Below are 222,383 nucleotides of genomic sequence, written 5' to 3' on the forward strand. Positions count from 1 at the left end.
TTTGCGCGCCAGCATGGCGGAGATGCGCAGCGAGCAAGTGCCGCTGCAAAGCGAGTTTGACATGGTGGCCGCGTATTTGCGTGTGATGCAGGCGCGCATGGGCTCCCGCCTGCGCTATGCGCTGGACTTGCCGGCCGAATTTGCACACGCGACGATTCCCAGCATGATCTTGCTGACCCTGGCGGAAAATGCCATCAAGCACGGTATTGAACCATCCTTGCGCGGCGGCGAGATCAGCCTGTCGGCGCTGCGGGTGGACGGCATGCTGCGCCTGCGCGTGCAGGACACGGGCATGGGCTTGCCGGCAAGCGCTGCGGGCAGCGCGCCGGAAGGCGGCCTGGGCCTGGAAAACGTGCGCAGCCGGCTGTCGCTGTCCGATCCGTCCGCCAGCCTGACCCTGCGCGACGGCGACGAGGGCGGCGTGATCGCTGAAATTTTGCTGCCCATCAAAATTGCATCCAGCCTGAAAGAATTTGCCGCATGAATGCCACCATCCTGATCGCCGAAGACGAACCCCTGATGCGCGAACGCCTGCAAACGATGCTGGCGCTGGCCTGGCCCGAGGCGCGCATCGTGCTGGTGGCGGAAAACGGCAACGATGCCTGGGACGGTTTCCTCGAGCATGAGCCGGACGTGGTCTTCCTCGACATCCGCATGCCTGGCCTGTCGGGCCTGGAAGTGGCCGAGCGCATCGGCACGCGGGCGCACGTGGTGTTTGTCACCGCGTATGACCAGTATGCCGTCGATGCCTTCGATGCGGGCGCCGTCGATTATCTGTTGAAGCCCGTGCAGGCCGGGCACCTGCAGCGCGCGCTGTCCCGGCTGCGCGACAAGCTGGGCGGGCAGCCGGCCGACATGGCCCACTTGCTGCAGTCGCTGCGCGCGGCGCTGCCGGCGCCGCCGCGCGAAAAACTGAAATGGATCAGGGCCAGCGTGGGCAAGCAGATCCGCCTGATCGACATTGACGACGTGCTGTTCTTCCAGGCCGACACCAAGTACACGCGCGTGGTGCTGGCCGGCTCGGAAGCGCTGGTGCGCACGCCGCTGAAGGATTTATTGGGCGGCCTCGATCCGGAACAGTTCTGGCAAATCCACCGCGGCACCATGGTCAATGTGAAAGCCATCGAGGCGGCCGAACGCATCGACGCCGAGCGCATGCAGGTGCTGCTGCGGGGCAGCACGGAAAAGCTGCCCGTCAGCCGCACGTTTACGTATTTGTTCCGGGATTGAAGGCGGCGGCGGTGCTGGTGCGCAGATAGTCGATGAACCACCTTCCGGCCGGCCCGGGCGGCGCGCCGGCCCGGTGAACGGCATGGATGGCCAGCATGAAGCCTGACGATGCCATGTCCTCGGTGTCGAGCAGCGCCAGCGCGCCTGCGTGGATGTCGCGCTCGACCAGGTGCAGCGGCATGCTGCCCCAGCCGACGCCGTCTTTCAGGAAGGCATGTTTGGTGGAAAGGTCGGCCAGCCGCCAGGTGGCGGAGGACCAGACGCCATAGTCCTGGCCAGCCATCAGTGCCGAGCGGTCCGTCAGCACCAGTTGCACGTGTTTCGCCAGTTCGCTCCTGGAAATGCGGCCGACCAGGCTGGCCAGCGGGTGGTCTCGAGCTGCCACTGTCACCAGCGGCAGCTCGCCCAGCATGGCAGTCGCCAGCGAAGGAAATGCCAGCGGTAGCGCCGCCAGGATACCGACGCTGCAGCGCCCGTCGAGCACGGGCTGATAGCCGGCGCCCAAACCTTCGACGAACAGGCGCAGCGGCGTCAGCGGAAAGCGCTGCGCGAAGGCCTTGGCCGCTCGCGTAACGGCATCGGTGGGGAAGAATACATCGACCACGACGGACAATTCCGCTTCCAGTCCCGAGGCCATCAGGCTGGCGCGCGCCTTGAGCGTATCGACGCCGGCGACGATGTTGCGCGCATCGGCCAGCAGCAGCGCGCCTTCGGCCGTCAGGACCGGAAAGCGCCCCGCGCGGTCGAACAGCCGCACGCCCAGCTGTCCTTCCAGGCTGCCTACCCAGCCGCTGACCGCCGACTGCACCCGGTGCAGCTTGCGGGCGGCCGCCGAAAAGCTGCCTTCATCGACTGCGGCAATGAAGGTGCGAAGTTGATCAAGTGAAACCCCATCCAGCATGACGGACTCCTGTATCTGAATATGAGATGGATCAGATCGCAATATACCGGCTTCTCAGATTGAGGTCCAGCACGCATCATGGCTTGCCTGAGCCGTATGCGGGCGCTTTGTTTCTCTTTTCATTCAACTAATTAATCAGGTGATCAGCATGAGTTATTCCATTATCGGTGCCGGTAACGTCGGCACAGCCCTGGCCCGCCAGTTCGTGCGCAGCGGTATTGCCGTGGGGCTGGCGAATAGCCGTGGCCCGGCCTCCCTGGCGGCATTGAGCGCCGAGCTGGGCGACCTCGTTACCGTCATGGACGTGGCGCAGGCGCTGGAGGCGCAGGTGATTATCCTTGCCATTCCTTTCCGCGCCCACCTGGCGCTGGCAGGTGCGGCAGCGGACTGGCACGGCAAGATCGTGATCGACGCGATGAATACGTATGGGGTCCCAGTCGAGGAGCTGCAGGGACAGGCCTCCAGCGATGTGGTGGCCGCTGCGTTTCCGGATGCGCTCGTGGTCAAGACCTTCAACCAGCTACCGGCACGCTTGCTGGCGGCGGGCCCGGCAGAAGGGGGAGGGCGCCGCGTGATGTTTGTCTCAAGTAACGATGCCGCCTCGGGCATCACGGTCGCCAGGCTGGTGGAACAGCTGGGGTTTGCTGCCGTGAACCTGGGGAAAATCGCAGAAGGCGGTGTTTTGCTGGGTATGGGTGGTCCGTTGATCTTGCAGAACCTCGTCAAACTGGGCTGAGTGGCCAGGACGCGCGGGGAGGCCGGCGGCCTGGCCGCCAGCGAGGCCGTTCAGGGCAGGCTACTGGATCTTGGCGATCGACACTTCCGTCGATTTCACCAGCGCGATGACTTCGCTGCCCACTTTCAAGTCCAGGTCCTTGATCGAGCGCGAGGTGATCACCGAGGTGACGATGCCGTGCGGCGTTTCCACGTCCACTTCCGAGACCACGGGCCCAAAGATGATTTCCTTGATCTTGCCGCGAAACTGGTTGCGTACATTCACTTCCGAGATAGCCATGATATTTCCTTTGAGCCCGTAATACGCCATGCGGCGCGACAAGGCCAGAGTACGGCGCGCGCACGCTTTTGACCACGAATCGATGCGCATATCGATATGCGCAAAGTGTGCGCCAGCGCTGCTGCAAGCATATTATTCGCCTATACTCAAGCATCTACCGGAGGTGTGCCATGCGTCCATTCCTGCTGTCGCTCTTGCTGTTGTCCACCTCGGCCGTGCTGGCGCAACCCATTGCCGCCCTGCAACCGATGGCTTTCCTGGCCGGGCATTGCTGGAAGGGCGAGTTCCCTGGCGGGAAGCAAACGGATGAGCACTGTTTCCAGTGGCTGTATGGCGGCCAGATGCTGCGCGACGTGCACACGGTGCGCAGCCCCGGCAAGCCCGACTACGTGGGCGAAACCACGTATTACCACGATCCCGCCGCAGGCAAGGTAGCCTTCCTGTATGTGGAAAACAGCGGCGGCCATAGCTGCGGCACGATGCTGCCGGCGGACGGCGGCCTCGACTTTCCCGCCACGCAATACGTGGGGGCGAATGGCAAGACGCTGACCTATCGCGTGCGCTGGACGCCGTCGGGCGATGCCTATGAGGCGGCCAGCGAGATGCTGGTGGACGGGCGCTGGGTGCCACAATTCAAGCTGCTGCTGAAGAAGCAGTGATGTGTGGCGGCATAAAAAAACCGGGACATGTCCCGGTTTTTTGTTGATGCGGCGAAGATTACTTCTGATAAATCTTGTCGAACTCGCCACCGTCGTCAAAGTGTTTCTTTTGCGCCTGTTTCCAGCCGCCAAAGACGTCGTCGATGGTAAACAGCGTGATCGGCTTGAAGCTGGCTGCGTATTTCTTGGCCACCGCTGCCGAACGGGGGCGCAGGTAGTGCTTGGCGACCAGTTCTTGGCCTGCTTCCGAGTACAGGTATTGCAGGTAGGCCGTGGCTTCCTTGCGGATGCCGCGGCGGTCGACGACCTTGTCGACGACGGCCACCGGCGACTCGGCCAGGATCGAGATGCTTGGATACACCACTTCGAAGTTGTCGCCGAATTCGGCGCGTACCAGTTGCACTTCATTTTCAAACGTCACCAGCACATCGCCGATTTCGCGTTGCGTGAAGGTGGTGGTGGCGCCGCGGCCGCCGCCATCGAGCACGGGCACATTCTTGAACAGTTTGGTGACGAGGTCGCGCGCCTGCGCTTCGCTGCCGCCTTTTTTCACGGCATAGCCCCAGGCCGCCAGGTAGGTGTAGCGGCCATTGCCCGAGGTTTTCGGATTCGGCACGATGACCTTGATGCCGGGCTTGGCCAGGTCGTCCCAATCCTTGATGTGTTTCGGGTTGCCTTTGCGCACCAGGTACACCATGGTCGAGTAAAACGGCGCCGCATTGTTCGGGAATTTCTTGGCCCAGTCGGCCACCACGAGGCCGCGGTCGACGAGGATGTCGATGTCATTGGCCTGGTTCATGGTCACGACGGACGCTTCCAGGCCATCGGCGACGGAGCGCGCCTGCTTGCTGGAGCCGCCGTGCGATTGCTTGATGGTGATGGTTTCGCCCGTTTTGGCTTTCCAATCAGCAATAAATGCGGGATTCACGTCCTTGAACAATTCGCGCATCACGTCGTAGGACGCGTTCAGCAAGACCACCGGTTCGGCGGCGCTGGCGGCCATCGGCAGGCTCATGGCGGCGGCGGAAGCGGCCAGGGCGCTGGCCAGGAACCAGCGGCGCGAGCGTTGTGTGAGCGTTGCTGCGGCAGTCGTTACGGCGTTGGAATGGGTCATGTTGAACTCTTGTTGTGAGAATAGATAGACATAGTCTAAAATTCCGGCCGGAAAAGAAACGAATTTTTCGTAATATGCTTAGACTTGATTCCCGTTTGCGCTAAAAAACATATATCGATTTCTGGAAACATTCGTGGGCAAGATGCGCATCAGCACTTAGTCTGCAGGCATAGCGCCATAGGCAAAACCGGCCCGTGGCGTGCGGCAAAAAACCCGAAAGCGCCGCTTGGTGTATAGTCGAATCGCACGATACAGGGGGAAAACCGTCTGCATCGGCAACTGGAATATTTTGTGAGCGTACATGAGTCTTGAAATTCGTATTGCAACATCGACCGACGCTTTCGAGGCGTGCAACGTATTACGACGCTCCATCGTCGAATGCTGCAGCCTCGATCACCGGGATGATCCGGCCATCCTGGAAGCCTGGCTGGGCAATAAAACACCGCAGATGGTGGCGTGCTGGTTTGCGTCGCCGACTAATTTTTCGCTGGTCGCAGTCGAGGCGGGCGCCGTTGTCGGCGTCGGCTTGCTGACGCGCGCCGGCAAGCTGGCCCTGTGCTACCTGCTGCCCGAGGCGCAAGGCCGCGGCGCCGGCAAGGCGCTGGTGGAGCAGCTGGAAGCGCAGGCGCGCGAGTGGGGCATCAAGGCCCTGCAGCTGCACAGCACGGCCAGCAGCCAGGCCTTTTTCGTCAAGCAGGGTTATGTCGAGGCGGGCAATGTGCGTTCGCCATATGGCGTGGAAACGATTTTTTGCTGGAAACAGATTGATCCCACGGGCATCGCAAGCGGCGACCCCAAGCGCAAGCGCTTTTGCAACTGCAATTCGGCCTGACGCCCCGCCAGTCCCTCAGCCCGCCCATCCGGCGGCGGGCCATTTCTTCCCGTTCAATAATTCCCTCAGTAACTGATCTGGATATACACGCCTTGTGGCGCGGCATCATCCGCCGGCAGCAAGGTGCCGCCCGTAAACAGTTTCAGTTCGCCGGGCGCGAATGCCAGCCAATCCTCGTTTTGCGTCAGCGGATGCGTGGCGATGACGGCGATCCTGTCGTCCAGGTGGTTGTGCTGGCGAAAGTCGATGCTGCGCTCGCAGTCGATCAGTTGCGCCACGGAAAACGGGTATTCGCGTATCACATAGTGCAAGTGCGTGGAACAGTGGGCAAACAGCAGTTCGCCGTTCGACAGGATGAAATTGAAGGTGCCGTGCGCCGCAATGTCCTTGGCGACCTCGGCGATGGCGGCGCGCAAGTCGGCGCGCGTGGGTTCACCGAGGGGAAACTGCGTGCGCAATGTGGCCAGCAGGTGGCAGAAGGCTTGTTCGCTGTCCGTGTCGCCGCTGGCGCGGTAGTGCGCATTGGCGGGCGCACGCCACGTTTTCAAGTCCCCATTGTGGGCGAAGGACCAGGTCTTGCCCCACAGGTCGCGGGCGAACGGGTGGGTATTTTCCTGGGCGATGCGGCCTTGCGTGGCCTTGCGGATGTGCGCGACGATGTTTTTCGCCTTCACGGGATGTTGCTGCACCTGGGCCGCCAGCGGCGAATCGATGGCCGCCAGGTGATCCGTCAGCAGGGTGCAGCCGCTGCTGGAATGATAGGCGATGCCCCAGCCGTCGCGGTGCTCGTCCGTGCGTCCGCCCCGTTCGGCAAAGCCGGCAAAGGAAAATCCCAGCGCCGCAGGCTTGCTGCTGTTCATTGCGAGTAACTGGCACATGGCGGCCCTTCCTGATGATATCGGTACATGCCCACAGTAAATGCTGGACCAGGGGGCGGGAAGGAATGTTTCTGACTATCGTTATGCGCTGTCCGTTGTTGCGTCCATATTTGCTGGGTGCATATCAAATGGCGAAACCATTCGTTCTCCTTTGGTTTGCGCTGCCTTACTCTGCACACTTTGGCGCCGTCTTCCCCATGAGGGCAGCTGGCGCAGCCTTACGAAGGAGCACGTATGCCATTTCCCGTCCTGAAAAATTACCTGGCCCGCCTGTCGCATCAAACCCAGGCCGGCACCAGCGTCTGGCTCGACGGGGAGGGCCGGGCGCTGGGGCGCTTTTTCAATTGCACCATGACCAGCGCCTTCCAGCCGCTGCGCGAACTGGAAAGCGGCAAGCTGGTGGCGTTCGAAGGACTGGCGCGCAGCGTATCGAAGGCGGACGAGGGCTTGTCGCTGTGGCGCTTGCTCGATCACGCGGCCAGCGACGATGAATCCGTGGAACTGGACCGGCTGTGCCGCATGCTGCATGCCATTAATTTTTTCCGGCAGGCGGAAGCGGAGCAGGCCGACCTGTACCTGAATGTGCATGACCGCCTGCTGAGCGCCGTCAGCAGCAATCACGGCCACGCTTTCCAGCGCATCCTCGACGCGCTGGGCTTGCCCATCGAGCGCATTGTGCTGCAATTGCCGACGGTCACGCCGAACCAGGGCTGGCTGCTCAATTACGTGGCCGACAATTATCGCCGCAACGGTTTCCGCCTGGCCATCAACGTGGCCAGCGTGCATGAGGCAACGGGCATGCTGGAGCGCCTGCACCCGCATGCGTTCAAGCTCGATGCGGGCAACCTCAGCGACGAGCAAGCCGTCGCCAGCTTCGTCACTGTGTGCCATGCGGCGAAAATCCGCGTCATTTTCAAGCGCCTCGACACGCCGGCCGCGCTGGCCGCGCTGCAGCGCATCGCCGCCATCACGGGCTTGCCCATCGTGGCCCAGGGTTATCTGCTCGACAAGCCATTGACGGCGCTGGCGCAGGCGAAAGGCGCCGGCGTCTCCGTCGCGGCTGCCGCCTGACGCAAAATGCCTTGAAATGAGGGTGACACGATAGGCATTGAGGGTTTTTCTTCGCGGCACAATACGCTATAGTATTCCCATCGTTAAATTGGACTGACTATGGCATCGCGCAGAAATTTTCTACACCACGGTATGGGCCTGGCCGCGCTGGGCCTGGTTGCCACTCCTCTCATCGGCTGCGCCTCGCGCACGGCCGCTCCCGCCTCGGCTTCGGCCAGCGCCAAGCCGCGCGCACCGCGCACGGCCGTGCCGCCGCAGCCGACGCAACTGGCCAGCATCGACCGCTCGATCACGTCGCAATCGCGCCAGGCCATCACCGAGATGGAACCGCCACCCGACATTTTCGATGCGCAGGCGCTGGACCTGGAATTCTGGCTCAAGCCCCGCACCCTGGAAGTGGTGCGCCCGGCCAGCAATGAAAAGGCCAAGCTGCTGTACTGGAAAGATGGCGAAGTCATCGATTCGGCCTACCAGGAACTGTGTCACTTGCTGCGCGACGTGAACGGCAAGAAGACGGCTCCCATCGATCCGAAACTGCTGGAAACCCTGTGGGGCACGCAAGCGTTCGTGGCCCGCTACGGCATCGAGCAGCCGCTGGAGATTTTGTCGGGCTACCGCACGGCGGAGTCGAACAGCAGGCTGCGCGAAGCGGGCGTGCCGGCCGCGCGCCAGTCGCTGCACATCTCGGGCCGCGCCGCCGACATCCGCGTGGCGAATCTGAACGCGGAAGTGCTCGGTTCGCTGGTGCGCAGCTTCAAGCAGGGCGGCGTGGGCTTCTATTACCGCAATGGCCCGCGTGGTGGCTGGATCCATGCGGACACCGGATTGCAGCGCGTCTGGAAAGGCTAAGAGTTTTTAGTCGTAATGGTAGGGGGGTTCCGGCACGCTGTCCGCGTGAGCCAGTTCCAGTTCGCGCATGCTGGCCGGACGCTCCCAGAAAATGCGCCAGCCCTGGCGCTGGCTGGCTTGCACTTCCGGGTGCGCCCGCAGGTAGCCGTCGATGAAGCGGGTAAAGTCGGAAATGTAGCCGCTGCGGCGGTAAGTTATTCGATGGCGCATGTGTACTCCCGAGTGTTGCTGTCGTTCCCCGTTTTGACCGCCCGCGCGCCCGAAAGTGCCGCACTTTCCACTTTTTCATGAAACTGTCCAGCCATAACATCGAACTGTTCCTGGCCGTCGTCGATGGCGGCTCGTTCTCGGCTGCCGCGCGCGCCTTGCGGCGGGCGCCGTCGGCCGTCAGCATGGCGATGGCCAATATCGAGGCGGAACTGGGCATCACCCTGTTCGACCGCGGCGCGCGCGAAGCCGTGCCCACCCCGGCCGCGCTGGCCCTGATACCGCACGCGCGCCTGATCGCCGAGCAGTTGAAACAGTTGCACTTGCACGTGCAGGAATTGTCGCAGGGACTGGAAAGCCGCATTTCGCTGGGCATCGCGGCCGAGCTCGACCATACGCCTTTCCTGGCCGCCGTGCGCGCGCTGTCGCAGCGCCATCCCTTGCTCGATATCGAGGTGCTGACGGCGCCGCAGGACGATGTGCTCGACATGCTGCACCGGGGCCGCATCAGCGCCTGCATGGCTTTCGCAGGCGGGCGCATCAATCACGAAGAACAGTTCCAGCTGGTCGGCAGCGATGCCTTGCTGGCGATTATTTCCACCCAGCATCCGCCCAGCGCGGCGGGCCAGCCCTTGTATATTGAGGAATTGGTGAATTTGCGCCAGATCATCGTCGCCAGCCGCGAACTCGACCTGGCCGATGCGCGCCCCGTGGTGGGGCTGTCTTATTGGCGCACGGACAGCTTGCCGATGGCGCTGGCCATGGTGGAAGCGGGCTTGGGATGGGGCAACTTTGCCGCCTCGGCCATCCAGCATTCTCTGGCGGCGGGGCGGGTGCGTTGCGTGGCGTTCAAGAATACGGGCAATGGCCTGGTCGTGCCCATCCACCTGGTGTGGATGAAGGACCGGCCGCTGGGCATGGCGGCGCGGTCCTTTCTTCAGTTACTCAGCGAAGCAGCCTGAACGTCAGTGGCTTCTTCCTTCGGCTGCTGCGCCGACAGGGGCACGCCAAACAGGCCGTCGAAGAAATAGTTAAAAATGAAGCTGTAGCACGGGATGATCAGCATCAGCGCGAAATCGAGCACGAAGGCTTGCCACAGGCTGATGTTCAGCCACCAGGCGATCAGCGGGATCAGGTAGATGACCAGCGTGATCTGGAAGCCGATCGCATGCAGGATGCGGCGCCAGACGGTGCGCGTGCGCGACACCTGCCGGATTTCCCAGTATTCGAACGCGGTGTTGTAGAGCAGGTTCCAGATCACGGCGATGGTGGTGATCATGATGGCCAGCGGCCCCGTGCTGGTGGGCGATTCGCCCGAAAGCAGGGTCAGCCAGAGCGTGGAAATGGCCATGCCGATGATTTCAAAAGCGGTGACGTAGACGATTTTGCGTTTAATGCCTTGCATGTAAAGCCTGTAAAGAAGAGATGGCGCGTATTTTAAGTCAGGCATGCTGATCTTTAAAGTCGATAGCTGTCAGTTTTTCTGATTGATTCGGCGTGGGAATACCATGCTTGCCCTGAACGGTGGATAATGGCGGCTGGCAGGCAACCGGTCCCGCCGCATCACCGCAGAAAAGGTCAACGAGCATGCAAGGCGCAGCAGACAGCAACATCCCCGAGGTTCCCGACACCCCCGCCAGTGCGGACGAACGTCCCCGTTTTCGCCCCCGTCCGTGGGAGCACCTGGAAACGCCATACGACGTGGAAGTGTGGATCGAAGAACATAACCGCAGCATGCAGGACAATATTCGCGCCACGGAAACGGGCGTGGGCATCTGCTTTACCTTGGCCGAAGGCGGCGATATCTATATGCAGACCAGCGCCGACGGCGCCGTCGTGCTCGACGTGACGCCGGACGCGGCCTGGGTGTCTCCCCTGATCAGCGCGGCCACGGGCTGCGAGACGCCGGACTCGTCGCTATGGATCTTGCCTGATGACAAATTGATCCAGCTGATCGTGGGGCTATCGAGCCTGGTAGCGAGCACCTTGCTGGTGGTGGGCCATGATTTCGGCTTGCGCCGCAACCGCATGGGGCGCTGAACGGCCTTGTTGCAGAAGTGGCATCCATGGCAGGCTTGGCTCGACACTGCGCGTGGCGCATGCTAGTCTTGCAACTGCACCCACCTGGTTGCCAGGGCGGCGGTGCAAAGGATAGCCATGGACATACCACCGCTCGCGGTACCTGATCCGGATTCCTCCCAGCACAGCCATGACGGCGTGTTGGGGCATGCCGCGCCCCTGCTTGACGATGGCGTCTTCAGTCCGGAACGGGTGAAGGCCGAACGCGAGCAAGCCTATTTCAACGATTTATACCTGCTGGCGCCTGTCGCCTATTTCGTGCTCGGCCTCGATGGCGCGATCGTGCAGGTCAACCTGGTGGCGGCCGAATTGTTCGGCCTGGTGCGCGAGCGCCTTGGCCACGTGCTGTTCCGCTCGTATGTGCACGAGGCGTTCCGCCACGATTTCGAGCAGTTCGTGCAGCGCGTGCTCAATAGCAGCGAGCCCGAGCGCATCCAGCTGCAGGTACGGCTGCGCCCTGGCGCGCGCGAGGCGGGCTTGCCCGTCAGCCTGCTGGGCAGCGCAGATCCGAACGGCCAGGCGCTGCGCCTGGTGCTGGAGCAGGCCGAGGGCAAGCTGGCTGCGCTCGAACGCAGCGAAGAGCGCTTCCGGCGCATCGTGCACGGCGCCGAGGAGGGCATCTGGGAAATCGATGCGCAGGCGCTGACCAGCTTTGTCAATCCGAAGATGGCGCACATGCTCGGTTGCCAGATCGAGGACATGCTGGGCCAGCCGCTGGCCGCCTTCATGGATGACGAGGGGCGCGCCATCCTGGAGCGCAACATTGCGCGGCGCCAGGATGGCATCGCCGAGCGCCACGAATTCAAGTTCCTGCGGCGTGATGGCAGCACCTTGTGGGCCACCCTGGCCACCAACCCCATCTTCGATTCCAGCGGTACCTACCTGGGCGCGCTGGCGCTCGTCAGCGACATCACCGCCCAGCGCGCCGCGTCCGAGCGCATCTGGCGGCAAGCCAATTTCGATCCCTTGACGGGCTTGCCGAACCGCCACATGTTCCTCGACCGCTTGCAGCACGAGGCGCGCCACGCCAGCCGCGAAGGCGGTTGCCTGGCCCTGCTGTTCATCGACCTCGACCATTTCAAGCAGGTGAATGACCGTCTCGGCCACGAGAAGGGCGACATGCTGCTGCGCCAGGCGGCGCTGCGCATCAGCGAGCGCGTGCGCGCCACCGACACGGTAGCGCGCCTGGGCGGCGACGAGTTCACCGTCATCCTGGCCGGCGTGGGGCACCTGGGCGGCATCGAACGCGTGCTGCAGGAATTGACGACGGCGCTGGCCCTGCCTTTCGTGCTCGACGGCGACACGGCGCAAGTGTCGGCCAGCGTGGGCGTGGCGCTGTATCCGGCCGACGCCGAGGCAACGGAAACCTTGCTGCGGCACGCCGACCAGGCCATGTATGCCGCCAAGAGCGCGGGGCGCAACGGCTACAGCTATTTCACGCCGGCCTTGCAGCAGGCGGCCGACCTGCGCCGCACCACGGTGCGCGAGATGCGCCTGGCGCTGGCGCAGGAGCAGTTCGAAGTGCATTACCAGCCCATCATCCGCCTGTGCGATGGCACGATCGAGCGGGCCGAGGCGCTGCTGCGCTGGCGCCATCCGCTGCGCGGCTTGCTCGTGCCCGCCGATTTCATCGCCTTTGCCGAGGCAAACGGCTTGATCATCGATATCGGCGAATGGGTGTTTCAGCAGGTCGTGCGCCAGGCGCGCCAGTGGCAGGGCGAGCATGGCGCCCCGTTCCCGATCTGTATCAACAAGTCGCCCGTGGAATTCCGCTGCGACGCCGCGCTGTACCAGGACTGGGGCAATGCCCTGGCGCGGGCGGGCCTGGCGCCGGGCGCCATCGTCATCGAAACAACGGAAGCCGTGCTGCTCGACAAGGCGCGCCAGGTGGGCGACCGCCTGCGCCAGTTCCGCGCCATGGGCCTGGCGCTGGCGCTCGACGATTTCGGCAGCGGCCAGGTATCGCTCGGATGCATCAAGAAGGCCGATATCGACTTTCTCAAGATCGACCGTTCGCTGGTCGGCGAACTGGGACGCGACGATGCCGGGCTGGGCCTGTGCGAGGCGATCATTGCACTGGCGCAGCGACTGGGAGTGAAAGTCGTGGCCGAAGGCGTGGAGACGGCGTCGCAGCGCGATTTGCTGCGCGCCGCCGGCTGCGACTATGCGCAAGGATATTTCTTTTCCCGCGCGCTGCTGGCCGGGCAGCTGGATGGCCTGCTGGCGGCTCAGCCGGCGGCTTGAAGCGTCGCTTGCGCCTGCCCATCGTCCTGCATCAGCTGTTCCACGGCGGCCAGGGTCTCGGCGGCGCTGACCGTGGCCAGGGTCAGGCCGGGCGCCAGGATCACGCGGTAATGGTGGCTGGCCGGATAGAACCAGCGGTAGTTGTCGGTGCGGATGTAGTAGCCGACGATCTTCCTGTCATATGCCGAGGCAATGTGGATCACCGAGGTGTCGGGCGAGAGCACCAGTTCGCAGCGGCGGATCAGGGCCGCCAGCTCCAGGATGTGGCCGGTGGGCGGCGCGGCCATCACGTTGGCATGGCCGGCGCCGCGCACGATCTCGGCGGCGCGCGCTTCGCTGCCCGGCGCGGCGATCACCAGCAGCGCATGGCGCGGGTAGCGTGCCGCCAGGGCCGCGCAGCAGCGCTGGGCGTCGGCCACGCTGACCGTGCGTTGCGCATTGCTGCCCTGGAAATTCAGGCAAAACAGGCCTTCATGCGTGCGCAGCAGGGTGTCGCAGGCGGCGTCGACCCGAGCCGCGTGCGCATCCACGCCGAACAGCTCATAGCGCATATCGATGTCGCGCAGCTCAAATTGCCCGAACGTGGCGAAATAGCTGTCCAGGATGTGGCGGCTGCGGTCGCAGGGCACCGTATGGTCGAACATGCCCAGATTCGCCGTCGAAGTGCCGTACTTGGGAATGGCAAAGCCCGTCAAATAGCGCGCACCCAGCCATTTGATGCGCAGCAGCAAGGGAATCGAAAAGCGGTTGTAGGGGTTGAAGATGACGTCATAGCGGCGTCGGCGCAGCTCGGCGATGGTGGAGCGCAAGTCGCGCAGCAGCGGCTGCTTGTCCCAGATGAGGATTTCGCCGACATGCGGATTATCGGCGAGCACCGCCCGGTTGGCGCTGCTGGCGGCCACGTCGATCTGCCAGTGCGGATAGTTTTTCTTCAGTTCGCGCAGCAGGGCCGTGGTGACGATCATGTCGCCGATCTTGTCGTTGCGCAAAATTAATACCTTGCGCACCTTGGCGATATCGAGGGGCTGCTTGCCGGATTTGCCCAGCAGGGCGTAGCTGATCAGCCGGGCGGCGGTCTTTATCAAGGGAACTCCGGAGGTGGATGACGGGATGCGCTGGCGTATGGGACAAAGCGCCAGCGACAGCAGCATCTTACGGATTTCCACCGTCCTGAGCTAGGGGGTGCGCCCCATTATTGCCGCGTGCGCCAAGTCAGCGCACGCGGAAGGAGGTTATTCCAGGCCCAGCAGCGCGACGACGCGCTCGCGGCTGATGCCGACCAGCGCCGAGCTGATCGCCAGCAGTGATTCATAGCCGGGCTGGCTGGCTTTTTCCGTGAAGTTTTCCGCCAAGGTATCCATGCTGACGTTGACTTGCTGCACCGGTTGCGCGCGGGCGACCCGTCCCGTCGCTTGTGCCAGTGCCAGGCTGACGGAGCTGCGCGCCGCCTGCAACTGCGCCAGCGCCTGCACCACTTGCTGCAAGGTGGCGCGCAGGGCTTCCACGTCGCCGGTACTCCATTCTTCCGGGGCGATGGCGGCCGGTTCCGCATCCGTGCGCACGCGGCTCATCTGGCCGGTCGGGTAGCGGATGCCGCTGCCGCGCACGGACAGGCTGTCGCGCACGCTGGCCCAGGCCGCTTCCGACGTGCTGAACACCAGTTCGCCATTTTCGCCCAGCTTGACGCCTATGCCTGACGGCATCAGTGCGCGGTCGAAGCGGGAGACGATTTCGTTCTCGCTCAGGCCAGGTTCGATATTCACCGAGCGCAAGGCCTGGCTCGCGCCGCCGACGGAAAAGGCCAGCACTTCCTGCGGGCCTTCCTGCAGGCTGGCCATGGTCAGGCCGCGGATGCTGAAGTTCTGCTGTGCCGCTTGCGGGCTGGTATAGCCGAGCTGTGCATCGAGCGTGCCGCCCGAGGCGCTGGCGCGCTGGCGCCAGGTATTGCTGAACTGGCGTACTCTGGCTTCGACTTGCCCTTCGCGTCCCTGGCGCGCGGCCAGCTTGGCCGCCAGTTCGCTTTTCAGCGCTTGCAACTGGCTGCTGCTGCGTTCCAGGTAGTCGAGGGTTTGTTGTGCGTTAGAAATTTCCCCCTGCAGCTGGTGATCCCAGTTGCTCAGGCCACGCTGCAGGCTCGCCGTCGAACTCCTCGCTGCCGGCGCCTCGCTGCGCGCGCTGGCACTGCTTTTGACCGCGGCGGACGCGTCATCGACGACGCGGGCTGTGCCGGCGCCTTTGGCATTGACGCCGGAAGAGGAGGAAGTCTGAACGATTTGCATGATGGTCAGAGAAGATCAAACAGGGAAATAGTGCCAACCTTGGTGTAGGCTTTATAGGTTGCCTGCAGGGCCGTCTGGTAGCCGGTCAGTTCAATCGCCGCCGCGCCCATATCGGTCTTTTTCAGGTCCAGCAGGGCCGAATTGTTCGACAGCGACACATTGGCCAGGTTGCCGGACAGCGTGGTGAGGATGTTTTGCGCGCCGCCGAAGATGGCGATCTTGCCAGAGAGTAAATCCATGCCATCATCGGTGCCGCCCAGGCCGTCGTTGACGATGGCGCGCACCGCCGGGTCGTTGGGGTTGACGCCCGGCGTGCCGAGCGTGGTGATGACCTGGTCGATCTTGTTGAGCCACACTTCCAGGTTCTTCACGTCGACGTTGGCCGCCTGCGTCACGCCATTGCCCACTACCACGGTTTGCGTGTCGGTGTTGCCGATGTAGCTGTAGCGCGAGCCGGCGGCTGCCGTCGGGTCGTACTTGATTGCGGGCTGGTCGGTCGCTGTGCCGGAAAACATGTAGCGGCCTTCCTGGTCTTTCAGGTTGGCCGTGTACAGCACGCTGTCGCGCATGGCCGTCAGCGATTGCGTCATCGCATTCAGGTCGCCCGGCGTATTGCTGCCGTCGGCGGCCCATACCAGCAAGTCGCGCGCCTGGCCCATGTCGGTGACCATGCTCGACAGGTAGTTTTCATTCTTCAGCAGGCGCACTTTCACCGTGGCGATATTGTCCTGGTACTGCGTGACCATGGCTTGCTCGCGCGTCAGGCGCGAAATGCGCACGTTGCCGATCGGATCGTCCGATGGCAGCTGGATGCGCAAGCCGGAAGACATTTGCTGCGTCAGGAAGTTGATGCGTTCCTGATTTTGCTGAAGCGAAATATTGATCAGCGATTGGTACTGGCTACTGGCGACACGCATGATCTTCTCCTTAACCCATCATTTGCAAAGTGGCGTCAAACAAGCTATTCGCCACGGAAATGACTTTCATGTTTGCTTGATACATATTCTGGAATTCGACCAGGCTCATCGCTTCTTCATCCTTGTTCACGCCGCTGGTGGATTTCCAGTCGTCGATCGCTTGCGCGCGCACCGTGTTGGCCGTCTTCAGCAAGGCCTGGTTCTGCTGGCTGTAGATGCCCAGCTTGCCGACCAGTTGGGTATCCGCGTCGCTCATCAGGACAGAACCGACCCAGCTGACGGTGATCGGCTGATTCTTGATCTCGATCAATTTCTGCAAGTTGCCGCTGTCGCCGGCCTGGCCCGTCAGCGACAGGGCCAGGTCCTTGGCGTTGAAGCCGGGGGTAATGCTCAGCTTGCCATTTGCGTAGGCCAGCAGGGGACCACCTGGGGTCCCGGCCATGGTCTTGCCCAGTGCCAGCTGCGCGTTGACCTTGTTGGTCAACTGGGTGGCCATGTCTTGCAGCGACTGCTGCAGCGGTTTCAGGGTATTTTGCTCGAACTCGCCCAGGCCACCCATCTGCCCGCCGATGGCGATCGGGTCGAGCTTGTACGAGGATTTGGCGAAATCAAGGCTCAGCGTCTGTTCGCCGGTGTTCGTCATGTTGCTGCTCATGGTGCCGGCCAGGCTGCCGATCACCAGCGGCTGGCCCGATTTCAGCGCGATATTGCGCGAACCGTCCGGCTGGTCGAGGACCTCGATGCCCATTTGCGAGGCCAGGCCGTCGATCAACTGGTCGCGCGCATCCATCAGCGACGACACATTCGTGCCGGCGGCGGTGGAGGTGCTGATGCGCTGGTTCAGCGCGGCGATATTGGCGAGGGTGGTATTGACTTGCGGCACGATCGCTGCGCGTTGCTGCTGCACCGACAGCAACTGATTGCCCATGACGGTGCTGATGCTGTTGAAGCGCTGCGCCATGGCGTCGGCGGAGGTGACGATCTGCTGGCGCAGCGGCGTCGAGGTCGGGTCGACGGCCGAGGCGTTGAGGGCGGCGAAAAAGCCGTCGATGCCGTTGCTGATGCTGGAAGCATCGTCGCCCATCACGCGCTCGAGCTGCGTCAGGTAAGGCTGGGTCTGCGAACGGGCGCCCTGGTCGGACGCGGCGCGCCACATTTGCTGGCTCTTATAAGCATCGGCAAAGCGCAGCAGCGCGGACACTTCCACCCCATTGCCCGCCGAGCGCACGCCCACGCCGGCACCAAGCGAGGACAACAGCACGCCCTGGCGCGTATAGCCCGCCGTTTGCAGGTTGGCGATGTTCTGGCTGGCCGCATTGAGTGCGGCCTGGGCGGCGATGCTGCCTGACAATGCATTGCTGATGATGCTCATTGGGCAAGTTTCTTTCGTGAAGAGAGTGGCGCGTGCTGGTGGGCAGGCATTGAATCGTTGTTACCTTGTACAGGCGACGCTTCAGACGGATTTATTAAGCGGCGCTGCAATATTGTCGGTCTTGACAGTGCTTTTGGCTGCCACGGGGGCGCTGGCCGCCGGCAGCAGCTGGCGCAGGATGGCGTCGGCGATGCCGAAGGCGCGCTGGCCGGCCATCTTGTCGGCCACCAGGTTGTCGGCCATTTCCAGCATGTCGTTGTTGATGGGATCCTTGAAGACGCTGTCTTCGCCCGCCATCTCGCGCGTGCCCGAACGCATCTGGCGCAGCATGTGCGAGATGAAGAACGCTTCGAACTTGACGGCCGCCTCGGTGGCCTTGGCCGCGTAGCGCGGATCGGCCGGCGTGGCGGCGGCAGGGGAGCGGTCGTCGAGCGCCGAGGGCAGGGCGCTGCTGCTGTCGTTTACATTAAGCATCAAATCACCACCAGTTCGCCTTCGATGGCTCCCGCCTGGTCGAGGGCTTGCAGAATTGCCATGATGTCATCGGGCGAGGCGCCCAGACTGTTGACCACGTCGATGATCGATTGCAGCTTGGCGCCGGCCGGCCATTTGAACATATTGCCGTTGCCCTGGTCGACGGACACTTTGGATTGCGGCGTGACGGTGGTCTGGCCGCGGCCGAACGGCGCCGGCTGGCTGACGGCCGAGCTTTCGGAAATGACGACCTTGAGCGAGCCATGCGTGACGGCGGCCGCTTTCACGCGCAAGCCTTCGGCGATGACCACGGTGCCCGTGCGCGAATTGAAGACCACTTTCGGCGTATCGACGCCGACATCGACGCTCAAGGCTTCGAGCTTGGCCATGAAGGCCACGCGCTGGGTCGGGTTTTCCGGCGCCAGCACTTCCACGCTGGTGGCGTCGCTGGTGGTGGCGACGGCGCCAAAGCGGCGGTTGACGGCTTCGACGATATTGATGGCCGTCTCGAAATGCGGGTGGCGCAGATTCAGGGTGACGGTCGGCTTGGTCGAGAAATCGCTGAGGATTTCGCGCTCGATGTTGCCGCCGTTGGGAATGCGGCCCGAGGTGGGCGTGTTGACGGTGACGGACGAGCCGCTCTTGCCGGTGGCGTTCAAGCCGCCGACGACGACGTTGCCTTGCGCCAGCGCATACGTTTCATTGTCGGCCGCGCGCAATTGCGTCAGCAGCAAAGTGCCGCCGCGCAAGCTTTTCGCATCGCCCAAGGACGATACGGTCACGTCGATGGCCTGGCCACGGCGGTATCCCGGAGGAAACACGGCGCTGACCATGACGGTGGCGACGTTCTTGCTTTTCGATTCGGCGCCGTCCGGCATTTTCACGCCGAACTGCTTGAGCATGTTGACCACGGACTGGCTGGAAAACTTCACCTGCGTGGTGTCGCCGCTGCCGTTCAGGCCGACGACGAGGCCGTAGCCGACCAGCGGGTTGTCGCGCACGCCCTCGATGCTGACCAGGTTGCGCAGCACTTGCGCGGCGCTGGCGGGCAGGGCAAAGCCGGACAGCGCAGCGAGCATGGCTGCCAGGGGCAGGGCGGAACGAAATTTCATGAGGTCACCTTAAAACGGCATCCATGGGCCGACGAAGAAACGCGTCAGCCAGCCTGGTTTGTTGGCTTCGGCCAGGGTGCCCTGGCCGGAATAGGCGATCTGCGCATTGGCGATGCGCAACGATGACACCTGGTTGTTGGAATCGATATCGGCCGCGCGCAGGTAGCCGCGCAGGCGCACGAATTCCTCGCCCTGGTTCAGGGTCAGGGTTTTTTCGCCCTGCACGCGCAGCAAGCCGTTCGGCAGCACTTCCTGCACGATCACCGTGATGGCGCCGGACAGCGCGTTTTGCTGCGTGCTGGTCGAGTCGCCGGCGAAGTTGCGGTCGGCAGACAGGTCGATGCCCGTCTTGGGGAAGGTCTTGCCGAGGATATTGGCCGCCTGCACGCCGACGGACGAGCCCTTGTTGAACGAGGTGCCGGCCTTCTTGCTGGCCTGCGTGGTTTCCTGCAGGGCTACCGTGACGACGTCGCCGACGCGGAAAGCGCGGCTGTCGGAAGTCAGGGCCAGGCCCGCATCGGGATTGAAGACGCCGCCGGCCACGCCGCCGCGCGCAGCGCTGCGCGGCGCCACGGGCAGCGGCGTATCGGAAAAGCTGGGCGCCAGAGGGGCCACGGGCTGGCTGGCGCAACCGGCCGCCAGGACCAGCAGCAGGGCCGCTCCGGCTTTCAGTGCGGCCTTCATCAACGTGCCGCTTGCGCCAGGTATTGCAGCATATTGTCGGCGGCCGACAGCACCTTGGTATTCATTTCATACGTGCGCTGGGCAGCGATCATGTCGACCATCTCTTCGACCACTTGCACGTTCGAGCCTTCCAGCGCGAACTGCTTCAATTTGCCCAGGGCGCCTTCGCCGGGACGGCCTTCCGTCGGCGTGCCGCTCGATGCCGTTTCCTGGAACAGGTTTTCACCGAGTGCCAGCAGGCCGGTCGGGTTGACGAAGCTGGAGAGGTTCAGCTGGCCCAGTTCGGTACCGGCGACATTGCCCGGCACGGTGGCCGTGACCATGCCGTTTTCACCGATGGTGATGGCCGTGGCGTTGTTCGGCACGGTGATCTGCGGCACCAGGGGCAAGCCCTGGGCGTTGACCATCACGCCGTTTTCATTCAGGCTCAACTGGCCGGCGCGCGTGTAGGCCGCTTCGCCGTTCGGGCGCAGCACTTGCAGGAAGCCGTTGCCGGTGATGGCGACGTCGAATTCGCGGCTTGTCGTTTGCAGGCTGCCGGTGGTAAACACCTTTTGCGTGCCGACCATGTGCGTACCGTTACCCAGCTGCACGCCCGATGGCGAGAGGGTGTTGTCGGCGCGCTGCGTGCCCGGCTGCTGCTCGACCTGGTAAAACAGGTCTTCGAAGACGACGCGGTCGCGCTTGAAGCCGACCGTATTGACGTTGGCCAGGTTATTCGCGATGGCTTGCAGTTTGGCATCTTGTGCCTGCACGCCGGTCTTGCTGATCCACATTGCTGGATTCATGTATTGCTCCTAATAATAGATTGGCGTTGGGCTTAAGCGCCCAGCAGGCGGTTGCCCGATTCCGTCATGGAATCGCTGGCCTTGAAAACTTTCATCTGCATCTCGAAACTGCGGTTCAGGCTCATGGTGGCGACCATTTCCTCGACGGCCGAGACGTTGCTGCCTTCCAGGTGGCGGTCGCGGATGCGTACCGTCGGATCAGCTTGCAAGTCTTCGCCGCCGCGCGCCACGATCAGGCCCGCTTCGTTCTTGGTCAGCTCGCCCGCTTCGGCGTTGACCAGCTTGAGCTTGTCGACCGTCTGCATTTGCGCAGTGCCCGGCACCTGGATGGAAATCGTGCCATCGCCGCCGATCGACAGGCTGGTGTGCTCGGGAATCGTGATCGGACCGCCTTCGCCCAGCACGGGCCGGCCGTTGATGGTCAGCGCGCCCGTTTCATCGAGGTCCATGGCGCCGGCGCGCGTGTAGGCTTCGCCGTTTTGCCACTGTACCGCGAGAAAGCCGGGGCCCGTGACTGCCACGTCGAGTTCGCGACCCGTTTCCTTGATGGCGCCCGTGCGCGTGCCAATGGCGCTCGACTGCGTCTGCGTCATGTGGCGGTCGTCGTAGCCATAGCCGTTTTGCAACGGCTGGGCAGTGGACACTTCCAGGTTGGCGCGGAAGCCGCCCGTTTCGATGTTGGCCAGGTTGTTGGCGTGTACCTGCTGTGCCCGCAGGGCACGGTCGGCCCCGCTCATGGCGGTATAAATCAGCGCATCCATTGCTCTTTACCTTTGCGTATCGTGGATTACAGCGCTTGCATCAGCGATTGCAGCATGGCGTTCTCGGTCGAGATGACCTTCGAGTTGGCCTGGTAGTTACGCTGCGACGTCATCAGGCCCACCAGTTCGGAGGTGATGTCAACGTTCGACTGTTCCAGCGAGCTCGTCACCAGTTTGCCGGCCATGCCGACGCCCGGACGGTCATACATGGCGGTGCCGGAAGTGGTCGAGGCGACCCAGCTGGTATCGTTGACGGCCGTCAATGCGCCTTCGTCAGGGAAGGTAGCCAGGGCGATCACGCCGATGCTCTGTTTTTGGCCGTTCGTGTATTTCGCCACGACGGAGCCGTCATCGGCCAGTTCCACGCCCGTGTAGGTGCCCGAGGCATAGCCGTCGGCGCGGTCGGTCGAGGTGGTGGCTTCGCCGGCGAACTGGGTGGTGCCCGTGTAGTCGATGACGACCGACAGCGCCGCCGCGCCAGGCGGCGTCGGCAGCACTGGCGTGGCGCCCGTGCCGGTCACCAGCTTGCCGTTCGTGTCGAAGGTCATGCTCGTCACCGGCGTCACATCGGCGTTGTCGAAGGTGTAGTGCACGTCCACGCCCGTTGCCGTCTTGACGAAATACTGGCCCAGCGAGTGCTTGGCGCCCAGCGAATCGTAGACGATCGAGGACTTGGCGCTGTTGTAGCTCAGTTCGTTGGTCTTGTTGAACGGCGGCGTTTTCACGGTCCATTCGGACGACATGTTGGCGGCATACGCCAGCTTGGTCGAGGCCACGGCGGGAATCTGGCCCGTTGGAATGAGCATGTCGCCCATGGTGCCCAGCGTGGTGCTGCCCTTGACGGCCGCATAGCCCTGCACCAGGCGGCCATTCGCATCGATCAGCTTGCCTTCATTGCTGGCCGAAAAGATGCCGACGCGGCTGTAGGTCATCGTGTTCTGCGCATCGCGCGTGACGAAATAGCCGCGGCCATCGATGGCTGCGTCAAGCGCGCGGCCCGTGTTCAGCACGCCGCCATTGAGCGACATGCTTTGCGTCAGCGAGCCGATTTCCGTGCCCGTGGCGCGCGAACCGGCGTACATGGCCGAAAAGTTGGCGCGGCTGCTCTTGAAGCCGTAGGTGCCGGCGTTGGCGATATTGTTACTGGTGCTGTTCAACTGTTGGTTGATGGACTGGATGCCGGACAGGGCGATGTCGAAACTCATGTTGACTTCCTTTAGTGAAGGACGAGATTAGTGTTCAGGAAACGAAGGGAAGGGCGGATCAGGCCGTCTTACCGTTAAAGCCGGTGATCGCGCCAGGGTTGACTTCACCCAGGTTCGACACGCTCAGAATCATGCTGCCGCCGGCCGACAGGCGCACGCTATTGAGCTTGCCTGCGATGTCGACCGTCGGTTTTTCGGTGCCACTGGTCGTCACCGCCATGGTATAGGTGCCAGCAGGCAAGCCCAGGGCCACGGGATCGATGGTAAACGGCACCGTGCCGGCACCTTTGGCGCCCAGTTCGATCTTGTATTCCTTGTCGTCGATGCCTTTCAGGGTCACCGTGGTCTTGGTGGTGCCGGCCGCGAGCGCGATGCTGCCGCTGACCTTGCTCTTGTCGAGCTGGACCGTTTCGCTGTTGACCATCACTTCGGAACCTACTTGCGCGCCCAGGGCCAGCACCTGCATCGATTGCAGCACGCTGGCATTGGCGCTGGTCAGCGCCGACAGATTTTGCATCGCTTCCGTCTGCGCCTGCTGCGTCAATTGATTGACGAACTGGCTCGGATCGGTCGGTGCGAGGGGATCCTGGTTCTTGATCTGGGCCACCAGCAATTTGGTGAACATATCCTGGGTGGCATTGCTTTGCGACTTGACGGCATTGCTGCCGCTGTTGCTGCCGCTAGTGTTGTTTGTAAAGAGATTGGTTTCCATGGATTATGCTTCACCTAATTTGAGGAGCGATTGCTGCATCGACTTGATGCGGCCCAGAACTTCGACATTGGTTTCAAACGCGCGCGACGCCGACATCATGTCGGTCATTTCGGCCACCTGATTGACGTTGGGGTAGAACACCATGCCATCGGCATTGGCCATCGGGTGGCCCGGTTCATACACCTTGCGCAGCGGCTCGTCGCTTTGCACCACGTCGAGCACCTGCACTCTTCCACCGGCGCCGCTGGCACCGGGGCCATCCATCACGGCCGCAAATACGGGCTTGCGCGCGCGGTAGGTTTCGCCTTCGGAACCGGCCACGGAATCGGCATTGGCCAGGTTGCTGGCGATGGTATTGAGGCGCACGGTTTGCGCCGCCATCGCCGAACCGGCGATCTTGGAAATATCCTGGAAGCTCATGCTGATCCTTATTGTCCGGAAATGGCCTTGGACAGACCCTTCAGTTTCATGTTGACGAAAGTCAGGCTGGTCTGGAAGTCGGTGGCATTCTGCGAGAACGCCGCCTGCTCGACGCCGATTTCGACGGTATTGCCGTCGCGGCTGGGGTGATAGGGGACGCGGTACAGGGCGCTGGCATCGTCATCGGTCGACAGCAGGCCGGCTTCGTTGTCCTGCAGCTGCTGCAGGGCGCTGCCGAAATCCATGTCCATGGCCTGGAAGCCGGGCGTGTTTTCATTGGCGATGTTGGCGGCCAGTACGCGTGTACGGTCGGCACGCAGCGCGAGCGCATCGGCGTGCACGCCCAGCACATCCTTGAAATTAATCCCCATGGTCATCCTTTGTATTGAATTCGTTCGTGCTTTTTGCGGTTCGGGCTAGAAAATAGGTGGTGCAGAGGTAAAATCCCAGCCTGGTCATGTTGACGCATGGTAAGGTCATGCCGCTTCAGTATCTTTGATTAAGGTTAGCAATGATTTACTTTGAGAACTATTCCGTGATGTGGAACAAGGCGCAATGTCGTCACATACTGCTTCCGGGCCTCTTTTTACTGACCAGCCTATATAGTAGTGCAGGACGCGCAGAATTGCCAGCCGACAATATATTTTCGCGTGTGGAACAATTGGCGCGCGAGCAATTGGCGCAGCAGGCAGCCTCGGCCGGATTGCTGGAACCGCAGTTTCAAGTCACCGTGGTAAAAAGCACGCGCCCCGTGCCGGCGTGCGCGGCGCCCGTTGCGCTGGAAACGGCGGACAGCCGCTCGGCGCAGCGCATGCGCTTTGTCGCAGTGTGTCCTGGGAGCAACGGTTGGCGTTATGAAATGCTGGCGCGCGGCAGCATCACGGCCCAGGTGGCCGTCACCAGCGTCCCCGTCACGGCCAATACGCCGTTGCAGGCGGGCGACGTGACCCTGGCGCGGCGCGACGTGACGATGGTGCCCGACAGTATTGCCTCCTTGCCCGGCGCCGTTGGCCTGTCGAGCCGGCGCAGTTTGCGTGCCGGCGAAGTGTTGCGTCAGGGACAACTGGCATCGCCCGTGCTGATCAAGCGGGGCAGTGCGGTGAATATCGTGGCGCGCAAGGAGCAGGTGGAAGTGAGCATGGCCGGCGAAGCGATGGATCCGGGCGCGCTGGGCGAGGTGATTCGCGTGCGCAACGCCACCAGCGGCACGGTGATACGTGCCAGGGTGGTCGATGCGGGCGTGGTGGAACCGGCCGAACTTCCCGGCCGTTAAGGAAAATCAGTCTGCGGCGGCCGTGCGCTGCAGACGCGTCGCCAGCTGCGTCAGCTTGGCGGCGTAATTCGGATCGGTGGCATAGCCGCCGCGCGCCAGGCCCTGCGCGAAGGCGCCCGCGTCGGCACCCGTGTTCAGGGCGGCGCGGTAGCGCGGATTGTCGAGCAAGACCTGCGCATAGTCGCGGAAGGCGCTGGCCTGGTCCGGATAGCTGCGGAAACGTTCCGTTTTCTTCAGGGCCGTGCCGCTGCCCGCCTCGTATTCGGTGGTGACATTGCTGGCCACGTCGCCCTGCCATTTGCCGCCGGCCTTGATGCCGAACAGATTATTCGTGTCCGCCCCCGTGCCCTGGCGCAGTGGACGCTGGCCCCAGCCCGATTCCAGTGCCGCGTGGGCGGCGACGATTTCCGGCGCCACACCCAGGCGCGCGCCCGTTTCTTGCGTCCACGGCTTGATCGAGGCGAGAAATTGCTGCTGTACTTCGCCGATTTCTCCGCCCTGGTTGATGTTGCCCAGCACATTGACGGGCTGGCTCTGTTCCAGGTAGGCGCGGCCTTGCGGGTTCAGACTGGTGGCATTGCCGCCGCCCTGTTCGATGAAGCGGGCCACTTCGCCCTGTACTTGCCGGAACACGCTGCTGAAGTTGCCGCTGGAACTGGTGGCGTCGGTGGCGCGCATATTGCTCTGCACGGCGGACGTGGCTGCCGTCGACGGCGTTGCCGCCGTGGCGCGGGTGTTCAGGAAATCAGCCTGGCGCATACGTATCTTCCTCGCCATGCAGCACGCGCTGCATGATGCTGTACTGCTCTGTTAATAAATCACTGTTGCGGGCGTTCAGGCGCTTGCATTCAAGCACCATCTGCTCGAGCGCGGCCCAGTCGCGTTCGGCGCTCGTACGCGCGTCTTCTTGCAACAGCGCAAACAATTGGGACATGTCGCCTTGCGGGCCCAGCAGGGCAGTGACGAGGCTGACCCGCTGGCGGCGGCGCGCATCGAGCGGTTCGACGGCGGCGATGACCTGGTCGGCCAGCGCCGTCAGTTGCGCGCTGCGGTGGTGCAGGGTAGCCTGGAATTGCTCTTCCAATAAGGTTTGCAGGGCGGCATAGCCGATGCTGTCGTCTTTCATGCCTTGCAGCACGCGGCGCACGGCTTCCTGGCGCGTGATGCCCTTGCGCGCTGCGGTCACGATTCACCGCCGTGGAAACGCTGGATCAAGCCTGCCAGTTTTGACGGATCGAACGGCAATTCGCCCTTGGCCAGCGCATCGCGCAGCATGGCCACGCGCTCGTGGTCGATCTCGGGCATGGCGCGCAGGGCGGCCATGGCCGGTTGCAGCACGGCCGATTGCAATTCCGCCCCGGCCGACGAGCCGCCCATGGCGCCGGCGGCGCCCGCGTTCTCGGCGATCGCCTCGGCCGGCGCGACGGCGCTGCTGCGCACGGCAGCACCGGTATTGCCGGAGGAGATTTTCATACGTTGTCCCTTGCCCTTAATTTGCATGCTCATCCCGCTCCTTCTTTGCGGGCAGGCCCAGTTTTTCGCGCAGGCGCTGCAAGGTGCCCGCATCCGGTTCACCCACCTGCAGTTCGTCGCCTTGCGGCTTTTGCCCGGCCATGCCGAACATGGCGGCGATGCTGTCTGCCTGGCCACGCGTCAATATTAACAGTTCGATGCGGCGGTTGATGCCGGCGCTGGCGTTTTTCACGTCCAGCGGCGCGCGGTCGGCCATGCCCACCACTTGCAGCACGCTGTCCGGACTCATGCTGCCGATCAGCAATTGCGCTCGCGCCGACATGGCGCGGTTGGCCGACAGGGTCCAGTTCGAATAGCCTTCATAGCCGTTATTGGCGTATTGCAAGGAATCCGTGTGGCCGACGATCAGCATCTGGTTTTCCATTTGCGCAAACACGGGGCCCATCTGGCGCAGCAGCTTGCGGAAGCGGTCGGTTGGCACGGCGCTGCCGCGCACGAACATGCCTTGCTTGTCCGTATCGTGCAGCATGACGCGCAAGCCGTACGGCGTGATCACGGATTGCAGGTTGCTCTTGAGTCCCGCTTCGTCGCTGAGCTTGTCGAGCGCGCGCGACAAGGCCATCAAGTCTTCCGGCGACTGGTAGCTGACCTTGGTCTGGTTTTGCGGCGCGGAGCCGGCTTTGCCGTCCTGCATCTGCTTGCCTTCCGTGCGCGTGTCTCCCGAGCCCTTGCGGGGCATGGGGAAGCGCTCGATCAGGCTGCCGCGCGGACCGCCACTCTGTTCCGGCATGACGCCCTGGCCTTCGCCCTGGCGGCTGCTGGCTGACGCATCCATCATGATTTCCTTCATTGCCTGCTGCTCGCGCGCGGCCATCAGCCACAGCACGAGGAACAGCGACAGCAGGGCCAGGCAAAAGTCGGCGAACGCTACTTTCCAGGCGCCACCATGGCCATCGTCGTCATGCTTGCGGCCAGCACGCTTGATGATGGCCTGTTCATGTTTCTCATGCGGCTTTAGCACGGCGGCCTCCCCGGCCTTGGCCCTGCTCTTGTTCGGCACCGCCATCTTCCAGCGCATTGATCCAGCTTTCCAGCTGGGCGAAGCTCGGCTTGATGTTCAGCTGCACCAGGCGGCGGCCCGCATCGATCGCCAGCAGGGGCGGCTTGCCCGCCACGTGCGTGACCAGCACGACCTTCACGCATTCCATGGTCGAGCCTTCCTCGCCCACCAATTGCTTCATCATGTTGCACATCGGATCGAGCACGCCGTAGCAAAAGAAGATGCCGATGAAGGTACCGACCATGGCGGCACCCACTTTTTCCGAAATTTCCGCCGCATCGGCGCCGTCGGCCACGGAATTCATGGCCATCACGATGCCCAGAACGGCAGCCAGGATACCGAAACCTGGCATGGCTTCGGCGATCTTGTGCAGGGACTTCGACGGTTGCAGCAATTCGTCGTGGATGGCTTCCAGTTCCTGCTCCAGCACGCCTTCGAGCTCATGCGCGTTGATCTTGCCCATCGCCATCAAACGGAAGTTGTCGACGATGAAGGCCAGCAGCTTCGGCTCTTCCAGCACCAGCGGATAGCGCTGGAACAGGGCGCTTTCGCGCGGTGCCTCGACGTGGGCGTCGAGCGCCTTCAGGCCGCCGGCGGCCGTTTGCAGCAGTTCATACATCAGCAGCAGCAACTGGCGCTGGAATTCCGAGCCTTGCTTCTTGTGCGTGACGATCTTGCGCATCTGGTGCAGCATTTCACCGAGTACATGCTTGGGGTTGCCCAGCACCAGGGCGCCAACGGCGGCGCCGATGATGATGATCAACTCGACCGGTTGCCAGATCGCGTGGACGGTGCCGCCCATCAGGGCGAAGCCTCCGAATACACACCCCATCACGATTAAGATACCGATAATTACCATGTCAACTGCCTTTCTGCGTCATTGTGCTGCGTCAATTTGATGGATCTTGCTTACTCTTATGCGTCTTGCAGCATGGCTTTCATCTTGCCCAGCGCCGTCTTGTTGAGCTGGCAGACGCGGGCGTCGCTCAGGTCCAGTACGGCGGCAATTTCTTTATAGCTCAGTTCGAATTCGTAATACATCTGCACCACGCGCTGTTCCCGTTCGTCCAGCGTGCGCAGCGCCTGTTCCAGGCTGCGCCGCACCATCAATTGCTCCTCCGGGCTCGGTGCGCTGTCGGCTTGCCCCAGGCTTTCCTGCAGCACTTCGTCGAAACTGGCGATCAGCTCGGCGTTTTCCGCCAATTGATATTCCTGGAAGGCTTCCGGAGTCAGTTTCAGGGCCGCCATGATTTCCGCTTCCAGCGGCTCGCGCCCCAGGCGCCGGGTCAGGGCGCGCACGCTGTCGCGCAGGCGGTGGCTTTCCTGGCGCACGGCGCGCGGGCGCCAGTCCTGGCGCCGCAGTTCATCGAGGATGGCGCCGCGGATGCGCAGGCTGGCATAGCTGCCGAAAGACTGGTCCGGCACGCCGTAGCGGCGCAGGGCTTCCAGCAGTCCCATCAAGCCAATCTGCTCCATGTCGTCGCGGTCGATGGCGCCCGACACCTGCGAATTGAGCTGGCGCACGATGCGTTTCACCAAAGGGGAGTACGCGACCAGATGTTGTTGCTCTTCAGCAACGCTGAGCACGGCCGCGCAAGCGCTGGCGGCCGCATATTCGCCGGCGCCATACGCTTCCTGGTATTGCTCTACATAGGCCAAGGGATCTCCCACTAGGTCGGCTGGCGTGTTGGCTTATTCAATGATCAGCTTGCCGACCATGACTTCGGTGAAGGGTTTTTCCATCTGCTCGCGTTCATAGCTGACATTGAAGGCCTTGTTGATCTGTTCGGCATACTGCTCCACCGTCATGGTCTGTGCCTTTTCCATCGGAAAGCTCGACAGGGTGCTGACGGCGATCGAGCGCATCAACGGCAAGTGGTCCTTGGTCAGCTTTTCCTTTTCCTCGGTGGTGGCGATCACCAGGTCGGCCGACAGGTAATGCGTTTCACCGTCGCCGGGGCCGCGGCGCAGCATCACGATAACCTTGTCCAGGGTGATGAACTTGCGTGCCTTCTTGCCCGTGGCGGGCGGTGGCGGGGCTTTCGTTTCGGTGGCATCGGCATGGCCGGCAACGGGCTTGGCCAGGTACCACATGGCGCCGCCAGCCGCGCCGGCGGCCAGCACTGCCACGGCGACAAAGCCGCCGATCAGTTTCATTTTCATATTCATCAGGCGCTCTCTCGCTCGTGCATGGCGTAAGTGGTACTGGCAGTGCTGCCGTCGGACAGCGCGCGGCCCGGTTCGGCATCATCCTGCTGGCGGCCCGGTTGACGCTGGCCGCGTGCATCGCCTTCGGCAAACGCCTGGGCGGCCGGGCTGCGCGGGGTGGCGCTGATATTCACGGCCACCTCGGTGTACTGGCGCTGTGCCAGGTCGCTGCGCATGTTTTCGCCGATGCCTTGCAGCTGGCGTAACACTTCCGAGTTCGACGCCGTGACGTTTACCTGCAGCGCGCCGGCCGTGTGGCGGATGGAAATTTCAATGCGGCCCAGCATGGGCGGGTCGAGGCGGATCGTCGCGTGTTCGCTGTTGCGGCCGATCTGCGTCTGCAGGCGTTCGCCCAGCGCTTCGCGCAGCGGTTCCTGCCATTGCTGTGCAGGGCCATTGAGCTTGATGGTATCGCCGGCCGGGGTCGCCGTAGCCGTATTGCCGATGGCGCCCGTCAAGCCCAGGTTGGGCGCGGCTGGCGCGGGCGTCGCGGCGCTGCGTTCGCCATCGCGCGCGGCAGGGGCGACGACGGCGCTTGCCGGAGCGGCTTGCTGCAGCAGCGATTCGAACGGCTGTGCGGGCGCGCTGCCCTTGGCGGCGCTCGCCGGGATGGCTGCTGCCAGCGGTTCGCGCGTATCGCGGCCTGCCGGCTGTGCCGTTCCCTGTGCGGTGAGGGTAATTGCCGCCGGATGCAGGCTGATGTTGAGTGCCGGGTTGGCTTGCGCCACATTCGCCTGGGCTGGTGTCTGTGCCTGCGCGGCGGCGCGCGCCTCGGCTGCGGCCGGGTCCGTTGGCGGCAGCATCGTCACCGGCAGGCCGATGACGGGCGCTGCCATGGCAGGCAAGCCGCTGTCGGCCTGGCTGTCGCTGTCGCCATCCTTGACGGGTGCGGGCGCGGGCGTGCCGGCATCGGCCGACTCCCCGCCTGTCACATCGAGCACCTGCGCAAACAGGGGCAGGGCGGAGGGCGCGGCGCCGTTGCTGCCATAGCCTGGCGTGCCAGGCAAGGTGGCCGTCTGTGCCGGCGCTGGCGCCGACGCTGGTGTCGGTGCCGCATTGGCCGCGGCTGCCGGAGCGGCCGGCGCCTTGTTGAAGTTCATGATCATGCTTGATTCCCGTCCGAGTCGTATTCGCCGAGCGCGGCGTAGGCGACCCAACCTTCCTTATTTGCCTGTAATGCACCCAGGTGTTGACCTAGGCGTTCTTTTTCCGCAGAGCAAATTTTAACCGCTTGCGCGTGAATTTTGCGCAATTGCAACAATTCTGTTTGTTCCAGCGCATTCCATGCGCCACGTTCGGCCAGCAGCGGAATGTTTTTCGCCAGGCTGGCCGAGAGTTTTTCCATCGCCTCCCAGTCCGCCTGGGCGACAGCCGCGCTCAAATGCCGGCTCAGCTGCTGCAGCGCAGCGCGCCTAGGCATTATTCGCCTGGACGCCCACCCAGCCACGCTTGATGGTGGTCATCAAGGTAGTCACTTCATCGATCAGCGTCGGGTCGAGCTTGATGCCGGCCGTGTACAGGCGCGCCACGCAATAGTCGTACAGGCGCGCCAGGTTGACCACCACTTCGCCGCCATTGTCGAAATCGAGCGAGCTCGACAGACCGTTGATGATCTGCGTGCATTTATCCAGGCTGATGGCCTTTTGCTCGTAGCGCTTGCCCACGATGTGCCCGCGCGCGCGCGCCAGTTCTTCCAGCAGGCCGTCCGTCAGCACCAGTACCAGTTCGACCGGTGTGGCGCGGGCGGTCTGGGAATCCAGGTTGACGGCATGGTAGCTGCCGTAAGCTTCATTGTTCAACATTATTCTCTTCTCGCTATGTTAACTGTGGCGGCGCGGCAGGCACGTCCGCCTTAGGATTTATCGTTACTGAACATGGCATCGAACATGTCCGAATTCCGGGTCATTTGCTCCTGCAATACCTGCAGGCGGGAATATTGGTCCAGGAAACGGGTGTAGGCAGTGTTGTACTGGTTGGTCAGGCGCTCGGCGCTCTTGGCCAGGCTTTTCTGCAACTTGTCCGTCGCTGCCATGCGCTGGGTGATCTGGCCTTTGGTGACATTGCTCCACTGTCCCAGCACCTTGTCCAGGCCGCCGAGCACGCCGGCTGGGGCCGACAGGCTGTTATTGCCGAACAGTTTGTCCAGGCCGCCAGGATTGTCCGCCAGCTTGGCCGTCAGCTTGGCGGTATTCAGGCTGATCGTGCCGTCGCGCTGGGCCGTAATGCCATACGCTACCAGCGATACGCCATCGACGTTCAGGCGCAAGGCATCGCCCATGCTGGTGCGCAGGGCGTTCAGGCCGGAGTCGTGGGCAAAGATGCCGGCAGCGATATTTTTTTCCGGATTGCCGGGGCTGGCCAGGCCATCCATCACGCTTTTCAGCTTGTTGTAGGCATCGACGAAAGCTTGCACATTGGCAATGGTGCCGGCGCTGTCGGTGCCGACGGTCACGGTCACCGGGTTCTCGCCTGCCGTCATGGCCTTGGTGAACGTCATTTTCACGTCAGGCACATTGGTGAAGGTATTCGATGCCTGGGTGATCTTGGTGCCGGAACCCTGCGCGCCCAGCCAGACGATGGCGTCCTTCGGTGCCGCGATGGCTTTTATGTCGCTCTGCAGCGCTGACTTCAGGCCCGCATCCGTCACGCTGTTGGTGTCGATCGAGACGGCATTGGCCACGCCGGTGAGATTCGACGTCAGCACCAGTTGCGCCTGGTTGCCGATATTGATGACGGAAGCGGTGACACGCGCATTATTCTTGCTGTTGCCATTGATGGCGGCGGCGATTTCCTGCGGCGTCAGGTAGGCGTCGCCATCCTTGTTGGCGGCGGCCAGGTCGATGTCGAAGGCGTTGTCGGCGGTGACGGCAGCCAGCGGATCGCCGAGGCGGATGGTCATGTTGCCGCCGTTGGCTGGCGTGGTGCTGCTCAAGCCGCCATACGAAGTCTGGCTGGCCGTGGCCAGTTGTTCGACAAAGAACGCGTAGCTGCCAGGCGCCGCCTTGATGCCGGCCGTGCCCGTGCCATACGCGGTATTGCTGAAGGTGGCGGACTGGCTCAGCACCGATTTGCTGGACGTCATGGTCGTCATCGCCAGCTGGAATGCCGAGATGGCCGATTTCAGGTTGCCCAGCGCGCTGCTGGTGTTGTTGGCCAGCGTGGTCTGATTCGCCAGGGCTGCCTTTTGCGCCGCCACCGATTTGGTAGCCAATTGTTCTGCTGTGACGATCGGATCGTATCGTGGTGCGGTAATTACGTTTGCCATGCCAGACTCCTGAATAAAGGGATATACCGGTACAAGGCGACCCCCATTCCCGTTTCGTGAAGTTTTCCTGAAAGAAACTTACACAAACCTCATTTTACCTGCCCGCGGAACCAGAATTGCGTCGCCAGCTCGTCTTGCCGCTTGGCATCAACTCGGTGTTGCTCATTTGCAACATGCTTTTGCTTTTGCGTCAGCACCTGGTCCAGCACTTCGCGCTTGGCCCAGGCCGTATTCAGCGCGCGTTGCGACACGGCCATGTTGGCTTCGTGCAGGTGCAGGTCGGTACGGTGCTGGTCGGCCATCTGCATCACGGCTTGCTTGAAGTTGCCGCAGTTGACGGACAGGGCCAGGGGCAGGGCGCCGCTGGGGCCGCTATCCGTGTACAGGCCCGTCAGGCGCTCCAGGTTTTTCTGGTAGCGCTCGCGCACGGCCGTCTGCGCCGCCATTTCGCCTTGCAGGCGTTCCACTTCGGTGCTGCGCAGGCCGACCAGGGTGGTCAGGTTGCGGATGGTATGCGCGTCGCTCACGTATGCTCCTAGGCCATGATCTGTTCAAGTTGTTCGATGCACGGTCCCATCGGCGCCTCTTCCTTGGTGCCCTGGCACAGGAAGGCTTCGATGGGCGCGTGCAGCTGGACGGCGCGGTCGGTGATCGGGTCGGCGCCGGGCACGTAGGCGCCCAGCGGGATCAGGTCGCGCACGCGCGCATGGCGCGCCATCGACGCTTTCAGCGCGCGTGACGCCTGCATGTGGCTGGGCGTGATCACCTGCGCCATGCAGCGGCTGATCGAGGCGGCGATGTCGATGGCGGGGTAGTGGCCCCGCTCGGCCAGTTCGCGCGTGAGCACGATGTGGCCGTCGAGAATCGCGCGCGCCGTGTCGACCACGGGGTCCTGCTGGTCGTCGCCTTCGGCCAGCACCGTGTAGATGGCACTCATGCTGCCTTCCGGGTGGGCGCCGTTGCCGGCGCTTTCCACCAGTTGCGGCAAGTTCGAGAAGACGGACGGCGGGTAGCCGCGCGTGGCCGGCGGCTCGCCCAAGGCCAGCGCCACTTCGCGCAAGGCCATGGCATAGCGCGTCAGCGAATCGACCAGCAGCAGCACGTGCTTGCCCTGGTCGCGGTAATGGGCGGCGATCGAATGGCACAGCTCTGTGGCCATGATGCGCATCAGGGGCGACTCATCGGCCGGCGCGATCACCAGCACGGCCTTTTTCAAGCCTTCGGCGCCGAGCGACTTTTCCACGAATTCGCGCACTTCGCGGCCCCGTTCGCCGATCAGGCCGACGACGACGACATCGGCCACCGTCTGGCGCGTGATCAGGCCCAGCAGCACGCTCTTGCCCACGCCGGAACCGGCCATCAGGCCCACACGCTGGCCCTTGCCCAGGGTCAGCATGCTGTTGATCGCCCGCACGCCCACGTCCAGCGGTTCGACCACCGGTTGTTTCTTCAGGGGATTGACCTTCGGTGGCGTGACTTCCAGGATGTGTTCGCCACCGAGGCGGCCCAGGTCATCGATCGGCTCGCCGAGGCCATTTACCATGCGGCCCAGCCACGAGGGACCGATCTGCAGGCTGGCCTTGTCGGGCAACGGGAGAACTCTGGCGCCCGTGGTCAGTCCTGTCGCCTTCTTGAACGGCATCAGGTACGACAGTTTTTCGCGAAAACCGACGACTTGCGCATCGAGCCACTCGCCGCTCACAGTTTCAATTTGACAACGCTGGCCCGTGTGCAGGCGGCAGCCGGCGCTTTCCAGCAGCAGGCCGGAGGCGCCGACCAGGCGGCCGGTCGGTGTCGCGACCGGGATATCGCCGATCTCGAAACTGCGCAGCGTGTCGGCGATCATGCAGGCGCGCCCTGGTCCGCGTGTTCGGCGGCCAGCGCCAGGTGGCTGCTGACCTGTTCCATGCAGGCCGACAGGCGCTGATGGCAGCCCGCGTCGACTTCATTGTCGCCCGCCTTGATGCGGCATTCGCCCGCGTCGAGGCGCGCGTCGGCGATCAGGTTCCAGCGCTTGGCGCGCTTCGGATCGAGTTCGCTGATGCGTTTCAATTCTTCCGGATTGAGGAAGACGTCGATTTCCTCGCGCGTGGGCGGCATCGAGGCCAGGGTCTCGTCGACCAGGGCCAGCAATTGCACCGGCTGCAGCGCCAGTTCCGCGCGGATCACCTGGCGCGCCACCTTGGCCACCAGGTCGACCACTTCCTTGCGCTGCGCTTCGCGGTAATCGGCGCGCACTTTTTTCAGGTCGCGCAAGATGGCGTCGACAGGGCGGGCCAGGCGGTCCAGCGCCACCAGGGTTTCATTGCGGCCTTCTTCGCGGCCCTGCGCCATGCCATCGTTGCGTCCGGTGTCGTAGCCGTCCTGCTGGCCTTGCACCAGGCCCACTTCGTAGCCGTCGCGCTGGCCCTGCTCGAAGCCTTCCGAAACGGATGCCTGCCACTGGCCATCCGTGTCCTCGTTGGAGGCGCGCTGGCCGGCGGCGATGAATTGCGACAGGGGCGGGAAACGATACGAGCGGAAGTGTTTCATTCGATCACCGCTTCGGCAAACAGTTGCACTTCGATCTCGCCCGCATCGGCGAGGCCCTTGACGGTGGCCATGATTTCCTGGCGCGTCTGTTCGATGCGCGACAGCGGCACGGGGCCGGAACGGCGCATCATGTCTTCGAAGCTCTGCGCCTGGCGGCGCGGCATGGTTTTCAGCACGGCGTCGCGGATCGACGGTTCCGCGCCCTTGAGGGCGATGGCCCACTGTTCCATCGGCACGTCTTCCAGGATGCGCGTGAGCGTGACATCGCTCTGCGTGGCCAGGATCAGGAAGTCGTACATGCTCAGCTCGATTTCCGACACCACTTCCGGGTCGTGCGCGCGCAGCAGTTCGACCAGCGCGGCGCGGTTGCCCGGCATGCGGTTGAGAATCTCGGCGGCCTGGCGGATGCCTTCCACGCTGGTGCTTTGCGTGTCGAGCGTGCCCAGGCAGCGGCCCACCAGTTCGTCGAGCTCGACCAGCAGGTCGCGGTCGATCTCGTCCAGGCGTGCCAGGTTCAGCAAGACCAGGTCGCGGCCTTCGACGGGCAGGGCGTCGAGGATCTGGCCGGCCAGCGCGGGCGGCAGGAAGGCCAGGAACACGGCTTGCATCTGCACGTGCTCGTTGACGATGTATTCGGCCAGCCATTTCGGCGAAGCCCACTGCAGGCGCGCCATCTTGGGGCGGATCGCGTCGCCGTAAATATTGTTCAGCACGCTATTTGCGATATCGCTGCCCAGCGCCATGTCCAGCGAGCGCTTCAGGTAGCTGCGCGAGGCGCCGTGCACGCCGCTTTGCTGGCGGTAGTCGTCGAAGAAGGTCTGCATGGCCGTTTTCACGGATTCGACCTTGATGCCGCTCATGCGCGACATCACTTGCGTGACTTCCAGCAATTCTTCACGCGACAGGCAGCGCAGCACATTGGCGGCCTGTTCTTCGCCGATGCTCAGCAGCACGATGGCCGCCTGTTCCACGGGGTTCAGGCTGACGCTTTCGTATTCTGCGCCGTCGGAGGGATTATTGTTGTTGAGTTCGGCCATTTTTCTGCATCCATTGTTTGACGACTTCGGCGACACGCTCGGGTTCTTTTTCAGCCAGCACTTTCAAGTGGTCGACCATCACGTCGACCGCCGAGCCAGGTGGCGGCAAGTCATAGTTTTCCAGCAGCGGCACGACCGGCATGTTGCCGGCGGCGGCCTCGCCTTCGAGCGCCAGCGGGCTGCCATTCACGCCCAAGGCTGGCGCGCCGGCGGCGGCCACGCCATTCGCGCCGGCGGCGCTGGCGCCGCCCAGTGCCAGGGCGGGATCGAGCTGTTTCAGTGGCGGCGGCGCCAGGCGCGTGGTCAGCAGGCGCAGCAGCGGACGCAGGATCAGGAAGTAGCCGAGGATGGCGCCCAGGGCGTACAGCAGCCAGCTGCTGAAATCGACGACGGTATCGCGCTCTTCCCACCACTGCGCCACGGGCGGCTTGGCCGGGAAGGCCAGCGCCGTGAGGCTCAGGCTGTCGCCGCGCTGGGCGTTGATGCCCAGGCCGCTGCTCAGCATTTTTTCAATATTGCCCAGTTCGGCAGGGGTCCAGCCCGTTTTCGGATTCGGTGCGGCGGCGCTGTTGAGGACGACGGCGACGCTGAGTTTTTCCAGGCGGCCACGGCTGCGCTTGATCTGCGTGATGCTGCGGTCGTAGGCGTACTGGCGCGTGGTGGCGTTCTTGCGGGCCGTGCCATCGTCGGATGGCTTCGGTGCACCATCGGCGGGGGCGGCGCCGGCGGCGTCGGCCGGTGCAGGCACGGCGGCCGCTGGCGGACGGTTCGACAGGCTGCCGGGAATGCCGGCCACGGTGCGGTTGCGTTCCTGCTCTTCGCGCATCGCTTCGCTCGTCACTTTCGGGGCTTCGCCGTATTTTTCCAGCGTTTCGTCCACGCGGTCGTTGTTCACGGCGGCCGTCACGCTGAGCTTGAAGTTGTCTTCGCCGATGACCGGGCCCAGCAAGCCCGTGACGTTGCGGCGGATTTCATCCTGGAAGCGTTTCGCGCCTTCGTTGCCGGCGGCCGAGGCATCGAAGCCATCCGTCAGGTCGATGTGCGAGGACAGCAGGTTGCCGCTCTGGTCGACCAGGCTCACGCGCGTGGGCGCCAGGCTGGCGACACTGCCGGCCACCATGTTGATGACGGCGGCGATCTGTTCCTGCGCCAGGGTGCGGCCCGGTTTCAGCGCCATCTCACGATCGCGAAGCGGACTGATTTGTCGCCGTCGCTGGCGACAAACGAAGTCGATTTGGCAATCGACAGATGGACGCGCGCCGAAGCGATCGCGTCCATCGTCATGATGCTTTGCGCCAGTTCGCCTTCCAGGCCGCGGCGGAAGCGCACGTCCTGCACGAATTGGGAGACGCCCAGCGGGTCGTTCTTGTCCATCAGCTCCAGGCCGGCCGGCAGCTGCGCCGTCACGCCTTTCGAGGCGAGCAGCATGCGCACCTTGCCCAGCATGGCGTCGGGCACCAGCACCTGGCCGCTGTCCGGATGCAGGCGGTAGGGGATGTGTTCCGCGTCCAGGGTGGCCATCATGTCCGTCACGGCCACTTTTTCGCGCGCGCCAAACACCGGCTTGTAGTTGGCCTGGTCGCGCCAGGCATACATGGTCACCATGGCGGTGATGCCGATGGCCAGCACGACGATGGGAACCAGGTTTTTCAGCAGGGCGGGCGGAATGGCGGGCTGGGCGCCAAGGCGCCAGCGCGCAAATGCGGACTTCATGGGGGTAATCACTTGGGGTAACTTTCGCTGGGAGGCTGGGCGTGGATCAGGACGTGAAGATTACAGAGGCAGTTTGATGAGTTCGTCGACGGCGCCCATGACCTTGTTGCGCACTTGCATCAACATGGAGAAGGACAGGCTCGCTTCCTGGCTGGCCAGCATGGCGCCGACCATGTCATCGCTCTTGCCGCTGTCGACGTCGCTCATCTTTTGCGCGGCCATGCGGTCATCGCCGTTGACCTTGCCGATGGCGTCTTTCATGCTTTGCGCAAAGGAGAAGCCGGATTGCTCCGGCGCGCCGAACTGGGCGGCAGGCGCGATACTGGCGCCCAAGGCGCGCGCGTCATTGCTCAGTGCTGCCAGATCGGCCTTGATCAGACCTGCGAGTTCGTTGCTCATCTTGCCCTCTACTTTCAATATGCGGTGACGTATCAATCAGAAATTACTGGTGTTGCCATTCCGGCAGGCATTACATCCAATGCCATCTTGCCCGGCCCGATTTCAGGACCCATCAGTTTTATCAGTTGCCACACCATCCGCTCAAGCAGACTCAAACAAACCCAGCAAACCCACGCCAACATGATTTACATGGCCATGATAACTAATATTTATCTGATAAAAGTTTCTGCTGGTGGCAATAAGAAGGACTGGAAACTGCCATAAAAACCGGAATCAGGTAAGCGGAATGGCGCACTGCAAATCACTATTTTGTCGCTATAAGCTTACCTCGGGGCAACTATAAAGTAAAGAGAGGATTGCCTCAAGGAATATTGATACATGGCAATATTTAGCATTTTCATGTATTGTTCAGCACCGTAGTCATCTAGCATGCGATACGATGCGCAATCGTTTGCTTGCGGATCGGTTTGCAAGGTCAAGATGATGCTGTATTTAATTTCGGGTGATCCGTATAATTTGTTCTGCCACCGCAATACGACATGACCCTCATGATAACCACTAAGACAGATCAAACTGTGCGCCATCAAGTCCTCGATTCTTGTCTGCTTGGACGTCCTGTCCATTTGCTGCATGTATTCGGCGCCCAGCTGCGCGACGACCTGGCCGTGGCCCTGCGCCAGCCGATGAGCCGTCGCTACTGGGGCAACTTCCAGATCGATGGCGTGAGCTTGTCGCGCGTGGAAAACGAGGACAGCGTGAACCGCTGGCTGAGTTTTTCCACGGCGGCCAGCCAGACGGGCTTTGCCCTTGAACGGCAGATACTCTTGAGCGTGCTGAACTATCGCTATGGTAGTGCCGGCGCCAAGGGTGCGCTGCCCGATCCGGCGCAGGTGCGCGTGACGGCCACGGAGGAGCGCCTCGCTGTGGTGCTGGGACAACAGTTGGTGAACAGCTTGTTTTCCCGCGTCCACAAGAACCTGCAAACCCTGGGCAAGAGCAGCGACATCGACACCAGTGCCGAGGTCGCCGTGCAGTCTGGCGTGCATCCGGCGCGCGGCAGCTGGATCGTCACTGTGGCGCTCAGCGACGTCGAGGCGGGGCAGAGCGGCCAGTTCTGGTTCTCGCTGGACAAGCGCCTGATGGCCGACGTGCTGCGCGGCTTGCTGCCCGAGCGCGCGCAAGCGAAGAAAGCCTTGCGTGGCAGCGTGCGCCCGCTCGCTTCGCGCCTGCAAGTGACCCTGGAAGGCCGGCTCGTCAGCAAACAGGTGCAACTGGGTGCCTTGTTCGACCTGCGCGTGGGCGACGTGATTCCCGTCAGCCTGAGCCGTACCGACGTCATGCTCGACGACTCCCGTTTATTTACAGCTGCTGTTTCCGAACACAAGGGCAAGCTCTGTTTAACCTCATTTGAAGATGTCGAATAATATGAATCTGAACGATACCAACCAGAGCGAAACCCTGCTGGAAGACCTGGGCGATGACATGATCATCGACCAGGGCGACGTGTCCGACGTGGCCAGCGGCCGCGCGCGGCGCGACATTCCGCAGATGATGCGCAAGATTCCCGTGACCCTGACCCTGGAAGTGGGCTCGGCCCGCATCTCGCTCGAAGAGCTGATGGCCATCGGCCCTGAAAGCGTGATCGAACTCGACATGCTGGCCGGCGAACCGCTGGTGATCAAGGTCAATGGCACGCCGATCGGCCGTGCCGAAGTGGTGGTTGCTGGCGAGAACTATGGCCTGAAAGTCATCGACCTCGACGGCCTCAATCTCGACCTGATGACAGCATGAAGCTGGCGGTACCCGGTTTGAGCCGGCGCCGCGGCGCGCTGGCTGCCGCGCTGGCTGTTCCCGTTCTGATGCTGTGCTGCGCCGCCGCCGGGGCGCAGGATTTATTGTCCGGCGTGGTGCCGGGTGCAAAGACCGACCTGTCGGTCAAGATGCAGATCCTGGTCGTCATGACCCTGCTCGGGCTGCTGCCCGTGATGGTCATGATGATGACCAGCTTTACCCGCTTCGTCATCGTGCTGTCCCTGCTGCGCCAGGCCCTGGGCCTGCAGCAGGGCTTGCCCAACCGTATCGTCACCGGCATAGCGCTGATTCTCACCCTGCTGGTCATGCGCCCCATCGGCGACCAGGTGTGGAAGGAAGCGTTCGTGCCGTACGACCGCGACCAGATCGGCATGCAGGAAGCCCTGAAGATCGCCGAAGTGCCGATTTCGCGCTTCATGCTGGCACAGACGAGCAAGGCCGCGCTGGCGCAGATCGCGCACCTGGCCGGCGAACCGTCGAGCATGCGCCCGCAAGACCACAGCTTCACGGTCAAGCTGGCCGCGTTTGTGTTGTCCGAACTCAAGACGGCGTTCCAGATCGGCTGCATGCTGTTCATCCCGTTCCTCATCATCGATCTGGTGGTGGCGTCCGTGCTGATGGCGATGGGCATGATGATGCTGTCGCCGCTGGTCATTTCGCTGCCGTTCAAGCTGCTGCTGTTCGTCCTGGTCGATGGCTGGACCCTGACCGTCAACACCTTAGTTACCAGCATACAGGGCTATTGATCCATGTTTACCCCTGAAGTCGCCGTCGACCTGATCATCGAAGCGTTGCATGTCGTCATGCTGCTGGTGGTGATCCTGGTCGTGCCGGGTTTGCTCATGGGCTTGCTGGTCGCGCTGGTGCAGGCGGCCACCTCGATCAATGAACAGACCATGAGTTTCCTGCCGCGCCTGCTGGTCACCTTGCTGGCCCTGATCCTGGCCGGACGCTGGATGGCCGGTTACCTGATGGATTATTGCGTGTCCATTTTTCAGCGCGCCGCCACCCTGGTCGGATAGCGCCGCGCGCCATGGATCAGATTTTCAATCAGGTGCTGCCGTTTCTGCTGGCCGTGTGGTGGCCGTTCTGCCGCATCCTGGCCATGCTCAGCGCCTCGCCCGTGATCGGCGACGCCATGGTGCCCGTCCCCGTGCGGGTACTGCTGTCGCTGGTGCTGGCGATCCTGATGCTGCCCGTGATGCAGGCGTCGGGCGTGTCGCAGGACTTGCTGAAGATCGATCCGTTTTCCCTGCACGCCGTCGTCGCCACCCTGGAGCAGGCCATCATCGGCTTCGTCCTCGGCCTGGCCTTCCACTTTGCCATGTCCGTCATGTCGGTGCTCGGCTACCTGGTGTCGAGCCAGGTGGGTTTTTCCATGGCGGTGATGAACGATCCGCTCAACGGCACTTCGTCGGACGTGATCACGGGTTTGCTCACCATCATGTGCATGATCGTGTTTTTCGCCATCGACGGCCACCTGGTGCTGACGGGCGTGATCGGCGCCAGTTTCACGGCCTGGCCCGTGGGGCAGGGCTACGGGCCGCTGCTGCTGCAGACGGTGGCGTATAACGTGGCGTGGATCTTCGCCGCCGCCATGCTGCTGGCCTTGCCCATCGTCTTTTCCACCATGGTGGTGCAACTGGGCTTTGGCTTCCTGAACCGGGTGGCGCCGTCGCTGAACCTGTTTTCGCTGGGGTTTTCCATGATCACCATGTTCGGCCTGCTGATGCTGATACAGATCGTGCGCTTTATTCCTGAGCACTACATCGCCATGACCAACCGCGTGCTCGACATGATCCAGGAACAGATGCGGGTGGCCCATGGCGGATAGCAGCACGGGCGACAAGACAGAAAAGGCGTCAGCGCAGAAGCTGAAGAAATCGCGCCAGGAAGGGCAGGTGGTGCGTTCGCGCGACCTGTCGACGGCGCTGGGCATCCTGATCAGCATGAAGGTCTTCATTTATCTGCTGCCGGGCTATCTGCTGAGCTTTCGCGAGCTGTTCGCCATGGCCTTCATGCCGCTCGACAGCAAGGGCGCGCTGGAAAATGCCATGTCGATGGCGTTTACGACATCGGTGGGCTTGCTGATCAAGATGATCGTGCCGCTGTTTTGCGTGCCCCTGTTTGTTGTGCTTGGCTCATTGATTCCTGGCGGCTGGGTCATCAGCACGAAGAACTGGATGCCGAAGATGGAGCGCCTGAGCCCCGCCAAGAACCTGGGCCGTCTGTTTGCGCCCAAGCATGCTTTCGAATTCGGCTTGTCCATCGCCAAGGCCGTCGTGCTGGGCATGGTGCTCGTGCATGTGAGCCGCTCCAGTCTGACGCAGTACGTGGACTTGCAGCACCGGCCCCTGCAGCAGGCCATGCTCGATGGCTCCGCGCTGATGCTCGATGGCTTGATGGCGCTCATTTCCGTCTTCGTGCTGTTTGCCATCATCGACGTGCCGGCGCAGGCGTTTTTCTTTGCCCGCAACCAGCGCATGAGCAAGCAGGATGTCAAGGAAGAACATAAAAGCAGCGAAGGCCGCCCCGAAGTGCGCCAGCGCATCCGCCAGTTGCAGCAGCAGATCGGCCGGCGCAGCGTGCGCAAGACCGTGCCCGACGCCGACGTGGTGATCGTCAATCCCGAGCACTACGCCGTCGCCTTGAAGTATGACCAGGACCGCGCCGAGGCGCCGTTCGTTGTGGCCAAGGGCGTCGACGAGATGGCGCTGTATATCCGGCAAGTGGCGAAGGAGCACCATATTGAAACGCTGGAGTTGCCGCCGCTGGCGCGCGCCATCTACAACACCAGCCAGGTGCAGCAGCAGATTCCCGTGCAGCTGTACCAGGCCGTGTCGCAGGTGCTGAACTACATCCTGCAATTGAAAGCATTCCGGTCCGGGCAGCGTGCTGCCCAGCCCGTATTACCCACCGAGATGGCCGTGCCATCTCATCTGAGCGAGGTCGTACCGCCATGAATTTCCTGAACCGAGTGGTTGCTGAAATGCGCCGCCACAAGTTCGCCACGCCGCTGTTCCTGCTGGTGATCCTGGCAATGATCATCTTGCCGCTGCCGCCGGTGCTGCTCGATATCTTGTTCACTTTCAATATCGTGCTGGCACTGATCGTCATCCTCGTCAGCGTGTCGGCCAAGCGGCCGCTCGATTTCTCCGTCTTCCCGACGGTGATCCTGGCCACCACCATGCTCAGGCTGACCCTCAACGTGGCGTCGACGCGCGTGGTGCTGCTGCACGGCCATACGGGCGCGGATGCGGCCGGTAAGGTGATCGAGGCATTTGGTAACGTCGTGATCGGCGGTAACTTCGTCGTCGGTATCGTGGTCTTCGTGATCTTGATGATCATCAACTTCGCCGTCGTCACCAAGGGTGCCGAGCGTATCTCCGAAGTGTCCGCGCGCTTTACCCTCGATGCCTTGCCGGGCAAGCAGATGGCCATCGACGCCGACCTGAACGCCGGCTTGATCAACCAGGAAAAAGCCCAGATCCGTCGCAAGGACGTGGCCGCCGAAGCGGATTTCTATGGCGCCATGGATGGCGCGTCGAAGTTCGTGCGCGGCGATGCCGTCGCCAGTATCCTGATTCTGATCATCAACATGGTGGGCGGCGTGGCCATCGGCTCGCTGATGCACGATCTATCGTTTGGCGATGCCTTCCGCCAGTATGCGTTGCTGACCATCGGTGATGGCCTGGTGGCGCAGATTCCCGCGCTGCTGCTGTCGGCCGCGGCCGCCATCCTGGTGACCCGCATCAGCGATTCGGGCGACTTCGAACAGCAAGTGGCGGGCCAGGTGCTGACGTCGCCAACGGTGATCTACAGCGCGGCCGGCATGATGGTGGCGCTGGCCCTGATTCCGGGCATGCCATGGTTCATGTTCATGACCTTTGCCGGCGTGCTGGCTTTTGTTGCCTGGCGCCTGACCAAGCGCGTGAAAGGACCCGACGCGGCCGGCATGGCCGCCATCGAGGCGGCCTTGCGCGACGAGCGCCCGGCCGAGCTGGAGTGGCAGCAGCTGCCAGCCGTGCAGCCCTTGATGGTGATGCTTGGCTACAAGCTGGTCGGCATGGTGGATAAAACACAAGGTGAACCGTTGAACAAGCGCGTCAAGGGCGTGCGTCAGAGCCTGTCCGAGGCGATGGGCTTGCTGCTGCCGAATATCGGCGTGCGCGACGACCTGGCCCTGAAGCCGTCGCAATACGCCATCGTGCTGTCAGGCACCGTAGTGGCGCAGGCGGAAGTGCAGGCCGACCGCCTGATGGCGATCCCGTCGCCGAATGTGTATGGCCAGCTGGACGGCATTCCCGGCATCGAGCCGGCCTACGGCATGCCCGTCACGTGGATCGAACCGGGTGAGAAGGCGCATGCGCTGGGCCTCGGCTACCAGGTCATCGAGGCGCCCAGCGTGATCGCCACGCACTTGTCGAAGATGGTGCGCGAATACCTGCCTGAACTGTTCCGCCACGAAGACGTCTCGAACATGATGGAGCGCCTGACGGCCCTGTCGCCGAAACTGGCTGGCGCGCTGGACAAGGCGCTGACGCACACGCAGCTGCTGCGCGTGTTCCGCGTCTTGCTGGCGGAAAATGTGTCGCTGAAGGATATCGTGCCCATCGCCACCACCTTGCTCGACAGCTCGGAAACGACCAAGGACCCGATCCTGCTGGCGGCTGAAGTGCGCTGCGCACTGCGTCGCCAGATCGTCAGCGGGCTGTTTGGCCAGAAGATGGAAATGCAGGCATTCAACCTGGGCGGCGAGCTGGAAAACATGCTGCTGGGCTCCCTGAACCAGGCACGCCAGTCGGGCAAGGTGACCCTGGATAACTATCCGATCGACCCGCATCTGCTGTCGCAGCTGCAAGTGAACATGCCGGTGGCGCGCGAACAGATGAAGCAGCAAGCCACGCCGCCGCTGCTGCTGGTGCTGCCGCAGATCCGTCCGCTGCTGGCCCGCTATGCGCGCCTGTTCGCGCCTGGCCTACATGTGCTGTCATACAACGAAATCCCGGAAAACCGCGAAGTGAGCATCATCGGCACGGTGGGATAGGACGGTGAAATGAAAAGAAAAACGGCGCTTCGGGCGCCGTTTTTTTTGCTGTATCAATTCTGTTGCGTCAATCCTGTTCGTCGATGGGCGGCAGCAGGTCGTGCTCCTGGCCGTCGGCCAGCAGCAGTACGGTGCCGCCTTGCGCCGTCTCTTCGTCGTCGCCATAGTCGTAACCGAGCGGCGCCGCCACTTCCTTCGAGACGGCGATGGTTTCCTCTTCGGCCGCCGCCGCGGCTTCGCTGGCAGCGGGCGCATCGGGATTGGCCGCCGCTTCCGCTTCCGGCTGCGTCAGTAGCAGCGCCACTTCGGCCATGGCGCGGAACAGTGCCAGCGACAGCGAGGCGGCGCCCGCCTGCATCGGGTAGTTGCCGTGCACGCGCTGCGCATGCAACTGGCGGTTCAGGCGGCAGCGCACCACGCGCAGGCCCGCGCGCCGCACGGCGTCGGCGATCTCGGGCAGGGCCAGGCGCAAATGGCGCAATGCGGCTTCCTCGTCGGCGGCCAGTTCCAGCAGCACGCCGTCGCCGGCCGGTTCCATCTGGATCACGACCCGGCCGATGCCGATGATGATCAGTTCGACGCGCAGCGCCACCTTGCCGCGCCGCCTGGGTGTGGCATCTTCGTCTTCGTCGCTGGCCAGCACGCGCAGCAGCAGGCGCTGGCCGCCCCAGCCATACACGGCAAAGCGCCATGCTTCGCTGTCGACGCTCAAGGGCGGGCGGGCGCCTTCGCGCAGCAGGGCTGGTTGCTGCTCGGCCATGAACAGGTTGCCCGGCACGTGCTGGCCGCGCGCCTGCTCCTGCAGGGCCGCATATTGCTCGCCATACGTCTTGACCATCACGCGCCACGAGGCGGCCAGCTGCGCCGCGTCGGGCGGTTGCCAGACCAGCTGGCGCGTGAAGAAGAGCTGATTGACCTGCATGGCGCTGCTGTCGCGCGGCATGGCGCCGCCCGTGCCATCGGCATTCGGCTTGATGAGGGACGCCAGGCTGTCTTGCCCCTTCTGTTGCAGATGGGCGGGCAGGGTGCCGGCGTCGGGCGCTGGCGCCATGTAGGGGCCGATGGGCACCAGCGGCTGGACCACGCCCGGCACCATCGGCGTCGCGGGGCTGACGTCGAAGCGCTGGGTAATCAGGGGCACCGGGTTGCCCGATGAGATGCGGTCTATCGCCATGCCATTGCTTCCTGCTGATACATATTCATCCGATCCGTCATCGCGCCCTGCCAGTCACTATTGTAGTAAAGAAAGAATCAGCTTGCTCATGCTCTGGCTTTGCTTGAGCATGGCCGTGCTCGCTTGCAGCAGCATTTGGGCCGAGGTCATGTTGGCGCTTTCGGCCGCGTAATCGACATCCATGATGCGGCCGATGGCTGCCCTGGTATTGGTGATCATGTTCGACAGGTTGTTGTAGACGTGTCCGAGCCGGTTCGCGGTGGCGCCCAGCGCCGAGCGCACGCTGCCGACCTTGTCGACGGCCGCCGCCAGCATGTCGATCATGCCGTTGGCGCTGTTGTTGCTGGCAAATTCGCTGCCGGCTGTGGCGCCTGGCGCGAAATTGACGGAGATCGCCTGCAGGGCGGCATCCAGGCCGGCCATGTCGCCCGCCACGTTGAACTGCATGGTCTCGCTGCCGGTGGCGCCGATCTGGAACGTCATGGCTTGCGACAGGGTGCCCTTGCCGGCGCTGCCGTTGCCCAGCAATAGAGTGCCGCCATAGCGGGTGTTCGTCATCACGTTGTACAGCTCGGCGCCCAGCGCATCGTATTCGCCCTGCATGGCGTCGCGGTCCTTCTGGTTCGACGAGGCGTCCGCCGCCTGGGTGGCCAGGTCCTTCATGCGCACCAGCATGGCGGTGACTTCGCCAAACGCGCCTTTGGCCGTTTGCAGCAGGGACGTGCTGTTTTGCGTGTTGCGCATGGCCACGGCCATGCCGCTGGTCTGGGCGCTCAGCCTGGTGGCGATCTGCAAGCCTGCCGCATCGTCCATGGCCGAGTTGATGCGAAAACCGGTGGAGAGGCGTGTCATCGACGTCGACAGCATTTGCTGGGCCCAGCCCATGGCCCGCTGGGCTGACAGTGCGGCAGTATTGGTATGAATGCTCAGCACGCGGCGGCTCCAGTGGAAGATTGTTCGGTGTTCTACCTTGTATAGGCGACTATGCCGGCAACATCGTTAAACGTGATGGCAATTTAGTTCAATATGCGGGAAATGCCAGACACGGCAGGCGAAAAAAAAGCCAGACCGGAGTCTGGCTTCGAGAGACTGGCCGCGAGCGGCCAAGTCCATATTATTGCAGCAGGGACATGACCATCGAGGACATGCTGTTGCTTTGTTTCAGCATCGCGGTGCCAGCTTGCAGCAGCATTTGCGACGACGTCATGTTCGAGCTTTCGGTAGCGAAGTCGGTGTCCATGATGCGGCCGGTAGCGGCTTTGGTGTTGGTGGCGATGTTCGACAAGTTGGTGTTGACGTGGTCCAGACGGTTGGCCGTCGCGCCCAGTGCCGAACGCAAGGTGCTGACGCTGTCGATGGCGGTGGCCAGCAGGCCGATGTTGGCGTTGGCGTTGGACGTCAGTTCCGTTGCGCCTGCCACAGCGGCGCTCGAGAAGTTCGCGCTCAGGCCGGTCAGGGCGGTATTCAGCGTGCTCAGGTTGCCGGAAACGTCGAAAGTCATTTTTTCGGTCGAGCTGGCGCCGATCTGGAATGTCATCGATGTCGACAGCGTGCCGTCAGCTGCAGCGCTACCTTTGCCCAGCAGCTTGGTGCCGCCGAACGTGGTGTTGGTCATGACGTTGTACAGCTCTTGACCCAACGCATTGTATTCAGCTTGCATGGCGGTCTTGTCGGCGGCGGTCGACGAGGCATCGGCTGCCTGGGTAGCCAGGTCTTTCATGCGTACCAGCATGTTGGTGACTTCGGCGAATGCGCCTTCGGCCGTTTGCAGCATCGAGGTGCTGTTTTGCGTGTTGTTCATCGCAACGGTCATGCCGCTCGTTTGTGCTTTCAGGCGGGTGGCGATCTGCAGGCCGGCAGCGTCGTCCATGGCCGAATTGATGCGGAAGCCGGTGCTCAGGCGCGTCATCGAAGTCGACAGTTTGGATTGGGTATTCGAGATCGAATTTTGTGCCGACAGGGAAGCAGCGTTGGTGTGAAGGCTCAGCATGGTGTCATTCCTAATTGGGTGGTTATGGTGAGGAGCGACGGTTTATCTGCTCCTATCAGTACAAGACGACCGTGCCGCCACCTTAATTAAATGCTTTAAGGAAATTTTTGAAAATAAATGCTGTTTATTGCTTTGCCGGACCATTGGGCACGTGTTGCGGCATGCCGGCGCAAGGTATGGACGAAAAAAAGCCAGACCGGAGTCTGGCTTCGCGTGGCTGGCCGCGAGCGGCCAAGTCCATATTATTGCAGCAGGGACATGACCATCGAGGACATGCTGTTGCTTTGTTTCAGCATCGCGGTGCCAGCTTGCAGCAGCATTTGCGACGACGTCATGTTCGAGCTTTCGGTAGCGAAGTCGGTGTCCATGATGCGGCCGGTAGCGGCTTTGGTGTTGGTGGCGATGTTCGACAAGTTGGTGTTGACGTGGTCCAGGCGGTTGGCCGTCGCGCCCAGTGCCGAACGCACGGTGCTGACGCTGTCGATGGCGGTAGCCAGCAGGCCGATGGTGGCGTTGGCGCTGCCGGTCAGTTCCGCGGCCAGCGTCGAACCTGCCGACGAGAAGTTGGTGCTCAAGCCGCTCAGGGCGGTATTCAGCGTGCTCAGGTTGCCGGAGACGTCAAAGCTCATTTTTTCGGTCGAGCTGGCGCCGATCTGGAACGTCATCGACGTCGACAGCGTCCCATTTCCGGCTGCGCCATTGCCCAGCAGCTTGGTGCCGCCGAACGTGGTGTTGGTCATGACGTTGTACAGTTCCTGGCCCAACGCATTGTATTCAGCTTGCATGGCGGTCTTGTCGGCGGCGGTCGACGAGGCATCGGCTGCCTGGGTAGCCAAGTCTTTCATGCGCACCAGCATGTTGGTGACTTCAGCGAACGCGCCTTCGGCCGTTTGCAGCAGCGAGGTGCTGTTTTGCGTGTTGTTCATCGCAACGGTCATGCCGCTGGTTTGTGCTTTCAGGCGGGTGGCGATTTGCAGGCCGGCAGCATCGTCCATTGCCGAGTTGATGCGGAAGCCGGTGCTCAGGCGCGTCATCGAGGTCGACAGTTTGGATTGGGTATTCGAGATCGAATTTTGTGCCGACAGGGAAGCAGCGTTGGTGTGAAGGCTCAGCATGGTGTCATTCCTAATTGGGTGGTTACGGTGAGGAGCGACGGGTTATCTGCTCCTACCAGTACAAGACGACCATTCATTCAACTTTATTAAATGCCGTATGGAAATTTTTTTGTAGATATTGTATTTAGCTGGAAAAGTGTTTTTTAAGCATGCCTCTGCGTATGGCGTGCCTGTGCAGGCATGCTGCTTCGGCTATCTATCCGCACTGGAAAGTTTTTCCAGTAGTAATGTTTCTGCGGCCAATAAGTCCCGCGCTCGGTTTTTCAGACGCTTTGCCGGTGTGCCGGCATAAATACCCCAGCTTTCCAGGGATTTGGTTACCAGGCTGAGAGCACCCACGGCCACGCCTTCGCCTATTGTTATGTCAGGCAAGACGACGCTGCCGGAGCCAATGATGACGTGGCGGCCCAGATGCACGGGGCCGCTTTTGCAATTGGTAAATTCTTCCGGTACGGTGGGATTGGTCAGGCTGGCTCCGCTGTAGTCATCCGTCTTGCTATACAGACGTACGCCTTGCGACAAGCCCGAGAAGTCGTCCAGCGCGATGCCCGCCGCACCCGAGAGAAAGCAGTAGCCGCCGATATGCACATGGTTGCCGATGCGGATGTAGCCGCCGCCCGCAGCCACCAGCGTGCTGTAACCGTCGATGCGGACATTGTCGCCGAGCGAAATATTTTCCATGCCGACAATGACACAGTTTTTTGCGACGCGGACGTTGCTGCCAATATGGCGGAAGCCAGCATGCTGCAAGTCGTCTTGCGTGTAATAGCCGGGATTAAACAATTCACTCATGGTCATTCCTTGCAAGTGGTCGGGATGGCATTGCGGGCTTGTAGCACTCAGGCAACTGCGCTGCCATGCGTTTCTTCCCATTGTTTGCGGCTGCTTTTCAGGATGTCGATGACCAGCAATGCCTTCGCTTCATCGGCACACATATCCTCCAGGAACATGGCATTGTTGTCGCGCACCCAGGCCAGCGGCATACCCCACCAGGCCAGTTCCAGCAGCGCGGCGCGGACTTTTTCGGGGAAACGGTAGCGTATCAGGCGCGCCGGCGAGCCGGCATAGATGCCATAGGGCTCCGAGCGAAAGTTGGGCGGCAGCAGCGAACGGGCGCCGATGACGCAGCCGTTCTCGATGATGCTGCCACCCATCACCATCACTTCGTCGCCAATCCACACATCGTTCTTGATCACCGTGTCGGCATACTGGGGCGGTGGTGCATTTTTCAATTCGCCGCCGAGGATCGACAGCATGTATGTCGAGATGGTGCGCATCTCGTGCTGGCCATTGAGCAGGAAACGCAGGCGCGAACCGCCAGCCACGTAGCGTCCCACGCACAGGCTTTGCTGCCCGCTGTCGTATTTCACCAGTGAGCCGACGCCAAAACCGGAGCCACGTCCGATGTAGAAGTGCCCGCTTGTCGGTTCCTGGTCCCGCCAGTCGCGAAAAAATTGATGGGGCAGGGTACTGATGGCGCCATCTTCGTAGCCCAATACCGTGAATTGGGCCGACCAAGGATGGTTCTCCGCCACGCCGGAAAAATTGGTTTCAGTGGAAATGTGCATCAGGCGATGTTCCGTATTAATGCTTGTTGCAGCGCGGGGGCTGCGATCATGGCGATAATGGCGTCCACGGTCGCCAGCTCCAGATCCGGATAGATGGGCAGGCAGATCACTTGCGATGACGCGAGGCGCGCCACGGGCAGATTCGCGTGCGCCGCGGACGGCATGCCGCGGTACATGGGGAAGTCGCTGATCAAAGGGTAAAAATAGCGGCGCGCATAGATTTCCTGGTCGCGCAGCAACTGGAACAGCGCGTCGCGCGACAGCGGGTATCCGGGGCCCACCAGGATAGGGAAATAGGCGTGGTTGGCCGCGTCGCCTTCGCCTTGCTGCGGACACGTGATGCCATCGATGCCGGCCAGCTGCTGGCGATAATGCGCATCGATGGCCTTGCGCTTCTGGCGCGCGCCGTCGATACCCTTGAGCTGCAGCAAGCCGAAGGCGGCATTGATCTCGCTCATCTTGCCATTGATACCAGCGGCCACGACCGTCACTTCATCGACAAAGCCGAAGTTTTTCAGATGGTCGATGCGCTGCTTGGTCTTGGCGTCGGGGCAGACGATGGCGCCGCCTTCGAAGGTGTTGAAGATCTTGGTGGCGTGAAAGCTGATCACGGAAAGGTCGCCGTGATTGAGCACGCTGCCGCCACGGTGGCGCACGCCAAACGCATGCGCCGCATCGTAGATCACCTTCAGATTGTAGTTGTCGGCAATTTTCTCGATGGCTTCTATGTCGCACGGCCGGCCGTAGCAGTGCACGGGCATGATGGCGGTGGTCTGCGGCGTGATGGCGGCCTCGATCCTGGTCGGATCGAGGTTCAGGCTGTGCGGCTCGATGTCGGCAAAGACGGGTTTGATGTTATTCCACAGCAACGAATGAGCGGTAGCGACAAACGAATACGGCGTCGTGATGACTTCGCCGTTGATGCGCAGTGCCTGCAAGGCCGTCATCAATGCCAGAGTGCCGTTGGCGAACAGGCAGATATGCTTGACGCCCAGGTAGTCGCACAGCGCCTGTTCCAGTTGCTGGTGGAAGGGGCCGCCATTGGTCAGGATCTTGTTGTCCCAGATCGTTTCCAGATACGGCAGGAAATCCTCCAGCGGCGGCAGCAGGGGCTGCGTGACATATACCGGTTTGTTTTTTTGAGTGCTCATCATAATCCGATCGGCGGGTTGGGCACGGCCACGGGGGCTTCGAACGAGATTGGCGGCAAGCCTTCGCACCAGCGTTGCCAAGCCATGCGCAGGCCATTTTCCAGGCCTTCCGTAATCAGCTTGGGCTTGCCCATGGTCGAGCGCTCCAGGCGGTGCCGCATGCTGAAGCGGTAGGCGCCCAGCAACATCGGGTTGGCTGCCATGGCCACGCCCTTGCGCACGAAATCGTCGTCGTCGCTGGCAATGAATTCCTCGAGTTCGATCTGGCGCAGGATCATCGTGCCGGCCCGGCTGGGGAAGGTGGGACCAGCCACCGTGAGCGTGGGCACGCCCATCCACAGCGCATGGAAGGTCGTCGTGCCGCCGCCGTAGGGGAAGGTGTCGAGGCAGATGTCGACGCGGTGATGCATGGCCATGAATTGCGTTATGCCGGTACGCCCTTCAAAGGTAAGTCGCTCCAGCGCGATGCCTTCTTCCTCGAACCAGGCCCGCAGTTGCTCTGGCGCTTCGGATTTTGGCATGGCGGCGAGCAGCATTCTGCAATCCGGCAGGGCGCGCAGCAGCTTGCACCAGTGCGCGACCACTTGGCGATTGATTTTATTCAGACGATTGAAGCTGCCGAAGGTGATATAGCCATTTGTCAGGGCTGGTGCGGGCTGAACGGCGGGCGCAAATAGGGATGGCAGGAAAGGCACGCAGGCCGGCAGCAGCAACAGTTTCTCGGTGAACTGGCTGTCCAATTCGCCGGGTGGCGAAAAAAACGGGTCGCTCAGGTAGTAGTCTATCGCTTGCAGTCCTGTGGTGAGCGGATAGCCTATCCAGCTTGCCTGGACAGGTGCAGGCTTTGCAGCGAACATGAGCAGACGATTCTTGCCCGTGTGACCAGACAGATCGATCAGGATATCGATGCCATCGTCGCGAATCAGCTGTGCCAGGTCCAGGTCGGAGAGGTGTTCGACCTGCCTCCAGTGGGGAAAAAACTCCTGCAGACGCTCGGTCACATCGTCATTTTGCGGATTGTTGTGGTAAGCGTACAGTGACAATTGGTTGCCATCGACGATATTTTCCAGTATCGGAATAAGGAAGTGCGGCACCGGATGGTTGAGCAGATCGCCCGACACGAAGCCCACCTTCAGGGGGCGCAGCGGGTCGCGAGTGTTGTTGTGCGGGAGCGTGCTCTTGATAACGTGTTTTTCGAAGGTATCGCTAAAGCGCTGATGCTCGGCAAACAGTGTCTCGGCGTCAATGTTGGCGCTATGCGACAGCAAGAACAGGTAGTTGCTGAACAGGGTTTCCCATAGTGGGCAAACGGCCAGCCCCTTGCGGCAGGTTTCAATAGCTTCGTCTATGCGGCCGATGTTGCTGAAAGTGGCACTGATATTGACGTAGGCATCGCGATAGTCGGGATTGATCTCCAATACTTTGTGATAGCACTCGAGGGCCAGCAGCGGTTCACTCATGATCACGTGGCAATTGCCGAGTGCAAAGTGAGCGCGATCGAATTCGGCGTCGATAGTGAGCGCGGCCAGATAAGTCTGCTTGGCCAGTTCGATTTGATTCTGCGCCTGCTGTGTGGAACCCAGGTTAATGAGCGCCGAGGTGTTTTTCGGATTCAATTCCAGCGCGCGTGCGTAGGCAGCGGTCGCTTCGTCGTATGCTTTCAATTCCTGTAGAACGACACCGAGATTGTTATGTGTCTCGCTATTGTCTGGTTCGTACTTGAGTGCCTGGCGGTATGACACCGCGGCCTGCTCGCTGCGCTTGATGGAGTTGTAATAGTCGCCCAGATGCTTGTGCATTGCGGCGTTTTCAGGCGCCATGTCGATGGCCTGTTGAAAGTACTGCAGCGCATTGTCCCTGTCTTCGGCGGACCCGTAGGCGATGGCGAGCTGGACGCAGGTTTGCGCATCGTCAGGTTGCAGGCGATGCGCGCGTATGCAGTACTCGATGGCTGCAGCGTAGTTCTTCTGCTTGCATTGAAGTAATCCCAGATTGCTCAGCGCCTGGGAAAAGTCGCTATCGAGCGCGATCGCCTGTTCATACGCGGCGATGGCTTCCTCTACCCGGCCCAGCCACTGAAGCGCGCGTCCCAGATTGTTGTGCAGCTTGGCGTCGTTCGCATGCAAACTGATGCCAGATTGGCAGGTTTTCACCGCACTCTCGTATTCTCCGGCTTCGTGCAGCGCCGCTGCAAGATTGGCATGCGCCGCCGTGGTGTGGGGCGCCAGTTGCAGCACGGCCCGGTAGCTGACGATGGCCGCGTGCCATTGCTGCAGGTCTTGCTGGGCATTGCCCAGGTTCAGATAGATTTCAGCGTCGCCCGGCAGCAGGGCCAGCGCACTTTGATAGCACGCGATGGCATCGGCGCTGCGCTGCATGGCGCGCAGTGTATTGCCGAGATTGAAATGGCCCTTGGCGTAATCGGGGCGCAGCGCCAGCGCTTGCCGGTATGCGTGTTCGGCTTGCTCCAGCTTGCCTTGCGCCTGCAGCGCCGCCGCCAAGTTGCCATGCGCCTCGACAAAGTCCGGATTCAGTTCCAGCGCCCGCGTATAGCTGCCGATCGCCTGTTCGTACATGCCCCGTTCCTGCCAGGCCGTGCCCAGGTTGCCATGCGCTTCGGCATCGTTGGGCGCCAATTGCGCGGTTTTTTGCAGGGCCTCGAAGGCATCCTTGCCCTGTAATTGCAGGGCAGTGCCCAGCACGCTCCAGGCAAAGTCCGAATCCGGGTAGCGCTGCGTCAGGGCGTGACTGGCCACTTCCAGTTCGGCATGGTGGCCTGCTTGATACAGCGCAATGACGTGCTGCGTTTCCTGCACTGTCGGCGTACTCGCGATGGCCATTTCGATGCGGCTGCGCAAGCCCTGCGATTGTTCGTTGTCGAGACCGCGCGCGATGGCCGCCGTCACGATCTCCAGCGCCTGTTCGCGCTCTCCCGCCTTGAGCAAGCCATCCGCATACGACAGCCAGAACTGGCCTTCGTCGGGGTTCACCGACAGCGCCTTGTGCAGATACGGCAAGCCGGCCTGGTATTGTCCGACTTGTCCCGCCAGCAAGCCCATATTGTGGTTGGCAATGGCGTGATAGGGTTGCGCCTGCAAGATCGCCAGGTAAAGCTCCTCTGCCTCGGCGTAGCGGCCGGCCTGGTGTTCGGTGATTGCCTGCTGCAATTCGGCGTCGAGGGGCACTGCGGGAGGGGCGTTTGCGTTCATGGGCTGGCGGAAGGTGAAATAGTTAGCAGAGGGAATTGTAACTGGTGAAAGTGCTTCCGAGAAACTTTCCATGTGGAATTTATCCAGGAATGCTATCGCAATGCAAACTTGGTGTTGCTGGCGAGTCAAAGCGTGGGAGAATATGACGTTTTTAATAAAAAAACAGCGCGCTACCATGGGGTAGGGCGCTGTCTTCCTGTCAGCTGGCGACATGGTCGCCATGCACGGGGAGATTACATGTTCGGATAGTTCGGCCCGCCGCCGCCTTCCGGTGTCACCCACACGATGTTCTGCGTCGGATCCTTGATGTCGCAGGTTTTACAGTGCACGCAGTTCTGCGCATTGATCTGCAGGCGTTCTGCGCCGTCGTCGTTCTTCACGAACTCGTACACGCCGGCGGGACAGTAACGGGCTTCCGGACCCGCATACGTGGCCAGGTTGACGTCGACGGGCACGCTGGCGTTCTTCAACGTCAGGTGGATCGGCTGGTCTTCCGCGTGGTTCGTGTTCGAGATGAACACGGACGACATCTTGTCGAAGGTCAGCTTGCCATCGGGTTTCGGATACACGATCTTTTTCGACTGGGCGGCCGGTTTCAGGCATTCGTGGTCGCCATGCGAGTGGTGCAGGGTCCATGGCGCCTTGCCGCGGAAGATCAGCTGGTCGATGCCCGTCATCAGGCTGCCCAGGTACAAGCCTTTCGACAGCCATGGCTTGACGTTGCGCGCCACGTGCAGTTCTTCATGCAGCCAGGATTGTTCAAAGGCGACAGGGTAGCTCGTCAGTTCGTCGTGCTGGCGCTGTTCGCCCAGCGCGCCGAAGGCCGCGTCCGCCGCCAGCATGCCGCTCTTGATGGCCGCGTGGCTGCCCTTGATGCGGCTCATGTTCAGGAAGCCCGCATCGCAGCCGATCAGCGCGCCGCCGGCAAACACCAGCTTCGGCAGCGATTGCAGGCCGCCGGCCGCAATCGCCCGCGCGCCGTACGAAATGCGCTTGCCGCCTTCGAAGAACTTGCGGATTTCCGGATGCGTCTTGTAGCGCTGGAATTCCTCGTACGGAGACAGATACGGGTTTTCGTAGTTCAAACCCACCACGTAGCCGACCATCACCTGGTTGTTTTCCAGGTGGTACAGGAAGGAGCCGCCGTAGGTTTTCGTGTCCAGCGGCCAGCCGCTCGAGTGGATTACCAGGCCCGGCTTGTGCTGGGCCGGGTCGATTTCCCACAATTCCTTGATGCCGATGCCGTAGGATTGGGGGTCCTTGCCGGCGTTCAAGTCATACTTGGCCATCAATTGCTTGCCCAGGTGGCCGCGCGCGCCTTCGGCGAACAGGGTGTACTTGGCGTGCAATTCCATGCCCAGCTGGAAGTCGGGGCCCGGCTCACCGTCGCGCTTGACGCCCATGTTGCCGGTCGCCACGCCTTTCACGGAGCCGTCGTCGTTGTAGAGGATTTCCGCGGCAGGGAAGCCGGGGAAGATTTCCACGCCCAGGTTTTCCGCCTGCTGGCCCATCCAGCGCACCACATTACCCAGCGAGACGATGTAGTTGCCGTGGTTTTCAAAGCAGGCCGGCACGGCGAAGCCTGGCGTTTTATACGCTTTGGTTTCGGTCAGGAACAGGATGCGGTCTTCCGTCACTTCCGTGTTCAGGGGCGCGCCCAGTTCTTTCCAGTTTGGAATCAGTTCGGTCAGCGCTTTCGGGTCCATGATGGCGCCCGACAGGATATGCGCGCCCAGTTCGCCGCCTTTTTCCAGCACGCAGACGGACACTTCCTGGCTCTTTTCAGCGGCCAGCTGCTTCAGGCGGATCGCTGCGGCCAAGCCTGCGGGGCCACCGCCGACGATCACCACGTCATACTCCATGGTTTCGCGCGGTCCGTACTGTTCAACTAAGTTATTAGGCTGTGTCATGGTCTCGATTTATAGTCACTCAATTAGGTAGCAAGGATAGGGAATAAAGCATCATCGGGGAAATTTAAGCACGAGTGTGCTTGTTTTTGGCGAGGATTGCAACTTTGGCGCCATTTTGCGTGACATTGCCCCTCGCCGCAATCTAAATCCGGCCATTTTGTGTAATGATGGCGTTTACCTTTGCTCAAGTGCGATGCGGGGTATTTTGCCCCTGTGCCAGTGGCACGGCGTAAAGTGTTGTCTAAAATAAAACAGGAGTAGCTCGTGGGCATAGAAGTCAATTTCGAGGGCAAGATTGCCCTGATTACCGGCGCATCGAGCGGCCTCGGCGCGCGCTTTGCGAAAGTGCTGGCCCAGGCTGGCGCACAGGTCGTGCTGGCGTCGCGCCGCACCGAACGCCTGAAGGAATTGCGCGCCGAGATCGAAGCGGACGGCGGCGCCGCGCACGTGGTGTCGCTCGATGTGACCGATTTCGCCAGCATCAAGTCGGCCATCGCGCATGCGGAAACGGAAGCGGGCCCCATCGATATCCTCGTCAACAATTCCGGTGTCTCCACCACGCAACGCCTGGTCGACGTCACGCCCGAAGATTACTCGTTCGTGATGGACACCAACCTGCGCGGATCGTTCTTCGTGGCCCAGCAAACGGCCAAGCGCATGATCGCGCGCGCCAAGGGCGACCCGAAGAAACAGCACCGCATCATCAATATCGCCTCGATGGCAGGCTTGCAGGTGCTGCCGCAGATCGGCGTGTACTGCATGAGCAAGGCGGGCATGGTGCACATGACGCGCGCCATGGCCGTGGAGTGGGGCAAGTACGGCATTAACACGAACGCCATCTGCCCCGGCTATATTTCCACGGAAATCAATGAAGATTACTTTGCCACCGAGCAGGGCAAGAAGCTGATCGAAATGCTGCCGAATAAACGTCCTGGCAAGCCGGAAGACCTCGACGGCCTGCTGCTGTTGCTGGCGGGCGAGGATTCGCATTTCATCAATGGCGCCATTATTTCTGCAGACGGTGGAATGAGTACCTTCTAAGGCACCGGCTTGCGCTGCAGCCCTAGCGCTGCAGCTGCAAGCCCACCAGCTTGTGCACCAGCTCGGACGACGTGGAGGCGGCGAACTTGCGCATCAGCTTGGCACGGTGCATTTCCACCGTGCGGGGGCTGAGGTCGATCTGGCGGGCGATGACCTTGCTGGTCTTGCCTTCGACCAGCAGGGCTGCGATTTCGCGCTCGCGCGGGGTCAGCTCCGCCGTCACGGGACGTTTCTCGCTGACATCCTCGAACGTCCAGATGCCCGGCCCCAGCGGCTGTGCGGCCTGCATGGCGTGGCCCGTGACGTGGCACCAGAACAATTCACCATTACTGCGGCGCATGATGCGCTCGTCCGAATAGCGTCCCTTGGCGTTCATGATGGGGATGATGCGGTCACCCGTGCGCAGGAATTCATCGTGCGTGGGGTAGAGTACTTCGAACGACTGGTCGTCCAGCTGGGCGCGCGCATAGCCGAACATGGCTGCCAGCGCTTCGTTGCAGCTGCGCATGATGCGGTTTTCCGACATGCACATGCCCACGGGCGCGTGCAGGAAGATGCTTTCATAATCGATGGCTGACGCGGCGTTCATCTGATACGTATCACTCTCACAGGGGGATTGCCGGCACGGCGCCGGTAGTTCTACGGTATTGTACTTTCCACTCGCGTATTTTATGCTGAGTCGCTGCCTGAGTCATGGACTCAAGACCAAAGCTTAACAAAAGATAGAGGGACACCCATGAATAAAGTTTATCCTGACGCCGCCTCGGCGCTGGCCGGTATCGTCCAAGATGGCCAGACCATCGCCGTCGGCGGCTTCGGCCTGTGCGGCATTCCCGAAGCCCTGATCGGCGCCTTGCGCGATTCGGGCGTGACGGGCCTGACGGCCATTTCGAATAACGCCGGCGTGGACGGCTTCGGCCTGGGCCAGCTGCTGACCACGCGCCAGATCAAGAAAATGATCGCCTCCTATGTGGGCGAAAACAAGGAATTCGCGCGCCAGTACCTGGCCGGCGAACTGGAACTGGAATTCACGCCGCAAGGCACCCTGGCCGAGAAGCTGCGCGCCGGCGGCGCCGGCATTCCCGCCTTCTTCACCAAGACGGGCGTGGGCACCATCGTTGCCGACGGCAAGGAGCTGCGCGAATTCGACGGCGAGCAATACGTGATGGAACGCAGCCTGGTGGCCGATGTGTCGCTGGTGAAAGCCTACATGGCCGACCGCGCGGGCAATTTGGTCTACCGCAAGACGGCGCGCAATTTCAACCCGAACGTGGCCATGGCCGGCAAGATCACTATCGTTGAAGTGGAAAAACTGGTCGAAGTGGGCGAGATCGACCCGGACCAGGTCCACACGCCGAGCATCTTCGTGCACCGCATCGTGGTCAACGCGAACCCGGAAAAACGCATTGAGCAGCGCACCGTGCGCACTGAAGCATAAAAAAGAATACGGAGAACATCATGGCTTGGACTAGAGACGAAATGGCCGCGCGCGCGGCGAAAGAATTGCAGGATGGCTTTTATGTGAACCTGGGCATCGGCTTGCCGACCCTGGTGGCGAACTATGTGCCGGAGAATATCGAAGTGTTCCTGCAGTCGGAAAACGGCTTGCTGGGCATCGGCCCGTTCCCCACCGACGATGAGGTCGATGCGGACCTGATCAACGCGGGCAAGCAGACGGTGACGGCCTTGCCCGGCGCAGCCTACTTCAGCTCGGCTGATTCGTTTGGCATGATTCGTGGCGGCAAGATCAACCTGGCCATCCTGGGCGCCATGCAAGTGTCGGAAAAGGGCGACCTGGCGAACTGGATGATTCCAGGCAAGATGGTCAAGGGCATGGGCGGCGCGATGGACCTCGTCGCCGGCGTCAAGCGCGTCGTCGTGCTGATGGAACACGTGGCCACGGCCAAGGATGGCACGACGTCGCACAAGCTGCTGAAGCAGTGCGACTTGCCGCTGACGGGCGTAGGCGTGGTCGACGTCATCATCAGCGACCTGGGCGTCATCGACGTGACGGAAAACGGCCTGAAGCTGGTGGAACTGGCGCCGGGCGTGACCAAGGAACAAGTGCAAGAGGCCACGGGCGCTGAGCTGGACGTGTCGGCTGTATAAATGGCTTGTTGTATGGAATAAAAGGGCGGACAGCGATGTCCGCCCTTTTTTTATGCGCCGGTCTTGCCGCGCAGCCCGTCCAGGCTGTAGGCGCCGCCGCCCGCTGCCGCGAAATACAGGAAGGTGAAGCAGTACATCACGGCCATTTCGCCGCCGTTCAAGATCGGCAGGAAACCGGCTGGCGCATGCGCCATGAAGTAGGCGGCCGCCATCTGGCCCGACAGGATGAAGGCGACGGGGCGCGTAAACAGGCCGACCAGCAGCAAGGTGCCGCCGACCAGCTCGATGACGCCGGCCGCCCCCATCACGGAAAACAGTTGCAGGCCGTCGAACATGGCCACATGCGGCGCGCCGAACAGTTTGGCCGTGCCGTGTTGCAGGAAGAGGAAACCGAGGATGATGCGCAGCACGCCCAGCAGGCGTGGACTCCAGGTGGCGTAGAAGGCGGGCGAGAGGGACATGACGTACTCCATTCAAAAGTGAGGATGGTTCGGTGTCAGGCTTGCATTAACGCAATGTCATTATGCGGGAGCTTGCGGGCGAACAGTGTCGTAACTGTAATTGTTTTTGATTCATTGATCATCCAGTGAAATATTGATGCATGATTTACTGTGGGTTGATGATGCGCATAAGATGCGCGCGCCATGAAAAAAGCCCCGCAGATCGCTCTGCGGGGCTTTTCAATGAAGAGTACGGCTTACTTGACGATATTCACGGCCGGGGCGACGTACGCGTCGTCGGTCGGGTGGGTGGGATGGGCCAGCTCGCTGTGCAGCTTGTCCATGTCCAGTTCTTTTTCCCATTTTGACACGACGATGGTGGCCACGCCGTTGCCCACGAAATTCGTCAGCGCGCGGCATTCGCTCATGAAGCGGTCGATGCCCAGGATCAGCGCCATGCCGGCCACGGGGATGGTCGGCACCACGGCCAGGGTGGCGGCCAGGGTGATGAAGCCGGCGCCCGTGATGCCGGACGCGCCTTTCGAGGTCAGCATCGCCACGCCCAGGATGGTGAGCTCTTGCCAGATCGTCAGTTCCGTGTTGGTGGCTTGTGCCACGAACAGGGCCGCCATGGTCATGTAGATGTTGGTGCCGTCCAGGTTGAACGAGTAGCCGGTAGGCACGACCAGGCCGACCACCGGTTTCGAGCAGCCAAGGCGCTCGAGTTTTTTCATCAGGGCCGGCAGGGCCGATTCCGACGAGCTGGTGCCGAGCACGATCAGCAGTTCTTCCTTGATGTACAGCAAGAAGCGGCCGATGGAGAAGCCCGTGTACTTGGCGATCAGGCCCAGCACGACGAAGACGAACAGGAAGCAGGTCAGGTAGAACGAACCCATCAGTTTAGCCAGCGGGATCAGCGAAGCCAGGCCGTATTTGCCGATGGTAAATGCCATCGCGCCGAACGCGCCGACAGGGGCGACTTTCATGATGATGTTGACCATGCCGAAGATGGCGTGCGACAGCTCGTCGATCAGCTTGGTGACGGGACGGCCGCGCTCGCCCAGCAGGGACAGCGAGAAGCCGAACAGGATGGCGATCAGCAGCACTTGCAGGATGTCGCCCTTGGCGAACGCATCGACGAAAGTCTTCGGGATGATGTTCATCAGGAAATCGATGGTCGTCATGCCTTCGGCGTGCGTGTATTGCGCGATCGACTTGGCGTCCAGGTGGGCCGGATCGGCGTTGAAGCCGGCGCCCGGTTTCAGGATGTTGGCAACCAGCAAACCGATGGCCAGCGCGAAGGTGGAGACCACTTCGAAGTAGATCAGGGCCTTGCCGCCCACGCGGCCGATCTTCTTGACGTCCTGCATGCCGGCGATGCCGGAGACGACGGTACAGAAGATCACCGGGGCGATGATCATCTTGATCAGTTTGATAAAGCCGTCGCCCAGCGGTTTCATGTCGACAGCGTTGGAAGGGTAAAACACGCCCAGCAGCACGCCGGCCACGATGGCGAACAGCACCTGCACGTACAGGATTTTATAGAATGGTTTTTTCACGAGTGGTCTCCTCTTGCGGGTTGATGCTGCGATCATCCACTCATTGCCAGGCCGCCTCAATTGTGGATAACCGCAGATATGCATTTTCGCTATATCGGGTATTGCGCCATGACTGGCGTGCTGCGGCGCAGCATTTCAGGCGTGCGCTTGGAGCATTGCCCGCGCTGCGCTACACTGCCGTAGCGTCGCGCGCGGGACACCCCATGGCAGGCAGGAAGCGGTGCTCTTTTTATATCGAATAAGGAATTGGCATGATCGAAGCGAGCATCAAATCCGTCCAGTGCATCTCCCCCGCAGGCTTGCACACCATGTCGTACAAGGAGTGGGGCGCGGCGGACAATCCGAACGTGCTCGTCTGCGCCCACGGCGTGACGCGCGTGGCGGACGACTTCGACAACCTGGCGCGCGCCATGGCCAGCGATTACCGCGTGATCTGCCCCGATGTGGTGGGACGCGGGCGCTCGGGCTGGCTGGCCAATCCCCAGTTCTACCGCGTGCCGCAATATGTGAGCGACATGGTGACCCTGCTGGCGCGCGTGCTGGCCAATGGCGAGCGCCAGACGGTGGACTGGTTCGGCACGTCGATGGGCGGCTTGATCGGCCTGGGCCTGGCATCGTTGCCGAACAGCCCGATCAGCAAGCTGGTGCTGAACGATATCGGCCCGACCCTGGCGCCGGAAGCCTTGCAGCGCATCGGCGACTACATCGGCCAGGACTTGCGTTTCGAGACATTTGAACAGGGCGCCAAGTTTGTGCGCGACGTGTCCGCCAGCTTCGGCCCGCACACGGACGCGGAATGGCATAAACTGGCGGTGGATGTGTTGCGCCAGGATAAGGATGGTCACTGGCGCCGCCACTATGATATGGGACTGGCCATGCCGTTCCGCTCGGCCACGCCGGAATCGGCGGCCAGCGACGAAGCCATGCTGTGGGCCGCGTATGATGCCGTGCGTTGCCCCACCTTGCTGGTGCGCGGGTCGGAATCCGATTTGCTGTCGCACGAAACGGCGCAAAGCATGCTGGGCCGCGGCCCGAAGGCGGAGCTGGTGGAAATCGCCGGCGTGGGCCATGCGCCCACTTTTGTCCACGATGACCAGATCGCCATCGCCCGCAAGTTTTTGCTGGGCAAATAAGAAGGCAACAAGCAATAACGCTGTACAGATTTTGAAACAACCGAAAGAAGAAGCATGGAAATTACACGACTGCACGTAGGCAAACGCCTCTCCGAAGTAGCCATACACAACAACACCATCTACCTGGCGGGCCAGATCGCGGAAGACACCACGCAGGGCATCGTCGGCCAGACGCGCGAAGTGCTCGGCCACGTCGACCGTCTGCTGATGGAAGCGGGCAGCGACAAGACTTGCATCCTGTCGTGCCAGATCTACATCGCCGACATGAAGGATTTTCCCGGCATGAATGAAGTGTGGGACGACTGGGTCGCTTCCGGCCACACGCCGCCGCGCGCCACGGTGGAGGCGAAGCTGGCCAATCCGGCATGCCTGGTTGAAATCGTCATCATCGCTGCAGAGCGTTAAGTCATCAGGTTGTTGATTTATTAAGTTTAAAAGGTAATACATGGTTTCCATCTCGGCCCCGAATAGCGTCACCTCGGAACAACTGGTAGAGGGCTTGAGTACGCCGGACAGTGCGCGCGTGCTGGACGCGCTCGCGTATGCCACCGAGGCGTATGGCGACAAGCTGACCTTTGCCGGCCGCTCCGCGCTGGACTTCGCCGTCGGCGTGGCCACCACCCTGGCTTTCCTGCGCAGCGATGCGGAAACGCGTATCGCCGGCCTGATGTTCGAGCTGACCCTGTTGGAACCGGACACGGCGGCCGACATCGAGCCACGCTTCGGCAAGCAGGTGTGCGACCTGGCGACAGGCGTGCGCCAGCTGATCCGCTTGCGCGCGCTGACCCAGGCGCAGCACGGCAGCGCTGGCGGGCGCGGCAAGAATGCGGCGCAGCAAGCCGTGGCCCAGGTGGAAACCCTGCGCAAGATGTTGCTGGCGATGGCTTCCGACATGCGCGTCGTGCTGGTGCGCCTGGCTTCCTGCGTGACGACCTTGCGCTATTTCGCCGAGTTGAAATTGTTCAATGAAATGACGCGCGAGTACGGCAAGGAAACGCTGGATTTGTACGCGCCGCTGGCCAACCGCCTCGGTATCTGGCAGCTGAAGTGGGAGCTGGAAGACTTGTCGTTCCGCTTCATCGAGCCGGAAGCGTACAAACGCATCGCCAAGATGCTGGAAGAAAAGCGCATGATGCGCGAGGGCTTTGTGTCCTCGGCGATTCTGCGCCTGCAGACGGAACTGGCCTCGGCCGGCATCCAGGCGGAAGTGTTTGGCCGCCCGAAACACATTTACAGCATCTGGAACAAGATGCGCGGCAAGGAACTCGATTTCACGGCCCTGTACGATGTGCGCGCCTTCCGCGTCATCGTTGCCGACGTGAAGACTTGCTATACGGTGCTGGGCGTGGTCCACAATATCTGGACCCCCATCCCGAAAGAATTCGACGATTACATTTCGCGGCCGAAACCGAACGGTTACCAGTCGCTGCACACGGTGGTGACGGCCGAGGATGGCCGGCCGCTGGAAGTGCAAATCCGTACGAATGAAATGCACAGCTTTGCCGAATACGGCGTGGCGGCGCACTGGCGCTACAAGGAAGAGGGCGGCTCGAACTTTGCCGGCCAGAAATACGACGAAAAGATCGCCTGGCTGCGCCAGCTGCTGGCCTGGAAAACCGAGGTGGCCGACGCCGTCGTGGGCCAGGAAGAAATCCAGCGCGAATGGGTGGAAAAGCTGAAATCCGCCACGCTGGACGACCGTATCTTCGTCATGACGCCGCAGGCGCGGGTGCTGGAATTGCCCGTGGGCGCCACGCCCGTCGATTTTGCGTATCACCTGCACACGGACGTGGGCCACCGCTGCCGCGGCGCCAAGGTCGACGGCATCATGGTGCCCCTGAATACCCAGCTGAAAAACGGCCAGACCTGCGAAATCATCACGGCCAAGGGCGCGCCGGGCACGGCCGGGCCGTCGCGCGACTGGCTCAGCGCCGGTTACGCCGTCAGCACGCGCACGCGCTCGAAGATCCGCGCCTGGTTCCACGCCATCGACATGCAGGAAACCCTGGCCCATGGCCGCGCGCTGGTGGAGAGATCCTTGCAGCGCGAAGGCAAGACGGCCGTCAACCTCGAAGCCCTGGCGCAAAAGCTGGGCTTTGCCAAGGTTGACGAACTGTTCCTGTCTGTCGGCAAGGATGAATTCAGCCTGCGCCATGTGGAGCAGGCGCTGCACGACAATGGCGAAGTGGTGGTGCCGGAAGACGCCGTGCTGGTCGGCAAGAGCCGCGCTTCCAGCGTGGAGCAGGGCGCCAAGTCCGGCGTGCTGGTGGTGGGCACGGAAGGCCTCATGACAGTGCTGGCCAAGTGCTGCAAGCCGGCGCCGCCGGACAGCATCGTCGGTTTTGTGACGCGTGGCAAGGGCGTCTCTATCCACCGCGCCACGTGCAAGAACTTCGAGGAAATGCGCGCCAAGTCGCCCGAGCGCGTGATCTTCACGGAATGGGGCAGCACGGGCGGGCACGACACCGTGTATCCGGTCGACATCTTCATCCTGGCAGGCGACCGCCAGGGCTTGCTGCGCGACATCTCCGAAATCTTTTCGCGCGAAAAGATCAACGTAATCGGCGTGAATACCCAAAGCGCCAAGGGCCAGGCCCGCATGACCTTTACGGCCGAGATCAGCTCGACGGCGCAGTTGTTGAAGGCGCTGAATGTGATCAAGGATGTCAGTGGGGTGCTGGAAGCGCGACGTAGTTGACGCCTGACCAAACCTACTGCGCGTCGGTATAGATGGCCTGCGATGCTCACCGGCTCGGCGCCCCCGTACTTAGTACGGTTGCGCTTCTCGACCACCTCTACCTTCCGCTCGCTACGGTTTTGCCAGGCGTTGTGACGTTTGTTGAATTCCGTGCTAGTGGGTCTTGTCACCCTGATGCAAGCCCGCCATCGCCGCCGTCTCCGGCTGCAAGGTGATGTGGTCGATGCCATGCTTACTCAGTAACATCTTCTTGATCGCCCGCAAGACCTTCGGCCAATGGTCGAGGTGTTCGATTTCCACGTGGCCGATCAGGGCCGGCTGGCCCGGCGACATATCCCACACATGCAGGTCGTGCACGGCGATCACGCCATCCACCTGCTCCACGTCAGCGCCCACCTGGATGTAGTCGATATGCATGGGCACGCCTTCCATCAGGAAATGGTAGGACTCGCGCAGCACGCCGAATGTCGACTTTAAAATCAGCAGGGACACCAGCACGGACAGCAGCGGGTCGATCTGCATCCAGCCCGTAAAGTAAATCACGGCGCCGGCGACGATGGCGGCGACCGAACCGAGCAAATCGCCCATCACGTGCACGAGGGCGGCGCGCGTGTTCACGCTTTGCTTGTCTTTCGACAATACCCACGCCACGATTATATTGATCGCCAGGCCGATGAAGGCGACGACGAAGACCATGCCGCCCTTTACGGGTTGCGGGGAGGAAAAGCGCAGCGCCGCTTCATAGCAGATCCAGCCCACCACGCACAGCATGGCCAGGCCGTTGACGAAGGCGGCCAGCGCTTCGGCGCGGCCAAAGCCGAACGAGTGGCGGGGCGAAGGAGGGCGGCGCGCGATCAGTTGCGCCAGCAGTGCCAGGCCCAGCGCGGCCGCGTCCGTGACCATGTGGCCCGCGTCGGAAATCAGGGCCAGCGAATTGGACAGGAAGCCGGCCGCTACCTCGATGCCGGCAAATGACAGGGTCAGGCCCAGCGCCCACGCGAGGATGCTCTGGCTGCGCCCCTCGAACGAGTGGGTGTGCTTGGCGTCGCCTTTCAGGTGGGCGTGCAAATGGGTGGCGTCGTGTTCGGTGTGCGTGGGCTGCATGGAATGCTTTGTGGAATGATGTTGCCGCCAGTGTAATTGAAAAGCAACAAAGTAGTCGGCACGTAAAAAAACCTGCAGGCCCGGAGGCACTGCAGGTTTTTGATGAGGCAGACAACTTTACTGCACGGCCGTCTCGCCAAACTTGCCCTCACGGAAATCCTGAACGGCCTGGAACACTTCCGCCTGGGTATTCATGACGAACGGGCCATACTGCGCGATCGGTTCGTTCAAGGGCTGGCCGGCGACGAGGATTACGCGGCCGCCTTGCGGCGCCTCGATGCGCACGCCGTCGCTGCCCGGCGTGTTGGCGAAGATCGCCATGCGCAGTGCGGGCACGGCCTTGCCGTCGACCTGCACTTCGCCACGGAAGGTGTAGATGAAAGCGTTATGGCCTGGCGGCAATGGCTGCTCGAAGCTGCTGCCGGCCGGCAAGTCGATATCGAGGTACAGCGGTTCCGTCAGTTCGCGCTGCACGGCGCCCGTCACGCCATGGCTTGCGCCGGCGATCACTTGCACGGCCACGCCCGCGTCCGTCGTGTAGCGGGGGATTTCACTGCTGGTGAAATCGCGGTACCACGGCGTGCGCATCTTGTCGCGCGCGGGCAGGTTCAGCCACAGCTGAAAACCTTCCATCACGCCTTCTTCCTGCTCCGGCATTTCCGAGTGGATCACGCCGCTGCCGGCCGTCATCCATTGCACGCCGCCCGAGGTCAGCAAGCCTTCGTGGCCGGCGCTGTCCTTGTGGCGCATGCGTCCCGTGATCATGTACGACACGGTCTCGAAGCCGCGGTGCGGATGCTCGGGGAAGCCGGCGATATAGTCGTTCGGCTTGTCGCTGGCAAAGTTGTCGAGCATCAGGAACGGGTCGAGGCGGCGTTGCAGTTGCTGCGTCAGCACGCGGTTGATCTTCACGCCGGCGCCATCCATGACGGCCTGGCCGGCAATCACGCGCTCGACGGCGCGTGGCTTGTTGACGGTGGTGATGTCGCTCATTGTTCTCTCCTCTAGGCCAGGGCGGCGCCAGTGCGCCGTCCCTTTCACTGCTGGGGATTACACCAGGATGGCGTTGATCTCGGCATCCGCTTGTGCTTGCGCCTTGGCCACGGCTTCCGGACCCATGCCCATGCCTTCCGAATACACGTATTGCACGTCGGTCAGGCCCAGGAAACCGAACATGGTGTTCAGGTAAGGCACCTGGCTATCGTTGGCGCTGTCGCGGTGCAAGCCGCCGCGGGACAGGCCCACGTAGACTTTCTTGCCGGTCAGCAGGCCCACGGGGCCGTTTTCCGTGTACTTGAAGGTGACGTTGGCGCGGGCAATCGCGTCGAACCAGCTTTTCAGTTGCACGGTGATGCCGAAGTTGTACATGGGCGCGCCAATGACGATCACGTCAGCCGCTTGCACTTGCGCAATCAGTGCGTCATCGAGGGCGATGCGGGCTGCTTGCTCCGGCGTGCGCTTGTCTGCCGGGGTGAACAACGCTTGCAGGGTCGGCTCGTCGAGCACGGGGTGCGGTGCGGCAGCCAGGTCGCGGCGGGCCAGGGTAGCGCCGGGGTTGGCCGCTTGCACGCGGGTAACGATGGCGTCAGCCAGGCGGGTCGAGGCGGAACCGGTGCTGCGGGCGCTGGAATTGATTTGCAGGATGTTCATCTTGTTTTCTCCGTTGTGAGGTGTCTTGCGATGGATGAACTATAGCAATTCCAAAATTGATGCGGAAGCCGTTAAAATGGATAACATTAATCCACTAGTGGAACAATCGAGTTAAAGGTAAGTATATGGATATCGATCCCGGAGATTTGCTGCTGTTTGCGCGCGTCGTCGAATGCGGCAGTTTCTCGCGCGCCGCCGTGCGCGTGGACTTGCCCAAGTCGACCCTGTCGCGCCGCATCTCGCTGCTGGAAGCGAAATTGGGCGAACGGCTGCTGCTGCGCACCACGCGCAAGCTGGCGCTGACGGAGTTTGGCGCCAGCCTGCTCGAGCATGCGCGCAAGGTGGTGGAAGAAACGGAGGCGGCCGGCGCGCTGGCACAGCACCGCCAGGCAGGACCCAGCGGCTTGCTGCGCATTTCCATGCCGGCCGACTTTGGCGACACCCTGATGCGCCAGGTGCTGGCCGAGTTCGTGCGCCGCTATCCGGCCATTTCGCTGGAACTGGACTTGTCGGCACGCCGCGTGGATTTGCTGGAAGAGAACTTCGACCTGGCCATCCGCATGGGCAACTTGCCCGACGACGCCAGCCTGGCCGCGCGCCGCGTGGCGTTCAGTACGCTCGCCCTGTATGCCTCGCCGCAATACACGAGCGTGCACGGCTTGCCCGAGCATCCCGACGACCTGTATGGCCACGATTTGCTCAGCTTGCCACGGGCCGTGCATGGCCTCGTGCACTGGACTTTGATCCGCGGCAAGACGACGTGGGAGCGCGATTTGCCCGTGCGCCTGCTGGCCAATTCGCCGGAATTGTTGGTGCGCATGGCGTGTACGGGCGTGGGCATCGCGGCCAGCACGGACCGCTTTGCCAAGGCGTATGTGGCGACGGGGGAACTGGTGCGGGTATTGCCGGAGTGGAGTTTTCCGCTGGTCACGGGCTGGGCCGTGTTTCCCGGCCGGCGTTTGATGCCGGCCAAGACGCGCGCGTTTCTCGACTTGATGGAGGAAATGTACCAAACCGACGCGCCCGTGTAGGCGCGCGTCTTGCTGCCTTATTTGGGCAGCTTGCCCATGACTTCGCCCAGCTGCACGGGGCCGGCCGGTTGCCAGTTGGCATTGAACGTCACGGTATCTTTCGGGAACAGCATGACGACGGTGGAGCCGAGCAGGAAGCGGCCCAGCTCTTCGCCCTGCTTCAGCACGACATTGTCGTTCGCATAGCTCCAGTCGCGTACCTGGCCTGTGCGGGGCGGGTTGACGACGCCGTGCCAGACGGTGGCCATGCTGCCGACGATGGTGGCGCCCACCAGGGTCATGACGAAGGGGCCGTTGGCCGTATCGAACACGCAGACGACCCGCTCGTTGCGGGCGAACAGGCCGGGGATGCCGCGCGCCGTCGTCGGGTTGACGGAGAACAATTCACCGGGCACATAAATCATGCGCGTCAGGCGGCCGTCGCAGGGCATGTGGATGCGGTGGTAGTCGCGCGGGCTCAGGTACAGATTGGCGAAGCTGCCGTGTTCGAACTGGGCCGCCAGGGCCGCATCGCCGCCCACCAGGGCCGTGGTGCTGAAGCTGTGGCCCTTGGCCTGGAATATCTGGTCCCTGTCGATCGTGCCGAACTGGCTGATGCGGCCATCGACGGGGCAGACGTAGTCGGCCTGGGCCAGCGGACGGGCATCGGGGCGCAGCGCGCGCGTGAAAAAGTCGTTGAAGCTCGTGTAATGCGTGATGTCCGGGTCCAGCGCCTCATCCATGTTGACGTTGTAGCGGCCGACGAACCAGCGGATCAAACGCGTCGTCATGGCGCCGCCCTTGGCGCCGGCGATCCGGCCGGCAAAATTGGTCAACGCTCCCTTGGGCAGCAGATATTGAGGCAAAACGGCAAGACGGTCAGACACGATGGGAAGCCTTTGACGGGGTGATGGGAACAATGATGAAAACGCATTATAGCGGCGATGTGGCGCGCAATGATATGTACCGTATGCAAGGGGGTGTAGTACAGCCGGCCGCCGAATTTAATTTGCCATAGGAAATATTTTCAGGAAACTGTGTCACTCGGAAAAAATTACAGCACAATACAGCGGCCTGTTTTTTAGCTTTTAGCCATTTTTATTCAGCCAACTTTTTTAGCCAGGTCATGATGCCACGCCGTTGCCTTCGCCTTACCATCCTTTGTTCCTCCGTGTTACTTGCCTGGAATGCCCAGGCCCAGCAATCCGAAACGCCCGCCGCCACTGACGCCGCCGTGCCGCTGAAGGCCGAGAAGGCCGAGAAATCCGCCGCTCCCGCCATGCAGACTGTCGAAGTCAAGGGCAGCGGCTATGATCCGCGCCGCGACGATACGGCCAGCAAGATGGTTGTTGGCAGCGAGGAAATCCTCAAGTATGGCGACACGAATGTCACCGACGTGCTCAAGCGCCTGCCCGGCATTACCGTGTCCGGTGCGGCCGGACGCTCGGGCGGCGAAATCCGCATGCGCGGACTGGGCAGCGGCTACACGCAGATATTGCTCAATGGCGAGCGGGCGCCGGCCGGTTTCTCGCTCGACACCCTGTCGCCCGACGTGATCGAACGCATCGAGATTTTGCATGCTGCCAGCGCCGAATACAGCACGCAGTCGATTGCCGGCACCATCAACGTGGTGCTGAAAAAAGCCGTCAAGACGGCGCAGCGCGAACTCAAGCTGGGCGTGCAGGGCAGCGACGTGAGCTTTTCGCCCAGCGTCAACGTGCAATTGTCCGACCGCGACGGCAATTTCTCGTATTCGCTGGCCGGCTCGCTGTTCCGCTACGATTACCATTACGACAATCCGGGGCTGGAACTGGGCTACGCGCCCGATGGCCGGCAAAACCTGCTGCGCCGCACGAACGGCACGGGCGATGGCCGCCCGGAAGGTATCAACCTGTCGCCGCGCCTGAACTGGGTGCTGGCCAACGGCGACAATGTGACGGCGCAATTCTTTTTCAATGGCGGGCGCTCGAACCACCGCAATTTGAGCCGCGCGGAAACGGAGCAGGGCGTGCGCCCCGACTACGACAGCAATACGGGCAGCTCCAGCAACCACAATGCCTTCGGCCGCAGCGACCTGACGTGGATGCACAAGCTGGCCGCCGGCGCCAGGCTGGAACTGAAAGTGGGCGCCTCGGCCGCCCGCAATACGTCCGACAGCCTGCAGCAGGGCTTTATCGATGGCAGTGGCCTTGCCCTCGAGCGCAAGGTGGGCGTGAAGGCAACGGAAAACGGCGTCAGTTCGACCGGCAAGTATTCCACGCCCCTGCTGCCCGGCCATGCTCTGTCGATGGGCTGGGATGGCGCCTACACGGAGCGCGAGGAATCGCGCCGGCAGCGCGAAGCGGCCCTGGGTGCGCGTCCTCCCGTCAACAGCGATGAGGGTTTCGACGCCACGATCAAGCGCCTGGCCCTGTTCGTACAGGATGACTGGGAAATCACGCCGCGCTGGTCCATGTATGCGGGCGTGCGCTGGGAAGGCATCGACACGCGCAGCGCGGGCGACACCTATGACGAAGTGCAGCAGCGCACCAGCGTGTGGAGCCCGCTGCTGCAAACCCTGTGGAAGTTGCCTGATACCAAGGGCGACCAGGTGCGCCTGGCCCTGACGCGCACCTACAAGGCGCAGCCTACGTCAAGCCTGATTCCGCGCCGCAATACCTCGACCAACAATAGCCAGACGGACCCCGACCGCGAAGGCAATCCGTATCTGAAGCCGGAGCTGGCGCTGGGCATCGATGTGTCGTACGAGCACTACTGGGCCGAAGGCGCCTTGCTCAGCGCGCGCGCCTCGGCCCGCCGCATCGATGGCTACACGCGCCAAGGCTTGCTGTTCATCAATGACCGTTGGGTCTCCACGCCCGTCAACGATGGCCGCGCCAATACACAGACACTGGAACTGGAAGCGAAGTTCCCGCTGCGCGCCGTGCTGGCAGCGCCTGTGCCGGCCATCGACCTGCGCGCCAGCGTCAGCCGCAACTGGTCGCAGGTGGAGCAGGTGCCGGGGCCGGACAACCGGCTCGACCAGCAAACGCCCGTCAGCGGCAACTTCGGCCTCGACTACAAGACGCCCGATGGCGTGCTGACGACGGGCGGCAGCTTCAACTTCCGCAATGGCGGCCCCGTGCGCATCACCGAGCGCCAGAGCGCCTATACGTCGCCGCGGCGCGACCTCGATATTTATGCGCTGTGGAAGTTCGATGCGAAGAACCAGCTGCGCCTGGCCGTGTCGAACCTGCTGGCGCAAGACTTCGAAAGCACCACCACGTATGCGGATGCCAGCGGTACGATCACCCGCAACAGCATTTCACCGAGCTCGCCGCAGGCGCGCGCCACCCTGGAAATGAAGTTCTGATCGTGACGTTCCCGCACTGAAAACCCCGGCCAGCCTCCCCGCTGGCCTATAATCTCGGCAATCGCGCGCGCGGCCGGTCCGTGCGCGCCACCTTTTCATTTGCCAAGATTGCTTTCCCCATGACGTTTTCCTCCCTCGGCCTGATCGATCCCCTGGTCCGCAAACTCGATGAGCTCGGCTATGCCAAGCCGACCCCCGTGCAGGCGCAATCGATTCCTGCCGTGCTGGCCGGGCGCGACTTGATGGCCGCCGCCCAGACGGGCACGGGCAAGACGGCAGGCTTTGCCGTGCCGCTGCTGCAGCGCCTGACCCTGGAAGGCGTGGTGGCGCCCCAGTGCGTGCGCGTGCTGGTGCTCGTGCCCACGCGCGAACTGGCCGAGCAAGTCTATGCCAGCTTCCGCAGCTATGGCGGTAACTTGCCGCTGCGTAGCTTTGTCGCGTATGGCGGCGTGCCCATCGAGCCGCAGATCAGCAAATTGCGCAAGGGCCTCGACGTGCTGGTGGCCACGCCGGGCCGCTTGCTGGACTTGCAGACGCAGGGCGCCGTCAAGTTCGAGCAAGTGCAGACGCTGGTGCTGGACGAGGCTGACCGCATGCTGGATCTGGGCTTCGAGCGCGAACTCGATATATTGCTGATGACCATGCCCAAGCAGCGCCAGACCCTGCTGTTCTCGGCCACCTTCTCGGACGCCATCCGCGCCATGGCGAAAACCATGCTGAAGGATCCCGTCTCGGTCGAGGTGAGCGCGCGCAACAGCACCGTCAAGGCCGTCAAGCAATCCGTCATCGTGTGCGACAAGAAGCGCAAGCCGGAACTGTTTTTGCACTTGCTGAAGAAAATGCGCTGGGGCCAGGTCCTGGTCTTCGTCAAGACGCGCAAGGGTGTCGAGCTGCTGGTGAACACCTTGCTGGAGCAGGGCGTGCGCGCCGATTCCATTCACGGCGACAAGACGCAGCCGAACCGCCTGCGCGCGCTGGCCCGTTTCAAATCTGCCGAGGTGCAAGTGCTGGTGGCGACCGACGTGGCCGCCCGCGGCCTGGATATCGACCAGTTGCCGGTCGTCGTCAATTTCGACTTGCCCACCGTGGCGGAAGACTATATCCACCGCATCGGCCGCACGGGCCGCGCGGGCGCTTCGGGTGCAGCCATTTCGCTTGTGTGCGCCGATGAAGTGGAGCTGCTGTCGGCTGTGGAAGCGCTGACCCGGCAAACCCTGAAACGCAACGAGGAGCCCGGTTTCGAGGCGGAACACCGCGTGCCGGGCACGTCCGCCGGCGGCACCATCCAGAAGAAGGCCGTGAAAGTGCTGGCGCCGAAGGCGGCGGAGCGGGCCAAGAAAAGGCGCTTCTACAAATAATCAGGGGCGCCAGGCGCGCAGCACGGATATGCCATTCGTGCCATCATGCGCTTATGACCTCGATACCTTTGTTCCCGCTCAATACGGTGCTGTATCCCGATGGCTATCTGCCCCTGCAGATCTTCGAGGTACGCTATCTGGACATGATACGCAAATGCATCATGGGCGAGCAGCCGTTCGGCGTGGTGCAGCTGCTGGATGGCACGGAAGTGCGCAAGCCGGGCCATCAGGAAACCCTGGCGCCCGTGGGCACCCTGGCGCGCGTCATTGACTGGGCCGCGCCCTTGTCCGGCTTGCTGCAAATCAAATGCATGGGCATGCAGCGCTTTCACATCGTTTCCAGCGAACAGCTGAAGCACGGCTTGTGGATGGCGCAGGTCGAAACTTTACCGCCCGATAAAACCATTCCCATTCCGCAAGAGCAGCAGAACGTGGCCGACGCGCTCGGCGCGCTGATCCGCACCCTGCAGGAACAAAAGATCCCGCCCGACCAAATGCCCTTGCAGCCGCCATACCGGCTCGACGAGTGCGGCTGGGTGGCGAACCGCTGGTGCGAGCTGCTGTCCCTGAGCGCCATGCAAAAGCAATTGTTGCTGAGCCAGGACAATCCCGTGCTGCGCTTGGAACTGGTGCAGGATATGCTCACGGAAAATGGCCTGCTCGAAGAGTAAAACATCCCAGGCCGCATGCTTGCACAAGTTCCGTTGTGTAATTGCAATTTCTATTGAGAAATACTTTACGCTTTGCCGCCGCTGGCATAAGATAATGCCCCTGGGCAAGATTGCCCTGGGCAACATTCAAGAGTACACGACATGGCAAAAGTAAGCGCGGAACAGATCAATGCGGCAATGGAAGCGATGGCGGGCGAAGGCCAGGCCATCACGGTACGCGCCTTGCGCGAACGACTGGGCAACGGCGCCTGTCTGGGCACCATCAGCAAGCTCTTGCTGCGCCGCAAGGCAGGCGCGCAACGCCAGATCGCTGCCGCCGCCGAACTGTCGCCCGTGCTGCAGCAAGCCATCCTCGATTATGTAGGACAGGAATTAAGCGCCAGCCACAGCGCGCATGAAGCCGAGATGAATGACAATCAACAGGAATTGATGGACCTGGCCAGCGAGAACGAGCGCCAGCAAGAGTTGCTCGACCTGCAGGCGGGCGAGCTGGAAACCTTGCGCGAGGAGCTCGAGCGCGAACGGCAAGTGGCGAACCAGGCACGCACGGACCTGGCCAAGGCGCAACTGCGCCTGGAAGGCTTGCCGCGCCTGGAAGAGGCAGCCGAGCAGGCACGCATGGATCTGGCCAAGGCGCAATTCAAGCTCGAAGGCATCCCGCGCCTGGAAGAAGCGGCCGAAGCGGCGCGTGCCGAACTGATCCAGGCCCAGTTGAAGCTGGAAAGCCTGACGCGCGTGGAAACGGAACTGGCGGCCGCGCGCCTGGAACTGGAAGCGGAACGCGAAGAGCTGGGTGAAACGCGCGCCGAGCTGGACGAAGAGCGCACCTTGCGCATCAAGGCGCAGCAGTTCATCGTCGATCCGATATTCAAGACCCCTGTCTGAGGACACCTGACCAAACCTGCTGCGCGTCGCGCTTTGCGGCCTGCGATGCTCACCGTACTGGAGTACGGTTGCGCTTCTTAGCCACAAATCACTGCCGCTCGCGACGGTTTTGTCAGGTGTCGAGACGTCGGGGGGAATAGGTCATGCGGGCCTTGCTGGCTTAAAATGGCGCACTGTCGCGCCATGTCGTGCGACGCCTTGATCGCAAAGAAGGTTTATGCCCGTAGAAAAGAAAGTGCCGCTCCCGCTTGCGGCCACGCCCATATCGCCGCGCGCGCTGCCGCCCCGGCCGCCAGCACAATTCAGTTCGCCCGAAGCGGCCCTTGCGCGCAAGCAGGCACGCGAGGGCAAGGATGCGCAGGTGCGCGGCGTCACGTCCATCGACGCCATGCGCGAGGCCATCAAGCAGGCGGCGCGTGACTTGCCGGCCATCACCGAGGTGCCGCGCCTGGCCATGCTGGACGCCGCCGCCTTTCGCGCGCGCGCCGCGCTGGGATTGCCCTTCCTGATGCGCGGGCTGGTGCAGCGCTGGCCCTTATCCAAGCTGGAGCCCGAAGTCTTGCGCGAGCAATTCAGCCATGTGCCCGTGCGCGCGCGCGTGGGCGACTACATCAACACGGCATTCGCGGCAGACCGCGCCATGCAGGACATGTCGATGGGGCAATACCTGGACCTGGTGGCGGAGGGCAAGTACGCGCTGCCGCCATACCTGGGCAACCTGGAATTGCGCGAGCTGAACCGCCTGTGCCACTGGCCCACATATTTTGACAAGATGGGCCCGCCGCGCTTCTGGGTGGGTCCGGGCGGCACGGTCACGCCCTTGCATTGCGATTACGACGACAATATCTTCGCGCAAGTGTGGGGCCGCAAGCGCATCTTTTTATCGCCGCCGCACCACGACGTCTTTCTCTATCCCAGCGAAGCGAACGCCATTCTCTTCGGTTCACCGTTCGACCCGGAAGCGCCCGATTTCGAACGTTTTCCCCTGGCGCGCCAGGCCAGCATGATCGAATGCATCGTGGAGCCGGGCGACATGCTGTACGTGCCTGCCGGCTGGTACCACCAGGTGCGCGCGCTGACGTTTTCCCTGTCGTCGAACCGCTGGGCCAGGGCCGTGCCGCTGGCGCTGCATGCAGATGCGGCGCTGCGGCGGGACGTGGAATAAACCTTATGGCTGCACGGCCTTGCCTGCTGCGCGCACACGGCGCTTGGGCCGCCACTCGCTGAGGATGCCCGCACAAATGATCAATATCGCGCCCACGATGGCCAGGGCCGGCAGGCGCTCGCCGGCGATGCGGCCGATCACGCCGGCCCACACGGGTTCACCCGCGTAGATCAGCGTCGCTTTCGTGGCGGAAATGCGCTTTTGCGCCCAGTTCATCACATATTGGATCAGTGCGCTGGCGCAGCCCAGTGCCAGTACGCTGAGGATGAAAGTCTTGCTGAGGACCGGTGGCGCTTCGCCCATGACGGGCATCAGCAGCAAGGCGATCAATGACGCCGTGGCCAGTTGCACGATGGTCACGCGCAGGATGTTCAATTGCGGCGAGACGCGGCTGATGAGGATGATTTCCAGGGCAATCGCGATGGCACCCACGGCAGTGATCAGTTCGCCCGTGCCGAAGCCCATGCTCAAGCCATCCGTGCCGGTGAGCAGCAGCAAGCCGGCGAACGCCAGCACGACGGCCGCCCATACGGCAGGGTGGGGCCGCTGCTTGAAGGCCAGCCATTGCACCAGCGGCACGATGGGCACATAGAAGGCTGTGATGAAGGCCGACTTGCTGCTCGTGATATACATCAAGCCATAGGTTTGCAGCGCGTAGCCGCCAAAGATGCTCACGCCGATGGCCATGCCTGTCAACAATTCGGCCTTCGTCAGGTGGCGCAGCTGGCCCCGGCAAATCAGGGCGCCGATACTGGCGGCCACGGCAAAGCGGGCGGCGACAAACGCCAGCGGGCCGCTGACCGTCACGGCATGTTGCACGACGAGAAATGTGCCGCCCCAGATTAAGGTGATGGCGATCAGGGCCAGTTCGGGCAGGCCGAAGGCGGGCTGGGGACTTGCGTGTGTTTTCATGGGGCGCTATGCTATGAGCAAAATATTTCCCATCATCATAGGAGCAATATATTGCGCAGTCAAGCCGAGACCGGTGGCGTGCTGGCACACCTGGCCACCAATCTGCGGCGCTTGCGCCTGGCCGCCGGCCTCAGCCAGGAAGAGCTGGCGCGCAAGTCGGGCCTGAGCCGGCGCATGGTCAATGGCGTCGAGGCGGGCAGCACCAACATCAGCCTGGCCAACCTCGACCATGTGGCAGCCGCCTTGGACGTGGCCTTTGTCGACCTGGTGCAGCCGCCGCAACAGCCGCACGACAGCCTGCGCGTGCTGATGTGGCAAAGCGCGTCGCAAGCCAGCCAGGCCGTGCTGCTGGGTGCCGCGCCCGCCAGCCGCCAGGTGGAACTGTGGGCCTGGCGCCTGGCGCCTGGCGAGCGCTACGACGCCGAACCGGACCCTGCCGGCTTCAGCGAAATGATCTACGTGCTGGAAGGCGAGCTGCAGCTGGAACTGGCGGCCGGGACGAGAACGCTGGGCACGGGCGATTTTTTCGTGTTCAGCAGCGCGCAAGCATATGCCTATGTGAATGCGGGCGAGTCCACCTTGCGCTTTACGCGCAATGTGGCCAGCTGACAGCGCGGTTACGGCCGGCCGCAGCCCACCAGCAACAGCATCGGCCGCTCGCGCTCTTCCGCCAGCGCCGGCTGTTGCGTGACCTGTGCGTCGGTGGGACCCCATTCTTCCACATGTTCCAGCTGGAAACCGGCGCGTAGCAGCGCATTGATGGTCGTGCCGAGCGTGCGGTGCTGCTTGATCACGCCTGGCGCCAGCCAGTCCGACACGCGCGGGCCTTGCTGCTGGTAGCTGTCGACGGGCCAGCGCTTGCGGCCTTGCGCGTCCGTCAGCCAGCCCGGCTGGCGCGGGGCCATGAAGATCGGATGCTCGATGGAAAACACCAGCTTGCCGCCCGGTTTCAAGCCGTGGCGGATGGCAGCCAGCAAGGTGGTGAAATCCTCGATGTAGTGAAACGCGAGCGAACTGTAGACGAGGTCGTAGCTGGCGGGCGGCAGGGCCAGTTGTTCCAGGTCCAGCCGGGCATAGCTGACGGCCGCGTGCTCACCCATGCTGCATGCCTGCGCCAGCATCTTTTCCGACACGTCCACGCCCAGCACCTGCGCCGCGCCAGCGTCGGCTGCCCAGCGGCAGAACCAGCCATAGCCGCAGCCCAGGTCGAGCACGCTTTTTCCTTGTATCTCCGGCAGCATGGCGCGCAGGGCTGGCCATTCGGGGGCGCTGTCGAGTCCGCCGACGGAGCGGGGCAGCTGGCTGTAGGCCGTGAAGAAGGCGTCGTTGTCGTAGATGTTCTGTGTCATGTGTCGATATCCTTGTGGACGGTGCGCTTGGCATGCCCGCCCCGTTGCGCCCGGTAAATGCCCGCGTGGCCGGAAAACAGATAGGCCACGACGCAGGCGATGGCCGCATACACGCCGATCTCGGCGCCGAACAGTTCCATGGCCATCAGGGTCGAGGCGATCGGTGTGTTGGCGGCGCCCGCGAAGACGGCGACGAAGCCGATGGCGGCCAGCAAGGTGACGGGCTGGTGCAGCAGCGGGCCCAGCGCATTGCCCAGGGTCGCGCCGATGAAGAACAATGGCGTCACTTCGCCGCCCTTGAATCCTGTGCCCAGCGAGACGATGGTAAACGCCATCTTGCCCAGGAAATCGTATGCCGGCAGCGGTTCCTTCAGCGCGTCGACGATGGTGGGGATGCCCAGGCCGATATACTGGTCCGTGCCGATCAGCCACACGGCGATGGCGATGATCACGCCGCCGGCCAGGGGGCGCAGCGGGGCGTAGCGGATCCAGCGCTTCATCAGTCCGCTCAAGCCGTGCGTGGCCTGCGCAAACACGTTGCCGGTCACGCCGAACAGCACGCCAGCGATCACCATGGCGGACAAGGTCCAGGCGGAGATGGCGGGGATCAAAGGCACGGCGTAATGCGTGTGGTGAATGTTGAATAACTGCCCCCACAGCAAGCCCACCTGGTCGGCGATGACGGCAGCTAGCAGGCAGGGTAGCATGGCTTCGTAGCGCAAGCGGCCGATGGCCAGCACTTCCAGGCCGAAGAGGGCGCCCGCCAGCGGTGTGCCGAAGACGGAGGCAAAGCCGGCGCTGATGCCGGCCATCAGGATGATTCGGCGGTCTTCATTGTTCAGGCGAAACCTGCGGGTCAGCTGGTCGGCCAGCGCGCCGCCCATCTGCACGGCAGTGCCTTCTCGCCCGACGGAGGCGCCAAACAAATGCGAGATGACGGTGCCGCCCAGCACCAGCGGCGCCATGCGCAAGGGGATGATTTTTTTCGGGTCGTGGATTTCATCGATGAGGAGGTTCGCGCCGCCTTCGACACTGCTGCCATAGCGCAAATACAGCCAGCCGACGGCAAAGCCCGCCACGGGCAGCAGCCAGATCAGCCAGACGTGCGCCCGCCGCGTAGCGGTTGCCCATTCAAGGGCGAACAGGAAGCCGGCCGAAGCCGATCCCGCCAGCACGGCCACAACAAAGGCCAGCAGCAGCCATTTCAGCAGATGCCGCAAGAGGTCGGTAAGGGCGCTAAGACGCTGCATCGTGCATCCAGTCAAGGCTATGGGTGGGATTCCTTACAGGCCCAGTTCCGCCACCACCGTTTGGCCGATGGCGCGCTGCTCGGCCAGGATGACGCGCAGGTGGTGGGGGCGCGTCTTGACATTCGTCATGACCACGCGCAGCACGTTGGTCGGGCCGGGGTAGCGCGTCGATTCCAGTACCGTGCGCGAGACGAAGCTGTGGCCTTGCGCCTTTTGCCGGTTCTGCAGCTTGGCGTTCAAGGTGTTGAGTTGCTTGTTCAGTTCGGTCGCCGCCTCCACTTCGCCGTCGGCCAGCAAGCTTTCCATGCGCTGGCGCAAGTGCGCGGGCACGTAGCGGTAAGTGAGAATGAAGGTGTCGGAGCGCGTGACGAGTTCGAAATCCTGCTGGTCGGCCAGCAAGTCCTGCAACTGGCCGGACAGGGTGGCCGCCTGCTGCAGCAAGGTCGTGTAGCCGGACACACCGAGCACCTTGAACGAGGTCCACAGTTTCAAGGCATCGAAGCGGCGCGAGCCTTCCAGCGACGTCTGGCCCAGGTCGCCCGAATTGTCGCGCAAGATGTAGTTGGCATTGTGTTTCAGCAAGTTCAGGCTGGCGCTATCCTTGAACAGCACCATGCTTTGCGCCATCGGCACCCACAGCAATTTATGCCCGTCGATGACGACGGAATCGGCCAGGGCAATCCCGTCGTACAGGGCGCGGTACTGTTCCGCGATCAGGAGGGCGCCGCCCCAGGCCGCATCCACGTGGAACCAGATGCTTTCCCGCGCGGCAATGGCTGCCATGGCGGCCAATGGATCGATGGCGCCCGTTTCCGTCGTGCCGGCGATGCCGATCATGGCGACGACCTTGATCTTGCGCAATTTTAAGTCGGCAATGGTCGCTTCCAGTGCGGCGATATCGATGCGGTTGTCGCGGTCGACGGCCACCAGGTGCAAGGCGTTTTCGCCGAGGCCCAGGGTCGCCAGCGCCTTTTTCACGGAGTAATGGCTGCGGGCCGAACCGATCACGGCCAGCCCCGCGTAGCTAGAATCCTGCATGGCGGCAAACAGGCCCCGTTTGCGCGTGCCGGGCAACTGCTGTTCCAGCGCCACGGCCAGGGCCGTCAAGTTGCCCATGGTGCCGCCATTGACGACATTGCCCAGCGCGCCGCTGGTGGCTGCCATCGCCTGCGCGTAGACGCTATCGGCCTGCTGGTACACCTGGCGGTGCAGCCAGCCGAGGATCTGCTTTTCGATCAGGGTCGACACATACGCCGTCTCGATCTTCACCTGGTTCTGGTTCAGGGTGGCCGTAAACGCTTCGGCAAGCACGCTGATCCAAGGCAGGGCCTGCGTCATGTGGCCGATGTATTGCGGATGGTTCAGCTGGGCCGTATTGGCCAGCACGGTGGTGTCGAGTTCTTGCAGGAATTGCGCCACGGGCATGCCGTGCGCGGGCAGGCAAGTATCGGACAGTTGCGTCAGCAATTGCGCATACGGCGTGTGCGGATAGGGCGTGTCGCGTTCGGCGGCCAGCCAGCCGCCCAGCATGCCCAGCGCCTGCTGCAGCGGCGCGGGCGAGCATTGCAGCGCATCGATGGAAAAATGCTGCTGCAGCAGCTGTTCGATAGGGGTATCGGTCATGGCGCGTTGTCTTCTCTACGGATTGCTGATGCCACGGTGACAAACGAATTGCGCCCAGGCGAAAGCGGGATTTTACCCGACTCCGCCTGGGCGCATCAGTTTGCTATATCAGTTTGCTATGACTGCTGGTGATCAGAAGTAGTTCAGGCCCAGCGCCGACTTGACTTCATCGGCCGTGCGGGCCGCCACTTCGCGTGCCTTGAAGGTGCCTTCCTTCAGCATCTGGATGACCTGGCCCTTGTCCTTGGCGAATTCTTCGCGGCGGGCACGGATCGGCGCCAGCATTTCCTGCAAGACTACATCCAGGCGCTTCTTCACAATGCTGTCGCCCAGGCCGCCACGCACATAATGGGCCTTCATTTCGGCCAGCGCCGCTTTTTCCGGGTCGAAGGCGTCCAGGTAGGTAAACGCGATGTTGCCTTCCAGGTGGCCCGGGTCTTCCACGCGCAGGTGCAGCGGATCGGTATAGACTTTTTTCACGGCGGCCGTGATTTCGGCCGAGGTCGCACCCAGGTTGATGGTGTTGCCCAGCGACTTGCTCATCTTCGCCTTGCCGTCGATGCCGGGCAGGCGGCCGATGTCGGGTACCAGCGCCTTGCATTCCATCAGCACTTCGCGGTTGTACATGCGGTTGAAGCGGCGCACGATTTCATTCGTTTGCTCGATCATCGGGATCTGGTCTTCGCCCACGGGCACCACGCCCGCCTTGAAGGCCGTGATGTCGGCCGCCTGGCTGGCAGGGTAGGTCAAAAAGCCGGCCGGGATGTCGCGCTCGAAGCCGCGCAGGCGGATTTCTTCCTTGACGGTGGGATTGCGCTCGAGGCGCGCCACGGTGACGATGTTCAGGTAGTAAAACGTCAGTTCGGCCAGTTCCGGGATTTGCGACTGGATGAATACCGTGGTCTTCGTCGGGTCGATGCCGACAGCCAGGTAATCGAGCGCCACTTCGACGACATTGCGGTGCACCTTGTCGATGTCTTCCATATTGTCCGTCAGCGCCTGGGCGTCGGCCAGCATGATGAATTGCTTGTAGCTGTTCTGGTAGCGGACGCGGTCGCGCAGGCTGCCCACGTAGTGGCCCAGGTGCAAGGGGCCGGTCGGGCGGTCGCCCGTCAGGATCACGGATTGCGACGCGATGGCGGCGGCCGACAGCGGCGCGGCCGGGGTATTCTCGGTGTCGGGGGTATCGGGGGTGTTAGGCAAGCTCATCAAGTTTCCTTTCGAGCCGCCTGCATCGGGGATGATCCAGGCTGAGCCTGTTACGCCACCGATCGAGGCGGCGTTGATCATAATTCACATCACTATGCAGTGGCCGCGCGAAAGTGAGCGGGACCACCAATTCAAGCAGGCGTGTTGTGAATGAATAAATTTCATGGCGTTATGGTTGCAGTTCGCACGCGTTCTGTCAAGTTTGCGCCCCGATTTATCTGCTGCGCTGCGTCAGAGGCTAGCCTTATGCGGAACTTGCTTTCCGGGTACTATTGCCGTTCGGCCACTTTTGCGTGGCATGAATCATTGGAGAACAGTATGCGCGTGTCGTCCCCCGTCCGGCTCACCGGTCTGGCTTTTGTTATCAGTTCCTTGTTTGCAGTACCGGCGATGGCGCAAACGCCGCCGATGACGCCCGATATCGGCGCCAAGCTGGTGATGCCCGACATGAATGACTACGTCAAGCGCGTGGTGATGATCCCCATGCGCGACGGCGTCAAGCTGTACACGGTGATCGTCGTGCCGAAAGGCGCGCAAAAGGCGCCGATCATGCTCACGCGCACGCCGTACAATGCGGCCCGCCGCGCCCAGCGCGCCGCCAGCCCCAGCATGTTGGTCACTTTGCCGCTGGGCGACGACACCCTGGTGGAAAACGGCTACATTCGCGTGTTCCAGGACGTGCGCGGCAAGTATGGCTCGGAAGGCGATTACGTCATGACGCGCCCCGTGCGCGGTCCGCTGAACAATACCAAGGTCGATAACGTGACCGATGCGTGGGACACCATCGACTGGCTCGTGAAAAACGTGCCGGAAACGAATGGCAAGGTGGGCATGCTGGGTTCCTCGTACGAGGGGCATACGGTGCTGATGGCCCTGGTCGACCCGCATCCGGCCCTGAAGGTGGCCATTCCCATGAGCGCCATGGTCGATGGCTGGCGCGGCGACGACTGGTTCCATAACGGCGCCTTCCGCATGCCCAGCCTGTCGTACATCGCGGGACAGACGAGCGTGCGCGGCGGCGGCGAATCGCCGGCGCTGGGCGTCTATGACGATTACGACGCCTATCTGCGCATCGGCTCGGCCGGTGACTACGCGAAAAAGTTCGGCATCGACAAGCTGACGTACACGAAAAAGCTGTTCGAACATCCGGCCTACGACAGTTACTGGCAAGAACAGGCGCTCGACAAGATCCTCGCGAAACGTCCGTTGATCGTGCCCACCATGCACGTGGTGGGGCAGTGGGACCAGGAAGATATCTATGGCCCCTACGCCACCTATTCGGCGATGGAGGGACGCGACAAGCGCAACAACCTCAATTACCTGGCCATCGGCCCGTGGCGCCATAGCGGCGTCAACTATGACGGTTCCAGCCTGGGCGCCCTGAAGTTCGACGGCGATACGGCGCGCCAGTTCCGCGAAAAAGTCATGCAGCCATTCCTCAATCAATACCTGAAGGATGGCGCGCCGGACGCGAATACGGCGCCCGTGGTGTCGTACCAGAGCGGCACGAATCAGTGGCAGCGCCTGCAGCAGTGGCCGCTGGCTTGCGAGACCTGCGACACGAAGCTGACGCCGATCTACCTGCAGGATGGCTACAAGCTGGGCTTTGCGGCGCCATCGGGCGCTGCGGATGCGGCTGAAGGCGCCTTCGATGAATACGTGGCCGATCCCGCCAAGCCAGTGCCTTTCGTGCCCCGTCCCGTGCGCCTGAACGATGGCGACGTGTGGAAGCCATGGCTGGTCAGCGACCAGCGCGGCTATGCGGACCGCACGGACGTGCTCAGCTATGTTTCCGAACCGTTGAAAACGGCCGTGCGCATCGCTGGCGCGCCGATGGTCAACCTGTTTGCCGCCACCAGCGGCACGGATGCGGACTGGGTGGTGAAACTGATCGACGTGTATCCGGATGAGGTGCCGTCGCAGCCGGCCATGGGCGGGTATCAGCTGGGCGTGGCGATGGATATCTTCCGCGGGCGCTACCGCGACAGCTTCGAGCACCCGACGCCGATCCCGGCGGGCCAAGTGCAGCGCTACCGCTTCGCCTTGCCGAACGCGAATCACGTCTTCCTGCCCGGCCACCGCATCGCCGTGCAAGTACAGTCGAGCTGGTTCCCCCTGTACGACCGCAATCCGCAAAACTACGTGCCGAACATCTTCCTGGCTGATCCAGGCCATTATAGAAAGGCGACGCAGCGCGTGTACCACGCGACAGGGGCGGCCAGCGCAATCGAGTTGCCGATGGCGCCGCTCGACGCGCGCTAGGCCATTCGCATCAGCATGGCGCCCGCCGCTATCAGGGCGATGGCCAGGTAGCGGCGGGGGCTGATTTTTTCGCGCAGGAACAGGGCCGCAATGGCGATGGCGAACAAAATCGATGTTTCGCGCAGGGCGGCAATGGCGGCCACGGGCGCCTGCGTCATGGCCCACAGGGCCAGGCCATACGAGGCGAGGGTGCCGAAACCGCCAACGGCGGCCAGGCGCCATTGCGTTTGCGCATACGCAAGCAAATCGGCGGGACGGCGCAATGCCGTCCACAGCAGCAATCCGGTTCCGTTCAAGACAAAAATCCACATCGTATAGGCGGCTGGCGCGCCGGACAGGCGCACGCCGATGCCGTCGATCAGGGTATAGCTGGCGATGACGCAGGCGTTGCCCAGCGCAAAGGCGGTGGCGCGCCCCGTGCTTTTCGGCACCTGGCCGATGGCGCTCGTGCGCGCGGCAACATACAGGCCGAGGATCCCCGCGCAGATGCAGGCGACGGCGCCCATCTGCATGGCGGACAGGCGCTCGCCGATCAGCGGCCAGCTGGCCAGCGCGACGATAAGCGGCGCGCTGCCGCGCATCAGGGGATAGGCATGGCTCATGTCGCCCGCCTTGTAGGCGGCCGCCAGCAGCGAGTAATAGGCCAGCTGCGCCACGGCCGAAGCGGCCAGGTAGGGCCAGCTGGCGGGTGCGGGAGCATGAACAAAGGGCAAGACGGCCAGTGAAATCAGGGCCGCGCCGACGGAGACGAGCACCGTGCTGAGAAAGGTATCCTTGCCGGACTTGACGATGGCATTCCAGCTGGCGTGCAGCAGGGCGGCAAACAGGACGACGGCGACGACCAGACCGGACATGCAGGCCTTAGCGGGGGCGTATGCTCAGCGACAGCAATTCCTGGCGGTGATGGCGCTGGAAGCCTTCCATCACGGAACCCGAGCGCCCCGCCTTGTCCAGCAGGTCGCGCAGGGTAGCCTGGTCTTCCGCCGTGAGGGATTTGCGCGACAGGTAGACGCCGCTCATGCCCCAAGGTAATTCTGGCAGCGCTTCCAGGCGCAAGCGGTCGGCCAGGCCATACACGCGCGCATCGTTCTGCGCCACGCCGGCCAGGATGGTGGGGCTCATGATGGTGGCATCGATGAAGCCGCTTTGCATCAGGCGCGCCACGGAGAGCGCGTCGACTTCGTAGAACAGGCGTCCCTGGCTGCTCAGCTCCTTTGCCAGCGCCTGGTAGGGCGCGCCATAGTCGTAGCCGCGCACGAGCGCCACGCGCAGTTCGCGCCGCTCGATCAGTTCCTGCATGGTGTTGATGGGCGCGCGCGCGCCCTGTAGCGAGATCAGCAGGGGGCGGCTACCCAGCATGGGGATGAACAAGCCATGCTGGTCGCGCCGCAAGGTGCTGCTGGCGGGGATCAGCAAGTCGGCCTTGCCCGCCTCGAACATCGCTTCCAGGCGCGCGCGGGGCACGGCCGTAAAGATGAAGTTGCAGCCGAGCTTGGCGCCCATGCTGCGCAGCAAGTCGGGATAGATGCCGCCGATCGTGGCGCCATTGACCACCACGCTGGCGCCGATGGCCGAGACGGGCACCTGGATGTCGCGCGAACATTGCGCGCCCGCCAGCGGCGGCAGCGCCAGCGCCAGCATGGCCACGGTTCGGCGCCAGGCGCTGGAATAAAAGTCAGTCATACCCATCCTTGCTCACCATCGAATGCCGGGCATCGGTAACGCCCCGCTGATTATCCCATTCTCGCCTATTTATTTCCCAAATACAACATTATCCCGCTGACTACTTTGTGGTGGAAACCATAAGTCTTGCCTGGCGTTGCGCCTTGAAGTAGCGCCAGGCCACCAGGATGGCCAGAATTTGCATGATCGCGCACAGGTAGAAAGTGCTGCCGATGCGCCAGTCCTGCGGCGGCAAATGGCTCACTTTGCCGAGGATCATGCTGCCCAGCAAAGGCATCATGATGATGCCCAGGCTGCTGATCGATTGCAGGGAGCCCATCAGTTCTCCCTGTTCGCTGGCGTTCGATGATTTCGAGATGATGCCTTGCAGGGCCGGTCCGGCGGCAAAGGCCAGCAGGTTGCAGAGGATCAGCGCATACATCATCCAGCCCTGCGTCGCCAGGCCGTACAGCAAATAGGTGAGGGCGCCCGAAGCCATGCCCAGCAGCGACAACCGCACCTCGCCGAAGCGCTTGATGAGTATGCCCAGCAAGCCCGCCTGCACGACGGCCGCGCACAGGCCCACGCAGAACAGGGCGATGCCATTCTGGCGCGGCGTCCAGTCGAAACGGAAATGCGTGTACAGCACCCAGGTGGTGTTGAGCATCATTTGCGCAAACGTCATCAGGCCGAAAGCCAGTACCAGGCCGCGGATTTCCACGCGGCGCACCAGCTTCAGCAGGGCGGCAAACGGATTGATGCGCGCCAGGGTGAACGGTGCGCGCGGGCCCGGCTGCAGCGATTCGGGCACGCAGAAATAGCCATAGATGAAATTGGCCGCCGACAGGCCCGCCGCCACGTAGAACGGCAGGCGCAGATCGATTTCGCCCAGCAGGCCGCCCAGCATGGGGCCGCAAATGAAACCCAGGCCGAAAGCGGCGCCGATCTTGCCGAAGCTCTTGGCGCGGTTGTCCGGCGTGGACACGTCGGAGGCGTAGGCGGACGCGACCGACATGCTGGCCGACGAGACGCCGCCGATAACCCTGCCAATGAACAGGCAGGCCAGGTTCGGCGCCCAGCCCGTGGCGAGAAAGTTGATGCCCATGCCGGCCATCGAGTACAGCAGCACGGGACGGCGTCCCACGCGGTCGCTGATGGCGCCCAGCATGGGCATGAAGATGAATTGCAGCAAGCCGAAGAGGGCTGCCATGATGCCGTACCAGAACGCCTGGGCATCCTTGCCGTCGACAAAGTTGCCGATCAGGATGGGCAGCACGGGCACCACCAGGCCGATGCCCAGCATGTCGATGAAGACGCAGACGAGGATGAAATTGAGGTTGCCGGCGCGCGCGGGCGCGGCGGGCGATGACGGGGAAGGGCTGTCGGTGCTGGTTTTATCGGACATGCATGCTTTCGGCGCGCACCCCGCGCCGCCGTGCGGCTGGCGGGGTTCAGTTGTTGGCGTTGCGCCGGCGCGTTGCAGGTTTCTGCTGACGCGCGGCGCGATAGCTGAGCCTTGCATTATAGACAGCATGGGCCATGCTGGCTATCGCCACCAGGGTTTATGTACTAATACCCCACTCGCCGGCAAAGGCGGCGCGGAAATCCGTCAGCACGGCCAGCCGCTGTTCGGCCAGCGCGCGGCCTGCCGCCGTCTGCATCTTGCCGGGCAGTTTGTCGAGCTTGGTGACGATATGGTCGAGCGCGTATGCCTTGTCGTCGAGCGGGCGATGGGCTGCCAGCGGATCGCTGCCATGCGCCAGCGCGCTATCCATGCGCGCCGCCGTGTAAAACAGGCGTGCCAGTCCCACGGCGCCCAGCGCGTCGATGCGGTCGGCATCCTGCACGATTTGCGCTTCGATGGTGTGCGGCGGCAAGTTGGCGGAAAAACTGTGCGTCTCGATGGCGTGTGCTACGCCGGCCAGTTTTTCTGATGGGAAATCCAGTTCCGCCAATTGGCGGCAAGCCAGTGCTGCCGCCTGGCGCGAGGCCAGGTGGCGCTCGGGATGGTTTTTCGGCAGGTTGACCAGGTCGTGCAGATAGCAGGCGGCCATCACGGTGAGGGCGTCCGCTTCCGCATGGTCCTGCAGCAAGACACTGGCATTGCGCCAGACGCGTTGCAGGTGGTTGATGTCGTGGGCGCTGTCGTCGCCGAGGCCGGCCGTGGCCAGCGCCAGCAGGCGTGGTTGCCATTGGGAAAGCAAGGATTGCATGGTTCGAACTTCTAAAAGGCAAAGGCCGCAAGTGTGGCATAAAACGGCGAGCTCGGCAGTGCCGGCACCTGCATTTGCGGTCCGGCGAGTGCCATGCAGCGTGCCGTTTTTGCCACGTAATTTCCCCTTTGATAACGAGGCAGGTCGGCAGACGCTCTTTTTTAGTGCATGTAAAATTTACATGGGGTAACATTGCCGCATGGAAATTAGAAGCATAAGCTAATTGCAAGAAAGCATTTGCAAAACATACAAGTAGGAGCCATGCCTTGCGGATGGCTCTTGTCACGTCCAAGGCCTGCGTGCAGCGTGCCGTGGCCTGCGCCCTTGGGCGATTTAACTAAAGGATTATCATGAGCACCATTTCCAGCGACACTGGCGCAACCGTTGCCAAGGCTGCCGAATACCTGGCTTTTACCCTGGGCCAGGAAGAGTATGGCATCGACATCCAGAAAGTCAGCGAAATCCGCAGCTATGAAACGCCGACCCGCATCGCCAACGCCCCCGAGTTTGTCAAGGGCGTGGTCAACCTGCGCGGCATCATCGTGCCGATCGTCGACATGCGCATCAAGTTCAACCTGGGCACGCCCAGCTATGACCAGTTTACCGTTGTCATCATCCTCAATATCGGCAACCGCGTCGTCGGCATGGTCGTCGACCGCGTCTCCGACGTCACCACCCTGATGCCAGAACAGATCAAGCCGGCGCCGGACATGGGCCGTTCGATCAACACGGAGTACGTGATCGGCCTGGGCACCATCGACGAGCGCATGCTGATCCTGGTCGATATCGACCAGCTGATGTCCAGCGCCGACATGGGTTTGATCGAGAAGCTGGCCGCCTAGGCCGCCAGGAAAAGTCCAGGGCGGCGTTGCCTCGCCGTACATTCGTACTGTCTTCGGCCACGCGCCTTGCCCTGAACATGTCCTGACTCCCTGGTGCCGAGAGGGTTTTTTAGAAACAATTGACCCCAAGCATTGTTTGCTTTTTCTGCAAGGCGCACGCTAGCGCATTTCCTGGCGCACGGTTCAGCCGAACCGTGCGCCAGTTTCACTTCAGTTTCACTTTTTACGCCAATTCGCTACAGCGGCCAGTCAGCGCCCGCCCATGAGCGAGATCGTCAGCTTGTTATCAGGCTGACGGCAGGGCTTTTTAGGATAGTCACATGAATTTATTACGCAACGTCAGCATCGGTGTCCGCCTCGGACTCGGTTTTGCCGTGATTTTGCTGTTTTCCATGCTCATTACGGGCATCAGCGTCTGGCGCCTGCACGACGTGGCCAGCGCCACGCGCATCATGATGGAGCAGCCGCTGGCCAAGGAACGCTATATTTCCGACTGGTATGGCCGTATCGACAGCGCCGTGCGCCGCACCATCGCCATTGCCCGCAGCAGTGATACCTCGCTCAGCGGCTACTTCGCCGAAGAATCGAAAGTCTCGTCGTCCAGCTCGGCCGAGCTGCAAAAGAAGATCGAGGCGCTGATCGACAAGCCGGAGGAAAAAGCCATGTTCGCTGGCTTGCTGGAACAGCGCAAGGTGTACATCAGCTCGCGCGACCAGGTCTACAAGCTGAAGGGCGAAGCGCAGGTCGATGCCGCCAATGACGTGTTTGAAAAGACCTTCGTGCCGGCCGCCGCCAAGTACCAGAAGATGGTGCAGGACTTGCTGGAACACCAGCGCGCCAGCATCGATACGACGGCACGCGAGATCGACGCCGTCGCCAATACCAGCCGCAACCTGATGCTGGTGCTGGCCGCGTTGGCGCTGGCATTCGGCGTCGTCTGCGCCTGGGTCTTGACGATGGGCATCGTGCGTCCCCTGCGCACGGCCGTGGACATCGCCCGCAAGGTAGCCGATGGCGACTTGACGGCGCAGATCGATGCCAGCGCCAAGGATGAAACGGGGCAACTTTTACTCGCTCTCAAGGACATGAATACCAGCCTGCTCAACATCGTCGGCGAAGTGCGCAGCGGCACGGACAGCATCGCCACGTCGTCGACGCAGATCGCCGCCGGCAACCAGGACCTGTCTTCCCGCACGGAAGAGCAGGCCGGTTCGCTGGAAGAGACGGCTTCGTCGATGGAAGAGCTGACCAGCACCGTGAAACAGAACGCGGACAATGCGCGCCAGGCGAACCAGTTGGCGGCCTCGGCGGCTCAAGTGGCCGTCAAGGGCGGCGAAGTCGTGGCGCAGGTGGTGGGCACGATGGAATCGATCAATGCGTCATCGAACAAGATCGTCGACATCATCAGTGTGATTGACGGCATCGCCTTCCAGACGAATATCCTGGCCTTGAACGCGGCCGTGGAAGCGGCGCGCGCGGGCGAGCAGGGCCGTGGCTTTGCCGTCGTGGCCTCCGAAGTGCGCAACCTGGCGCAGCGTTCCGCTTCGGCGGCGAAAGAAATCAAGACCCTGATCGGCGCGTCCGTGGAGCAAGTCAACGCGGGCAGCATGCTGGTGGCGCAAGCCGGTTCGACCATGAATGATATCGTCGACAGCGTGCAGCGCGTGAGTGACATCATCACGGAAATCACGGCGGCCAGCAGCGAGCAAAGCGTGGGCATCGACGAGATCAACCGCGCCATCGGCCAGATGGATGCCGTCACGCAGCAAAATGCGGCGCTGGTGGAAGAGTCGGCGGCCGCCGCCGAATCGATGCAGCACCAGGCGCACAACCTGGCGCAGGTCGTCAGCGTGTTCAAGCTCAATGAGCTGAATGGTGCTAAAGCGCTGAAACGCCCGGCTGCGCCTAAAACCGCCTTGCGCATCGGCACACGCTGATGGCGCCGCGGCTGCCCCGAGCAGCCGCTTTCTGCTGTCCCCCTTTTATATAGTCTGGTTCCGCTTTTTTAGGATATTCACATGAATTTGTTAAGAAACGTCAGTATTGGTGTGCGCCTCGGCCTGGGTTTTGCCGTGATTTTGCTGTTTTCCATGGTCATCACGGGCATCAGCGTGTGGCGCTTGCATGATGTGGCCATGGCCACGCGCACCATGATGGAATTGCCGCTGGCGAAGGAACGCTATATTTCCGACTGGTACGCGAAGATCGACAGCGGCGTGCGCCGCACCACGGCCATCGCGCGCAGCAGCGACACCACACTGGGCGCGTATTTTGCGGAAGAGGCCAAGCAATCGTCCGTCGTATCGGGCGAATTGCAAAAGAAAATCGAAGCCTTGATTTCCAGCCCGGAAGAAAAGGAACTGTTCCGCCTGGTGAGCGAACAGCGCAAGGTTTACCTTGATTCGCGCGCGCAAGTGTCGAAGCTGAAAGCGGATGGACAGGAAGCCGAGGCAGAAAAGGCGTTCCAGGGCATCTTCGTGCCCGGTTCGACGAAATACCTGAAAGTGGTCAACGACATGCTGCAGCACCAGCGCGCCAGCATCGACAAGACGGCGCGCGAGATCGACGAGGTCGCCAAGACGAGCCGCAATTTGCTGCTGACCCTGGCCGTGCTGGCGCTGGGCTTTGGCGTCGTCTGCGCCTGGTTGTTGACGATGGGCATTGTGCGCCCCCTGCGCACGGCCGTGGACATCGCCCGCAAGGTAGCCGATGGCGACTTGACGGCGCAGATCGACGCCAGCGCCAAGGATGAAACGGGGCAACTGTTGCTGGCCCTGAAAGACATGAACACGAGCCTGCTCAACATCGTCAGCGAAGTGCGCACGGGCACGGACAGCATCGCCACCTCGTCGACGGAAATTGCCGCCGGCAACCAGGACCTGTCCTCCCGCACGGAAGAGCAGGCCGGTTCGCTGGAAGAGACGGCTTCGTCGATGGAAGAGTTGACCTCGACCGTGAAACAGAACGCGGACAATGCGCGCCAGGCGAACCAATTGGCGGCCTCGGCGGCGCAAGTGGCCGTCAAGGGCGGCGAAGTCGTGGCGCAGGTCGTGGGCACGATGGAATCGATCAATGCGTCATCGAACAAGATCGTCGACATCATTTCCGTCATCGATGGCATCGCCTTCCAGACGAATATCCTGGCCTTGAACGCGGCCGTGGAAGCGGCCCGCGCGGGCGAGCAGGGCCGTGGCTTTGCCGTCGTGGCGTCCGAAGTGCGCAACCTGGCGCAGCGTTCCGCTTCGGCGGCGAAAGAGATCAAGACCCTGATCGGCGCGTCCGTGGAGCAAGTCAACGCGGGCAGCATGCTGGTGGCGCAAGCCGGCTCGACCATGAACGACATCGTCGACAGCGTGCAGCGCGTGAGCGACATCATCACGGAAATCACGGCGGCCAGCAGCGAGCAAAGCGTGGGCATCGACGAGATCAACCGCGCCATCGGCCAGATGGATGCCGTCACGCAGCAAAATGCGGCGCTGGTGGAAGAGTCGGCGGCTGCCGCCGAATCGATGCAGCACCAGGCGCACAACCTGGCGCAAGTGGTCAGCGTGTTCAAGCTGAACGGGCAGCAGGCCAGTGTCAGCGGATTGAAGGGAGTGAAACGTCCGGTGGCGAAAGAGCCGAAGGAAGCGTTGCGGATCGGCCGCGCCGCTTAATCCTCTGCTACCCAGCCGGTAATGGCCAGCTGGGACAGCCGGTCCGCCTCGCCATTCCTGTGGCGCGGCAGCCAGCGCAAGCTCACATCAGTAAACTGTTCCAGCAGGGCCACTACGGTGGCCCTTTGCGTTTCCAGTCCCTTGGCCCCCAGCGGCGTCGTTCCCAGCACATCATTGATCACCACCTGGCTGTCGCCGTACAGCAGCAGTTGCACGGGCGGCGGGCGCACCTTGAGTGCCGCCTGCAGCACGGCCGTCAGGGCCGCATATTCCGCGTCGCTGCTGCTGCCATAGCCGGCAGCCTCGCTCACTTCGATGCGCTCGCCGTTTGGCCCCAGCAGCAGGGCGCCTATGCCCAGCTTGCCCGGGTTCGGATGGGCGGAACCGTCGAACCAGCCGCGCCAGGCCGACGCCGGCACTGCCATCACCCGCCGCGCCGCCTGCGCCTGCTGGCGATCGCTGATTTTTTGCGCCTTGCGCTGTGCGTCGGCCGCACGCGCCTGCAGCCGCGCCGCCAGCAGGGCGGCCAGGCCCAAGCTGCCGGATGCCTGTTCCAGTATCCGCCGCAGCGCCGCGTCGCCCGCGATGCCTTCCAGCGCGGCCAGGCGGCGTGCCTGTGCCCGCTCGCTCTTGAACGCTGCTGCCAGCAATGTTTCCAATTCCTCTTGCATGGGGCTTTCCCTCATCATCGTGCCGCGAATCTACGCGAGTGCGGCACAGTCCGCAAGGCGGGCTGTTGCGATTTTGGCGGGCCAGCTTGCAACTCATAACGCGGAGTGATATAGTCTGCGTTATCAAATCAAGGAGAAAAACATGACACAGCGCGTATTGATCATTGGTGCCGGCTTTGCCGGATTGTGGAGTGCCCTGGCAGCCGTGCGTCGCCTAAGGCTGGAAAACATTGCCGCAGGCGAGATCGAAGTGGCGCTGGTGGCGCCGGAAGCCATGCTGACGATGCGCCCCCGCCTGTACGAACCGGCACCCGCCAGCATGGTGGCGCCGTTGCAGCAACTGTTTGACGAGACGGGCGTGCGCTTCATCGCCGGCAAGGTCGATGCCATTCGCAGCGACAGCGACGAAGTCGACATCGTCGCTGCCGACGGCAGCCGTTCGACCCTGGCCTACGATCGCCTGGTGCTGGCGGCCGGTAGCAGCCTGTTCCGGCCGAATATTCCGGGTCTGCAAGAATTTGCCTTCAGCACCGACCAGCGCGACGACGCGGTGGCGCTCGATGCGCACCTGCATGCGCTGGCCGCCCGGCCCGCATCTGCCGCGCGCAATACCGTCGTGGTGGCCGGCGGCGGCTTCACGGGCATCGAGCTGGCGGCCGAGCTGCCGGCCCGTCTGCGCGCCATCCTGGGCGAAGATGCCGATATCAAGGTGATCATCGTCGAGCGGGCGCCCGATATCGGCCCGGATCTGGGGCCGGGACCGCGCCCCGTGATCGAGCAGGCGCTGGCGGAGCTGGGCGTGGAATGCCGGCTCGGTTCGGCGGTGGCCGCCATCGACGCGGATGGATTGACGACGGCCGATGGCGAGCGCATCGAAGCGCACACCGTGGTGTGGACGGCGGGCGTACGGGCCAGTGCGTTGACGGCGCAGGTTCCCGGTGAGAAAGACGCCGCGGGACGCCTGCGGGTGGCGCATGATTTGCGCGTGCCTGGCGCCGGCAAGGTCTTTGCCACGGGCGACGCCGCCGTTGCCGCCACGGATGACGAAGGCAATCACACGCTGATGAGCTGCCAGCACGCCATGTTCCTTGGCCGCTCCTCGGGCGACAATGCCGTGGCTGACCTGCTGGGACTGGCCACGCGGCCCTACCGCCAACCCTATTATGTGACCTGCCTGGACCTGGGAGCATGGGGGGCGGTCGTGACGCAGGGCTGGGAGCGCAAGGTGTGGCTGACGGGCAGCGAGGGCAAGGCCATGAAGGTGGCCATCAATGGCCGTGTGATTTATCCGCCTGCCGATAGTGCCGCGGCGCTGGCCGCCGCCGATCCGGCGTTCGAGCTGTCGCTGTAGCCTTGCGGCTGCAAACGGGGAGTGCTACAGTCCCCGTTTTGCAACGGAGGAATGGCATCATGGCACATTATGGAAGCGGCACCGAGTATGGCTTGCATTGCCTGCTATATCTGGCACAGCCGCTTGCCGAGCCTGCCAGCAGCCGCGACCTGGCGGAGTTGCAGGGTATTTCCGTCTCCTTCCTGGCGAAAATCTTTCCCAAGCTGGAGAAGGCGGGCATCGTGACCGCGTCGGAAGGCATACGCGGCGGTTATCAGCTGGCGCGCCCGCCCGGCGACATCAGCGTGCTCGACGTGGTGGATGCCATCGAAGGCCCGAAACCCCTGTTCGATTGCCAGCAGATCCGCAGCCGCTGCACCCTGTACGAAGGCGAGCCGCCGGGCTGGATGACCAGCGGCGTGTGCGGCATCCATGCCCTCATGCTGCGCGCCGAGAAAAGCATGCGCGCCGAACTGGGCAAGACCACCTTGCTTGACCTGGCGCAAGGTTTTGGCAGTGTCGCGCCGGCCGGCTTTGGCGCGGATGTGCAGGGCTGGTTCAGCGGCCGCGTGCAGGAGCGCAGCGAGGCGCGCATCGCCGCCGTGCGCGGACCGAAGTCGCGCCGCATCAAGGACGATGTGGTTTGACGCTCATTTGACGCTACTTCACGGTTTCAACAGCACGGTATCGACCAGGCTGCCAATCCAGCATAGCACCAGCACGCCCACGGCCACCGTCATGGCGGGGCCGTCATTGGCGGACAGGGCATCGACTTTTTCCACGATCAGCTGCACGTCGAAGGGCAGGGCACCGCTGTCGATCTGTGCCATTATCTGGTCCAAACGTGCCATGATCTGGCGCACGACGATCACCAGCGCGACCAGGGCCGGTACGAGGAAGAGGCAGCCGCGTGCCTTGCGTTGCAATACGAAATGCCCGCTGCCGGGAAAAACCAGGGCCGACAGCAGCAGGGCGAGATTACGCTTGGAAGGAGGGGAGCCGCTCATGCGTGCCTTGTGTGGGTGGAAGAGCGGCTCATCATACTATTGCCAGCCGAATTTGCGCAGATACACGCGTTTCATGAACGTCGTCAGCACCGTGTAGCAGACGAGGATGCCCAGCAGCCAGGGGAAGTAGCCCAACGGCAAGGCCTGCAGCTTGAAGTAGGTCGCCAGCGGACCCATCGGCAGGAACACGCCCACGGCCATGATGGCGGTGGTGGCCACCAGCAGGGGCACGGACGCGATGCTGTCGATGAACGGCAGCTTGGGCGTGCGGATCAAGTGCACGATCAGGGTTTGGGTCAACAGCCCCACGACGAACCAGCCGGACTGGAACAGGGTTTGCTGCTCTGGCGTATTCGCGCCAAACACATGCCACATCAAGATAAACGTGCTGATGTCGAAGATCGAGCTGATCGGGCCGAAAAAGACCATGAAGCGGCCGATGTCGCGCGGATTCCAGCTCAGCGGCTGCTGGATCAGTTCGGCGTCGACATTGTCGAAGGGAATGGCGATCTGCGACACGTCATACAGCAGGTTCTGCACCAGCAAGTGCAGCGGCAGCATGGGCAAGAACGGCAAAAAGGCGCTGGCCACCAGCACGGAAAACACATTGCCGAAATTCGAGCTGGCTGTCATGCGGATGTATTTCAGCATGTTGCTGAAGGTGCGCCGGCCTTCCAGCACGCCTTCTTCCAGCACCATCAGGCTCTTTTCCAGCAGGATGATGTCGGCCGCTTCCTTGGCGATATCGACGGCGGAATCGACGGAAATGCCGATGTCGGCCGCGCGCAGGGCGGGCGCGTCGTTGATGCCGTCGCCCATGAAGCCGACGATGTGACCATTGCCGCGCAGGGCACGCACGAGGCGCTCCTTGTGCAGCGGGCTGAGCTTGGCAAACACGGTATTCTCTTCCGCTGCCCTGGCCAGGGTGGCGTCGTCCATGTCGTCCAGCTGCGGGCCTTGCAGCACGCCGTGCACGGCCAGGCCCACTTCGCGGCAAATCTTCGCCGTCACCAGGTGATTGTCGCCCGTCAAGACCTTTACCGTCACGCCGTGTTCCGCCAGCGCGCGCAGGGCCGGTGCCGTCGATTCCTTCGGCGGATCGAGGAAGGCCACATAGCCGATCAGGGTCAGCGCCGTTTCATCGGCCACGCCGTACACGGTTTTGTGGGGCGGCACTTCCTTGACGGCCACGGCCACCACGCGCAAACCTTCCGCGTTCAGGCCATGCGTGGTTTCCAGCACCTTGGCCAGCAGGGCCGCATCGAGGGGAATATTCACGCCGCCCAGGCGCAGATGGCTGCAGGCGGCGAGGATTTCCTCGACGGCGCCCTTGCAGATCAGCTCATGGTGGTCGTTTTTTTCGGAAACGACGACGGACATGCGGCGGCGCACGAAATCGAACGGGATTTCATCGACTTTCACGTAATCGCGGGCCAGCTGCATTTCCGTCTGCAGCTCAACATGGTCCAGGACGGCCCGATCGAGCAGGTTTTTGAGGCCCGTCTGATAGTGGCTGTTCAGATAAGCGAATTGCAGCACTTCGTCGGAGGGCTGGCCGAACACGTCCGTGTGGCGCTCGAGCACGATCTTGTCCTGCGTCAAGGTGCCCGTCTTGTCCGTGCACAGCACGTCCATGGCGCCGAAGTTCTGGATGGCGTCCAGGCGTTTCACGACGACTTTCTTTTTCGACAGTTTCACGGCGCCCTTGGCCAGAGTGCTGGTGACGATCATGGGCAGCATTTCCGGCGTCAGGCCGACGGCGACGGACAGGGCAAACAGGAACGCTTCCATCCAGTCGCCCTTGGTCCAGCCATTGATGAGGAACACGAGCGGCGCCATCACGAGGGCGAAGCGGATCAGCAGCCAGCTGACGCTGTTGACGCCCGCCTCGAAGGCCGTCGGCGTACGCTCGGTGGCCGTCACGCGCGTGGCGATGGTGCCGAAATAGGTGCGGTTGCCTGTGGCCAGCACCAGCGCCGTGGCGGCGCCGGAGATCACGTTGGTGCCCATGAACAGCAGATTGGCCAGTTCCATGGGATCTCGGCCTGCGCTGTCGGACAGCTCGGCCATTTTTTCCACCGGCAAGGATTCACCCGTCATGGCGGCCTGGCTGACGAACAGGTCTTTCGCGGAAAGCAGGCGGCAGTCGGCGGGAATCATGTCGCCGGCCGACAGTACGATGAGGTCGCCCTGCACCAGCTGACGGATAGGCAGCTCGATCTGCTGGCCGTTGCGCAGCACGGTGGCCGTATTGCTGACCATGGCTTTCAGGCGCTCGGCGGCCCGGTTCGAGCGGCCTTCCTGCACGAAGCGCAGCAGGGTCGACAAGATCACCATGGTGCCGATGACGATGGTGGCTTTCGGGTCTTCCGTCAGGTAGGACACGATGGCCAGCACGGTCAGCAGCAGGTTGAACGGATTCTTGTAGCACAGCCACAGGTGCTGGTACCAGGCCAGCGGTTTTTCATGCTCGACTTCATTGGGGCCCGTTTGCGCGCCGATGACTTGCGCCTCGGCATCGCGCAAGCCTTCCAGGCGCGTGTGCAGGCGGTTCAGGGCGCTATCGAGGTCTTCATGGGCGGCAGCCAGCAGCTGGCGCGCCAGGTGGTCGGGCACTGGGCGGGCCGTGCTGTTTTCCAGTGGCATGGCGCGCCGGCGGAAGTGGCCGGCCGTATGGCGCTTGCGCAGGAACGATTCGAATAAGCGGGTGAAGAGATTCATGGCTCTTCCTTTCACGACGAGGTGTTGACGGGCGGCGCAGCCGCAGGCAAGACTTGCGTGCCGCCAACGCAACATGGCGAGGCATGGCGCTGGCGGGCAATCCGGGTCAGTAGCCGGTCGCGATCGGAAAGAGGGGGAGAGGCGCGCAGCCGTACTGGCCGCGCGAGACGCCGCACCTTGCTCAGCAAGGCACGGAGAAAACGGAATTCCGCGTTGCTTGCTGTTTAGCTGCCGAGGCAATCACCGATATAAGATCGGCTACTGTCACTAGAACAAGTACCCACGTGGGACTCCGTAAATGAATAATGAGGGCATCTTATGGATGTGCTGCAAGAGTGTCAACTGAAGAAATCTTAGGTTTCCAAAGTGTAATGTCGTTGTGAGCAAATACGAACGTTCGATGTTAAATAATAAAGGTTGATGCAAAGAATGCGGGCGGAGATGCCCTCGGGGGCCTCTGTTCTGGCTGGCAGCGCCATTGGCGTAGATGTGAGAATGCGTGATTTTTTTCGCTTGGCAATCCGTTATGCTCGGGTACGCTGATTGGCTGGCAATAGCCATGGTAAATACCATGCATATACAGAAAAGCATTGTCTATGGAATTGATCGTTGGGGCGGTAATAGCCGGGCTTGTTGTCATGTTCTTTGTCGGCAAGCATTTTTCTAAAAAACTGCCCAAAGAAACACATTTCGAATGTGCCCGTTGCGGCACGCTTGTACGCCACACCGATCGAACCATAGCCGCCTGGCGCAACAACAAAACCACATTCTTTTGCCAGTCCTGTCATATGAAATGGGTTCATGCCAGGACGCCACGAGAGCGCGGCACTTCTCCTGCAGCTCCCATATCCGGATCCAAATCAGGATGCCTTGGCGTCGTGGTGCTTTTTGTCGCCGTTCCGCTTGCTGGCTTTCTACTGGTGCACGCATACGCCTGACCTATGTTGGGCGTGGTGTGCCTTGCCAAAAACTTCCCGCTCCTTTCACAGTGTGGCTGTCGCCGATACCGCGTCAGGCCGATTGCGCCGCCATCGCCAGCGAATCGGACAATATCTGCCACAAGGCCGCGTGGCGCTGCTGCAGCGCGGCGCCGCCCGCGTAGATCAGTTCCACGTGCAGGCTGTCGACAATGCCCAGGTAGGCTTGCGCATACAGGTCGACGCGTTGCGGCGCCAAGGCGGGTGCCAGTCGGCCCAGGCTGGCCACGTAGTGCTGCTGCAACTGCGCCAGCAAGGCTTCGTAGCCCGTGCCGACTTCGATGCGCAGGGGCGCGGGCGGCAAATACGCCGTGCGCAGCAAAAAGCGCAAATGGGCCGAGTCCGCATAGCGCTGCGCCATGCGGTCGCAGTACAGGGAGCCGGCCAGAGCACTGCCGGCCGTGGCCACCAGCGCCGCTTCATCGGCGAAACAGGCATCCATGAAGGCTTGCTCTTCGGCCAGGGCATCGGCAAAGACGTCGAGGAAGAGGGCATCCTTGCCGGCGAAGTGCGAATACAGCGAAGCCTTGCGCATGCCCGCCTGCCCGGCGATGTCGCTGAGGGACGAGGCATCGTAGCCGTGCTCCGAAAAGTGCACGACGGCGACGGCACAGATGTTATCGGCCGAAGCCGAGCGTTTTTTCATCATTGGGGTGAGTGTGAGTGAGGCGTCAGTGCGCTCCCAGGCTGCTGGCATGGACCGGATGGCCGCGCGCAGTGGCCAGGGTCAGCCATGATACCAGCAGGCCGGCCACGGTCAAGAACAGCAGCCAGGGCAATGGCCCCCATTCGGACAGGCTGGCCGCCAGCGGCGTGGCCATCGACGACAAGGTCATCTGGATGGCGCCCAGCAGGGCGGCCGTGGAGCCGAGCGCGCGCTGCTGGGAACCCATGGCCATGGCCATCAGCGCCGCTTCCGCGATGCCCAGGCCAAACAGGGCCACGAACATGCCGGGCACGACGGCGGCGATGCCCGCTCCCGCCCAGGCACCGAGCAGGGCAAGTCCCGCGCCGCCCAGCATGGCCGCGCTGCCCGTCACGCTCAACCGCGCCACGCCATACTTTGCCACCAGGCGACCGCTGGCCATCGCACCGAGCAGCACGGCCACGCCCGTGGCGCCGAACACCAGGCCGAAACTGCTGGCGGACAGGCCGAAGTCGCGCTGGTACACGAGCGACGCGCCGCCGATATAGGCAAACAGGAAAAAGAAAGTGGCCGACAGGGCCAGCGCGGGCAGCAGGAAGGCGCGGTCCAGCGCGATGCGCGCATACGTGCGGTGCATGCCTTGCGGCGAGACGCGGCGGGCGCGGGGCAGCGTTTCCGGCAGGAACAGCGCGCTATTGAGCAGGGTCAAGACACCGAGCGCGGCCAGGGCCAGCATCACGGCGCGCCAGCCGTAATGCGCGTCGAGCAAGCCGCCCACGGCCGGCGCCAGCACGGGCGCCAGGCCCACGATGGTCATCAGGAGGGCAAACAGCTGCGCCGCCTGCACGCCATCGGCCACGTCGCGCACCATGCTCATCACGACGACCAGGGTCAGCGCCGCGCCCAGGCCCTGCAGGGTGCGCGCCAGCAGCAGGGTGGTCAATTGGTCGGCCTGCGACGCCCATACGGCGGCAAGAATGTAGACGGCGATGCCGACCAGCAGCGGACGGCGCCGGCCCAGCATGTCGGTCAGCGGGCCGCACAGCAGCTGCCCGCCGCCCAGTGCCAGCAGGAACACGGTCAGGCTCAGCTGCACATTCGCATACGAGGTGTGCAGCTCGCGCGCCATGGCGGGCATCGAAGCCAGGTACATGTCGATGCCGGCCGGACCGAGCACGGCGACCAGGGCCAGGGAAGCCGCCAGCCCGAGACTGGCGGCGGGAAGAGGGGTTTTCTGCTGCATTGCGCTTCCTTTGTATCGTCAAAAAACACGGCATGGACATTGCCGTCTTTTTTATTGTACACTGACTACCTACCGATAGGTAGTCAACTCGATAAAGGCAAAGGATGACGACGATGATGAACGTAACAATGGCGGCTGCGCCGCATCTGCGGGGAGAGCGGACATGACGGAAGTGGGTATTTCGCTCAGCGGCGTCGCTGTCGCACTGCTGTTTGCCGCCTGGAGTTCGCACCGCGCCCGCTGCGAGCGGCGCGATGTCGTGCTGTTGACGATGCTGGGCACCGTGCTGGGGTTGCCGGGCGCGGCCTTGCTGGCGCTGTAACGTTGTCACGTTGTAGGTCGGATTAGCGGAGCGTAATCCGACATCGCCACAAGCGCCAACCATGTGTCGGATTACGCGCTTGCGCGCTAATCCGACCTACGTGGATGTGCAGGCATAAAAAAAGGCAGGCCGCGTGGCCTGCCTTCTTGTCGTCGACACGCCCGCGGAAGCGGGCGCCCGGCGCTTACTCTTCTTCGTACGAGCTGATCGGAGCGCAGCCGCAGAACAGGTTGCGGTCGCCGTACACGTTGTCGGCGCGGCCGACTGGTGGCCAGTATTTGCGCTGGCGCAGGGAAGCGACGGGGTAGGCGGCGATTTCGCGGCTGTACTTGCGTTCCCAGTTGTCCGACATCAGCACCTGTGCCGTGTGCGGCGCGTTTTTCAGCGGGTTGTCGTCGTGGTCGAATTCACCGCTGGCGACCTTGGCGATTTCCGCGCGGATGGCGATCATGGCGTCGATGAAACGGTCGATTTCCACTTTCGATTCGCTTTCCGTCGGCTCGATCATCAGGGTGCCCGGCACGGGGAAGCTCATGGTCGGCGCATGGAAACCGAAGTCCATCAAACGCTTGGCCACGTCTTCGTTGCTGATGCCGGTGGCGTCCGTGATCGGACGCAGGTCCAGGATGCACTCGTGCGCGACCAGGCCATCGTGGCCCGAGTACAGCACGGGGTAGTGCGGCGCCAGGCGGCGCGCGATGTAGTTCGCCGCCAGGATCGCCGTCTCGGTCGCTGCCGTCAAGCCTTCCGCGCCCATCATGGCGATGTACATCCACGAAATCGGCAGGATGCTGGCCGAGCCGAATGGCGCGGCGCTGACGGCGCCGATGCCGGCCACATCGCGCTGGTAGCCGGAGGAACGCTGGTTCGGCAGGAATTTCGCCAGGTGGGCGCCGACGCCGATCGGGCCGACGCCTGGTCCGCCGCCGCCGTGCGGGATGCAGAAGGTCTTGTGCAGGTTCAGGTGCGACACGTCGCCGCCGAACGAGCCGGGAGCGGCCACGCCGACCAGCGCGTTCATGTTGGCGCCGTCGATGTAGACCTGGCCGCCGTGCGAGTGGATGATCTCGCACAGTTCCTGGATGCCTTCTTCAAACACGCCGTGGGTGGATGGGTAGGTGACCATTACGCAGGCCAGGTTGGCGCTGTGCTTTTCCGCTTTCGCTTTCAGGTCGGCCAGGTCCACGTTGCCGTTGGCGTCGCAGCTGGTGACGACCACCTGCATGCCGACCATGTTGGCCGATGCCGGGTTGGTGCCGTGCGCCGACGACGGGATCAGGCAGATGTTGCGGTGGCCTTCGCCGCGCGATTCGTGGTAGGCCTTGATCACCAGCAGACCTGCGTATTCGCCCTGCGAGCCGGCGTTCGGCTGCAGCGAGACGGCCGCGTAGCCTGTCAGCGCGCACAGCATCTCTTCCAGTTGCGAGATCATTTCGCGGTAGCCGACCGTTTGCGCATCGGGAGCGAACGGGTGGATGTTGGAGAACTCGGGCCAGGTGACGGGAATCATTTCACTCGTCGCGTTCAGCTTCATGGTGCACGAACCGAGCGGGATCATGGTGCGGTCCAGCGCCAGGTCCTTGTCGGCCAGGCTGCGCAGGTAGCGCAGCATTTCGTGTTCCGAGTGGTAGCTGTTGAAGACGGGGTGGGTCAGGTAGGCGCTCTCGCGCGCCAGCTGCGCCGGCAGGGCGCTGGTGACGCCAGCTTCCACGCTGTCCAGGTCAGGCGCGGCAGGCGCGTTGGCCAGACCGTGCGCGAACACTTTCCACAGCAGCGCGATATCGTCGCGCGTGGTGGTTTCATCGAGCGATACGCCGACGTGGGTATTGTCGATCTTGCGCAGATTGACGCCGTGGTGCATGGCCGTCGCGTGCAGTTGCGCCGCATCGGCGACATTGATGGTCAGGGTGTCGAAGTAGCTCGCGTTGACGACGCCATAGCCGAGGGTCTTCAGGTTGGCGGCCAGCACGCCCGTGTAGCGGTGCACGCGCTGGGCGATCTGCAGCAGGCCGGCAGGACCGTGGTAGACGGCGTACATCGAGGCCATCACGGCCAGCAGCACTTGCGCCGTGCAGATGTTCGAGGTCGCTTTTTCGCGGCGGATATGCTGTTCGCGCGTTTGCAGGGCCAGGCGATATGCCTTGTTGCCTTGCGCATCGACGGTCACGCCGACCAGGCGGCCCGACATATTGCGCTTGAATTCATCGCGTGTCGACAGATAGCCCGCGTGCGGGCCGCCGAAACCGAGCGGCACGCCGAAGCGCTGGCTGTTGCCGACGACGACGTCGGCGCCCCATTCGCCCGGCGGCGTCAGCATGGTCAGGGCCAGCAGGTCGGCCGCGACGATGACCATGGCGCCATTCGCGTGCAGTTTTTCCACGCCGGCGCGGTAGTCGCGCACGACGCCGTTCACGCCAGGGTATTGCAGCAGCACGCCGAAGCAGGCGTCCAGCGACTCGATTTCAGCCGGGTCGAAGGTACGCACTTCGATGCCGATCGGCTGGGCGCGCGTCTGCACCACTTCCAGCGTTTGCGGCAGCACGTCATTGGCGACGTACAGCACGTTCGACTTCGACTTGCCCACGCGCTGGATCAGGGTCATCGCCTCGGCGGCGGCCGTGCCTTCGTCCAGCATCGAGGCGTTCGAGATGCCCATGCCGGTCAAATCCGTGATCACTTGCTGGAAGTTCAAAATCGCTTCCAGGCGGCCTTGTGAAATCTCTGGCTGGTAAGGCGTGTACGCCGTGTACCAGGCCGGGTTTTCAAAGATGTTGCGCAACACGACGCCAGGGGTGAACGTGTTGTAGTAGCCCTGGCCGATCAGGGATTTGAGTACCTGGTTCTTGCCGGCGATGGCTTTCAGGCGCGACAGGGCTTCCTGTTCCGGCATCGGCTGCGAGTACGCGCCCAGGGGCAGGGCGCCCTTGTTGCGGATGTTGGCCGGTACCAGGGCGTCGATCAGCGCGGCGCGCGATGGATAGCCGAGGGTCGCCAGCATGGCTTGCTGTTCGGTGGCAGAAGGGCCGATGTGGCGGGCGATGAAGGCATCGCGTGCTTCGAGTTGGGTCAGGCTGGTGCGGGTCATGATATAGAGGCCAAAAAAGACTGAAAAACCGGGATGCGGCGCGCGGGCGCAGCGCAGAAAAAATGCAAACGGGCCGCGATTGCGGCCCGTGAGTCAAACGCGATTACGCGCCGGTGGTGGCGCCATAGGCGGCAGCGTCGAGCAAGCCGTCCAGGGCCGACACGTCGGCTGGCTTGATCTTGAACAGCCAGTTGGCGTAGGCGTCGGCGTTGATCGATTCAGGCGAGTTGACCACGTCGTCGTTGACGGCCACGACTTCGCCGGCGATCGGCGCGTAGATGTCGCTCGCTGCCTTGACCGATTCCACCACGGCGGCGTCGTCGCCGGCGCCGTAGGTATTGCCCACGGTTGGCAGTTCGACGAAGACGATGTCGCCCAGGGCGTCCTGCGCGTACTCGGTGATGCCGACGGTGATCGTGCCGTCGCCTTCAAGGCGTACCCATTCGTGGGAAGCGGTGTACTTCAGTTCTGCAGGAATGTTCATGTGTGGCTCCAGATGGTAAGTGTTCGTTATTGATTATGGTTGTACGGTCTTGCGGGCGGCTCTAATACGCTTACGCAGCCAGGATTTTACCGTTACGCACGAAAGGCAGCTTGACAACAGAAGCGGCCAGCTGCTTGCCGCGGATTTCCACGTGCACGGTGTCGCCCACGTTCACGCCGTTCGGCACGCGCGCCAGGGCAATCGCTTCCTGCATCGTCGGGCTGAAGGTGCCGCTGGTGATTTCGCCCGTGGCTTCGCTGCCGGCGATGATGACTTTCTGGTGGGCGCGCAGCACGCCGCCTTTCTCGCGCAGGATCAGGCCCACGAATTGCGCGTTCTGGCCTTTGGCCAGCAGGGCGGCCTTGCCGATGAAGTCGCGCTCGCTGACCAGGTCGATGGTCCACGCCAGGCCCGCGTCGAGCGGGTTGACGGTTTCATCCATGTCCTGGCCGTACAGATTCATGCCCGCTTCCAGGCGCAGGGTGTCGCGCGCGCCCAGGCCCGCCGGCTTGACGCCGGCCGCTGCCAGGGCGTTCCACAGCGCTTCCACCTGGGTGGCGGCCACGCCGATTTCAAAGCCGTCTTCGCCCGTGTAACCGGTGCGCGCCAGCATGACCTCGCCGAAAGCCGTGTCCTTGACGATGACGACGTTGAATGGCTTGATGGCTTCGGAGGCGGCTTGCGTTTCCGGCAGCACTTGCCACACCTTGGCGCGGGCGTTCGGGCCTTGCACGGCGACCAGCGCCATGGCGTCATTGCCGTCGCGGCGCTGGGTGATCGTCAGGCCGCTGTTGGTGCTGGTATTTTGCTGCTGCATCCAGGCCACGTCTTTTTCCGCCGTGCCCGCGTTGACGACCAGGCGGAACCAGTTTTCATTGAAGAAGTAGACGATCAAGTCATCGATGACGGTACCTTCGGCATTGAGCATGCACGAGTACAGCGCCTTGCCCGACACTTGCAGCTTGTCAACGTTGTTGGCCAGCAAGCCGCGCAGGAAAGCGCGCACGTTCGGACCTTCGATATCGACCACGCACATATGGGACACGTCGAACATGCCGGCGTCGCCGCGCACGGCATTGTGTTCTTCGATTTGCGAGCCGTAGTTGACGGGCATGTCCCAGCCGCCGAAATCGACCATGCGGGCGCCGAGGGCACGGTGGGCGTTATTGAGTGGGGTCGCTTTGAGCGTCATGGATTCCTCGGGACGAAGGTAAAAGGGGAGTTAACAAAACATAGAATAGCCAAACACGGCTTTCCAGCGTGATCACTGACCCCCCTGTCCTTTGTACCTGAGAGATTACGGGGGCTTGCCCCGTGCGCCCCTTCGGTGGGCCGCCGGCAATAGCCGCGGCCGCTCTCCAGAGTTGAGCTGAAACGTGTCGCCAAAGCAACAGCTTCAGTTCGCCTGATCGGTCCTTTTGCCTGAGAGTTTTTGGGTAGTGCCCCTTCGGCGGCAACGCTGGTTTGCCCTCTCCCGATCAAGTGGAAGGAATATATGCCAGCAAGGTGTTTCTGTCAATCTGAAAAGACGTTGCCAGATTGCAGCAAAAGCCCCGGTTTGCGGGGCTGGCAGGGCGCTGGCCCGGTGCAAAAGGGCGCCCGGCCGCGCGGGAATGCGCTATGATGAAATCCTGGCTTTCTTGCGGGTGCCTGCCATGAACACTACACAAAGCGAGACGCAAAACAACACCGAGCAGCACGGTTACTTTACCCTCTCGGGCGACGTCAACAGTGACATGGTGCGGCGCGTCTTCAACGCCGTGGCCGACATCACGGAAGACAAGCTCACCACCGCGCACATCCTGATCCAGTCCAACGGCGGCTATGTCAGCGATGGCATCTGTCTGTACAACTTCCTCAGCAAGTTGCCGCTCGACATCATTACCTACAATGCGGGCGCCGTGGCATCCATCGCCGTCACCCTGTTCCTGGCGGGGCGACACCGCCACGCCAGCGATACGGCCCGCTTCATGGTGCACAAGTCGCATGCGACAGCCTCGCCCGGATCGCGCCCCGACGCGCTCAGCATCATCGTCGAGGGCTTGCGTGCCGACGACATGCGCACCGAGCGCATCCTGCGCGGCCACGTCAACCTGACGGAAGAGCAGTGGCAGGTGCACGCGTATTCCGACCTGCACCTGACGGCCGACCAGGCGCTGGAAGTGGGCATGATCGAATCGATCCGCGACTTTGCGCCGCCCAAGGGCAAGCGCTTGACGAATATCTGACGCGTGCCTTGCAATGCCCGGCGGATGGTTTGGCGTGGAAATTTTGTAATCGAATGTAATTCTTCGCTGCAGCACAGCAAAAGCCGCGCGGAACAGCACTGAGTCGTGGCATAGTGCAAGCTGATCATGAAATAAGTGCAGGCACGATGACTTGGTGGAATGGAATTTCTTTTGCGGCCGATATGGCCGTGATGGGGCCGGCTGGCGTGGCGATCGCCCTGTGGCTGCTCGTTTCGCGCCAGTGGCGCCTGGTACTGAGCTGGAGCCTGTGGTACGGCGGCGGTCTGGCCCTCGTGGTGCTGTCGAAGCTGGCCTTCATGAGCTGGGGTGTCGGCAGCAGCGCGCTCGATTTTACGGGTTTCAGCGGCCACGCCATGCGCGCCGGCGCCGTGTTTCCCGTGCTGATGTATGTGCTGCTGCAGCGGGCCGCACCGCGCTGGCGCCATGCCGGCGTGCTCGTCGGCGTGGCGTTTGCCGTGCTGGTGGCTATTTCCCGCGTGGTCGTCCATGCGCACAGCGTGTCGGAAGCCGTCAGCGGCTGCGTGCTGGGCCTGGCGCTGGCGCTGGGCTTCATGTGGAATGCCCGCGGCGCCGTCAATTTCGCCGTCAGCCATGCGCTGGCCCTGGCCAGCCTGGTGCTGATGGTGGTGCTCAGCTTTAAGGCCGAACCCATGCCGACCGAGCAATGGCTGCAAAAACTGGCCCTGGTGCTGTCCGGCCATGAGCGTGTTTTTTCCCGCGAAGACTGGAAACTGGCACAGGATGGCCGCCCAGCCCCATGATGCGGGGCAGGCTGGCGCCTGGCGCCACGGTTTTTTGGCCAGAAAAGCATCAGGAAATGGTATGATGAACCACTTTTTTTGCGGTGCATGGTCAGACAGCCGCCGCGATGGTGCATCTGAAGTGAATATGAACCGGGTTCACCCATAATATAACCGCCAGCATAGGCCAGGAACTCTAAAACACGTGCGTCTCTCTTCCATCAAGTTGTCGGGATTTAAGTCTTTCGTCGATCCCACCAATTTCCAGGTGCCAGGCCAGCTCGTGGGCGTGGTCGGGCCGAATGGCTGCGGCAAGTCGAACATCATCGACGCCGTGCGCTGGGTGCTGGGCGAATCGAAAGCGTCGGAACTGCGCGGCGAGTCGATGCAGGACGTCATTTTCAATGGCTCCACGCACCGCAAGCCGGCCGGCCGCGCCTCGGTCGAGCTGGTATTCGACAACAACGATGGCAAGGCCTCGGGCCAATGGGGCCAGTACGCCGAGATCGCCGTCAAGCGCACCCTGACGCGCGACGGCACGTCCACCTATTACATCAATGGCCAGCCCGTGCGCCGGCGCGACATCCAGGATATTTTCCTTGGCACGGGCCTCGGTCCGCGCGCCTACGCCATCATCGGCCAGGGCATGATTTCGCGCATCATCGAATCGCGCCCCGAAGAATTGCGCGTCTTCCTGGAAGAGGCGGCCGGCGTCTCCAAATACAAGGAACGCCGCCGCGAGACGGAAAACCGCCTGCAGGACACGCGCGAGAATTTGCTGCGCGTGGAAGACATCTTGCGCGAACTCAATGCCAACCTGGAAAAGCTGGAAGCGCAGGCGGCCGTGGCCACCCGTTTCCACGCCTTGCAGGCGGACCAGGAAGAAAAACAAAAACTGTTGTGGTTGCTGCGCAAGAACGAGGCGCAAAACGAGCAGACGCGCTATTTCCGCGAAGTGGAACAGGCGCAGACGGACCTGGAAGAGCAGACGGCCAAGCTGCGCAATGTGGAACTGACCCTCGAGCAGATGCGCCAGGCGCACTTTGCCGTGGGCGACCGTTTGCACACGGCGCAAGGCCATCTCTACCAGACGAATGCGGAAATCGGCAGCCTGGAAGCGCAGATCAAGTTCGTCATCGAATCACGCGCCCGCCTGCAGGCGCAGCTGGCGACCTTGACGGCCCAGCGCGACCAGTGGACGCAGCAAGGCGGCGAATACCAGGAACAGATCGAAGAGGCGGAATTTCATCTCGAAGAGCTGGCTGCCAAGGTCGAGCAATCGCAAATGATGGCGGAGCAGAAGGGCGAGCAATTGCCCGAGCTGGACGCCGCCTGGCGCGCCGCGCAAAACAAGAGCACGGAATCGCGCGCCCGGATCATGCAGGCCCAGCAGCAGCTGGAACTGGAATCGGCACACCAGCGCAACGCCTCGAACATCCTGGCCAGTCTCTTGAGCCGCCGCGAGCGCCTGCAGCAGGAAAAGAACAGCCTGAGTTTGCCCGACAGCAGCCATCTGGAAAACCTGAAACTGCAGCTGGAAGAAAAGCAGCAAACGCTGGAAGAACAGGGTTTCTACCTGGAAGAAGCTCTGGAGCAGCAGCCCAAATTGGAGCAGGAACGGATGGAGGCGCAGGCGCAGGTCAATGCCGAAACAGCCGCCAACGCCCAGCTGGAAGCGCGTCTTTCCGCCTTGAAACAATTGCAGGAACGGGTACAGACCCAGGGCAAGGTTCAGCCATGGCTGAAAAAGCACGAGCTCGACACCTTGCCGCGCCTGTGGCAAAAGCTGCAGATCGAAGCGGGCTGGGAAGCGGCCATGGAATCGATCTTGCGCGAGCGCACGTCGGCCTTGCAACTGTCGAACATCGACTGGGCCAAGGCATTCTTTGCCGACGCGCCGCCGGCCAAGCTGGCCCTGTATGCGCCATCCACCGTGGCGCCGCTGCCGATGCCGGAAGTGGCGGGTCTGAAACCGTTCCTGAACTTGCTCAAACTCAATGATCCGGGCTTGCGCGGCTTGCTGCAGGATTGGCTGTACAACGCCTACGCCGTGGAAGACGCGGCCGAAGCCCTGGCCGAACGCGCAAAATTGCCGCCAGGCGGCTACTTCGTCACGCGTGCCGGTCACGTGGTCACGGCCACCAGCGTGCGCTTCTATGCGGCTGATTCGGAGCAGGAAGGCATGCTGGGCCGCCAGCAGGAAATCGAGAATATCGGCAAACAGTTGCGCGCCCAGCAATTGCTGGCCGAAGAGGCGCGCGCCCGTTCCGTGCGGGCCGACGCGGCCGTGGGGGCCTTGACGCGCAACCTGTCCGACCTGCGCCTGCGCATCCAGCAACTGACGGCATCCGTGCATACCTTGCAGCTCGACGTGGTCAAATTGTCGGAAGTGGAAGCGCGTTTCAACCAGCGCAGCACGCAGATCGGCGCCGACCTGGCCGAAATCGCCGCGCAGGAAGCGGAACAGATGCAGACCAAGCTGGAATCGGAAGAAAAATTCGAACAGCTGGACATGGAACTGGGCAACTTGCAGGAAGCGCACGAAGACGGCCATACGGACTTCCTGCAGAAGGAACAACGCCTGGCCGAAGCGCGCGAAGCCTTGCGCGACCTGGAACGAAACGCCAAGGATACGGAATACGCGGAAAAAGCCCACCGCGCGAAGATCGAGGAATTGCGCCGCAACATCGCCACGGCCAGTACGCAGGCCCAGCAAGTGACTGCCAGCCTGCAGGCGGGCGAACTGGAACTGGCCAACCTGGAAAGCGGTGCGGCGGCCGACGGCTTGCAGGACTTGCTCGAACGCCGCACGACGCAGGAGCGGGCGCTGGCCGATGCGCGCCATGAACTCGATCAGATCACGCAGCAGTTGCGCCTGTCCGAAGATGCGCGCACGCAATCGGAACGCAGTCTGCAGCCGCAGCGCGACAAGATCATGGAAATGCAGCTCAAGGAACAGGCCGCGCGCCTGAACCAGGAGCAATTCGCCCAGCAATTGCTGGAGTCGGGCGCCGATGAAGCTGTCCTGACGGAAAAATTGCACCCGGATATGCGTCCCTCGTATCTGCAGGGCGAAGTGACGCGTTTGACGAATGCCATCACGGGCCTGGGCGCCGTCAACCTGGCCGCGCTGGACGAGCTGGCGCAGGCATCCGAGCGCAAGAACTTCCTCGATGCCCAGAATGCCGACCTGACGGAAGCGATCAATACGCTGGAAGACGCGATCCACAAGATCGACAAGGAAACGCGCGACTTGCTGCAAGACACGTTCGACAAGGTCAACCACCACTTTTCCGAGCTGTTCCCGATTCTGTTCGGCGGCGGCCAGGCGAAACTGACCATGACGGGCGACGAGATTCTCGATTCCGGTGTACAAGTCATGGCGCAGCCTCCCGGCAAGAAAAATGCCACCATCCACCTGTTATCGGGTGGAGAGAAGGCGCTGACCGCGACCGCATTGGTGTTTTCCATGTTCCGCCTGAATCCGGCGCCGTTCTGCCTGCTCGACGAAGTCGATGCACCGCTGGACGATTCGAACACGGAACGCTTCTGCCGCATGGTCAAGCGCATGTCCGACCAGACCCAATTCCTTTTCATTTCGCATAACAAGATTGCGATGGAAATGGCCCATCAATTGATCGGTGTGACGATGCAGGAGCAGGGCGTATCGCGCATCGTGGCGGTGGACATGGAGTCCGCCGCAAATTTTGCAACCGAGGCACAAGCAGCATGACAGACCTTCAAATTACCTTGTTCGGCGCCGGCGGCGTCTTTATCGTCGGCGTTTTCTCGTATAACAAATGGCAGGAATACAAGGCCAAGAAAAGCGTGGAACGGGCCTTTTCCACTGACCACGACGACGTGCTGATGCGCGAGGGCGATGCCCCTGCGGTGGAAACCCAGGAACCCGTCTTGCGCCAGGAGCCGCGCTTCGACGCGGCGCCCGCCGCCAAGGCCGAACCATCGTTCGGCGCGCCGCCAGCGGCCCCCGTACCTGACGCGCCCGTGCATGCGGAACCTTCGCTGGCCGATGCCGACCCTGCACCCGCAGTCCCTGCCGCGCCGGCGCAGCAGGAAGTCAGCGCCGCCAGCGAACAGGCAACCAGCCTGGTCGACCCGCTGATCGATTGCCTGCTGCCCCTGTCGCTGGAAGCGCCCGTGCGCGGCGACAAGATCCTGCCCGTGCTGCAAACCCTGCGCCTGGTGGGTAACAAGCCCGTGCACTTCATCGGCTTGCACGTGAATGGCGACTGGGAACCGATCACGCATGGCGGTGTCTACACCAAGATGCAGGGCGGCGTGCAGCTGGCCAGCCGCAGCACGGCCTTGAATGAACTGGAATACTCGGAACTGGTCACGCGCCTGCGCGGTGTGGCCGACGAGATCGGCGCCGAGCCGGAAGTGCCCGACATGATGGAAGTGATGGCCGAAGCGCGCAATCTGCACCGCTTCGTTGCCGGCCACGATGCCCAGCTGGGCGTGAACCTGCACACGAATGGCGCGCCATGGGCCATTTCCACCTTGCTGTTCGCGCTGGAAAAACAGGGCTTTGACGTGCGTCCTGATGGCCGTTTCGTCATGCCGGACGGCGATGGCGGTTATCTGTTCTCGCTGTCGACGAATGTCACCCTGGCCGAAGAAACGACGCCACGCCTGACCCTGTTGCTGGATGTGCCATGCGTGGCGCCTGCACGCGACGGCTTCGGCGCCATGGTCGCCTGCGCCAAGGCACTGGTGGGCCGCCTGGACGCGACCATCGTCGATGATTACAACCAGGCCTTGTCCGATGCGGCGCTGGCCGAGATCGCCGGCCAGGTGCAAGAGTTTTACCAGGAAATGGACGCGGCCGACATTCCGGCCGGCTCCACCCGCGCCCTGCGTTTATTTAGCTGAAGAATCCCGCAACAATGACTGATCCGATCAACCAGGACGCCACCCAGCGGAATGCCGCCCAGCGCGTCCTGGCACTCACGGCCGAACTCAATCGGCATCTGCACGCCTACCACGTGCTCGACAATCCCACCATTCCCGACGCCGAATACGACAAGCTGTTTGTCGAACTGCAGGCGCTGGAAGCAGCCCATCCCGAATTGCGCACGCCCGATTCGCCCACCTTGCGCGTGGGCGCGGCGCCCTTGCCGCAATTCGAGCAAGTCACGCACACGGTGCCGATGCTGTCGCTGAATAATGGTTTCACCGATGACGATATCGTCAATTTCGACCGCCGCGTGCGCGAAGGCCTGGACCTTGACGGTGCGGAAGTCGACTACGCGGCCGAAGTGAAATTCGACGGCCTGGCCATCAACCTGCGCTATGAAAACGGCCTGTTCGTGCAGGCGGCCACGCGCGGCGACGGCGCCACGGGCGAAGACGTGACGGCGAATATCCGCACCATTTCCGGCATCCCGCTGCGCCTGCATGGCGACAGGATTCCGGCCGTGCTCGACGTGCGCGGCGAAGTGATGATGTTCAAGGCCGATTTTGCCCGTTTGAACGAACGCCAGCGCGAAGCGGGGCAGAAGGAATTCGCCAACCCGCGCAATGCGGCCGCTGGCAGCCTGCGTCAGCTCGATTCGCGCATCACGGCGCAGCGCAAGCTGCGTTTCTATGCCTACGGCATCGGCGCCCTCGATGGTGCCGCCATGCCGATGTCGCATTCGGCCTTGCTGGACTGGTACGAAACGCTGGGCATCCCCGTGTCGAAGGAGCGCAAGGTAGTGCAGGGCGCGCAGGGCTTGCTGGCATATTACGCCGATATCGGCGCGCGCCGGCCCGTCTTGCCCTACGAAATCGACGGCGTCGTCTACAAGGTGAATGCGACGGAAGACCAGCAGGAACTGGGCTTTGTGTCGCGCGCGCCCCGTTTTGCGCTGGCGCACAAGTTCCCCGCCGAGGAAGCGCTGACGCAGGTGCTGGGCATCGATATCCAGGTGGGCCGCACGGGAGCCATGACACCCGTGGCGCGCCTGGCGCCCGTGTCCGTGGGCGGCGTGACGGTGACCAACGCCACCTTGCACAATGAAGACGAAGTGCTGCGCAAGGATGTGCGCGTGGGCGACACAGTCATCGTGCGCCGCGCCGGCGACGTGATTCCCGAAGTGCTGAGCGTGGTGCTGGAAAAACGCCCGGAACCGGCGCCGCTGCCGTTCAAGATGCGGGAAACGTGCCCCGTCTGTGGCTCGCACGTGGTGCGTGAAGAGGGCGAGGCGATTGCCCGCTGCTCGGGTGGCCTGTTCTGCTCGGCGCAGCGCAAGGAAGCGTTCCGCCATTTTGCGGGCCGCCGCATGATGGATATCGAAGGCCTGGGCGAACGTTATATCGATACCCTGGTCGAACTGGAATACGTGCATGGCTTGGCCGACCTGTACGGCCTGACCCTGGATAAACTGCTGGAAATGAAAGTGCGCGCCGACGAGCGCGACGGTTCGACGCCTGAAACAGTGCAACAAGGCAAGATTCCTACCAAGTGGGCGGAAAATCTGCTGGTCGGCATTGAGGCGAGCAAGCGCCCGCCGCTTGAACGGTTCCTGTTCGCGCTGGGCATCCGCCACGTGGGCGAGTCGACGGCCAAGACCCTGGCCGAATGGCTGGGCAGTCTGGCGTATGTACGCAAAGCGCCGGCGGCCTTGCTGCGCGTGCTGCCCGATATCGGCGGCACCGTGGCCGAATCGATAGCCGACTTCTTTGCGGAAGAAAAGAACCAGCAGGCGCTGCAGGCCTTGCTGGATGCCGGTGTCACGCCCCAGGGCGAACACGCGCCCAGCGCCAAGCTGCGCACGCAGCTCGAACAAACCACCTTGCTGGCCGCCATCGGCATCCCGAAGCTGACGGAGCCGCGCAGCAAGCAGCTGGTGGAGCGGGGCGTGACCCTGGCCAGCCTGGCTGCGCAAGGCGCCAGCTTCCACGCGGGCTTGCCCGCCGCCGTGGCCGAATCGCTGGCGCAATGGCTGGCCGATGAGGGCAATGTCAAGCTGCTTGCTCAACTGGACGCCCTGCGAAATGAATTACTGTCACAATTGCCTGAAATGCCAGCCGCTGGCGGCAAACTGGACGGCAAGACTTTCGTCCTGACGGGCACCTTGCCCAACATGAGCCGCGACGAAGCCGCGGAGCTGATCGAGGCGGCCGGTGGCAAGGTCAGCGGTTCTGTATCGAAGAAGACAGGCTATGTCGTGGCCGGTTCGGATGCCGGCAGCAAGCTGGCCAAGGCCCAGGAGCTGGGTGTGGCCATACTCGACGAGGCTGGCTTGCTGGCTCTGCTGGCGCAGGACTAATCATTCAAAATACTACAGAAGACCCATGAAAAAAATCAGAAAAGCAGTTTTCCCCGTCGCCGGCCTGGGCAGCCGTTTCTTGCCAGCGACCAAGGCGCAACCGAAGGAAATGCTCCCCATCGTCGACAAGCCATTGATCCAGTACGCGGTGGAAGAAGCCGTGGCGGCCGGCATCACGGAAATGATCTTCATCACGGGCCGCAACAAGCGCGCCATCGAAGACCATTTCGATACGGCCTACGAGCTGGAGTCCGAACTGGAAGCGGCCGGCAAGCGCCAGTTGCTCGACATGGTGCAAAACGTCATTCCCAAGCACATCAATTGCATTTACATACGCCAGTCGGCGCCGCTGGGCCTGGGGCATGCCGTGCTGTGCGCCCGTCCCGTGATCGGCGACGAGCCGTTTGCCGTCTTGCTGGCCGACGATTTCATGGATGTGGAAGAGGGCGTGCGCCCCGTGCTGGCGCAGATGACCGATGTCTTCCAGTATGAAAATTGCTCGCTGCTGGCGGTGCAGGATGTGCCGCGCGCGGAAACCAAGCAGTACGGTATTGTCTCGGCAAAGAATTATCAGCCGGACCTCGAATTGGTCTCGGCCATTGTGGAAAAACCTGCGCCAGAAGAGGCGCCATCGACCCTGGCCGTGGTGGGCCGTTATGTGCTGACCAGCCGTATCTTTAACCACCTGGAAAATATCGGCACGGGTGCCGGCGGCGAAATCCAGTTGACGGACGGCATCGCCGCCCTGATGCGCGAAGAGCGCGTGCTGGCTTACCGCTACCAGGGGCAGCGTTATGATTGCGGCTCCAAGCTTGGCTACCTGAAGGCAACGACGGCGATGGGTATGAAACATCCGGAAACGGGCGCGGCCTTCCGCACTTACCTGCAAGAACTGCAATCGGCACTGGAAGTAAAATGACCGTACGTGAAATCCTCAAGATGGGCGATCCGCGTCTGTTGCGCATGGCCGAGCCTGTGCGTGAATTCGATACTCCCGAATTGCATGCCCTGATCGCCGACATGTTCGACACCATGCATGCGGCCAATGGCGCGGGCCTGGCGGCGCCGCAGATCGGCGTCAATCTGCAGCTGGTGATCTACGGCTTCAAGCAAAACCTGCGCTATCCCGACGCGCCGCAAGTGCCTGAAACCGTGCTGATCAACCCTGTGCTGACGCCTTTGTCGGAACGCAAGGAAGAGGGCTTTGAAGGCTGCCTGTCCGTGCCCGGCCTGCGCGGCAGCGTGCCGCGCTGGAGCGAACTGCATTACGAAGGCGTGGACCAGTTCGGCCAGCCCATCAGCCGCGACTGCGACGGCTTCCATGCCCGCGTGGTGCAGCACGAGGTGGACCACTTGCACGGCATTCTGTATCCGATGCGTATCGTTGACTTTACCCAGTTCGGCTATACGGAAGTGATGTTTCCCGAGTTGGATCCGAACGACGACGACTAGGCGCCGCATACCAGTCGACGATAAAACAATGGCCGCGCAGCATGAGCTGGGCGGCCATTTTTTATGCCTGAAGCAAACCTAGCGTACCTTGCGGCTGCTGCCCAGGTTATCCAGCAGCATCTTTAATTCATCCTGCATGGCATCCGTCAGGTTCAGGAAGCGGCAGCCGATCTGCACTTGTTCTCCCAGCAGGAAGGAGCGGAAGGTGCGCGACAGGCGGATTTCCAGGTCGGCGATCATGACCTTGTTTGGCCCCAGTTCCAGGCGCACGCGCGACAGCTTGCGCCCCACGTACAGGCCCACCGTGTCGCGTGGATGGGCGCGCATGCCGATGCCGCCGGCCGAGAAATCATACAGCTGCAATTCATACGGACGGCCCTCGAGCACGAAGGCGGCCAGGTAGTACACGCCCAGCGGCGTTTCCAGGCGCGTCGATTCGCGCCGTTCCAGGACCAGGCAATGGCTGGGGAAGTTGGTCAGATACACGTTCGGCCGCTCGGGATACGCCTGCCATTCGCCATTGATGGTGAATTGCAGCTTGGCGCTTTGCACCCACGATACAAACGTGGCACCGCCTTCGGGCAGGGTAGCGCCTTCATTGAGTTCCAGCACGAATTGCGGCAAGTCGTCGTCGACGGACAGGATGCGCGCCATGATGACGTCTTCGCCGCCCGTCGGGTAGATGGAGATGGCGTCGCCATTGTCAGCCAGGCTGCACAGGGTTTCGCCGATATCCCACGGATCGCTCATATGGTGCGGCTTGGTGCCGGGCGCCATAGGCTCGGCCACGTCAACCAGGCTGGGCGCGCCTTTGCGCAGGGGATTGGGAATGGGATCGTTCACGACAGCGTATCTCTTTTGTTCTAATGGGGAATAGTGTATAGGTTTAAAGCAATATTTACTAAGTAAATCACAATAATTGTTTTTATATCACTATATTCCTGTTGCTTATGCGGAATGGCGCGCCGTGCGGCATGCCATCCAGATGTCGCCGCTTAAAATTGTTCGTCCGCGCTCAGGTAACGCCATTGCCCCGTCGGCAAGTCGCCCAGCTTGACCTTGCCGATGCGTACGCGTTTCAATCCCAGCACTTTCAGGCCCACGGCTTCGCACATGCGGCGGATCTGGCGTTTCTTGCCTTCGCGCAGGGTAAAGCTCAGCTGGTCTTCGTTTTGCCAGCGCACCTTGGCCGGCAGCAACGGCTTGCCGTCGAGCCACAGACCGTGGTTGAGCTTTTTCAGTTCGCTGTCGGGCAGGGTGCCGCCCTTGGTGTAGCTCACGCGCACCAGGTATTCCTTGTCGATATCGGTATCGTGGCCGATCAGTTGCTTGGCCACGCGGCCGTCCTGCGTCAGGACCAGCAAGCCGACGGAATCGATGTCCAGGCGGCCGGCCGCCACCAGGCTGCGCAGCTGCGTGGGGTGGAACTGTTCCGGGCTGCGGTCTTCCGCCCAGCGGTTTTCCGCCTTGATCAGGGCCACGGCAGGCGTGTAGCCGTCTTCCGCCTGGCCGCTGACATAGCCGACCGGTTTGTTGATCAGCACGGTCACCCGCTTCGATTGCTCGGCCGCCGCCTGGCGTTCCACAGTGACTCTCTGGCTCGGGTAGACCTTGCTGCCCAGTTCGGACACCACCTTGCCGTCCACACGGACCCAGCCGCGCGCGATCCATTCATCGGCTTCGCGGCGGGAGCACAGGCCCAGTTCGGACATGCGTTTGGACAAGCGTAATAATTCTTCGGTCATGTTGTTTCAGTTTCAGTAAAGGTAGGCGCTGCGCGGGAGGTCATCAAACCTTTAGCGCATCGAGTAAATCGGTTTCCAGCAATATCTGGTTGCGGGCATTGTTGAGCGCGGGACCGTCGACGAGGAAGACGTCTTCGACCCGCTCGCCCAGGGTCATGATCTTGGCCGTGTGCAAGTTAATGCGGTACTTGGTCAGCACGTTGGCGATCGCATACAGCAAGCCCGTGCGGTCGTTGGCCGCCACCGACAGCAAATAGTATTGGCCCTTTTCATCGGGCCGCAAATCCACGGTCGGCTGGAAGGGGAAGGTGCGCGACAGGCGCGACAGCCGTCCCTTGCCCGGTGGCGGCAGCGGCGTTTGCGACTGCAACAGTTCGCCCAGTTCATGCTCGATCAGGCTGATGATGTCGCGGTAGCTCTTGGCGAAGTTTTGCTCGGTGACAAGGAACGTATCGAGCGCATAGCCATTCTTTGTCGTGTGGATCTTCGCGTCGAGAATGCTGAAGTTCTTGCGGTCGAAATAGCTGCAGATACGCGCGAACAGGTCGGGCTGGTCGGGAATGTACACGGCCACCTGCAAGCCTTCGCCTATGGGTGCCAGCCGGCATTTTACCACCGGCAACTTGCTGTCGAGCTTGTCATACAGCGAGCGGGTCTGCCAGGCGATGTCGGACGCGTCGTGGCGCAGGAAATACGCCACGTCCAGCTGCTGCCACAGTTTCAGGTGAGCATCCGGCGGCAAGCCGTACAGGCGCAGGGTGGCCAGCGCTTCCTGCTGGCGGTTCTTCAGCTCGCGGTCGGCCGTGTGCGGCTCGCCGCCCAGCACGCGCAGGGTGATCTTGTACAGGTCTTCCAGCAGCTTGCCCTTCCAGGCATTCCACACTTTCGGGCTGGTGCCGCGGATGTCGGCCACCGTCAGCAGGTACAGGCCCGTCAGGTGGCGCTCGTCCTTGACCACTTTCGCAAAGGCGGCGATGACGTCGGGATCGGACAGGTCCTGTTTTTGCGCCACTTGCGACATGGTCAGGTGATTTTCCACCAAGAAAGCCACCAGTTCCGTGTCTTCCGCCGACAGGCCGTGGTCCTGGCAGAACTGGGTGGCGTCGGCCACGCCCAGCTTCGAGTGGTCGCCGCCGCGGCCCTTGGCGATGTCGTGGAACAGGGCCGCCACGTACAGCAGCCACGATTGCGAGAAATCGGCCATCAACTGGCTGCAGAACGGATATTCGTGCGCGTGTTCGCTCATGGTGAAGCGGCGCATGTTGCGCACCACCATCAAAATGTGCTGGTCGACCGTGTACACGTGGAACAGGTCGTGCTGCATCTGGCCCACGATGCGGCGGAAATTCGGCAGGTAGCGCCCCAGGATGCTCATCTCGTTCATGCGCCGCAGCGCGTGGATGATGCCCACCGGGGCTTGCATGATGCGCAGGAAGAGGGCGCGGTTGACGGGATCCTGGCGGAAGGTGGCGTCGATCTTGAAGCGCGCGTGCCACAGGGCCCGTGTGGCGCGCGACGTCATGCCCTTCAGGGCGGGGCGCTCCGTCATCAGCACGAAGACTTCCAGCATGGCCGATGGGTATTGCTCGAACGTATCGTCGGCGCTGATATCGATCAGGCTGTTGACTTCATTGAAGCGTTCGTTGATGGGCACAGCCACGTCGTCTTGCGGAAACAATCGTGCCTCGATGTTTTGCAGCAGAATCGTGTTGAGCTGGGTCACCGTCTTGGCGGCCCAGTAGTAGCGCTGCATCAAGAATTCGCTGGCGCGGCGCATGTGCGGCCCGCTGCCCGTCGCTTGCAGGCCCAGCGATTCGGCGATGGCCGTCTGCACGTCGAACACGAGGCGGTCTTCGCGCCGTCCCGCATGCAGGTGCAGGCGCACGCGGATATCCTTGAAGGCGCGCTCCTTTTCCATCAGCTGGCGCGCTTCCGTCAGGGTGATCAGGCCGCCCGTGGCCAGCGTGCGCCACGAGTTCGCCAAGCCGGCCGCCTTGGCTACCCACAGGATCACCTGCAAGTCGCGCAGGCCGCCCGGGCTTTCCTTGCAATTCGGTTCCAGGCTGAAGGCCGTGTCTTCGTATTTGGCATGGCGCTGGCGCATTTCCGCCGTTTTCGCCTGGAAGAATGCCTGCGGATCCATGGCCGCGTCATAGCGCTGCTGCAATTGCGCGAACAGGTCCGCGTTGCCGCACACGAGGCGCGCTTCGAGCAAGCTCGTTTGCACGGTGATGTCGGCCTTCGATTCGACCATGCATTCATCCACTGTGCGGATGCTGTGGCCGATTTCCAGGCCCAGATCCCACAGCAGCTGCACCAGTTCCTCGAGCTTTTCCTGCGTGGCCGCATCGGGGGCCTGTTGCAGCAGGATCAGCAGGTCGACGTCGGAATAGGGAAACAGTTCTCCGCGGCCATAACCGCCCACGCCGACCAAGGCCGTGCCGGGCGGCAAGCCGGCTTCCTGCCAGGCACGCGCCAGCACGCCATCAACGCTGTGGCGCAGGCTGCGCAGCAGTTTTTCAGGCTTGCCGTCGGCCTGGAAGGCCGCAATGACGACCTGGCGGTCGGCTTTCAGTTGCTGTTTCAGCTGTTCCCGAACTTGCTTTTTCATCTGGGCCCTGGGTGGCGGTGGGTCGGGGTGCGGTCAAGCCTGATGAATCAGGCTTTATTGCCGATAAAGGCGGGCGGCGGCGGCATGCCGGGCGAGACGGTCAGCACTTCATAGCCCGTTTCCGTCACCAGCACCGTGTGTTCCCATTGCGCCGACAGGCTGCGGTCCTTGGTTTTGATGGTCCAGCCATCGTTCATTTCGCGGATTTCGCGGCGGCCCGAGTTGATCATCGGTTCGACGGTAAATATCATGCCCGCTTCCAGGCGCTCCAGGGTGCCTGGCTTGCCGTAATGCAACACTTGCGGCTCTTCATGGAAGACCTTGCCGATGCCGTGGCCGCAGAATTCGCGCACCACGCTGTAGCCGGCTTTTTCCGCGTGCTGCTGGATGGCGTGGCCGATGTCGCCCAGGTGGGCGCCCGGCTTGATCTGGGCTATGCCCAGCCACATGCATTCATAGGTGATTTCCGACAGGCGCTTGGCCAGGATGGTCGGCGTGCCGACGAGGAACATGCGGCTGTTGTCGCCGTGGTAGCCATCCTTGATGACGGTTATGTCGAGGTTGACGGAGTCGCCGCTCTTGAGGACCTTGTCGCCGGGAATGCCGTGGCAGATGACGTCGTTGACGGAGGTGCAGATGGCTTTCGGGTACGGCGTGTAGCCGGGCGGGCAATAGTTCAGCGGGGCAGGGATGGTGCCCTGCACGTTGACCATGTATTCGTGGCACAGGCGGTCTAGTTCGCCGGTCGTGACGCCGACCTTGACGAAGGGGGTGATGTAGTCGAGTACTTCGGCGCCGAGCTTGCCGGCAACGCGCATGCCTTCGATGTCGGCGGCGCTATTGATACGGATGGTGGACATGGTGTATTTCGCAATCTGCAAGAATTCAGGTGAAAAGCACAGACGATTTCTGCTGTATGGGAAAAAGTCTGCAAATATGTCGAAATTATAAACGAGGCGCCCTGAATCCGCCGCCTCCTTCCTATGGGCAGGCAGGGATTTGTGGATGAAGTGGCGGCCAGCAGGCGGCGGCGCCACACCTTGCACCAGCATGGTGCATTGGGTGTTTCCGCAGGGCGCGCGATTTGCAGCGCGGACTTGATGCGGCGGGCATTTCGGTGTAGAATCCCGGGTTGCTTGAATTCTCTTTTAAGCAATGCAGTAAAACAGTGTCTTTAATTTATATAAACACGCGAATCCGGTCGACAAGGGTGCCTGTATGGTGACTGATCGGATTCCAGACCCAACCCTGGAGTTAATAATGTCCGTAACAATGCGCGAAATGCTGGAAGCCGGTGTCCACTTTGGTCACCAAACCCGTTTTTGGAATCCAAAAATGGCACCGTTCATCTTCGGCCATCGCAACAAGATCCACATCATCAACCTGGAAAAAACCATGGCGATGTACCAGGACGCAATGAAGCACGTGCGTCAACTGGCTGCAAACCGTGGCACCATCCTGATGGTTGGCACCAAGCGTCAAGCTCGCGAAATCATCGCTGCTGAAGCACAACGCGCTGGCGTGCCTTTCGTTGATCAACGTTGGTTGGGCGGCATGCTGACCAACTTCAAAACGATCAAAACCTCGATCAAGCGTCTGAAAGACATGGAAGTGATGATCGAAGATGGTTCGATCGAGAAGCTGTCGAAAAAAGAAGCGCTGATGTTCTCCCGCGAAATGATCAAGCTGCAAAAATCGATCGGCGGCATCAAGGACATGGGCGGCATTCCTGACGCAATCTTCGTCGTCGACGTCGGCTACCACAAAGGTGCGATCACCGAAGCAGCTAAACTGGGTATCCCGGTCATCGGCGTTGTCGATACCAACCACTCCCCAGAAGGCGTGAACTTCGTGATCCCAGGTAACGATGACTCCTCGAAAGCCATCATGTTGTACGCTCGCGGTGTTGCTGATGCAATCATCGAAGGCCGTGCAGCTGCCGGTAACGAAGTTGTTGAAATGGTTAAAGCAGCCGCTGGCGACGAATTCGTCGAAGTAAACGAACAGGCTTAATGGCCAGGCTATCGCAAGATAGCCGTTTGTAAGCACAGCAGTAAGGGAAAAGGGGTGGCAGCAGCTCCCCCTTTTTTTTAACAAAAAAACGATAGTGACCGCTGGCGAGGCATGCATGCCCGGCCGCGACTATCGACTCACCGAATCAGGAGAAACACATGGCAGCGATTACAGCAGCGATGGTAGGCGAATTGCGCGGCAAAACCGACGCACCAATGATGGAATGCAAAAAAGCACTGACCGAAGCCGATGGCGACATGGCTCGTGCGGAAGAGATCCTGCGCGTCAAACTGGGCGGCAAGGCATCGAAAGCATCGGCACGCATCACCGCTGAAGGCGTCGTGGCAACCTACATCGCCAATGGCGTAGGCGCCCTGGTCGAAGTGAACTCGGAAACCGACTTCGTTGCGAAAAACGACGATTTCCTGGCACTGGCCAACAACGCTGCCCGTCTGGTAGCAGAACACAACCCGGCTGACGTAGCTGCCCTGCTGGCCCTGCCACTCGATGGCAAGACCCTGGAAGACGTGCGCGCTGCCCTGATCGGCAAAATCGGCGAAAACATGACCATCCGCCGCTTCCAGCGTTTCGAAACCAGCAACAAGCTGGCTTCGTACCTGCACGGTTCGCGCATTGGCGTGATCGTCGAATTCGACGGCGCCGATGAGCAAGTCGGCAAAGACGTGGCCATGCACATCGCTGCCATGAAGCCAGTGTCGCTGTCCTCGAACGAAGTTCCAGCGGAACTGATCGAAAAAGAGCGTTCGGTTGCCCAACTGAAAGCCGAAGAAGACGCAGCCAAAGCGGCCGCCGAAGGCAAGCCAGCGCAATCGCCGGAAATCCTGGCCAAGCGCCTGGAAGGTTCCGTACAGAAGTTCCTGAAAGAAGTTTCCCTGCTGAACCAAGCTTTCGTGAAAAACGACAAGCTGTCGGTGGAGCAAATGCTGAAGGCGGCTAACACCAGCGTCAAAGGTTTCGCCATGTACGTAGTGGGCGAGGGCATCGAGAAGAAGCAAGACGACTTCGCAGCAGAAGTCGCAGCACAGATGGCTGCCTCCCAGGGAGCGTAAGTAAAGCGGGCCGAGAGGCCCGTTTTTTTGGCCCGCCCGCACCTGTCGTGCCGGGCGGCGGCATGGGCAGCCCCGCGCGCCTATCCGGCGCTGCAAGGCGCTGCGCCATGTCATACTCGAATAACCTCATTTATGGAGCCCCAGCTCATGTCAAAACCAGCCTACAAGCGCGTCCTCCTCAAGTTGTCCGGCGAAGCCCTGATGGGTGATGATCCCTACGGCATCAACCGCGCCACGATCGAGCGCATGGTGGCCGATGTGGCCGAGGTGGCGAAGTTGGGTGTGGAACTGGCAATCGTGATTGGCGGCGGCAATATCTTCCGCGGCGTCGCGCCTGGTGCGCAAGGCATGGACCGTGCCACCGCCGACTACATGGGCATGCTTGCCACGGTGATGAATGCACTGGCCCTGGCCGATGCCATGCGCCACGTCGGCATTACCGCGCGCGTCATGTCGGCCATCGGCATCGAACAAGTGGTCGAGCCGTACGTCCGCCCGAAAGCCCTGCAATACCTGGAAGAAGGTAAAGTGGTGGTCTTCGCCGCCGGCACCGGCAATCCATTCTTCACCACCGACACGGCAGCTGCCCTGCGCGGTTCCGAGATCAGCGCCGAGATCGTCCTGAAGGCCACCAAGGTCGACGGCGTCTACACGGCCGATCCGAAGAAGGATCCGAACGCCACCCTGTTCCACACGATTACGTTCGACGACGCCATCGCCAAGCACCTGCAAGTGATGGATGCCACCGCATTCGCCCTGTGCCGCGACCAGAAACTGCCGATCAAGGTGTTTTCGATCACCAAGCCAGGCGCGCTGATGCGCGTCATCATGGGTGAAGACGAAGGCACCCTGGTGCACGTATAAGGGAAGCGGAGCGCCGAGAAACCGCTCATGGCTGCGTTGCAGCGCCTGATCCACGTTATGTACTATTCGTAGCGTCTTCGGTTCTGCGCCTTGCCCTGAAAGGTTTTCGTCACTCCCGGCTGCGGTACCATTCAAGCCGCAAGCGCAATAGAATATTCATTATTATCAAGACAAGGAGTAGGTAATGTCCTTAGCTGACGTTAAAAAGAACACCCAGGAACGCATGACGAAGTCGCTGGAAACACTGCGGGCCGATCTGGCCAAAGTGCGTACCGGCCGCGCCCATACGGGTATCCTTGACCACGTGATGGTCGATTACTACGGTTCGCCGACGGCGCTGACCCAGGTCGCCAACGTGACCCTGATCGACGCGCGCACCATCGGTGTTCAGCCGTACGAAAAGAAGATGGCCAACACCATCGAAAAAGCCATCCGCGACGCCGACCTGGGCTTGAACCCATCGGCACAGGGCGACCTGATCCGCGTTCCGACGCCGCCGCTGACGGAAGAGCGCCGCAAGGAAATGGTCAAGCTGGTCAAGAGCGAGGCGGAAGACGCGAAGATTGCCGTGCGTAATATTCGCCGCGATGCGAACGAGTCGCTGAAGAAACTGGTCAAGGAAAAAGCCTGCTCCGAGGACGATGAGCGCCGCTCGTCGGAAGAAGTGCAGAAACTGACGGACAAGTTTATTGCCGACATCGACAAGATGGTCGTCGACAAAGAAAAAGAAGTACTGACGGTCTAGTTTTCAGTCCTTTTGACACTGCCCGGGAAAGCATGGCTTTTCCGGGCAGTGCTATTTGGCGCATAATAGCTATCTTTTATTTTTGGTATTCGTGTTTTCATGATCTATTCGAGTTCGACAACGGCAGTACCTGAGGTGGGCACGGTGCCGCGCCATGTGGCAATCATTATGGATGGCAATGGTCGCTGGGCAACCAAGCGCTTCCTGCCCCGCGTGGCTGGCCACGTCAAGGGCGCCGACGCCGTGCGCGGCATCGTCGAGACTTGCCTCGACCGCGGTGTCGAATATCTGACCCTGTTTGCCTTCAGTTCGGAAAACTGGCGCCGCCCGGAAGAAGAGGTGTCGATGCTGATGCGCCTGTTCGTCACGATGCTGGAACGTGAAGTGGTCAAGATGCATGCCAGCGACATCCGCCTGAAGGTGGTGGGCGACTTGTCGCGCTTCAATGGCGAGCTGCAAACCCTGATCGCCAATGCGGAGCGCAAGACGGCGAACAACACGCGCCTGACGGTGTCCATCTGCGCCAATTACGGCGGCCGCTGGGACATCATGCAGGCAGTCAACAAAATGACGGCCGAGGCGGCAGCCAATGGCCAGCCCGCCGCGCACGCTTATACGGAAGAGCAACTGGCGCCGCACCTGGCCATGGCCTACGCGCCCGAGCCCGACCTGTTCATCCGCACGGGCGGTGAGCAGCGCATTTCCAATTTCCTCCTGTGGCAACTGGCGTACACTGAGTTGTTTTTCACCGAGACTTTCTGGCCCGACTTCAATGACGAGTGCCTCGACGCGGCAATCGCGTCTTACCAGCAGCGCGAACGGCGCTTTGGCCGTACCAGCGCGCAATTAACTGAAAAGACAAACTGATGCTGAAAACACGGATAATCACCGCCCTGGTCTTGTTGGCGGTCTTGCTGCCGGTTCTGTATCTGAATTATTTCCCCGCCTTCGCCGTGATCGCCACGGCGTTCTTCGGCGCCGCCGTCTGGGAAAGCTTCCGCATTTTCAAAAATCGCCATGCGCTCGTGATTGCCGCCGTCTGGACTGCCGCCTTCGCGTATACGTTTTTTGTCGGTAACGGCATGGCGCAGCTCAATTTCTGGTTCGCCCTGTGCGTGGCCATCTGGCTGATCCGCTTCGTGCCCTCGCTGGCGACGGGCTTGCCGCCTACCGAAGGCCTGGGCAATACCTTGCTCAGCCTCGTGTATCCGGTGACCATCGTCGGCTGCTTCGTCGCCATCATCGCGCTGTTCCTGCATAGCCCCTTGTTCCTGCTGTCCGTCATGGCCCTCGTGTGGATCGCCGATATCGGCGCCTATTTCTCGGGCAAGGCTTTCGGCAAGCGCAAGCTGGCGCCAAGCATTTCCCCAGGTAAATCCTGGGAAGGCGCCATTGGCGGCGGCATCGCCGTGCTGGTCATTGCCGCCATCACCATCGTGGCCGCGCCATCGCTGCCGGTCTTGCAAGACACCTTTGCCGTGCAGCTGCAATTGCGCCGCGGTTGGTTGGTGGCCCTGCTGGTGCTGCTGCTGATCGTCGCCGCCAGCATCGTCGGCGACCTGTTCGAATCCCAATTGAAGCGCCGCGCCGGCATCAAGGACAGCAGCAGCCTGCTGCCTGGCCATGGCGGCGTACTCGACCGTATCGACGCGTTGATCCCGGTCCTGCCATTTGCCGCCCTCGTGGCCAGCTGGCTTTAAGGAAACTCATGCAATACATCACCATTCTTGGCGCGACCGGTTCGGTCGGCGTGTCCACCCTGGACGTGCTCGCGCGTCATCCGGAGCAATACAGCGTGTATGCGCTGAGCGCGCATACGCGTGTGGCCGAACTGGCCGCCCAGTGCCTGCAATTTCGTCCCCAGCGCGCCGTCGTCGGCACGGCGGGCGCCGCCCTTGAACTGACGCGCTTGCTGCGCGGGCAGGGCGTCGATACGCAAGTCGAGTACGGCGAGGAAGCCCTGTGCGCCATCGCCAGCGCGCCGCAAGTGACGGGCGTGATGGCGGCCATCGTCGGCGCGGCCGGCCTGGCGCCCACCCTGGCGGCGGCGCGTGCCGGAAAGAAAGTATTGCTGGCCAATAAAGAAGCGCTGGTCATGTCCGGCCAGCTGTTCATCGATGCCGTGCACGATAACGGCGCCGTGCTGCTGCCGATCGACAGCGAACATAACGCCATCTTCCAATGCATGCCGCATGCCCATGGCCGCGCGCCAGGCGCCGCAGGCGTGGCAAAAATCGTGCTCACCGCTTCCGGCGGCCCCTTCCTCACGCGCGACGTCGAAACGCTCGATTCGGTCACGCCGGACCAGGCGTGCAAGCATCCGACCTGGGCCATGGGGCGCAAGATTTCCGTCGATTCGGCCACCATGATGAACAAGGGCCTGGAAGTGATCGAGGCGCACTGGCTGTTCGGCGCCCCTGCCGAGCAGATCGAGGTGCTGATCCACCCGCAAAGCGTGATCCATTCGATGGTCTCGTATGTCGACGGTTCCGTGCTGGCCCAGCTGGGCAATCCGGACATGCGCACGCCGATTGCGCATGCGCTGGCGTATCCGCAGCGTATCGCTTCCGGCGTGGCGCAACTGGACCTGGCGCAAGTGGCTACCCTGCAGTTCGAGCGTCCCGACTTCCGCCGTTTCCCTTGCCTGGCGCTGGCCTTCGACGCCCTGCGTGCGGGTGGCACGGCGCCGGCTTTGCTCAATGCGGCCAATGAAGTGGCCGTGCAAGCCTTCCTCGACGAACAGATCGGCTTCCGCCAGATCGACCGGGTCATCGCGCACGTGATCGAAACGGTGCCGCATGGCGCCGCTTCCAGCATCGAGGCCGTGATGGAGCAGGACCGCCTGGCCAGAGCTGCTGCGCGAGCATACATCGCCCAGAGGCTGGCTGCATGACGCTCATCACCACGTTGCTGGCCTTTATTGTCGCGCTCGGTTCACTGATTACCCTGCACGAGCTGGGCCACTACCTGGTGGCGCGCTGGTGCGGCGTGAAAGTGCTGCGTTTCTCGATCGGCATGGGAAAAGTGGTGTATTCGCGCAAGTTTGGCAAGGACCAGACGGAATGGGCGATATTTCCGCGCTGCCGCTGGGCGGCTATGTGAGCATGCTCGACAGCCGCGCGCAAGACCTCAGCGACTTGCCGGAAAGCGAATTGCGCCGCGAATTCACGCGCCAGAGCGTGTGGCGCCGCATCGCCATCGTGGCCGCCGGCCCGCTGGCCAATTTCCTCGTCGCCATCGTGCTCTACGCGGGCCTGTTCATGCATGGCATCGAAGAGCCGTCGAGCAAGCTCGGCCCCGTGGCCGAGCAGACGGCCGCCTATGCGGCCGGCTTGCGCAGCGGCGATACGGTCGAAGCGGTGAATGGCAAGGCTGTGGCCAGCTGGTCCGAACTGCGCTGGGAGCTGATCCAGGCCACGCTCGACAAGCAGCCGGCACGCATCGAAGTGCGCCGGCCTGACCGTGGCGAGCAGGAAGCGACCTTGCCGACGGCCAGCCTGACGGAAACGGATCTGGAAGGCGACGTGCTGGGCAAGCTGGGCCTGACCCTGGCCCGTTCCGCGCCCACCCTGATGGAAATCATGCCCGGTGGCGCCGCCGCGCGCGCCGGCCTGCAGAAAGACGACCAGATCCTGGCCATCGACGAGCACCCCGTGCACGACGTGGCGGCCGTCATCGCCACCCTGAGCCAGGCGCCGGGCCGGACCTTGCAATTGCAACTCTTGCGCCAGGGCCAGGACCTGACCCTGCCCATTACGCCGGACGCCGTGCCGGGCGCCGGGGCAGAGGGAGCTGTAACAGTTGGTAAGATACAGGCAAAGCTGGGGCAGGTGCCGGATATGATCACCGTGGCATCCGGACCGTTCGCCGCCGTGGGCAAGGCGTCCGCCAAGGTCTGGGATACCAGTGTCATGAGCCTGAAAATGCTGGGCAAGATGATCACCGGCCAGGTCTCGCTGAAGAATGTGACGGGGCCCATTACCATCGCCGATTACGCGGGCCAGACGGCGCGCATCGGCCTGGTAAGCTACCTGAGCTTCATTGCCTTCATCAGTATCAGTCTGGGCGTGATGAATTTGCTACCCATTCCTGTTCTGGATGGCGGGCATTTGCTGTATTATTCGCTGGAAGTTTTGACCGGACGCCCCTTGCCGGAGCGCGTAGGCGAGATTGCCCAGCGCCTGGGGATCGGTTTGTTGCTGACCTTGATGGTGCTTGCCGTCTTTAATGACGTGTTGCGATTGCTGAATTAGGGCGGTGGTTGATGCCATTGCGTGAGTCGCACAAGCAATCTTTTGTGTATGTTGTCCATTGATTTACCCATTGAATAACCCCAATGAAATTACATTCTGCTCGTTTTGCCTTGCCTTCCTTTCGCCGCAGCCTGATCGGCGCCGCCGTCATGGCCTTCTGTTCCGGCCACGCGCTGGCCGTCCAGCCATTTACTGTCAAGGACATCCGGGTCGAAGGGATCCAGCGTACCGAAGCGGGCACCGTGTTTGCCTACCTGCCGGTGCGGGTCGGCGAGACGTTCTCCGACGAGAAGAGCGTGGCCGCCATCAAGGCCCTGTACGCGACGGGCATGTTCAAGGATGTGCGCCTGGAAGCCGATGGCGACGTGCTGGTGGTGCTGGTCGAGGAACGTCCGGCCATCGCCACCGTGGAATTTACGGGTACCAAGGAATTTGAAAAGGATGTGCTGGTTAAGGCCCTGAAGGAAATCGGCGTCGGTGAAGCCAAGATTTTCGACAAGGCCTCCGTTGACCGCGCGGAACAGGAGCTCAAGCGCCAGTACCTGTCGCATGGCCTGTACGGCGTGAAGATCACCACCACCGTCACGCCGATCGAGCGTAACCGCGTCAACGTGGTGTTCGCCGTCGACGAGGGCGACGTGGCCCGCATCAAGCAGATCAACATCGTCGGCAACAAGGCCTTCACCGACAAGGAACTGCGCGAGCAGCTGGCCCTGAACACTGGCGGCTGGTTCAGCTGGTACACCAAGGCCGACCAATATTCGAAGACCAAGCTGACGGGCGACATCGAGTCGCTCAAGTCCTACTACCTGGACCGCGGCTATATCGAGATGCAGGTCGACTCGACGCAAGTGTCGATCACGCCCGATAAAAAAGACATCTACCTGACGATCAATATCACCGAAGGCGAGAAGTACAAGATCGCCGGCACCAAGTTCGAAGGCGAGATGTTTGGCCGCGAAGAAGAGCTGAAAGCGCTGAACCTGATGCGCGAAGGCGAAATCTATTCGGGCGCGCGCCTGACGGCGACGAACAAGCGCATCCAGGATCGCCTGGCCACGTTCGGCTATGCGTTTGCCAACGTCAACGCGAATCCGGAAATCAACCGTGAAAAGCATGAAGTGGGCTTTACCTTCTTCATCGATCCGGGCAAGCGCGTGTACGTGCGCCACATGAATATCGCCGGCAACACCACCACGCGCGATGAAGTCATCCGCCGCGAATTCCGCCAGTTCGAATCGTCCTGGTATGACAGCAACAAGATCAAGCTGTCGCGCGACCGTGTCGACCGCCTTGGCTACTTCAAGGACGTGACCATCGACACGCCGGAAGCGCAGGGCACGACCGACCAGGTCGACGTCAACGTGACGGTGGTGGAAAAACCAACCGGTAACTTCCTGATCGGCGGCGCTTTCTCGCAATCGGAAAAATTTACCCTGTCGGCGTCGATTTCGCAGGCCAACTTTGCCGGTAGCGGCAACACGGTCGGCATTGAGCTCAATACCAGCCACTACAGCCGCACGATCGCGTTTTCGCAAACCAATCCGTACTACACGGACGATGGCATTTCGCGCAGCTTTGAAGTCTACCTGCGTACGACGGAACCGCCGGCGCTGAACATCGGCAGCTACAAGATCAAGCAAACCGGTGGCCGCGTCAGTTTCGGCGTGCCGTTCTCGGAAGTCGACACCGTCTTCTTCGGTATCGGCGCCGAGCGCTCGCGCATCGAAACCGACATCACCAGCCCGATCCGCTTCAAGCAATACGTGGTTGACAATGGCGGCCCGTCCGACGGTATCGGTTCGGCTACCACCAATTCCATCCCGCTGACGGCGGCATGGCAGCGCGACAGCCGCGACAGCGCCCTGACGCCGTCGATCGGCCGCTACCAGCGCGTCAACCTGGAGGCTGACCTGATCGGCGACCAGAAATACTTCCGTGCCATCTATGAGCACCAGTATTTCCGTCCGCTGTTCAGCAAGGTCACCCTGGCGCTGAAGGGCGAACTCGATTACGGCCACGGCATCGGCAAGCACGTGTACCCGGTCTTCAAGAACTTCTACGGCGGCGGTATCGGTTCGGTGCGCGGCTACCTGAGTTCTTCGCTGGGCGCGGTCGAACCGAGCACCAACGATGCCCTGGGCGGCGCTTCGCGCCTGATCGGTAACGCGGAACTGCAGATGCCATTCCCCGGTTCGGGCAATGACCGCAGCTTGCGCTGGTTCGGTTTCCTTGACGGCGGCCAGGTCTACCAGGAAGGCGAAAAAATGCGTTTGTCGCAATTGCGCTATTCTGCTGGCTTGGGCATCAGCTGGATTTCCCCGGTGGGCCCGCTCAAGCTGAGCTATGCCAAGCCGCTGAACGCCAAGCCGACGGACCGCCTGGAGCGCTTCCAGTTCCAGATGGGCACCGGTTTCTGACCGGCCATCTGAACCGGGGCGACAGCTTTTACTTTTTGACCATGGAGTATCATGAACACCGCATCCGCTACCCTGCCCAAGACCCTTGCCGTGATCGCATTGTGCTGGAGTTCGCTGTTGCCGGTGCAGGCGCAGGCTCAGGAGTCGAAGATCGCCTGGATCAGCAGCGAACGTATTTATAACGAATCGAGGCTGGCCAAGCTGGCCAGCGCCAAGCTGGCCGAAGAGTTCCGCTCGCGTGAAAAAGCCGTGCAGGAACTGGCCAGCCGCTTCAAGGTCGCCAACGAAGCCCTGGAAAAGGACATGCCGACCCTGAGCGAGGCGGAGCGCGCCAAGCGCCAGCGCGAGTTTTTCGAGCTGGACAAGGAGCTGCAACGCCGCCAGCGCGAATTTCGCGAAGACCTGAGCCAGCGTACGAACGAAGAGCGCAGCGCCATCGCGGAAAAAGCCAACACCATCATCCAGCAGATGGCGCATATCGAAGGATATGACATCGTGCTGCAGGAAGCCCTGTGGGCCAGCCCGCGCATCGACATTACCGACAAGGTATTGAAGGCGCTGGACAAGTAACTGTAATAGTTTTTACGCCTGACAGTGCCGTGGCGAGCGGATGTGAGTTGTGGTTGAGAAGCGGAGCTGTGCTGGAGCACAGTGAGCATCGGAGACCGCAAATCGCGCCGCGCAGCAGGCATGGTCAGGCGTTCTTATAAAGGTAAAAGATGGGCACTCGACTAGGAGACTTGGTCGAACGCTTCGGCGGGCAGTTGGCGGGCGATCCGAACCTGGAAGTTTCAGGCATCGCACCGCTGGCCGACGCCGGCGCTTCGCACATCAGCTTTCTCAGCAATAGCAAATTCCGCGCACAGGCCGCCCAGAGCGGCGCCGCGGCGCTGATCCTCACGCCGGCCGACGACGCGCTGATCGGCGACGACTACGCCGGCGCGCGCATCGTCACCCCGAATCCCTATGTGTATTTCGCGCGTGCGGCGCAGTATTTCGCCGCCCTGCACGAGATCAAGGCCCCGGCCGGCATCCATCCGGGCGCCTTTGTCGACGCCAGCGCGCAGGTTGATGCCAGCGCCTCCGTCGGCGTGCATGCGGTGATCGAAGCGGGCGCCGTGATCGGTGCCGGCTGCGTCATCGGCGCCGGCTGCGTGGTGGGCCGCGACGCCGTCATCGGCGCCGGTACCCAGCTGTTCGCCAACGTGACCTTCCACGCGCGCTGCGTGATCGGCCAGCGCGGCATCATCCATTCGGGCGCCGTGATCGGCACCGACGGATTCGGCTTCGCCAACGAAGGCGGCGTGTATATCAAGATTCCGCAGACGGGCAGGGTGGTGATCGGTGACGATGTCGATATCGGCGCCAACACCACCATCGACCGCGGCGCACTGGCCGACACCATCATCGAAGATGGCGTCAAGCTCGATAACCAGATCCAGATCGGCCACAACTGCCATATCGGCGCGCACACGGCCATGGCCGGCTGCGTCGGCGTGGCCGGCAGCGCCATCATCGGCAAGTATTGCACCTTTGGCGGTGCCGCCATGGTGCTGGGCCACCTGACCATTGCCGACCGCGTCCACGTGGGCTCGGGCAGCATGGTTTCGCGTTCGATCCTGGAAGCGGGCCAGTACACGGGCTTCTATCCGCTGGCCAAGAACGCCGACTGGGAAAAGAGCGCCGCCATCGTGCGCAACCTGTCAAGCATGCGCGAGAAGATACGCGCGCTTGAAAAAACAATTAAAACACTGACCACGCAAGACGAAAAATGACTACTGAAAAAAAGACCCTCGACATCCTCGCCATCAAATCGCTGCTGCCGCACCGTTACCCGCTGCTGCTGGTTGACCGCGTGCTGGACTGGGAAGCGAACAAAACCATCACCGCCATCAAGAATGTGACGGTCAACGAAGAGTTCTTCCAGGGCCATTTCCCGCACAAGCCAGTCATGCCTGGCGTGCTGATGATCGAAGCGCTGGCGCAGACGGCGGCCTTGCTGTCGTTCCTGACGATGGGCGTGAAGCCGGACGAAAATTCGGTGGTGTACTTTGTCGGCATCGACAATGCGCGCTTCAAGCGTCCTGTCGAGCCGGGCGACCAGCTGAAGATGGATGTGGAAATCCTGCGCGTCTCGCGCGGCATCTGGAAATACAAGGCCGTCGGTACGGTCGACGGCAAGCTGGCGGTGGAAGCGGAACTGATGTGCACCATCCGCAGCGCGCAGGATGCGAGCCAGTCTGCGAGCCAGCCAGCGGGGCAGTAACATGGCGGCCATCCACTCCACGGCAGTCATCGACCCGAAGGCCGAGCTCGACAGCTCGGTCGAGGTGGGTCCGTACACCATCATCGGTCCGCACGTGCGCATCGGCGCCGGCACCAAGGTTGGCCCGCACGTGGTGATCGACGGGCACACGACGATCGGCAGCGATAACCACCTGTTCCAGTTTTCCTCCATCGGCGCGCAGCCGCAGGACAAAAAATGGGCGGGCGAGGCGACGCGCCTGGAAATCGGCGACCGCAACACCATCCGCGAATTCTGCACCTTCAACACGGGCACCGTGCAGGGCGGCGGCGTGACGCGCCTGGGCAATGACAACTGGATTTCGGCGTATGTGCATCTGGCGCACGACTGCCTGGTGGGCAACAACACGATTTTTTCGAACAATGCGCAGCTGGCGGGCCACGTGGAGATCGGCGACTGGGTCATCATGAGCGGCTTCGCCAATGTGCACCAGTTCTGCAAGATCGGCGCGCACGCCTTCGTCGGCATGAGCACCAGCCTGACGCAGGACGTGCCACCGTTCGTCCTGTTGAACGGTAATCCGGCGCAGGCGCATGGCGTCAATATCGAGGGCTTGAAACGCCGCGGCTTTACGCGCGAGCAGATCAACGGCATCCGCACCGCGTATAAACTCATCTACCGCTCGGGACTGACCCTGGAAGAATCCAAGGCTGCCCTGTTCGAAGAAGAAGCGGCATCGTCGCCCGAGGTGGCGCAACACATTCGTGCCATGCGCGAATTCCTTGGCGTGGCGTCGCGTGGCATCGTCCGCTGACCAGTCCGGCGGCCTGCCGGTCGCCAATGTCGCCATCGTCGCCGGCGAGGTGTCGGGCGACCTGCTGGCCAGCCGGCTGCTGTCCGGCCTCGTGCCGCAGCTGCCCGGCGCCCGCTTTCACGGCATCGGCGGCGAGCACATGGCCAGGCAGGGTTTCGTGTCCGACTGGCCGCTCGACAAGCTGACCGTGCGGGGCCTGTTCGAGATCATTCCCCGCTACCGCGAGATCAAGGGCATCCAGAACGCATTGCGCGACCAGCTGCTGGCGGAGCGTCCCGCCGTCTTCATCGGCGCCGACTACCCGGGTTTTAACCTGGGGCTGGAACAGCAGCTCAAGGAAGGCGGCATCCCTACCGTGCACTACATCGGGCCGCAGATATGGGCCTGGCGCGGTGGCCGCATCAAGAAAATCATCAAGGCCGTCTCGCACATGCTGGTGATCTTCCCCTTCGAGGAAGAGATCTACCGCAAGGCGGGCGTGCCCGTCACCTATGTCGGCCATCCGCTGGCCGAAATGATTCCGTTGCAGCCCGACGAAGCGGCCGCGCGTCGCACTTTGGGCTTGCCGGAGGACGCGAATGTCGTGACCCTGATGCCGGGCAGCCGCATGGGCGAACTCAAATACAATACGGTGGCCTTTGTCGGCGCTTGCAAGCTGCTGCTGGCGCGCGACCGCTCCCTGCGTTTCGTCGCGCCCATGGCCGGTGAAAAGCAGCGCCAGTACTTCCTGCAATTGATTGCGGAAGCAGGCTTGCAGGACGTCGAGATACTGCTGACGGATGGCGGCTCGCACACGGCCATCTGCGCCGCCGATGCGGTGCTGGTGGCGTCCGGCACGGCCTCGCTGGAAGTGGCGCTGTACAAGAAGCCCATGGTCATCGCCTACAAGATGATGCGCGCGTCGTGGGAAATCATGCGCCACATGGGTTACCAGCCGTGGATCGGTTTGCCAAACATCCTGGCGCGCGACTACCTGGTGCCCGAACTGCTGCAAAACGCGGCCAGCCCCGAATCGCTGGCCGAGGCCATGTGGCAGCAGCTGAGCGACGTGCCGGGCCGCCTGCGCCTGGTGCAGCGCTTCACGGACATGCACCACAGCCTGCTGCGCGACAGCGCGCGAGAGAGCGCCAACGCCGTCATGCAAGTCATCGCCGCCAACCGCAAGTAAGCCCCGATCACCGCTTCAACCGCAGTACCAACCAAAGATTCAACGTGAAAAATATCTATCCCGGCCTGTTTGACGACTTGCCATTCTCGCTCGATGAAATCATCTGCGGCGTCGACGAGGCAGGACGCGGTCCGCTGGCCGGCCCCGTGTTCGCCGCCGCCGTGATCCTCGACCCGAACCAGCCTATCGACGGCTTGCGCGACTCGAAAAAACTCAGCGAAACCAAGCGCGACCTGCTGGCGCCGCAGATCAAGGCCAAGGCTCTGGCCTGGGCCATCGCCGAAGCGTCGGAAGAAGAGATCGACCGCCTGAACATTTTGCAGGCGTCTATGCTGGCCATGCGCCGCGCCGTCGAGGCGTTGGCTACCGTGCCGACCCTGGCCCTGATCGACGGCAACCGCTGCCCCGTGATGCCGATACGCGGCATGGCCATCATTGGTGGCGACGACAAGGTCGATTCGATTTCCGCCGCCTCGATCCTGGCCAAGACGGCGCGCGACGCGGCCCTGGTACACCTGCATGCGGCCTATCCCGAATACTGCTTCGACCAACACAAGGGCTACGGCACCAAGCTGCACCTCGAGCGCCTGCACCTGCACGGCGCCTCGCCCGTGCACCGCCGCTCGTTCGCGCCCGTGCGCAACGTGATCGCGCTGTTCGGCGCACAGGAGGTGGCGGCATGAAGACGATTACCTCGCGCGATAATGCGCAATACAAGGATTTGCTGAAGCTGGCGGGCAGTTCGCAGGCGCGCCGCAAGTCGGGCCGCACCTTGCTCGACGGCGTGCACCTGTGCCAGTCCTACCTGCAGCTGCGCGGCATGCCGGAGCAATGCATCGTCAGCGAAAGCGCCTTGCAGAACGGGGAAGTGGCGGACATCGTCGGCCAGCTGGAAAGCCAGCGCGCGCACGTGCTGGGCTTGCCTGACGCGCTGTATAACGCGGTGAGCCAGGTCGAGCACGGCGTGGGCGTGATGTTCCTCATCGAGACGCCGGAACGGGCCGTCACGCAGCCCCTGGGCGTGTCGGCCGTGCTGCTCGATAACCTGCAAGACCCGGGCAACGTGGGCTCCATCCTGCGCAGCGCGGCCGCCGCCGGCATCACGCAGGTGTACTGCAGCGCCGGCACGGCCTTCTGCTGGTCGCCGAAGGTGCTGCGCGCGGCGATGGGCGCACACTTCGTGCTCGACATCTTTGAAAACGTCGACCTGGCGGCGCTCGTTTCCGGCGCCAAGGTGGCGACCCTCGCCACCAGCGGCTATGCCACGCAGCGCCTGTACGACGTCGACCTGCGCCAGCCCGTCGCCTGGCTGTTCGGCCATGAAGGGCAGGGCGTGGCCGACGACCTGCTGTCGATGGCCACGCACCAGGTGGTCATTCCCCACCTGGGCCAGATCGAATCGCTGAACGTGGCCGCCTGCGCCGCCGTCTGCTTCTTCGAGCAGCTGCGCCAGGGCCAGGCCTGAACAGGATAGCCATGTCTTTCCCCCTGCTCGCTGACGGCGCCGCACGTGACGAGGCCTGGTGGCGTCAGGTGGCCGCGTTGTATCCCGCGCCGCCGGACGCCATCGTCAATCTCGAGCATGGCTATTTCGGCGCCATGGCTGCGCCCGTGCAAGCGGCCTTCGAGCAGGCCGTGCGCTATACCAACGAGCAACTGAGTCCTTTCGTGCGCGGCGAGTTCACACGCACGCATGTGGATATCCTGCGCCAGCGCGTCGCTGCGCTGATCCACGCGGAGCCGCACGAGATACTGCTGACCCGCAGCGGCACCGAGTCCATGCAGGTGCTGATTACGCAATACTACGGCCTGGCGCCCGGCGATACGGTACTGTGGAGCAATCTCGACTATCCGGCCATGTGCACGGCCATGCGCTGGCTGGCGCAGCGCCGTGGCGTCACCAGCACGCAAGTCACATTGCGCTTGCCCATCAGCGATGACGAAATCGTCGCCAGTTACGCGCAAGCCATGCGCCAGGCCGTCAAGCCCAAGTTGCTGCTGCTGTCGCAGGTGGCGCCGGCCAACGGCCAGCAACTGCCAGTGCAGGCCATCATGGCGCTGGCGCGCGAACACGGCATCGACGTGCTGCTCGACAGCGCTCATGCGCTGGGGCAGGTTGACGTGGACGTGCAAGCCATGGGCATCGATTTCGCCGGCTTCAATCTGCACAAATGGCTGGGGGCGCCGGCGGGACTGGGTATCGTGTATATCCGTGCATCGCAGTTGCACAAGATCGAGCCGCATTTTGGCGACGATGATTATCCGCTTGACGATATCCGCGGCCGCCTGCACATGGGCATGCCGCCGATCGGTGCCATCCTGGCTGCGCCTGCCGCATTGGACTTTCATGCGCGCCTGGGCGGCACGCCGGCCAAGAACGAACGCCTGGCCTGGCTGCGCCATTACTGGGTCAGCCGCGTCGCGCAACTGCCTGGCGTGCGCATGCTGTCTCCGCTCGATGCCAGGCGCGGCACGGCGCTGGTGGCCTTTGCCGTCGATGGCATGCGAGCGCGGGAACTGCAACAGGCTTTATTTCACCGCTTCGGCGTGTTTACCGTCGAACGCAATATCGGCGATACTGACATCGTGCGCGCCACGGTGGCCATCACCACCACCACCGGTGAACTGGACCGGTTGGTGGCGGCGCTGACGGCACTATCCAGAGAAACGGACACCTGACAAAACCGACGCGCAGCAGGTTTGGTCAAGCGTACTAGTACTCGCGGCGGTTCGGCTTGATCTCCTGCAGGATCGTCGTGGAGATCTCTTCGATCGACTTGGTGGTCGACGACAGCCAGCGGATGCCTTCGCGTTTCATCATTTTTTCCGCCTCGTTGACCTCGTAACGGCAATTTTCGATGGCCGCATACTTGCTTCCAGCGCGTCTTTCGTTGCGTATTTCCGACAAACGTTCGGGCGTAATGCTCAATCCGAAAATTTTATTCTTAAATTCCAGCAAGGCCGATGGCAGCTTGTCTCGCTCGAAATCGTCGGGAATCAGCGGATAATTGGCCGCCTTGATACCGTATTGCATGGCCAGATACAGGCTGGTCGGGGTCTTGCCAGAGCGTGACACACCCACCAGAATGACATCGGCCGAGGACAGGTTCTTGTGCGACTGGCCATCGTCGTGCGCCAGCGAATAGTTGATCGCCTCGATGCGGTTCTTGTATTCCTCGCTGTCGACGATATTGTGCGAGCGCCCGATGGTATGGGTCGACATGACGCCCAGTTCCTGCTCCAGCGGGGCGACAAAGGTCTGGATCAGGTCCATGTGCATGCCGCTGGACTTGCGGATCACGGCCGACAGGTCGTTCTTCACCAGGGTGGAGAAAATGATCGGACGCTGGCCATCGGTGGCGAACGCTTCGTTGATCTTGCGCGCCGCCTCGTAGGCCTTGTCCATGGTGTCGATGAAGGGCAGGCGGATCTGGCGGAAGCGCAGATCGAACTGCGTCAGCACCGAGTGGCCGAACGTCTCGGCGGTGATGCCGGTGCCGTCGGAAACGAAGAAGACGGTGCGGGCCGCGGAGGGCAGAGGGGGGCGTGGATCTTGTGTCATGGGTTTTCGGATCAAGATTGTGCGTCGTCAATTTGCGCCGCACAAGGTAAAATGGCTGCAACGGTATGATTGTGCTGCACGACGCCAAGAATAACAAGAAGACTGTCTGTGCGCCGCGCGTAAAGATTTCTATCATCAGTAAGGGTGTCATTATGACCAACGCAGTATCGCAACAGCAGGAAGACAAGGACGCGGTGTATGTTGCCTCGTTCGAGCATTTGCGCATGACGGATGTTGAATCCGTCGGCGGCAAGAACGCCTCCCTGGGCGAAATGATCAGCCAGCTGGCGGAAGCCGGCGTGCGCGTGCCCGGTGGCTTTGCCACCACGGCGCAGGCATTCCGCGATTTCCTGTCGTATAGCGCCAATGGCGGCTTGCCGCTGGCCGAACGCATCGCCCAGCGCCTCGAAGGGCTGAACATCGATGACGTGCGCTCGCTGGCGCAAGCCGGTGCCGAGATCCGTCAATGGATCGTGGAAACGCCATTCCAGCCACGCCTGGCCGCCGAAATCGACCAGTTCTATGCCAAGCTGGTGGCCGATTCCGATACTGAAATGTCGTTTGCCGTGCGCTCCTCCGCCACGGCGGAAGACTTGCCGGATGCTTCTTTTGCTGGCCAGCAAGAAACTTTCCTGAACGTGGTCGGCATCGACAACGTGCTCGAAGCCATGAAGCAGGTGTTCGCGTCGCTGTACAACGACCGCGCCATCTCGTACCGCGTGCACAAGGGTTTCACGCACGCTGAAGTGGCCTTGTCGGCCGGCGTGCAGCGCATGGTGCGTTCCGACCTGGGCGCGGCTGGCGTGATGTTTACCATCGATACGGAATCGGGCTTCAAGGACGTGGTCTTCGTCACCTCCAGCTATGGCCTGGGCGAGACCGTGGTGCAGGGTGCCGTCAATCCCGACGAATTCTATGTGCACAAGCCGATGCTGGAAAAAGGCAAGTCGCCTGTGATCCGCCGCAATATCGGCTCGAAGCTGCTGAAAATGGAATTCACGAACGAAGCGAAAGCTGGGCGTTCCGTGAAAACCGTCGACGTGCCCGTCGAAATGCGCAACCGCTACTCGCTGAACGACAGCGAAGTGGTGGAATTGGCCAAATACGCCGTCATCATCGAAAACCACTACGGCCGTCCGATGGACATCGAGTGGGGCAAGGATGGCCGCGATGGCAAGCTGTACATCCTGCAAGCGCGTCCCGAGACCGTCAAGTCGCAGCAAAAGGCGACCGACGTGCAAGAACGCTTCAAGCTGAAAAGCACGGGCACCGTACTGACCTCCGGCCGCGCCATCGGCCAGAAGATCGGCGCCGGCCCCGTGCGCGTGATCCACGACCCGGCCGACATGGAGCGCGTGCAGCCAGGCGACGTGCTTGTTGCCGACATGACAGATCCGAACTGGGAACCGGTCATGAAGCGCGCTTCGGCCATCGTCACCAACCGCGGCGGTCGTACTTGTCACGCAGCAATTATTGCGCGTGAACTGGGCGTGCCTGCCGTCGTCGGCTGCGGCGACGCGACCGACGTGCTGAAAGATGGCACGTTTGTCACCGTGGTGTGCTCGGAAGGCGACGAAGGCAAGATCTACGATGGCTTGCTGGAAACGGAAGTGTCGGAAGTGTCGCGCGGCGAATTGCCGAAGCTCGACACCAAGATCATGCTCAACGTGGGCAATCCGCAGCTGGCGTTCGACTTCCAGTCCGTGCCGAATGCCGGCGTGGGCCTGGCGCGCCTGGAATTCATCATCAATAACAATATTGGTGTGCACCCGCGCGCGATCCTGGAATACCCGAACATCGATGCCGACCTGAAAAAGGCCGTGGAATCGGTGGCGCGCGGCCACGCTTCGCCAAAGGCGTTCTACATCGACAAGCTGGCCGAAGGCATCGCCACCATCGCCGCCGCGTTCTGGCCGAAAAAAGTCATCGTGCGCCTGTCCGACTTCAAGTCGAACGAGTACAAGAAGCTGATCGGCGGTTCGCGCTACGAGCCGGACGAAGAAAACCCGATGCTGGGCTTCCGCGGCGCGGCGCGCTACCTGTCGGCCGACTTCTCCGAAGCGTTCAACATGGAATGCGAAGCGATGAAGCGCGTGCGCAATGACATGGGCCTGACCAACGTGGAAATCATGGTGCCGTTCGTGCGCACCCTGGGCCAGGCCGAGAAAGTCATCGACTTGCTGGCGAAGAATGGCTTGAAGCGCGGCGAGAACGACCTGCGCGTCATCATGATGTGCGAAGTGCCGTCGAACGCCATCCTGGCCGACCAGTTCCTCGACCATTTCGATGGCTTCTCGATCGGTTCGAACGACCTGACCCAGCTGACTCTGGGCCTGGACCGCGATTCCGGCATGGAATTGCTGGCCGCCGACTTCGACGAGCGCGATCCTGCCGTGAAAGCCCTGCTGGCCCTGGCCATCAAGGCTTGCCTGGCGCGCGGCAAGTACATCGGCATTTGCGGCCAGGGTCCTTCCGACCATCCGGACTTCGCCGTCTGGCTGATGGAGCAGGGCATCGAATCGATGTCCCTGAATCCGGATTCGGTGATCGACACCTGGCAAAAGCTCGCTGCGCTGAAAGCGTAAGCATCTTTCCCGCCCTTTGAAAACCCGCTGCCGCTCACCCGGCAGCGGGTTTTTTTATGCCTGCCACGCGGCGCACGGCAGTATTCGATGGGCTTGCTCCAGATCAGCTAAAATGATTCCACCAATACATTGAAACAGGAGTTCACATGGCAAGCAAGAAACCGAGCAAAGTGGCAAAGATCGATATCGGCATTTCCGAAGCGGACCGCGCGAAGATTGCGGAAGGCCTGTCCGGCCTGCTGGCCGACAGCTACACCTTGTACCTGATGACCCATAATTTTCACTGGAACGTCAAGGGGCCGATGTTCAACACCCTGCACCTGATGTTCATGACGCAATACACGGAACAGTGGGCCGCGCTGGACCTGATCGCCGAGCGCATCCGCGCTCTCGGCTACCCGGCGCCGGGCACCTACAAGGAATTCGTCAAGCTGGCCTCGATCAAGGAAATCGACGGCGTGCCGCCGGCGCTGGACATGGTCAGCCACCTGGTGTCGGCACAGGAAGCAACCGCGCGCACGGCGCGCCGCCTGTTCCCGTTGCTGGAAAAGGCCAATGACCAGCCGACGGCCGACCTGATCACGCAGCGCCTCGATTTGCATGAAAAGACGGCGTGGATGTTGCGCAGCCTGCTCGAGGAATAAAGGCCGGGCCTGCGGCGCTAATTCGCCCCCGCCTATTGACGTCATCAGGAATTGCGTTAGACTGCTTGTATATAGGTGTTTGGCAAGAATAATATCAGGCAGTAATACGCATTAAACCCCGTCGCTTATATAGGCTACGGGGTTTTTTATTTTCGGATTCGCAAAGGTGGAGGCATCATGGCTGAATGGGTAGGCTGGTTTGTGGCGGCTGGCGCGGTATTGATTCTGGAGCTGTTTACGGGCACGTTTTATTTGCTGATGATCGCCATCGGCATCAGTGCCGGAGGACTGGTGGCGCTGGCGGGCGGCAATGGCGGCTGGCAAGCCCTGACGGCCGCCATTGTCGGCGTGGCGGCCACCCTGTTATTGCGGCGCAGCCGTTTTGGCAAGGCGGCGCGGCGCGATGCGGCGCAGGACCCGAATGTGAATCTCGATATCGGCCAAAGCGTAGCGGTCGCGCATTGGGTCGATGGCGCGGCGCGCGTCATGTACCGCGGCGCCTTGTGGGATGTGGAGCTGATTCCCGGCGGCGATACGCAAGCCGGCCATTACACCATACATGCCGTGCGTGGCAGCCGTTTGATTGTTGGATAACCTGGAGAGTAGATTATGGAAGTAAGCACTGGTAGCGTGTCGCTGATCTTGTTATTGCTGGCATTGGTATTTGTCTTCAAGACGGTCAATGTGGTGCCGCAGCAGCATGCCTGGGTGGTGGAGCGTCTGGGCAAGTTTCACGCGGTATTGGGTCCTGGCCTGAATATTGTCGTGCCTTTTGTCGACCGTATCGCCTACAAGCACGTGCTCAAGGAAATTCCGCTCGACGTGCCGCCGCAGGTGTGCATCACGCGCGACAATACGCAATTGCAGGTCGATGGCATTCTGTATTTCCAGATTACCGATGCCATGCGTGCCTCATATGGCTCGTCGAATTATATTGCCGCCATTACGCAACTGGCGCAAACGACCTTGCGTTCGGTGATCGGTAAAATGGAACTCGACAAAACATTTGAGGAGCGCGACCATATCAATACGGCCATCGTGAATGCCATCGATGAATCGGCGGCGAATTGGGGCGTCAAGGTATTGCGCTATGAAATCAAGGATTTGACGCCGCCCAAGGAAATCCTGCATGCGATGCAGGCACAGATTACGGCCGAACGCGAAAAGCGCGCCCTGATTGCCGCCTCGGAAGGGCGCAAGCAGGAACAGATCAATATCGCCAGCGGTGAGCGCGAAGCGGCCATTGCCCGCTCAGAAGGCGAAAAGCAGGCCTCGATCAACCGTGCCGAAGGCCAGGCCACGGCCATCGTCGCGCTGGCGCAGGCCAGTGCCGAGGCGCTGCGCCAGGTGGGTGCCGCCATTCGCGAACCGGGCGGGGAAGATGCCGTGAACCTGAAAGTAGCTGAGCAGTATGTGGGCGCGTTCGCGCAATTGGCGAAAACCAATAACTCGATTATCGTGCCGGCGAATCTGGGCGATATGAGCGGTTTGATCGCCACGGCGATGCAGGTGGTGAAAACGCAGAAGCCGAAAGGCAGCGTGGCGATTCCCTGATTGCCTGGTGAATAGCGAACTCGTAGCAGGTTTGTCTTTAATACTGCCCGCCATATCGCGGGCAGTTTTCAATTGCGCCATTGGAATATATGCTGGCAGACGGGCTGGAGTATCTGCGCTTGAATCCATAACCTTGAAATATTTTCTTTATGCTATGCTGTGCGCACTTTCGGGCTTATATGCTGTCGTGCGACGCTTATCTTTTTGATTAAGTAGAATCTGCGGCTCATGCATGGCTATGATTGCGCCGATATCCGCGACGGATACTTGGGAGGAATTTGGGAGTTGATGCATAAGGGACGATAGTATTGCTCCCATGTATATTTTGAATTGCAATTTATAATTACTATAAATTGCAATGAAACAAAAAGTACTGCAAAATAAATACTGCCGATGGCGCTGTATTGAACCGCAGCCGTACAAAGCGGAGACGCTTGTACAGGCAGTTCATGCGCGATGCCGGTTCCCCATGCTGGAAGGATTACACTGTTTGAAAGCCAGGGAAGCAGGTTTTTTGGTAAAAGAATTGTAAAAAACAATCAAATCTGAAGAAAAATCACCTCAGTCGCGTTACAATTGGATAGAATTTAACTGTTCAGTTATATTTTTCAACTCACACAAGGAAATATCATGGATCTGTCCAGCTTATCCCTGTCCGAACTGCGCACCTTGCAGGACGACATCAAGAAGCAAATGAAGAAACGCGAACAGGACGATCTGTCCAAAGCGCGCGAGCAAATCCTGGCAATCGCCCAGAGCGTTGGCGTTTCCGTAAAAGATCTGGTTGGTACGGGTATCCGCGCTAAAACCGGCACGGTCGCAGTACGCTATCGCAATCCGGATGACGCGACGCAGCAATGGACTGGCCGTGGCCGTCAGCCGAAATGGGTCAAAGAGTGGACCGATTCGGGCAAGTCGCGTGATCTGCTGAAGGTTTGATTCTGAAGGTTTAAAAACCGTTCATTCGGATGCTTGTCCTGTGCAGTGATACAGGTGTAGTACAAGGCAGCATGCAAGCATCCGGAACTTTCCTGATTTATCGTCTTTGGCCAGGCAGGCAAAGCTGATTCATTCGCTTATCTCCATGGTGTTTTCACCAATACCAGTTTTTTCCCGCCGTATCTCTTTCCATTCCCTGTTTTTATCCCATTGCGCTGTGCGTTTCCGCTTGCCGCAGGCACCGGCAAAATAAAACCCGGCATATAGCCGGGCTTGATGGTGTCGGCGCAGCACGCTGCGCGCAGTGCCGGATCAGCGGCGGTGCGACTTCATCGCCGCCTGGACTTCGCGCGCGCCGTCGCGGTCGCGTTCCGCTGCCCGCTTGTCGTGCTGCTTCTTGCCCTTGGCCAGGCCGATTTCGCATTTCACGCGGCCGCCCTTGTAGTGCAGGTTGAGCGGCACCAGGGTATAGCCGGAGCGTTCCACCTTGCCGATCAGTTTATCCATTTCCGCACGGTGCAGCAGCAGCTTGCGCGTGCGAACGGCTTCCGGATGGATGTGGGTGGAGGCGGTCGGCAGGGCGCTGATATGCGCACCGAACAGGAAGAGTTCATCGCCGCGGACGACGACGTAGGCTTCCTTGATTTGTACGCGGGCGTCGCGGATGGCTTTGACTTCCCAGCCTTCCAGCACGATGCCGGCTTCGTAGCGATCCTCGATAAAGTAGTCGTGGAAGGCTTTTCTGTTGTCTGCTATGGTCATGAGATGGTAAATGTGCGCGGGTCGGTTAAACTACTGTCTCGCGCAAGCGCGATAAAATCAAATGTATCCAACATCATAGCAAATGGTTCTTCAATGGCAGTAGTACATAAATCAGTTTTTCTCGGCTATAGCGCCGAACAAATGTTCGCGCTGGTGGCGGCGGTGGAGGATTATCCCAAATTCCTGCCCTGGTGCGGTGCGGTCGAGATTCGCGAGCGGGGCGAGAACACGGTTGTCGCCAGCGTGGGCATACATTACCACGGCGTGCGCCAAAGCTTCACCACGTCCAACGAGAACGTGCCGCCGACTTCCATCAAGATGAAGCTGGTGGACGGTCCTTTCAAGACCCTCGACGGCGTGTGGACCTTCAAGGCCCTGCGCGAAGATGCGTGCAAGATCGAACTGGACCTGCACTACGAGTTTTCCAGTCGCGTGCTGGAACAGATCATCGGCCCCGTCTTCGGCATGATCGCCAACAGCATGGTCGATTCCTTCTGCAAGCGCGCGGAGACGGTGTATGGCTGAAGCAGGCATCACGGTGCAAGTATGCCACGCGCTGCCCGACAGCACGTTCCTGCGCTCCTTGAACGTGCCTGCCGGCAGCACCATCGAGCAGGCGGTGGCGCTGAGCGGACTGCTGCGGGAAATCCCCGCCATCGACCTGGCCGTGAACATGGTCGGTATCTATGGCAAGAAGAAGCCGTTGGATACCGTCCTGCGCGAGCATGATCGGGTGGAAGTTTACCGTCCCTTGCAGGCAGACCCGAAAGAAGCGCGCCGGCGCAGGGCTGGCGGCAAGCCAGCGAAGGGCTGAGCGGGCAGGCCTATCGCCGCGAAGCCGTTGCCTGGTGAGCGCCACTTTTTGCTATTTCCAAATATCTTTTTTATGCTGCAAGGACGGAGGGCGCTTTTTTCTGTATAAGTTGCTTTTTTCCGTCACTAGCGAGTATCCATGCGGGTTCCAGCCATTCCTTAATACGCATGGGCGAAACGTGGGCGAAAAACTATGCAGCCCCTACCTTTAGCCCATCCGACATTTTGCAGTAATGATCAGGCAACACACCGCCTTCCTGCTCGACCCAGCGGCCATACGTTCGAGTGATCATGGTCGTGTCGGTATGCCCCATTTGCTTTGCCACGTACATCGCGTTGGCGCCCGTCGATAGCAGCGTCGATGCGAAGGTGTGCCTTGTCTGATACGGATTTCGGTAGCGGACCTGGGCCTTCTTGATCATCGCCGCCCAGAAGAGGCTCAGGCGCTGCGTGTTGTCCCAGCCCTGGCCGGTGGCAGGATCAAAGAACACAAGGCCGCCAGCGAGGAAGCTATGTTGTTTCTGCGCAACTAGCGCCTCGACAGCGCCGCGCCGCAGGTCGACCAGGCGGCGGCCGGCGCGCGTCTTCAGCTCCTCTCGGGATTCGCCCATCACGCGCGAACGCTCCACTTTCGCTTTGAACCCGGCCCAATCGATCGATTCCCAGCGAAGCGCGATGTACTCGCTCGGGCGCATGCCCGTGTAGAAGGCAAACTGAAACACGTTCCTGGCCTGGCCCTGGGCCGCCCCGAGGATGGCCGCAATCTCCTGGGCGGAAAACGGATCCACCTCGTATTCCGCCTTGTACGCGTCGCGGTCTAATGTTTTTTGCAATTTGACCCGATCCAGCGGATTGCTGTCGATCAGGTCGTCGTTTATCGCAAGTTCCAACGCGCCGCGCAGTGGGATGAGGATCTGACGGACCGAGGTGGCTTTCAGCGATAGATCGACAATCCACGTGCGCAGCGCGGCTGGAGTAAGCTCGGTGAGCATGGTGTCGCCCCATTGCTCCAACAGAATTTTGTTGAGCACGCGTTTGTAGCTTTTCAGCGTGCTGGGCGCGAGGATGCGCTCATAGATTTCGAACTGCTGTTTAAGCAGGTCGCCAACGGTTACATCCTTGCCCCGAGGTTGCAAGCCGAACTTCTTCAACTGCGTCGAATCAGGGAAGTACTTGGCATAGCTAAAATTTCCCAGCGCAATCGCGTTCAGGATCTCGCCGCGCAGCCGCTCGGCGTATTTGATGTTTGCCTTGCTGTGAGCGAGCTTCAACGTTTCCCGGCACTCGGTGCCCCGGTACATGAATTTTATGCGGATCGATTCGCTTTGGACGCCCGACCGGAGTTCGACGCCTGGCGGGCTGGACTTGCTTGTTCCCATTTTGCTACCCATTCTTCTACTGCCGGCAGGTTGATCCACAGCCGGCCATCTACAATTTTGCATTGATTGCCGTCGAGCCATTTGCCAGCCTTGCGGCGGGCCTGCACGGAATCGACGGAATCGCCTGATATTTCGACGTAGCGCTCCAGCTTTACCCAGGCCAGAGGCTGACGCTCCGCCTCTGCCTTGGCAGTCGCCGCGCGCGCGTTGCGCTCGATGGTCTCGACCAGCTTGGCCACCATGTCGTGCTCGCTCATATTCATGGTGCGACCTCGGCTTTAAGATTAATCATCAAACATGCTCCAAAAATGTTATTTCGCCGGGTTGGCGCGGTGTCGCATCACCCATCAGGTAAATCACGGAAGACACGCCGCCGCCCAAGACCTGGGCGCCCATGGCGCGCAGGTGGTGCTGCTTGCCGTCGAATAGCACGGGCTGGCAGGTGTGGATCGCGCGCAGCACGGCGCGGTCCAGCTTGTAGGCTGCCTCGGCCGGGGTTTCCGGCTGCGCCGGGCTGCGGCTACTCACGTCGCCGCCGGCGCCGGGCGGACGAAGTACGCCACGGGACCATCGTCCTCGGTGTCGAAGATGGCCAGCAGGAACCAGTCTGCGCCGGCTGGCGTGGTGGGCTGCCACTCCTTCAGTGCGTCGGTATCGTCGTCCATGTAGCGCCCGCAAAGCGGTGCGGAATCGATCTCCATCCAGACGCGGGTGACTTCGACGCCGCATTCCGCCAACCACGTGCTGAAAGCTACGGCGCTGTCATCGTCCGGCGAATTGGCCAGGGCGGGGTGGAAGTAGCTGCCATCCTCTCGGCGCTCGACCTGTACGGCCTCGATTATTGTTTTCATATTTACCTTTCAGGTTGTCGCGGCCAAGACGCCCGCCAGGGTCGCCGCCACGTAAATCAGGATCAGGGCCGCCGCCACTCGCGCAGCGCCGGGGCTGCGCTCGCTGTTCGGCACTTCGTCGTTGTCGGTCATGCCGCCTCCGTGGTGGGCATCTTGATGCCGCGCCAAGCGTAGAAAGCTGGCCTGTCATCAGGCGAGATGCGCATGCAGTCTTCGCCGAACGTAAAGGTCGCGTCGTGCTGCGCGCCTGGAAACTTGAAGTAGAGGAGCGCCTGGGCGTGGCCCAGCCTGTCAGGTCCCTGCAGTGGCGCGCGGCTTACCCAAATGCTTCCGATCGCGCAGTCCGGATACATGAGCGAGAAGAATTCAATTAGGGCCGCTTGTGCAGCCTTTTGGGCGCGCCGCTCGACAAATTCACCCATCACGCAGCCATGGCTGCAGTAGACGGCATCGCCGTCCGTGATGACTTCCAGGTGCTCGTGCTCCTCACCTTCGTCCTCGGTTTCCTGCTGCATGTCGTCACTGACGCGCCGGCTGCAGTGGTGGCACTCGAACCACCAGCCATGCTCGATTAGCACCGCATGTGGCACCGGACCAGGTGCGTACTGGTCAAATTGCGGCTTCCGCTGGCAGTGCTCGACCTCGTTAAAGCCGTAGTCCAGTTCGTTGGCGCCTTCACGGCGCGCTGCGGCCCCGCTGGTGGCAAAGCGGATCACGCAGTGACCCTCACCAGGCTCGCGCACTTCATAGGCAAGCAGCGGCTTCATGGCGTCACTCGCTTAAATTCGATCACCCACAGCCACGGATTGCTATCCCAGTCGCCGCCGGTCGATTCCCACAGGTCGCGCCAGGCCGTGCGTTCGGTTGCACGACCGCTGGCGCCAGACCCTTTGCACACGACGTCGTAGCGATCCTGCGATTCCGCCAGCGCTTCTATATCGATACCCTCGGCCACGATGTCGGCGTCGCTGATGTCCTGCACGCGCTCGACGCGCACCGACACGATCTCCAGGAGGATTCGGGTGGCCCAGCGCGGCATGTGGATGCTCGGGATAGTCCGCGCTGGGATACCGATCGATGGCGACGGTTCCAGTTCGTAGTCGAGCAGCGGCCCTACATGCATGCCAGTGGCCGCGTAGTAGTGGCCTTTATCCGCGTGATGACCGAGCGTTTCACGTACCCAAATTTGGTCGCCAGCCTGGCCGTATGGGCATTTGCGGCCCGATTCCGCCAGCAGCGCAAGGAGTGCGGCCGGATCGCCTTGCCACGGCTCGATACGCTTGTCAGTGACCATTTGCGGCTGCGGCTTGATGATCCGCCGTGTCTGCGTCTTGGCGCCGGCCAGCGTGGCGCGCACCATGGCGCCGTTCATGAGAATAGGGCGCTCTTTCACGTTGCACCGCCTTTCAGGAAGCTGTTGATTTGGATGGCCAGCGGATTAATGGCAGGCTGCTCGCCGGTAGCCTGGACTGCCTTGACGTGATCGTTGTGAGGCTTGACCGCCTCAGCCAGCAGTGCACGAGCGGCGCGGAGTTGGGCGTTCAAGCCTCGCAGGCCATCCTTGATCGGATTATTGTTCTCAAGGTTTTCGGTGCTCAGTCCATCGCACGCATTCCAGCAGGCGACCAGGTGCCGGGCGTTGGCCTCCCGCATGCCGGGCGCATTCTTGAAGTCGATTGCCACTGCTATCGCATGATTTTCAAATTGGGCGGTACCGCCGATAACGGTTTCGGGCACGCCATCGTTGTCGAGGGGCGTTTCTCCGACCATCAGCATGCCAGGCGTGCGCGCGCTCATGCTGCCGCTCCCGGAGCAGCCAACACCGTGCGGTTGCCATTTGACGCCATCCCGCTTACCACGCCCAGCGCCTCCATGGCTTCCATCAGGTTGCTCGCCCGGTTGTAGCCGATCCGCAGGTGGCGTTGCACCAGCGACAGCGATGCGCGCTGGTGTGCACGCACCACCTCGACAGCTTTGGCGTACAGCGGATCGCTGGCGCTGCCGTCGCCTGGTGGCACGGTGCCGGGCGCTTGGCCGTTCAATTCCAGCGCCACGCGCTGTTCGCGCACTTGCTCGTGGCCTTTAGCTGGCCGTGGGCTCGGCTCCATGATTTCAACGGCGGCTACCAGCAGCAGGTCGGCGGATTGTGAGCCGCCAGGAAGCTCCTTGACCAGCGTCAGCGCCGATTTAATCGCGCCCTCGGCGGTTTCCGTCATGTGCTCGCGCACGCGGGCAACGGCCGGCTGCACGGTGCTGTCATACAGCTCGTTGAGCACATCGCGGTAACGGGCGCGAAGCTTGTACAGATCGCCAGTCAAGTTCACGGCGCGCTCGACCTTCTGCTGGCCGGCAGCAGCCGGGCCCGGCGTCTGCGTTTCCACGTCAGCCTCGCCGCCCAGAGCCTCGACCAGGTCGGCCAGCATCTTGGCCAGTTCGCCCGACATCAGCGCGAAATCGCTGTCGAAGCGCTCGTCGTCGTTGCGCGTGGCGCTTTCCTTGATAATTTCCAGCGGCTTCACCGATTTGATAGCCAGGCTCTCGTCCAGCACGAAGCTAATCTTGTCGCTCCAGGTCATGGCCAGACGGGTACACTGCTTGCCGGCGGCGATGTGGCGACGGATATCGTCCGCCTCCAGGGTGTGGCGCTTGTATGCCACCTGGGCCTTGCTTTCGCCCGTGGCGCGCATGATTGCGTCCTGGTCGACCGTGAAGCCTGCCGGCGCTTCGTCGTGCTGCAGCCAGCCCGTCATCATCGCCACGGGCGAGCGCATGACGCGCAGGCTTTCCAGCGGCAGCTTGTCCACGGACTTGAGCAGCAGCTTGACCACCTCGTCGGCTTTGGCCGGGCTGGCCGCGTCCACTACCAGCCAGCCGTTGATCGGGTCGATCCACACGGCCGTGGTGCTCTGAATGGCGAAGGCGCGCGGCAAAAGCTCGTCGGTGACGCGCTCCTTCAATTCCTTCATGGCCTTCTTGCCGGGCGCGAAGCCCTGGGCTTCTTCCATTTCCAGCGCGCGGGCCGCGGCCACCTGGTTCACCACGGTGGAGGGAAGGAGCTTCTTCTCGGTTTTCAGCTGCAGCAGGAACTGGCCGCCCACGGCGTGCACCAGTGGCGTGCCGGCGCCGCGCGGCGCAGCCCAGCCTTGGCGCTGCAGCTCGGCGCTCGTGGCGGGCGTGAAGGCCTGGCGCTCGAGCATGCTGTTCAGCTCCGGGGCGCTCATGGGCCAGTTTGCGGGCAGGCGGTAAATCTGGAGATTCTTGAAAAACATGGCGCTTCCTTATTCTGAGAACACGACGCCGCGCGCGGCACCGAAGGCATACAAAAACTCAATGAATTGCGCGGCTTCCTTCACGTAGAAGTCGCTGGTCTGGACGCCCAGCTGCACGATCCGGCGCCCGTCGAAGCTGGGCGTCACGCGCCCGTCGTGGTGCAGCGGCGTGCCGGCCAGGCGCATTTCGTCGGCAAACTCGTCCACCAGCAGCCGCTTCATGTCATCCGCATCCCACTTTCGCCCGATATGCTCGACCTGCTTGGCGATCTCGCCGATCATCGCGTGGTACTTTTCTTCCTGGGCGCGCTTCTTCTTCGGCTCCGAAAACACCACCATCCAGCCAGGCGGCGCGCTCTTGGCAAATTCAACCGCCCGGCGCCGCGCCTCGTCGTGCACGAGGAAGTAGGTTTGCTTCGTCATGGTGGCGATCCTGCGGCCGTACTGGCCGGCGGCAGCGCCGTCACGCGTTCCAGGGCATAGCAGCCGCTGATGCCATCCAGCCAGATGACTGCGGTGTGGCCGCTGAGCACCAGCGCTTCGCTGACGGTGACCGTCTCGCGGACTTCACCGCCATCCAGCTCGACGCTGACGGCGGCGCCGACCTGGTGTACCGCGTTGAACCTGTCGCATGCCGCCTGCAGCTGTGCGGCAGACTTGCGGGCCGGACGGCCGGTCACGCTGCACCGCCCAGGTCGGCCGCGTCGATCACGATGCCGCGGCAGTACGGTTCGCCGTCTTCAACGATTTCGAAGGTGGCGTGCGGCACATCGGTGCGATAGGTCCAGCTGTAGCCGTCTTCCTTACCCCACAGGGCATCCACGGCGCGCACCTGCGGCGCCCGGGCGAAATAGTCCTTGAGCGCATCGTCGTCGTGCTGGATATCCTCGCGGAATGGCAGCAAGCCCTTGGCGTCGATCAGGGCGATGGTCGGCGCGCCGCGCTCGTCGTCCACGAAGCCGCGAAACTCCATCAGGTCGTCGCTGGCGCCGAAAATCACGATCAGCCCGGCCGCCTTGGCCTGCTGCTCTTCTTCCTTCACCATTTCCTTGCCGTACTCGCGGCCAGTCAGCAGGCCGGCCAGCAGCTCCTTGCTCAGCTTGACCGGCGCCAGCTCGATGGCTGGCGTGCCCATGTTCGTGTACGGGTGCTTGTCGGCATGCGGTTTGATGTGCGCGTAAAAGTGCTTGCCGATGGATTCGGCGCCGGCGAAGGCCGCGTATTCCGTGGCCGTGACGTTGGCGTAGTGGTACACGTCCGCCGGCGCGCCCTTGCGGAAGAACTGCACGGCCAGGGTTTCGGTAGCCGGGCAGTGGCCGATAGCCGCGATCTGCGAGGACTGGATGGTTTGCAGGGTGATTTGTGGTGCTGCGACTGCTGTATTCATTGGTTTCTCCAGGTGGTGGGCGGGGCGGTGTTTATGCGGCTTCGGCGACCAGACCGGCGCGCGCGGCGGCAAAGTCGAATTTGTCCAGGCGGTCGATGGCCTCGGCTGGCGTCAGGCCGAACTGTTCGAACAACACATCGAGGATGTCGCTGTCGGATGGGTAGAGGTCATCGGCAGCGGCGTCGAGCAGGTCAGGTGCTGGCGCTGAGCGGCTCGGGGCCGGTACCGGTGCTGCGGCGGTCGGCGCGCGGCGGGCGGCGATAGGGGTGGTCGGTTTGGGCGCCACAACTTGGACGCTCGGCTCGGCGGCGCGCTCGGCAGCGATCTGCGAGGCTTGCTCCGCCAGTTGACGCTGCGTGTCGGCTGCCGCGCGCTCGCGTTCGGCCTGCGCCGCCTCTGCCGCGAGGCGGTCAGATCCGACTTGGGCCAGGCGGATCGTTTCAGCGGCTGCCTTTTCTGCCTTGACGCGCTCCTCTTCCCGGATCCTGGCCCGTTCGGCTTCGGCTTTCGCTTCCTCGGCGCGCTTGTGATCGGCAATGCGGCTGGTGATGACGAGCTGGAAGTCTTCCATGGGCTTGCCGATGATGTTGGCCATGTGCATGAACAGGAAGCCGTAGGTAGCGGCGTGCTCGCGGCACCAAGCCTGTTTGGCGCGGTAGTCGGCTGCCTGGGTATTGGCGGCGATCTTGGCGTTGGCCAGCGTGGTGCTGACTGCATCGCGCAAGCTGCCGAGGGTGCGCTTATTCTTCATTGCGCCGGCGAAATCCGGCTGGGACTGCTGCAAGCGCAGCGGCGTGATTTCGGTTTCGAGCGCGGCGATGTGGGCGGTGAAGGCATGGCGGCCTTCGTTCAAGATGGTTTCTTTGATCTGTTCCTTGCGGGTTTTGACCAGCTTTTCCAGTTCCAGGCGCTTGGCGCGAAATTGCGCCTTGATGTGGTCGACCGTGCGCATCATTTCGTCAATGGTCGCGGTCTGCGCCAGGGCGGCAGCCTTGGCCAGTTCCAGCTTATCTTCAGCCTCGCCGCAATACTTGACGGTGTTTTCAGCATTGGCGAAGTCTTCGTCGGTTTCTAGCTTGGTGTTGATTTTGGCAATGAACTTCTCGGCGGCGGCCTTGTACGCCACCAGGTTGCTGCTGACGACCTTGCCTTCGGTCTGGACGACCAGGGCGGGCAGGGCGGCAATAGGCTCGGCGGCCGGCTTCTCGGCAATGTCGACCTGCGTGTAGTTAACGACGTCGATATCGAATTGCTCCCAGCCGGCGACGATGCGCGCGAACCAGGCTGTGTCCGGATAAACCCACATCCAGACCATGTTGTTTTCAGTGCCGTCGGATGCCATGAACAGCCACTTCTCGGCGCCGGTGACCAGCAACTGCTGCTGGACCTGCGGCTGGTGCTCTTCCGGCAGTACGTCGGCGCGAACTGACGCGGCCAGATCCGCATTCCATTGCTTGTGCTCGAAGCCGATGGTCTCCGCCATGTTCAGGCCGTCGCAAGAGGCGCTTTCGCGGCCCAGCGACAGGGTGGCGGGGTAGAGGTCGTCGCCGATGATGCGCTCGGCGAACGGGCGCGCCAGCGCTTCGACCTCGTGGCCATAATCCAGGATGTTTTCCTGTACCCAATCGCTGAATTCCTTGGCCAGGCCTGTCGCCTTCATGCGCACCAGTTCGCTGCGAGTTACCTTCTTCGACAGACCCAGCATCGCGGCTGCCTCGCTGGCGCCGTGGTGGTTGAAGCGGAACGCGTGCCAGTCATCGCTGCCCTGGAGTAGATTGTGGATTTCGCGGGTGAGAGTGTTTTCACGTTGCATGATGTGTCCTTGGTGATTTTTTGTGTGGTGTGGCGATTAGTCGTTTTCGTGCGCCCAGCTGTCGATCGTCATTTTTTGGGCCTCGGTGAAGGTCGCCCGGGTGCTGAGCATGGCAATCAGCTGCGCCGGCGTTTTCTTCTTGCTGTGGATGGTCTGGCGCCATTCCGGCGTTTTTTGCTTGAACAGCTCGTCGGTGCATTCCGGCAACTGATCGATCGTGCGGTCATCTGTAGCAGCCGCAGCTGGCGTGATGTCGCGCGCCTCGCGGCTGCCTTCGTCCAACTCGTCCGGCGTATACACGCCCAGGATCACGTCGGGGGAGTAAAGGCGGGTCCAGCGCTTCACAGCCAGGTACGCCAACTGCTGTTTCGGGTCCGTCGCCCACAGCGGGGAATTACGCACGCTGGCCTGTACCAGCAGCAACTCGAGCACGCGTGGCTCAGTCTCGCCGCGTAACGTCGCCCAGATGCGCACGCCCAGGCCATCCTCGTCCTTGAGGTCGTAGTCCGGCACGCGGAACTGATATTCTTTCTTGTAGTCAGCCGCACCCTTCGTGCCCTTCGCCGGCGCGGTGCAGACCTTGGATTTACCAATGATCTTTTCCCATGGGCCGTACCACTCGTAATTGAAGCGGTCGACCGTGACGCCACTCGACTGGATCACGGCATTGACCAATTGCGCCTCGTAGCCCAGCACGCCGTTGACCAAGTGGGTTTTCTGCGCCACTGCGAATGGGTTCATGCGCCACTGAATGGCCTGCATGATGACGGCGGCACAGTCGGCCGGGCTACCGCGCAGGTGTTCCGGGATCGTGGCGCGGCCTTTAGCCATGATGTCGGCCAGGCGCATCATGCTGTCCATACTTGCGCTGTCCAAAATCAGCGAGGCGCTGCTGGTTGCCACTACGGGCATGTCGCCCTGGTCGTATTGCGTCGGCTGCATGGCGGTGCGACTTTCTTGCGTAACTGCGTTCATGACTTTTTCCTTGTGAGTTTTATGATTTCTGCTTTCAACAGCGCCAGGCGGACGGCGTAGGCGATGGCGTGGCCGGCATGCCAGTTGCGTAAGGCCTGGCTGGCCACGTCCATCACGGCTTGGCTGACGACGTCCACTGCGCCTCCCGGTGGGCGCGGCCCAGGCGTTGCACGCGCGCGGCGGATGCCTCCAGGTCGATCAGCGCTTCGATCTGTGCAGTGATCAGTTCTTTGCGCATTTCTTCCAGGCCGGCCAGTTCGCGGCGCACGCCGGCCAGGCGCATCTTGTTCATGCGGTGCTGGTGCTGCGCCTGGGAGTGGCGGTGGGCGGCCAGCAGGCGGTGGAAGAGGGCGATCATGGACGCACCATTGCAGTCACGCCCAGGGCGCCGCCGTCGTACGCGGCATCGATCAGCGCGGCCAAGTTGCCGATGGCCGCGAAGTGCGCGACATCCTCGGCGCGCGGGCCGGTGCGGATGGTGATCATGTAGCTCATGTCCTGCTCCTCTTGTTAATGGGTTGCTGACGACCCGGCATAATCCGTCGGGCGTGTGAGTCCTGCGGCTGGTGGGCCGCCAACAAGGGAGGCGTTTGGTCAGACGGCGGGATTTGCTTTCGGCTCGGCCCCGCTTGCATAGTGCAAACGCCTCTCTTGTTGGCCGCCGGTTACGCCGGCGAAACGGGCCAGGGCGACTGGCCGGGGTGAAATCAGGCTGCCGACACCTGCGAAGGGCGGAAGCGCTGGCTTTGCGTCGAGCCGTCCAGCAGCACTTCCAGGAAGTCGCCACGGGCGCCGGGGTGCGTCTTCACGAACTTGCCCGGGCGCGGCAGCGGCTCGGTTTTCGTGCCCTTCACATTCACCTTCTGATCTTTTTTGAAATTCGACATGCTGTATTTCCTTTAAGGTTGGTTGTGGCGCCGGGCTTCCCCGGGCGCCTGATCCTCACGAAGATCAATCGGGGCATGCTGATCCCACAGGGCATTTATCCGGCCCGCCGGCCTGTCCCGCCTTGAACTACGGTGCGGGCGACCGCTGCTCTTGTTTGGCCAGCTCGACCAGATGGCCGAGCTCTTTGCCGTAGAAGGTGCTGCAGGGAGAGGCCATACGTGCATCCGTCAGGGCCATGGCATGCGCCACACTTTTGTTGCGGGCCCGGACCTTGTTGCGGTACGTGCCGTCCGTGAAGTGAATCGTCACGTCGAAGTGAAAACGCGGGGCCGGCGCATGGTGCTGTGCCAGCTCGGCTTGCAGTTGAGCGGCGTCGTGGTCGCGGGCGCTCATGACGATTAGCCGCGGGCCGGGATTGCGATTGGCGGGATCACTTCGCCATGGGCGACGAGGACCGCTTCAAGTGCTGCGAGCTCTGCTGGGGACATGGTGTACTCCGGTGGTTGCTGTTCGATAAGCGTATTAAACACCATGTTTATAAACAGAGTCAAACGTTTTGTTTAATTTGTGGAGATTTTTGTTTGCTTGAGCGCACGAGGGCTTTGCTGTTCTGGTGTGTGAACTGACGGACTCCAGGTGTGCTACTGGAGTCGGGAGAGTAGGGGAGTTGTGATTGCTCTACCCAACTTGACTACTTCAATCGCAAAATTTTAGGGCGAAAAAAAGCCCGCATGTAGCGGGCTTCTTGAGATGTGGAATAGGGGAGTGGTCTACAGAGGCTCTTTCGCAAAAATCTGCCCGGTCTTAGTGTTGTACACCCAAACTTGGGATAAGGTGGTTACGATTGATGGTCCTGACATTGAGATCTCTGTCGGGCTGTCCATAGTCGCTTTCATGTAGTCGCTGTATCGCACAATGTATGGTGCGCTAAGGTTTGTAATGTATAGGATGCCAATATTTCCTTTGCTATCCCTGGCAAGTTCGGGGGCAACTTTAAAAGAAAATTCCGAGGGGATGTGAATGGACTTTGCTATAGAATTTACGTTGGCAAACGTGATGCCACAAACTAAATAAGTAAAGCTATTTACTTCAATTTTTTTTCCATAACCATTTTCAGCCACGTAGCTTCTCGAATCAGATAAATCTTTTATAATCGGTGCTGAGGAATAAAAATTCTCACCAATACGAACTGATTGAGATCCGTGTGAAACTATCTTGATCGTCATGGTTTCGGTATCGGCGTCATACTTTGGCAAAAGTAGTGGCCTTGCCGGTGAGAATGCGAGAGTGCTCGTTCCTTTAAGTTTTCCATATAATGGACTATCTTTGACGAACTCAATACGCTCTGCGAATGCCTTTGAACTCTCGAATTCATCCTTCTCTAACTTGATATTGCCGAGAGGTCTTACAATCTCGGCGCAGCTGTGGCCGCGATAATTGGCTGGCAACGATTCAACGCTTATATCAAAGGGATTTTCATCGTAACTGATGGAATCCTGCGCAGTCTTGCTAGTTTGTTTCGCTTGTTGCTTCTTGGGTGCTACTTTTGATTTTGGCGCATCTTGCGCTTGCAGACAATGATGGAATCCGCCTAGAAGTACTAATGCAAAAACTACTTTTTTCATAATCAAGATTTCAGTTGTGATTTTAGATTATTTAATGTTGGTGTGGGCTAATCCTGAGATCGCAGTAACTAGATTTTATCTCCTTCACGTCTTACTACTCGACCGATGATAATGCACTCACCATTCCGGCACATTTTTCTATGATATTTCCTTTGGTCTGCATTATCTGAAGTAAGCCACCATTCACCAATGTCACGTGATAATCTCTTTACAACAGCTTCACCCTCATAATTTACAGCAAAAACAACGCCGTCCACGGGTTTCTGATCTTCTGTATTGATAATGACAATGTCACCTTCATGTAGAGAAGGCTCCATACTTTCCCCTTTTACCTTAATTGCTATTAGCTTGCTTGGCACGAATTTATGCTTTGCTATCCATCGAGGGTCAAGGGGAATGGTTCCTCCATCGTCAAATTCCGGATCCGCTTGAAAGCCCGTTACCCCGGCAGACAAGCGAAGCTTGACTTTTTTGATATGAACAAAGTTTGTATTGTCTCGATCTGCCTGTTCAACACGAATTGAACCTGACACGTTGGCAGGCTCAATCGTCGTCAAGGACATAGCTCCAACACCACTCTCTAGCCAACTGGCTGAGCAGCCAAGTACTGTCTGAGCATTTATCAGGCCAGCTTTTGAAATTCCTCTTGCTTCCCAGTTGTTTATCACCTGGGAGGATACGTTCAGGGCGCGCGCGACTTCCGCTTGACTATGAAGATTTTTGAGTGCTTCTGCTGCCTCGTAGAGGCGGGTCATCTGTATGTTCATGCGCGATTTTCCCGTTAACTAAACAAAATGTGTTACACGCAACGTTTAAATTTGTTTGACTTGTTTATAAACATAGTGTTTAATGCTTTCATCTTCACCAGTGAACTCATACATGATGAACAACGATAAAAAGCAAATTACAGAGCTTGGCGGTCCAACAAAGCTGGCCGAACTGCTGGGCTATGCGAAGCAAGGCGGGGTTCAGCGCGTCCAAAACTGGATGGTTCGGGGGATCCCCTCCAAGGTGAGGTTGGATCATCCTGAGATATTTGCCGCTGCATTCCGTTCGAGCGCCGAGTCCACTCAAGCCTCAATACAGCAGACCGACTCGCGCATCGACGCGGGCGCGAAGCCATGATCCGCCTGATCCCAATTTCCCCACCGCGCTCGGCGGCCGGCATCGTGCGCATCCCGCTGCTCGAACTGCACCAGCTGCAACCTGGCGTGCCGCTCGATGAATGCCTGAAACAAATGAAGGAGCCAGCATGAAGCTAGAACTTAATGCGCACCGGTTGTACCACTTTGTCAGGAATCTCAGATCGGATTTCACCATGCTCTTTACAAAAGAGCACGGTCACGAGTCCGCTCGTTCGAAGTTGAAGAAACGTTTTTACGCCGGCGGCCACGCAGTTTGCGCACAGATATACCGGTTTGTTCGAGGAGTCGAGCGATCCCTTGGACTGATACATGACCGCACCATGAGTGTTCTGGTGCAGCTCGTACTGATCAAGGTCCGCCGCTTTTTCTTCCATCTTTCGCAATTTTTCTTTGAGATCACGTTCGCTATCGGCCAGCGCCGCTTGCTTCTCTTGGAGTGCGAGGCATTGACTCTGAATATCAAGCATTCGGTCGTTCATGTCACCGATGACTATCACGATTAATGCATCGTCGCGTGCCGCAATGGCAGCTTTTGCTAAATCAATTGTGGCCCTAAATGCCGTAATCGCGGCAGAGACAGTAGTGATTGCCATAGGACATTCTTTCAAATTTTTATTGCGGAGATAGCAATGTAGCACGAAGGAATTCCCGGTACTTTTTTCGCTGCACCCAAACCCTGTAACACCGACCACCAGGAGAAAACCATGAAACAGAAACAAAAACGTACCGCGCTCGTCAAGGGCTACATCACCGACGACAACAAGGATGCCTTGCAAGCCGCATGCACTTCGATGCGGAAGACCGTCAGCGACGTGCTGAACGAATGCACGATCGTGATCATCCGCAATCACCTGGATGCCAGGCCGAAACGGAATGATACGCCGCCGTTTTCGAGTGGGGCTAGGCCCATATCAGGAAATAACAGGGCCCAGATTATGCCGGCGTCGCGCCCGTGCTTCGGTGTCGTCCCGCGCGTCGTGCGGATGCGGGTTTAACGGCATGGAGGCCGCTATTGAATAAACAAGCCGAGGCCACGGCCGAGGAAAAGGAGCTGGTTTTCCAGCGTTCGATGATCTACCGCCAGGCCGAGAAAGACCTGCAGGGCGCCAAGGACGGGGAGGGCGAGGCAAGCGCGAAGGCCGCGCACAAGGAAGCGCGCCAGAAATGGCGTGATGCCACCGACAGGGTGGCGAAGAAATACGAGGTGCCGCGGCGCGAGCCGCCATAACGAATCCGCACCCGACAGCTACAGCATCGCATGGCCGGAAACAGCCACTTTAATCACCATCAAGATGGAACATGACATGACGCAAACAACTGCAATTACACCGTATCGCTCGCTGGACAACGCTGCTGGCAACAACGAGCTGCTCGACACGCTGCTCGCCAAAGGCCCAAAGAACGACGCCGCCCTGGCCCGGGCGCTGGAAGTGGCGCCGCCAGTGATTTCCAAGATTCGCCACGGCCGCTTGCCAATCGGCGCCTCGCTGCTGATCCGCATGCACGAGGTGTTCGACGTGTCGATCCGCGAACTCAAGCGCATTGCGCGCGCCGAGGTGGCGGCTTGACCTGGACGACACTCCAGCCGGAGGCCGGTGCCAGCGCGGCGCGGGCCGAGGAGGGCAACCACGCCCAGCAAGAGCCGATCGACGGCGCTCTGCCAGTCGATCCCGGCCACGTCCGGACGCGCCAGCACCACGAATCAATGCTGCGGGAACTGCAAGGCCAGAAATGAAAAAAGCCCGCTGGCAGGCGGGCTTCCTTGAAACAACAAAAATTCGCGAAAGAATTTATGACCGAAATTGTACAACACAAAGGCATCACGATAGCGAATACGCTGATCGCGACTGACAGCGAAGGGCGTTTTCGCCTGAACGATTTGCATCAGGCTGCCGGCGGCGAGAAGCGCCACGGCCCAGCATATTGGATGGACACCCAGCAAGCCCGCGAGCTGGCTGAGGCGATTGCGGGAGAAATGACGGGCGATACCGGGAAACCGGTATCGGTTATTCGTGGCGGGCAAGGGCAGGGTACCTACATGTGCCGTGAGCTGGTTTATGCCTATGCAATGTGGATCAGTCCCAAGTTCCACCTGGAAGTCATCCGCACCTTCGACGCGGTGGCCACCGCCCAAGCGCCAGTCGCTGCGCTGAAGCCCAGCGCAATCTCGCCCGCCAAGGAATTCCGCGCCATCTTCGGCATTGCGCGCCTGATCGGCCTCGACAAAAACGCCGCCGCCATCAGCGCAAACCAGGGCACGGCTGCCCTGACCGGTGTCAACATGCTGCAGCTGATGGAACGCACGCACCTGGCCACGCCCAGCCAGGAGATTTACTACACGCCGACCGAGCTGGGCAGCCGCTTCGTCAAGAGCGCCAAGGCATTCAACCAGCTGCTGGTGCAGGCTGGCCTGCAAGAGAACATCGCTGGCCACTGGGTGCCAACGGAGAAGGGCCGCGAACATGCCTACGTGATGGACACGGGCAAGGCGCATTCCAGCGGCACGCCTATCCAGCAGGTGAAATGGCGCGACTCGGTACTGGCGGAGGTGGCATTGTGACTGGCCAAGTTGACAATCGCGCGCGCCCGACTTTTGGCGTAAACAAGACGAAACGCCGCCGTTCTGGCGTCACACTCCCGAAACAAGGCTCCCGCTCTTACGTGCTACTGCAGGCGTTGCTGGCCGGGCCGGGCACGTTTTACCAGGTGTGCGAGCGCGCTGGCTTCGATATCGAAGAGGCGGGAATGGAGCACCGCCTGCGCATGATCTTCTCGCGCTTCATACAGGGCAATGTGCGCCTGGTGGGTATTCGCTACGTGGTGAAAGACGCCTCGCGCGCGGCGCTGCTGGGCGCTGAGTCCGAACAGCCTGGCCAGGTGGCCACGCCACACTTTCGCGGCACGTTGGGCGCAATGCCTGTCCTGGTCGTTCGCCGGCCAGCTGCCGAGGTGTGGCCATGAAGCACGTGCATCAATGTCAAAAGGCCACGAAAAGTGAAGTAGTGCAGCTACTCAGCTTTGAGGGCTTCAACGCCTTCGAAAAAGAGCATCTTGGAATTTTCACAGTTCGAAAGCGTCCTTGTCAGAAACCTTTGAATATCTTCTATGGCCGGAAGGAGCGGGTCATTGAGCAACACTTCAGCCCACTTATCAAATGTGCTGAGGGATTGCACAATTTTGCTCAAACCGCTCACCATTTTATAGGATCCCAACTCCTGCGCCGGAATGGCGCGTGTTGCACCTTGCGCTTCCTGCAGTGCAAATTGCGAAGTGAGAATTGCAGAGCGAATATTATTTTCATTCCCTACCGCCAGACTCTCCGTAATCAATTTGCAAAATTGCTGCAATTGGTTCATGGCACGGTCTATTACTGCGGCCGTTGCGTCAGCCCGTCGCATCAACGCTCGTTTATCTGCGTCAATCAAGAGCCGAGCAGCGTGCTGATTCTGCCGAGTCATTATATAAATTGCTACTCCCAAGGCCGCGATAGAGCCTATCGCTTGCACCCAGCCAGACCAATCGGACTTCGTGAGCTCGTAGTGATTTCCCAAGATAGCGATGTCGATGATCCCGAAGATTACGAGGAGTGCGACGGTCAGATAGGGATATTTCATGTAGCTGTCAAGAGTTGCTGGAAAGGAATCTTAGCATGAGGCGCGACCTTCCCATTTCTCCTTCCAGCATTGGTCGTGGTCTGCCCCTCGCCAACTTCGCGCATGAGCGCGAGATTGCGAGGGTGGCGTGAACTTAACCTCGACCAACCAACTGACGCAGTTTTTTGAGGTGCGCTTCAATGCTCTCGGTGAAGACTTTCGCTTCACGGACTCGCTCCTGAGCCGCTTCCACGTCCCCCTCATTTGCTTTCACATAGGCAACATGATTTACAGCGGCGGCCCATTTAGCGCTTTTGATGGCCAGCTCATTTTCAAGTTCGTGAATTTTATCTTCGATACTTTCATCGGGTCCAGCTTGGTTATAGCTCATATATCACCTCGGTATGTGGATTGCATTAAGGAAATATTACCATGATCTACGACCTTTCCCGTTCCGAGCGGCAACACCGCGCTATCGCCAATGAAAGCCCCACGCCGACTTTGGTGCGCAAGGTCTGCGCATGCGGCAAAGCCAGCACCGCCAAGCAGCTGGCCCAGCACGGCAAATGCGCCGCCTGCGCGCTGGCCGCCGTCCGCGACGCAATCATGCCTGGCGACTTCGCCAAGCTGCAGCACATGCTGGGCGCCGTGCAGCAATATCCGAAGTCAAAATGGGGCTGGCGCAACTATTTTGCCGCCGACAACGTCCAGCAGCACGAGGCCATGCAGCGCCTCGTGGCCGCCGGCCTGGCCACGGCTGGCCGCATGACTGGCGACATGACCTACTTCCACGCCACCCGCCTGGGTTGCAAGGCTGCTGGCCTCGACACCGCAGGCATCAAGCGTGCGATGGAGGATTGACGATGAACCAGTCCGAATTATTCGCGGCTGGTATCGCGCAATTGCCTGGGCAAGCCATGACAAAAACCGCATATGAGGTAGTTCGCAGCAGTTCTTCGAGCAGCGCTCGATTTATCGGGAAAGTCGATATTTCCTTACTTGAACTGCAATCCCCAATCAGCCTCACGCTCTATAACGTCACGTCCCTGCTCAATAAGGGGGATTGCGTTGCTCAAGATACCAATGCATTCAGAAAGGTGCTCGCGGAGACTATCGGTATTCGTATCAGTGGCATCTGTTCCTTTCAGTATTTTGACGCACGCATTGATAACACCTTGACCCAGCGCGATTTTGTCCGCGCAGTGATCTGGAAGAGGAATAAGCCTGCTCAACTCATCCGCAGTGAAATAGACGCTGCGATCAAGAGTATCGCTAACAATGAAAATTGCCTTAATTACATCGTGCTCAACAGCGGCATGCTCATCAAGAAAATCTCTCAAGTTCGACAGGGATTCAAGAACCCCTTTTGCAAGCGACTCTGTATGCAGCAAATTCATGTGGATGTGGAGAGCAGTCAATTTAGCCTTGGAAAGAGCTTCTGCTCGTCTGTGCCTGGACTCGTTTGTTGCAAGCCAAATAGTTCCCAAGAGGGTGGAGATCGTACCAACCGCAGCAACCCAATATGCCCATACCGTAATGTCCATCTTGCACCATGGAATTCCTTCGTAGCCAGCCAAACCTATGGCTCCGGCTATGACCATGATTGCCCATTTGTCGTACCAAGCCATCCTGCCTCCGAATTTAGTTGGCGGAATGGTAACACGCAAAGTATTGGCGGTGGGAAATGATCCACTACCACGGACTGCCAATAACCCCGGCTACCGCCGCGGTACGTGCCATCAGCTGTGGCCACGCCTTCGTTTCGTTCCGCCATTCGGACCAGTTGACCATCGCCTTGGAGGTGGCGCAGTCGTTTGCAGTCGACAATGGGGCTTTCTCGGCCTGGCGCAGCGGCCAACCGATCACAGACTGGTCGCTATTCTATGAATGGGTGGGTGAGTTACACCGTTACCCGAACTTCGATTTCGCGGTAATCCCTGACGTCATCGACGGTAGCGAGGCCGACAACGATGCGCTGCTGGCCGAATGGCCATGGCGAGCGTCGGCGCCGCATGTCGGTGCGCCGGTGTGGCATCTACACGAGTCGCTGGGCCGTTTGGATCGCCTCGTCAGCGATTGGCCGCGCATTTGCCTGGGCAGTTCGGGCGAGTTCGCGCAGATCGGTACGCCGGCGTGGTGGACCCGAATGGCCATGGCAATGGATGTGATCTGCGACCGGCAGGGGCTGCCTGCGGCGAAAGTTCATGGGCTGAGAATGCTTGATCCAGCCATTTTCTCTCGCTTCCCGTTCTCCAGCGCCGACAGCACCAACATCGGCCAGAACGTGGGGATTGATTCGGCGTGGCGCGGTACCTACACGCCGCCAACGAAAGAGGCGCGCGCGGCCATCATGCGGGAGCGTATCGAGACGCACCAGTCGATCACGTTCTGGCAGCGAACGGCCGCGCCAATTCAGGAGGGGCTGTTTTAATGACTCTGAAAAAACCCATTTATTTAATCCAGTGCAGGGCTTGTGCTGCAGTGATGCCTGTACTGATCGCAGAAATTAACATGCCGAATGCCGCGACGATTGCTGCAACCATGGTCCATTTTGCTGAACGCTGCGCTGCTTCGGCAGCTAATTTTGCCGCGGCGCTGGAGTCGGCGGCCGTCGCCATTGTTGAAGCAGCTAATTCTTCTAGAGCTGTCGCCGTTCGTTTTGCCGAATGTGCTTTCAGGAATTCAGTGGGTTCCATAATTTCCATTTCTAGCGAAAAGCGAATCGTAGCATGATGCGTCGCTCCCCCATGAAGCCCGCTACCACGCCGATGAAACGCACGGCTTTCGCACGAAGCGAGCGCATCGAGGCGCGCGAAGTGTCAAAGCTCAAGCGTACGGCGCCGAAGCGCAAGGTCGGCTTGAGGGCCAAAGGCCAGCGCTCGACGCCGATCCGGCGCGCCGCGCGCGGCCAGGACTGCACGCTGCGCCTGGCCGTCTGCAACTTCGACCCTGACACCACCGTGCTTTGCCACTCGAATTTCCTGGCGGACGGAAAAGGCTTGGGCCTGAAGGCACCAGACACGGCCGCCGCGTTCGGCTGCAGCGCCTGCCACGACGTACTTGACGGCCGGCGCCCGCGCCCGGCTGATCTGTCGCTGGAATGCCTGCAGGCTGCCTTTCGCTTGGCCGTGGGCCGCACACACGAAATTTTACGGTCAATGGGTCTGCTCGCTGCGGCGGCCAATAATCAAAAACAAAATATGGAACACACATGACGCGAATTAACTTCAGTGAATTTGTTCTGGGCGCTATGCCCGGCACCAAAGCCGATATCGTCACTAAGTCCGGCGTCAGCCAGGCAGCCGTGCTGCGCTGGGTGCGCTTGCTGCACGCCGATCGCAAGATCCATATCGCCGGCTGGCGGCCGCACCCGCGTGCTGGCGCCGCCATGGCTGTGTATGCCGTCGGCAACCTGCCAGACGCGCCGTGCAAGCTGCAGCACCTGTCCAAGCGCCAGATTCGCTTGCGCTTCGAGGCCAAGGCCAAGAAGGACGGCCGCTATGACTCGATGAAGGCGCGCTGGCGCAGCAAGTACTGGATCCGAAAGGCGGGCGCCGTGGGTGACCCGCTGGTAGTGGCCCTGTTCGGCACGGCGCGTGTGCAGGAGGCCCTTCCTTGAACTACTACAGCCACCACATTGGCGATTACACCACCGACACCGCACATCTTTCTTTACTGGAGGACGGTGCATATCGTCGCCTGATGGATCGTTATTACACCACGGAAGCCCCATTGTCGAATGACGAAGCCGGACTCTTCCGCCTGGTGCGCGCACGCTCGGATGAGGAGAAGGATGCCGTGCGCATCGTCCTGCAGGAGTTTTTCCAGGCAACGGACGCAGGCTGGGTGCATAAGCGCTGCGATGCCGAGATAGCTGCGTTCAAAGACAAGAGCATGAAGGCCACAGATGCCGCCAACAAGCGATGGAATAAGGGTGGCAGTACGGATGCTATGCCGACGCATAGCGAAGGCAATGCAGACGCACTGCCAACCAATAACCAAGAACCAATAACCAATAACCATAAACCAGTAAAAACAAAAGACAAGTCGCCTCCGGCTCCCGACGCTTTGTTCCCCGACGTTGATCCGCAGATCGTTGATGATTTCAAGGCGCTGCGAACGAAACACAAGGCGCCGATCACAAGGACTGCCATCCAGGGCATCGTGCGCGAAGCGGAAAAGGCCGGGCTGACCCTGGAAGGCGCATTGCGCATCTGCTGCGAGCGTGGTTGGCGCAGCCTCAAAGCAGAATGGATCACGCAGCACGGGGTGCGCGCTGGGCCAGGGCAGAGCACCAGTACGGTCTACGACCAGACCATGGCCGCTGCAGAGCGCGCCAAGGCCCGAATCTTCGGTAACGCAGCAGCACAGGGAGGACAGCATGACGCAGGATGACTACGAGGATTTCGCCGGAATGGTTGGCGGTATTACCGAACTATACGGGCGCGCAGCCAGTGAGTTCGCCATCACGATCTGGTGGGGCGCGCTACGGCAGTATGACCTTGCCGCCGTGCGCCAGGCCTTCGACCGCCACGTTCGCAACCCCGATAGCGGCCAGTTCGCACCGAAGCCGGCTGACTTGATCCGCATGATGGGCGGCACGACGCAGGACTCGGCGCTGGTGGCCTGGGCCAAGGTCGACCGCGCGTTACGCGTAGTTGGAACTTACCGGAGTGTGGCATTTGATGACGCTCTAGTGCACCGCGTGCTGACTGAAATGGGAGGATGGACGGCGCTGGGCGTGAAGACCGAGAAGGAGTGGCCCTTCATTGCCAAGGAGTTCGAGAATCGGTACCGAGGCTATCGCATGCGCAATGAGCATCCAGATTATCCGCCGATCTTGGTGGGTCTTGCTGAAGCACAGAACGCTCAAGCGGGCTTTGAAGGAGAAGGGCCGACACTAATTGGGGACCAGGAGCAGGCACACCGGGTCATAGCGTTTGGTTCAACTCAGCCACTGCTCGAAATGCGGCACGCTTCTGCGATGGCGATGGGTGTAACGCGGATGGACCCGACCATACGCGTTGAGCATGCCGTCCACCGTGGGCGGTAAATGCAGGGACGGCGCATTGCGATAGCACCTCGTCTTACAAAAATTAGGCGGCCAAGCTGAGGCTCTGAAGTACTGGTGTCCAGCGGGTGACCGCAATTTTTTTGAACCCAGCCGGCTTTGGATGGATTTCATTGGCCCATTGGTTCGGCTCAAGACATCCACGGCTGTCGACAAGTAGTATTCGTGTCGGATCGATTTGAGTTAATTTTACAAGTTCGGCAGTTAGTCTGTCGATTACGAGTCTGACGCAGCCTGCCTGCAAGGCCAATGGTACGGTTGCGTCGTCCAACGCCATGCGTAGCCACGTCGATTCCTTGCCGAACACTCCTTTTCCAGTGGGAAGTGCGTAATCGTAATTGTGGAGAACGATCGGCACGTCTGGCCCCGTCGCCGCCATGATCTGACCGATGAGTATTTCGTAATTTTCGGCGGTTTTTCGCATCAGCCATTCGAGGGTTCGGTCGTCCGTACCTGGCCGGAAGCAATCATCCGGTGTTTTCGCTGTAGAGCAATTGATATTGAGCATCGGCCTCAAATCATTGACGCCAGCAAAGTCGTTCCCGCCGCCGCTAATGAACGCCGCCGAGAGTGATGGACCGTGGAGTTTGAGTGCCTTTCTGATTAACTTGGAGTGTTTGCCAGCGACATAATCGACAATTTCCGCACCGTTTTCGCCGAGGGCGAATATGACGTGCTCTTTAGTCTCGACAAGTTTGCCGAGCTGGTTGAGCAGTGATCCTCCTGGGAATGGGTACCAGAACCAGGAGTCTCCAATGGCTAGGATCGAAGGGTAGCGCCCCTCCATCATCATTGCGCTGTCTGACCAGAACACATTGCCCATAGCTTCTCCTCAAACGATAATTGGCATATTCTGCTGCTCAGGTGGCGCGCCTACCCGATCCGGCGAGAAATAATACTCTTCGAAAGTTACCAGAAGCTTATCTACTTGAACGTTTCAAAAACTATCCAATAGTCACGATTACAATTTCTATTGCTGTTGCGATTTAGTACAAGTTATTTTTTCGGCTTTGGTGGCAGCTTAGGTTTCGGCAGCGGCAATGCATCGACCGTACGCCGCGCCAATTGGCTCAGCCAATCGCGCTCGTCCCACAGTCCGCCGTCGATCAAAAAATATGGCTTGGCTTGCGGGTAGGGCGGCGCTTCCTGCAGCGTGCCTTGTGCGCTGATCCAGGCGCGGCCCGCGTCCGTCGGCTTGATGAAGAGCTGGTCGTCGGCGACGATGGCGAACATCTTGCCGTCGCAATACAGGCCGTACTCGCCAAACATCTTCTTCGCGCTGACTCCGCTCGCGCCCGCCATCTGGTCGAGTAAAAAATCCACCGTGCCTTGTTGTGATGCCATGTTGTCCTCCGTATGAAGGAATAGTGTAGCGTAAGCCTCAATCTTGGCGGCCTTTTTTCGGCCGCGTACTGGTCAGGATCGGCCGGCGCGGCTACACTACGGCCATTGATTTTTTTGCACGACATATTTTCCCATGACGCCCCAGCATATTATTCACCGTGGCATCACCATCGCCACCCTGTCGGCTGACCAGTCCGTCGACACCCATTGTGCACCGGGCCATACGGCCATCCGCCAGCAGGCCGACGGCTGGTGGCTGTATTTTGTCGATGAGGATGGCAAGGTCGATGGCTATGACAGCCCGTTCGCCAGTCATGATGAGGCCCTTTGGGCGGCCAAGGCCGCGGCCGAGTTCAGCGCGCAATGAAGGCCAGTCCCTGGGCTTTCCTGGGCTTGCCCCAAGCGCCCGTGCCGGAAGCGGAAAGCGCGCAATACGGCGCCTGCCGCGCCGAACTGCACGGCAAACGTGTGGTCCTGCGCGTAGCCAATACCACGCCGACGAAAATTGGCCAGTTCGTCACCGTCTGGAAGCGCCCCCATCCCGATGCCGACATCGCCCCGCTGGATGAAGCGGACCTCGTTGATGTCGTCATCATCGCCGTGACCGACGACGATGGCGCGCGGCACGGCTTCTTCGTTTTTCCGCGCAGCGTGCTGCTGGAGCGGGGCGTGATGTCGCGCGCCAGCCAGGGCGGCAAGCGAGCGCTGCGCGTGTATCCGCCGTGGTGCTCGCCTGAATCTGCTCAGGCGCAGCGCACGCAGCGCTGGCAGAGTGCCTGTTTTGTAGCGGCGGGGGATCAACGAAGGCTAGAACAGCTGTTTGGGCAGTGATTGTTTCCGTTTCCTTGGAATTTATCTGCGCCTTGCTGCTGTGTTAGCACGCTTTGAAAAACCTGTTTTGTTATGATGGCAATAAAATCTTGGCGAGGCATTTCTATCGTCCGCTATCGGCCAGGAGCGGACTTTCGAACTTTCCTATTCACTACCGACCAATACAAATGAAAACTAGAAAATTTCTACTTGGAGCATTCGTGCTTGCTTTTCTGGTCGCCGTTGGCCTGTGGTTACGGAACGAAGTGAGAATAGACAGTTGCTTAGACCATAGTGGCAGGTGGGATAAAGAGCGACAGACGTGCGAAGGTGCTACAGAGTAGAACCATAGCTCGAACGTTTGCTTCGGGGTGTAACCTGCCAACGACGGCAACCGGCCAGAAGCGGTCTTTTTAGGTGGCTCAAGAGCTGCACGACTCGACGCCTCAGTGCAACGACCATTATTAAAATATGACTTTTCTTTGCCAAGCATGTGAACGCCGCCCGTCGTTAATAGAAGAACGGGACGACGACCCAAACGAACCGTATCTGGTCTGCCAAGAATGTCACGGACGTTTAATAAGCCGCGGGCTTCGTCCAAGCGAGTGGTTCAACCTCGCGAAGAGACACGGATGGGCAAAGTTTCTGCTACACGACGATTTCTACGACGATAACGGGGAAGCTACTCAACCAGAAGAGGATGTCGAAGACGCTGAATTCTACCCCGCCCCTACACTCAGCCAGGTCGAGACGGCAGCTGCCACACTTCTCGATTACTCGGTGACTCGCTGGAACCTTGACGAGGATGTCTTTGCGGCATGGCGGCGACTACCCCAAGGAAGCGTATTGTCGTGCATTGCCGAGCGCTTCGACCGCACTCTGAATCCGTCGGTCAGGGCGGTCACCTTGGAAGTGGCTGCGCTCTTTCGCGCACAAGGGAGGGTATTTGTACGGCACGCTTGGGAGTCTTACCCAGACTGCGGTTCCTTTTGGTCACTTGCAGCGGCCACAGCAGCTTGTCTCCCCGAGGATGAAGGATTTCCGCTGGTGACAATGGCGCTCGAGACGCTACCAGAGAAAATGCGGCAGAAGCAGTTCGGAGCCTTGGCGCACTTCCGCTCAACGAAAAGCCTCGGCTGGATTGAGACCCATGCAAGTGAGTCAACTAGTGAAGCATGGGGTTATCTTGCCGCTGCGTCAAAATTCAATTGGCCCAAGGGCGAAGAGTGGCTGAAGGCCGGCCGCCCCCTTAGTCTGATTGCGGTTGACGCACTTTTGGCCATCGCCAATCCTCGGACGCCGTTCTTGCGGCGCATAGGTCCCATTCTTGAAAATCAGCCTAGCGAGCAGGGCCTTCGTTACGCTGTTGAGGCTCTGATGAAAGCAGACCCGGCTCCGAGGGTGATGCAGCGCGCCAGTGCGCTACTCGAGTACGTGCCAGCCCTTATCCGCCCCTCTTGACCTAGGTGCAAGTGCTCCCAGTGAGAGAAAGGGCATAGTGCGTGGCTGTTATTAAGTCGTGACTGTCTACATGGTTTTCGTGCCCTGACGTGGGGGCAAGACTCGAAGTGAAAGCAGCTGTTCAAACCTTAGTCGCTTGACGGCGAAGGTCCGCTTTGGGGCGAATGCAGCCTGCCGATGCAGCAGCAAGATTTTTACCCTGGCAACCTGCTATGCTGGGCCGAACGACCGGGTTCGGCCAATAGCGGTCCGTAGTCTTACTAACATGAACAAGTCATATATATATTTATGCCGCCATCAATCTTCGTAAGCTCGACCTTCACAGATCTCCAGCGACACCGCCTGCTTGTACGAGAAGCAATAGGAAGACTCCAGTACGATTCGCAGGCAATGGAATTCTTCGGCGCTCTAACCGATACACCAAAGGAGGAGTGCCTTCGCCTCGTACGACACGCGAATGTGTATGTGGGCATCTTCGCCATGCGATACGGCTTCGTCGATCCACAGTCCGGAAAGTCCCTAACCCAACTGGAATATCAGGAAGCCCAGGCGATTCGTTTGCCAAGCCTCATCTACGTCATCGATGAGGAAGCGCACCCGGTTCTTCCAAAGCATGTAGATACTGGCTCGTCCGCAGAGAAACTGCGCGACTTCAAGGAGGTTCTGAAGCGGTCACATGTAGTTAACTTCTTCTCGTCGCCCGAAGATCTTGCTGCCAAAGTCACCCAAGATGTTGTGCGATTGGTCGGCGCGATGGCCAAGCAGCCAACGGCACAAGTTCTTTCGCAGCTAGCTGCTAACAAGGTCAAACGCCATCCGCTCACGCCGCCACGTTTCGAATATTTAAAGCAGCGGACCTCCGGGTTATTCAAGCACGACGTACCGGAATCGATTCTGCGAGAGGCGCTTGAGCTGTTCATCGGCGGGGACAACATGGCTGCTGCATTTGTACTGAGCCGTGGCACCCCGATGTTGCTTGATGATGCAGTTGACGGGCTCATGGAAGTCGAAAAAGTCCTTATCGAAATCGTTATCAAGGGTAGATCGCCTCAAGAGAACGGAGATATCTAATCGATCTATCGCGCAAACGTCCTGGAGCTTGCTTCGTACAGCCCATAAGCCTCTGCTCATATCGAATGTTGTACTTCCACTTTTGTCGCCTTCGACGGTCCGCTTCGGGGCGGAACCTGCCAATGACGGCAACCGGCCAAAAGCGGAAGTTCACTATGTTATTGAAGTGTAGTTTAAGGTTGCCCTATGATTAGTAAAGAAAGCGCCCCGGCAGCATGGGCCACACTGATGTACGAGCTTGAAGATGCGCAAGAACATTTGACCACGTTAATATCGGAGATGAGTAGCGAGGCTGATTACGATGAGGTCAATCTTCGCATTGGCCTCGGCCATGTGTTTGCGCACTTGAACAGGGCTTGGCATCTGCGTGACACGATGGAAGACCTCGATCAAGAGCAGTGGCAGCGCGCCGGCCAATTTCCCAAGGACTTAGACCCGATATAGTTCGTGGACGATTGGCTGGATTCGGCCAAGAGCAGACGGTCGCTCTATCAACGCGAAACAGGTTACGTACGCTAACTACGATTTCGGTTGGCCCCTAAAAGAGAGGCACCAAACTAAAGTTCCTCAGTAAATTGTTGCCGATTTTCCATGTGGATGCAGGTTTGTTGGGATAATGCGGCCTCTTGGGTTATTTTGAAAGTGTGATAGTGGCTATAACGGACGTCTCGACCCTATTCTTTGGCATGACACTTAACCTGTCGATCATGGCCTTGGCACTTCCCTATTTCATGGGGCGGGTGAACCGTGCAGCGCGGTATGCGCAAGCCGGTATCATATTGCAAACATTGGGTTGGATTTTCCTGCTTTGCTCAAACACTTTTGAACGGGGCGGCTGGGCCGACCACTTGTTATCAACGATGGCAATGGGCAGCGTCTCGGGCGGCATGGTATTCAACGCCATGGCCTTTCAATTGTGGTACGGCCGTAAGGCGAACGCTCGCGCCCCAACCGCCATAGCCGTGCTGATGACCGTTGGCTACTGCATCGGTTTTTCCGACTATCCTTTCAGGGTAGGTTGGGCGAATGGCCTGTTGGCATTACAGATTGCAACCATTATAGTGCCCCTATGCCGTGCGCCACAGGTGGCAGTCGGACGCTGGCGTTGGCTATTAATCATATGCCTTACAGTTCAGATGGTAGTACTTGCCGGCCGCGCCGTGTTGGGTGCGTTTTACACCGCTGAGTTTCCGAATTTTTTTGGGCCGTACCTGGTCAACCGAGTGTTTGCCTTGTCATCGAACTCGATGATGATGATGTCTGTGGTAGCCATCCTCCTGGCGCATCGCGACGAGGCGGCTAGGGAACTGGAACGGTTGGCTACTCTAGACGGCCTGACCGGTGCTTTGAATCGCCGCGCTTGGGTAATAAAGTCCGAGATCGACCTAGCCAGCAGTTTGCGATATAAGCGGCCACTCGGTGTATTGATGCTTGACCTCGATTATTTCAAGCAAATCAACGACAAGCATGGACATGCTGGTGGCGACAGGGCGTTGCAAGTTTTCGTCACTGGCTTACGCGCTGTGAGTCGTGTCGGAGATCTGTTCTGTCGCTACGGCGGTGAGGAATTCTGTGTGCTACTCAACAGTGCTGACTTCGCCTCGATCACAGCTTACGACGAACGCATGCGGCAGTGGCTGGAGCTGCATTCGTTCAACGAACTGGGTTTTGAACTCTCTTATAGCGGAGGTATCGCAATGCGTATGCACAATACTGACACCATTGAGAATATGCTTCAGCGTGCCGATGTCGCCCTCTACAAAGCAAAGTCGCAAGGGCGTGGCTGTACGCTTGCCAGCTCGGAATTGCTCTGCGCATAAATCGGCGGATTTTAATGCCTGTACGGTTTTCAGGAAGAGTGACGAAGCACTCTTACAAGGTTTGAAATTGGCAAAGCATTCAGTTTAATCTCTTGCCGTGACTGCTTTGGGGCGGAACCTGCTGCCGGCGACAACCGTCCCGGAGCGGACTGTCGTGTTCGTTCGTTCCCTCCTATAGAGAAGCCTTTTCCATAATTGCTCCTACGGGCCCACATCACAACTAACTTAAGATAGGCAAGATGTACCTGGAATTCTTGTAGTCGGCCCTCGCTCCTAACTGCTCACTTTGATAACCATGTCGTGATACTTGCCTAAAGATTGGACTGTGACCTCCTTGATATCCGTAACGGCGATATGCACGCTTGAATCCAGGCATGGCTTTAGTCGTAAGCTGGGATGTTTATTGTGAGACGTCCTTCGAAGATTGTATTTAGCGATGGATATCGATATTGCTCCATATTGTGCATGTTGGCTTCAGTAAGCGTGATTTGCACTTTGAGGAAGTCAGCCTTCGGGAATAGATAAAAAGTACTTGCTTTTGTGTTTTCAAGATCAAGAAGTACTGCCAGAACAAAATCGCATCTGGACTCCTCATCCAGTCGTATCCGCCAGCGAGGAGGGGCCTGCTTTTCGTACAGGCATCTTGCTATCGTGATCTTCAAGACAATCCGATCATCGAGCAGCAGAGTATTGCGAGATGACCCGTTTACTTGGCTGACACCCGTTTTCGAAATGAGTCCCACAATTCGTTCGTGCGTTTCTGCGCGAACAGTTCGTACTATTTTCCGCGTGGCCACGAACTTATGTTCGTTGATAGGTGGCAGTCCAGCAAGGGCGTAGGCTTCCAGCATGGTGCCAAAGTAGTAGGCGAACATCTGTGCACCGGGAAGTGTATTGTCCTGATCAATTAGCACGGTGGTTACCTTCCCATGTTTTTCATGTAACTTGCGCAGCATTGCCAAGAGTTCTTCTTTTGGAATCGGAGCGAGGCGAAGTTTGCGCTCTTGCTGCGCTTTACGAAAAAGGGCAACCGGGATAAGGGGAGGGAAGGCACCGATCCTTTGTATCCACATGGATGCAGGATTCTCGACGTGATACTTTCGGAGCTTGAAAGAGGCTCTGTTGTAGATGATGTTGCCAATGTACTTTTCGTTTGTAAGCACATCACGAACGCAGTCACGAGTCCAAGCGCGGCCGCATTCGCGAGGTGCCTCCATTGCATTTAACAAGAAAGCAATTTCGCTTTCACTTAGCCTTTCCAGTACGTACCAGTCGTACACTCCTCGAAGAATCTCAAGCTCCTCATTTGGTCCAGGAACTAGTATTACGCGGTCTGTAGGATGGCTCTTCCTTTCTCCGTATTCCAGTGCCGGCTTGGCCTTGCCGTTTGCACTGATAGGTATTCGGCGCAATCCAAATCCCGCTCTGCCACCTTGCTTAAATCCCATTTCTACAAAACGGCACTGAGCTGCAAACACCTTGGTTGAAAGTTCTCTGCTGTACTCGGCGGCCATGGCGCGCTTTACGCTCTTAATTATGGACGAGACCGAAGATCCATTGTTCTCGAAGTCTTCTGCACAATAGACGATGGCGACTCCTGCGCGGCGGCATATGTATTCGTAGTAGGCGCTTTCGTCCAAGTCCTGGAACCTTCCCCAGCGGCTTATATCATAGGCAAGTATCGACTGAAATGGTGCTACGCCACTTTGCACGTCTTCTATCAGGCTTCGTAAGCCTGGGCGAGAGGAAAAATCGAGCCCGCTCCTACCCTCGTCGGTGTATGTTTTGATAATGTCTATGCCATGGCGTTCTGCGTACTCCGAAATGCAATGAAGCTGATGTAAAACAGAATGATTTTGATTGTCTGTAGACATCCGGACGTATACCGCAGCTGTCGGCTTTGCACTTTTTTCCTTCGCCTTTGGAACGTGTATGGCTGCTTTGCGTCGCATGCAATTCCCCTATGGACGGTGCCAAGTGCGGCGAGCTTTTTGCACTTGCTTGATGCGGATCAACACCTGGCCCTTCACCTGTCGCATCCTACTGAAACAGGGAGGGTGCTATGTTTGATAATGCCACTGAAAAAACGTTACGACTGATTGCTGCCGGGGTGTATCTGAAACGAATACATGGCCTGGAGTTCGCGGTTCTTGTGCTGATAGATGCCGGGTTTTGTGAAGGTATCGCAAGAGCTGCCCTGCAAGAAGACCGGGCTTACTTAGGTAGGGACTTGATGTTGAAAAACTGCCTGAGTGACGGTATACATCCGGAATGATCTGTAACCTATTGCAGTGTCGCACGATTCGGGTAACCCTTTCCTTTTCCTCTGGCCAGCAGTCCTCGTCACTAGGTACCCAATTGCGTGGTCATACAGTTTGGAAAGGAGTAATCTTCTGTGTAGCCATTTTTAATAATTACAAATTGCGTTCGCGCAAAGGATCTTTAAGATGAAAATCGCTGTATTCAGCTCCCAACCATATGATCGCCGTTTTCTCAATGAGAAAGCAGATCAACGCGATACTCAAGATGCCGTGGAGATGCGTTTTCACACTGAGTCCTTGTCCCTGCAGTCGGTGGCTCTTGCACAAGGATGCAAGGCAATCTGCGTGTTTGTAAACGATGTGCTTGACGCCGAAGTACTGCATGCTCTTGCTCACATTGGTGTGCGCGCGATCCTGTTGCGTTGCGCAGGTTTCAATAACCTCGATATCGATGCAGCACGGCGGTTGGACTTTTTCGTCGCACGCGTGCCTGCATATTCACCGGAGGCTGTTGCTGAGCATGCACTTGCCTTAACGCTGACGCTGAATCGCCGAACTCACCGTGCCTATGCAAGGGTGCGCGAAGGCAATTTTGCGCTTGATGGCCTTTTGGGGAGCAATCTGCACGGGAAGACGGTGGGCATCATAGGAACAGGAAAAATTGGCCTGGCTACCGCAAAGATTTTTAACGGTTTCGGCTGCCGTCTGTTGGGTTTTGATCCGTTCCCATCGCCGGAGTTTGAAGCATTCGGCGAAATGGTTGAACTGTCCGAGCTTCTCTCCGAGTCGGATTTCGTCTCACTGCATTGTCCGCTCACAACCGATACCCACCACCTCATAAATGCCGATACGCTGAATCTGATGAAGGAGGGGGCTATGTTGATCAATACTTCACGTGGAGCTCTCATTGACACACAGGCAGTGATTGACGCGTTGAAGTCGCGCCAACTAGGCTCCTTGGCCATCGATGTGTACGAACAAGAAAGCAACCTTTTCTTCGAGGACCGGTCCGGCGACATCATTACGGATGATATTTTCCAGCGCCTGATGACGTTCCCGAACGTTCTTGTTACCGGACATCAAGGTTTCTTTACCATTGAAGCTATGCGTGAGATTGCCACGACAACCTTTGATAATTTGTCCGCATATCAGCTTGGCGCCGAGTGTTCGAACCTTGTGCCAGGTACATATTGACGGTTCTCGTTTTCCCAAAAGTTAGCGGTGCATAGCTTGCGCCTCTGCTGATACTCTCGGCCGCCAGGCCGGTGAAATCGCATGCTACGATTGTCGAATTCTGACAGGAGTAGAGCATGGGATTTGCTGAAAAGTATGTTGCGTCAATCGGATCGAGCAATTTAATGGATGACGCGCAGCACCACCAGACTGACCCGCTCGCCGCTGCGGCGCTGGCTGGTGACATCGGCGCGCTGCTGTGCCGCGTGAAGTATGCCGACGGCACGCTAAACCGCATGTTTGAGGGCAACCAGCAGAACCTGGCGCAGCTGTTGCGCATCTGGACCGCCGAAGTGATCAAGCGTGGCCGGTTCCGCCGCTGGGTGCCAGAAAATACAGCTTGGGATGCGGCAGCGGCGCAAGCGCTTTACCGGCGCGTAGCCGAGAAGTCGCTGGCGCACTGGCTGGACAGCAAGTGCAGGGGATGCAGCGGTACCGGCGTTAAGGTGCTGCTCGGGAACGGCATTTGCACGAGCTGCAAAGGAACGGGCGTATCGACAGTGTATGGCGTGGCGGGCCTAGAGCTGGAGCGCGTCAAGGATATGGTGAGCGAGCTAAGCGCCATTTACGACAGTCACTCTGGAAGGGCGGGCGGATTGTTACGCGGCAGAGACATATAGCGCGGGTTTTCTTTTGGCCTGTGTTTACAAACAGTATTTCTGCGGTATACTTCAGACCTCAGTTCAAGAAAATTCTTCCGGAAATCGTAATGTGCGCATCGCGCCACCGATAGCTGGAACTCGCGACAGTACCCATCCATGCATCGGACGTGCTCGCCCTCAATTTGACGTTCACCACGCACTTTACTCACAGGAGCAAAGTCGACAGCCTGCCACCTCATGGTCGCGGGCTTTTTTGTGTTTCAAGCTCATTCTTAATGACTTGCCCACCGGTCACATTCAAGGATACAAGCCACTTAGTCACTAAAGAGCATGTTAGATGATGAGAGGAGGGAACTGCGAAAGTGATTTTTCTTAGGGGAATGGAAGAGTACTTGTCAGTACAGACTTCAACTGATTCACAAAAAATAGTGATATGTTTATTTAGCAATAGTAGTAAATCGTTTAGCTCGATATCATTTGCTGGAACATATATTCTGAACCGTTTAGTAAAGCCAGCCTCAAAATTTTCCATTTCGACGACCAAAGTTAGTTAATTAACATTAACTATATTGCACTTTTGTTTTTTCTTGCGCACTGCACAATCTTTTGCACTGTCTTCAACGAAACGTTGAAGGTTGGCGAGAAGCGAATGTGATCCCTTTGGTAGCTTCGCTCAGGCACTAGCTACTTAGGGGTATGAAAGAGTTAGCGTGGCTTTCGACGCATCTTAGGGTCTTGGCTCAGTACGCGCAATGCGGTCCATTTACTGACGTTGTATCTCTGTAGATATGCCTCTGCGGCTGCCGTGCCAACTTCCATTGCCATTCGAACCGCATTTTCGATGATCTCTTCAGTTTCTTTGTCCGGACGGGAGAGCGACAATGGTTTGGGCACAAATGTAGGATCGTTTGGCATGCACATGTATGGTGAGGTGGAAAACTAAATCATGCCGAAAGAAAATTTATCGGAATTGATTTGCATCAATCGTTTCCTACCTGTTCAATATTATGCCTAGAATGCAACACCCATCGAACAACGGCTTGCTTGGCGCACCTGCAGGCTGGGACCAGGCCGAACTGCCGTGCAACGCGCTGCCGATCACGCGCACGCATGTCGGAGACCTGCCGGCCGTGCTGTCGTACTGGCGCCCCGATGCTGGCGAACTGGCCGCGTTGAATGCCGGCGGCGCCGTCAGGCTATGGGTGGTGGGCGCAACGATGCCACCCGTGATGCTCGACCTCGAAATCGCTTGAGACACTACATTTAGTAGGTCACCAGCGAAAGTGTCGAAAATTGCCGGGCTGAGACCGCCGGAATTATTACCAAACACTACATCTAGTAGGTCGGAATGAAGAAAAGCCGCAGTTTCGCAGCGCCCACATCGGCGCGCCCGATGCCGCCGACCGAATTCACCGACCCGCTGAATAATCGGTACATGCCCGCGCCCGAGGTGCTGAAGTGGGCCCGCACCACCATCCTCACCGAAGGCGGCGCGCTCTACAACGTAGACCACGCGCACCTGGAATATGCCGACATGCAGTTCCTATGGGCGCCGCAAGGTTTTGTGAAGGCTGGCCGCACGGTGCTGGGCCAGTGCGAGGAAGTGACGTTCCGCTGTGGGCCGTGGCAGAAAGGCCGCCAGCAACAGCAGATGGTCGATTGGTTCGGCGCCGTGCCGGACTTCCTGATTACCTTGGACGCTTCCTACTGCCTGACTTGCAGCGATGCCGAATTCTGCGCGTTGCTCGAGCACGAGCTTTATCACATCGCCCAGGAGATGGATGAATTCGGTGCGCCGGCCTTCAACAAGTACGGACTGCCGAAGCTGTGCATGCGCGCGCATGACGTCGAAGAGTTTGTCGGCGTTGTCCGGCGCTACGGCGCAAGCGAGGACGTGCAGCGCATCATCGACGCAGCAAAGACACCGCCAGAAGTGGCGAAAATCAACATAGCGAGGGCGTGCGGAACGTGTCTTCTAAAGGCTGCGTAGCCTTTACGTTGCTTTACAGGAAACTAATACATGGCCGCACTCAAGGACGAGGTGAAGCTGTACGTCGTCACCGCGCTGGCCTGTTTCGACTCGCCCACGCAGGTGTCGATAGCGGTAAAAGAGGAATTCGGGCTCGATGTGAGCCGCCAACAGGTCTCCTGCTATGACCCGAACACGTACGTCGGCCGTAACCTGAGCCAGAAATGGCGGACGATCTTCGAAGAGACCCGGACGAAGTTCCGCGCCACGGCTGAGGAAATCCCGATCGCCAGCAAGGCATTCCGCTTGCGTGGCCTGGGCCGCCTGGCACAGAAGGCCGAGAACATGCGCAACTTGCCACTGGTCGCCAGTCTCTACGAGCAGGCCGCCAAGGAAGTGGGCGACATCTACGTGAACAAGGGCAAGGCCGAGCAGGCCGACCAAGCGCCCACGCCTGTCGCAATTACCTTCGGCGTGAAAGACGCCAAGCGCCATGACGACAATCCAGTTTGACCTGAACGTCCCGCAATCGAGCTTCCTGCAGCTGCCGCACAAGTTCAAGGCTTACGTGGCCGGGTTCGGCTCGGGCAAGACGTTTGTGGGCTGCGCCGGCATCTGCGCCCACTTTTGGCAATGGCCAGGCATCAACCAAGGCTACTTCGCGCCGACCTATCCGCAGATTCGCGACATCTTCTATCCCACGATGGAGGAGGTGGCCTACGCGATGGGCCTGCGCATCAAGGTGAAGCAGGGCGACCACGAAGTCGAGGTGTACGAGGGCCGACGCTATCGCGGCACCGTCATCTGCCGCTCGATGGAAAAGCCTGAAACCATCGTCGGCTTCAAGATCGGCCACGCGCTGATCGATGAGTTAGACGTGATGCCGCTGAAGAAGGCGCAGACGGCCTGGCGCAAGATCATCGCCCGTATGCGCTACAAGGTGCCGGGTCTGATGAACGGCATCGATGTGACGACGACGCCCGAGGGCTTCAAGTTCGTGTATCAGCAGTTCGTGAAGGCCATCCGGGACAAGCCAGAGCTGGCCAGCCTGTACGGCCTGATCCAGGCGAGCACGTTCGACAACGAGCTGAACCTGCCAGACGACTATATTCCGTCGCTGATGGCCAGCTACCCGCCGGCGCTGATCGATGCTTACCTGCGCGGAAAGTTCACCAACCTGACTAGCGGCAGTGTGTACGCCGACTTCGACCGCATGCTGAACCACACGAACGAGATCATCCTGCCCGGCGAGCCGCTGATGGTGGGCCTCGACTTCAACGTCCAGAACATGACAGCATGCGTCAACGTGGTGCGCGACGGCCTGCCGCGCACGCTGGCCGAGCGCGTGCAAGTGCGTGACACGCCAGCCATGGCCAAGATCCTGAAGGAAGACTTCAAGGACAAAGGCCACCAGGTGAAGATTTTCCCGGATGCGTCCGGCCAGAACACCAGCAGCAAGAACGCGAGCGAGTCCGACCTGTCCATTTTGCGCCAGGCGGGCTTCATTCTCGAAGTGAATCACTCAAACCCTGCGGTCAAGGACCGGGTCAACGCCTACAACGGCATGATCCTGAACGCCCAGGGCGAGCGTCGCTGGAAGATCAACACTGATCAGTGCCCGACCACCACCGAGGCGCTGGAGCAGCAGGTGTGGGGTGCCGACGGCCAGCCGGACAAGAAATCCGGCCACGACCATCCGAATGACGCGAACGGCTACTTCCTCGTGAAGCGCTACCCGATCGTGAAGAGCACGACGACCACCGCGCCGCTGCGGATGTAACAACAAGGATTTCCATGACCGATGTACGCACACAATCAGCCGAAGCCGCCAAGCTGAACGAGGATTGCGCGCTAATCGCCGCGCTGCTGGGCGGTACCAAGACCATGAGGGCGGCTGGCAAGAAGTATCTGCCGCAGTGGCCAGGCGAAGACAGCGCAAGCTACGACCTTCGTCTCGCCGTGGCTACGCTGTTTCCAGCATACGCCCGCACCATCGACGTGCTGTCGGCCAAGCCGTTCAGCAAGCCGGTGACGTTGGGCGAGGACGTGCCTGAGCGGCTCAAGCCCTGGCTGCAAAATGTCGACCTGTCCGGCCGCGACTTGCATAGCTTCCTCTCGGAGATCACACAGGAGGCGATGGGGTACGGCTTCGCCGGCATCCTGGTCGACTTCCCCAAGGCGGGAAATCTGGTCACGAAGGCCGACGAGCAGGCCGCTGGCGTGCGCCCGTATTTTGTTCAGGTGCACGTCCAGAACATCCTGGGTTGGCTGCCGAAGAATGCGACCAGTCTTGAAGGACTGACCCAGCTGCGGCTGCTGGAGAGCGTGTCCGAGCCGAATGGTGACTTCGATACCAAGGAAATTGAGCAGGTGCGCGTCTTGGGGCGGGGCTCCTGGCAGACCTGGCGCCAGCGCGAGGCCGGCAGCAAGAAGGAATGGGCGCTGTTTGAGGAAGGCGTCACCACACTGGAGACAATCCCCTTCGTGCCCGTCTACGGCAAGCGCCTGGGCTACATGCAGGCCACGCCACCGCTGCTCGAGCTGGCGCACAGCAACGTCGAGCACTGGCAGAGCAAGAGCGACCAGCAGAATATCCTGCACGTCGCGCGCGTGCCGATCCTGTTTGCCAAGATGCTGGGCGAGGGCGGCATCACGGTCGGCGCCGGCAGCGCGGTCAAGTCGGAATCGCCAGAGGGCGACCTGAAGTTCGTGGAGCACGGCGGCAAGGCCATCGAGGCCGGCCGCCTGTCCATCCTCGACCTGGAAGACCGTATGCGCCAGGCCGGCGCCGAGCTGCTGGTGATCAAGCCGGGCAACGTGACCGAATCGCAGACCCTGGCCGACAACGAGCAGGGCGCATGCGCGCTGCAGAAGATCGCGGGCAACGTCGAAGACGCAGGCGACCAGGCCCTGCAGTTCATGGCTGAATGGGTGAGGGAGGCCGAAGGCGGCCATATCACCATTTTCAAGGACTTCGGCGCAGCGTCGCTGGCCGAGGCAAGTGCCGAGTTGCTATTCAAGAGCGTGGCGAATAACCGAATTTCCGGCGAAACCTACTTCAACGAGTTGCAGCGCCGCGGCATCGTGTCGCCAGACTTGAAGTGGGAGGATGAGCAGGAGCGCATCCAGTCGGCTCCGCCTGACTTGGAAGGGACATAGATGGGCGCGCTCGAAGAGTGGATTGCAGAGATGTTCCTCGTGCACTCCTTGAACCTGCTGCGCTTTTCATCCGGCACGCAGGAGAAGATCCTGCTGCTGATGGCTGCCATGTCGAAGGAATTGACGGCCAAGCTGAACGAAGGCGAGATATCGACCTACGGCAAGCAGCGCCTGGGTGCACTGCTGCGCGAGTCGAACGCGGTGATTTCATCGCACTACACCGGCATGCAGGCCGAAATGACCCGCAACCTGGCTGGCATGGTGCGCATCGAGGCCGATTACACGGCCAAGGTGCTGACTCAGGCCTTGAAGATCGAGCTGGGCGCCAAGCTGCCGCCGGCCACCTATCTCGAAAAACTGGTCGGCGACACGCTGATCAAGGGCGCGCCGTCGGCCGACTGGTGGAAGCGCCAGGCGCTCGACACACAATTCCGCTTCGCCAGCCAGGTGCGGCTCGGCGCCGCGCAAGGCGAAACGACGTCGCAGATAGTTGCGCGCGTTGTCGGCACCAGTTCCAAGGCCCTCGGCGGCGATGCGGAGGCGATGCCTGGCATCCTGAAGACGTCCGAAGCGAATGCGCGCGCGCTGGTGCACAGTTCGGTACAGGCTGTGGCCAATGCTGCGCGCCTGGCGTCTTTCCAGCAGAACGGCGACCTGATCGAGTGCCTGGTGTGGCTCAGCACGCTCGATTCGCATACCTGCCTGCTGTGTGCGATGCGAGACCTGCACGAGTACTCGCTGGACGGGCAAGAACCGATCAATCATACGCACGAGTGGGCGGGCGGGCCGGGCGCCATCCATTTCAGTTGCCGCTGCGTGCTCAGTACTCGCACGAAGTCATTTAAAGACCTGGGCATCGATTTGGACGAGCCGGGCGACAGCACGCGGCCCAGCGACGGCGGGGCGGTCAGTAGCAAGATGAACTTCAAGGACTTCCTGGCCAGCAAGGACAAGGCCTGGCGTGCTGAATACCTGGGCCCGGGCCGTGCCGAGATGTACGAGGCGGGCAAGATTACGCTGAATGATCTGATGAACCTGAAGGGGCGTAAGTTGACGCTGGAGGAACTGCAGGCAAGATATAAGTGATTTCGTGCCAGTGATTATTCGCAAGCACCCCATAGAGTAAGGGACTTAGCTTTTCACGGTTATTTCACACATTATTAGGATAGAATAAACAATTCTTTGCAAAAATTTCAGGATCGAACGTGATTAACTGGTCTGACGTTGTACCCGTAACGGTTGTAGCAGCCATAGCAATCTTCGGAATTAAAGAAATTCTAGAATTTAGGCGGCGGAAAATTGCCGATGTGAGAAAGCTCTCGGCACTCAAAAAACTATTTGCACGGGAATGCGAACTTAATGCATGGACGATAAAGGCGCTCGTACGTATTTTTCAAGGTTTCAAAGATGATCCAAGCGATCTAGATTTTGTCACAATAGCGACACATAAAAGTGGGCATGTTTATTTGCACGTACAGGATGATTCAAAAAATCTTTTGGGTCAAACTTGGGTTCCATCGGTGCAGCGTGAGGCAATGTCTAAATATTCTTTAGATGTCGCCACGCTCAGTGAGGAGTTTTATGGCCTTGTTGAGATAGCACTTGATGGACTTGCTCAGACTCAGCATGTTCGTGATTACATCTTGCAACTGGGTGAGGAAAACACATTTCTGGATCGCTCTGATTATTCTGCTAGCCTGGCCGATTATTCTCTTGAAGAACTCGCGGACGCGCAGGATGCACTTAAGAAATTGTATACGTATTGCACCGGAAAGATTCTTGAGGGGCACAGACTTCGCTGATTGATGTAGTCCCCTAATAGTTTGAATTTGCAAGCCGCCTTAAGGCGGCTTTTTTTATGCCGCAAGCGGACGCGACGCGGTGCACGGCCGGAAGGCCATTCACAAGGGCGGATGCCCGGAAAGCCACCAAATGAAACTCAAACTCGATGCAAATGGCAACGCAGTGCTGCAAGATGGCAAACCTGTCTACATTCTGGACGACGGTCGCGAAGTTGCGCACGACGCCGCCGCGACCGTGGCGAAGATTTCCAGCCTGAACGGTGAGGCTATGAGCCATCGCCAGGCGAAAGAGGCTGCCGAAGCCGCACTGAAGCCATTCAAGGATGCTGGCATCGAAGATGCGGCCGCCGCCGCTGCTGCGCTCCAGACTATGGCGAATATCAATTCCGGCGATCTGACCACGGCGGCCAAGGTGCAAGAGATCAAGGATGCTGCGACGCGCTCGGCGAACGAGGCAGTCGCTGCGGCAACCCGGGCGGCCGAAGAAAAGCAGCGCACGCTGACCGAGCAGAACACGAAGCTCACCAACGACCTGAACGATCACATTATTGGCGGCTCGTTCGCGAGCTCCAAATTCATTTCCGAGAAGCTGGCTATCCCGGCTGACATGGCGCGGACCTTCTTCGGCAGTCGCTTCAAAGTCGATGGCGGCAAGCTGGTTCCGATGGACCAGCAGGGCAACCCCATTTTCTCGTCCACGAACCATGGCAACCACGCTGACTTCGATGAAGCCATCCAAGTGATGGTCGGCCAATACGCCAACAAAGACATGATCTTGAAAGGCAGTGGCGCCTCCGGTGGTGGTGCTGGTGGCGGCAAGAGCGGCGCCGGCGGTGGCAAGGAAATCCCGCGCTCCCAGTTCTTTACCATGGCCCCGCAGGCGCAGGCCGAGGCAATCAAGGGCGGCGCGGTCGTTACTGATTAAGCAGTTGCAACCAATTCACCCAGTCTTCTCAATGAACTATTTTTATGCCTTGCTGATGGATGTCGGCGGGGTGCTTTGGGCTGGATAGCCTATCCGTTCTACAACTCAAACCATCCCGACTGGCTCGCATTACGCGGGCCTTTTTTATTCCCGAAAGGCATTAGCAAATGACCATCCTTACCCTTACCGGCCTCATCCCCGACATCTATGCAGCAATGAACGTCATTGCGCGCGAGCAAGTTGGCTTCATCCCGGCCGTGTCGCGCGACTCGACCGCCGAGCGCGCTGCCCTGAACCAGACTGTCCGCTCGCCAGTCGTCGGCGCAATGGCCGCCGAAGACCTGACGCAAGGCGCGTACGCTGAAGACGCTGGTAATCAGACCATCAACTACGTCGACATGACGATCTCGAAGCAGCGCTCCGTCCCGTTCGGCATCAACGGCGATGATACCCAGCGCCTGCAAAGCGCTGGCACTTACGCCAACATCAATCAGCAGCGTATCGCGCAGGCCTTGCGGACGCTGACGAACGAAGTGGAAGCGGACCTGGCCGCCACCAGTATCAAGTTGAGCCGCGCCTATGGCGCAGTGGGCACGATCCCCTTTGGCACCTCGGGCGACCTGTCCGACTTCGCCCAGCCGAAGAAGATCCTGAAAGACAATGGTGCACCGTTGTCTGATCTGCATATGGTCCTGGGCTCCGCTGCGATGGCGAATATCGAAGGCAAACAGGCCGGTCTGTTCCGCGTGAACGAAGCCGGCACCGACGATCTGCTGCGTCGTGGCGCGGTTAGCGTGGTCCAAGGCTTCGACCTGCACAACTCGGGCGCGATTGGCGACCTGATCGTGGCCGGCAATGCTGCAGCTGCGACGACCAGCAATGCTGGTCACGCCAAAGGCGCGACCGTGATTAACCTTGCTGCGGCAGGTACCGGCGCCTTTCTCGCTGGCGACATCGTGAGATTTGCTGGTGACCCGAACCAGTACATTCTGGCCGCTGGTGATACCGATGCGTCGAACGGCGGCCAGATCCGCTTGCAAGCGCCGGGCCTGCGCCAGGCAATCCCAGCCGCGGCCACCGGCATTACGCTGATCGCGGCGACCGTGCGCAATGCGTTCTTCCAGCGCGCCGCGCTCCAACTTGCGACCCGCGCGCCCGCCATGCCTCAGGGCGGCGACTCGGCCGACGACGTTATGTTGGTGCCAGATCCGATCTCGGGCATCACCTACGAATTCTGCATCTACAAACAAAAGCGTCAAGTTCGCTACGAGGTCAATTTGGCCTGGGGCACGGCGGCGCCGAATCCCCACCTGGGCGGCCACCTGATCGGCGGCTAATCCATCAACGTCACCCGGCGGCCAGCATGGAGCCGGGCAACCTACGAGAACAACATGACCACTATCAAGATCAAACCAAGCCACCCAAGCCAGGGCGACTTCGTCCTGATTGATAAATCCGACTTCAACCCCGACGTGCACGAGGTGTACGGCGACGATCAGGAGCTGGGCGCGCACATCGAGCGAGCGCCCACCATGGCCGAACTGCTCGCCGCGCGCGATCAACTGGCAGAACGCGGGCGTGAGCTGAATGAGCGTGAACAAAGCCTGATAGCCGAGATGGACCGCGTCGCCGAGCAGGCCCGGGCCAACGAGGTCGAAGCGCAGCGCCTGCGCGGCGAAGCGGCAATCCTTCAGGCCGCTAAGGATGCTGCTGTCTCCGCCGCACAGGTGCCAGTTGCACCGGCCACCGCCACGGCCGAGAAGCCAGCGAAGGCTGCCAAGGCGTAATCCCTGTCCAGATCCGCCCCGCATGCCGGGGCACCACATAAACCGCAATTCCGAAAGCCAATATGCCAACCATTACTGCCGGCGGCACGCCGCAAACTATCAAGCTGCCTGAGGGGCAAGTCCTGAATGTCAGCGGTGTCGCTGGCGCGGCCGGCATGGTGTATCGACTCGATCCGATTTTGGGCGGAACGAACTCGCTGCAGTCCTGGCCGGTCGGCAATGGTGCGCTGGCGTCTATCGGGCCGTACGCCGGTGAGCAGCGATTTTTGGTGTCGTGTTCGGTCGGTAGTGTGGATGTAGCAGTAGCGAGTGCGATCTTATCGATCGCGCCGGCGACTATCGTGCCCAGTGCCAGCGAAAGCCCTGTTCGCGTTGTTGTCGGTGGCGATTCGATCAGTGAAATGTACGACTTCACCGACGGCAATGGCGCGAGCATTGTTGCGCCGGGAGTGGCGCGGGTTACGTTTGCCGCTGCCTTCCCCGGCGGTGCTTACTGGCCTGGCGATCCGATTAAGGTCGTGAAGGCGCCGCTGCGGGAAGCAAATCAGATGAGCTCCACCGTCCTGGCTGTTGATCCAGCTCGGCTTTGGCTTGAATATGGTGTCAGCAGGGCGCAAGAATGCGCCGTGCTGTCTTCAGCCCCATCGGTGTACCGAAAATACGCCATCGCCTTCAGCTCATACATTGCCCAGGCGTTTGCCCTGGCCGGCAGGCCGTATCGGGTAGTGACCGATGCAGCAATGGCTGGTGGAGACTCGATTCAGGTGGGCGAGGTCATGCGGCGTGATTGGCAGCCGAACGACGTAGCCATTTATGCGCCGGGCATGAATGACGTGTATGCGCGCGGCTGGTCATTTGCGCAGATTCGGGACAACGATATTGCCAATTTGACGTATATGCGGAATAAAACCCCGCGACTGATCATTTCCTCTATCCCCGCGCGGTCGCCGTTGAACAATGGGTGGTCGGCGGAACGTTATGCTACCTGGCGTCAGGTGAACGAGTGGCGCCAGCGTTATGCCGCCGAAATAGGTGCAACGTTTATCAACTGGTCAGCGTCCAGCGTAGGTCCACGCACCTACAGCGACCCGCTTGCAATGAATGCTGACACTTTCACCAACGGCGCACAGCAAACGAGTATTGATGGTGTGCATCCGATTGGCTTGGGCGGCGTCATCGGTGGCGCTGGCTTCGCGCCGAGCATGAAGGTTCTATCGTCGGCAGACCCACTGCCGGCCAGTGCCGGTGCTGGCCTGCTGGTCGATGACTACGTTTTTCCGAATCCCATGCTTATTCGCTCCGCTACACCTGGCGGCGCAGACGGGGCGGCCACGTTCCAGAACCTCGCGGGCGCAGCAGGTGCCGAGATCGCTGACAACTGCATGCTGTCGTATCTATCAGGCTCAGGCGCTGCCGTTATCGTGAAATGCGGCGTTCTGGCGCGCAGCCAGGCTGTGCACGGCGATGTTCTTGGCAACTCCCAGCGCATCATTGTCGACAATACTGCTGGGGCGGCAACTGCAAACTTTATTTTTAAGACTGACGATTTCAAGGCAGCGATGCGCGATGGCGACACGGTCGACTATGGCCTTCATTTACTGACATCGAGCGCGGCTACGCCGGGATCGGGTGATCCTGATGGCCTGATTAGCTACGGAGTGACCTTGCTGGACCAGCATGCCGTTGCATTGAACAAGTCGGACTCGGCGCTCGGGAGTACAGGGGGGACTGGCTGCATCCCTTCTGTATCGGTCAAGCCTATTCGATTGGGGGCGCCAACACGCCGGGTTGCAGTTGCTGGAGCGTTCAGCTCGACGCGCATGCAGATACCGTTCTCAGTTGCCGCAGGAAAATCAGCTTGCATTGACCTAGGGCGCATTTTGGTGCGTCGGGGCGCAAAAGTATAAAGGGGAGCCTTATGGCGATCACTACAGAAATTGGCGCTGGCCTGCCCGATACCGAATCTTATGTCAGTGTCGTTGCGGCAAACGTGCGGTGCGCCAGCCTGTGGCTGACAGCCTGGGCGGCGTTGCTACCGCCTAGTTCTAACACTTAATTCTTGTCGATTTCGATCGGGGCGGTTCTCTCAAAATAACGAAGCTGAAGCTGTAGAGACTGAAGTTCTCCAAATAAAGTTTCAACGCCGACATGTTCGAAAGCGATATGCGTAATCTCTATATCAGGGCGTATCTTTGATTTATGCCATTCGATGTCTTCTCCGGTTGGAGGATGTAGTTGAATTAATCCATGAGACTTAGAAAATTCTGAGGGGGATTGGTCAAAAGGACTTACTGTTGGATTTTCCAATCTAGTACTAAATATCATGAAGTCTAAATTCTCAATGCCGACTATTGTTTTCTGAGAATTTGTCTCCGAAACCAACGGAGTCTTATCTGCGCGAAACATCCGGTATCCGTGGTGAAATAATCTGCACTTCCATGATTCCCCACTGTGCCTCCCTACAAATATTCTCCACTCCCCTTGCGGAGGAAGTCGCAGGCTACGAAGCCAAAGCCGCTCCGTTTCTAGTATCGACATGGTATCTGGATCGTCGAATTCAAATGTCATTGCTGTCATAGTCGCCCAAGCAGCAAGGATGGCTTGATCCTTTGTACTAATCAAGAAATTCACGTCTTGTATCATTTTTATGATAATCGATGATGCCCGGTCTTGAAGCACGCTCATCCACTCATTGTTGCATTTGACGCAAACGACTTTTAGGCGCTTTGATCTTGGGCTACCGTTTTTTTGCTTAACCACTGTAGAACTCATGCCGTCGGTCTTGGTTCTTGATTTGGATTGAAAAGTGCGATCCTCGTGTTTACGAGGGGTGAGTATTTTATCGAGCCACTGCGGAAGTACATGTTCATCACTGTTCGCGTCGTTTTTGCAAAAAGCACATTGTTGTTTATGCACATACTGTGATGGCTTGGCGGACATTCATTGCTCCTTGAGTTGTACTTGCTATTTAAACACATTCTCAAACGCAAAAATCAAAGGAGCACAAATATGCTAGTCGAAACCGGCGCTGGCCTGCCCGACGCCGAATCCTACGCCAGCATCGCTGCTGCAGATGCGCGGTGCGCCAGCCTGGGGCTGACCGCCTGGGCGGCGTTGGCTGATGGCGACAAGGAAATCGCGTTGCGCAAGGCAATGATCTTCATGGCGACCTACCGCACACGTTGGGCCGGTCGCCGGGTCAATCAGCACCAGGCACTGGACTGGCCACGCTACAACGTGGTGGTCGACGGCTTCATCGTGCCCAGCACGATCGTGCCTGCCGATGTCGTAAATGCCTGCATCGACCTGGCCGTGCGCGCCGGGCGCAGCGAGGATCTTCTACCTGATCTCGACACCGGCTCGAATGCCATCAAGAAAGACAAAACGGGGCCACTGGAAACGGAGTATTTTCAGAACACCACGGACGCGCGCGAGCGCTTCGTGGCCGTTGACGCACTCTTGGCGCCTTACTTCGGCTCGGCCGGCGGCGGCAATTCGATCAAGGTGGTGCGAGCATGAGCGCTTTTCCAGCAGTCAAGATTGACGGCTGTTTCGTCGCCGACAACACGTATCGCGAGGGCGATAAGGTGTGGATCGTCACCAACCTGATAGTACGCGCCAAGGACCTGGTCCCGTTCGATCTGCCGCTGGCGGCAATTTATAGCGGATCGGAAGTCTGGCCTGCAGTCGGATCGGCCTATGGCATCGCGCATCATGTGCGGCGCGCGCTGGACGTCGATACCAGTTTCCCGATCATCATGTGCCAGCAAGGCTTCATCATGGACGGCTGGCACCGGGTGCTGCGCGCGCTGATCGACGGCAAGACCACGATCAAGGCCGTACGCTTCGCTGAGACGCCGCCGTACGACTACGTGAAAGTGCCATAGCCTATGACCGATTACGCCAAAACTGCCGCGCGCGCCGACCAGTCCTTGCGCCGCAAGGGGGGAATCGTGGTGTTGCACCAGGTCGTGACCGGCGAATACGATCCTGACCTGGGCACGGCGCCCGCCACCACCACCGACTACGAGGGCACGGGCGTGAAGATTAACTACGAGGTCGAGAACATCGACGGCACGCTGATCCAGGCGGGCGACCAGCAGATGCTGCTGTCGCCGCTGCAGCGCAACGGTGCGCCAATGCCGACGCCGACCACGGCCGACTTGGTACTGTTTGGCGGCTCCAGCTATACGGTGAAGGCCGTCGAAACTACGGCACCGGTCGACGTGGCCGTGCTGTACACGCTGCAACTAAGGGGGCTTTGATGGCCAGTATGTCGTTTTCCATGCAGATCGCCGAATTCATCGCCAAGACCAAGGCCAATCAGGATCTGGTGGTGCGCGCCATCACCATGAAGGTTGACAACAAGCTGGTGCAGCGCTCGCCGGTCGGCGATGCGAAGTACTGGACGCACAAGCCACCGCCCGGCTACACAGGCGGCCGTTTCCGCGCTAACTGGCAACTTTCCATCGGTTCGCCGGCCGCTGGCGTGCGTGACTTGATCGACAAGAACGGCAGCGCCACAATCGCTGCCCACGGCAGCACGATCAGCGCTGCGAAGTCCGGCGACGTGATCTACCTCGTGAACAACTTGCCATACGCGAAGCGCATCGAGGAGGGCTGGTCCGGCCAGGCGCCCGTCGGCGTGGTGATGCTGACGGTCGTGGAATTCCGCACCATTGTGGACAATGCCGTGAACGGCGTGCGCGACGGCACCACCGCAAGCGAGTTCGCCCAAGGCTATTCGAGCTATAAATTATGAGCCAACCAACAATACGCGCGGCGCTGGAGGCGGCCCTGGCCAGCCTCGGTCCGGCCATCGACACCGCATGGCAAAATGTGCCGTACACACCGGTAACTGGCCGGCCATACCAGGCAGCCTACCTGCTGCCGGCGGAACCGGCCAATCATTCCATGGGCGACGGCTCGCGTCAGGAGCGCGGTATCTTCCAGGTCAGCCTGATGTATCCGCCAGGGCAGGGCACTGCTGCAGCCGGTGCGCGCGCCGAAATGATCAAGGATCTGTTTTGCCGCGGCGCAAGCTTCCCGAAGGGCGATTTGACTGTGCAGATCGAGCGCACACCGGAAATCGCGGACGGCCGCGAAGACGGCGACCGCTGGATGGTCCCGGTCAAAATCCGCTGGTTCTGCAACCTGTAACCCGCATCACCCCACACAGATCGCCTCGGCGGTCTTTTTTTTCGACCAAAGAAAGGCAATCCACACCATGACCACTGCAAACGGCATCGACAGCCTGCTCGTAATCGGCAAGCAACCGGCGGAAGGTACGAAGGCCCTGGCCGCCGCCGGCCGCCTCTATCCGCGCGTGACAGCGACGTTCGACACGGACGCCGACAAGTACTCGAGCAACGAGATCGACCCGAGCCAGCAACAGAGCGACACGCGCCTGGGCAACTTCCGGACCTCCGGCGCCATCAAGGGTGAGGCTTCGTGCGGCACCTACGCAGTGCTGCTGGCTGCGCTGCTGCGCCGCGACTTCACGGCCGGCGGCGTCACCACGGCGCAAAACACGATCGCATCGGGTGTAACGGGCCTGACGCGCAGCGCCGGTTCCTGGCTGGCCGACGGCCACCGCGCCGGTACCGTCGTGCGCATTGGCGGCTTCCTGACCACCGGCGCCGCCAACAACGGCAAGAATTTCTTCGTTACGTCCGCCACAGCGCTGAAGCTCACGGGTCAGTTCATGGACGGCAGCGCGATGACGGTGAAGGTCGAGGGCGACCCGGTGACCGTGACCGCGACCGGCAAGCGCAGCTTCACGCCTCTGACCGGCCACACCACGGACTGGTTCACGGCGGAAGTGCAGGATCCGGGCATTGCCGTGAATCGCTGTTTCATCGACCAGTTGGTCAGCAAGGTTGACATCGCCGTGCAGCCGAATGGCATCACGAGCATGGACTTCACCCTGATGGGCAAGCTGGAGGGCCCGACCACGCCGGCGGCTTACTTCGCGGCACCGGCCGCCACGCCCGGCACCGGCAAGTTCTCCGGCGCCACCGCGATGCTGTCGGTGGCGGGCATCCCGTCGCAAATCTGCACGGGCATGTCGTTGTCGCTGGACGGCCAGGTCAAGATCGATCCCGTGATCGGCTCCAAGTTCGCCACGGCTGCCTCGCGCGGCAAAGTGCTGGGCAGCGGCCAGTTCACCGTGCTGATGCAGGATTCGGCATATATCGACTACTTTAAGCAGGAAATCGAGCTGCCGCTGGCCTACGCCATGGCGGCCAGCACTGCGCCGCTGGCCGAAGTGATGACCATCGCCATGGGCCGCATCAAGATCACCTCGGCCAAGGTCGATGATGGCGAGAAAAACAAGATCGTCACCTGCGCCTTCGACATCCTGCGCTACCAAGGGGCTGATTCGCAGCACGAGGCAACGACCGTGGCGTTTCAAGACACCAGCCTGTAACCCACTTGCACGGCCCTGCGCCGGGCTTTCTTTTGGCGCAAGCGCCACCCCAGCACCGACCGGTTGCTGTCGCCTTCGTGGGCGCGGCGGCCGGCACGGGCACATATTTCCACCCCACGAAAGGCAATACCCATGAATACCACCCAAGCAACCCTGAATACCGCGCAAACCCTGGCCGTCGCAGGCTTCGACATCGCCAACCTGTCGGCACCTGCCGCGCGCGTGACCTTCGACGTGCCCGTGATCTTCGACGCCGACGGCGAGCCCGTGGCCGGCATCAAGATCGTCGGCAAGAATTCCGACGAGTACCGCAAGGAAAGCCACGCCGTGCGCGCCGAAGGCTATAAAAAGTCGGCCAAGCGCAAGACCGCCATCGACGCCTCCACCGACGAAGGCGCGGATCAGCTGGTGCACGTCATCGATGACAACCAAAAGCGCCTGGCGCTGGCCGTGGCCGTCGACTGGTACGGCTTCACCAGCAACGGCGCCGTCGTGCCGTTCGACAAGGGCCTGATCGCCACGGCGTTCGACAAATACCCGACCTGGCAAGAGCGCGTCACGGCCGCCCTGGAAAATGACGCCAATTTTTTGAAGGTCTAACCCAGGCCCTGCTGCTGTATGCCGATCACCTGTTTGATCGAGCGACAGCTGCAGGCGACGGCAACGCCAAGGGCAATCACCTGGACACCGCCCGGCAAAACCCGCTTTACCGGGCGCCCGAGGCGCCAGCGGTGCCGCAGCTGCCGCCCGAGCTGGCCTATATCTGGACCTGGTTCACCCAACTGAACCAGAAGCGCCAGTGCGGCATGGCCGTGAACGCGTTGACCAGTGTCGAGATACTGGCCTGGCAGGCGCGCCACGGTATCCGCTTCGATCCGTTCGAAGAAGTCGCCATCGATCGCCTGGATGCGCTGTTCATTTATCACCAGAATAAGAAGGAGAAATAATGCCTGATATCGCCGAGCTTGGACTTTCGATTGATACGCGACAACTGGAGCAGGGCGCCCAGGCAATGGACCGCCTCGGCGTCGCCAGTGAGGGTGTCGAGAAGAAGGTCGACAGCGCGACGTCGGCCATTGATAAGCTTGGGAAGGCAAGCGCTGACGCCAAGGCGAAAACTGCCGAAGGCGCGGCGGCCGTCGATGCCGTCGGCGAGGCCGGCGCGCGCGTGGTGCAAAAGGTCGACGCCGCGTCGGCATCTATCGATGCAATGGGCGCCACCGCCACCCGCATTCGCACGGTCTTCCTGGGCGGCAGCAACACGCTCGATGGGTTCATGGGCTCATCGATGGGCGTCTGGCGTAGCAGTGAGGCCGCCGCCGCTGGGATTGATAGTCTTGGCAATGCCACCGAGCGTACTTGGAAGAAGCAGGCTGACTACAACGGTGCGATGGCCGACACGACCCGTATCATGCGGCAGGCGGCCGATGCTGCGCGCACGCTGGAGGAATCCAACCACAGGATGCTGATCGAGCTGCAACGCGAGATCGACACGTTCGGAATGGCGCGGGGCGAACTGGAGCGTTATCGTGCGGCCGAGCTTGGCCTTGGAAGTGCCGCGCAGACCAAGGCCGCAGCCTTGGGAAACAGCATTGATGCGATGCACCGCGAAGAACGAGCTGCACGCGACGCTGCTGGCGCTCAGGATCGCGCGGCAGCCGCTGGTGATCGTTTTATCAAAAGCCTGCAGGACCAGGTGGCCACGCTGGGCATGTCGACCCAGCAGCTGCAAGCATATCGCGCCGCTCAGCTGGGCGTTTCCGATGCGGCGGCGCCACTGATCAACAAGTTGGCCGAAACTGGCGAAGGCGCCAAGAAAGCTGGCGGACACATGGAGGGCTTCAGCTTCCAATCAGCCAGCGCCAAGCGCGAGTTGTTGGTTCTCGCGCACGAGCTCAGCCAAGGGCAGTTCCAGCGCTTTGGCGGCTCAATGATGGTATTGGGCGAGCAGACTGGCGCCGCAGGCTTGCTGTTCAGTAGTACCGGCCTGGCCGTGCTGGGCTTTGCAGCCGCGCTGGGTACGGTGGCATACGCAATGATCAAAGGCGCCAGCACACAGCGAGAAATGAACAATGCCCTGATCTCGACCAACAACTACGCAGGGGTTACCAGCGACAAGCTGAATGAACTGGCGCATGCCGCGACTGCCGTGCACGGGAGTATTGGCGAGGCGAAGAAGGTTGTAACGGAATTGGCTGGCACTGGCAAGTTCACGGGCGACCAGATCGCATACATCACCGATGCTGTCATTGCGTTGGAGACTGCGACAGGCGAATCTGTCAAAAAGACCATTAAGGAGTTCGAGTCCCTGGCCGTTCAGTCGACAGGCAGCACCAATCGCGCCACCGAGGTGATTACCCGCGCAACCGTCAAACTGGATGATACCTATCACTTCTTGACGCTTTCCGTCTATGAGGCAATCCGCGCTTTGGAAAAAGACGGCGATGCGAAAGGTGCGTCTGCCGTCGCTACAGCGGCGTTCGCAAAGGCGACCAAGGATGGTGCTGACCAGATGATTGCCAACCTTGGTAGTGTGGCGCGCGCCTGGCATGGCGTAAAAGAAGCAATCGGCGGCGCTATGGATGCCATCGGAAGCTACGGCGCCAAGGCCACGCCAGCGGCCGATGTAAAAAAATACAGTTTCCGCCTGTCGGAATTCGATAAGGGGCTGGCTGATAGTAATCTGCGCTTGGGGCGGGCGCCTGATGCCATTACGCCTGAACTCCAGGTAGCCCGCACGCAGATTGTTCTTGGCCTGACGGACGCGGTGGATAAATTAAACAAGGCTGACGCTGTCGCCCTTGCCCAGGGTGAAATCGCGACCAAGAATTCTCGTGCTGTTCATGCTGCTGCGATGATCCATGCGGAAGATATCCGCCTGCAGAAGAAGGGGATGGGTGAGCTTGCGGTCGCCTTGGATGCATACCAGTCGAATATTGATGCTATTCGCGCTGCCGACCCAAATTCACCTCTTATTACCCCTGATGCGATTGCCGCCGGTATTGCTGCTCGGAAAAAAGCACATACCGATCAGGCAAAGCCGAAAGCTGACCAGGTCGAAAACACCGAGCTTGCCGACCAAATTAAGCAGTACGCGAAAGAAGCTGCGGCTGCAAAGGCACACTACGACGAATTGGGCAAGCTTGACGACATGTATTTGAGGGCTGGCGAGCTGTCTGAACGTCAGTTTTTCGAAAACAAGCGGTCTTATGCACTTTCAACCTACGAGGCACAGATTGATGCTTTTGATCTAGAAATTGGTGCATTGAAGGCGCACAACAGCGTCACAAAAGCTGAGGCGGCAAAACACGAGAAGGCGCTTAACGAAATACTAGGCAAACGAAGTGCAGCTGAGAAAGCGTTCTTTGACGAGAGTTTCCGTCGGGACGAAGAGGAACGGTTGCGGAAGGCTGCCGTGGTTGCTGCTTCAAACGATGCAATGAATAAATATATTTCTAGCATCAATCAGGAAGCGCAAAAGATCGAGGATTCGAATCATATCCATGAGAAGGCGCGCAGCGTCATTGAGCGGGAGGAGGTTGCCCGGCTGGAATTGGCAATCGCGTATCAAAAGCAATTTATTGAAGGCCAGGCTGCAGCTGGCGCCACCGCGGAAGAGATCGCACAAGCGCCGGCCATTCTCAAATATCTTGAGGACCAGCGTGCCGCGCGGCTTCGTTTGGCGCAAGGCCTGGATCAGCAGGATCAAGTGAAGCTGGCGCAAGCTCAGATCGAAACCAACAAAAAAATGTGGGAATCGATCGACTCCACAGCGCAAGACACTTTCGTATCGATTGGTAATTCAGGTATTTCTGCTATCGATCGGGTGTGGGGTGCATTGAAAAATGGCTTGTTCGCATGGCTTTACCAGATGACGCTCAAGAAGTGGATTATCAACATCGGCGCGTCGATGACTGGCGCGAACGCTACCAGCATGGCAATGGCCGGTGACCTCGGTGGATTAGGCGGTGCCGGCGGAATTGCTGGCAGCGTGGGCGCGACAGCAAACCTGTTGCAAAGTGCCAAAACCGCCTACACCATCGCGTCACAAGGTTTTGCCGGCATTACGGCAGGCTTTGGCACCAGCGTTGTCAGTCTGGGCACGCTGTTTGGCTCGACTGCAATTGAGGCATTTGGTGCTGGCCTGGGTAGCACGGGCCTTGTGGGCGCGGCAGATGCCGCCGGCCTGTACGCGGCATCTGGAGGCGTGGGTAGCGCGGGCGCAGTTACGGCCGGCGCCTATGCTGGCGCGGCGGTTACGGCCGCCGCCGGCATCGCCGCTGGCGTGCTGGGTGGCCGGATGATCTCTGGCCAGTATGGCAGCAACTCGACTGTGAACGCCGGCACCGGCATCGGTGCAGTCGCCGGGGCATTCATGGGTGGCCCTATCGGCGCGGCCATCGGCGGCGCCCTGGGTGGCTTGATCGGGGGCCTTGGTAATCGTGTGTTCGGCATGGGTGAAAAGAAGTACGGGGAAACGGGTATCACCGGAACGTTATCCGGTACCGGGTTCAGTGGCACCGAATATGCCAAATGGACGCAAAAGGGCGGTTGGCTGCGCAGCGACAAGAAGGACACTGACCGTAAAGCCGTCGACGCGACGACGTCCAATGCGTTTGTGGAGACGTATGCAGCCATTCGCAACGTCTCGGCTACCTTGGCCAATACGCTGGGCATCGATACCTCCAGCCTGGCCACGCGCGCCCAGGCGCTCAACATCAATCTGACCGGCCTCACCACGGAAGCTGACAGGCTGGGCGCCGTGACCAAGTTCTTCGAAGGCGTCGGCAATGCCATCGCCGTCGAGCTGCTGCCCAATGTCGGCCAGTTCAAGCAAGGCAACGAGGAGCTGAGCGTTACCTTGCAGCGTGTGGCCGGGAATTATGCCGGTGTCGACGCTGCCCTGCAACTGATCAGCCGCACGTCGCAGGATGCCTTCGGCGCCGTGGGTGTGGCCACCATTGGCGCACGCGAGAACCTGATCAAGCTGGCCGGCAGCCTGGACTCGCTCACCAGCGGGACCAGCTTCTTTGCCGAAAACTTCCTGACGGAAGCCGAGCAGATGGCGCCCGTGCTGTCGACCGTGGCCGATACGCTGGGCAAGCTGGGCATGTCTGGCGTCAAATCGGTGGAGCAGTACAAGGACGTGGTGCTGGGCTTGGACTTGGCCAGCACGGGCGGCCAAGAGATGTACATCAAGCTGCTGGCTCTGGCGCCGGCCTTCAAGGCTGCCGCCGACTACAGCAGCCAGCTGGCCGCAGCGACCGGCAATTATGCCGCTGTGGTCAAGTCCGCCAGCGAGATTGCCAGCGAGCGCATGGATCTGCAAAAGCAGCTAAACGAATTGACGAAAAGCGAAACGGAACTGCTGGCCATCCAGCGCTCCAGCATCGCCGCCGTCAACCGTGCACTGTTCGACCAGGTGCAGGCGGCCAAGGCGGTGGTGACGGCCAAGGACGTGCTGGCAAAGGCTTACGACAGAGAGGCAGCAGCGGCCCAGACGGCGCTGGATAAATCGAAGTCGTGGGTGGCCACGCTCAATGGCCTGAACGCCAGCATGGCCCTGGGCAACCAATCCACCCTGACGCCGGAGCAGAAATACGCCGAAGCGCGTGCCCAGTTCGAGAAGACCCTGGCAGCGGCCAATGCCGGCGACACGACGGCGCAGTCCGGCCTGTCGGCCGCCGAGCAGGCCTTCCTGACAGCTTCTCAAGTGGTCAACGCTTCGGATGCCCGCTACGCGGCAGATTACGCCCGCGTGGTGGCGGCCAACAACGAGGCGTTGAAATGGGCCTCGGCCCAGGTCGACGTGCAGCAGGCCAGCCTGGACGCCCTCAAGGCCCAGGTGTCGGGCCTGATCACCATCAATGACAGCGTGCTGACGGTGGCGCAAGCCATTGCCAACCTGCATGCGGCGATGGGCACGGCCAAAGGCTTGGGCGTGCAGTTCGACGGCTCCCATGCCGGCGGGCTGGCCAATGTGCCGTTTGATGGCTACGCGGCCGAGCTGCACCGCGGTGAAGTGGTGGTCGACGCGCAGGCTGCCGCTGCCATGCGCCGTTACTTCGGTGGCGCACCGAGCCAGGGCGGCGGCAACACCGATGCCCTGGTGGCCGAAATCAAGGGCTTGCGGGAAGAGGTCAAAGGGCTGCGCGCCGATCAGGACAAGCAGACCGGCGCCACCATCCAGGCGACAGTCGAATCGAACGACAAAGCAGCAAAAACGGTCGTGGCCGGTGTCGATAAATCCGCCAAGGCATCTGCCTGGGCGAAAAAAGTGGAGTACTCGCAATGACCGATGTGCAGTTTCTGGAATGGCTCAAGAGCCCGTTGGCCATCCGCATGGTGCTGATCGAGGCGCAGGTGAATGTGGCCGGCAGCGAGGTGACGCGCTACATCGCCTCGCGGCCGTATGTTACAGGCCCAGCGGAGGTGCCGGCCAATACGGTGTATCTGCCGATGGCCACCGGCGGACTGGCCTTCACCGAGCAGGTCAGCCTGACTGGCGAGGCGGGGCTGTCGGGTGGCGATGTAGAGCTGGGCAACGCGGACGGCGCGCTCGACGGCTGGCTCGGCGACGTCTGGCGCAATCGGCCCATCAAGGCCTGGTCCGGCGATCCGCGCTGGCCGCGCGCCGATTTCCGCCTGGTGTTCAACGGCATCATTGCCGACATCGCCAGTGCGAGCCGTGAAACGCTCAACCTGTCCCTGCGGGACAAGCTACAGCGCCTGGACACGCCGATTGCCGAGGCCAAGCTGGGCGGCACCTCGCCAAACAAGGACGCGACGCTGCCGATCCCGTTCGGCGAATGCCACAACGTCACGCCACTGCTGACCAATCCCGCCACCCTGGAGTATGGCTTCCTGGGCGCGGTAGAGTCGAGTTTCGAGGTGCGCACCAACGGTAAGCCAATTGCCGTGGCCCTGAATGACCAGGCGGGACGCTTCAACCTGACCACCGATCCGTTTTCCACCACGATTACGGTCAGCGTGCAGGGCGACAAGGGCGGCGGCTACGCACCGCGCATCGCGCCGCTGGTGCAGCGCATTGCCACCGCCTACGGCAAGGCCTCGGATCGTTTCACCCTGGCCGACCTCGATCTGGACAATCTGGCCGCCTTCGATGCCGCCCACCCGCAGCTGGTGGGCCTGTACGTTGCGGACCGGACGAACCAGGCGCAGGCCATCCAGCAGCTGGCGGCCAGCGTTGGCGCCCAGGCGGTCATGTCGCGCACGGGCCAGTTGCGCCTGGTGCAGATCGCGCTGCCGGCCGCCGGCGTGGCTCTGCAGATTGGTCCCGAGAAAATGCGGGTGGACTCGCTGCGCGTGGTGCAGCGCTTGCCGGTAGTGGCGGCCGTCAAAATTGCGTTTGACCGCAATTACACGGTGCAGGCCAGTCTGACCACCAGCATCCCGCCGGCGCATGCCGACCTGTATGCCACGGAGTGGTTGACCGAAACGGCGGTCGATGAGGCGGTGCGCGCGCGCTACCGCCTGACGGACGACCCGCCGCAGATCGAAACCTGCCTCAAGACGAACGAGGACGCCCGTGCGGAAGCGCTGCGGCGCCTGGCCTTGAATAAGGTGCAGCGCACGATTTACGAATTTGATGGAGAGCCCGAGATGATGATGCTGGAACTGGGGCAGCCCGTGGTGCTGCGCGATAATCGTTTCGGCCTGCAGGGCGGGGTGCCTGGTGTGGTGGTGCTGCTGTCGCCGCAATGGCTGACTGGGCGCGTGACGGTGGGAGTACTGGTATGACGGCCATTGGCGGTGCCCGTGACAAGCTGCTGCAGGCCACGGCGGAGCGCTTCAGCACAACGGCCGATGGCAAGGCGATCTTGCTGGCTGGCAGCACGCCTGTGTTTCGTGTGAACAGCGCCGGCGCTGGCGCACCTGGATCGATTGCCATCACCGCCAAACCGGTGAACGTGGTGGGCGATATCGTGTTTTCGGTCTCTGCCGGTACGCAGATGACCGTCAACGGCAACGTGGCCACGGTCAATTTTGCCACCATGACCACGGATACGGCACTGGTGCAGGCCCGCATCCGCGAATTCGGTGTCGACTATGTCGGCAACTACATGATCAGCAAGGTCTTCGACGGCGAGACGGGCTTGGCCGGCTTGAACACGGGCCAGGCATTCGCCTACAAGCGCGCGGCTGTGGCGCCAGTTGATTCGCCAGGTGATGTGATCTTTACCTTTGCCACGGCCAGTATCACGACGCCGGCCGGCAACGATCTGGCCAACGGCTGGGCGAAAAATATCCCGGCCGGAACGGCGCCGCTGTATGTGCGCGTGGCTGCCGCCAGTTCGCGCAATGCCACGGACAATATTGCCGCCAATGAGTGGGCAGGAGCGGTGCAGCTGGCCAAAGATGGCGCAAACGGGGTGGATGGGTTGAATGTGGCGCCTGTGCGCATCTACCAGCGCGGCGCCACGAATATTGCGCCGGCGCTGCCGAGCGCGGCATGCACGTTCACCTTTGCTACCGGCGCACTTGCGGGCCTGAACAACGGCTGGTCGACCCAAGTGCCCACTGCCGGCGGCGCCTACCTGTTCACCTCAGGTGCCACGGCCGCTGCGCGCACTGCCACCGATGACATCGCCCCAGGCGAATGGGCGGCCGCTGCGCGCCTGGCCGCCGACGGGGCGACTGGCCAGCGCGGCACCGTCACCGTGACGGCGCCCGGCTATTCGACCTGGTCGGATGCCTCGGCTGTATATGAGCTGGGCCGCGCCGGCTACGGCGCGCCGATCAACCGCGACGTGGTCACGCTGTACGACGCGACACATGTGGTGACGAAGTATTTTGATAGCGGCGCTTGGCTGGTGCTGGGCACGGTGCTGAATGGGAATTTGCTGGTCGATGGCAGCGTGGCGGCGAAGGCGGTGTCGGTGGACAAGCTGTCGGCCTTCGTTTCCAATCTGGGCGAGGTGACTGCTGGCGACCTGTACGGCACCACGCTGCATGGCGGCCCTGGGTATCCAACCAGTGCGTCAGGTTGGCCAGTTACCGGCAATTTAGGTACTGGCTATCATTTGAGCGCCGGCGGCCTGTACATCGGCAATCCGCAAACAGGGAAATATTTTGGTGTCGACGCATCCGGCAACGTTTTCGCTCCAGCATTTTCCGTCGTAAACGGCACGGCGACTTTCTACGGCACGCTGTCGGCAGTGACCGGTACCATCGGTCTGCTGCGCAGCCGCGCCAGCGGTGCACGCATGGAGATGTATGGCGACGCCCTGAAATCAATCGGCATCGATGCTGGAGGCGCTGAAGTTGTTACGGCGCAGTTCGGCAATCTTGATATATGAGCAGCCATGGCGTGATAAGCCGGGATTTGCAAACCCGAGAAGTGCTCTATGACAGCCGGGAGGAGAACACCCTGTTCTGGATTGCTGAAGAGGCCATTGCCGGGGCCAGTGTCGGCACCGGGGCCGGTCGTACATTCTCATACCCGGCGTATTCCGGAAAGAAAATCGTTGCCAACCTGGTTTCACCCTATCAAACCAGTGACGTTGACGGCTGGGCGGTGCTGAGCTGTCGCGTCAGCTATCCATCGGGCATCCCGACGGTCCAGGTGTTTGTCGACAATGCCACTGCCGGCTTACCGGTGTGCGATGGCTACATGATGATTTACTTTACCGGAGCGGCGCTATGAGAATGGGCTTTCAAGCGAAGAACCTGGCGAAGGGCAATATCACCATCGATTCCAGCCTGCGTGCTTACGTGTACCTTGGAAAATACCTCATCCCCAGCCAGATCGGCGCGTACCCAACGGTCGATTTTCAGTGCAAGGGCATGCCCCAGCTGTATTTTGACGTGCCCTACAACATCACGGCCCAAGACATCGGCACTACCGGGCTGGATGCTTTCCGTTCGCGCACGGGCATGAGTCTGCGCAAGTTGCAGTTTCTGGGTGGCGATAGCTGGCGCGCGACCATGGCCATCAATAACCACAATGGCCCCGCTCTGGCGCTGTTCTTGCGGGTATTCGGGCGCCTGGATCTAAATCCTCCAGCGCGCCCATATGGCTACGGCCTGCTGGTCCGTACGCTGGAGGAAAAGGCGCTGGTGTTTCTCAGCGGCAAACGCATGTTGCGCCTGGCTGGCGATACCTACGATGTCGAGCTGACACTCCCCTGGCCGGTGCCGCCCAGTGACAGTGCTCCAGCGAATGGCCAGGACACGGCAATCAATTTGCCGTTCAGCATGCAAGGAAAATCCATCAGCGCGAATACCCGTGGCATGGTCTCGATGCCGTATTACCTGTATTCGTATGAAGACGACGGCCGGACCATGAACCGCTATGCGGTGCTGCACTACGAATCGATGTACTGGGCCAGCGGTAATCAGCTGCAGGTGCGCCGTATCGCGGCGAGCGCAGATGAGATGGACGTCAGTGGCTCCCTGATTATCGACAACTCCCGCTGCCAGACGGTGTATTCCCGCCTTTCGGTCATCGACAACGCTAAATTTCCCTAATATGCCAAATCTCCGCATCATCTACGACAACGCCGCTGACCGCGCGGTGCTGACCGCATCGAGCCAGGCTGACGCGCTGGGGCCAGCCAACCTGCAACGTGAAGGCAAGTATGACGTTCTGCGCTCGCTCGGCCTGACCCTGACCATCACCGCCACCTGGCCCACGCCCGAGATCGTCGGCTGCGCGGCCCTGCCATTTTGCAACCTGACGCCGACGGCGACGATCCGCGTGCGCGGCTATGTCGAGCCAGGTGACGCCGTGCCCGATTTCGATACAGGCATAGTATCGGCCTGCGAATACGCTGGGCTGGGCATGTGGGACTGGGGCGCGCTGCCGCTGGGCGTGAATGCCTATAGCTACGGCGGCGGCACGTACGCGCGCTGCTGGCTGCCGATGGTCAGTGTCAAAAAACTGGTGATCGAGCTGGCGGACCCGGACAACCCGGCAGGCTACATCGAGGCGGCGCGCTTCGTGACCGGCCCTTACTGGAGTCCCGAACTAAATGCTTCGTATGGTGCTGGCGTCACTTCAGTCGACACCAGTACCCAGAATAGGGACGGCGCTGGCGGCCAGACCGTGGCGCGCGGCGCGCTGTACCGGAAGCTCACGCTGGCGCTCGATCATATGACACCGCTGGACAGGGCCGAGGTGTGGCGCATCCTGCGTGGCAACGGCCTGTCGCGCCCGCTGCTGGTCAGTTTGTATCCAGAGAGCGACGACGGTGAGCTTGAGCAGGCGCACCAGGTGTATGGCCGCATCGCCAGTAATTCCGCCATCACCACCCCGTATTACCAGGCATATGCCACCAACATCGAAATCGAGGAAATGTAATGAGCGCCTTTTTTTACTATGGCCAAAAGGATACGATCCGACGCCTGAATGAATTGGCCGGGCGCGGCGCCGTGGTGGCATCGTATGCGCCAGCGGTGGGGCGGTCGCCACTCGGTGGGGTGAATGGTTTTATTACGCCTGAATGGCTGGACCCGAGCATCCCAATTTTCACAAATTCTCCTGTCGTGGTGGGCGTGACCAATAAGTACGGCTATAGCTACATCGGCCAAAATCCCCCGACTGGCCTTTGGTATCGGATCGCCACTTTTGCAGTTGACGGCGGCAGCAATGCACAGCATCTGCGTATTGACGGGGTTTTGAATGATAGCTGGGCAGCAAACGCTAGTTCCCCGTTCGTGCTCATGCTGGGCGTCCGGGGTGGTTTCTACTACGATTCGACGTTTAATGGCGCCGTTCCGATAAACACGCGTATGCAGGTTTTTCAGCAGGTGAACGGAACGTTTGAGGTTTACCTGAATTTCCGGGCTGGTACGTTTGGATCGGCGTCCTTTAGCCTGCAGGGCTTTACCACTACCACATACGCACAACCTGTATCAGTAACAGCAATTCCATCTGGAACACTGATCTACGATTCGGGCAACACTGCTATGTACCCGCCACGCATGAGGGGAATCTCCTCGTCCGGCCTGTACTCCGGCGCACAGAACGCTGTGCAGATAAACAACGGCTTATTTATCGGTGACTGGACGACGGGCGGGTCTTACATTTTGAACTGCCCAGTTGGCACTGCAGCAGGCAGTGTGAACAGCGTCATTTCTTCGGGCATCGGCGGACTGGTCGGCACCTACTCGGCTGGCAGTATCGGTTGGTACGTGTCCGGCGGAAACGGAGCCTTGCCAGGCAAAGAAGGCTACCGGTATATCCTTCGAGCTTACGACAAAAACTCCAACACGACCTCAGCGGACATAGCAAGGTTTGGCGGGAATGGCCTGGTCTATATTCAGCTCTTAAAAGCAGGTAGCGGGGATGTTAATGCCCGGCATAACATCAGCCGAGGCTCTGCCCAGGGCGATGAGATACTTCATGTAGGTAGGGACGGTGCAACAAACCCTAGTGTGGCAGTCCTTGCCGCAGATGGTGCGGGCGGATGGAATGGCGCTAGCAGTGTGCTGTATGTTGGTAAGAATTCTGCGACCGGACGCAGCGTTTCTGTCCCAGGAACAGTAAATACGATGGGCAACGATTATGCCGAGTACATTTTCAAAAGCTCGACATGCAGCAGCGTAGCTCCTGGGCAGATTGTCGGTATCACCGCAGACAATAAGGTTACCGACAAGTGGGCCGACGCCGTGATGTTTTCGATTAAATCGACCGCGCCCTCGTTCGTTGGTGGCGACTCATGGGCAAGCGACATAGGGTCGCGCCCGTCGCCCCAGGCAGGGCCAGCGCCGACCCAGTCCCAGCGTCGCGCCGATGTCATCACGCAGCAGCCACTGCCAGGGAGCAATCCGCCGGAATTCGAGGACGTGGTAAGCGAATATGGCGATACCGATGACGAGTGGATCGAAAAGCAGGCCGCCTATACCGCCGCGCTGGCTGCTCACAACGCAGCCGTGCAGCAGGACGTCGAAGCCATGGCCGTCTTCGACGCGGCGCTGGAAGTCGAGCGCCAGAAGGTCGACCGCATCGCCATCGCCGGCCGCGTGCCGGTGAACGTGCTGGGCGCCCAGCCGGGCGATTACATCGTGCCGGTCCAAGATGGCGCCGGTGTCACGGGCATTCCCGTCCACCAGGCGGACCTCACCCATTTGCAGTACCTGCAGGCCGTCGGCCGTGTGATTTCGATTGAGCCCGACGGCCGCGCCTATGTGATGGTCAAGGTCGTGTAGCAAAAACGCATTCCCCACAAACCCGCTTCGGCGGGTTTTTCATTTCCACCACCTGAAAGGCATCCATGGCCATCGAAACAACCGCCGCCGGCGGCGCACTGATTAAAATTTTTGGTATCCCGGTCCTGGCCGGCGCTGCCGCAACCTCACTGGGATTCATGTTTATGTGGCCAAAAACTGCCAAGGAAGCGGGCGTGCGCTTCTTCGTCACCATTCTGTTTTCCGCCCTGATGGGGCCGGCCCTGGTCGTGGTCGTGCGTAACTGGATGCCGGGCCTGTTCGACAGCGCGCGCGCCGTCGCCGTGCTGTACGGTAGCGACCCGGCGCTGGGCTTCCTGTTCATCGCCGCGCCTCTGATGGTGGCCGCCGGCCTGCCCGCCTGGTGGGTGCTGGGCGCCACGGTGCGCTGGTTCGACAAGCGCCGCGACAAGGACATTGGCGAGCTGGCGCGCGATGCGGCCGCCGTTGTCAAGGACGTGCGGGGTGGCCTGTGAGCGCCGTCACGCTGGTCCAGCTGCTGGCGATCATGCCGCTGGCTCGCACGCGCGCGGTAGCCTTCCTGGCGCCGCTGAATGCGGCCATGGTGGAATTCGGGATCACGACGCCGGCACGCCAGGCTTCCTTCCTGTCTCAGGTGGGGCACGAGTCCGGCTCGCTGCGCTATGTGCGCGAACTGGCCAGTGGCGAGGCATACGAGGGGCGCGTCGACCTGGGCAACACGAAGCGCGGCGACGGCGTGCGCTTCCGTGGGCGCGGCTTGCTGCAGGTGACTGGCCGCGCCAACTACGCCGCCTGTGGCAAGGCGCTGGGCCTGGATCTGCTGGCTCAGCCTGAGTTGCTGGAGCAGACCGTCAATGCCTGCCGTTCGGCCGGCTGGTTCTGGCAGACGCGCGGCCTGAATGCCCTGGCTGACGCTGGCGACCAGGAACGGGTGACACGCCGCATCAACGGTGGTGTGAATGGCCTGGCCGAGCGCCTGGCCTTGTACCGGGAAGCTCGCAAGGTGCTGGTGTGATTGCGCCGGCCAAGCTGGCGAGCATGGTGCCTGGCTGGCTGTACGGCGCCGTGCTGGTATGCGTGGTGGCCGGCGCCGGCATGCTGCATCAGCGTGCGCAGGGCGACGCCCAGGGGAGGGCGGCCGTGCAGGCGCTGTGGGACGCCGACAAGCAGATCCGTGCGGCGGCGGAAATTAAAGCGGTGGCGCAGCGGGCCGCCGAGAATCTGGCGCAAGCCAGGCAACAGGCCGCCAGTGCGCTGGCCATCAAGAAAGTCTACGATGATGAAATCAACGATGTCCGCGCTCGCCTTGCTGCTGAGCGCATGCGCAAGCCCGCCTTCTGTGCAAGTGCTGGACCTGCCGCCCCGGCCGGTGCCGGTGGCGCCGAAGGAGGCGCTGCAGCCGATCCCGTCGGCGGGCTACTTCCTGACGCGGTGGCGCGAGATATTCAAGCCTTGATCCTGCAAACGGAGGAAGTTGCCGCGACGGGCCGCGCATGCCAGTCATTCGTGCGTGAAAATGGCATGGCGCCATAGAAGGGATGGCTGATTGTCGCTGCGCTAACAGCAGCAATCAGCCGGTGCCTGGTGAGTGGGCTTGGATTGCCTCATGGGAGGAATTCAACTTTACCACTTGGAGGTACACATTTTGGCACTACCCATCATCCCCTGGATCGGCGGCAAACGACGCCTGGCCGACCGCATCATCCCTCAATTTCCGCCGCACACTTGCTACGTCGAGGTTTTTGCCGGTGGCGCCGCGCTGTACTTCATGCGGCCGCCGGCCGAGGTCGAGGTGCTGAACGACGTCAACGGAGAATTGATCAACTTGTATCGAGTCGTAAAAAACCACCTGGAGGAATTCGTGCGCCAGTTCAAATGGGCGTTGTCGAGCCGCGAGGTGTTCAAGTGGCTGCAGGACACGCCGCCACATACTCTGACGGACCTGCAGCGCGCGGCCCGTTTCTTCTACCTGCAGCAGCAAGCCTTCGGTGGCAAGGTTGATGGGCAGACGTGGGGCACGGCCACCACCGCGCCACCGATCAATTTACTGCGCATCGAGGAGAATTTGTCGGCCGCACACCTGCGCCTGTCTGGTGCCTACATCGAGAACTTGGACTGGTACAAGTGCATGGAGCGATACGACCGGCCTCACACGCTTTTTTACCTGGACCCTCCGTATTGGGAGACAGCAGGTTATGGCGTTGAGTTTGAATTCGCCCAGTACGAGAAGATGGCCGAGCTGATGGCCCGGCTGAAGGGCAAGGCCATCTTGAGCCTGAATGATCACCCGGATATCCGGCGCGTGTTCGCCGGTTTCCAGATGGATACAACCGGTATCCAGTACAACGTGGGCGGAGGTGGCAAGGGGGTCGAGCGTCGGGAGCTGATTATTTATAGCTGGGATAGGGCGGCTGAGCCAGCTGGTCTTTTCTAAATTTCCACGGCTGTAGCCAGTTGCCAATGACGACGACGTCGCTCTGGCGCTGGCGGAAGACTGGTATACCGGCCGCTCTACGAGGGACAGATTGAAGCAATCTTAGGGAAGTGCTGATTAATTCGTTTTCCGGAAATTCGCTCTCTTATAAATAAATGGATTGCGGGAAAAATTTGGGGAAATCTGCAATTAATCATCGGCTCCTTAGAGGGCTGCAGACTGCTTCATTGATAATGGACACATTATCTTCGGCCTATAGATTATTGCCGTGCATCGTTAAGTAGCTTCTCGTTCTGCACAAGCCATATTTCAAGATCTTCGAATGCAAGTCTTGAATCCTCATATTCCCGCTCAAACATGCACATCGCTAGCAAGCATCCATTCTCGTGCATATGAGAATAGAGAATTTCTGTCTGATTTGAAAATCTTGTTATCATTTCTTCTTGATCCGTAGTTGAGTAGCAAATTCGCATTCCCTCAAAGTTAGGATGCGCACTTTCTGAAAGCCATGCATAAAGCTTGATTGTTCCAGGGTACTTTTTTTCGCATTTTTCGAGAATGGTTACTATGTTAGTTGCTTTCTGGTCCGTCATTTCATCGCGACACTGAAGGAGTAAATTCAATACTTTTTCTGAAAAAGTGTTGAAATTTAATTTTCCTAAAATAACACCTTCAATTAAGGTGTCCAAATAAATAATTATAGCTAGAGTTTCAATCGATGCTCTTAATAATATTCTCGCTCCAATTGCTCTCTTTGCAGCGTGCAGCATCCAAGATTGACCCAAAATATCCACAAAGCGCCATGCGACTGTTTCACGCAAACATAATATCTGATAGGTCACTTTCCACTTGTGAGCTATCGGGTTTCTTTTTCTAAGGCCAATGATATCTATTTCCTTGCACAAGGATTTTTGATAATCGCCTATTGCTTTCTCGATGGGGTGCATGGGACATCTCCTAATTTAAAAATGAAATTTTACAAATACGTTAAATCAGACAAATGGTAATTTCACTATATTGTAAGATCTACTCAATGAATTATCTGGCTGGTATAAATTATTGGTTTGATGATAGTAGTTTATTTATTTTTTGCCTCGATAGATGAAATTGAGCGCGCCCGCTACTCCAATGTGTCATATTTTTAGTTATTGTCTCGGCCTGTTCGGAATAGGCATCCATACATAATTTTTTGAGTTCTTTGTTTCTTTGGTGCGCACCATATGTGTCGAGATGCATTTTAAATAACATGTATTGAGTTTCTGGGAGTTTATCCCGCTCCAAACATGAATCGAGAATTTCAAAAATCCCCCCTTTTTTCTCGAACTCATATTCAGCAAGTCGCTCTAGGTCATCAATGGTGATGTAATATGTATTTTCCAGTGGAATCGGCAGGTACCCAAACTTTTCTATAATTTTATTTGATAAATCGTGTTGTATTAATTCTTCAATCCTTGAGCCGGTGGAAATGTAATGATCTTGATGGACAACTACCAGTAAATAGCTAATCTTTTTGGGGAATTTAAAATGATCTGAAAGTATGTGGCAGCATTCCTGTCCTTGAAATATTGCTTTTATGTAACTCGCTTCTAATCGAGATCTTAAGACTTCAGGGTCATGTGAGGTGGCTACAAGACTATTTGGTTCAATTGCTTTTGAATCCAGAAATATTCTGCAATCCCCGTCAATTATAAAATCAACTATCTTCCCATTCCTTCCTATATCCTTATAGAAATTTCTAATGTTAATTTCTGTATGGTGGTCAATATTTTTTTTGGTAAAAATTTCCTCTACATATCTTTCAAGGGTTTCGCCGAAATGGTTTTTGAATAATATGTCATTTCTTTTTAGGAATTTTGAAACGAAATCGGAGGCTGATCTTAAAAATAAATCATTTTCAATAAATAGTAGAAAATTATCTATTATTAGAATTGGTTTGTTTATTAGCGGTGTTTCTTGGAAGTACTCAATTTTTGGATTGTGCGACAGTTCAAATTTCTTAAAATAAGCGGGCATCTCTTCTATTCTGATCCCGAAAATATTTATGACTAATGTTATGTCTTCTATCTTGACGCTAGGCGAAAGATGTCTTGCTATATCTTGAAGGGGTATTGATCTTGTTTTTGGATGTGCTGGTTGGGCCAGAGCTGATAAATACATGGTCACCTGATAAAAGTCATTAAGCGATACGCCAGTCTTCCTTTTGAAGCTATCTTCATAAAATTTATTTCCGGTTTTTGTAAACCAAAATTTTTGACGAATTAGTGTCATGATGTGATTTTGGAATGACTTCTGCGGAATTGTTTGTTGCATCAGCATCACTCTTAACTTCAGCATTAGATTCCCATCAGGTTTTATGTCAGCTGCCAAATGCTGAATTTGATGAATCTTGTCTGCAAAATAAAAAAACTTATCTGTAGTTATATCTTCGGGGCCGTCTCTTTGTGTTAGCATACTCCACTTAATTAAAAGAAATATTATGTGGGGCATTGACCTTGCTCTTTCTTCTAGTCCATCGCCTATGCTGTAGAAATAAGTCATAGATTTATCAAGAATTGATTTTCTGGAATAATTCTCAATACCTTTTTTAATTATTTCAACGGATTTTTCGTATGTCATTTGATATATTTTTAAATAATTATGAGTGATTTTGGGGAATTTTTATTTTGTGCCTTTGTTAACTGTAGTGCTCTAAAAAAATACAAATGGATAAGGCCCGGAAATATCATCGGGCGATATTTTTGTTAAAATATTCGTGTGCATCTCTATCTGTTATTATTCTACTATGTGCGCCGACTACACCCCCAGCCGAAATGAGCAGATCGAAGACCATTTCGGTGCCCGATCGCCTCAGCTCGACTTGTTGCCTGGGGCATGGCCCGGCTACATGGCACCCATCCTGCGCGGCTCGCATGAGGTTCCGGGCGAGCTGGAAGTAGCTCCTGCCATGTTCGGCATGGTTCCCCATTGGGCCGACCACAAGCTTGCCCGGCAGACCTACAACGCCCGCACCGAGACTGTGGCCAGCAAGCCATCCTTCCGCAGCGCCTGGAAGCGCAAGCAGTTTTGCATTATCCCGGCGGCCAACTTCTTCGAACCCAACTACGAAACCTGCAAGCCTGTGCGCTGGCGCATCGAGCGCGCGGACGGCGGCCCGGTGGCCATTGCTGGGATATGGGAGTACCGACCAGCTGATCAGCTACTGTCGTTCTCGATGCTGACGATCAACGCCGACGGGCACCCGCTGATGCAGCGCTTCCACAAGCCTGACGACGAAAAGCGTATGGTGATGATTCTGGACCCTAATCAATATCAAGGCTGGCTGGACGGCTCCCTGGTGTCGGAAGAAGACGTTTATCGGCAATATCCAGCAGAGTTGCTCGTTGCGCAGCCCGATCCTATGCAGCTACGATCCCGTGCAAAAACACCGGCGCCGGCCGCGCCAGCGGAGCAGGGCGGGCTCTTCTAGTTACAAATTTCGCCTTCTGGTTTCCCTTGTTTGGCAATATACTGTGTTTTTATACAGTATATTGGCTAGTTATGGACGGCACAACAAACCAGCATAAGTGGCCTAAAAAAGTTGTGGAAGTGCCGGGAGCGCCATATCGGGTGACCTTGCTCAGGGACAAGGGGCGCAAGATCACCAGGCAGGAAATGGACGACTTTGTGCCACTAGAAGGATTGCTTACTATTGAGCGTGGGGGCTTTGGTGTTGTGTATTACCGAGCTGCAACCCTGGTTCGCTCAGGCAACGGCGTGCTAACTCGTATTTGCCGCTCGTTGCTCGAGCCTGAAGTGGAAATGCTGAATGCAAAAGGCATGATTTTGCGAGGCCATGAGAACGAAACGGTGGAGGGGGTGCTAGTCCAGCATATTCAGGTCTGGCTTTGTGTTCCCATTTTGCCCAGCGGCATTGCAACGGGTGCCTGACGACGCCCAGCCCACCACGCGCTGCGCTTGGTCAAGCAATACGATGACCTCGCAGCCGGCGGCCGTGCTGCCATAGTTCAACTGCAGGTACTCGCCCTGATGCTGGTAGGTGGCGGGTGTGCCGTAGCGGGCAGCGAATGTGAAGCTGTTCAGCCCCATCAGCTCACCGCCGCGGCGTTCGGCGATGCCGCCCGCAGCACAGCTGAGCAGGATCGGCAAGACGAGGGCGCCCAGCGCATGCTTCATTGTAATTTTTCCTTTTGGCGATATGCTTATAGGCGGCGTGTGCCTTCTAGTATGTTGGGCATCTTGCCCTTTGATCTTGTGCAGTCTCATATATGGTTATGACAGCCAGCATCGTGGGCAAATATCCGGGCGAAATTTGGGCGAAAACGCAGACTTTTCCAGACCATTCCATAGAAGCAAGAATGGCATGCACTCTATGTCTATAGGGGTTTGAGAATGTTTAAGACAAGACTCAAGAATTTCTGTATAATCTGCTTTTGCGCCAATAGGAAATGCTATGCGTCTACTTCAAAAAGCACTCACATTCGATGACGTGCTGCTCGTCCCAGCCTACTCCAACGTTCTGCCCGCCGATACGTCCCTCAAAACTCGCCTGACCCGCAATATCACCTTGAATATTCCCTTGCTGTCCGCAGCCATGGATACGGTGACGGAAGCCCGTCTGGCGATCGCGATGGCCCAGGAAGGCGGCATCGGCATCATCCACAAGAATTTGAATCCGAAGGACCAGGCACGTGAAGTGGCCCGCGTAAAGCGTTTCGAAGCAGGTGTGCTGCGTGATCCGATCACGATTCCGCCGGAAATGAAAATCCGCGACGTGATCGCTCTGACGGAACAGTACGGCATCAGCGGTTTCCCTGTTGTCAAGGGCAAGGAAGTCGTCGGCATCATCACCAACCGCGATTTGCGCTTTGAAAAGGAACTCGACGCGGAAGCTTCCGCCAAGATGACCCCGCGCGAAAAGCTGGTGGTCGTGAACGAAGACGCCGATACGGCCGAAGCCAAGCGCCTGATGAACAAGCACCGCCTCGAGCGCGTGCTGGTCGTCAACGACGCGTTTGAGCTGCGCGGCCTGATCACCGTCAAGGATATCCAGAAATCGACCTCCCACCCGTTCGCGTCGAAAGACAGCCAGGGCAAACTGCTGGTCGGCGCCGCTGTCGGCGTAGGCGCCAAGGATGAAGAACGCATCGACCTGCTGGTCGCTGCCGGTGTCGACGTGCTGGTGGTCGACACGGCCCACGGTCACTCGCAAGGCATCCTCGATCGCGTACGCTGGATCAAGACCAAGTACCCGCAAGTGGAAGTGATTGGCGGCAATATCGCTACCGCCGCTGCCGCCAAGGCACTGGTGGAATACGGCGCCGATGCGGTCAAGGTCGGCATCGGTCCTGGCTCGATCTGCACCACGCGTATCGTTGCCGGCGTGGGCGTGCCGCAAATCACGGCCATTTCGAATGTTGCCGAAGCTTTGGCCGGTACGGGCGTGCCATGTATCGCCGACGGCGGTATCCGCTTCTCGGGCGATATCTCGAAAGCGCTGGCCGCTGGCGCCTCGACCGTCATGATGGGTTCCATGTTTGCCGGTACGGAAGAAGCACCAGGCGAAGTGATCCTGTACCAGGGTCGCAGCTACAAATCGTACCGCGGCATGGGTTCGCTGGGCGCGATGTCTGATGGTTCGGCTGACCGTTATTTCCAGGACGCCACCATGAAGGCCGACAAGTTCGTGCCTGAAGGTATCGAAGGCCGCGTCGCCTACAAGGGCAGCGTGCTGGCGATCATCTTCCAGCTGGTGGGCGGCGTGCGTCAATCGATGGGTTACTGCGGTTGCGCCACCATCGACGAACTGCGCGAAAAAGCGGAATTCGTGGAAATCACCTCGGCCGGCATGCGCGAGTCGCATGTCCATGATGTGCAGATCACGAAAGAAGCGCCAAATTATCGCTCCGAGTAAGCGGTAACGAAAGTCCAGACCGGCGCCCAGTGCGCCGGTTTTGCAATTGACCCTGAATAAAGCTCCGACCATGCACTCTAAAATCCTCATTCTCGATTTCGGTTCCCAAGTCACCCAGTTGATCGCCCGCCGCGTGCGCGATTCCGGCGTGTTTTCCGAAGTCTTCCCGTATGACGTCAGCGACGAATTCGTGCGCAACTATGGCGCCGCCGGCGTGATCCTGTCGGGCAGCCACAATTCCACGCTGGATGGCGATTCGCCGCGCGCGCCGCAAGCCGTGTTCGAGCTGGGCGTGCCCGTGCTGGGCATCTGCTACGGCATGCAAACCATGGCGGCCCAGCTGGGCGGCAAGGTGGAAAACGGCCTGGTGCGCGAATTCGGCTACGCCGAAGTACGCGCCCGCAGCCACACCAAGTTGCTCAACGGTATTGCCGACTTCGTCACCGACGAAGGCCACGGCATGCTGAAAGTGTGGATGAGCCATGGCGACAAGGTGCTGGAAATGCCGCCAGGCTTCAAGTTGATGGGCAACACCCCGAGCTGCCCGATCGCGGCCATGGCCGACGAAGAGCGCCAGTTCTACGGCGTGCAATTCCACCCGGAAGTGACGCACACGGTGCAGGGCAAGGCCATGATCGGCCGGTTCGTGCATGAAATCTGCGGCTGCAAGTCGGACTGGAACATGCCCGACTACATCAGCGAAGCGGTGGAAAAAATCCGCGCGCAAGTCGGTAGCGATGACGTCATCTTGGGCCTGTCCGGCGGCGTCGATTCGTCCGTGGCTGCTGCCTTGATCCACCGCGCCATCGGCGACCAGCTGACCTGCGTCTTCGTCGACCACGGCCTGCTGCGCCTGGACGAAGGCAAGATGGTGATGGACATGTTCGCCAAGAACCTGGGCGTGAAAGTCATCCGCGTCGATGCGGAAGACCAGTTCATGGGCCACCTGGCCGGCGTTACCGATCCCGAGCAAAAGCGCAAGATCATCGGCCGCGAATTCGTCGAAGTCTTCCAGGTCGAGTCGGGCAAGCTGGTCAACGCCAAATGGCTGGCGCAAGGCACGATCTACCCGGACGTCATCGAATCGGCCGGTAAAGGTAAAAAAGGCCAGACCATCAAGAGCCACCACAACGTGGGCGGCTTGCCGGACACCATGAAGCTCAAGTTGCTTGAGCCTTTGCGCGAACTGTTCAAGGACGAAGTGCGCAAACTGGGCGTCGCCCTGGGCTTGCCGCATGACATGGTCTACCGCCACCCGTTCCCGGGCCCGGGCCTGGGCGTGCGCATCCTCGGCGAAGTCAAGAAAGACTACGCGGACCTGCTGCGCCGCGCCGACGCCATCTTCATCGAAGAACTGCGCAACACGCCGTACGAATTCGTCGCCGGCCAGGCCGTCGATCCGGACGCGCTGCCAGCGAACTGGTATGAAGCGACGAGCCAGGCCTTCGCCGTTTTCCTGCCCGTCAAATCGGTGGGCGTGATGGGCGATGGCCGCACCTACGAATACGTGGTGGCATTGCGCGCCGTGCAAACGCAGGACTTCATGACGGCCCACTGGGCGCACCTGCCGCACAGCTTGCTGGGCAAGGTCTCGAACCGCATCATCAATGAAGTGCGCGGCATCAACCGCGTCGTCTACGATATCTCGGGCAAGCCGCCGGCGACCATCGAGTGGGAGTGAGTTTCCCTAGGGGAGCATTTTCATCGTCATGCTCATCATGGTGATTCAGTAAGCAGGGCCCTGTTTTTACAGGGCCTTTTTTTATGGCGCTGGACTGTTATGCCCGGACAGCCGGTAGCCCATGCCGCCAGGCGGCTCGGATTGCATGACAAATCTGGCCCGGCTCAGGAGGGGATCAGGAAGCCGGCCTTGATGGCCTTGAGGACTGCTTGTTGGCGCGTCTGTACATTGAATTTCTTCTTCGCATTGGAGACATGGAAATTGATGGTGCCTTCGGAGCGCAGCAGGATGCGCGAAATTTCCCACGAGGACTTACCCGCCATGATCCACTGCAGGCATTCCATTTCGCGCGTGGTCAGCGGATTGGCGCCAGGCACGGGTGGCGCGTCGTGCTTGATGAAGCGGGCGGACGATTCGATCACGTAGTCACGGATCAGGGCCAGCTGCGCAATCGTGGCGAAGCTGTCGCGTTCAGCATCCATCGGCGGCGCGTTGCGGATAAAACTCAACATGCCCGTTTCACCGCTTGCGCCGTGCACCGGGAAGCAAAAACCGGAGCGCATGCCGTGCTGGCACGCCTGTTCATAGAAGGCGCGCTGTGCGGGACTGGTGAA

Annotated in this window: 234 protein-coding genes, 4 pseudogenes and 2 riboswitches (2 of these 240 only partly in view); of the genes and pseudogenes, 127 read left to right on the forward strand and 111 right to left on the reverse strand. The window is 60.6% G+C overall.

The window, feature by feature from the left end:
- Positions 1-484, forward strand: partial view of a histidine kinase gene (locus JAB1_RS06235; protein WP_070279199.1) — the final stretch only. Its footprint begins 776 nt before the window's first position; only the last 484 of its 1,260 coding nucleotides appear in the window; the start codon falls outside the window, past its left edge; it ends in the stop codon at positions 482-484.
- Positions 481-1,230: a LytTR family DNA-binding domain-containing protein gene (locus tag JAB1_RS06240; RefSeq protein ID WP_070279200.1), complete on the forward strand. Its 750-nt coding sequence runs from the start codon at positions 481-483 to the stop codon at positions 1,228-1,230. Before JAB1_RS06235 ends, JAB1_RS06240 begins: the two co-directional genes overlap by 4 nt.
- Here the strand turns inward: JAB1_RS06240 and JAB1_RS06245 are convergent.
- Positions 1,208-2,131, reverse strand: a complete 924-nt coding sequence (locus JAB1_RS06245; protein WP_034777865.1) for a LysR family transcriptional regulator — start codon at positions 2,129-2,131, stop codon at positions 1,208-1,210. The two genes, JAB1_RS06240 and JAB1_RS06245, sit on opposite strands and share 23 nt — an antisense overlap.
- 148 nt (positions 2,132-2,279) lie before the next feature.
- Between JAB1_RS06245 and JAB1_RS06250 the strand changes: the two genes are divergently transcribed.
- Positions 2,280-2,867: an NAD(P)-binding domain-containing protein gene (locus JAB1_RS06250; RefSeq protein WP_034777863.1), complete on the forward strand. Its 588-nt coding sequence runs from the start codon at positions 2,280-2,282 to the stop codon at positions 2,865-2,867.
- 60 nt (positions 2,868-2,927) lie between these two features.
- Here the strand turns inward: JAB1_RS06250 and JAB1_RS06255 are convergent, their stop codons facing one another.
- Positions 2,928-3,146 carry a TOBE domain-containing protein gene (locus JAB1_RS06255; protein ID WP_034757699.1) on the reverse strand — a complete coding sequence of 73 codons (219 nt, stop codon included), beginning with the start codon at positions 3,144-3,146 and terminating at the stop codon, positions 2,928-2,930.
- Between the two features lie 170 nt (positions 3,147-3,316).
- On the opposite strand from JAB1_RS06255, the gene JAB1_RS06260 reads away from it, so the two are divergent.
- Entirely contained in the window at positions 3,317-3,805 is a 489-nt protein-coding gene (locus JAB1_RS06260) for a hypothetical protein (RefSeq protein ID WP_034777860.1), read from the forward strand.
- Between the two features lie 58 nt (positions 3,806-3,863).
- Here the strand turns inward: JAB1_RS06260 and JAB1_RS06265 are convergent, their stop codons facing one another.
- Positions 3,864-4,919, reverse strand: a complete 1,056-nt coding sequence (locus JAB1_RS06265) for a sulfate ABC transporter substrate-binding protein (protein WP_070279201.1) — start codon at positions 4,917-4,919, stop codon at positions 3,864-3,866.
- 301 nt (positions 4,920-5,220) lie between these two features.
- Here JAB1_RS06265 and JAB1_RS06270 point away from each other — a divergent pair, with 301 nt between their 5' ends.
- A complete protein-coding gene (locus tag JAB1_RS06270) occupies positions 5,221-5,751 on the forward strand; it encodes a GNAT family N-acetyltransferase (RefSeq protein WP_070253641.1) in 531 nt (176 codons plus the stop codon).
- Between the two features lie 65 nt (positions 5,752-5,816).
- Here JAB1_RS06270 and JAB1_RS06275 read toward each other — a convergent pair whose 3' ends face one another.
- A complete protein-coding gene (locus tag JAB1_RS06275; protein WP_071653305.1) occupies positions 5,817-6,629 on the reverse strand; it encodes a class II glutamine amidotransferase in 813 nt (270 codons plus the stop codon).
- Between the two features lie 234 nt (positions 6,630-6,863).
- On the opposite strand from JAB1_RS06275, the gene JAB1_RS06280 reads away from it, so the two are divergent.
- Complete coding sequence (locus tag JAB1_RS06280; protein WP_070279203.1) at positions 6,864-7,700, forward strand: EAL domain-containing protein; 837 nt, start codon at positions 6,864-6,866, stop codon at positions 7,698-7,700.
- 132 nt (positions 7,701-7,832) lie between these two features.
- Entirely contained in the window at positions 7,833-8,549 is a 717-nt protein-coding gene (locus JAB1_RS06285) for a DUF882 domain-containing protein (RefSeq protein WP_034787230.1), read from the forward strand.
- A gap of 6 nt (positions 8,550-8,555) precedes the next feature.
- On the opposite strand, the gene JAB1_RS06290 is transcribed toward JAB1_RS06285, so the two are convergent.
- Positions 8,556-8,759 carry a DUF3460 family protein gene (locus JAB1_RS06290; RefSeq protein WP_070279204.1) on the reverse strand — a complete coding sequence of 68 codons (204 nt, stop codon included), beginning with the start codon at positions 8,757-8,759 and terminating at the stop codon, positions 8,556-8,558.
- 77 nt (positions 8,760-8,836) lie between these two features.
- On the opposite strand from JAB1_RS06290, the gene JAB1_RS06295 reads away from it, so the two are divergent.
- On the forward strand, positions 8,837-9,718 hold the full coding sequence (locus tag JAB1_RS06295) for a LysR family transcriptional regulator (RefSeq protein WP_034787224.1): 882 nt from the start codon (positions 8,837-8,839) through the stop codon (positions 9,716-9,718).
- Here JAB1_RS06295 and JAB1_RS06300 read toward each other — a convergent pair.
- Complete coding sequence (locus JAB1_RS06300) at positions 9,694-10,161, reverse strand: PACE efflux transporter (RefSeq protein ID WP_070253636.1); 468 nt, start codon at positions 10,159-10,161, stop codon at positions 9,694-9,696. The two genes, JAB1_RS06295 and JAB1_RS06300, sit on opposite strands and share 25 nt — an antisense overlap.
- 182 nt (positions 10,162-10,343) lie before the next feature.
- On the opposite strand from JAB1_RS06300, the gene JAB1_RS06305 reads away from it, so the two are divergent.
- Together JAB1_RS06305 and JAB1_RS06310 are read left to right on the forward strand one after the other, a co-directional pair.
- Positions 10,344-10,796, forward strand: coding sequence for a hypothetical protein (locus JAB1_RS06305; protein WP_070279205.1), 453 nt, complete (start codon positions 10,344-10,346; stop codon positions 10,794-10,796).
- Positions 10,797-10,913: 117 nt separating this feature from the next.
- Positions 10,914-13,079 (forward strand): EAL domain-containing protein, encoded by a 2,166-nt coding sequence (locus JAB1_RS06310; RefSeq protein WP_175445026.1) that lies wholly within the window; start codon positions 10,914-10,916, stop codon positions 13,077-13,079.
- On the opposite strand, the gene JAB1_RS06315 is transcribed toward JAB1_RS06310, so the two are convergent.
- The 13 genes from JAB1_RS06315 to flgB form a co-directional block, all read right to left on the reverse strand.
- Positions 13,064-14,164: a glycosyltransferase family 9 protein gene (locus JAB1_RS06315; protein ID WP_070279206.1), complete on the reverse strand. Its 1,101-nt coding sequence runs from the start codon at positions 14,162-14,164 to the stop codon at positions 13,064-13,066. The genes JAB1_RS06310 and JAB1_RS06315 overlap by 16 nt on opposite strands.
- A gap of 147 nt (positions 14,165-14,311) precedes the next feature.
- The gene (locus tag JAB1_RS06320; protein WP_034787803.1) at positions 14,312-15,358 is read right to left on the reverse strand and encodes a hypothetical protein; all 1,047 of its coding nucleotides are present in this window, start codon (positions 15,356-15,358) and stop codon (positions 14,312-14,314) included.
- Between the two features lie 5 nt (positions 15,359-15,363).
- The gene (flgL, locus tag JAB1_RS06325; protein ID WP_034787818.1) at positions 15,364-16,275 is read right to left on the reverse strand and encodes a flagellar hook-associated protein FlgL; all 912 of its coding nucleotides are present in this window, start codon (positions 16,273-16,275) and stop codon (positions 15,364-15,366) included.
- 10 nt (positions 16,276-16,285) lie between these two features.
- Positions 16,286-17,647 carry a flagellar hook-associated protein FlgK gene (flgK, locus tag JAB1_RS06330; protein ID WP_070279207.1) on the reverse strand — a complete coding sequence of 454 codons (1,362 nt, stop codon included), beginning with the start codon at positions 17,645-17,647 and terminating at the stop codon, positions 16,286-16,288.
- Positions 17,648-17,728: 81 nt separating this feature from the next.
- Positions 17,729-18,121: a rod-binding protein gene (locus JAB1_RS06335; protein WP_070279208.1), complete on the reverse strand. Its 393-nt coding sequence runs from the start codon at positions 18,119-18,121 to the stop codon at positions 17,729-17,731.
- The gene (locus JAB1_RS06340; protein WP_034787825.1) at positions 18,121-19,233 is read right to left on the reverse strand and encodes a flagellar basal body P-ring protein FlgI; all 1,113 of its coding nucleotides are present in this window, start codon (positions 19,231-19,233) and stop codon (positions 18,121-18,123) included. The genes JAB1_RS06335 and JAB1_RS06340 overlap by 1 nt, the downstream gene beginning before the upstream one ends.
- Positions 19,234-19,242: 9 nt before the next feature.
- On the reverse strand, positions 19,243-19,917 hold the full coding sequence (flgH, locus tag JAB1_RS06345) for a flagellar basal body L-ring protein FlgH (RefSeq protein ID WP_034787828.1): 675 nt from the start codon (positions 19,915-19,917) through the stop codon (positions 19,243-19,245).
- Positions 19,917-20,705: a flagellar basal-body rod protein FlgG gene (gene flgG / locus JAB1_RS06350; protein ID WP_170846442.1), complete on the reverse strand. Its 789-nt coding sequence runs from the start codon at positions 20,703-20,705 to the stop codon at positions 19,917-19,919. The genes flgH and flgG overlap by 1 nt, the downstream gene beginning before the upstream one ends.
- 32 nt (positions 20,706-20,737) lie before the next feature.
- Positions 20,738-21,466, reverse strand: a complete 729-nt coding sequence (locus tag JAB1_RS06355) for a flagellar basal body rod protein FlgF (protein ID WP_034787834.1) — start codon at positions 21,464-21,466, stop codon at positions 20,738-20,740.
- A 26-nt stretch (positions 21,467-21,492) separates the two neighbouring features.
- Entirely contained in the window at positions 21,493-22,671 is a 1,179-nt protein-coding gene (locus JAB1_RS06360; RefSeq protein ID WP_034787837.1) for a flagellar hook-basal body complex protein, read from the reverse strand.
- Positions 22,672-22,729: 58 nt separating this feature from the next.
- Positions 22,730-23,383, reverse strand: coding sequence for a flagellar hook capping FlgD N-terminal domain-containing protein (locus tag JAB1_RS06365; RefSeq protein ID WP_070253631.1), 654 nt, complete (start codon positions 23,381-23,383; stop codon positions 22,730-22,732).
- 3 nt (positions 23,384-23,386) lie between these two features.
- Positions 23,387-23,803: a flagellar basal body rod protein FlgC gene (gene flgC, locus JAB1_RS06370; RefSeq protein ID WP_034757795.1), complete on the reverse strand. Its 417-nt coding sequence runs from the start codon at positions 23,801-23,803 to the stop codon at positions 23,387-23,389.
- A gap of 8 nt (positions 23,804-23,811) precedes the next feature.
- A complete protein-coding gene (gene flgB / locus JAB1_RS06375; protein ID WP_070279817.1) occupies positions 23,812-24,174 on the reverse strand; it encodes a flagellar basal body rod protein FlgB in 363 nt (120 codons plus the stop codon).
- 254 nt (positions 24,175-24,428) lie between these two features.
- On the opposite strand from flgB, the gene flgA reads away from it, so the two are divergent.
- A complete protein-coding gene (gene flgA / locus JAB1_RS06380; protein WP_052140608.1) occupies positions 24,429-25,076 on the forward strand; it encodes a flagellar basal body P-ring formation chaperone FlgA in 648 nt (215 codons plus the stop codon).
- Positions 25,077-25,082: 6 nt separating this feature from the next.
- Here flgA and JAB1_RS06385 read toward each other — a convergent pair whose 3' ends face one another.
- From JAB1_RS06385 to JAB1_RS06465, 17 genes and pseudogenes are all read right to left on the reverse strand, one after another.
- Positions 25,083-25,835 (reverse strand): glucosaminidase domain-containing protein, encoded by a 753-nt coding sequence (locus JAB1_RS06385; RefSeq protein ID WP_070279209.1) that lies wholly within the window; start codon positions 25,833-25,835, stop codon positions 25,083-25,085.
- Positions 25,822-26,262 (reverse strand): flagellar export chaperone FlgN, encoded by a 441-nt coding sequence (gene flgN, locus JAB1_RS06390; protein WP_052140609.1) that lies wholly within the window; start codon positions 26,260-26,262, stop codon positions 25,822-25,824. Before flgN ends, JAB1_RS06385 begins: the two co-directional genes overlap by 14 nt.
- A complete protein-coding gene (flgM, locus tag JAB1_RS06395) occupies positions 26,259-26,549 on the reverse strand; it encodes a flagellar biosynthesis anti-sigma factor FlgM (protein WP_034757812.1) in 291 nt (96 codons plus the stop codon). Before flgM ends, flgN begins: the two co-directional genes overlap by 4 nt.
- A gap of 16 nt (positions 26,550-26,565) precedes the next feature.
- A complete protein-coding gene (locus JAB1_RS06400; protein ID WP_034787914.1) occupies positions 26,566-27,570 on the reverse strand; it encodes a flagellar motor protein MotB in 1,005 nt (334 codons plus the stop codon).
- Positions 27,554-28,468: a flagellar motor stator protein MotA gene (motA, locus tag JAB1_RS06405; RefSeq protein ID WP_034757817.1), complete on the reverse strand. Its 915-nt coding sequence runs from the start codon at positions 28,466-28,468 to the stop codon at positions 27,554-27,556. The genes JAB1_RS06400 and motA overlap by 17 nt, the downstream gene beginning before the upstream one ends.
- 56 nt (positions 28,469-28,524) lie before the next feature.
- The gene (locus JAB1_RS06410; protein ID WP_034787845.1) at positions 28,525-29,268 is read right to left on the reverse strand and encodes a FliA/WhiG family RNA polymerase sigma factor; all 744 of its coding nucleotides are present in this window, start codon (positions 29,266-29,268) and stop codon (positions 28,525-28,527) included.
- Positions 29,269-29,301: 33 nt separating this feature from the next.
- Positions 29,302-29,778, reverse strand: coding sequence for a flagellar basal body-associated FliL family protein (locus tag JAB1_RS06415; RefSeq protein ID WP_083299588.1), 477 nt, complete (start codon positions 29,776-29,778; stop codon positions 29,302-29,304).
- On the reverse strand, positions 29,778-30,923 hold the full coding sequence (locus JAB1_RS06420) for a flagellar hook-length control protein FliK (RefSeq protein ID WP_070279211.1): 1,146 nt from the start codon (positions 30,921-30,923) through the stop codon (positions 29,778-29,780). The genes JAB1_RS06415 and JAB1_RS06420 overlap by 1 nt, the downstream gene beginning before the upstream one ends.
- Positions 30,920-31,198, reverse strand: a complete 279-nt coding sequence (locus JAB1_RS06425; RefSeq protein WP_230522000.1) for a hypothetical protein — start codon at positions 31,196-31,198, stop codon at positions 30,920-30,922. The genes JAB1_RS06420 and JAB1_RS06425 overlap by 4 nt, the downstream gene beginning before the upstream one ends.
- Before the next feature lie 31 nt (positions 31,199-31,229).
- Complete coding sequence (fliS, locus tag JAB1_RS06430) at positions 31,230-31,619, reverse strand: flagellar export chaperone FliS (protein ID WP_034757830.1); 390 nt, start codon at positions 31,617-31,619, stop codon at positions 31,230-31,232.
- Between the two features lie 50 nt (positions 31,620-31,669).
- The gene (fliD, locus tag JAB1_RS06435; RefSeq protein ID WP_070279212.1) at positions 31,670-33,082 is read right to left on the reverse strand and encodes a flagellar filament capping protein FliD; all 1,413 of its coding nucleotides are present in this window, start codon (positions 33,080-33,082) and stop codon (positions 31,670-31,672) included.
- An 89-nt stretch (positions 33,083-33,171) separates the two neighbouring features.
- Positions 33,172-33,609 (reverse strand): flagellar export protein FliJ, encoded by a 438-nt coding sequence (locus tag JAB1_RS06440; RefSeq protein ID WP_046684908.1) that lies wholly within the window; start codon positions 33,607-33,609, stop codon positions 33,172-33,174.
- Between the two features lie 8 nt (positions 33,610-33,617).
- Complete coding sequence (fliI, locus tag JAB1_RS06445; protein WP_070279213.1) at positions 33,618-34,928, reverse strand: flagellar protein export ATPase FliI; 1,311 nt, start codon at positions 34,926-34,928, stop codon at positions 33,618-33,620.
- Positions 34,925-35,614, reverse strand: coding sequence for a flagellar assembly protein FliH (gene fliH, locus JAB1_RS06450; RefSeq protein ID WP_034787861.1), 690 nt, complete (start codon positions 35,612-35,614; stop codon positions 34,925-34,927). Before fliH ends, fliI begins: the two co-directional genes overlap by 4 nt.
- A complete protein-coding gene (locus tag JAB1_RS06455) occupies positions 35,611-36,651 on the reverse strand; it encodes a flagellar motor switch protein FliG (protein ID WP_034787864.1) in 1,041 nt (346 codons plus the stop codon). Before JAB1_RS06455 ends, fliH begins: the two co-directional genes overlap by 4 nt.
- A pseudogene (fliF, locus tag JAB1_RS06460) lies at positions 36,629-38,364 on the reverse strand (flagellar basal-body MS-ring/collar protein FliF). The gene JAB1_RS06455 and the pseudogene fliF overlap by 23 nt, the downstream one beginning before the upstream one ends.
- Positions 38,365-38,424: 60 nt before the next feature.
- On the reverse strand, positions 38,425-38,763 hold the full coding sequence (locus JAB1_RS06465; protein ID WP_034787870.1) for a flagellar hook-basal body complex protein FliE: 339 nt from the start codon (positions 38,761-38,763) through the stop codon (positions 38,425-38,427).
- 24 nt (positions 38,764-38,787) lie between these two features.
- Between JAB1_RS06465 and JAB1_RS29380 the strand changes: the two genes are divergently transcribed.
- From JAB1_RS29380 to JAB1_RS06500, 8 genes are all read left to right on the forward strand, one after another.
- Positions 38,788-39,027, forward strand: coding sequence for a hypothetical protein (locus tag JAB1_RS29380; protein ID WP_139144441.1), 240 nt, complete (start codon positions 38,788-38,790; stop codon positions 39,025-39,027).
- A 359-nt stretch (positions 39,028-39,386) separates the two neighbouring features.
- A complete protein-coding gene (locus tag JAB1_RS06470; protein WP_034787875.1) occupies positions 39,387-40,187 on the forward strand; it encodes a FliM/FliN family flagellar motor switch protein in 801 nt (266 codons plus the stop codon).
- A gap of 1 nt (position 40,188) precedes the next feature.
- The gene (locus JAB1_RS06475; RefSeq protein WP_070253622.1) at positions 40,189-40,554 is read left to right on the forward strand and encodes a FliM/FliN family flagellar motor switch protein; all 366 of its coding nucleotides are present in this window, start codon (positions 40,189-40,191) and stop codon (positions 40,552-40,554) included.
- Positions 40,551-41,321, forward strand: a complete 771-nt coding sequence (fliP, locus tag JAB1_RS06480) for a flagellar type III secretion system pore protein FliP (protein ID WP_034787879.1) — start codon at positions 40,551-40,553, stop codon at positions 41,319-41,321. The genes JAB1_RS06475 and fliP overlap by 4 nt, the downstream gene beginning before the upstream one ends.
- A 3-nt stretch (positions 41,322-41,324) precedes the next feature.
- Entirely contained in the window at positions 41,325-41,597 is a 273-nt protein-coding gene (locus JAB1_RS06485) for a flagellar biosynthetic protein FliQ (protein WP_034757874.1), read from the forward strand.
- Positions 41,598-41,608: 11 nt separating this feature from the next.
- Complete coding sequence (locus JAB1_RS06490) at positions 41,609-42,409, forward strand: flagellar biosynthetic protein FliR (RefSeq protein WP_070279214.1); 801 nt, start codon at positions 41,609-41,611, stop codon at positions 42,407-42,409.
- Positions 42,399-43,538, forward strand: coding sequence for a flagellar type III secretion system protein FlhB (locus tag JAB1_RS06495; protein ID WP_034787883.1), 1,140 nt, complete (start codon positions 42,399-42,401; stop codon positions 43,536-43,538). Before JAB1_RS06490 ends, JAB1_RS06495 begins: the two co-directional genes overlap by 11 nt.
- Positions 43,535-45,622, forward strand: a complete 2,088-nt coding sequence (locus JAB1_RS06500) for a flagellar biosynthesis protein FlhA (RefSeq protein ID WP_070253620.1) — start codon at positions 43,535-43,537, stop codon at positions 45,620-45,622. The genes JAB1_RS06495 and JAB1_RS06500 overlap by 4 nt, the downstream gene beginning before the upstream one ends.
- A gap of 67 nt (positions 45,623-45,689) precedes the next feature.
- Here the strand turns inward: JAB1_RS06500 and JAB1_RS06505 are convergent, their stop codons facing one another.
- The 9 genes from JAB1_RS06505 to JAB1_RS06545 all read right to left on the reverse strand — a co-directional run bounded on the left by JAB1_RS06505 (position 45,690) and on the right by JAB1_RS06545 (position 57,739).
- Positions 45,690-46,796 carry a hypothetical protein gene (locus JAB1_RS06505; RefSeq protein ID WP_070279215.1) on the reverse strand — a complete coding sequence of 369 codons (1,107 nt, stop codon included), beginning with the start codon at positions 46,794-46,796 and terminating at the stop codon, positions 45,690-45,692.
- Positions 46,797-46,853: 57 nt separating this feature from the next.
- Positions 46,854-47,729 (reverse strand): flagellin, encoded by an 876-nt coding sequence (locus JAB1_RS06510; protein WP_070279216.1) that lies wholly within the window; start codon positions 47,727-47,729, stop codon positions 46,854-46,856.
- 181 nt (positions 47,730-47,910) lie between these two features.
- Positions 47,911-48,786 (reverse strand): flagellin, encoded by an 876-nt coding sequence (locus JAB1_RS06515; protein ID WP_070279217.1) that lies wholly within the window; start codon positions 48,784-48,786, stop codon positions 47,911-47,913.
- A gap of 242 nt (positions 48,787-49,028) precedes the next feature.
- Positions 49,029-49,901, reverse strand: coding sequence for a flagellin (locus JAB1_RS06520; protein ID WP_070279218.1), 873 nt, complete (start codon positions 49,899-49,901; stop codon positions 49,029-49,031).
- A 192-nt stretch (positions 49,902-50,093) separates the two neighbouring features.
- The gene (locus JAB1_RS06525; RefSeq protein WP_070279219.1) at positions 50,094-50,693 is read right to left on the reverse strand and encodes an acyltransferase; all 600 of its coding nucleotides are present in this window, start codon (positions 50,691-50,693) and stop codon (positions 50,094-50,096) included.
- A gap of 47 nt (positions 50,694-50,740) precedes the next feature.
- Positions 50,741-51,469: an acetyltransferase gene (locus tag JAB1_RS06530; RefSeq protein ID WP_070279220.1), complete on the reverse strand. Its 729-nt coding sequence runs from the start codon at positions 51,467-51,469 to the stop codon at positions 50,741-50,743.
- Positions 51,469-52,620: a DegT/DnrJ/EryC1/StrS family aminotransferase gene (locus JAB1_RS06535; protein WP_175445027.1), complete on the reverse strand. Its 1,152-nt coding sequence runs from the start codon at positions 52,618-52,620 to the stop codon at positions 51,469-51,471. The genes JAB1_RS06530 and JAB1_RS06535 overlap by 1 nt, the downstream gene beginning before the upstream one ends.
- Positions 52,620-55,829, reverse strand: a complete 3,210-nt coding sequence (locus JAB1_RS06540) for a tetratricopeptide repeat protein (protein WP_175445028.1) — start codon at positions 55,827-55,829, stop codon at positions 52,620-52,622. The genes JAB1_RS06535 and JAB1_RS06540 overlap by 1 nt, the downstream gene beginning before the upstream one ends.
- Positions 55,830-56,062: 233 nt before the next feature.
- A complete protein-coding gene (locus JAB1_RS06545) occupies positions 56,063-57,739 on the reverse strand; it encodes an electron transfer flavoprotein-ubiquinone oxidoreductase (protein WP_174718100.1) in 1,677 nt (558 codons plus the stop codon).
- A 264-nt stretch (positions 57,740-58,003) separates the two neighbouring features.
- Here JAB1_RS06545 and JAB1_RS06550 point away from each other — a divergent pair, with 264 nt between their 5' ends.
- Positions 58,004-58,780: an SDR family oxidoreductase gene (locus JAB1_RS06550; protein ID WP_034752351.1), complete on the forward strand. Its 777-nt coding sequence runs from the start codon at positions 58,004-58,006 to the stop codon at positions 58,778-58,780.
- Between the two features lie 22 nt (positions 58,781-58,802).
- On the opposite strand, the gene JAB1_RS06555 is transcribed toward JAB1_RS06550, so the two are convergent.
- Entirely contained in the window at positions 58,803-59,369 is a 567-nt protein-coding gene (locus JAB1_RS06555; RefSeq protein WP_070279223.1) for a LuxR C-terminal-related transcriptional regulator, read from the reverse strand.
- A gap of 147 nt (positions 59,370-59,516) precedes the next feature.
- On the opposite strand from JAB1_RS06555, the gene JAB1_RS06560 reads away from it, so the two are divergent.
- Both JAB1_RS06560 and JAB1_RS06565 read left to right on the forward strand, forming a co-directional pair.
- The gene (locus tag JAB1_RS06560) at positions 59,517-60,218 is read left to right on the forward strand and encodes a CoA transferase subunit A (RefSeq protein ID WP_034784215.1); all 702 of its coding nucleotides are present in this window, start codon (positions 59,517-59,519) and stop codon (positions 60,216-60,218) included.
- 20 nt (positions 60,219-60,238) lie between these two features.
- On the forward strand, positions 60,239-60,889 hold the full coding sequence (locus JAB1_RS06565) for a CoA transferase subunit B (protein WP_070253603.1): 651 nt from the start codon (positions 60,239-60,241) through the stop codon (positions 60,887-60,889).
- 50 nt (positions 60,890-60,939) lie between these two features.
- On the opposite strand, the gene JAB1_RS06570 is transcribed toward JAB1_RS06565, so the two are convergent.
- The gene (locus tag JAB1_RS06570) at positions 60,940-61,350 is read right to left on the reverse strand and encodes a DoxX family protein (RefSeq protein ID WP_070279819.1); all 411 of its coding nucleotides are present in this window, start codon (positions 61,348-61,350) and stop codon (positions 60,940-60,942) included.
- Between the two features lie 236 nt (positions 61,351-61,586).
- Complete coding sequence (locus JAB1_RS06575) at positions 61,587-62,924, reverse strand: dicarboxylate/amino acid:cation symporter (RefSeq protein ID WP_230521989.1); 1,338 nt, start codon at positions 62,922-62,924, stop codon at positions 61,587-61,589.
- A 215-nt stretch (positions 62,925-63,139) separates the two neighbouring features.
- Between JAB1_RS06575 and JAB1_RS06580 the strand changes: the two genes are divergently transcribed.
- The 3 genes from JAB1_RS06580 to JAB1_RS06590 are packed head-to-tail and all read left to right on the forward strand — an operon-like array spanning position 63,140 to position 66,719.
- Positions 63,140-64,021 (forward strand): alpha/beta hydrolase, encoded by an 882-nt coding sequence (locus tag JAB1_RS06580; protein ID WP_034784211.1) that lies wholly within the window; start codon positions 63,140-63,142, stop codon positions 64,019-64,021.
- 54 nt (positions 64,022-64,075) lie between these two features.
- Entirely contained in the window at positions 64,076-64,426 is a 351-nt protein-coding gene (locus tag JAB1_RS06585; RefSeq protein ID WP_034784210.1) for a RidA family protein, read from the forward strand.
- Positions 64,427-64,466: 40 nt separating this feature from the next.
- Entirely contained in the window at positions 64,467-66,719 is a 2,253-nt protein-coding gene (locus JAB1_RS06590) for a bifunctional (p)ppGpp synthetase/guanosine-3',5'-bis(diphosphate) 3'-pyrophosphohydrolase (RefSeq protein ID WP_070279224.1), read from the forward strand.
- Between the two features lie 153 nt (positions 66,720-66,872).
- Here the strand turns inward: JAB1_RS06590 and JAB1_RS06595 are convergent, their stop codons facing one another.
- The 3 genes from JAB1_RS06595 to JAB1_RS06605 form a co-directional block, all read right to left on the reverse strand.
- Positions 66,873-67,823, reverse strand: a complete 951-nt coding sequence (locus JAB1_RS06595) for a cation diffusion facilitator family transporter (protein WP_070279225.1) — start codon at positions 67,821-67,823, stop codon at positions 66,873-66,875.
- 117 nt (positions 67,824-67,940) lie between these two features.
- Entirely contained in the window at positions 67,941-68,816 is an 876-nt protein-coding gene (locus JAB1_RS06600; RefSeq protein ID WP_070279226.1) for a pirin family protein, read from the reverse strand.
- A 57-nt stretch (positions 68,817-68,873) separates the two neighbouring features.
- On the reverse strand, positions 68,874-69,473 hold the full coding sequence (locus JAB1_RS06605) for an NAD(P)H-dependent oxidoreductase (RefSeq protein ID WP_070257417.1): 600 nt from the start codon (positions 69,471-69,473) through the stop codon (positions 68,874-68,876).
- Positions 69,474-69,598: 125 nt separating this feature from the next.
- Here JAB1_RS06605 and JAB1_RS06610 point away from each other — a divergent pair, with 125 nt between their 5' ends.
- Complete coding sequence (locus JAB1_RS06610; RefSeq protein WP_034784204.1) at positions 69,599-70,504, forward strand: LysR family transcriptional regulator; 906 nt, start codon at positions 69,599-69,601, stop codon at positions 70,502-70,504.
- Between the two features lie 17 nt (positions 70,505-70,521).
- Here the strand turns inward: JAB1_RS06610 and asd are convergent, their stop codons facing one another.
- The gene (gene asd, locus JAB1_RS06615; RefSeq protein WP_070279227.1) at positions 70,522-71,370 is read right to left on the reverse strand and encodes an archaetidylserine decarboxylase; all 849 of its coding nucleotides are present in this window, start codon (positions 71,368-71,370) and stop codon (positions 70,522-70,524) included.
- 284 nt (positions 71,371-71,654) lie between these two features.
- Here asd and JAB1_RS06620 point away from each other — a divergent pair, with 284 nt between their 5' ends.
- From JAB1_RS06620 to JAB1_RS06640, 5 genes are all read left to right on the forward strand, one after another.
- On the forward strand, positions 71,655-73,835 hold the full coding sequence (locus tag JAB1_RS06620; RefSeq protein WP_343215978.1) for a TonB-dependent receptor: 2,181 nt from the start codon (positions 71,655-71,657) through the stop codon (positions 73,833-73,835).
- Between the two features lie 119 nt (positions 73,836-73,954).
- Complete coding sequence (locus JAB1_RS06625; RefSeq protein WP_034784254.1) at positions 73,955-75,193, forward strand: DEAD/DEAH box helicase; 1,239 nt, start codon at positions 73,955-73,957, stop codon at positions 75,191-75,193.
- A gap of 53 nt (positions 75,194-75,246) precedes the next feature.
- On the forward strand, positions 75,247-75,864 hold the full coding sequence (locus tag JAB1_RS06630; RefSeq protein WP_052140282.1) for an LON peptidase substrate-binding domain-containing protein: 618 nt from the start codon (positions 75,247-75,249) through the stop codon (positions 75,862-75,864).
- Positions 75,865-76,005: 141 nt separating this feature from the next.
- On the forward strand, positions 76,006-76,749 hold the full coding sequence (locus JAB1_RS06635) for a DNA-binding protein (protein WP_035818092.1): 744 nt from the start codon (positions 76,006-76,008) through the stop codon (positions 76,747-76,749).
- Between the two features lie 217 nt (positions 76,750-76,966).
- Positions 76,967-77,914 (forward strand): cupin-like domain-containing protein, encoded by a 948-nt coding sequence (locus JAB1_RS06640; RefSeq protein WP_070279228.1) that lies wholly within the window; start codon positions 76,967-76,969, stop codon positions 77,912-77,914.
- Positions 77,915-77,917: 3 nt separating this feature from the next.
- Here the strand turns inward: JAB1_RS06640 and JAB1_RS06645 are convergent, their stop codons facing one another.
- Positions 77,918-78,826 carry a DMT family transporter gene (locus JAB1_RS06645; RefSeq protein ID WP_070279229.1) on the reverse strand — a complete coding sequence of 303 codons (909 nt, stop codon included), beginning with the start codon at positions 78,824-78,826 and terminating at the stop codon, positions 77,918-77,920.
- Between the two features lie 51 nt (positions 78,827-78,877).
- Between JAB1_RS06645 and JAB1_RS06650 the strand changes: the two genes are divergently transcribed.
- On the forward strand, positions 78,878-79,435 hold the full coding sequence (locus JAB1_RS06650; protein ID WP_083299591.1) for an XRE family transcriptional regulator: 558 nt from the start codon (positions 78,878-78,880) through the stop codon (positions 79,433-79,435).
- 8 nt (positions 79,436-79,443) lie between these two features.
- Here JAB1_RS06650 and JAB1_RS06655 read toward each other — a convergent pair whose 3' ends face one another.
- The 4 genes from JAB1_RS06655 to trpS form a co-directional block, all read right to left on the reverse strand.
- Entirely contained in the window at positions 79,444-80,175 is a 732-nt protein-coding gene (locus JAB1_RS06655; RefSeq protein WP_070279230.1) for a class I SAM-dependent methyltransferase, read from the reverse strand.
- A complete protein-coding gene (locus tag JAB1_RS06660; protein WP_070279231.1) occupies positions 80,172-81,425 on the reverse strand; it encodes a voltage-gated chloride channel family protein in 1,254 nt (417 codons plus the stop codon). The genes JAB1_RS06655 and JAB1_RS06660 overlap by 4 nt, the downstream gene beginning before the upstream one ends.
- 33 nt (positions 81,426-81,458) lie before the next feature.
- Positions 81,459-83,048, reverse strand: a complete 1,590-nt coding sequence (locus JAB1_RS06665; protein ID WP_070279232.1) for a pyridoxal-dependent decarboxylase — start codon at positions 83,046-83,048, stop codon at positions 81,459-81,461.
- A 132-nt stretch (positions 83,049-83,180) separates the two neighbouring features.
- Positions 83,181-84,257, reverse strand: coding sequence for a tryptophan--tRNA ligase (gene trpS, locus JAB1_RS06670; RefSeq protein WP_225317293.1), 1,077 nt, complete (start codon positions 84,255-84,257; stop codon positions 83,181-83,183).
- A gap of 318 nt (positions 84,258-84,575) precedes the next feature.
- Between trpS and JAB1_RS06675 the strand changes: the two genes are divergently transcribed.
- Positions 84,576-86,519, forward strand: coding sequence for a CocE/NonD family hydrolase (locus JAB1_RS06675; RefSeq protein WP_070279233.1), 1,944 nt, complete (start codon positions 84,576-84,578; stop codon positions 86,517-86,519).
- Here the strand turns inward: JAB1_RS06675 and JAB1_RS06680 are convergent.
- The 4 genes from JAB1_RS06680 to JAB1_RS06695 all read right to left on the reverse strand — a co-directional run bounded on the left by JAB1_RS06680 (position 86,516) and on the right by JAB1_RS06695 (position 90,394).
- Positions 86,516-87,373, reverse strand: coding sequence for a DMT family transporter (locus tag JAB1_RS06680; protein WP_070279234.1), 858 nt, complete (start codon positions 87,371-87,373; stop codon positions 86,516-86,518). The genes JAB1_RS06675 and JAB1_RS06680 overlap by 4 nt on opposite strands.
- Before the next feature lie 7 nt (positions 87,374-87,380).
- The gene (locus tag JAB1_RS06685; RefSeq protein WP_034784189.1) at positions 87,381-88,202 is read right to left on the reverse strand and encodes a transporter substrate-binding domain-containing protein; all 822 of its coding nucleotides are present in this window, start codon (positions 88,200-88,202) and stop codon (positions 87,381-87,383) included.
- 100 nt (positions 88,203-88,302) lie between these two features.
- Positions 88,303-89,586, reverse strand: a complete 1,284-nt coding sequence (locus JAB1_RS06690; protein WP_070279235.1) for a TCR/Tet family MFS transporter — start codon at positions 89,584-89,586, stop codon at positions 88,303-88,305.
- A gap of 157 nt (positions 89,587-89,743) precedes the next feature.
- Complete coding sequence (locus JAB1_RS06695; RefSeq protein WP_070279236.1) at positions 89,744-90,394, reverse strand: HD domain-containing protein; 651 nt, start codon at positions 90,392-90,394, stop codon at positions 89,744-89,746.
- A 350-nt stretch (positions 90,395-90,744) separates the two neighbouring features.
- Between JAB1_RS06695 and JAB1_RS06700 the strand changes: the two genes are divergently transcribed.
- The 3 genes from JAB1_RS06700 to JAB1_RS06710 all read left to right on the forward strand — a co-directional run bounded on the left by JAB1_RS06700 (position 90,745) and on the right by JAB1_RS06710 (position 94,892).
- Complete coding sequence (locus JAB1_RS06700) at positions 90,745-91,236, forward strand: chemotaxis protein CheW (RefSeq protein ID WP_034784183.1); 492 nt, start codon at positions 90,745-90,747, stop codon at positions 91,234-91,236.
- A gap of 320 nt (positions 91,237-91,556) precedes the next feature.
- Positions 91,557-93,173, forward strand: coding sequence for a methyl-accepting chemotaxis protein (locus tag JAB1_RS06705; protein ID WP_070279237.1), 1,617 nt, complete (start codon positions 91,557-91,559; stop codon positions 93,171-93,173).
- An 81-nt stretch (positions 93,174-93,254) separates the two neighbouring features.
- Positions 93,255-94,892: a methyl-accepting chemotaxis protein gene (locus JAB1_RS06710; RefSeq protein ID WP_070279238.1), complete on the forward strand. Its 1,638-nt coding sequence runs from the start codon at positions 93,255-93,257 to the stop codon at positions 94,890-94,892.
- Here JAB1_RS06710 and JAB1_RS06715 read toward each other — a convergent pair.
- Positions 94,889-95,563, reverse strand: coding sequence for a ribonuclease HI family protein (locus JAB1_RS06715; RefSeq protein WP_070279239.1), 675 nt, complete (start codon positions 95,561-95,563; stop codon positions 94,889-94,891). The genes JAB1_RS06710 and JAB1_RS06715 overlap by 4 nt on opposite strands.
- A gap of 142 nt (positions 95,564-95,705) precedes the next feature.
- On the opposite strand from JAB1_RS06715, the gene JAB1_RS06720 reads away from it, so the two are divergent.
- On the forward strand, positions 95,706-96,914 hold the full coding sequence (locus JAB1_RS06720; RefSeq protein WP_070279240.1) for an NAD(P)/FAD-dependent oxidoreductase: 1,209 nt from the start codon (positions 95,706-95,708) through the stop codon (positions 96,912-96,914).
- 59 nt (positions 96,915-96,973) lie between these two features.
- Positions 96,974-97,540, forward strand: a complete 567-nt coding sequence (locus tag JAB1_RS06725; protein ID WP_070257404.1) for an Rrf2 family transcriptional regulator — start codon at positions 96,974-96,976, stop codon at positions 97,538-97,540.
- Positions 97,541-97,558: 18 nt separating this feature from the next.
- Here JAB1_RS06725 and JAB1_RS06730 read toward each other — a convergent pair whose 3' ends face one another.
- The 5 genes from JAB1_RS06730 to JAB1_RS06745 form a co-directional block, all read right to left on the reverse strand.
- Entirely contained in the window at positions 97,559-97,900 is a 342-nt protein-coding gene (locus JAB1_RS06730) for a hypothetical protein (RefSeq protein ID WP_070279241.1), read from the reverse strand.
- A gap of 36 nt (positions 97,901-97,936) precedes the next feature.
- Positions 97,937-100,621 (reverse strand): magnesium-translocating P-type ATPase, encoded by a 2,685-nt coding sequence (gene mgtA / locus JAB1_RS06735; protein WP_070279242.1) that lies wholly within the window; start codon positions 100,619-100,621, stop codon positions 97,937-97,939.
- A 524-nt stretch (positions 100,622-101,145) separates the two neighbouring features.
- Entirely contained in the window at positions 101,146-101,424 is a 279-nt protein-coding gene (locus JAB1_RS29385; protein WP_139144442.1) for a hypothetical protein, read from the reverse strand.
- Positions 101,425-101,632: 208 nt separating this feature from the next.
- Positions 101,633-102,247: a TetR/AcrR family transcriptional regulator gene (locus JAB1_RS06740; RefSeq protein ID WP_083299592.1), complete on the reverse strand. Its 615-nt coding sequence runs from the start codon at positions 102,245-102,247 to the stop codon at positions 101,633-101,635.
- Positions 102,248-102,269: 22 nt separating this feature from the next.
- Positions 102,270-103,487 carry a Bcr/CflA family efflux MFS transporter gene (locus tag JAB1_RS06745; RefSeq protein ID WP_070279243.1) on the reverse strand — a complete coding sequence of 406 codons (1,218 nt, stop codon included), beginning with the start codon at positions 103,485-103,487 and terminating at the stop codon, positions 102,270-102,272.
- A 163-nt stretch (positions 103,488-103,650) separates the two neighbouring features.
- On the opposite strand from JAB1_RS06745, the gene JAB1_RS29825 reads away from it, so the two are divergent.
- Positions 103,651-103,809: a hypothetical protein gene (locus JAB1_RS29825; RefSeq protein WP_161789584.1), complete on the forward strand. Its 159-nt coding sequence runs from the start codon at positions 103,651-103,653 to the stop codon at positions 103,807-103,809.
- A 184-nt stretch (positions 103,810-103,993) separates the two neighbouring features.
- Here the strand turns inward: JAB1_RS29825 and gcvP are convergent, their stop codons facing one another.
- From gcvP to gcvT, 3 genes are all read right to left on the reverse strand, one after another.
- Positions 103,994-106,894 (reverse strand): aminomethyl-transferring glycine dehydrogenase, encoded by a 2,901-nt coding sequence (gene gcvP, locus JAB1_RS06750; RefSeq protein WP_070279244.1) that lies wholly within the window; start codon positions 106,892-106,894, stop codon positions 103,994-103,996.
- Between the two features lie 103 nt (positions 106,895-106,997).
- Entirely contained in the window at positions 106,998-107,378 is a 381-nt protein-coding gene (gene gcvH, locus JAB1_RS06755; protein WP_034784168.1) for a glycine cleavage system protein GcvH, read from the reverse strand.
- A gap of 70 nt (positions 107,379-107,448) precedes the next feature.
- Positions 107,449-108,570: a glycine cleavage system aminomethyltransferase GcvT gene (gene gcvT / locus JAB1_RS06760; protein WP_070279245.1), complete on the reverse strand. Its 1,122-nt coding sequence runs from the start codon at positions 108,568-108,570 to the stop codon at positions 107,449-107,451.
- 74 nt (positions 108,571-108,644) lie between these two features.
- A riboswitch (glycine riboswitch) is annotated at positions 108,645-108,750 on the reverse strand.
- Between the two features lie 28 nt (positions 108,751-108,778).
- Positions 108,779-108,865: riboswitch (glycine riboswitch) on the reverse strand.
- Positions 108,866-109,033: 168 nt separating this feature from the next.
- Here gcvT and JAB1_RS06765 point away from each other — a divergent pair.
- The 7 genes from JAB1_RS06765 (at position 109,034) to def (ending at position 119,093) form a co-directional block, all read left to right on the forward strand.
- Positions 109,034-109,606, forward strand: a complete 573-nt coding sequence (locus JAB1_RS06765) for an ATP-dependent Clp protease proteolytic subunit (RefSeq protein ID WP_070257426.1) — start codon at positions 109,034-109,036, stop codon at positions 109,604-109,606.
- 146 nt (positions 109,607-109,752) lie between these two features.
- Entirely contained in the window at positions 109,753-110,388 is a 636-nt protein-coding gene (locus JAB1_RS06770) for a phosphatase PAP2 family protein (RefSeq protein WP_225317295.1), read from the forward strand.
- A gap of 184 nt (positions 110,389-110,572) precedes the next feature.
- On the forward strand, positions 110,573-114,100 hold the full coding sequence (gene smc, locus JAB1_RS06775; protein ID WP_034784164.1) for a chromosome segregation protein SMC: 3,528 nt from the start codon (positions 110,573-110,575) through the stop codon (positions 114,098-114,100).
- The gene (locus JAB1_RS06780) at positions 114,097-115,260 is read left to right on the forward strand and encodes a cell division protein ZipA C-terminal FtsZ-binding domain-containing protein (RefSeq protein WP_070279247.1); all 1,164 of its coding nucleotides are present in this window, start codon (positions 114,097-114,099) and stop codon (positions 115,258-115,260) included. Before smc ends, JAB1_RS06780 begins: the two co-directional genes overlap by 4 nt.
- A 14-nt stretch (positions 115,261-115,274) precedes the next feature.
- On the forward strand, positions 115,275-117,641 hold the full coding sequence (gene ligA, locus JAB1_RS06785; protein WP_070279248.1) for an NAD-dependent DNA ligase LigA: 2,367 nt from the start codon (positions 115,275-115,277) through the stop codon (positions 117,639-117,641).
- A 25-nt stretch (positions 117,642-117,666) separates the two neighbouring features.
- Entirely contained in the window at positions 117,667-118,560 is an 894-nt protein-coding gene (gene galU / locus JAB1_RS06790) for a UTP--glucose-1-phosphate uridylyltransferase GalU (RefSeq protein ID WP_034784160.1), read from the forward strand.
- Complete coding sequence (def, locus tag JAB1_RS06795; RefSeq protein WP_034784158.1) at positions 118,557-119,093, forward strand: peptide deformylase; 537 nt, start codon at positions 118,557-118,559, stop codon at positions 119,091-119,093. The genes galU and def overlap by 4 nt, the downstream gene beginning before the upstream one ends.
- 78 nt (positions 119,094-119,171) lie before the next feature.
- On the opposite strand, the gene JAB1_RS06800 is transcribed toward def, so the two are convergent.
- From JAB1_RS06800 to map, 4 genes are all read right to left on the reverse strand, one after another.
- A complete protein-coding gene (locus JAB1_RS06800; protein ID WP_083299593.1) occupies positions 119,172-119,936 on the reverse strand; it encodes a PilZ domain-containing protein in 765 nt (254 codons plus the stop codon).
- A 152-nt stretch (positions 119,937-120,088) separates the two neighbouring features.
- A complete protein-coding gene (locus JAB1_RS06805; protein WP_034752263.1) occupies positions 120,089-120,838 on the reverse strand; it encodes a pseudouridine synthase in 750 nt (249 codons plus the stop codon).
- A gap of 43 nt (positions 120,839-120,881) precedes the next feature.
- Positions 120,882-123,449, reverse strand: coding sequence for a [protein-PII] uridylyltransferase (locus JAB1_RS06810; protein ID WP_070279249.1), 2,568 nt, complete (start codon positions 123,447-123,449; stop codon positions 120,882-120,884).
- A gap of 47 nt (positions 123,450-123,496) precedes the next feature.
- The gene (gene map, locus JAB1_RS06815) at positions 123,497-124,309 is read right to left on the reverse strand and encodes a type I methionyl aminopeptidase (RefSeq protein ID WP_070279823.1); all 813 of its coding nucleotides are present in this window, start codon (positions 124,307-124,309) and stop codon (positions 123,497-123,499) included.
- Between the two features lie 400 nt (positions 124,310-124,709).
- Between map and rpsB the strand changes: the two genes are divergently transcribed.
- From rpsB to JAB1_RS06900, 17 genes and pseudogenes are all read left to right on the forward strand, one after another.
- On the forward strand, positions 124,710-125,462 hold the full coding sequence (gene rpsB, locus JAB1_RS06820) for a 30S ribosomal protein S2 (RefSeq protein ID WP_010397614.1): 753 nt from the start codon (positions 124,710-124,712) through the stop codon (positions 125,460-125,462).
- Positions 125,463-125,620: 158 nt separating this feature from the next.
- Positions 125,621-126,532, forward strand: a complete 912-nt coding sequence (gene tsf / locus JAB1_RS06825; protein ID WP_034784153.1) for a translation elongation factor Ts — start codon at positions 125,621-125,623, stop codon at positions 126,530-126,532.
- A 147-nt stretch (positions 126,533-126,679) separates the two neighbouring features.
- Entirely contained in the window at positions 126,680-127,396 is a 717-nt protein-coding gene (pyrH, locus tag JAB1_RS06830) for a UMP kinase (RefSeq protein WP_034752258.1), read from the forward strand.
- A gap of 184 nt (positions 127,397-127,580) precedes the next feature.
- A complete protein-coding gene (gene frr / locus JAB1_RS06835; protein ID WP_034784152.1) occupies positions 127,581-128,141 on the forward strand; it encodes a ribosome recycling factor in 561 nt (186 codons plus the stop codon).
- Between the two features lie 99 nt (positions 128,142-128,240).
- Positions 128,241-129,008 carry a polyprenyl diphosphate synthase gene (uppS, locus tag JAB1_RS06840; protein WP_034784151.1) on the forward strand — a complete coding sequence of 256 codons (768 nt, stop codon included), beginning with the start codon at positions 128,241-128,243 and terminating at the stop codon, positions 129,006-129,008.
- Positions 129,008-129,841 (forward strand): phosphatidate cytidylyltransferase, encoded by an 834-nt coding sequence (locus JAB1_RS06845; protein ID WP_034784149.1) that lies wholly within the window; start codon positions 129,008-129,010, stop codon positions 129,839-129,841. Before uppS ends, JAB1_RS06845 begins: the two co-directional genes overlap by 1 nt.
- A gap of 8 nt (positions 129,842-129,849) precedes the next feature.
- Positions 129,850-131,034 (forward strand): 1-deoxy-D-xylulose-5-phosphate reductoisomerase, encoded by a 1,185-nt coding sequence (gene ispC, locus JAB1_RS06850; protein WP_070279250.1) that lies wholly within the window; start codon positions 129,850-129,852, stop codon positions 131,032-131,034.
- Positions 131,031-132,394: pseudogene (gene rseP, locus JAB1_RS06855) on the forward strand (RIP metalloprotease RseP). The gene ispC and the pseudogene rseP overlap by 4 nt, the downstream one beginning before the upstream one ends.
- 83 nt (positions 132,395-132,477) lie before the next feature.
- Positions 132,478-134,814 carry an outer membrane protein assembly factor BamA gene (gene bamA / locus JAB1_RS06860; RefSeq protein WP_034784144.1) on the forward strand — a complete coding sequence of 779 codons (2,337 nt, stop codon included), beginning with the start codon at positions 132,478-132,480 and terminating at the stop codon, positions 134,812-134,814.
- A 51-nt stretch (positions 134,815-134,865) separates the two neighbouring features.
- Positions 134,866-135,384, forward strand: a complete 519-nt coding sequence (locus JAB1_RS06865; protein ID WP_051958405.1) for an OmpH family outer membrane protein — start codon at positions 134,866-134,868, stop codon at positions 135,382-135,384.
- Between the two features lie 149 nt (positions 135,385-135,533).
- Positions 135,534-136,589, forward strand: a complete 1,056-nt coding sequence (gene lpxD / locus JAB1_RS06870; RefSeq protein WP_070279251.1) for a UDP-3-O-(3-hydroxymyristoyl)glucosamine N-acyltransferase — start codon at positions 135,534-135,536, stop codon at positions 136,587-136,589.
- Complete coding sequence (fabZ, locus tag JAB1_RS06875) at positions 136,586-137,080, forward strand: 3-hydroxyacyl-ACP dehydratase FabZ (protein WP_070257388.1); 495 nt, start codon at positions 136,586-136,588, stop codon at positions 137,078-137,080. Before lpxD ends, fabZ begins: the two co-directional genes overlap by 4 nt.
- Before the next feature lies 1 nt (position 137,081).
- Positions 137,082-137,873 carry an acyl-ACP--UDP-N-acetylglucosamine O-acyltransferase gene (lpxA, locus tag JAB1_RS06880; RefSeq protein ID WP_034784140.1) on the forward strand — a complete coding sequence of 264 codons (792 nt, stop codon included), beginning with the start codon at positions 137,082-137,084 and terminating at the stop codon, positions 137,871-137,873.
- Positions 137,857-139,041, forward strand: a complete 1,185-nt coding sequence (gene lpxB, locus JAB1_RS06885) for a lipid-A-disaccharide synthase (protein ID WP_070279824.1) — start codon at positions 137,857-137,859, stop codon at positions 139,039-139,041. The genes lpxA and lpxB overlap by 17 nt, the downstream gene beginning before the upstream one ends.
- A 44-nt stretch (positions 139,042-139,085) precedes the next feature.
- On the forward strand, positions 139,086-139,724 hold the full coding sequence (gene rnhB / locus JAB1_RS06890) for a ribonuclease HII (RefSeq protein ID WP_070279252.1): 639 nt from the start codon (positions 139,086-139,088) through the stop codon (positions 139,722-139,724).
- Positions 139,721-140,506, forward strand: coding sequence for an RNA methyltransferase (locus tag JAB1_RS06895; protein WP_034784137.1), 786 nt, complete (start codon positions 139,721-139,723; stop codon positions 140,504-140,506). Before rnhB ends, JAB1_RS06895 begins: the two co-directional genes overlap by 4 nt.
- Positions 140,507-140,517: 11 nt before the next feature.
- A complete protein-coding gene (locus JAB1_RS06900) occupies positions 140,518-141,720 on the forward strand; it encodes an aminotransferase class V-fold PLP-dependent enzyme (RefSeq protein ID WP_070279253.1) in 1,203 nt (400 codons plus the stop codon).
- A gap of 34 nt (positions 141,721-141,754) precedes the next feature.
- On the opposite strand, the gene JAB1_RS06905 is transcribed toward JAB1_RS06900, so the two are convergent.
- The gene (locus JAB1_RS06905; protein ID WP_034784135.1) at positions 141,755-142,603 is read right to left on the reverse strand and encodes a pyruvate, water dikinase regulatory protein; all 849 of its coding nucleotides are present in this window, start codon (positions 142,601-142,603) and stop codon (positions 141,755-141,757) included.
- Between the two features lie 152 nt (positions 142,604-142,755).
- Here JAB1_RS06905 and ppsA point away from each other — a divergent pair, with 152 nt between their 5' ends.
- The 5 genes from ppsA (at position 142,756) to JAB1_RS06930 (ending at position 148,325) form a co-directional block, all read left to right on the forward strand.
- Positions 142,756-145,188, forward strand: coding sequence for a phosphoenolpyruvate synthase (gene ppsA / locus JAB1_RS06910; RefSeq protein ID WP_034752367.1), 2,433 nt, complete (start codon positions 142,756-142,758; stop codon positions 145,186-145,188).
- Between the two features lie 146 nt (positions 145,189-145,334).
- Positions 145,335-145,832 carry a Dps family protein gene (locus tag JAB1_RS06915; protein WP_034752224.1) on the forward strand — a complete coding sequence of 166 codons (498 nt, stop codon included), beginning with the start codon at positions 145,335-145,337 and terminating at the stop codon, positions 145,830-145,832.
- A 177-nt stretch (positions 145,833-146,009) separates the two neighbouring features.
- Positions 146,010-146,426 carry an NfeD family protein gene (locus JAB1_RS06920; protein ID WP_034784134.1) on the forward strand — a complete coding sequence of 139 codons (417 nt, stop codon included), beginning with the start codon at positions 146,010-146,012 and terminating at the stop codon, positions 146,424-146,426.
- A gap of 15 nt (positions 146,427-146,441) precedes the next feature.
- On the forward strand, positions 146,442-147,386 hold the full coding sequence (locus tag JAB1_RS06925; protein ID WP_070257384.1) for a stomatin-like protein: 945 nt from the start codon (positions 146,442-146,444) through the stop codon (positions 147,384-147,386).
- 630 nt (positions 147,387-148,016) lie between these two features.
- Complete coding sequence (locus JAB1_RS06930; RefSeq protein ID WP_010397665.1) at positions 148,017-148,325, forward strand: H-NS histone family protein; 309 nt, start codon at positions 148,017-148,019, stop codon at positions 148,323-148,325.
- A 312-nt stretch (positions 148,326-148,637) separates the two neighbouring features.
- Here the strand turns inward: JAB1_RS06930 and smpB are convergent, their stop codons facing one another.
- Positions 148,638-149,087 carry an SsrA-binding protein SmpB gene (gene smpB, locus JAB1_RS06935; RefSeq protein WP_034784131.1) on the reverse strand — a complete coding sequence of 150 codons (450 nt, stop codon included), beginning with the start codon at positions 149,085-149,087 and terminating at the stop codon, positions 148,638-148,640.
- Between the two features lie 93 nt (positions 149,088-149,180).
- On the opposite strand from smpB, the gene JAB1_RS06940 reads away from it, so the two are divergent.
- A complete protein-coding gene (locus JAB1_RS06940) occupies positions 149,181-149,612 on the forward strand; it encodes a type II toxin-antitoxin system RatA family toxin (RefSeq protein WP_035818194.1) in 432 nt (143 codons plus the stop codon).
- Positions 149,605-149,901, forward strand: a complete 297-nt coding sequence (locus tag JAB1_RS06945) for an RnfH family protein (RefSeq protein WP_070279254.1) — start codon at positions 149,605-149,607, stop codon at positions 149,899-149,901. Before JAB1_RS06940 ends, JAB1_RS06945 begins: the two co-directional genes overlap by 8 nt.
- A 190-nt stretch (positions 149,902-150,091) precedes the next feature.
- Here the strand turns inward: JAB1_RS06945 and JAB1_RS06950 are convergent, their stop codons facing one another.
- The 22 genes and pseudogenes from JAB1_RS06950 to JAB1_RS28660 all read right to left on the reverse strand — a co-directional run bounded on the left by JAB1_RS06950 (position 150,092) and on the right by JAB1_RS28660 (position 162,854).
- Positions 150,092-151,201, reverse strand: a complete 1,110-nt coding sequence (locus JAB1_RS06950; RefSeq protein WP_070279255.1) for a DUF3596 domain-containing protein — start codon at positions 151,199-151,201, stop codon at positions 150,092-150,094.
- 5 nt (positions 151,202-151,206) lie between these two features.
- Complete coding sequence (locus JAB1_RS30090; protein ID WP_217494267.1) at positions 151,207-151,542, reverse strand: hypothetical protein; 336 nt, start codon at positions 151,540-151,542, stop codon at positions 151,207-151,209.
- 28 nt (positions 151,543-151,570) lie between these two features.
- On the reverse strand, positions 151,571-151,807 hold the full coding sequence (locus JAB1_RS06960) for a hypothetical protein (protein ID WP_070279256.1): 237 nt from the start codon (positions 151,805-151,807) through the stop codon (positions 151,571-151,573).
- On the reverse strand, positions 151,804-152,130 hold the full coding sequence (locus tag JAB1_RS06965; protein WP_070279257.1) for a hypothetical protein: 327 nt from the start codon (positions 152,128-152,130) through the stop codon (positions 151,804-151,806). The genes JAB1_RS06960 and JAB1_RS06965 overlap by 4 nt, the downstream gene beginning before the upstream one ends.
- Positions 152,131-152,139: 9 nt before the next feature.
- Complete coding sequence (locus tag JAB1_RS30505) at positions 152,140-152,262, reverse strand: hypothetical protein (protein WP_257224801.1); 123 nt, start codon at positions 152,260-152,262, stop codon at positions 152,140-152,142.
- On the reverse strand, positions 152,259-152,897 hold the full coding sequence (locus JAB1_RS06970) for a hypothetical protein (RefSeq protein WP_070279258.1): 639 nt from the start codon (positions 152,895-152,897) through the stop codon (positions 152,259-152,261). Before JAB1_RS06970 ends, JAB1_RS30505 begins: the two co-directional genes overlap by 4 nt.
- Positions 152,894-153,523 carry a hypothetical protein gene (locus JAB1_RS06975; protein WP_070279259.1) on the reverse strand — a complete coding sequence of 210 codons (630 nt, stop codon included), beginning with the start codon at positions 153,521-153,523 and terminating at the stop codon, positions 152,894-152,896. Before JAB1_RS06975 ends, JAB1_RS06970 begins: the two co-directional genes overlap by 4 nt.
- Positions 153,520-153,927, reverse strand: coding sequence for a hypothetical protein (locus tag JAB1_RS06980; protein WP_070279260.1), 408 nt, complete (start codon positions 153,925-153,927; stop codon positions 153,520-153,522). The genes JAB1_RS06975 and JAB1_RS06980 overlap by 4 nt, the downstream gene beginning before the upstream one ends.
- The gene (locus JAB1_RS30215) at positions 153,924-154,346 is read right to left on the reverse strand and encodes a DNA translocase FtsK (protein WP_343215986.1); all 423 of its coding nucleotides are present in this window, start codon (positions 154,344-154,346) and stop codon (positions 153,924-153,926) included. The genes JAB1_RS06980 and JAB1_RS30215 overlap by 4 nt, the downstream gene beginning before the upstream one ends.
- Positions 154,347-154,505: 159 nt before the next feature.
- Positions 154,506-155,399 (reverse strand): annotated as a pseudogene (locus JAB1_RS30220) (recombination-associated protein RdgC); the annotation flags it as partial.
- Between the two features lie 9 nt (positions 155,400-155,408).
- The gene (locus tag JAB1_RS06990; protein ID WP_070279261.1) at positions 155,409-155,822 is read right to left on the reverse strand and encodes a recombination protein NinB; all 414 of its coding nucleotides are present in this window, start codon (positions 155,820-155,822) and stop codon (positions 155,409-155,411) included.
- Positions 155,819-156,079, reverse strand: a complete 261-nt coding sequence (locus JAB1_RS06995; RefSeq protein ID WP_070279262.1) for a hypothetical protein — start codon at positions 156,077-156,079, stop codon at positions 155,819-155,821. Before JAB1_RS06995 ends, JAB1_RS06990 begins: the two co-directional genes overlap by 4 nt.
- Positions 156,076-156,786 carry a KTSC domain-containing protein gene (locus JAB1_RS30625; RefSeq protein WP_217494268.1) on the reverse strand — a complete coding sequence of 237 codons (711 nt, stop codon included), beginning with the start codon at positions 156,784-156,786 and terminating at the stop codon, positions 156,076-156,078. The genes JAB1_RS06995 and JAB1_RS30625 overlap by 4 nt, the downstream gene beginning before the upstream one ends.
- Before the next feature lie 31 nt (positions 156,787-156,817).
- Entirely contained in the window at positions 156,818-158,599 is a 1,782-nt protein-coding gene (locus JAB1_RS07005; RefSeq protein ID WP_083299596.1) for a YqaJ viral recombinase family protein, read from the reverse strand.
- Between the two features lie 36 nt (positions 158,600-158,635).
- A complete protein-coding gene (locus tag JAB1_RS07010) occupies positions 158,636-159,574 on the reverse strand; it encodes a RecT family recombinase (RefSeq protein WP_070279263.1) in 939 nt (312 codons plus the stop codon).
- Complete coding sequence (locus JAB1_RS29835; RefSeq protein WP_175445029.1) at positions 159,571-159,711, reverse strand: hypothetical protein; 141 nt, start codon at positions 159,709-159,711, stop codon at positions 159,571-159,573. The genes JAB1_RS07010 and JAB1_RS29835 overlap by 4 nt, the downstream gene beginning before the upstream one ends.
- Complete coding sequence (locus JAB1_RS07015) at positions 159,687-159,932, reverse strand: hypothetical protein (protein WP_070279264.1); 246 nt, start codon at positions 159,930-159,932, stop codon at positions 159,687-159,689. Before JAB1_RS07015 ends, JAB1_RS29835 begins: the two co-directional genes overlap by 25 nt.
- Entirely contained in the window at positions 159,929-160,069 is a 141-nt protein-coding gene (locus tag JAB1_RS29840) for a hypothetical protein (protein WP_175445030.1), read from the reverse strand. Before JAB1_RS29840 ends, JAB1_RS07015 begins: the two co-directional genes overlap by 4 nt.
- 212 nt (positions 160,070-160,281) lie before the next feature.
- Complete coding sequence (locus JAB1_RS07020) at positions 160,282-160,461, reverse strand: hypothetical protein (protein ID WP_070279265.1); 180 nt, start codon at positions 160,459-160,461, stop codon at positions 160,282-160,284.
- Positions 160,462-160,588: 127 nt separating this feature from the next.
- On the reverse strand, positions 160,589-160,855 hold the full coding sequence (locus tag JAB1_RS07025; RefSeq protein WP_070279266.1) for a hypothetical protein: 267 nt from the start codon (positions 160,853-160,855) through the stop codon (positions 160,589-160,591).
- 377 nt (positions 160,856-161,232) lie between these two features.
- The gene (locus JAB1_RS29390) at positions 161,233-162,087 is read right to left on the reverse strand and encodes a hypothetical protein (RefSeq protein ID WP_139144443.1); all 855 of its coding nucleotides are present in this window, start codon (positions 162,085-162,087) and stop codon (positions 161,233-161,235) included.
- A 68-nt stretch (positions 162,088-162,155) separates the two neighbouring features.
- Positions 162,156-162,854: a S24 family peptidase gene (locus JAB1_RS28660; protein ID WP_071653307.1), complete on the reverse strand. Its 699-nt coding sequence runs from the start codon at positions 162,852-162,854 to the stop codon at positions 162,156-162,158.
- Positions 162,855-162,966: 112 nt separating this feature from the next.
- Here JAB1_RS28660 and JAB1_RS07030 point away from each other — a divergent pair, with 112 nt between their 5' ends.
- Complete coding sequence (locus JAB1_RS07030; RefSeq protein ID WP_083299597.1) at positions 162,967-163,212, forward strand: hypothetical protein; 246 nt, start codon at positions 162,967-162,969, stop codon at positions 163,210-163,212.
- The gene (locus tag JAB1_RS30510) at positions 163,209-163,343 is read left to right on the forward strand and encodes a hypothetical protein (protein ID WP_275527763.1); all 135 of its coding nucleotides are present in this window, start codon (positions 163,209-163,211) and stop codon (positions 163,341-163,343) included. Before JAB1_RS07030 ends, JAB1_RS30510 begins: the two co-directional genes overlap by 4 nt.
- A 2-nt stretch (positions 163,344-163,345) precedes the next feature.
- On the opposite strand, the gene JAB1_RS29395 is transcribed toward JAB1_RS30510, so the two are convergent.
- On the reverse strand, positions 163,346-163,825 hold the full coding sequence (locus tag JAB1_RS29395; protein ID WP_139144444.1) for a hypothetical protein: 480 nt from the start codon (positions 163,823-163,825) through the stop codon (positions 163,346-163,348).
- A gap of 111 nt (positions 163,826-163,936) precedes the next feature.
- Here JAB1_RS29395 and JAB1_RS29400 point away from each other — a divergent pair, with 111 nt between their 5' ends.
- The 4 genes and pseudogenes from JAB1_RS29400 (at position 163,937) to JAB1_RS30105 (ending at position 164,967) form a co-directional block, all read left to right on the forward strand.
- The gene (locus tag JAB1_RS29400) at positions 163,937-164,227 is read left to right on the forward strand and encodes a hypothetical protein (RefSeq protein WP_139144445.1); all 291 of its coding nucleotides are present in this window, start codon (positions 163,937-163,939) and stop codon (positions 164,225-164,227) included.
- Between the two features lie 17 nt (positions 164,228-164,244).
- A complete protein-coding gene (locus JAB1_RS07040) occupies positions 164,245-164,460 on the forward strand; it encodes a hypothetical protein (protein ID WP_070279269.1) in 216 nt (71 codons plus the stop codon).
- A 76-nt stretch (positions 164,461-164,536) separates the two neighbouring features.
- Positions 164,537-164,770: pseudogene (locus JAB1_RS07045) on the forward strand (helix-turn-helix transcriptional regulator); the annotation flags it as partial.
- Positions 164,771-164,796: 26 nt separating this feature from the next.
- Positions 164,797-164,967: a hypothetical protein gene (locus tag JAB1_RS30105; protein ID WP_217494269.1), complete on the forward strand. Its 171-nt coding sequence runs from the start codon at positions 164,797-164,799 to the stop codon at positions 164,965-164,967.
- Here JAB1_RS30105 and JAB1_RS30230 read toward each other — a convergent pair.
- Positions 164,935-165,144 carry a hypothetical protein gene (locus JAB1_RS30230; RefSeq protein ID WP_254672044.1) on the reverse strand — a complete coding sequence of 70 codons (210 nt, stop codon included), beginning with the start codon at positions 165,142-165,144 and terminating at the stop codon, positions 164,935-164,937. The two genes, JAB1_RS30105 and JAB1_RS30230, sit on opposite strands and share 33 nt — an antisense overlap.
- On the opposite strand from JAB1_RS30230, the gene JAB1_RS07050 reads away from it, so the two are divergent.
- Positions 165,112-165,792, forward strand: coding sequence for a KilA-N domain-containing protein (locus JAB1_RS07050; protein ID WP_254672038.1), 681 nt, complete (start codon positions 165,112-165,114; stop codon positions 165,790-165,792). The genes JAB1_RS30230 and JAB1_RS07050 overlap by 33 nt on opposite strands.
- A gap of 101 nt (positions 165,793-165,893) precedes the next feature.
- Positions 165,894-166,193, forward strand: a complete 300-nt coding sequence (locus JAB1_RS07055; protein ID WP_139144446.1) for a hypothetical protein — start codon at positions 165,894-165,896, stop codon at positions 166,191-166,193.
- 47 nt (positions 166,194-166,240) lie between these two features.
- Here the strand turns inward: JAB1_RS07055 and JAB1_RS07060 are convergent, their stop codons facing one another.
- Entirely contained in the window at positions 166,241-166,846 is a 606-nt protein-coding gene (locus JAB1_RS07060; protein ID WP_070279273.1) for a hypothetical protein, read from the reverse strand.
- 133 nt (positions 166,847-166,979) lie between these two features.
- Complete coding sequence (locus JAB1_RS29405; protein WP_139144447.1) at positions 166,980-167,216, reverse strand: hypothetical protein; 237 nt, start codon at positions 167,214-167,216, stop codon at positions 166,980-166,982.
- Between the two features lie 41 nt (positions 167,217-167,257).
- Here JAB1_RS29405 and JAB1_RS07070 point away from each other — a divergent pair, with 41 nt between their 5' ends.
- Genes JAB1_RS07070 through JAB1_RS07080 form a run of 3 tightly spaced genes read left to right on the forward strand, consistent with a single transcriptional unit; the run spans position 167,258 to position 169,256 of the window.
- Positions 167,258-167,686 (forward strand): hypothetical protein, encoded by a 429-nt coding sequence (locus JAB1_RS07070; protein WP_070279275.1) that lies wholly within the window; start codon positions 167,258-167,260, stop codon positions 167,684-167,686.
- Between the two features lie 2 nt (positions 167,687-167,688).
- Entirely contained in the window at positions 167,689-168,513 is an 825-nt protein-coding gene (locus JAB1_RS29410) for a hypothetical protein (RefSeq protein ID WP_139144448.1), read from the forward strand.
- Positions 168,510-169,256, forward strand: coding sequence for a hypothetical protein (locus JAB1_RS07080; RefSeq protein WP_070279277.1), 747 nt, complete (start codon positions 168,510-168,512; stop codon positions 169,254-169,256). Before JAB1_RS29410 ends, JAB1_RS07080 begins: the two co-directional genes overlap by 4 nt.
- Before the next feature lie 19 nt (positions 169,257-169,275).
- Here the strand turns inward: JAB1_RS07080 and JAB1_RS29415 are convergent, their stop codons facing one another.
- Positions 169,276-169,521, reverse strand: a complete 246-nt coding sequence (locus JAB1_RS29415; protein ID WP_139144449.1) for a hypothetical protein — start codon at positions 169,519-169,521, stop codon at positions 169,276-169,278.
- A gap of 33 nt (positions 169,522-169,554) precedes the next feature.
- Here JAB1_RS29415 and JAB1_RS07085 point away from each other — a divergent pair, with 33 nt between their 5' ends.
- Genes JAB1_RS07085 through JAB1_RS07100 form a run of 4 tightly spaced genes read left to right on the forward strand, consistent with a single transcriptional unit; the run spans position 169,555 to position 171,878 of the window.
- A complete protein-coding gene (locus JAB1_RS07085) occupies positions 169,555-170,040 on the forward strand; it encodes a nuclease domain-containing protein (RefSeq protein ID WP_217494270.1) in 486 nt (161 codons plus the stop codon).
- Entirely contained in the window at positions 170,037-170,444 is a 408-nt protein-coding gene (locus JAB1_RS07090; protein ID WP_139144450.1) for a hypothetical protein, read from the forward strand. The genes JAB1_RS07085 and JAB1_RS07090 overlap by 4 nt, the downstream gene beginning before the upstream one ends.
- Entirely contained in the window at positions 170,441-171,220 is a 780-nt protein-coding gene (locus JAB1_RS30110) for a YdaU family protein (protein ID WP_070279279.1), read from the forward strand. Before JAB1_RS07090 ends, JAB1_RS30110 begins: the two co-directional genes overlap by 4 nt.
- Positions 171,207-171,878 (forward strand): DUF6475 domain-containing protein, encoded by a 672-nt coding sequence (locus tag JAB1_RS07100; RefSeq protein ID WP_070279280.1) that lies wholly within the window; start codon positions 171,207-171,209, stop codon positions 171,876-171,878. Before JAB1_RS30110 ends, JAB1_RS07100 begins: the two co-directional genes overlap by 14 nt.
- Positions 171,879-171,921: 43 nt before the next feature.
- Here JAB1_RS07100 and JAB1_RS07105 read toward each other — a convergent pair whose 3' ends face one another.
- Complete coding sequence (locus JAB1_RS07105; protein WP_070279281.1) at positions 171,922-172,719, reverse strand: SGNH/GDSL hydrolase family protein; 798 nt, start codon at positions 172,717-172,719, stop codon at positions 171,922-171,924.
- A gap of 173 nt (positions 172,720-172,892) precedes the next feature.
- Positions 172,893-173,240: a TfoX/Sxy family protein gene (locus tag JAB1_RS07110; protein ID WP_034784115.1), complete on the reverse strand. Its 348-nt coding sequence runs from the start codon at positions 173,238-173,240 to the stop codon at positions 172,893-172,895.
- A gap of 133 nt (positions 173,241-173,373) precedes the next feature.
- Between JAB1_RS07110 and JAB1_RS07115 the strand changes: the two genes are divergently transcribed.
- The 6 genes from JAB1_RS07115 (at position 173,374) to JAB1_RS07140 (ending at position 178,402) form a co-directional block, all read left to right on the forward strand.
- Entirely contained in the window at positions 173,374-173,607 is a 234-nt protein-coding gene (locus JAB1_RS07115; protein ID WP_070279282.1) for a hypothetical protein, read from the forward strand.
- Positions 173,604-174,071, forward strand: coding sequence for a MepB family protein (locus tag JAB1_RS07120; protein ID WP_070279283.1), 468 nt, complete (start codon positions 173,604-173,606; stop codon positions 174,069-174,071). The genes JAB1_RS07115 and JAB1_RS07120 overlap by 4 nt, the downstream gene beginning before the upstream one ends.
- 450 nt (positions 174,072-174,521) lie before the next feature.
- On the forward strand, positions 174,522-175,511 hold the full coding sequence (locus JAB1_RS29425) for a hypothetical protein (RefSeq protein WP_139144451.1): 990 nt from the start codon (positions 174,522-174,524) through the stop codon (positions 175,509-175,511).
- 288 nt (positions 175,512-175,799) lie between these two features.
- Complete coding sequence (locus JAB1_RS07130) at positions 175,800-176,582, forward strand: DUF4062 domain-containing protein (RefSeq protein ID WP_070279285.1); 783 nt, start codon at positions 175,800-175,802, stop codon at positions 176,580-176,582.
- 186 nt (positions 176,583-176,768) lie between these two features.
- Positions 176,769-177,026 (forward strand): hypothetical protein, encoded by a 258-nt coding sequence (locus JAB1_RS07135; protein WP_070279286.1) that lies wholly within the window; start codon positions 176,769-176,771, stop codon positions 177,024-177,026.
- A gap of 182 nt (positions 177,027-177,208) precedes the next feature.
- Positions 177,209-178,402, forward strand: coding sequence for a GGDEF domain-containing protein (locus JAB1_RS07140; protein ID WP_254671996.1), 1,194 nt, complete (start codon positions 177,209-177,211; stop codon positions 178,400-178,402).
- Between the two features lie 380 nt (positions 178,403-178,782).
- On the opposite strand, the gene JAB1_RS07145 is transcribed toward JAB1_RS07140, so the two are convergent.
- Positions 178,783-180,354 carry a recombinase family protein gene (locus JAB1_RS07145; RefSeq protein WP_070279287.1) on the reverse strand — a complete coding sequence of 524 codons (1,572 nt, stop codon included), beginning with the start codon at positions 180,352-180,354 and terminating at the stop codon, positions 178,783-178,785.
- A 110-nt stretch (positions 180,355-180,464) separates the two neighbouring features.
- Here JAB1_RS07145 and JAB1_RS29430 point away from each other — a divergent pair, with 110 nt between their 5' ends.
- From JAB1_RS29430 to JAB1_RS07210, 14 genes are all read left to right on the forward strand, one after another.
- Positions 180,465-180,677 (forward strand): hypothetical protein, encoded by a 213-nt coding sequence (locus JAB1_RS29430; protein WP_139144452.1) that lies wholly within the window; start codon positions 180,465-180,467, stop codon positions 180,675-180,677.
- Positions 180,678-180,849: 172 nt separating this feature from the next.
- Complete coding sequence (locus tag JAB1_RS07150) at positions 180,850-181,857, forward strand: 2-hydroxyacid dehydrogenase (protein ID WP_034784107.1); 1,008 nt, start codon at positions 180,850-180,852, stop codon at positions 181,855-181,857.
- Positions 181,858-181,973: 116 nt separating this feature from the next.
- Complete coding sequence (locus JAB1_RS07155; RefSeq protein ID WP_034784106.1) at positions 181,974-182,516, forward strand: hypothetical protein; 543 nt, start codon at positions 181,974-181,976, stop codon at positions 182,514-182,516.
- Between the two features lie 989 nt (positions 182,517-183,505).
- On the forward strand, positions 183,506-183,751 hold the full coding sequence (locus tag JAB1_RS07160; RefSeq protein WP_070279288.1) for a hypothetical protein: 246 nt from the start codon (positions 183,506-183,508) through the stop codon (positions 183,749-183,751).
- Between the two features lie 140 nt (positions 183,752-183,891).
- Positions 183,892-184,488 (forward strand): putative metallopeptidase, encoded by a 597-nt coding sequence (locus JAB1_RS07165; RefSeq protein ID WP_070279829.1) that lies wholly within the window; start codon positions 183,892-183,894, stop codon positions 184,486-184,488.
- A gap of 30 nt (positions 184,489-184,518) precedes the next feature.
- Positions 184,519-184,980 (forward strand): DUF2280 domain-containing protein, encoded by a 462-nt coding sequence (locus tag JAB1_RS07170; RefSeq protein ID WP_070279289.1) that lies wholly within the window; start codon positions 184,519-184,521, stop codon positions 184,978-184,980.
- The gene (locus JAB1_RS07175) at positions 184,961-186,247 is read left to right on the forward strand and encodes a terminase family protein (RefSeq protein ID WP_070279290.1); all 1,287 of its coding nucleotides are present in this window, start codon (positions 184,961-184,963) and stop codon (positions 186,245-186,247) included. The genes JAB1_RS07170 and JAB1_RS07175 overlap by 20 nt, the downstream gene beginning before the upstream one ends.
- Positions 186,248-186,261: 14 nt before the next feature.
- Complete coding sequence (locus JAB1_RS07180) at positions 186,262-187,626, forward strand: DUF4055 domain-containing protein (RefSeq protein ID WP_070279291.1); 1,365 nt, start codon at positions 186,262-186,264, stop codon at positions 187,624-187,626.
- A complete protein-coding gene (locus tag JAB1_RS07185) occupies positions 187,627-188,712 on the forward strand; it encodes a hypothetical protein (RefSeq protein ID WP_070279292.1) in 1,086 nt (361 codons plus the stop codon).
- Between the two features lie 119 nt (positions 188,713-188,831).
- Complete coding sequence (locus JAB1_RS29435) at positions 188,832-189,428, forward strand: hypothetical protein (protein WP_139144453.1); 597 nt, start codon at positions 188,832-188,834, stop codon at positions 189,426-189,428.
- Positions 189,429-189,558: 130 nt separating this feature from the next.
- A complete protein-coding gene (locus tag JAB1_RS07195) occupies positions 189,559-190,353 on the forward strand; it encodes a DUF6651 domain-containing protein (RefSeq protein ID WP_070279294.1) in 795 nt (264 codons plus the stop codon).
- 167 nt (positions 190,354-190,520) lie between these two features.
- Positions 190,521-191,690 carry a P22 phage major capsid protein family protein gene (locus JAB1_RS07200; RefSeq protein ID WP_070279295.1) on the forward strand — a complete coding sequence of 390 codons (1,170 nt, stop codon included), beginning with the start codon at positions 190,521-190,523 and terminating at the stop codon, positions 191,688-191,690.
- Positions 191,691-191,744: 54 nt separating this feature from the next.
- Entirely contained in the window at positions 191,745-192,140 is a 396-nt protein-coding gene (locus JAB1_RS07205) for a hypothetical protein (RefSeq protein ID WP_070279296.1), read from the forward strand.
- Between the two features lie 62 nt (positions 192,141-192,202).
- Positions 192,203-194,047 (forward strand): hypothetical protein, encoded by a 1,845-nt coding sequence (locus JAB1_RS07210; RefSeq protein WP_070279297.1) that lies wholly within the window; start codon positions 192,203-192,205, stop codon positions 194,045-194,047.
- A gap of 145 nt (positions 194,048-194,192) precedes the next feature.
- On the opposite strand, the gene JAB1_RS29440 is transcribed toward JAB1_RS07210, so the two are convergent.
- Positions 194,193-195,080 (reverse strand): hypothetical protein, encoded by an 888-nt coding sequence (locus JAB1_RS29440; RefSeq protein WP_139144454.1) that lies wholly within the window; start codon positions 195,078-195,080, stop codon positions 194,193-194,195.
- A gap of 69 nt (positions 195,081-195,149) precedes the next feature.
- Between JAB1_RS29440 and JAB1_RS07215 the strand changes: the two genes are divergently transcribed.
- The 19 genes from JAB1_RS07215 to JAB1_RS07305 all read left to right on the forward strand — a co-directional run bounded on the left by JAB1_RS07215 (position 195,150) and on the right by JAB1_RS07305 (position 214,177).
- Positions 195,150-195,659, forward strand: a complete 510-nt coding sequence (locus tag JAB1_RS07215; RefSeq protein WP_070279298.1) for a DnaT-like ssDNA-binding protein — start codon at positions 195,150-195,152, stop codon at positions 195,657-195,659.
- A complete protein-coding gene (locus JAB1_RS07220; protein ID WP_070279299.1) occupies positions 195,656-196,027 on the forward strand; it encodes a hypothetical protein in 372 nt (123 codons plus the stop codon). Before JAB1_RS07215 ends, JAB1_RS07220 begins: the two co-directional genes overlap by 4 nt.
- A 3-nt stretch (positions 196,028-196,030) precedes the next feature.
- On the forward strand, positions 196,031-196,405 hold the full coding sequence (locus JAB1_RS07225) for a hypothetical protein (RefSeq protein WP_070279300.1): 375 nt from the start codon (positions 196,031-196,033) through the stop codon (positions 196,403-196,405).
- Positions 196,405-196,902, forward strand: coding sequence for a hypothetical protein (locus tag JAB1_RS07230; RefSeq protein WP_070279301.1), 498 nt, complete (start codon positions 196,405-196,407; stop codon positions 196,900-196,902). The genes JAB1_RS07225 and JAB1_RS07230 overlap by 1 nt, the downstream gene beginning before the upstream one ends.
- The gene (locus JAB1_RS07235) at positions 196,899-197,300 is read left to right on the forward strand and encodes a DUF4128 domain-containing protein (RefSeq protein WP_070279302.1); all 402 of its coding nucleotides are present in this window, start codon (positions 196,899-196,901) and stop codon (positions 197,298-197,300) included. Before JAB1_RS07230 ends, JAB1_RS07235 begins: the two co-directional genes overlap by 4 nt.
- A 67-nt stretch (positions 197,301-197,367) precedes the next feature.
- Positions 197,368-198,570: a phage tail tube protein gene (locus JAB1_RS07240; protein ID WP_070279303.1), complete on the forward strand. Its 1,203-nt coding sequence runs from the start codon at positions 197,368-197,370 to the stop codon at positions 198,568-198,570.
- A gap of 132 nt (positions 198,571-198,702) precedes the next feature.
- On the forward strand, positions 198,703-199,170 hold the full coding sequence (locus JAB1_RS07245; RefSeq protein WP_070279304.1) for a hypothetical protein: 468 nt from the start codon (positions 198,703-198,705) through the stop codon (positions 199,168-199,170).
- A 131-nt stretch (positions 199,171-199,301) separates the two neighbouring features.
- Positions 199,302-199,517 carry a hypothetical protein gene (locus tag JAB1_RS07250; RefSeq protein ID WP_083299599.1) on the forward strand — a complete coding sequence of 72 codons (216 nt, stop codon included), beginning with the start codon at positions 199,302-199,304 and terminating at the stop codon, positions 199,515-199,517.
- Positions 199,517-204,865, forward strand: coding sequence for a phage tail length tape measure family protein (locus tag JAB1_RS07255; RefSeq protein WP_070279306.1), 5,349 nt, complete (start codon positions 199,517-199,519; stop codon positions 204,863-204,865). The genes JAB1_RS07250 and JAB1_RS07255 overlap by 1 nt, the downstream gene beginning before the upstream one ends.
- Entirely contained in the window at positions 204,862-206,331 is a 1,470-nt protein-coding gene (locus JAB1_RS07260; RefSeq protein ID WP_070279307.1) for a hypothetical protein, read from the forward strand. The genes JAB1_RS07255 and JAB1_RS07260 overlap by 4 nt, the downstream gene beginning before the upstream one ends.
- Positions 206,328-207,890 (forward strand): hypothetical protein, encoded by a 1,563-nt coding sequence (locus JAB1_RS07265; RefSeq protein WP_070279308.1) that lies wholly within the window; start codon positions 206,328-206,330, stop codon positions 207,888-207,890. Before JAB1_RS07260 ends, JAB1_RS07265 begins: the two co-directional genes overlap by 4 nt.
- A complete protein-coding gene (locus tag JAB1_RS07270; protein WP_070279309.1) occupies positions 207,887-208,237 on the forward strand; it encodes a hypothetical protein in 351 nt (116 codons plus the stop codon). The genes JAB1_RS07265 and JAB1_RS07270 overlap by 4 nt, the downstream gene beginning before the upstream one ends.
- Positions 208,234-209,061, forward strand: coding sequence for a hypothetical protein (locus JAB1_RS07275; protein WP_139144455.1), 828 nt, complete (start codon positions 208,234-208,236; stop codon positions 209,059-209,061). The genes JAB1_RS07270 and JAB1_RS07275 overlap by 4 nt, the downstream gene beginning before the upstream one ends.
- A 1-nt stretch (position 209,062) precedes the next feature.
- The gene (locus tag JAB1_RS07280) at positions 209,063-209,893 is read left to right on the forward strand and encodes a hypothetical protein (RefSeq protein ID WP_070279311.1); all 831 of its coding nucleotides are present in this window, start codon (positions 209,063-209,065) and stop codon (positions 209,891-209,893) included.
- Complete coding sequence (locus tag JAB1_RS29445) at positions 209,893-211,743, forward strand: hypothetical protein (protein ID WP_139144456.1); 1,851 nt, start codon at positions 209,893-209,895, stop codon at positions 211,741-211,743. Before JAB1_RS07280 ends, JAB1_RS29445 begins: the two co-directional genes overlap by 1 nt.
- A gap of 164 nt (positions 211,744-211,907) precedes the next feature.
- Positions 211,908-212,237 (forward strand): hypothetical protein, encoded by a 330-nt coding sequence (locus JAB1_RS07290; RefSeq protein WP_227742029.1) that lies wholly within the window; start codon positions 211,908-211,910, stop codon positions 212,235-212,237.
- Positions 212,234-212,758, forward strand: coding sequence for a glycoside hydrolase family 19 protein (locus tag JAB1_RS07295; RefSeq protein ID WP_254671997.1), 525 nt, complete (start codon positions 212,234-212,236; stop codon positions 212,756-212,758). The genes JAB1_RS07290 and JAB1_RS07295 overlap by 4 nt, the downstream gene beginning before the upstream one ends.
- The gene (locus JAB1_RS07300; protein ID WP_070279314.1) at positions 212,755-213,276 is read left to right on the forward strand and encodes a hypothetical protein; all 522 of its coding nucleotides are present in this window, start codon (positions 212,755-212,757) and stop codon (positions 213,274-213,276) included. Before JAB1_RS07295 ends, JAB1_RS07300 begins: the two co-directional genes overlap by 4 nt.
- 112 nt (positions 213,277-213,388) lie before the next feature.
- Positions 213,389-214,177, forward strand: coding sequence for a DNA adenine methylase (locus tag JAB1_RS07305; protein WP_070279831.1), 789 nt, complete (start codon positions 213,389-213,391; stop codon positions 214,175-214,177).
- Positions 214,178-214,437: 260 nt separating this feature from the next.
- Here the strand turns inward: JAB1_RS07305 and JAB1_RS29450 are convergent, their stop codons facing one another.
- Together JAB1_RS29450 and JAB1_RS29455 are read right to left on the reverse strand one after the other, a co-directional pair.
- Positions 214,438-215,124, reverse strand: a complete 687-nt coding sequence (locus tag JAB1_RS29450) for a hypothetical protein (RefSeq protein ID WP_071653308.1) — start codon at positions 215,122-215,124, stop codon at positions 214,438-214,440.
- A 109-nt stretch (positions 215,125-215,233) separates the two neighbouring features.
- Positions 215,234-216,793 (reverse strand): hypothetical protein, encoded by a 1,560-nt coding sequence (locus JAB1_RS29455; RefSeq protein ID WP_139144457.1) that lies wholly within the window; start codon positions 216,791-216,793, stop codon positions 215,234-215,236.
- Positions 216,794-216,959: 166 nt separating this feature from the next.
- On the opposite strand from JAB1_RS29455, the gene JAB1_RS07310 reads away from it, so the two are divergent.
- Entirely contained in the window at positions 216,960-217,643 is a 684-nt protein-coding gene (locus JAB1_RS07310; protein WP_070279315.1) for an SOS response-associated peptidase family protein, read from the forward strand.
- A gap of 392 nt (positions 217,644-218,035) precedes the next feature.
- Here the strand turns inward: JAB1_RS07310 and JAB1_RS07315 are convergent, their stop codons facing one another.
- Positions 218,036-218,350, reverse strand: coding sequence for a hypothetical protein (locus JAB1_RS07315; RefSeq protein WP_070279316.1), 315 nt, complete (start codon positions 218,348-218,350; stop codon positions 218,036-218,038).
- A gap of 277 nt (positions 218,351-218,627) precedes the next feature.
- Between JAB1_RS07315 and guaB the strand changes: the two genes are divergently transcribed.
- Positions 218,628-220,088, forward strand: coding sequence for an IMP dehydrogenase (guaB, locus tag JAB1_RS07320; protein WP_034777711.1), 1,461 nt, complete (start codon positions 218,628-218,630; stop codon positions 220,086-220,088).
- A gap of 70 nt (positions 220,089-220,158) precedes the next feature.
- Positions 220,159-221,769, forward strand: coding sequence for a glutamine-hydrolyzing GMP synthase (guaA, locus tag JAB1_RS07325; RefSeq protein WP_034777714.1), 1,611 nt, complete (start codon positions 220,159-220,161; stop codon positions 221,767-221,769).
- Between the two features lie 164 nt (positions 221,770-221,933).
- On the opposite strand, the gene JAB1_RS07330 is transcribed toward guaA, so the two are convergent.
- On the reverse strand, positions 221,934-222,383 hold the 3' portion of the coding sequence (locus JAB1_RS07330) for a LuxR family transcriptional regulator (protein WP_071653309.1). 291 nt of this gene lie beyond the right edge of the window; 450 of the gene's 741 nt are visible here — the last part of the coding sequence; the start codon falls outside the window, past its right edge; the stop codon is at positions 221,934-221,936.

This window comes from Janthinobacterium sp. MP5059B, assembly GCF_001758645.1.
Lineage (GTDB): Bacteria > Pseudomonadota > Gammaproteobacteria > Burkholderiales > Burkholderiaceae_D > Janthinobacterium > Janthinobacterium lividum.

Excerpts from the sequence above, each read along its gene's own strand:
- JAB1_RS06240 (WP_070279200.1), top strand. The coding sequence starts at position 481 with ATGAATGCCACCATCCTGATCGCCGAAGACGAACCCCTGATGCGCGAA.
- JAB1_RS06245 (WP_034777865.1), bottom strand. The coding sequence starts at position 2,131 with ATGCTGGATGGGGTTTCACTTGATCAACTTCGCACCTTCATTGCCGCA.
- JAB1_RS06250 (WP_034777863.1), top strand. The coding sequence starts at position 2,280 with ATGAGTTATTCCATTATCGGTGCCGGTAACGTCGGCACAGCCCTGGCC.
- JAB1_RS06255 (WP_034757699.1), bottom strand. The coding sequence starts at position 3,146 with ATGGCTATCTCGGAAGTGAATGTACGCAACCAGTTTCGCGGCAAGATC.
- JAB1_RS06260 (WP_034777860.1), top strand. The coding sequence starts at position 3,317 with ATGCGTCCATTCCTGCTGTCGCTCTTGCTGTTGTCCACCTCGGCCGTG.
- JAB1_RS06265 (WP_070279201.1), bottom strand. The coding sequence starts at position 4,919 with ATGACCCATTCCAACGCCGTAACGACTGCCGCAGCAACGCTCACACAA.
- JAB1_RS06270 (WP_070253641.1), top strand. The coding sequence starts at position 5,221 with ATGAGTCTTGAAATTCGTATTGCAACATCGACCGACGCTTTCGAGGCG.
- JAB1_RS06275 (WP_071653305.1), bottom strand. The coding sequence starts at position 6,629 with ATGTGCCAGTTACTCGCAATGAACAGCAGCAAGCCTGCGGCGCTGGGA.
- JAB1_RS06280 (WP_070279203.1), top strand. The coding sequence starts at position 6,864 with ATGCCATTTCCCGTCCTGAAAAATTACCTGGCCCGCCTGTCGCATCAA.
- JAB1_RS06285 (WP_034787230.1), top strand. The coding sequence starts at position 7,833 with ATGGGCCTGGCCGCGCTGGGCCTGGTTGCCACTCCTCTCATCGGCTGC.
- JAB1_RS06290 (WP_070279204.1), bottom strand. The coding sequence starts at position 8,759 with ATGCGCCATCGAATAACTTACCGCCGCAGCGGCTACATTTCCGACTTT.
- JAB1_RS06295 (WP_034787224.1), top strand. The coding sequence starts at position 8,837 with ATGAAACTGTCCAGCCATAACATCGAACTGTTCCTGGCCGTCGTCGAT.
- JAB1_RS06300 (WP_070253636.1), bottom strand. The coding sequence starts at position 10,161 with ATGCAAGGCATTAAACGCAAAATCGTCTACGTCACCGCTTTTGAAATC.
- JAB1_RS06305 (WP_070279205.1), top strand. The coding sequence starts at position 10,344 with ATGCAAGGCGCAGCAGACAGCAACATCCCCGAGGTTCCCGACACCCCC.
- JAB1_RS06310 (WP_175445026.1), top strand. The coding sequence starts at position 10,914 with ATGGACATACCACCGCTCGCGGTACCTGATCCGGATTCCTCCCAGCAC.
- JAB1_RS06320 (WP_034787803.1), bottom strand. The coding sequence starts at position 15,358 with ATGCAAATCGTTCAGACTTCCTCCTCTTCCGGCGTCAATGCCAAAGGC.
- flgL (WP_034787818.1), bottom strand. The coding sequence starts at position 16,275 with ATGCGTGTCGCCAGTAGCCAGTACCAATCGCTGATCAATATTTCGCTT.
- flgK (WP_070279207.1), bottom strand. The coding sequence starts at position 17,647 with ATGAGCATCATCAGCAATGCATTGTCAGGCAGCATCGCCGCCCAGGCC.
- JAB1_RS06335 (WP_070279208.1), bottom strand. The coding sequence starts at position 18,121 with ATGCTTAATGTAAACGACAGCAGCAGCGCCCTGCCCTCGGCGCTCGAC.
- JAB1_RS06340 (WP_034787825.1), bottom strand. The coding sequence starts at position 19,233 with ATGAAATTTCGTTCCGCCCTGCCCCTGGCAGCCATGCTCGCTGCGCTG.
- flgH (WP_034787828.1), bottom strand. The coding sequence starts at position 19,917 with ATGAAGGCCGCACTGAAAGCCGGAGCGGCCCTGCTGCTGGTCCTGGCG.
- flgG (WP_170846442.1), bottom strand. The coding sequence starts at position 20,705 with ATGAATCCAGCAATGTGGATCAGCAAGACCGGCGTGCAGGCACAAGAT.
- JAB1_RS06355 (WP_034787834.1), bottom strand. The coding sequence starts at position 21,466 with ATGGATGCGCTGATTTATACCGCCATGAGCGGGGCCGACCGTGCCCTG.
- JAB1_RS06360 (WP_034787837.1), bottom strand. The coding sequence starts at position 22,671 with ATGAGTTTCGACATCGCCCTGTCCGGCATCCAGTCCATCAACCAACAG.
- JAB1_RS06365 (WP_070253631.1), bottom strand. The coding sequence starts at position 23,383 with ATGGAAACCAATCTCTTTACAAACAACACTAGCGGCAGCAACAGCGGC.
- flgC (WP_034757795.1), bottom strand. The coding sequence starts at position 23,803 with ATGAGCTTCCAGGATATTTCCAAGATCGCCGGTTCGGCGATGGCGGCG.
- flgB (WP_070279817.1), bottom strand. The coding sequence starts at position 24,174 with ATGGGGATTAATTTCAAGGATGTGCTGGGCGTGCACGCCGATGCGCTC.
- JAB1_RS06385 (WP_070279209.1), bottom strand. The coding sequence starts at position 25,835 with ATGCGCCAGGCTGATTTCCTGAACACCCGCGCCACGGCGGCAACGCCG.
- flgM (WP_034757812.1), bottom strand. The coding sequence starts at position 26,549 with ATGAAAATCTCCTCCGGCAATACCGGTGCTGCCGTGCGCAGCAGCGCC.
- motA (WP_034757817.1), bottom strand. The coding sequence starts at position 28,468 with ATGGTAATTATCGGTATCTTAATCGTGATGGGGTGTGTATTCGGAGGC.
- JAB1_RS06415 (WP_083299588.1), bottom strand. The coding sequence starts at position 29,778 with ATGAATATGAAAATGAAACTGATCGGCGGCTTTGTCGCCGTGGCAGTG.
- JAB1_RS06420 (WP_070279211.1), bottom strand. The coding sequence starts at position 30,923 with ATGATCATGAACTTCAACAAGGCGCCGGCCGCTCCGGCAGCCGCGGCC.
- fliS (WP_034757830.1), bottom strand. The coding sequence starts at position 31,619 with ATGTTGAACAATGAAGCTTACGGCAGCTACCATGCCGTCAACCTGGAT.
- fliD (WP_070279212.1), bottom strand. The coding sequence starts at position 33,082 with ATGGCAAACGTAATTACCGCACCACGATACGATCCGATCGTCACAGCA.
- fliI (WP_070279213.1), bottom strand. The coding sequence starts at position 34,928 with ATGATCGCCGACACGCTGCGCAGTTTCGAGATCGGCGATATCCCGGTC.
- fliH (WP_034787861.1), bottom strand. The coding sequence starts at position 35,614 with ATGAAACACTTCCGCTCGTATCGTTTCCCGCCCCTGTCGCAATTCATC.
- JAB1_RS06455 (WP_034787864.1), bottom strand. The coding sequence starts at position 36,651 with ATGGCCGAACTCAACAACAATAATCCCTCCGACGGCGCAGAATACGAA.
- JAB1_RS06465 (WP_034787870.1), bottom strand. The coding sequence starts at position 38,763 with ATGAGCAACGAACTCGCAGGTCTGATCAAGGCCGATCTGGCAGCACTG.
- JAB1_RS06475 (WP_070253622.1), top strand. The coding sequence starts at position 40,189 with ATGAATCTGAACGATACCAACCAGAGCGAAACCCTGCTGGAAGACCTG.
- fliP (WP_034787879.1), top strand. The coding sequence starts at position 40,551 with ATGAAGCTGGCGGTACCCGGTTTGAGCCGGCGCCGCGGCGCGCTGGCT.
- JAB1_RS06485 (WP_034757874.1), top strand. The coding sequence starts at position 41,325 with ATGTTTACCCCTGAAGTCGCCGTCGACCTGATCATCGAAGCGTTGCAT.
- JAB1_RS06490 (WP_070279214.1), top strand. The coding sequence starts at position 41,609 with ATGGATCAGATTTTCAATCAGGTGCTGCCGTTTCTGCTGGCCGTGTGG.
- JAB1_RS06495 (WP_034787883.1), top strand. The coding sequence starts at position 42,399 with ATGGCGGATAGCAGCACGGGCGACAAGACAGAAAAGGCGTCAGCGCAG.
- JAB1_RS06500 (WP_070253620.1), top strand. The coding sequence starts at position 43,535 with ATGAATTTCCTGAACCGAGTGGTTGCTGAAATGCGCCGCCACAAGTTC.
- JAB1_RS06505 (WP_070279215.1), bottom strand. The coding sequence starts at position 46,796 with ATGGCGATAGACCGCATCTCATCGGGCAACCCGGTGCCCCTGATTACC.
- JAB1_RS06515 (WP_070279217.1), bottom strand. The coding sequence starts at position 48,786 with ATGCTGAGCCTTCACACCAACGCTGCTTCCCTGTCGGCACAAAATTCG.
- JAB1_RS06520 (WP_070279218.1), bottom strand. The coding sequence starts at position 49,901 with ATGCTGAGCCTTCACACCAACGCTGCTTCCCTGTCGGCACAAAATTCG.
- JAB1_RS06525 (WP_070279219.1), bottom strand. The coding sequence starts at position 50,693 with ATGAGTGAATTGTTTAATCCCGGCTATTACACGCAAGACGACTTGCAG.
- JAB1_RS06530 (WP_070279220.1), bottom strand. The coding sequence starts at position 51,469 with ATGCACATTTCCACTGAAACCAATTTTTCCGGCGTGGCGGAGAACCAT.
- JAB1_RS06535 (WP_175445027.1), bottom strand. The coding sequence starts at position 52,620 with ATGAGCACTCAAAAAAACAAACCGGTATATGTCACGCAGCCCCTGCTG.
- JAB1_RS06540 (WP_175445028.1), bottom strand. The coding sequence starts at position 55,829 with ATGAACGCAAACGCCCCTCCCGCAGTGCCCCTCGACGCCGAATTGCAG.
- JAB1_RS06545 (WP_174718100.1), bottom strand. The coding sequence starts at position 57,739 with ATGACACAGCCTAATAACTTAGTTGAACAGTACGGACCGCGCGAAACC.
- JAB1_RS06555 (WP_070279223.1), bottom strand. The coding sequence starts at position 59,369 with ATGAACGCCGCGTCAGCCATCGATTATGAAAGCATCTTCCTGCACGCG.
- JAB1_RS06560 (WP_034784215.1), top strand. The coding sequence starts at position 59,517 with ATGAATAAAGTTTATCCTGACGCCGCCTCGGCGCTGGCCGGTATCGTC.
- JAB1_RS06565 (WP_070253603.1), top strand. The coding sequence starts at position 60,239 with ATGGCTTGGACTAGAGACGAAATGGCCGCGCGCGCGGCGAAAGAATTG.
- JAB1_RS06570 (WP_070279819.1), bottom strand. The coding sequence starts at position 61,350 with ATGTCCCTCTCGCCCGCCTTCTACGCCACCTGGAGTCCACGCCTGCTG.
- JAB1_RS06575 (WP_230521989.1), bottom strand. The coding sequence starts at position 62,924 with ATGATCGCAGCATCAACCCGCAAGAGGAGACCACTCGTGAAAAAACCA.
- JAB1_RS06580 (WP_034784211.1), top strand. The coding sequence starts at position 63,140 with ATGATCGAAGCGAGCATCAAATCCGTCCAGTGCATCTCCCCCGCAGGC.
- JAB1_RS06585 (WP_034784210.1), top strand. The coding sequence starts at position 64,076 with ATGGAAATTACACGACTGCACGTAGGCAAACGCCTCTCCGAAGTAGCC.
- JAB1_RS06590 (WP_070279224.1), top strand. The coding sequence starts at position 64,467 with ATGGTTTCCATCTCGGCCCCGAATAGCGTCACCTCGGAACAACTGGTA.
- JAB1_RS06595 (WP_070279225.1), bottom strand. The coding sequence starts at position 67,823 with ATGCAGCCCACGCACACCGAACACGACGCCACCCATTTGCACGCCCAC.
- JAB1_RS06600 (WP_070279226.1), bottom strand. The coding sequence starts at position 68,816 with ATGAGCGACATCACCACCGTCAACAAGCCACGCGCCGTCGAGCGCGTG.
- JAB1_RS06605 (WP_070257417.1), bottom strand. The coding sequence starts at position 69,473 with ATGAACATCCTGCAAATCAATTCCAGCGCCCGCAGCACCGGTTCCGCC.
- JAB1_RS06610 (WP_034784204.1), top strand. The coding sequence starts at position 69,599 with ATGGATATCGATCCCGGAGATTTGCTGCTGTTTGCGCGCGTCGTCGAA.
- JAB1_RS06625 (WP_034784254.1), top strand. The coding sequence starts at position 73,955 with ATGACGTTTTCCTCCCTCGGCCTGATCGATCCCCTGGTCCGCAAACTC.
- JAB1_RS06630 (WP_052140282.1), top strand. The coding sequence starts at position 75,247 with ATGACCTCGATACCTTTGTTCCCGCTCAATACGGTGCTGTATCCCGAT.
- JAB1_RS06635 (WP_035818092.1), top strand. The coding sequence starts at position 76,006 with ATGGCAAAAGTAAGCGCGGAACAGATCAATGCGGCAATGGAAGCGATG.
- JAB1_RS06640 (WP_070279228.1), top strand. The coding sequence starts at position 76,967 with ATGCCCGTAGAAAAGAAAGTGCCGCTCCCGCTTGCGGCCACGCCCATA.
- JAB1_RS06645 (WP_070279229.1), bottom strand. The coding sequence starts at position 78,826 with ATGAAAACACACGCAAGTCCCCAGCCCGCCTTCGGCCTGCCCGAACTG.
- JAB1_RS06655 (WP_070279230.1), bottom strand. The coding sequence starts at position 80,175 with ATGACACAGAACATCTACGACAACGACGCCTTCTTCACGGCCTACAGC.
- JAB1_RS06660 (WP_070279231.1), bottom strand. The coding sequence starts at position 81,425 with ATGCAGCGTCTTAGCGCCCTTACCGACCTCTTGCGGCATCTGCTGAAA.
- JAB1_RS06665 (WP_070279232.1), bottom strand. The coding sequence starts at position 83,048 with ATGACCGATACCCCTATCGAACAGCTGCTGCAGCAGCATTTTTCCATC.
- trpS (WP_225317293.1), bottom strand. The coding sequence starts at position 84,257 with ATGAGCTTGCCTAACACCCCCGATACCCCCGACACCGAGAATACCCCG.
- JAB1_RS06675 (WP_070279233.1), top strand. The coding sequence starts at position 84,576 with ATGCGCGTGTCGTCCCCCGTCCGGCTCACCGGTCTGGCTTTTGTTATC.
- JAB1_RS06680 (WP_070279234.1), bottom strand. The coding sequence starts at position 87,373 with ATGTCCGGTCTGGTCGTCGCCGTCGTCCTGTTTGCCGCCCTGCTGCAC.
- JAB1_RS06685 (WP_034784189.1), bottom strand. The coding sequence starts at position 88,202 with ATGACTGACTTTTATTCCAGCGCCTGGCGCCGAACCGTGGCCATGCTG.
- JAB1_RS06690 (WP_070279235.1), bottom strand. The coding sequence starts at position 89,586 with ATGTCCGATAAAACCAGCACCGACAGCCCTTCCCCGTCATCGCCCGCC.
- JAB1_RS06695 (WP_070279236.1), bottom strand. The coding sequence starts at position 90,394 with ATGCAATCCTTGCTTTCCCAATGGCAACCACGCCTGCTGGCGCTGGCC.
- JAB1_RS06700 (WP_034784183.1), top strand. The coding sequence starts at position 90,745 with ATGAGCACCATTTCCAGCGACACTGGCGCAACCGTTGCCAAGGCTGCC.
- JAB1_RS06705 (WP_070279237.1), top strand. The coding sequence starts at position 91,557 with ATGAATTTATTACGCAACGTCAGCATCGGTGTCCGCCTCGGACTCGGT.
- JAB1_RS06710 (WP_070279238.1), top strand. The coding sequence starts at position 93,255 with ATGAATTTGTTAAGAAACGTCAGTATTGGTGTGCGCCTCGGCCTGGGT.
- JAB1_RS06715 (WP_070279239.1), bottom strand. The coding sequence starts at position 95,563 with ATGCAAGAGGAATTGGAAACATTGCTGGCAGCAGCGTTCAAGAGCGAG.
- JAB1_RS06720 (WP_070279240.1), top strand. The coding sequence starts at position 95,706 with ATGACACAGCGCGTATTGATCATTGGTGCCGGCTTTGCCGGATTGTGG.
- JAB1_RS06725 (WP_070257404.1), top strand. The coding sequence starts at position 96,974 with ATGGCACATTATGGAAGCGGCACCGAGTATGGCTTGCATTGCCTGCTA.
- JAB1_RS06730 (WP_070279241.1), bottom strand. The coding sequence starts at position 97,900 with ATGAGCGGCTCCCCTCCTTCCAAGCGTAATCTCGCCCTGCTGCTGTCG.
- mgtA (WP_070279242.1), bottom strand. The coding sequence starts at position 100,621 with ATGAATCTCTTCACCCGCTTATTCGAATCGTTCCTGCGCAAGCGCCAT.
- JAB1_RS29385 (WP_139144442.1), bottom strand. The coding sequence starts at position 101,424 with ATGAACCCATTTCATATGACAGGACTGGCAAAAGAATGTGGTTTTGTT.
- JAB1_RS06740 (WP_083299592.1), bottom strand. The coding sequence starts at position 102,247 with ATGATGAAAAAACGCTCGGCTTCGGCCGATAACATCTGTGCCGTCGCC.
- JAB1_RS06745 (WP_070279243.1), bottom strand. The coding sequence starts at position 103,487 with ATGCAGCAGAAAACCCCTCTTCCCGCCGCCAGTCTCGGGCTGGCGGCT.
- JAB1_RS29825 (WP_161789584.1), top strand. The coding sequence starts at position 103,651 with ATGACGGAAGTGGGTATTTCGCTCAGCGGCGTCGCTGTCGCACTGCTG.
- gcvP (WP_070279244.1), bottom strand. The coding sequence starts at position 106,894 with ATGACCCGCACCAGCCTGACCCAACTCGAAGCACGCGATGCCTTCATC.
- gcvH (WP_034784168.1), bottom strand. The coding sequence starts at position 107,378 with ATGAACATTCCTGCAGAACTGAAGTACACCGCTTCCCACGAATGGGTA.
- gcvT (WP_070279245.1), bottom strand. The coding sequence starts at position 108,570 with ATGACGCTCAAAGCGACCCCACTCAATAACGCCCACCGTGCCCTCGGC.
- JAB1_RS06765 (WP_070257426.1), top strand. The coding sequence starts at position 109,034 with ATGAACACTACACAAAGCGAGACGCAAAACAACACCGAGCAGCACGGT.
- JAB1_RS06770 (WP_225317295.1), top strand. The coding sequence starts at position 109,753 with ATGACTTGGTGGAATGGAATTTCTTTTGCGGCCGATATGGCCGTGATG.
- JAB1_RS06780 (WP_070279247.1), top strand. The coding sequence starts at position 114,097 with ATGACAGACCTTCAAATTACCTTGTTCGGCGCCGGCGGCGTCTTTATC.
- ligA (WP_070279248.1), top strand. The coding sequence starts at position 115,275 with ATGACTGATCCGATCAACCAGGACGCCACCCAGCGGAATGCCGCCCAG.
- galU (WP_034784160.1), top strand. The coding sequence starts at position 117,667 with ATGAAAAAAATCAGAAAAGCAGTTTTCCCCGTCGCCGGCCTGGGCAGC.
- def (WP_034784158.1), top strand. The coding sequence starts at position 118,557 with ATGACCGTACGTGAAATCCTCAAGATGGGCGATCCGCGTCTGTTGCGC.
- JAB1_RS06805 (WP_034752263.1), bottom strand. The coding sequence starts at position 120,838 with ATGACCGAAGAATTATTACGCTTGTCCAAACGCATGTCCGAACTGGGC.
- JAB1_RS06810 (WP_070279249.1), bottom strand. The coding sequence starts at position 123,449 with ATGAAAAAGCAAGTTCGGGAACAGCTGAAACAGCAACTGAAAGCCGAC.
- map (WP_070279823.1), bottom strand. The coding sequence starts at position 124,309 with ATGTCCACCATCCGTATCAATAGCGCCGCCGACATCGAAGGCATGCGC.
- rpsB (WP_010397614.1), top strand. The coding sequence starts at position 124,710 with ATGTCCGTAACAATGCGCGAAATGCTGGAAGCCGGTGTCCACTTTGGT.
- tsf (WP_034784153.1), top strand. The coding sequence starts at position 125,621 with ATGGCAGCGATTACAGCAGCGATGGTAGGCGAATTGCGCGGCAAAACC.
- pyrH (WP_034752258.1), top strand. The coding sequence starts at position 126,680 with ATGTCAAAACCAGCCTACAAGCGCGTCCTCCTCAAGTTGTCCGGCGAA.
- frr (WP_034784152.1), top strand. The coding sequence starts at position 127,581 with ATGTCCTTAGCTGACGTTAAAAAGAACACCCAGGAACGCATGACGAAG.
- uppS (WP_034784151.1), top strand. The coding sequence starts at position 128,241 with ATGATCTATTCGAGTTCGACAACGGCAGTACCTGAGGTGGGCACGGTG.
- JAB1_RS06845 (WP_034784149.1), top strand. The coding sequence starts at position 129,008 with ATGCTGAAAACACGGATAATCACCGCCCTGGTCTTGTTGGCGGTCTTG.
- ispC (WP_070279250.1), top strand. The coding sequence starts at position 129,850 with ATGCAATACATCACCATTCTTGGCGCGACCGGTTCGGTCGGCGTGTCC.
- bamA (WP_034784144.1), top strand. The coding sequence starts at position 132,478 with ATGAAATTACATTCTGCTCGTTTTGCCTTGCCTTCCTTTCGCCGCAGC.
- JAB1_RS06865 (WP_051958405.1), top strand. The coding sequence starts at position 134,866 with ATGAACACCGCATCCGCTACCCTGCCCAAGACCCTTGCCGTGATCGCA.
- lpxD (WP_070279251.1), top strand. The coding sequence starts at position 135,534 with ATGGGCACTCGACTAGGAGACTTGGTCGAACGCTTCGGCGGGCAGTTG.
- fabZ (WP_070257388.1), top strand. The coding sequence starts at position 136,586 with ATGACTACTGAAAAAAAGACCCTCGACATCCTCGCCATCAAATCGCTG.
- lpxA (WP_034784140.1), top strand. The coding sequence starts at position 137,082 with ATGGCGGCCATCCACTCCACGGCAGTCATCGACCCGAAGGCCGAGCTC.
- JAB1_RS06895 (WP_034784137.1), top strand. The coding sequence starts at position 139,721 with ATGAAGACGATTACCTCGCGCGATAATGCGCAATACAAGGATTTGCTG.
- JAB1_RS06900 (WP_070279253.1), top strand. The coding sequence starts at position 140,518 with ATGTCTTTCCCCCTGCTCGCTGACGGCGCCGCACGTGACGAGGCCTGG.
- JAB1_RS06905 (WP_034784135.1), bottom strand. The coding sequence starts at position 142,603 with ATGACACAAGATCCACGCCCCCCTCTGCCCTCCGCGGCCCGCACCGTC.
- ppsA (WP_034752367.1), top strand. The coding sequence starts at position 142,756 with ATGACCAACGCAGTATCGCAACAGCAGGAAGACAAGGACGCGGTGTAT.
- JAB1_RS06915 (WP_034752224.1), top strand. The coding sequence starts at position 145,335 with ATGGCAAGCAAGAAACCGAGCAAAGTGGCAAAGATCGATATCGGCATT.
- JAB1_RS06920 (WP_034784134.1), top strand. The coding sequence starts at position 146,010 with ATGGCTGAATGGGTAGGCTGGTTTGTGGCGGCTGGCGCGGTATTGATT.
- JAB1_RS06925 (WP_070257384.1), top strand. The coding sequence starts at position 146,442 with ATGGAAGTAAGCACTGGTAGCGTGTCGCTGATCTTGTTATTGCTGGCA.
- JAB1_RS06930 (WP_010397665.1), top strand. The coding sequence starts at position 148,017 with ATGGATCTGTCCAGCTTATCCCTGTCCGAACTGCGCACCTTGCAGGAC.
- smpB (WP_034784131.1), bottom strand. The coding sequence starts at position 149,087 with ATGACCATAGCAGACAACAGAAAAGCCTTCCACGACTACTTTATCGAG.
- JAB1_RS06940 (WP_035818194.1), top strand. The coding sequence starts at position 149,181 with ATGGCAGTAGTACATAAATCAGTTTTTCTCGGCTATAGCGCCGAACAA.
- JAB1_RS06945 (WP_070279254.1), top strand. The coding sequence starts at position 149,605 with ATGGCTGAAGCAGGCATCACGGTGCAAGTATGCCACGCGCTGCCCGAC.
- JAB1_RS06950 (WP_070279255.1), bottom strand. The coding sequence starts at position 151,201 with ATGTACCGGGGCACCGAGTGCCGGGAAACGTTGAAGCTCGCTCACAGC.
- JAB1_RS30090 (WP_217494267.1), bottom strand. The coding sequence starts at position 151,542 with ATGAATATGAGCGAGCACGACATGGTGGCCAAGCTGGTCGAGACCATC.
- JAB1_RS06965 (WP_070279257.1), bottom strand. The coding sequence starts at position 152,130 with ATGAAAACAATAATCGAGGCCGTACAGGTCGAGCGCCGAGAGGATGGC.
- JAB1_RS30505 (WP_257224801.1), bottom strand. The coding sequence starts at position 152,262 with ATGACCGACAACGACGAAGTGCCGAACAGCGAGCGCAGCCCCGGCGCT.
- JAB1_RS06970 (WP_070279258.1), bottom strand. The coding sequence starts at position 152,897 with ATGAAGCCGCTGCTTGCCTATGAAGTGCGCGAGCCTGGTGAGGGTCAC.
- JAB1_RS06980 (WP_070279260.1), bottom strand. The coding sequence starts at position 153,927 with ATGAGCGCGCGCACGCCTGGCATGCTGATGGTCGGAGAAACGCCCCTC.
- JAB1_RS30215 (WP_343215986.1), bottom strand. The coding sequence starts at position 154,346 with ATGACGGAAACCGCCGAGGGCGCGATTAAATCGGCGCTGACGCTGGTC.
- JAB1_RS06990 (WP_070279261.1), bottom strand. The coding sequence starts at position 155,822 with ATGACGAAGCAAACCTACTTCCTCGTGCACGACGAGGCGCGGCGCCGG.
- JAB1_RS30625 (WP_217494268.1), bottom strand. The coding sequence starts at position 156,786 with ATGAATACAGCAGTCGCAGCACCACAAATCACCCTGCAAACCATCCAG.
- JAB1_RS07005 (WP_083299596.1), bottom strand. The coding sequence starts at position 158,599 with ATGCAACGTGAAAACACTCTCACCCGCGAAATCCACAATCTACTCCAG.
- JAB1_RS07010 (WP_070279263.1), bottom strand. The coding sequence starts at position 159,574 with ATGAACGCAGTTACGCAAGAAAGTCGCACCGCCATGCAGCCGACGCAA.
- JAB1_RS07015 (WP_070279264.1), bottom strand. The coding sequence starts at position 159,932 with ATGATCGCCCTCTTCCACCGCCTGCTGGCCGCCCACCGCCACTCCCAG.
- JAB1_RS29840 (WP_175445030.1), bottom strand. The coding sequence starts at position 160,069 with ATGAGCTACATGATCACCATCCGCACCGGCCCGCGCGCCGAGGATGTC.
- JAB1_RS07020 (WP_070279265.1), bottom strand. The coding sequence starts at position 160,461 with ATGTCGAATTTCAAAAAAGATCAGAAGGTGAATGTGAAGGGCACGAAA.
- JAB1_RS07025 (WP_070279266.1), bottom strand. The coding sequence starts at position 160,855 with ATGAGCGCCCGCGACCACGACGCCGCTCAACTGCAAGCCGAGCTGGCA.
- JAB1_RS29390 (WP_139144443.1), bottom strand. The coding sequence starts at position 162,087 with ATGAAAAAAGTAGTTTTTGCATTAGTACTTCTAGGCGGATTCCATCAT.
- JAB1_RS28660 (WP_071653307.1), bottom strand. The coding sequence starts at position 162,854 with ATGAACATACAGATGACCCGCCTCTACGAGGCAGCAGAAGCACTCAAA.
- JAB1_RS07030 (WP_083299597.1), top strand. The coding sequence starts at position 162,967 with ATGATGAACAACGATAAAAAGCAAATTACAGAGCTTGGCGGTCCAACA.
- JAB1_RS30510 (WP_275527763.1), top strand. The coding sequence starts at position 163,209 with ATGATCCGCCTGATCCCAATTTCCCCACCGCGCTCGGCGGCCGGCATC.
- JAB1_RS29395 (WP_139144444.1), bottom strand. The coding sequence starts at position 163,825 with ATGGCAATCACTACTGTCTCTGCCGCGATTACGGCATTTAGGGCCACA.
- JAB1_RS29400 (WP_139144445.1), top strand. The coding sequence starts at position 163,937 with ATGAAACAGAAACAAAAACGTACCGCGCTCGTCAAGGGCTACATCACC.
- JAB1_RS07060 (WP_070279273.1), bottom strand. The coding sequence starts at position 166,846 with ATGAAATATCCCTATCTGACCGTCGCACTCCTCGTAATCTTCGGGATC.
- JAB1_RS29405 (WP_139144447.1), bottom strand. The coding sequence starts at position 167,216 with ATGAGCTATAACCAAGCTGGACCCGATGAAAGTATCGAAGATAAAATT.
- JAB1_RS07070 (WP_070279275.1), top strand. The coding sequence starts at position 167,258 with ATGATCTACGACCTTTCCCGTTCCGAGCGGCAACACCGCGCTATCGCC.
- JAB1_RS29410 (WP_139144448.1), top strand. The coding sequence starts at position 167,689 with ATGAACCAGTCCGAATTATTCGCGGCTGGTATCGCGCAATTGCCTGGG.
- JAB1_RS07080 (WP_070279277.1), top strand. The coding sequence starts at position 168,510 with ATGATCCACTACCACGGACTGCCAATAACCCCGGCTACCGCCGCGGTA.
- JAB1_RS29415 (WP_139144449.1), bottom strand. The coding sequence starts at position 169,521 with ATGGAACCCACTGAATTCCTGAAAGCACATTCGGCAAAACGAACGGCG.
- JAB1_RS07085 (WP_217494270.1), top strand. The coding sequence starts at position 169,555 with ATGATGCGTCGCTCCCCCATGAAGCCCGCTACCACGCCGATGAAACGC.
- JAB1_RS07090 (WP_139144450.1), top strand. The coding sequence starts at position 170,037 with ATGACGCGAATTAACTTCAGTGAATTTGTTCTGGGCGCTATGCCCGGC.
- JAB1_RS07100 (WP_070279280.1), top strand. The coding sequence starts at position 171,207 with ATGACGCAGGATGACTACGAGGATTTCGCCGGAATGGTTGGCGGTATT.
- JAB1_RS07105 (WP_070279281.1), bottom strand. The coding sequence starts at position 172,719 with ATGGGCAATGTGTTCTGGTCAGACAGCGCAATGATGATGGAGGGGCGC.
- JAB1_RS07110 (WP_034784115.1), bottom strand. The coding sequence starts at position 173,240 with ATGGCATCACAACAAGGCACGGTGGATTTTTTACTCGACCAGATGGCG.
- JAB1_RS07115 (WP_070279282.1), top strand. The coding sequence starts at position 173,374 with ATGACGCCCCAGCATATTATTCACCGTGGCATCACCATCGCCACCCTG.
- JAB1_RS07120 (WP_070279283.1), top strand. The coding sequence starts at position 173,604 with ATGAAGGCCAGTCCCTGGGCTTTCCTGGGCTTGCCCCAAGCGCCCGTG.
- JAB1_RS29425 (WP_139144451.1), top strand. The coding sequence starts at position 174,522 with ATGACTTTTCTTTGCCAAGCATGTGAACGCCGCCCGTCGTTAATAGAA.
- JAB1_RS07130 (WP_070279285.1), top strand. The coding sequence starts at position 175,800 with ATGCCGCCATCAATCTTCGTAAGCTCGACCTTCACAGATCTCCAGCGA.
- JAB1_RS07135 (WP_070279286.1), top strand. The coding sequence starts at position 176,769 with ATGATTAGTAAAGAAAGCGCCCCGGCAGCATGGGCCACACTGATGTAC.
- JAB1_RS07145 (WP_070279287.1), bottom strand. The coding sequence starts at position 180,354 with ATGCGACGCAAAGCAGCCATACACGTTCCAAAGGCGAAGGAAAAAAGT.
- JAB1_RS29430 (WP_139144452.1), top strand. The coding sequence starts at position 180,465 with ATGTTTGATAATGCCACTGAAAAAACGTTACGACTGATTGCTGCCGGG.
- JAB1_RS07150 (WP_034784107.1), top strand. The coding sequence starts at position 180,850 with ATGAAAATCGCTGTATTCAGCTCCCAACCATATGATCGCCGTTTTCTC.
- JAB1_RS07155 (WP_034784106.1), top strand. The coding sequence starts at position 181,974 with ATGGGATTTGCTGAAAAGTATGTTGCGTCAATCGGATCGAGCAATTTA.
- JAB1_RS07160 (WP_070279288.1), top strand. The coding sequence starts at position 183,506 with ATGCCTAGAATGCAACACCCATCGAACAACGGCTTGCTTGGCGCACCT.
- JAB1_RS07165 (WP_070279829.1), top strand. The coding sequence starts at position 183,892 with ATGCCGCCGACCGAATTCACCGACCCGCTGAATAATCGGTACATGCCC.
- JAB1_RS07170 (WP_070279289.1), top strand. The coding sequence starts at position 184,519 with ATGGCCGCACTCAAGGACGAGGTGAAGCTGTACGTCGTCACCGCGCTG.
- JAB1_RS07175 (WP_070279290.1), top strand. The coding sequence starts at position 184,961 with ATGACGACAATCCAGTTTGACCTGAACGTCCCGCAATCGAGCTTCCTG.
- JAB1_RS07180 (WP_070279291.1), top strand. The coding sequence starts at position 186,262 with ATGACCGATGTACGCACACAATCAGCCGAAGCCGCCAAGCTGAACGAG.
- JAB1_RS07185 (WP_070279292.1), top strand. The coding sequence starts at position 187,627 with ATGGGCGCGCTCGAAGAGTGGATTGCAGAGATGTTCCTCGTGCACTCC.
- JAB1_RS07195 (WP_070279294.1), top strand. The coding sequence starts at position 189,559 with ATGAAACTCAAACTCGATGCAAATGGCAACGCAGTGCTGCAAGATGGC.
- JAB1_RS07200 (WP_070279295.1), top strand. The coding sequence starts at position 190,521 with ATGACCATCCTTACCCTTACCGGCCTCATCCCCGACATCTATGCAGCA.
- JAB1_RS07205 (WP_070279296.1), top strand. The coding sequence starts at position 191,745 with ATGACCACTATCAAGATCAAACCAAGCCACCCAAGCCAGGGCGACTTC.
- JAB1_RS07210 (WP_070279297.1), top strand. The coding sequence starts at position 192,203 with ATGCCAACCATTACTGCCGGCGGCACGCCGCAAACTATCAAGCTGCCT.
- JAB1_RS29440 (WP_139144454.1), bottom strand. The coding sequence starts at position 195,080 with ATGTCCGCCAAGCCATCACAGTATGTGCATAAACAACAATGTGCTTTT.
- JAB1_RS07215 (WP_070279298.1), top strand. The coding sequence starts at position 195,150 with ATGCTAGTCGAAACCGGCGCTGGCCTGCCCGACGCCGAATCCTACGCC.
- JAB1_RS07220 (WP_070279299.1), top strand. The coding sequence starts at position 195,656 with ATGAGCGCTTTTCCAGCAGTCAAGATTGACGGCTGTTTCGTCGCCGAC.
- JAB1_RS07225 (WP_070279300.1), top strand. The coding sequence starts at position 196,031 with ATGACCGATTACGCCAAAACTGCCGCGCGCGCCGACCAGTCCTTGCGC.
- JAB1_RS07230 (WP_070279301.1), top strand. The coding sequence starts at position 196,405 with ATGGCCAGTATGTCGTTTTCCATGCAGATCGCCGAATTCATCGCCAAG.
- JAB1_RS07235 (WP_070279302.1), top strand. The coding sequence starts at position 196,899 with ATGAGCCAACCAACAATACGCGCGGCGCTGGAGGCGGCCCTGGCCAGC.
- JAB1_RS07240 (WP_070279303.1), top strand. The coding sequence starts at position 197,368 with ATGACCACTGCAAACGGCATCGACAGCCTGCTCGTAATCGGCAAGCAA.
- JAB1_RS07245 (WP_070279304.1), top strand. The coding sequence starts at position 198,703 with ATGAATACCACCCAAGCAACCCTGAATACCGCGCAAACCCTGGCCGTC.
- JAB1_RS07255 (WP_070279306.1), top strand. The coding sequence starts at position 199,517 with ATGCCTGATATCGCCGAGCTTGGACTTTCGATTGATACGCGACAACTG.
- JAB1_RS07260 (WP_070279307.1), top strand. The coding sequence starts at position 204,862 with ATGACCGATGTGCAGTTTCTGGAATGGCTCAAGAGCCCGTTGGCCATC.
- JAB1_RS07265 (WP_070279308.1), top strand. The coding sequence starts at position 206,328 with ATGACGGCCATTGGCGGTGCCCGTGACAAGCTGCTGCAGGCCACGGCG.
- JAB1_RS07270 (WP_070279309.1), top strand. The coding sequence starts at position 207,887 with ATGAGCAGCCATGGCGTGATAAGCCGGGATTTGCAAACCCGAGAAGTG.
- JAB1_RS07275 (WP_139144455.1), top strand. The coding sequence starts at position 208,234 with ATGAGAATGGGCTTTCAAGCGAAGAACCTGGCGAAGGGCAATATCACC.
- JAB1_RS07280 (WP_070279311.1), top strand. The coding sequence starts at position 209,063 with ATGCCAAATCTCCGCATCATCTACGACAACGCCGCTGACCGCGCGGTG.
- JAB1_RS29445 (WP_139144456.1), top strand. The coding sequence starts at position 209,893 with ATGAGCGCCTTTTTTTACTATGGCCAAAAGGATACGATCCGACGCCTG.
- JAB1_RS07290 (WP_227742029.1), top strand. The coding sequence starts at position 211,908 with ATGTGGCCAAAAACTGCCAAGGAAGCGGGCGTGCGCTTCTTCGTCACC.
- JAB1_RS29450 (WP_071653308.1), bottom strand. The coding sequence starts at position 215,124 with ATGCACCCCATCGAGAAAGCAATAGGCGATTATCAAAAATCCTTGTGC.
- JAB1_RS29455 (WP_139144457.1), bottom strand. The coding sequence starts at position 216,793 with ATGACATACGAAAAATCCGTTGAAATAATTAAAAAAGGTATTGAGAAT.
- JAB1_RS07310 (WP_070279315.1), top strand. The coding sequence starts at position 216,960 with ATGTGCGCCGACTACACCCCCAGCCGAAATGAGCAGATCGAAGACCAT.
- JAB1_RS07315 (WP_070279316.1), bottom strand. The coding sequence starts at position 218,350 with ATGAAGCATGCGCTGGGCGCCCTCGTCTTGCCGATCCTGCTCAGCTGT.
- guaB (WP_034777711.1), top strand. The coding sequence starts at position 218,628 with ATGCGTCTACTTCAAAAAGCACTCACATTCGATGACGTGCTGCTCGTC.
- guaA (WP_034777714.1), top strand. The coding sequence starts at position 220,159 with ATGCACTCTAAAATCCTCATTCTCGATTTCGGTTCCCAAGTCACCCAG.